Annotated in this window: 195 protein-coding genes, 1 tRNA gene, 1 other RNA gene and 7 pseudogenes; 60 read left to right on the forward strand and 144 right to left on the reverse strand. The window is 64.0% G+C overall.

Annotated features, from left to right (window positions below):
• The first annotated feature begins 41 nt into the window (after positions 1-41).
• Entirely contained in the window at positions 42-1,244 is a 1,203-nt protein-coding gene (locus K323_RS0113070) for an IS4 family transposase (RefSeq protein ID WP_026851627.1), read from the forward strand.
• Positions 1,245-1,513: 269 nt separating this feature from the next.
• Here K323_RS0113070 and K323_RS29825 read toward each other — a convergent pair.
• Positions 1,514-1,975 (reverse strand): annotated as a pseudogene (locus tag K323_RS29825) (UDP binding domain-containing protein).
• A gap of 107 nt (positions 1,976-2,082) precedes the next feature.
• On the opposite strand from K323_RS29825, the gene K323_RS30475 reads away from it, so the two are divergent.
• Positions 2,083-2,583 (forward strand): hypothetical protein, encoded by a 501-nt coding sequence (locus K323_RS30475; protein WP_022885733.1) that lies wholly within the window; start codon positions 2,083-2,085, stop codon positions 2,581-2,583.
• A gap of 84 nt (positions 2,584-2,667) precedes the next feature.
• On the opposite strand, the gene K323_RS0113090 is transcribed toward K323_RS30475, so the two are convergent.
• From K323_RS0113090 to K323_RS25960, 6 genes are all read right to left on the reverse strand, one after another.
• The gene (locus K323_RS0113090) at positions 2,668-4,113 is read right to left on the reverse strand and encodes a xylulokinase (protein ID WP_022885734.1); all 1,446 of its coding nucleotides are present in this window, start codon (positions 4,111-4,113) and stop codon (positions 2,668-2,670) included.
• Positions 4,114-4,116: 3 nt separating this feature from the next.
• Positions 4,117-5,061, reverse strand: coding sequence for a sugar phosphate isomerase/epimerase family protein (locus tag K323_RS0113095; RefSeq protein ID WP_022885735.1), 945 nt, complete (start codon positions 5,059-5,061; stop codon positions 4,117-4,119).
• A gap of 70 nt (positions 5,062-5,131) precedes the next feature.
• Positions 5,132-5,887: a sugar isomerase domain-containing protein gene (locus tag K323_RS0113100; RefSeq protein WP_022885736.1), complete on the reverse strand. Its 756-nt coding sequence runs from the start codon at positions 5,885-5,887 to the stop codon at positions 5,132-5,134.
• Positions 5,884-6,753: a carbohydrate ABC transporter permease gene (locus K323_RS0113105; RefSeq protein ID WP_022885737.1), complete on the reverse strand. Its 870-nt coding sequence runs from the start codon at positions 6,751-6,753 to the stop codon at positions 5,884-5,886. The genes K323_RS0113100 and K323_RS0113105 overlap by 4 nt, the downstream gene beginning before the upstream one ends.
• A complete protein-coding gene (locus tag K323_RS0113110) occupies positions 6,753-7,562 on the reverse strand; it encodes a carbohydrate ABC transporter permease (RefSeq protein ID WP_157509435.1) in 810 nt (269 codons plus the stop codon). Before K323_RS0113110 ends, K323_RS0113105 begins: the two co-directional genes overlap by 1 nt.
• 146 nt (positions 7,563-7,708) lie before the next feature.
• Entirely contained in the window at positions 7,709-9,016 is a 1,308-nt protein-coding gene (locus K323_RS25960) for an ABC transporter substrate-binding protein (RefSeq protein ID WP_033373105.1), read from the reverse strand.
• Between the two features lie 223 nt (positions 9,017-9,239).
• Here K323_RS25960 and K323_RS0113125 point away from each other — a divergent pair, with 223 nt between their 5' ends.
• Entirely contained in the window at positions 9,240-9,971 is a 732-nt protein-coding gene (locus tag K323_RS0113125; protein WP_022885740.1) for a GntR family transcriptional regulator, read from the forward strand.
• 37 nt (positions 9,972-10,008) lie between these two features.
• Here the strand turns inward: K323_RS0113125 and K323_RS0113130 are convergent, their stop codons facing one another.
• Entirely contained in the window at positions 10,009-11,196 is a 1,188-nt protein-coding gene (locus K323_RS0113130) for a threonine synthase (protein WP_084697291.1), read from the reverse strand.
• A gap of 117 nt (positions 11,197-11,313) precedes the next feature.
• Here K323_RS0113130 and K323_RS0113135 point away from each other — a divergent pair, with 117 nt between their 5' ends.
• The 3 genes from K323_RS0113135 to K323_RS0113145 are packed head-to-tail and all read left to right on the forward strand — an operon-like array spanning position 11,314 to position 13,646.
• Positions 11,314-12,507, forward strand: a complete 1,194-nt coding sequence (locus tag K323_RS0113135) for a M20 family metallopeptidase (protein WP_022885742.1) — start codon at positions 11,314-11,316, stop codon at positions 12,505-12,507.
• A gap of 3 nt (positions 12,508-12,510) precedes the next feature.
• Positions 12,511-12,900: a RidA family protein gene (locus tag K323_RS0113140; RefSeq protein WP_022885743.1), complete on the forward strand. Its 390-nt coding sequence runs from the start codon at positions 12,511-12,513 to the stop codon at positions 12,898-12,900.
• A complete protein-coding gene (locus K323_RS0113145) occupies positions 12,897-13,646 on the forward strand; it encodes an MBL fold metallo-hydrolase (RefSeq protein WP_022885744.1) in 750 nt (249 codons plus the stop codon). Before K323_RS0113140 ends, K323_RS0113145 begins: the two co-directional genes overlap by 4 nt.
• Positions 13,647-13,660: 14 nt before the next feature.
• Here K323_RS0113145 and K323_RS0113150 read toward each other — a convergent pair whose 3' ends face one another.
• The 10 genes and pseudogenes from K323_RS0113150 to K323_RS28510 all read right to left on the reverse strand — a co-directional run.
• Entirely contained in the window at positions 13,661-14,698 is a 1,038-nt protein-coding gene (locus K323_RS0113150; protein WP_084697295.1) for a Gfo/Idh/MocA family protein, read from the reverse strand.
• Positions 14,695-15,531 (reverse strand): IclR family transcriptional regulator, encoded by an 837-nt coding sequence (locus K323_RS25965; protein ID WP_022885746.1) that lies wholly within the window; start codon positions 15,529-15,531, stop codon positions 14,695-14,697. Before K323_RS25965 ends, K323_RS0113150 begins: the two co-directional genes overlap by 4 nt.
• Positions 15,532-15,717: 186 nt before the next feature.
• A complete protein-coding gene (locus tag K323_RS0113160) occupies positions 15,718-16,446 on the reverse strand; it encodes a GntR family transcriptional regulator (protein WP_022885747.1) in 729 nt (242 codons plus the stop codon).
• A gap of 127 nt (positions 16,447-16,573) precedes the next feature.
• Positions 16,574-17,287 (reverse strand): deoxyribose-phosphate aldolase, encoded by a 714-nt coding sequence (gene deoC / locus K323_RS0113165; protein ID WP_022885748.1) that lies wholly within the window; start codon positions 17,285-17,287, stop codon positions 16,574-16,576.
• A gap of 84 nt (positions 17,288-17,371) precedes the next feature.
• Positions 17,372-17,827 carry a D-ribose pyranase gene (gene rbsD / locus K323_RS0113170; protein ID WP_022885749.1) on the reverse strand — a complete coding sequence of 152 codons (456 nt, stop codon included), beginning with the start codon at positions 17,825-17,827 and terminating at the stop codon, positions 17,372-17,374.
• Entirely contained in the window at positions 17,824-18,537 is a 714-nt protein-coding gene (locus K323_RS25970) for an ATP-binding cassette domain-containing protein (protein WP_022885750.1), read from the reverse strand. The genes rbsD and K323_RS25970 overlap by 4 nt, the downstream gene beginning before the upstream one ends.
• Before the next feature lie 159 nt (positions 18,538-18,696).
• Positions 18,697-19,839, reverse strand: a pseudogene (locus tag K323_RS25975) (putative PEP-binding protein); the annotation flags it as partial.
• Positions 19,784-20,581 carry a tyrosine-type recombinase/integrase gene (locus tag K323_RS30480; protein ID WP_022885752.1) on the reverse strand — a complete coding sequence of 266 codons (798 nt, stop codon included), beginning with the start codon at positions 20,579-20,581 and terminating at the stop codon, positions 19,784-19,786. The pseudogene K323_RS25975 and the gene K323_RS30480, both read right to left, overlap by 56 nt.
• On the reverse strand, positions 20,581-21,783 hold the full coding sequence (locus tag K323_RS0113190) for a tyrosine-type recombinase/integrase (protein WP_022885753.1): 1,203 nt from the start codon (positions 21,781-21,783) through the stop codon (positions 20,581-20,583). Before K323_RS0113190 ends, K323_RS30480 begins: the two co-directional genes overlap by 1 nt.
• Before the next feature lie 129 nt (positions 21,784-21,912).
• Positions 21,913-22,682: pseudogene (locus K323_RS28510) on the reverse strand (IS256 family transposase); the annotation flags it as partial.
• Between the two features lie 143 nt (positions 22,683-22,825).
• On the opposite strand from K323_RS28510, the gene K323_RS0113200 reads away from it, so the two are divergent.
• Positions 22,826-23,188 carry an Abi family protein gene (locus K323_RS0113200; protein WP_157509436.1) on the forward strand — a complete coding sequence of 121 codons (363 nt, stop codon included), beginning with the start codon at positions 22,826-22,828 and terminating at the stop codon, positions 23,186-23,188.
• Between the two features lie 185 nt (positions 23,189-23,373).
• On the opposite strand, the gene K323_RS0113205 is transcribed toward K323_RS0113200, so the two are convergent.
• Together K323_RS0113205 and K323_RS0113210 are read right to left on the reverse strand one after the other, a co-directional pair.
• Positions 23,374-23,688 carry a hypothetical protein gene (locus K323_RS0113205; protein ID WP_022885755.1) on the reverse strand — a complete coding sequence of 105 codons (315 nt, stop codon included), beginning with the start codon at positions 23,686-23,688 and terminating at the stop codon, positions 23,374-23,376.
• A 46-nt stretch (positions 23,689-23,734) separates the two neighbouring features.
• Positions 23,735-24,001 carry a hypothetical protein gene (locus K323_RS0113210; RefSeq protein ID WP_022885756.1) on the reverse strand — a complete coding sequence of 89 codons (267 nt, stop codon included), beginning with the start codon at positions 23,999-24,001 and terminating at the stop codon, positions 23,735-23,737.
• A 77-nt stretch (positions 24,002-24,078) separates the two neighbouring features.
• Between K323_RS0113210 and K323_RS0113215 the strand changes: the two genes are divergently transcribed.
• Positions 24,079-24,765 carry an SGNH/GDSL hydrolase family protein gene (locus tag K323_RS0113215; RefSeq protein WP_157509437.1) on the forward strand — a complete coding sequence of 229 codons (687 nt, stop codon included), beginning with the start codon at positions 24,079-24,081 and terminating at the stop codon, positions 24,763-24,765.
• Positions 24,766-24,834: 69 nt separating this feature from the next.
• Positions 24,835-26,880: an acyltransferase family protein gene (locus K323_RS25990; protein ID WP_022885758.1), complete on the forward strand. Its 2,046-nt coding sequence runs from the start codon at positions 24,835-24,837 to the stop codon at positions 26,878-26,880.
• A 57-nt stretch (positions 26,881-26,937) separates the two neighbouring features.
• Here K323_RS25990 and K323_RS0113225 read toward each other — a convergent pair whose 3' ends face one another.
• From K323_RS0113225 to K323_RS0113245, 5 genes are all read right to left on the reverse strand, one after another.
• Positions 26,938-28,167 (reverse strand): glycosyl hydrolase family 28-related protein, encoded by a 1,230-nt coding sequence (locus tag K323_RS0113225; protein WP_022885759.1) that lies wholly within the window; start codon positions 28,165-28,167, stop codon positions 26,938-26,940.
• Between the two features lie 184 nt (positions 28,168-28,351).
• Positions 28,352-29,686 (reverse strand): hypothetical protein, encoded by a 1,335-nt coding sequence (locus tag K323_RS0113230; protein WP_022885760.1) that lies wholly within the window; start codon positions 29,684-29,686, stop codon positions 28,352-28,354.
• A 330-nt stretch (positions 29,687-30,016) separates the two neighbouring features.
• On the reverse strand, positions 30,017-30,607 hold the full coding sequence (locus K323_RS0113235) for a hypothetical protein (RefSeq protein ID WP_022885761.1): 591 nt from the start codon (positions 30,605-30,607) through the stop codon (positions 30,017-30,019).
• Positions 30,604-31,146, reverse strand: a complete 543-nt coding sequence (locus K323_RS0113240) for a hypothetical protein (RefSeq protein ID WP_022885762.1) — start codon at positions 31,144-31,146, stop codon at positions 30,604-30,606. The genes K323_RS0113235 and K323_RS0113240 overlap by 4 nt, the downstream gene beginning before the upstream one ends.
• A gap of 129 nt (positions 31,147-31,275) precedes the next feature.
• Positions 31,276-32,589 (reverse strand): UDP-glucose dehydrogenase family protein, encoded by a 1,314-nt coding sequence (locus tag K323_RS0113245; protein WP_022885763.1) that lies wholly within the window; start codon positions 32,587-32,589, stop codon positions 31,276-31,278.
• A 190-nt stretch (positions 32,590-32,779) separates the two neighbouring features.
• Between K323_RS0113245 and K323_RS29830 the strand changes: the two genes are divergently transcribed.
• Complete coding sequence (locus K323_RS29830) at positions 32,780-32,935, forward strand: hypothetical protein (protein WP_022885764.1); 156 nt, start codon at positions 32,780-32,782, stop codon at positions 32,933-32,935.
• Positions 32,936-32,971: 36 nt separating this feature from the next.
• Here K323_RS29830 and K323_RS0113255 read toward each other — a convergent pair whose 3' ends face one another.
• A complete protein-coding gene (locus K323_RS0113255; protein WP_022885765.1) occupies positions 32,972-34,756 on the reverse strand; it encodes a DUF4012 domain-containing protein in 1,785 nt (594 codons plus the stop codon).
• Positions 34,757-34,940: 184 nt separating this feature from the next.
• Between K323_RS0113255 and K323_RS0113260 the strand changes: the two genes are divergently transcribed.
• The 5 genes from K323_RS0113260 to K323_RS0113280 all read left to right on the forward strand — a co-directional run bounded on the left by K323_RS0113260 (position 34,941) and on the right by K323_RS0113280 (position 40,560).
• Positions 34,941-35,567 (forward strand): acyltransferase, encoded by a 627-nt coding sequence (locus K323_RS0113260; protein ID WP_425402280.1) that lies wholly within the window; start codon positions 34,941-34,943, stop codon positions 35,565-35,567.
• Positions 35,564-36,658, forward strand: coding sequence for a DegT/DnrJ/EryC1/StrS family aminotransferase (locus K323_RS0113265; RefSeq protein ID WP_022885767.1), 1,095 nt, complete (start codon positions 35,564-35,566; stop codon positions 36,656-36,658). Before K323_RS0113260 ends, K323_RS0113265 begins: the two co-directional genes overlap by 4 nt.
• Positions 36,655-37,641 carry a Gfo/Idh/MocA family protein gene (locus tag K323_RS0113270; RefSeq protein WP_022885768.1) on the forward strand — a complete coding sequence of 329 codons (987 nt, stop codon included), beginning with the start codon at positions 36,655-36,657 and terminating at the stop codon, positions 37,639-37,641. The genes K323_RS0113265 and K323_RS0113270 overlap by 4 nt, the downstream gene beginning before the upstream one ends.
• A 71-nt stretch (positions 37,642-37,712) precedes the next feature.
• Complete coding sequence (locus K323_RS0113275; RefSeq protein ID WP_022885769.1) at positions 37,713-39,017, forward strand: nucleotide sugar dehydrogenase; 1,305 nt, start codon at positions 37,713-37,715, stop codon at positions 39,015-39,017.
• A gap of 286 nt (positions 39,018-39,303) precedes the next feature.
• Positions 39,304-40,560 (forward strand): O-antigen ligase family protein, encoded by a 1,257-nt coding sequence (locus K323_RS0113280; protein WP_026851631.1) that lies wholly within the window; start codon positions 39,304-39,306, stop codon positions 40,558-40,560.
• Positions 40,561-40,706: 146 nt separating this feature from the next.
• Here K323_RS0113280 and K323_RS0113285 read toward each other — a convergent pair whose 3' ends face one another.
• From K323_RS0113285 to K323_RS0113345, 12 genes are all read right to left on the reverse strand, one after another.
• Entirely contained in the window at positions 40,707-42,062 is a 1,356-nt protein-coding gene (locus K323_RS0113285; RefSeq protein ID WP_022885771.1) for a lipopolysaccharide biosynthesis protein, read from the reverse strand.
• A 134-nt stretch (positions 42,063-42,196) separates the two neighbouring features.
• On the reverse strand, positions 42,197-43,162 hold the full coding sequence (locus K323_RS0113290) for a glycosyltransferase (protein WP_022885772.1): 966 nt from the start codon (positions 43,160-43,162) through the stop codon (positions 42,197-42,199).
• An 831-nt stretch (positions 43,163-43,993) separates the two neighbouring features.
• A complete protein-coding gene (locus tag K323_RS25995; RefSeq protein WP_084697301.1) occupies positions 43,994-45,118 on the reverse strand; it encodes a glycosyltransferase in 1,125 nt (374 codons plus the stop codon).
• On the reverse strand, positions 45,111-46,430 hold the full coding sequence (locus tag K323_RS26000) for a glycosyltransferase family 4 protein (protein ID WP_022885775.1): 1,320 nt from the start codon (positions 46,428-46,430) through the stop codon (positions 45,111-45,113). The genes K323_RS25995 and K323_RS26000 overlap by 8 nt, the downstream gene beginning before the upstream one ends.
• Complete coding sequence (locus K323_RS0113310; RefSeq protein WP_022885776.1) at positions 46,405-48,225, reverse strand: glucosamine 6-phosphate synthetase; 1,821 nt, start codon at positions 48,223-48,225, stop codon at positions 46,405-46,407. Before K323_RS0113310 ends, K323_RS26000 begins: the two co-directional genes overlap by 26 nt.
• Positions 48,226-48,253: 28 nt before the next feature.
• Entirely contained in the window at positions 48,254-48,925 is a 672-nt protein-coding gene (locus tag K323_RS0113315; RefSeq protein ID WP_022885777.1) for a PglD-related sugar-binding protein, read from the reverse strand.
• The gene (locus K323_RS0113320) at positions 48,915-49,544 is read right to left on the reverse strand and encodes a sugar transferase (protein ID WP_022885778.1); all 630 of its coding nucleotides are present in this window, start codon (positions 49,542-49,544) and stop codon (positions 48,915-48,917) included. Before K323_RS0113320 ends, K323_RS0113315 begins: the two co-directional genes overlap by 11 nt.
• The gene (locus K323_RS0113325; protein ID WP_022885779.1) at positions 49,541-50,677 is read right to left on the reverse strand and encodes a DegT/DnrJ/EryC1/StrS family aminotransferase; all 1,137 of its coding nucleotides are present in this window, start codon (positions 50,675-50,677) and stop codon (positions 49,541-49,543) included. Before K323_RS0113325 ends, K323_RS0113320 begins: the two co-directional genes overlap by 4 nt.
• A complete protein-coding gene (locus K323_RS26005) occupies positions 50,674-52,524 on the reverse strand; it encodes a polysaccharide biosynthesis protein (RefSeq protein ID WP_022885780.1) in 1,851 nt (616 codons plus the stop codon). The genes K323_RS0113325 and K323_RS26005 overlap by 4 nt, the downstream gene beginning before the upstream one ends.
• A complete protein-coding gene (locus K323_RS0113335; protein WP_033373114.1) occupies positions 52,515-53,483 on the reverse strand; it encodes a hypothetical protein in 969 nt (322 codons plus the stop codon). Before K323_RS0113335 ends, K323_RS26005 begins: the two co-directional genes overlap by 10 nt.
• A gap of 8 nt (positions 53,484-53,491) precedes the next feature.
• Positions 53,492-54,112: an arsenate reductase/protein-tyrosine-phosphatase family protein gene (locus K323_RS0113340; protein ID WP_022885782.1), complete on the reverse strand. Its 621-nt coding sequence runs from the start codon at positions 54,110-54,112 to the stop codon at positions 53,492-53,494.
• Positions 54,112-55,557, reverse strand: a complete 1,446-nt coding sequence (locus K323_RS0113345; protein WP_022885783.1) for a tyrosine-protein kinase domain-containing protein — start codon at positions 55,555-55,557, stop codon at positions 54,112-54,114. Before K323_RS0113345 ends, K323_RS0113340 begins: the two co-directional genes overlap by 1 nt.
• A 336-nt stretch (positions 55,558-55,893) precedes the next feature.
• Between K323_RS0113345 and K323_RS26010 the strand changes: the two genes are divergently transcribed.
• Positions 55,894-56,208 carry a hypothetical protein gene (locus tag K323_RS26010; RefSeq protein ID WP_022885784.1) on the forward strand — a complete coding sequence of 105 codons (315 nt, stop codon included), beginning with the start codon at positions 55,894-55,896 and terminating at the stop codon, positions 56,206-56,208.
• Between the two features lie 88 nt (positions 56,209-56,296).
• Positions 56,297-56,854, forward strand: a complete 558-nt coding sequence (locus K323_RS26015) for a type IV toxin-antitoxin system AbiEi family antitoxin domain-containing protein (protein ID WP_022885785.1) — start codon at positions 56,297-56,299, stop codon at positions 56,852-56,854.
• Positions 56,855-56,910: 56 nt separating this feature from the next.
• Here K323_RS26015 and K323_RS0113360 read toward each other — a convergent pair whose 3' ends face one another.
• From K323_RS0113360 to pldA, 14 genes are all read right to left on the reverse strand, one after another.
• Entirely contained in the window at positions 56,911-58,029 is a 1,119-nt protein-coding gene (locus K323_RS0113360; protein WP_051147359.1) for a pyridoxal-phosphate-dependent aminotransferase family protein, read from the reverse strand.
• Between the two features lie 101 nt (positions 58,030-58,130).
• Positions 58,131-59,066 (reverse strand): ABC transporter permease, encoded by a 936-nt coding sequence (locus tag K323_RS0113365; RefSeq protein ID WP_022885787.1) that lies wholly within the window; start codon positions 59,064-59,066, stop codon positions 58,131-58,133.
• A 12-nt stretch (positions 59,067-59,078) separates the two neighbouring features.
• Positions 59,079-60,260 carry a putative B6 ABC transporter permease subunit 2 gene (locus K323_RS26020; RefSeq protein WP_022885788.1) on the reverse strand — a complete coding sequence of 394 codons (1,182 nt, stop codon included), beginning with the start codon at positions 60,258-60,260 and terminating at the stop codon, positions 59,079-59,081.
• A complete protein-coding gene (locus K323_RS0113375; RefSeq protein WP_211219858.1) occupies positions 60,247-61,845 on the reverse strand; it encodes a putative B6 ABC transporter ATP-binding protein in 1,599 nt (532 codons plus the stop codon). The genes K323_RS26020 and K323_RS0113375 overlap by 14 nt, the downstream gene beginning before the upstream one ends.
• A 135-nt stretch (positions 61,846-61,980) precedes the next feature.
• The gene (locus K323_RS26025; RefSeq protein WP_084697303.1) at positions 61,981-63,075 is read right to left on the reverse strand and encodes a putative B6 ABC transporter substrate-binding protein; all 1,095 of its coding nucleotides are present in this window, start codon (positions 63,073-63,075) and stop codon (positions 61,981-61,983) included.
• Positions 63,076-63,318: 243 nt separating this feature from the next.
• A complete protein-coding gene (locus K323_RS0113390) occupies positions 63,319-64,095 on the reverse strand; it encodes an IclR family transcriptional regulator domain-containing protein (RefSeq protein ID WP_084697305.1) in 777 nt (258 codons plus the stop codon).
• A 50-nt stretch (positions 64,096-64,145) separates the two neighbouring features.
• Positions 64,146-64,601, reverse strand: coding sequence for a YbhB/YbcL family Raf kinase inhibitor-like protein (locus K323_RS0113395; RefSeq protein ID WP_022885793.1), 456 nt, complete (start codon positions 64,599-64,601; stop codon positions 64,146-64,148).
• Entirely contained in the window at positions 64,598-65,437 is an 840-nt protein-coding gene (locus K323_RS26030; protein WP_022885794.1) for an alpha/beta fold hydrolase, read from the reverse strand. Before K323_RS26030 ends, K323_RS0113395 begins: the two co-directional genes overlap by 4 nt.
• A gap of 16 nt (positions 65,438-65,453) precedes the next feature.
• Entirely contained in the window at positions 65,454-66,398 is a 945-nt protein-coding gene (locus K323_RS0113405; protein WP_022885795.1) for a 3-hydroxyacyl-CoA dehydrogenase NAD-binding domain-containing protein, read from the reverse strand.
• Between the two features lie 44 nt (positions 66,399-66,442).
• Entirely contained in the window at positions 66,443-67,186 is a 744-nt protein-coding gene (locus tag K323_RS0113410) for a class II aldolase/adducin family protein (RefSeq protein ID WP_022885796.1), read from the reverse strand.
• Positions 67,187-67,234: 48 nt separating this feature from the next.
• Positions 67,235-67,822 (reverse strand): amino acid synthesis family protein, encoded by a 588-nt coding sequence (locus K323_RS0113415; protein WP_022885797.1) that lies wholly within the window; start codon positions 67,820-67,822, stop codon positions 67,235-67,237.
• Positions 67,819-68,928, reverse strand: a complete 1,110-nt coding sequence (locus tag K323_RS0113420) for an FAD-dependent oxidoreductase (RefSeq protein ID WP_022885798.1) — start codon at positions 68,926-68,928, stop codon at positions 67,819-67,821. The genes K323_RS0113415 and K323_RS0113420 overlap by 4 nt, the downstream gene beginning before the upstream one ends.
• A 134-nt stretch (positions 68,929-69,062) precedes the next feature.
• The gene (gene pldH / locus K323_RS0113425) at positions 69,063-69,797 is read right to left on the reverse strand and encodes a pyridoxal 4-dehydrogenase, SDR-type (RefSeq protein ID WP_022885799.1); all 735 of its coding nucleotides are present in this window, start codon (positions 69,795-69,797) and stop codon (positions 69,063-69,065) included.
• Positions 69,798-69,844: 47 nt separating this feature from the next.
• Positions 69,845-70,603 carry a 4-pyridoxolactonase gene (pldA, locus tag K323_RS0113430; RefSeq protein ID WP_026851637.1) on the reverse strand — a complete coding sequence of 253 codons (759 nt, stop codon included), beginning with the start codon at positions 70,601-70,603 and terminating at the stop codon, positions 69,845-69,847.
• A 223-nt stretch (positions 70,604-70,826) separates the two neighbouring features.
• Here pldA and K323_RS0113435 point away from each other — a divergent pair, with 223 nt between their 5' ends.
• The 3 genes from K323_RS0113435 to K323_RS0113445 are packed head-to-tail and all read left to right on the forward strand — an operon-like array spanning position 70,827 to position 72,856.
• Positions 70,827-71,225 (forward strand): VOC family protein, encoded by a 399-nt coding sequence (locus K323_RS0113435; protein WP_022885801.1) that lies wholly within the window; start codon positions 70,827-70,829, stop codon positions 71,223-71,225.
• The gene (locus tag K323_RS0113440) at positions 71,222-72,256 is read left to right on the forward strand and encodes an alcohol dehydrogenase catalytic domain-containing protein (protein WP_022885802.1); all 1,035 of its coding nucleotides are present in this window, start codon (positions 71,222-71,224) and stop codon (positions 72,254-72,256) included. Before K323_RS0113435 ends, K323_RS0113440 begins: the two co-directional genes overlap by 4 nt.
• Positions 72,257-72,301: 45 nt before the next feature.
• Positions 72,302-72,856: an amino acid synthesis family protein gene (locus K323_RS0113445; protein ID WP_022885803.1), complete on the forward strand. Its 555-nt coding sequence runs from the start codon at positions 72,302-72,304 to the stop codon at positions 72,854-72,856.
• A gap of 49 nt (positions 72,857-72,905) precedes the next feature.
• On the opposite strand, the gene K323_RS0113450 is transcribed toward K323_RS0113445, so the two are convergent.
• Positions 72,906-73,295 carry a hypothetical protein gene (locus K323_RS0113450; RefSeq protein ID WP_157509439.1) on the reverse strand — a complete coding sequence of 130 codons (390 nt, stop codon included), beginning with the start codon at positions 73,293-73,295 and terminating at the stop codon, positions 72,906-72,908.
• Positions 73,296-73,689: 394 nt separating this feature from the next.
• Here K323_RS0113450 and K323_RS30485 point away from each other — a divergent pair.
• From K323_RS30485 to K323_RS26040, 4 genes and pseudogenes are all read left to right on the forward strand, one after another.
• A pseudogene (locus K323_RS30485) lies at positions 73,690-73,917 on the forward strand (cyclic nucleotide-binding domain-containing protein); the annotation flags it as partial.
• A gap of 439 nt (positions 73,918-74,356) precedes the next feature.
• The gene (locus K323_RS30490; protein WP_245570984.1) at positions 74,357-75,289 is read left to right on the forward strand and encodes an NAD(P)/FAD-dependent oxidoreductase; all 933 of its coding nucleotides are present in this window, start codon (positions 74,357-74,359) and stop codon (positions 75,287-75,289) included.
• 67 nt (positions 75,290-75,356) lie between these two features.
• Positions 75,357-75,878 (forward strand): hypothetical protein, encoded by a 522-nt coding sequence (locus tag K323_RS0113460; protein WP_022885805.1) that lies wholly within the window; start codon positions 75,357-75,359, stop codon positions 75,876-75,878.
• Positions 75,878-76,483, forward strand: a complete 606-nt coding sequence (locus tag K323_RS26040) for an RES family NAD+ phosphorylase (protein WP_022885806.1) — start codon at positions 75,878-75,880, stop codon at positions 76,481-76,483. The genes K323_RS0113460 and K323_RS26040 overlap by 1 nt, the downstream gene beginning before the upstream one ends.
• A gap of 117 nt (positions 76,484-76,600) precedes the next feature.
• On the opposite strand, the gene K323_RS30040 is transcribed toward K323_RS26040, so the two are convergent.
• The 6 genes from K323_RS30040 to K323_RS0113500 form a co-directional block, all read right to left on the reverse strand.
• Entirely contained in the window at positions 76,601-76,996 is a 396-nt protein-coding gene (locus tag K323_RS30040) for a pyridoxamine 5'-phosphate oxidase family protein (protein WP_169515660.1), read from the reverse strand.
• Between the two features lie 373 nt (positions 76,997-77,369).
• Complete coding sequence (locus tag K323_RS26050; RefSeq protein ID WP_051147361.1) at positions 77,370-77,648, reverse strand: ribbon-helix-helix protein, CopG family; 279 nt, start codon at positions 77,646-77,648, stop codon at positions 77,370-77,372.
• A gap of 351 nt (positions 77,649-77,999) precedes the next feature.
• A complete protein-coding gene (locus tag K323_RS0113485) occupies positions 78,000-78,359 on the reverse strand; it encodes a UBP-type zinc finger domain-containing protein (protein WP_022885810.1) in 360 nt (119 codons plus the stop codon).
• A gap of 334 nt (positions 78,360-78,693) precedes the next feature.
• Positions 78,694-79,071 carry a helix-turn-helix domain-containing protein gene (locus K323_RS26055; RefSeq protein WP_022885811.1) on the reverse strand — a complete coding sequence of 126 codons (378 nt, stop codon included), beginning with the start codon at positions 79,069-79,071 and terminating at the stop codon, positions 78,694-78,696.
• A gap of 582 nt (positions 79,072-79,653) precedes the next feature.
• Positions 79,654-80,547, reverse strand: a complete 894-nt coding sequence (locus tag K323_RS0113495) for a PfkB family carbohydrate kinase (RefSeq protein ID WP_022885812.1) — start codon at positions 80,545-80,547, stop codon at positions 79,654-79,656.
• Positions 80,540-81,595 carry a LacI family DNA-binding transcriptional regulator gene (locus K323_RS0113500; protein ID WP_022885813.1) on the reverse strand — a complete coding sequence of 352 codons (1,056 nt, stop codon included), beginning with the start codon at positions 81,593-81,595 and terminating at the stop codon, positions 80,540-80,542. Before K323_RS0113500 ends, K323_RS0113495 begins: the two co-directional genes overlap by 8 nt.
• A 113-nt stretch (positions 81,596-81,708) precedes the next feature.
• On the opposite strand from K323_RS0113500, the gene K323_RS0113505 reads away from it, so the two are divergent.
• The 3 genes from K323_RS0113505 to K323_RS0113515 all read left to right on the forward strand — a co-directional run bounded on the left by K323_RS0113505 (position 81,709) and on the right by K323_RS0113515 (position 84,802).
• Entirely contained in the window at positions 81,709-82,821 is a 1,113-nt protein-coding gene (locus tag K323_RS0113505; RefSeq protein ID WP_022885814.1) for a substrate-binding domain-containing protein, read from the forward strand.
• A gap of 137 nt (positions 82,822-82,958) precedes the next feature.
• A complete protein-coding gene (locus K323_RS0113510) occupies positions 82,959-84,005 on the forward strand; it encodes an ABC transporter permease (RefSeq protein WP_022885815.1) in 1,047 nt (348 codons plus the stop codon).
• Entirely contained in the window at positions 84,002-84,802 is an 801-nt protein-coding gene (locus K323_RS0113515; protein WP_022885816.1) for an ATP-binding cassette domain-containing protein, read from the forward strand. Before K323_RS0113510 ends, K323_RS0113515 begins: the two co-directional genes overlap by 4 nt.
• Positions 84,803-84,939: 137 nt before the next feature.
• Here K323_RS0113515 and K323_RS0113520 read toward each other — a convergent pair whose 3' ends face one another.
• The 11 genes from K323_RS0113520 to K323_RS0113570 form a co-directional block, all read right to left on the reverse strand.
• Positions 84,940-85,971, reverse strand: coding sequence for an alcohol dehydrogenase catalytic domain-containing protein (locus tag K323_RS0113520; protein ID WP_022885817.1), 1,032 nt, complete (start codon positions 85,969-85,971; stop codon positions 84,940-84,942).
• Positions 85,968-86,594, reverse strand: coding sequence for a GntR family transcriptional regulator (locus K323_RS30700; RefSeq protein WP_022885818.1), 627 nt, complete (start codon positions 86,592-86,594; stop codon positions 85,968-85,970). The genes K323_RS0113520 and K323_RS30700 overlap by 4 nt, the downstream gene beginning before the upstream one ends.
• A gap of 45 nt (positions 86,595-86,639) precedes the next feature.
• Positions 86,640-87,545: a 2-deoxy-5-keto-D-gluconate 6-phosphate aldolase domain-containing protein gene (locus tag K323_RS26065; protein ID WP_022885819.1), complete on the reverse strand. Its 906-nt coding sequence runs from the start codon at positions 87,543-87,545 to the stop codon at positions 86,640-86,642.
• Positions 87,542-88,579 carry an alcohol dehydrogenase catalytic domain-containing protein gene (locus tag K323_RS26070; protein WP_022885820.1) on the reverse strand — a complete coding sequence of 346 codons (1,038 nt, stop codon included), beginning with the start codon at positions 88,577-88,579 and terminating at the stop codon, positions 87,542-87,544. The genes K323_RS26065 and K323_RS26070 overlap by 4 nt, the downstream gene beginning before the upstream one ends.
• On the reverse strand, positions 88,576-89,400 hold the full coding sequence (locus K323_RS0113540) for a carbohydrate ABC transporter permease (RefSeq protein ID WP_022885821.1): 825 nt from the start codon (positions 89,398-89,400) through the stop codon (positions 88,576-88,578). Before K323_RS0113540 ends, K323_RS26070 begins: the two co-directional genes overlap by 4 nt.
• Positions 89,401-89,407: 7 nt before the next feature.
• On the reverse strand, positions 89,408-90,358 hold the full coding sequence (locus K323_RS26075; RefSeq protein ID WP_157509440.1) for a carbohydrate ABC transporter permease: 951 nt from the start codon (positions 90,356-90,358) through the stop codon (positions 89,408-89,410).
• A 4-nt stretch (positions 90,359-90,362) separates the two neighbouring features.
• On the reverse strand, positions 90,363-91,670 hold the full coding sequence (locus K323_RS0113550; RefSeq protein WP_157509441.1) for an ABC transporter substrate-binding protein: 1,308 nt from the start codon (positions 91,668-91,670) through the stop codon (positions 90,363-90,365).
• A 29-nt stretch (positions 91,671-91,699) separates the two neighbouring features.
• Entirely contained in the window at positions 91,700-92,842 is a 1,143-nt protein-coding gene (locus K323_RS0113555) for a 6-phosphofructokinase (RefSeq protein WP_022885824.1), read from the reverse strand.
• 2 nt (positions 92,843-92,844) lie between these two features.
• Positions 92,845-94,338 carry an aldehyde dehydrogenase family protein gene (locus K323_RS0113560; protein WP_022885825.1) on the reverse strand — a complete coding sequence of 498 codons (1,494 nt, stop codon included), beginning with the start codon at positions 94,336-94,338 and terminating at the stop codon, positions 92,845-92,847.
• Positions 94,335-95,504: a mandelate racemase/muconate lactonizing enzyme family protein gene (locus tag K323_RS26080; protein WP_022885826.1), complete on the reverse strand. Its 1,170-nt coding sequence runs from the start codon at positions 95,502-95,504 to the stop codon at positions 94,335-94,337. The genes K323_RS0113560 and K323_RS26080 overlap by 4 nt, the downstream gene beginning before the upstream one ends.
• 134 nt (positions 95,505-95,638) lie before the next feature.
• Positions 95,639-96,436 carry a DeoR family transcriptional regulator gene (locus tag K323_RS0113570; RefSeq protein ID WP_022885827.1) on the reverse strand — a complete coding sequence of 266 codons (798 nt, stop codon included), beginning with the start codon at positions 96,434-96,436 and terminating at the stop codon, positions 95,639-95,641.
• Between the two features lie 146 nt (positions 96,437-96,582).
• Between K323_RS0113570 and K323_RS0113575 the strand changes: the two genes are divergently transcribed.
• Entirely contained in the window at positions 96,583-97,401 is an 819-nt protein-coding gene (locus K323_RS0113575) for an aldolase (protein ID WP_245570985.1), read from the forward strand.
• 9 nt (positions 97,402-97,410) lie between these two features.
• Positions 97,411-98,133 carry a sulfite exporter TauE/SafE family protein gene (locus K323_RS0113580; RefSeq protein ID WP_022885829.1) on the forward strand — a complete coding sequence of 241 codons (723 nt, stop codon included), beginning with the start codon at positions 97,411-97,413 and terminating at the stop codon, positions 98,131-98,133.
• 195 nt (positions 98,134-98,328) lie between these two features.
• On the opposite strand, the gene K323_RS26085 is transcribed toward K323_RS0113580, so the two are convergent.
• Together K323_RS26085 and K323_RS0113590 are read right to left on the reverse strand one after the other, a co-directional pair.
• Entirely contained in the window at positions 98,329-99,930 is a 1,602-nt protein-coding gene (locus K323_RS26085; protein WP_022885830.1) for an MDR family MFS transporter, read from the reverse strand.
• A gap of 383 nt (positions 99,931-100,313) precedes the next feature.
• Positions 100,314-101,462 (reverse strand): epoxide hydrolase family protein, encoded by a 1,149-nt coding sequence (locus tag K323_RS0113590; protein WP_022885831.1) that lies wholly within the window; start codon positions 101,460-101,462, stop codon positions 100,314-100,316.
• 213 nt (positions 101,463-101,675) lie between these two features.
• Here K323_RS0113590 and K323_RS28935 point away from each other — a divergent pair, with 213 nt between their 5' ends.
• Both K323_RS28935 and K323_RS30505 read left to right on the forward strand, forming a co-directional pair.
• Positions 101,676-103,469: an HNH endonuclease signature motif containing protein gene (locus tag K323_RS28935; RefSeq protein WP_084697313.1), complete on the forward strand. Its 1,794-nt coding sequence runs from the start codon at positions 101,676-101,678 to the stop codon at positions 103,467-103,469.
• Between the two features lie 251 nt (positions 103,470-103,720).
• Positions 103,721-103,939, forward strand: a pseudogene (locus K323_RS30505) (IS1380 family transposase); the annotation flags it as partial.
• Here the strand turns inward: K323_RS30505 and K323_RS26095 are convergent.
• Together K323_RS26095 and K323_RS26100 are read right to left on the reverse strand one after the other, a co-directional pair.
• Positions 103,897-104,412: pseudogene (locus K323_RS26095) on the reverse strand (tRNA (N6-isopentenyl adenosine(37)-C2)-methylthiotransferase MiaB); the annotation flags it as partial. The pseudogenes K323_RS30505 and K323_RS26095 sit on opposite strands and share 43 nt — an antisense overlap.
• A gap of 3 nt (positions 104,413-104,415) precedes the next feature.
• On the reverse strand, positions 104,416-105,363 hold the full coding sequence (locus K323_RS26100) for a hypothetical protein (protein ID WP_033373119.1): 948 nt from the start codon (positions 105,361-105,363) through the stop codon (positions 104,416-104,418).
• Positions 105,364-105,568: 205 nt separating this feature from the next.
• On the opposite strand from K323_RS26100, the gene K323_RS0113610 reads away from it, so the two are divergent.
• Positions 105,569-107,245 (forward strand): serine hydrolase, encoded by a 1,677-nt coding sequence (locus K323_RS0113610; RefSeq protein WP_022885834.1) that lies wholly within the window; start codon positions 105,569-105,571, stop codon positions 107,243-107,245.
• A gap of 159 nt (positions 107,246-107,404) precedes the next feature.
• Here the strand turns inward: K323_RS0113610 and K323_RS0113615 are convergent, their stop codons facing one another.
• Positions 107,405-107,932, reverse strand: coding sequence for a CinA family protein (locus tag K323_RS0113615; protein ID WP_022885835.1), 528 nt, complete (start codon positions 107,930-107,932; stop codon positions 107,405-107,407).
• The gene (locus K323_RS26105) at positions 107,929-108,930 is read right to left on the reverse strand and encodes a DMT family transporter (protein ID WP_084697315.1); all 1,002 of its coding nucleotides are present in this window, start codon (positions 108,928-108,930) and stop codon (positions 107,929-107,931) included. The genes K323_RS0113615 and K323_RS26105 overlap by 4 nt, the downstream gene beginning before the upstream one ends.
• Here K323_RS26105 and K323_RS0113625 point away from each other — a divergent pair.
• Positions 108,929-110,338, forward strand: a complete 1,410-nt coding sequence (locus K323_RS0113625; protein WP_022885837.1) for an aminotransferase-like domain-containing protein — start codon at positions 108,929-108,931, stop codon at positions 110,336-110,338. The two genes, K323_RS26105 and K323_RS0113625, sit on opposite strands and share 2 nt — an antisense overlap.
• A 126-nt stretch (positions 110,339-110,464) precedes the next feature.
• Here the strand turns inward: K323_RS0113625 and K323_RS0113630 are convergent, their stop codons facing one another.
• Genes K323_RS0113630 through K323_RS26110 form a run of 3 tightly spaced genes read right to left on the reverse strand, consistent with a single transcriptional unit; the run spans position 110,465 to position 113,345 of the window.
• Positions 110,465-112,036, reverse strand: coding sequence for a hypothetical protein (locus tag K323_RS0113630; RefSeq protein ID WP_026851645.1), 1,572 nt, complete (start codon positions 112,034-112,036; stop codon positions 110,465-110,467).
• Positions 112,018-112,851: an ABC transporter ATP-binding protein gene (locus K323_RS0113635; protein ID WP_022885839.1), complete on the reverse strand. Its 834-nt coding sequence runs from the start codon at positions 112,849-112,851 to the stop codon at positions 112,018-112,020. The genes K323_RS0113630 and K323_RS0113635 overlap by 19 nt, the downstream gene beginning before the upstream one ends.
• 56 nt (positions 112,852-112,907) lie before the next feature.
• Positions 112,908-113,345 carry an Lrp/AsnC family transcriptional regulator gene (locus K323_RS26110; protein ID WP_033373152.1) on the reverse strand — a complete coding sequence of 146 codons (438 nt, stop codon included), beginning with the start codon at positions 113,343-113,345 and terminating at the stop codon, positions 112,908-112,910.
• Between the two features lie 84 nt (positions 113,346-113,429).
• Between K323_RS26110 and K323_RS26115 the strand changes: the two genes are divergently transcribed.
• The 3 genes from K323_RS26115 to K323_RS0113655 are packed head-to-tail and all read left to right on the forward strand — an operon-like array spanning position 113,430 to position 114,738.
• The gene (locus K323_RS26115) at positions 113,430-114,167 is read left to right on the forward strand and encodes an EamA family transporter (protein ID WP_211219859.1); all 738 of its coding nucleotides are present in this window, start codon (positions 113,430-113,432) and stop codon (positions 114,165-114,167) included.
• Positions 114,168-114,194: 27 nt separating this feature from the next.
• The gene (locus tag K323_RS0113650) at positions 114,195-114,434 is read left to right on the forward strand and encodes a hypothetical protein (RefSeq protein ID WP_211219860.1); all 240 of its coding nucleotides are present in this window, start codon (positions 114,195-114,197) and stop codon (positions 114,432-114,434) included.
• A complete protein-coding gene (locus K323_RS0113655) occupies positions 114,424-114,738 on the forward strand; it encodes a type II toxin-antitoxin system PemK/MazF family toxin (protein ID WP_022885842.1) in 315 nt (104 codons plus the stop codon). The genes K323_RS0113650 and K323_RS0113655 overlap by 11 nt, the downstream gene beginning before the upstream one ends.
• A 36-nt stretch (positions 114,739-114,774) precedes the next feature.
• Here the strand turns inward: K323_RS0113655 and K323_RS26120 are convergent, their stop codons facing one another.
• The 6 genes from K323_RS26120 to K323_RS0113685 all read right to left on the reverse strand — a co-directional run bounded on the left by K323_RS26120 (position 114,775) and on the right by K323_RS0113685 (position 117,749).
• Positions 114,775-115,161, reverse strand: coding sequence for a type II toxin-antitoxin system VapC family toxin (locus tag K323_RS26120; RefSeq protein ID WP_033373155.1), 387 nt, complete (start codon positions 115,159-115,161; stop codon positions 114,775-114,777).
• On the reverse strand, positions 115,158-115,421 hold the full coding sequence (locus K323_RS0113665) for a hypothetical protein (protein ID WP_022885844.1): 264 nt from the start codon (positions 115,419-115,421) through the stop codon (positions 115,158-115,160). The genes K323_RS26120 and K323_RS0113665 overlap by 4 nt, the downstream gene beginning before the upstream one ends.
• Positions 115,422-115,483: 62 nt before the next feature.
• Positions 115,484-115,759 carry a 2TM domain-containing protein gene (locus K323_RS0113670; RefSeq protein WP_022885845.1) on the reverse strand — a complete coding sequence of 92 codons (276 nt, stop codon included), beginning with the start codon at positions 115,757-115,759 and terminating at the stop codon, positions 115,484-115,486.
• Between the two features lie 60 nt (positions 115,760-115,819).
• Positions 115,820-116,638, reverse strand: a complete 819-nt coding sequence (locus K323_RS26125; RefSeq protein WP_022885846.1) for a TIGR00645 family protein — start codon at positions 116,636-116,638, stop codon at positions 115,820-115,822.
• Positions 116,639-116,729: 91 nt separating this feature from the next.
• The gene (locus tag K323_RS0113680; protein ID WP_022885847.1) at positions 116,730-116,996 is read right to left on the reverse strand and encodes a hypothetical protein; all 267 of its coding nucleotides are present in this window, start codon (positions 116,994-116,996) and stop codon (positions 116,730-116,732) included.
• 111 nt (positions 116,997-117,107) lie between these two features.
• A complete protein-coding gene (locus K323_RS0113685; RefSeq protein ID WP_026851646.1) occupies positions 117,108-117,749 on the reverse strand; it encodes a TetR/AcrR family transcriptional regulator in 642 nt (213 codons plus the stop codon).
• Positions 117,750-117,903: 154 nt separating this feature from the next.
• Here K323_RS0113685 and K323_RS28940 point away from each other — a divergent pair, with 154 nt between their 5' ends.
• Positions 117,904-118,440 carry a COG4315 family predicted lipoprotein gene (locus tag K323_RS28940; RefSeq protein WP_022885849.1) on the forward strand — a complete coding sequence of 179 codons (537 nt, stop codon included), beginning with the start codon at positions 117,904-117,906 and terminating at the stop codon, positions 118,438-118,440.
• Positions 118,440-119,765, forward strand: a complete 1,326-nt coding sequence (locus tag K323_RS26135) for a Dyp-type peroxidase (protein ID WP_022885850.1) — start codon at positions 118,440-118,442, stop codon at positions 119,763-119,765. The genes K323_RS28940 and K323_RS26135 overlap by 1 nt, the downstream gene beginning before the upstream one ends.
• A 32-nt stretch (positions 119,766-119,797) precedes the next feature.
• On the opposite strand, the gene K323_RS0113700 is transcribed toward K323_RS26135, so the two are convergent.
• The 13 genes and pseudogenes from K323_RS0113700 to K323_RS0113760 form a co-directional block, all read right to left on the reverse strand.
• Positions 119,798-120,886, reverse strand: a complete 1,089-nt coding sequence (locus tag K323_RS0113700) for a hypothetical protein (protein WP_022885851.1) — start codon at positions 120,884-120,886, stop codon at positions 119,798-119,800.
• The gene (locus tag K323_RS28945) at positions 120,874-122,091 is read right to left on the reverse strand and encodes a sensor histidine kinase (RefSeq protein WP_022885852.1); all 1,218 of its coding nucleotides are present in this window, start codon (positions 122,089-122,091) and stop codon (positions 120,874-120,876) included. The genes K323_RS0113700 and K323_RS28945 overlap by 13 nt, the downstream gene beginning before the upstream one ends.
• 31 nt (positions 122,092-122,122) lie before the next feature.
• On the reverse strand, positions 122,123-122,797 hold the full coding sequence (locus K323_RS0113710) for a response regulator transcription factor (protein ID WP_022885853.1): 675 nt from the start codon (positions 122,795-122,797) through the stop codon (positions 122,123-122,125).
• A complete protein-coding gene (locus K323_RS0113715) occupies positions 122,794-123,414 on the reverse strand; it encodes a thymidine kinase (RefSeq protein ID WP_022885854.1) in 621 nt (206 codons plus the stop codon). The genes K323_RS0113710 and K323_RS0113715 overlap by 4 nt, the downstream gene beginning before the upstream one ends.
• Before the next feature lie 25 nt (positions 123,415-123,439).
• Positions 123,440-123,673, reverse strand: a complete 234-nt coding sequence (locus tag K323_RS0113720) for a hypothetical protein (RefSeq protein WP_022885855.1) — start codon at positions 123,671-123,673, stop codon at positions 123,440-123,442.
• 115 nt (positions 123,674-123,788) lie between these two features.
• Positions 123,789-124,910, reverse strand: coding sequence for an Rv2578c family radical SAM protein (locus K323_RS0113725; protein WP_022885856.1), 1,122 nt, complete (start codon positions 124,908-124,910; stop codon positions 123,789-123,791).
• A 141-nt stretch (positions 124,911-125,051) separates the two neighbouring features.
• A pseudogene (locus K323_RS26145) lies at positions 125,052-126,266 on the reverse strand (ISAzo13 family transposase); the annotation flags it as partial.
• 169 nt (positions 126,267-126,435) lie between these two features.
• Entirely contained in the window at positions 126,436-128,130 is a 1,695-nt protein-coding gene (locus tag K323_RS26150) for an ABC-F family ATP-binding cassette domain-containing protein (protein ID WP_051147365.1), read from the reverse strand.
• Between the two features lie 391 nt (positions 128,131-128,521).
• Positions 128,522-130,009 carry a malate:quinone oxidoreductase gene (locus K323_RS0113740; RefSeq protein ID WP_026851647.1) on the reverse strand — a complete coding sequence of 496 codons (1,488 nt, stop codon included), beginning with the start codon at positions 130,007-130,009 and terminating at the stop codon, positions 128,522-128,524.
• A 160-nt stretch (positions 130,010-130,169) separates the two neighbouring features.
• Complete coding sequence (locus K323_RS0113745; protein WP_022885860.1) at positions 130,170-131,783, reverse strand: chitinase; 1,614 nt, start codon at positions 131,781-131,783, stop codon at positions 130,170-130,172.
• Entirely contained in the window at positions 131,780-134,110 is a 2,331-nt protein-coding gene (locus tag K323_RS26155) for a glycosyltransferase family 2 protein (RefSeq protein WP_022885861.1), read from the reverse strand. Before K323_RS26155 ends, K323_RS0113745 begins: the two co-directional genes overlap by 4 nt.
• Positions 134,111-134,278: 168 nt before the next feature.
• Positions 134,279-134,731 (reverse strand): DUF1801 domain-containing protein, encoded by a 453-nt coding sequence (locus tag K323_RS0113755; RefSeq protein ID WP_022885862.1) that lies wholly within the window; start codon positions 134,729-134,731, stop codon positions 134,279-134,281.
• Positions 134,732-134,759: 28 nt separating this feature from the next.
• Positions 134,760-135,179: a hypothetical protein gene (locus K323_RS0113760; protein ID WP_022885863.1), complete on the reverse strand. Its 420-nt coding sequence runs from the start codon at positions 135,177-135,179 to the stop codon at positions 134,760-134,762.
• Between the two features lie 188 nt (positions 135,180-135,367).
• On the opposite strand from K323_RS0113760, the gene K323_RS26160 reads away from it, so the two are divergent.
• Together K323_RS26160 and K323_RS0113770 are read left to right on the forward strand one after the other, a co-directional pair.
• Entirely contained in the window at positions 135,368-136,042 is a 675-nt protein-coding gene (locus K323_RS26160; RefSeq protein ID WP_022885864.1) for a MerR family transcriptional regulator, read from the forward strand.
• A 56-nt stretch (positions 136,043-136,098) separates the two neighbouring features.
• Positions 136,099-136,971 (forward strand): response regulator transcription factor, encoded by an 873-nt coding sequence (locus K323_RS0113770; RefSeq protein WP_022885865.1) that lies wholly within the window; start codon positions 136,099-136,101, stop codon positions 136,969-136,971.
• A gap of 25 nt (positions 136,972-136,996) precedes the next feature.
• Here K323_RS0113770 and K323_RS0113775 read toward each other — a convergent pair whose 3' ends face one another.
• The 4 genes from K323_RS0113775 to K323_RS28950 form a co-directional block, all read right to left on the reverse strand.
• On the reverse strand, positions 136,997-137,347 hold the full coding sequence (locus K323_RS0113775; RefSeq protein ID WP_022885866.1) for a hypothetical protein: 351 nt from the start codon (positions 137,345-137,347) through the stop codon (positions 136,997-136,999).
• Between the two features lie 299 nt (positions 137,348-137,646).
• On the reverse strand, positions 137,647-138,807 hold the full coding sequence (locus K323_RS0113780; RefSeq protein WP_022885867.1) for a GGDEF domain-containing protein: 1,161 nt from the start codon (positions 138,805-138,807) through the stop codon (positions 137,647-137,649).
• The gene (locus tag K323_RS26165) at positions 138,804-140,444 is read right to left on the reverse strand and encodes a sensor histidine kinase (RefSeq protein ID WP_084697319.1); all 1,641 of its coding nucleotides are present in this window, start codon (positions 140,442-140,444) and stop codon (positions 138,804-138,806) included. The genes K323_RS0113780 and K323_RS26165 overlap by 4 nt, the downstream gene beginning before the upstream one ends.
• Before the next feature lie 30 nt (positions 140,445-140,474).
• Positions 140,475-142,949: a putative bifunctional diguanylate cyclase/phosphodiesterase gene (locus K323_RS28950; RefSeq protein ID WP_022885869.1), complete on the reverse strand. Its 2,475-nt coding sequence runs from the start codon at positions 142,947-142,949 to the stop codon at positions 140,475-140,477.
• A gap of 322 nt (positions 142,950-143,271) precedes the next feature.
• On the opposite strand from K323_RS28950, the gene K323_RS26175 reads away from it, so the two are divergent.
• Genes K323_RS26175 through K323_RS0113825 form a run of 6 tightly spaced genes read left to right on the forward strand, consistent with a single transcriptional unit; the run spans position 143,272 to position 151,073 of the window.
• Complete coding sequence (locus tag K323_RS26175; protein ID WP_033373121.1) at positions 143,272-143,358, forward strand: potassium-transporting ATPase subunit F; 87 nt, start codon at positions 143,272-143,274, stop codon at positions 143,356-143,358.
• 1 nt (position 143,359) lies between these two features.
• Positions 143,360-145,033, forward strand: coding sequence for a potassium-transporting ATPase subunit KdpA (gene kdpA, locus K323_RS0113805; protein ID WP_022885870.1), 1,674 nt, complete (start codon positions 143,360-143,362; stop codon positions 145,031-145,033).
• A gap of 3 nt (positions 145,034-145,036) precedes the next feature.
• Entirely contained in the window at positions 145,037-147,211 is a 2,175-nt protein-coding gene (kdpB, locus tag K323_RS0113810) for a potassium-transporting ATPase subunit KdpB (RefSeq protein WP_022885871.1), read from the forward strand.
• Positions 147,212-147,246: 35 nt separating this feature from the next.
• Positions 147,247-147,855, forward strand: coding sequence for a potassium-transporting ATPase subunit KdpC (kdpC, locus tag K323_RS0113815; protein ID WP_022885872.1), 609 nt, complete (start codon positions 147,247-147,249; stop codon positions 147,853-147,855).
• 3 nt (positions 147,856-147,858) lie between these two features.
• Positions 147,859-150,378 (forward strand): sensor histidine kinase, encoded by a 2,520-nt coding sequence (locus K323_RS0113820; RefSeq protein WP_022885873.1) that lies wholly within the window; start codon positions 147,859-147,861, stop codon positions 150,376-150,378.
• Positions 150,375-151,073 (forward strand): response regulator, encoded by a 699-nt coding sequence (locus K323_RS0113825; RefSeq protein ID WP_022885874.1) that lies wholly within the window; start codon positions 150,375-150,377, stop codon positions 151,071-151,073. Before K323_RS0113820 ends, K323_RS0113825 begins: the two co-directional genes overlap by 4 nt.
• A 48-nt stretch (positions 151,074-151,121) precedes the next feature.
• On the opposite strand, the gene K323_RS0113830 is transcribed toward K323_RS0113825, so the two are convergent.
• From K323_RS0113830 to K323_RS0113845, 4 genes are all read right to left on the reverse strand, one after another.
• Positions 151,122-152,165 (reverse strand): aspartate-semialdehyde dehydrogenase, encoded by a 1,044-nt coding sequence (locus K323_RS0113830; protein ID WP_026851649.1) that lies wholly within the window; start codon positions 152,163-152,165, stop codon positions 151,122-151,124.
• Between the two features lie 248 nt (positions 152,166-152,413).
• Entirely contained in the window at positions 152,414-153,715 is a 1,302-nt protein-coding gene (locus K323_RS0113835; RefSeq protein WP_022885876.1) for an aspartate kinase, read from the reverse strand.
• 168 nt (positions 153,716-153,883) lie between these two features.
• The gene (recR, locus tag K323_RS0113840) at positions 153,884-154,483 is read right to left on the reverse strand and encodes a recombination mediator RecR (RefSeq protein WP_022885877.1); all 600 of its coding nucleotides are present in this window, start codon (positions 154,481-154,483) and stop codon (positions 153,884-153,886) included.
• Positions 154,484-154,488: 5 nt separating this feature from the next.
• Positions 154,489-157,083, reverse strand: a complete 2,595-nt coding sequence (locus tag K323_RS0113845; protein WP_022885878.1) for a DNA polymerase III subunit gamma and tau — start codon at positions 157,081-157,083, stop codon at positions 154,489-154,491.
• Between the two features lie 280 nt (positions 157,084-157,363).
• Here K323_RS0113845 and K323_RS30045 point away from each other — a divergent pair, with 280 nt between their 5' ends.
• Positions 157,364-161,233 (forward strand): glycoside hydrolase, encoded by a 3,870-nt coding sequence (locus K323_RS30045; protein ID WP_022885879.1) that lies wholly within the window; start codon positions 157,364-157,366, stop codon positions 161,231-161,233.
• A gap of 112 nt (positions 161,234-161,345) precedes the next feature.
• Here K323_RS30045 and K323_RS0113855 read toward each other — a convergent pair whose 3' ends face one another.
• From K323_RS0113855 to K323_RS0113875, 5 genes are all read right to left on the reverse strand, one after another.
• Positions 161,346-163,100 (reverse strand): glycoside hydrolase family 35 protein, encoded by a 1,755-nt coding sequence (locus K323_RS0113855; RefSeq protein WP_022885880.1) that lies wholly within the window; start codon positions 163,098-163,100, stop codon positions 161,346-161,348.
• Positions 163,093-164,409 (reverse strand): alpha-N-arabinofuranosidase, encoded by a 1,317-nt coding sequence (locus K323_RS0113860; protein WP_022885881.1) that lies wholly within the window; start codon positions 164,407-164,409, stop codon positions 163,093-163,095. The genes K323_RS0113855 and K323_RS0113860 overlap by 8 nt, the downstream gene beginning before the upstream one ends.
• 92 nt (positions 164,410-164,501) lie before the next feature.
• On the reverse strand, positions 164,502-165,854 hold the full coding sequence (locus tag K323_RS0113865; protein WP_022885882.1) for an ABC transporter substrate-binding protein: 1,353 nt from the start codon (positions 165,852-165,854) through the stop codon (positions 164,502-164,504).
• A gap of 96 nt (positions 165,855-165,950) precedes the next feature.
• A complete protein-coding gene (locus K323_RS0113870; protein ID WP_051147367.1) occupies positions 165,951-166,832 on the reverse strand; it encodes a carbohydrate ABC transporter permease in 882 nt (293 codons plus the stop codon).
• Positions 166,833-166,866: 34 nt separating this feature from the next.
• Positions 166,867-167,784, reverse strand: coding sequence for a carbohydrate ABC transporter permease (locus K323_RS0113875; RefSeq protein ID WP_022885884.1), 918 nt, complete (start codon positions 167,782-167,784; stop codon positions 166,867-166,869).
• Positions 167,785-167,990: 206 nt separating this feature from the next.
• On the opposite strand from K323_RS0113875, the gene K323_RS0113880 reads away from it, so the two are divergent.
• Entirely contained in the window at positions 167,991-169,049 is a 1,059-nt protein-coding gene (locus K323_RS0113880) for a LacI family DNA-binding transcriptional regulator (protein WP_022885885.1), read from the forward strand.
• 160 nt (positions 169,050-169,209) lie between these two features.
• Here the strand turns inward: K323_RS0113880 and K323_RS0113885 are convergent, their stop codons facing one another.
• From K323_RS0113885 to K323_RS0113910, 6 genes are all read right to left on the reverse strand, one after another.
• Complete coding sequence (locus tag K323_RS0113885; RefSeq protein ID WP_022885886.1) at positions 169,210-170,646, reverse strand: phytoene desaturase family protein; 1,437 nt, start codon at positions 170,644-170,646, stop codon at positions 169,210-169,212.
• Between the two features lie 148 nt (positions 170,647-170,794).
• Positions 170,795-172,045, reverse strand: a complete 1,251-nt coding sequence (locus K323_RS0113890; RefSeq protein WP_022885887.1) for an acetate/propionate family kinase — start codon at positions 172,043-172,045, stop codon at positions 170,795-170,797.
• The gene (pta, locus tag K323_RS0113895; protein WP_022885888.1) at positions 172,042-174,231 is read right to left on the reverse strand and encodes a phosphate acetyltransferase; all 2,190 of its coding nucleotides are present in this window, start codon (positions 174,229-174,231) and stop codon (positions 172,042-172,044) included. The genes K323_RS0113890 and pta overlap by 4 nt, the downstream gene beginning before the upstream one ends.
• A gap of 175 nt (positions 174,232-174,406) precedes the next feature.
• Positions 174,407-177,130 carry a phosphoketolase family protein gene (locus K323_RS26185; protein WP_022885889.1) on the reverse strand — a complete coding sequence of 908 codons (2,724 nt, stop codon included), beginning with the start codon at positions 177,128-177,130 and terminating at the stop codon, positions 174,407-174,409.
• 210 nt (positions 177,131-177,340) lie between these two features.
• Entirely contained in the window at positions 177,341-178,777 is a 1,437-nt protein-coding gene (locus K323_RS0113905) for an MFS transporter (protein ID WP_022885890.1), read from the reverse strand.
• Positions 178,774-179,409 (reverse strand): winged helix-turn-helix domain-containing protein, encoded by a 636-nt coding sequence (locus tag K323_RS0113910; protein ID WP_022885891.1) that lies wholly within the window; start codon positions 179,407-179,409, stop codon positions 178,774-178,776. The genes K323_RS0113905 and K323_RS0113910 overlap by 4 nt, the downstream gene beginning before the upstream one ends.
• 119 nt (positions 179,410-179,528) lie before the next feature.
• Between K323_RS0113910 and ffs the strand changes: the two genes are divergently transcribed.
• The 3 genes from ffs to K323_RS0113920 all read left to right on the forward strand — a co-directional run bounded on the left by ffs (position 179,529) and on the right by K323_RS0113920 (position 180,528).
• Positions 179,529-179,625, forward strand: an RNA gene (gene ffs, locus K323_RS29475) — signal recognition particle sRNA small type.
• A gap of 88 nt (positions 179,626-179,713) precedes the next feature.
• The gene (locus K323_RS0113915; protein WP_022885892.1) at positions 179,714-180,367 is read left to right on the forward strand and encodes an SDR family oxidoreductase; all 654 of its coding nucleotides are present in this window, start codon (positions 179,714-179,716) and stop codon (positions 180,365-180,367) included.
• Between the two features lie 73 nt (positions 180,368-180,440).
• Positions 180,441-180,528: transfer RNA gene (locus K323_RS0113920), tRNA-Ser, on the forward strand.
• Positions 180,529-180,724: 196 nt separating this feature from the next.
• Here the strand turns inward: K323_RS0113920 and K323_RS0113925 are convergent.
• Complete coding sequence (locus tag K323_RS0113925) at positions 180,725-181,864, reverse strand: DNA alkylation repair protein (protein ID WP_022885893.1); 1,140 nt, start codon at positions 181,862-181,864, stop codon at positions 180,725-180,727.
• 108 nt (positions 181,865-181,972) lie between these two features.
• The gene (locus K323_RS0113930) at positions 181,973-182,218 is read right to left on the reverse strand and encodes a putative acetyltransferase (protein WP_022885894.1); all 246 of its coding nucleotides are present in this window, start codon (positions 182,216-182,218) and stop codon (positions 181,973-181,975) included.
• Positions 182,219-182,311: 93 nt separating this feature from the next.
• On the opposite strand from K323_RS0113930, the gene K323_RS0113935 reads away from it, so the two are divergent.
• Positions 182,312-182,923 (forward strand): histidine phosphatase family protein, encoded by a 612-nt coding sequence (locus tag K323_RS0113935; protein ID WP_022885895.1) that lies wholly within the window; start codon positions 182,312-182,314, stop codon positions 182,921-182,923.
• A gap of 399 nt (positions 182,924-183,322) precedes the next feature.
• Positions 183,323-183,913, forward strand: a complete 591-nt coding sequence (locus K323_RS0113940) for a hypothetical protein (protein WP_157509442.1) — start codon at positions 183,323-183,325, stop codon at positions 183,911-183,913.
• A gap of 93 nt (positions 183,914-184,006) precedes the next feature.
• Here the strand turns inward: K323_RS0113940 and K323_RS0113945 are convergent, their stop codons facing one another.
• Genes K323_RS0113945 through K323_RS0113960 form a run of 4 tightly spaced genes read right to left on the reverse strand, consistent with a single transcriptional unit; the run spans position 184,007 to position 188,177 of the window.
• On the reverse strand, positions 184,007-185,830 hold the full coding sequence (locus K323_RS0113945) for a helicase HerA-like domain-containing protein (RefSeq protein ID WP_022885897.1): 1,824 nt from the start codon (positions 185,828-185,830) through the stop codon (positions 184,007-184,009).
• Positions 185,831-185,839: 9 nt separating this feature from the next.
• Entirely contained in the window at positions 185,840-186,622 is a 783-nt protein-coding gene (locus K323_RS26190) for a hypothetical protein (protein ID WP_022885898.1), read from the reverse strand.
• The gene (locus tag K323_RS0113955; RefSeq protein WP_022885899.1) at positions 186,619-187,182 is read right to left on the reverse strand and encodes a sugar O-acetyltransferase; all 564 of its coding nucleotides are present in this window, start codon (positions 187,180-187,182) and stop codon (positions 186,619-186,621) included. The genes K323_RS26190 and K323_RS0113955 overlap by 4 nt, the downstream gene beginning before the upstream one ends.
• A 47-nt stretch (positions 187,183-187,229) precedes the next feature.
• Positions 187,230-188,177, reverse strand: a complete 948-nt coding sequence (locus tag K323_RS0113960; protein WP_022885900.1) for an MBL fold metallo-hydrolase — start codon at positions 188,175-188,177, stop codon at positions 187,230-187,232.
• A gap of 166 nt (positions 188,178-188,343) precedes the next feature.
• On the opposite strand from K323_RS0113960, the gene K323_RS26195 reads away from it, so the two are divergent.
• Complete coding sequence (locus tag K323_RS26195; protein WP_022885901.1) at positions 188,344-189,249, forward strand: helix-turn-helix domain-containing protein; 906 nt, start codon at positions 188,344-188,346, stop codon at positions 189,247-189,249.
• Positions 189,250-189,268: 19 nt separating this feature from the next.
• Here K323_RS26195 and K323_RS0113970 read toward each other — a convergent pair whose 3' ends face one another.
• The 9 genes from K323_RS0113970 to K323_RS0114010 all read right to left on the reverse strand — a co-directional run bounded on the left by K323_RS0113970 (position 189,269) and on the right by K323_RS0114010 (position 199,787).
• A complete protein-coding gene (locus tag K323_RS0113970; RefSeq protein WP_022885902.1) occupies positions 189,269-190,657 on the reverse strand; it encodes an NAD(P)/FAD-dependent oxidoreductase in 1,389 nt (462 codons plus the stop codon).
• A complete protein-coding gene (locus tag K323_RS0113975) occupies positions 190,654-191,391 on the reverse strand; it encodes a phosphatase PAP2 family protein (RefSeq protein WP_022885903.1) in 738 nt (245 codons plus the stop codon). Before K323_RS0113975 ends, K323_RS0113970 begins: the two co-directional genes overlap by 4 nt.
• A 28-nt stretch (positions 191,392-191,419) precedes the next feature.
• Complete coding sequence (locus K323_RS0113980) at positions 191,420-192,679, reverse strand: multidrug effflux MFS transporter (RefSeq protein WP_051147368.1); 1,260 nt, start codon at positions 192,677-192,679, stop codon at positions 191,420-191,422.
• Between the two features lie 204 nt (positions 192,680-192,883).
• Positions 192,884-193,327, reverse strand: a complete 444-nt coding sequence (locus tag K323_RS0113985; RefSeq protein ID WP_022885905.1) for a type II toxin-antitoxin system VapC family toxin — start codon at positions 193,325-193,327, stop codon at positions 192,884-192,886.
• On the reverse strand, positions 193,324-193,695 hold the full coding sequence (locus K323_RS0113990) for a toxin-antitoxin system HicB family antitoxin (protein ID WP_022885906.1): 372 nt from the start codon (positions 193,693-193,695) through the stop codon (positions 193,324-193,326). The genes K323_RS0113985 and K323_RS0113990 overlap by 4 nt, the downstream gene beginning before the upstream one ends.
• Positions 193,696-194,063: 368 nt before the next feature.
• Positions 194,064-196,511 carry a beta-xylosidase/alpha-l-arabinosidase gene (locus tag K323_RS0113995; protein WP_211219864.1) on the reverse strand — a complete coding sequence of 816 codons (2,448 nt, stop codon included), beginning with the start codon at positions 196,509-196,511 and terminating at the stop codon, positions 194,064-194,066.
• A 64-nt stretch (positions 196,512-196,575) separates the two neighbouring features.
• Positions 196,576-197,463: a carbohydrate ABC transporter permease gene (locus K323_RS0114000; protein ID WP_022885908.1), complete on the reverse strand. Its 888-nt coding sequence runs from the start codon at positions 197,461-197,463 to the stop codon at positions 196,576-196,578.
• Complete coding sequence (locus K323_RS0114005) at positions 197,463-198,488, reverse strand: carbohydrate ABC transporter permease (protein WP_022885909.1); 1,026 nt, start codon at positions 198,486-198,488, stop codon at positions 197,463-197,465. The genes K323_RS0114000 and K323_RS0114005 overlap by 1 nt, the downstream gene beginning before the upstream one ends.
• Before the next feature lie 9 nt (positions 198,489-198,497).
• The gene (locus tag K323_RS0114010; protein WP_022885910.1) at positions 198,498-199,787 is read right to left on the reverse strand and encodes an extracellular solute-binding protein; all 1,290 of its coding nucleotides are present in this window, start codon (positions 199,785-199,787) and stop codon (positions 198,498-198,500) included.
• Between the two features lie 196 nt (positions 199,788-199,983).
• Between K323_RS0114010 and K323_RS0114015 the strand changes: the two genes are divergently transcribed.
• Positions 199,984-201,018 carry a LacI family DNA-binding transcriptional regulator gene (locus K323_RS0114015; protein ID WP_245570987.1) on the forward strand — a complete coding sequence of 345 codons (1,035 nt, stop codon included), beginning with the start codon at positions 199,984-199,986 and terminating at the stop codon, positions 201,016-201,018.
• Positions 201,019-201,029: 11 nt separating this feature from the next.
• Here the strand turns inward: K323_RS0114015 and K323_RS0114020 are convergent, their stop codons facing one another.
• A complete protein-coding gene (locus K323_RS0114020) occupies positions 201,030-201,866 on the reverse strand; it encodes a helix-turn-helix transcriptional regulator (RefSeq protein WP_022885912.1) in 837 nt (278 codons plus the stop codon).
• A 102-nt stretch (positions 201,867-201,968) separates the two neighbouring features.
• On the opposite strand from K323_RS0114020, the gene K323_RS0114025 reads away from it, so the two are divergent.
• Positions 201,969-202,727: an SDR family oxidoreductase gene (locus K323_RS0114025; RefSeq protein WP_022885913.1), complete on the forward strand. Its 759-nt coding sequence runs from the start codon at positions 201,969-201,971 to the stop codon at positions 202,725-202,727.
• 106 nt (positions 202,728-202,833) lie between these two features.
• Here K323_RS0114025 and K323_RS0114030 read toward each other — a convergent pair whose 3' ends face one another.
• The 7 genes from K323_RS0114030 to K323_RS0114060 form a co-directional block, all read right to left on the reverse strand.
• Positions 202,834-204,015 (reverse strand): ROK family transcriptional regulator, encoded by a 1,182-nt coding sequence (locus K323_RS0114030; RefSeq protein ID WP_026851660.1) that lies wholly within the window; start codon positions 204,013-204,015, stop codon positions 202,834-202,836.
• A gap of 278 nt (positions 204,016-204,293) precedes the next feature.
• Positions 204,294-205,760: a GH1 family beta-glucosidase gene (locus K323_RS0114035; protein WP_022885915.1), complete on the reverse strand. Its 1,467-nt coding sequence runs from the start codon at positions 205,758-205,760 to the stop codon at positions 204,294-204,296.
• Complete coding sequence (gene yicI, locus K323_RS26200; RefSeq protein WP_022885916.1) at positions 205,757-208,126, reverse strand: alpha-xylosidase; 2,370 nt, start codon at positions 208,124-208,126, stop codon at positions 205,757-205,759. The genes K323_RS0114035 and yicI overlap by 4 nt, the downstream gene beginning before the upstream one ends.
• A 2-nt stretch (positions 208,127-208,128) precedes the next feature.
• On the reverse strand, positions 208,129-208,956 hold the full coding sequence (locus K323_RS0114045; RefSeq protein WP_026851662.1) for a carbohydrate ABC transporter permease: 828 nt from the start codon (positions 208,954-208,956) through the stop codon (positions 208,129-208,131).
• 98 nt (positions 208,957-209,054) lie between these two features.
• Positions 209,055-209,969: a carbohydrate ABC transporter permease gene (locus tag K323_RS0114050; RefSeq protein WP_022885918.1), complete on the reverse strand. Its 915-nt coding sequence runs from the start codon at positions 209,967-209,969 to the stop codon at positions 209,055-209,057.
• 203 nt (positions 209,970-210,172) lie between these two features.
• Positions 210,173-211,480: an ABC transporter substrate-binding protein gene (locus K323_RS0114055; RefSeq protein ID WP_022885919.1), complete on the reverse strand. Its 1,308-nt coding sequence runs from the start codon at positions 211,478-211,480 to the stop codon at positions 210,173-210,175.
• Between the two features lie 102 nt (positions 211,481-211,582).
• Positions 211,583-212,596 carry a LacI family DNA-binding transcriptional regulator gene (locus K323_RS0114060; protein WP_022885920.1) on the reverse strand — a complete coding sequence of 338 codons (1,014 nt, stop codon included), beginning with the start codon at positions 212,594-212,596 and terminating at the stop codon, positions 211,583-211,585.
• Between the two features lie 257 nt (positions 212,597-212,853).
• Here K323_RS0114060 and xylA point away from each other — a divergent pair, with 257 nt between their 5' ends.
• Together xylA and K323_RS0114070 are read left to right on the forward strand one after the other, a co-directional pair.
• Positions 212,854-214,047: a xylose isomerase gene (gene xylA / locus K323_RS0114065; protein ID WP_022885921.1), complete on the forward strand. Its 1,194-nt coding sequence runs from the start codon at positions 212,854-212,856 to the stop codon at positions 214,045-214,047.
• A 235-nt stretch (positions 214,048-214,282) separates the two neighbouring features.
• A complete protein-coding gene (locus K323_RS0114070) occupies positions 214,283-215,776 on the forward strand; it encodes a xylulokinase (protein WP_022885922.1) in 1,494 nt (497 codons plus the stop codon).
• Between the two features lie 431 nt (positions 215,777-216,207).
• Here the strand turns inward: K323_RS0114070 and arfA are convergent, their stop codons facing one another.
• Genes arfA through K323_RS0114090 form a run of 4 tightly spaced genes read right to left on the reverse strand, consistent with a single transcriptional unit; the run spans position 216,208 to position 223,666 of the window.
• Entirely contained in the window at positions 216,208-217,734 is a 1,527-nt protein-coding gene (gene arfA, locus K323_RS0114075; protein ID WP_022885923.1) for an arabinosylfuranosidase ArfA, read from the reverse strand.
• Between the two features lie 38 nt (positions 217,735-217,772).
• Entirely contained in the window at positions 217,773-220,217 is a 2,445-nt protein-coding gene (locus K323_RS30765; RefSeq protein ID WP_022885924.1) for a glycerate kinase, read from the reverse strand.
• A gap of 47 nt (positions 220,218-220,264) precedes the next feature.
• Entirely contained in the window at positions 220,265-222,253 is a 1,989-nt protein-coding gene (locus K323_RS0114085) for a beta-galactosidase (protein ID WP_022885925.1), read from the reverse strand.
• 57 nt (positions 222,254-222,310) lie between these two features.
• The gene (locus K323_RS0114090) at positions 222,311-223,666 is read right to left on the reverse strand and encodes a Gfo/Idh/MocA family protein (RefSeq protein WP_022885926.1); all 1,356 of its coding nucleotides are present in this window, start codon (positions 223,664-223,666) and stop codon (positions 222,311-222,313) included.
• 233 nt (positions 223,667-223,899) lie between these two features.
• On the opposite strand from K323_RS0114090, the gene K323_RS0114095 reads away from it, so the two are divergent.
• Positions 223,900-224,193 (forward strand): transposase, encoded by a 294-nt coding sequence (locus K323_RS0114095; RefSeq protein WP_022885267.1) that lies wholly within the window; start codon positions 223,900-223,902, stop codon positions 224,191-224,193.
• 17 nt (positions 224,194-224,210) lie between these two features.
• Positions 224,211-225,098, forward strand: a complete 888-nt coding sequence (locus K323_RS0114100; RefSeq protein WP_022885266.1) for an IS3 family transposase — start codon at positions 224,211-224,213, stop codon at positions 225,096-225,098.
• The last annotated feature ends 476 nt before the right edge of the window (positions 225,099-225,574 follow it).

Genomic DNA, 225,574 nt, shown 5'->3' on the forward strand with positions numbered 1-225,574 from the left:
CAATACCGTTCAATTAGGGGTTTTTGGTGTAGTTTGCGGGTATGCCTCGTACTGGTTGGAGAAAGCCCGAGTCGGATCGTCGGTTGTCGGATCTGGTGTCCGTTGGTGTGTTGACGAAGGTGTTCCCTCCGGATGTTGTCGATGCGGTGATCGCGGAGTGCGGCCGGACTGAGCAGCGGCGTCGTTCGTTGCCGGCGAGGTCGGTGGCGTATTTTGCGATGGGGATGGCGCTGCACTCGGATGGGTCTTATGAGGACGTGTTGGCGCTGATCTCGGATGGGTTGGCGTGGGCGGAGCGGTCCGAGGAGTCACCGAAGTTGGCGAACAAGGCCGCGATCTCCCATGCCCGTGACCGGCTTGGCGCGGAGCCGATGGAGAAGCTGTTCGCCCGGGTCGCGGTGCCGTTGGCGGCCGAAGGTGCGCCCGGTTGCTGGTTGGCCGGGCGGCGTTTGGTAGCTGTAGATGGAACCTGCTTGGACTTGGCCGACACGCCCACCAATGATGCGTTCTTCGGCCGTCCCGGCGTGGCCAAGGGCGAGAAGTCGGCGTTCCCGCAGGCCCGGGTGGTGGCGTTAGCCGAGTGTGGAACCCACGCAATATTCGATGCGGTGATCGGCCCGTATACGACGTCGGAGAACAAGCTCACGACCGGACTCCTCGACAGTCTTGAGGAGGGGATGCTGTGTTTGGCAGATCGCGGGTTCTACAGTTTCGACGCGTGGCAAAAGGCAGTCAGGACGGGGGCGGACTTGTGTTGGCGGGTTACGGACACCCTCAGGTTGGAGTCCATCGAGGACCTTCCCGACGGATCGTATCTGGCAGAGGTGTTCCATTCGGTCAAGGACCGTAAGCGCCGTCATCCGGTGACAGTCAGAGTAATCGAATACACCATCAAGGACGGACGCGAACCGGCAGGCCCGTTCCGGTTGGTCACGACGATCCTGGACCACACTGAAGTGCCCGCGATCGAGTTGGCTGCTGCTTATGCGCAGCGGTGGGAGATCGAGTCGGCGTTCGATGAGTTGAAGACCCACCAGCGCGGTCCACGCGCCGTGCTGCGCTCCAAATCCCCTGACCTTGTCCTCCAGGAGATCTGGGGGCACCTCTGCTGCCACTACGCCATCCGCAGTCTCATGCTCGACGCCGCCCTTCAAGCAGGCCGTGACCCCGACCGGATATCGTTCGTCGCAGCCCTCCGCATCTCCCGCCGGTCCATCGCCCAGCAGGGAGCTTTTCCCCCCTGACGTAACTGACCCCGTCGAACTGCTCTGGTGCCACGCCATCCGTGAACTCGTACGCCGCCTGCTACCCCGACGCCGACCCAGGTCAAACCCCCGCGTCGTCAAACGCAAGTACACCAAATGGCACGTCAAACGATTACGTCACCGCGAATGGCCCCAACCGGATCGGACTCCCGAACAAGCTGTAATGATCTAATTGAACGGTATTGCCTTTAGGTCGGTCGTTGATGATCACCTTATCGTTGAGACGCCAAAGTCCCAGCCCGTTGTAGTTACGGCCGCCCAAGCCCCACATACGTCCACCCGGCAGCCCGCCAGGCAACGGGGTCAAGCGTGTTCCGCGCATCAATGATCGTCGGGGTCTTCACCAGTGTTCGCGCCCACACCGGGTCGATCTCCTTGAACTCCGGCCACTCAGTGACCAGCACCACGACGGACACATCCCGCAACGCGTCCTCGATCGACGCCGTGTACTCCAGCTGCGGGTGACGCAACCGCGCGTTCGAGATCCCCTACGGGTCCGTCGCCACAACCGACGCACCCAACCCATACAACTGCACCGCCACGTCGAGCGCCGGCGAATCGCGCACGTCATCGGAGTGCGGCTTGAAACTCAAACCCAGAACCGCGACCCGTGAGCTGTAAAGCTGGCCGTCGAGTGCAGTCACCACGAGGTCGACAACGCGCTGGCGTCGGCGCAGGTTGATCGCGTCAACCGCCGTGAGGAAGGCCACTGACTCCCCACGGCCCAACTCCTAGACCCGAGCAGTGAACGCACGGATGCCCTTGGGCAGACACCCACCCCGAACCCAACGCCAGCATTAAGGACGAGACGCGCCAGGTGCTGCCGACCGCGTCGGGTGAGATCAGCGCTCGACTCGCCGCCGACACCACCACTGTTCTGATCGACCTGGCCGCACCGACCATCGCGTTCGAGGGCGTCATCGACGGCGACAGCCTCGATGAAGGTGCCGAGGCGATCGTCTCGTGGTCGACGGCAGATACCGGCTCGGGAGCGGCTAGCACCATCGCCACGCTGAACGACGAGTCGATCCACGGCGAATCGTCCGCTGGTCGTTACGCCCTGTCGGTGTCGGTGACGGATGCCGCGGGTCGCGACAGCTCTGCATTACTGGCGTTCACCGTGGTCGGTGCAGACACGCCCGGAACCCCGGATGACGGTGACGACAATTCGAACGACAGGACGAACGGCGACGATCTGGCTGTGACCGGCGTATCAACAGGGTCGAGCATTCTCATCACCCTTCTCGCGCTGGCTGCCGGTGCAGTGCTCGTGCTCGTGCGACGCCGGGTACGCACCCGACAATCGCCGCAATCCTGAACCCGGTGCGCATGCACGCGCTCCGGGTTCAGCTCTCTGCGCGAGCAGATGGCACGAAGCTGTCCGGCCGACTGATTCACCAAATCAGAGTAACTTGTCGCACCACAACCTGTACCGCTCGAGCGCTTCACGGTAGTCCGCAACCACCGTGCCTGCGGGGCGCGGCACACGAACCGTTCGCAGGTGTTCCCTGGCGTCGGCGGGGTCGACGTAAACACCGGTACCGAGGCCGGCGAGTATGACGGCGCCGAGAGCCGATCCTCCCTCGGGCACATGCAGCAGATCTGCATCGATCACGCTGGCCAGCACCTCTCGCCACCGAGACGAGTTGGCGACTCCGCCGACGACTCGCACTTCTTGGGGCGCTCCAGAAGCCTCCGCGACCGCAGCGATCGCATCGGCGCACGCAAAGGCGACACCTTCGAGCACTGCTGAAGCGAACTCCGGTCTGCCGTGACGCTCGGTCTGCCCCAGGTAGGCCGCACGAACGCTGTCGTTCTTGCGGGGCACAGCCGTCCCGAACATGAACGGCAGATAGGTCAGCCCCTGCGAACCCGGTGCGGACTGACCGGCGAGAACGTTGATGTCTCCTCCGCCGAGCACCGCTCGTTCGGCCCAGCGAACGCTGGCGCCGGCCGCATAGACCGATGCCATCGACACAAACCCACCCCCGAGGGCCGAACCGAAGACAAAGCCTGCGCCAGGAACCGGCTGCTCCATCATTCCCATGACCTGTGCTGCCGTGCCGACGTTCAGGCAGATCTGACCTGATTTCACCACGCCGGCGCCGACGACCGCGGCCGAGACGTCTCCCGCCCCAGCCATCACCGGCGTGCCACTCGGTAAACCGGTTTCCACCATGGCCGCAACACTGACCGTCCCCCGCAACTGCGTCGAGCGCAAAACGCGCGGCGCAAGGTCGATGGATGCCCCTGCGGCTGCGAACAGCTCAGGACTCCACGCCGAGGTGGTGACATCGTAGAGAAGCGTTCCGATCGCATCCGTCTCGTCGGTTGCATACTCACCCGTAAGTCGGTAGCCGATATAGTCCTTGGCGAGGACAAGCCTTGTAGCGCGACCCAATGCCTCCGGACTCGTGCGCGAGAGCCAAGCGAGTTTGGGAGCCGTGAAGGCGTCGACGACATCATTCGCGCCGAGCGCGAGGAAGGAACCATTTCCCGCGAGACGACGGGTGTCTTCGTTGATTCGCCGGTCAGCCCACGTCATAGCAGGACGAACCGGATCGCCGTTCTCATCGAGAAGCAGAAGCGAATGCATGTGGCCGGAAAGCCCGACCCCCGTGATGGTGCGCCCGGGAAGGCTGCCTATGACCTCTCTCAGGCAGCTGACAACCGCGCGCCACCAATCTCCTGGGTCCTGCTCATGGCCTCCCACAGAAGTAGATGAAGACGGATACTCTCGTCCGGCAGAAGCGACGATAATCGCCGACTGGGGCTCGAAGCCGATGACTTTGACCCCCGTAGTGCCCACGTCGATGCCGATCAACACCGCCTGCGGGTCAGCTGTCATGCGTCATGCACGCTCTCGTGCGGTCGTGAAACCGTACTCGCGGAGGAACTCGAGTGATTCTTCCGCAACCCGGTCGAAGTTGGCGAGTCCGACGCCGGCAGGCTCGCCGACGCCAATGTTGCCGCCGACCTGCCAACCCTCCCACTCAACACTCACGTATCCGTCAAAGCCGATCTCGGTCAGGGAATCGAAGGTCTCCCGGAAGTCCACCAGCCCGCCACCGAACCAGATGTGGTTGGTCTGCACGATCGTTGGCAGGCCGACCTCGTCTTTGATCTGGACGATGTCAATGTGGTTCGCCAAACGCTTGATTGCGGTGGGAACGCTCATGAACGGCTTGACCGCGACATAGAAGGCGCCGGTATCCATCGTCATCCGCAGGTTGGCGGCGCCGATCTCATCGAACATGCGTTCAACGCTCTCGACCTTGTTCAGGATGGTGCCCTGCAGCAGCTCGATACTGACGTTCAGGTCGAGTTTCGAGGCGTAGTCGCATACCTCTGTGATGGCTTCCTTGGCCTGGCGCCAGGCTTCCTTCCGCGTCATCAACACGTTGAGGGGCGGGTCGTAGTACCCATCGCCCAGGAGTGTACACGCGGCATCCGCGCCGAGCGCCTTCGCCGCGTCGAGAGCTTTCTTGAAGCTCTCGATTCCTCGTTCGCGGTCATACTCGCGAGGGCTGACGAACGTCGTGTGATTTGCGACGTAACCGATGCCGATGCCTGCGGACTCTGCCGCAGCCTTGGTGTCAACGAGGCGCTGGTCGTATTCACCCGAGGGCCCGTTCATCAGGTGCCCGAGCAGGAAGTCGACGCCGTCGTAGCCATAATCGGCAACCCTGGCGACGGTCGCCGCCGACGTCTCGTCGCCCCAGGAATTCCACGCGGGACCTGCCGCTTCGAGGCGTCCCCAGGGCATGTTCGGCCAAACTTCAAAACTCAGCTTCATTACTACATCCTCTCTCGTTGAATCATGGTGGCAAGCTTGCGCACCCGTGAGGGTGTGCAGGTACGGACCGTTACAGGTGCGGAATCCTCTGACTGAATCGATCGGCGGTTTCCGTGTTGTGCTGAGCCGCGTCGGGCATACCCGCGCTCAGGTAAATATCGGGCGTGTGCCCGCGTGAGACCTGCCGGGCGAGCGCCTCAACAATGATCGCGTTGAGCAGGGCCAGGCCGACAACACTCGATCCCGGACCCACCTTGGGCAGATCGTCGCGCAAGCGCACCAGAGCATCACCGGGCGGGCATTGGTTGTCGAGCACGATGTCGGCGACCTGGTGCAGCCGCGCCCCGGAACTCAGCGAGGCGGTCGCATACGCCACGGATGTTATTGCAATGACCGGGATGCCTCGCTCTCGAGCCGTCGAAGCAACTTCCACAGGCAACGCGTTCGCCCCGGAATTGGAAACCACTAGTAAAACGTCCGCCTTGGGTGAGATCGGGTACCGGTCAAGCAGGTCGGCAGCAAGGCCCGATTCCCGTTCCAGCTCGGTACTGCGTCGGGCATTCAGGTGCAGCATGTACTCGGGTTGGAGGATCGGACTGATGCGTGCCGCACCGCCGGCGCGATAAAACGCCTCCTCGGCGAACACATGCGAATGACCGCTGCCGAAAACGAACAGAATCCCGTCGCGATCGAAGCGATCGGCGATGAGCGTTCCAGCCTCGGCAATCACAGATTCAGAACCTATAACCGCCGCAGCGAGAAGGCCCTCGACCTGGTCGAGATAACTCCGTGAGGCCGACGTGAGTTCCGACGCTCCTTGGGTCATTTTGTAGCTCCTGCGATGAGGCCACCGACGAAATAGCGCCCGACGAAAATGAAGAGCACGACGGTCGGAAGCAGAGTGAAGAGGGTTCCGGCCATCACCAGTCCCCAGTTGACGGTGTACTGGCCGATGATCGCGCTCAAACCGATCGGTAGGGTCTGCAGCGAGTCGCTCACGATGAATTGCGAAGCGAAGACGAATTCTGTCCATGAGAATACGAACGCATAGACCGAGACGGTTGCGATACCAGGCACCAGCAGCGGTAGCACGATCTGCAGCATTGTGCGTGTCGGCCCAGCTCCGTCGATCGCCGCCGCCTCGTCGATGTCACGTGGAACCGCAAGGATGAACCCCCGGAGCAGCCAGGTACAGAATGGCGCGGTGAACGCAACATTGACGAGCACCAGTCCCGCATAGCTGTCGATGAGCCCGAGACCGGACAAGGTCCTGTACAGCGGAACTATCAGCAGCGTGCCGGGGATCATGTATGACAGCAACACGATGCCGGCAATCTTTCCGCTTCCCGGCACTTTGAGGCGGTACAGCCCATACGCGGCTGCCAGGGAGATCACGACGGTCACAATGGTGGTCGCGACCCCGACGATGAGACTGTTCGTGAGGAAGACGGGGTATTCGGTCGACGTGAAGAGCTGCTCGAAGTTCGAGAGGGTGAACGTCTCGGGCCAGAAGGTCGGCACAGAACGAATGATTTCTTCGCGACCCTTGAATGCTGAGATCGTGACCCAGTACAGCGGCCCAAGCACCAGAACCGTCAACACCACCATGGATACGATCCGGGGCACTGCTGCGAGGCCGCGTCCTTTCGCGCCTCGTTTTCTGGTTTGCCGCGCTGTTGCAACGGTGGTCATTAGTCCTCCTTCGGCCGTGCGAAGCGCACAAAGAGAAGCGCTGCGGCTGCGAGCACGATGACGGTCAGCACACTCGCCGCGGCAGCTTGGCTGGAGCGGAACGCGCTGAAGGCGGTGTCATACACGTACACCGGCATGGTGGTCGTCGAGTCGACGGGTCCACCGCCGGTGATCAGATAGATGGTGTCCAGCACGTTGAATGACCATAGGGAACCGACCAGACCGAGCGCGAACAACACCGGGGCAAGGATCGGGAAGGTGACTGCCCAGAAAGTACGCCAGGCTCCCGCGCCGTCCACTTTCGCAGCCTCGAGCACTTCACCGGGCACGGTGGACAATGCTCCATAGATCACGACCGCACTCAGCGGAAACCAGTGCCAGCTGTTCACCAGGATGACGGCGAAGAACGCGACGGCCGAATCACCAAAAGGCGATCCGATGTCAATGCCGATCCCGCCGAGCAACTGGTGAACGATTCCATAGTTGCTGTTCAAGAGCCACTGCCAGATGACGGCGACTGCCACCGTCGGAATCACCCACGGCAGAACGATCCAGGTACGGGCGGTGCGCGACCACCAACCGCGGCGCTGCAGGAGCAACGCCGTCGCGAAGGCGAGGACCGTCTGCACCGCCATGTTCGCGACGAGCCAGATGCCGGAACGACCAAGCGCTTCCCAGAAGGCATTGTCACCGAGGATCTTCGCGTAGGTGTCGAATCCGACGAAGTCCGATGGACTGCCGATGACGCGTTGGTCCTGGAAGCTGGTGACTACCGCGTTGACGACGGGGAAGACAATTACGACCGCCATCACAATCACGATGGGGGCGATCAACCCGTAACCGAGTAGACGCTCGGAGAGCGGCTGCCGTCGGGCGGAAGGGGCGGCCGCACCCGGGCGGCGCTGGCGAGAGTTCGCCAGCGCCGCCGGGCGGCTCGTTACCGAGTTGGACACTATTAGCTGATCGCCATCTGCATCTGTTCCTGCGCCCAGGCAGCAGCTTCTTCAGCACTCATTCCGTTGACGTACATCTGCTGGATCGCCTGCGCCAGGAAGTTCTGACCGGAGATCTCACCGATGCTGTCGATGTATTGGCCGTCGACGAAGCCGAACAGTTCACCGGACGCAGACTGCTCGAGCATGGCATCGACACAGGTGGCGTAGGTGCTGACGGTCTCGTTCGAACGCCATTGCTCGAGATTCGCTCCGTCAGTGGTGACCGGAAGGAACAAGCCGGGCTCGGCGTTCAGGAAGTCACCGTAGTTCTCGGGCTCGATCAGCCAGCTGAGGAACTCGCCTGCAGCCGCTTCCTTCGCTTCGTCGTCGCTGAGCACCATGGCCCCGTTCGAGTAATAGATACTGCCCGGCTCACCACCCTGGTCTGCGACGGGGATCGGCGCGCAACCCAACTGCGATGGGTCTTGTCCGGACTCCTCAGCAAACGGTGCCAGGTACTGACCCTTTTCAATCGACATCGCTGCGGCCCCGCTGTTGAAGGCGGCCTGTGGCTCGCCCCACGCGTAGCTGGCCGAGTCGGTCGGCGAGAACTTCAGGAGCTCCTTGTAGAGGTCGAAGGCCGCTACAGTTTCAGGTGTGTCCAGGTTGACCTCGCCGTCCTCGGTGAAGAAGTCGGCCGCACCGCCGGTGATCATCAGGCTGTAGAGCACCTGGTCGGTCGCGAGGTTCTTGCCGGCGGGAAGGGCGATCCCGCTGGTGCCATCCGTGGTGAGCGCCTCGGCCGCGGCACGCAGTTCACTCCACGTCTGCGGGGGCTCGATGCCTGCCGCGGCGAGCATGTCCGCGCGATACCAGAGCATCTGCACCATGCCATAGAGCGGCACCGCCCAGTAGTCGTCTTCATCCAGGTATGGAGCCTTGGCGGCATCGATGAGACCGTATTCCTCGTCAAGCGCATCCACAACATCCGTCACAGGCTGACCGAGGCCGATCCCTCTCACGTAGGTGGCAAAGTCGGGAATCGCGAACAGGATGTCCGGCTGCTTGCCCGACTGAGCGGCAGCAGCGATCTTGCTGTAGACCTGATCCCAGTCCTGCACCTGCACGGTGACCGTGTACTCCGGGTCGGTTTCGTTGTACTTGTCCGCCATGGCTTCGAAGGCCGCCACCCGGTTCGGCGTGCCCTCCATGTGCCAGAGCACGATTTCCTTATCGTCGCCTGAGTCTGCCGCGGGGCTGGAACACGCACCCAGGGCGAGCGCTGCTGCAACCGTTAACGCTGCAGCCATAATTGCTTTAGATCGCATTTGTACACCTCTCTGTGATTGACAACGCCGCTCTCGTGTGTGTATGCACGGGTCTCAAGCCAAAGAGCCGAGCAGATGGGAGATAACGTTGGAGCGAGAATAGCACAACCAATCTAGATCAATATGTGTTTTGATCTATAACGATGGTGTTTCGAAGCCGCAACGAACTGTTTCTGAAGCGAACGAGTGAAGGCAGCATGCTGATGAAGAACGAGGAGCGCACATGAGCGAACCCAAGTACGTTGAGATTCTCAACGAACTGCGGACCCGGAGCGCCAACCTGCCCATTGGCGCACGCCTATCTCCCGAGCGTGTTTTGGCCGAGGAATTCGACGTGAGCGTGATGACCGTTCGGCATTCGCTCGCCGGCTTGGCCGACGAGGGTTGGGTCAAGAAAGCACCCGGCAGTGGCACCTATGTCAGCCGCCCGACGGTCTCCATGGGACCAACGCTGACATCATTCACCGAGGACATGCACCGACGCGGCTTCACGCCGTCGTCGAAGGTCATGCGGAATGAGAATGTGACGCCCGATCTCGAGACCATCACAATCCTCGGCCTTCGACCGAACGAGCAGGCGGTCCTGGTTGAGCGGCTCCGTTATGCCGACAGCGAGCCGATGTGCTACGAGGTGAGCCTCTTTCCGTCGCACCTTTCTCCCGCGCTCCTCGGGACCGACCTCTCGGGTTCCGTTCACGAGGCCCTGGCCAGCCACGGAACTGTTCCGAACTCGACCCAGCGCATCGTCCGCGCCGTCGTGGCGCCGGACCGTGAATGCACTTTGCTCGAATTACCCCAGGGTTCGCCGGCCCTCGAGATCGTCGACACTTTCTTTGACAACCTCGGGCGTCCCATGCAGCATGTGCGCTCGCGCTACCGATTCGATCGATATGAAGTGCATACCAACATCAGTCGAGTACATCATGCAGGCGAAGCGCGCTCATCCACCAATTAGCCGGAATCTCAGCATCGACCGGGCGCGCCGCGCGCGACTAGGAGGCTGGTAGAGGCTGCGCCTTGGCGCCGTGACCCGTGAGCATGACCACGATGGGGCCACCACTCACACCCTCGTTATCGACCACTTGTGGCAGCGCGGCCACCCCGGTCGCCGCAGATGGTTCCACCCACATGCCTACCGCTGCCAGGCGGCGAGTGCTGTCAACGATCGACTCCTCACCAACCGCGACGATGCGGCCCAGGCTACGTTCGACGGCCGAGATCGTGACGTCTCCATGCGACTCGTACCCAGTCAGCCGGTCGGCGATCGCAGTCGCGATGGTCGGGTCGGTCGTTCTGGGCGTCGGTGCCATGTCACCACCGTGCCGTCGCAACCACTCGTGGTAAATCGGGGCGACCCTGGCCGCTTGCACACCGACCAGCTTCGGAATCGCGCGCGTGATCCCCACGTCCACCGCGTCCTGGAAGCCACGCTCGATCCCTCGCAGGAGTGGTCCAGCGCCAATCGGCACGATGACTGCCACCGGGCTATCGCCGAGTTCATCGATCAATTCGAACGCGATCGACCGGTATGCCTCTGCGAGCAGGGGATTGCGGTATGTGGTGGACACATTCATCCAGCCGTCGTTCTCTCGGGATCGGGCGATTCCGTAGGCTGCACTATAGTCACCTGGCACCTCCTCGACTATCGCGCCAAAACTGCGACACGCGTCGAGCTTCTTTGTCGCGTTCGACTCTGTCCCGACAATGACGCTGCACTCCAGACCGGCAGCGGCCGCATAAGCGGAGGCGGCCACGGCCGCGTTTCCCGTTGACGCGACGACGAGGCCACGGAGTCCAAGGTCGCTCGCCATCGATGCTCCGAGCGCCATCGCCCGGTCTTTGAATGAGAGAGTCGGATTAAGGGACTCGAGCTTCGCATATACCTCCCTCCGGCCATGGGTCAGCGATGAATCGAGGACGACCAACGGGGTATCCCCTTCGCCGAGGGACACTTCAGAGTGGGTAAGGGGCAAGATACCGCGATAACGCCATATGCCGCGATGCGACGGCTCGACCCGAACGTCGTGCAGCCGTTCAGGTTGCAGCACCAGCGGCCCGCCGCACAGCCGGCACTCGTAGCGGAACTCCGCCGTCGTTGCCTGGCATTGCGCGCAAGCGAACAGATACGGGCGCCGACCACCCTTCGCGCGGGCGTCTTCGCCTGACTCAGATGACGTCACTAGTGCCCACCTCTCGAGGGTTCAATTGTGGAATGCCCTTCTGAAAGCTACACTCGATTCTCACAGGAGCCAAGATTTACCCCGTGATTGCGGCTCTCCCAGCAGCAAGGAGCCCGCGTGGATGTGCTTACCCTCACCAGGGAACTGGTCGCCGTCGACTCCCAGAACCCCGGTCCATTCGAACCCCGGATCGTGCAGTATGTCGATGCCTGGGCTCGCGAACGCGGTTTCGAGTCGCAGATCCTCGAGCCGATCAGTGGTCGGCCAAACCTGATCGTCACTGTTGATCGCGGCAGCAATGGTCACCTCGGTCTCTCCGGGCATCTCGACACCAAGCCGATCGGCGACGCACTGTCGGAGTGGCACACGCCGCCGCTTGAGCTCACGGTGGTCGGAGACGACGCATTCGGGCTTGGCGCGACCGATATGAAGGGCGGCGTCGCCGCGATGATGCTGGCGCTCGAGCGGTTCGCTGCCCGCGACGACTCCCAGGGCTCAGGGGTGGTGTCGCTGGTGCTCACCGCCGATGAAGAGCAGGGGTCGGATGCCGGTGCGAAGGCGCTCTGCGCTTCGGGTCTGTTGCCCCCGATCGACGCGATCGTCATCGGCGAGCCAAGCGGGATCACCGACCCGTGGCAGGCCATCTATCTGGTCTCTCGAGGAATCTGCTGCTTCGATATCGAGGTCATGACCACTCAAGGGCACAGTGGTTTGTCGACGTCCCTCGGTCGTAACGCGACGCTATTGGTGGCAGATCTCCTACACGCTTTCGAGAACTTCACACCCACAGTGGATGCGCCGGGCGAGGTCCTCTGCTCACCCACGGTTAATCCCGGCATCTTCGTCAGCGGCGGGGTGAGCTTTGGCACGTGGCCTGGTCATTGCCGCGTGAGCATGGAGGTGAGGCTCGTCCCCGGCATGTCACAGGCTACGTTGCACGGGGAAGTCGACGACCTCGTGCGTTCCACACTAGGCCCGGGAATCAATTACCGTATCCGATACCTGGAAAGCGGACAGGGCTGGATGCCGGCGGTGGAGCTTTCACCAACGAGCCCCGTTGCTCGTGCTGCCCAGTCCGCCGCAAAGTCGGTATTGGGCAGAGAGATACCATTCGGAGCTTTCCCCGGAGGAACTGACGCGACGTACTTTATGGGCGAAGGCAATATCCCCACCGTGACCAGCCTCGGGCCCGGGTGGATAAGCGTGGCGCACGGAGCGAACGAGAAGGTCGGGGTCAGACAGCTCTCCGAAGCGACCGATCTCTACGAAGCACTCTTCGGTTCGTATTTCGATCAAGCGGAAAGCAGGTAAGCAATGACGAGAGTCGCGCATGTCAGTTCCACCCTTCCCGCACCTGCCGGACCCTACAGTCACGTGATGGATTGTGGTGCGTTCGTCGTCACTGCCGGCTTCGGGCCGCAGGACCCTGCCACCGGCATGGTTCCGGAAGGCATTGAAGCCCAAACCGAACAGGTGATTTCGAATGTCGAGACCGCTCTCGGCCTCGTCGGTCTTTCGCTCACTGACGTGGTGAAATCGACTGTGCATGTCGAGCGCCCCGACCGCGACTTCCCTGGGTTCAATGAGGTATATGGCCGCAGGTTCTCGGCGCCATATCCGGTACGGACAACCGTCGGAAGCAGGCTGGCGAATATTCTGGTGGAGATCGACGTTATGGCTGTTCGCAGCAGCGATCAGCCATGACTGCCGTGTCGCTCAGCGACGCCGTGTGGCTCGTGGGGACCGCAGATAGATCCAGTCCTGCCTTCACGAGCGCCTTCGACTGCTGCCAGTATCTCGTCTGGGATGGCAACGACGGATTCCTTGTCGACGCGGGCACCGGTCTCGGTGCCGGCGCGTGGCTCGCGAACATCGATGACGTTGCGCGCCCCGAGCAACTGACGGGTCTGCTCGTGACGCACTACCACGGAGACCATGCAGGCGGCGTGGCTGCGGCAACGGCGCACGGTCTTAGAGCATATGCAGGAGACCTCACCGCGTCCGCCCTCCGAGCCGGTGATGAGACGGTGACCCAGCTCGCCCGCGCCCGCGCCGCCGGCATTTATCCGGCGGACTATGCGCTCGAACCCGTTGCGACGATCCATTCGATCGACGACTTCCAATCCCTTCGAGTCGGCAGTCTGCGCGTGACGGCAATCAGTGCGCCCGGCCACTGTGACGGGCATTTCGTCTTCTACACGGAAATCGGGTCCCGTCGGGCGTTGTTCAGCGGTGATGTCATCTTCTCCGAAGGAAGAGTAAGCATTCAAGCGCTCCCCGATTGCCGGCTCGACGAATACGCGGACACCGTCATCGGTCTGGCAGAGCTCGAAGTCGATCAACTCTTCGCCGGTCATGGCCCGCCGGTGTTGGAGAAGGCGTCTGGAGGCATCGCGTCCGCTGCGGCATCCTTCGCCCGACTGGTGCCGCCTCCGAATCTGCTTCCATGAGGAACTGCAATTCGTCAGGACTGCCCGACCTTCTCCGGTAAACCCGTTTCAAGAGAACGGATGATGGCCTCCGCCATTTGAACTCCCCAGAGAGCTTCACGATGCGGCATGATTTCGTTGCCTCGCGTTCCGGAGAAGACATTGATCGCATGGTCGACCTCCGCGCGCAGCGCTCCGCCGATCCGGCCCATTTGCTCTGGCCAGAGCGACAGATCGGGCACGATCACGCCGTTGTCTCCCCACTCGGTGATGGCATCGCTCAGCAGGCGTTGCTTCACCGTGCCTCCCTCCCCGATGACCTCGCACTCTCCGGCGATCGTGCCGCTGAGATCGAGCGCACCGGCCAGTGATTGCGGGCCGCGGTCTGGCACGCTCCAGGCAGATTCGATGGTTGCGGTCTTGCCTCCGGAGAGCTCAACAAGCACACTGACCGCGCTCGGAACAACATCCGTTCCCTGGCGTGTCTGAACCGCGAAGACACGCTGAGGCTGCTCACCGGTGAGGTACAACGCGAGGTCGATGTCGTGGATACACGACTCCCACACCGGATGAACGCGGCTTCCGAAATCGTTGAGCCACGAACGCGTGAAGTCGCGACGGAGGCGAACCGTCCACAGCTCGCCGAGGCGCCCAGAGCTGATTGCCTGTTTGAGATAAACGTACGGTTGTGCGAACCGCGAGATCTGGCCGGCGATCACGTGCAGCCCCTGCGATTCCGCAGCATCAATGGTTTCCTTGGCGTCTCGTCCAGACAGCGCCAAGGGCTTTTCTACGAATACATGGCAACCGGCAGCGATCGCAGTTCTCGCGACAACGGTGTGCGTGGATTCGTCGCTGGCCACGACGACCGCGTCTGGCTTTGCTTCGGCGAGCACGCGGGCGAGGTCGTCACCGGACACCGCGATATCGAACCGGCTCGCGACCGCAGCAGCCCGTGAGGCATCCGCATCGACAACAGCGACGACGTCGGCCCCTGCTTCGCGCCAGGTGCGCACGTGGAGGCTCCCGAATCGTCCGGCACCGGCCACCACGACTCGGACTCTGGCCGTCATTTCTTTCCCGCCGCTCCTGCAACGTTCGCTGCTTCGTTCGCACTCAGCTCAGGCGCGTAGCCGAGGGCCATCGATATACGATCCGCGGAGATGCGCACAAGGCGGCCAAGTTCCTCCGAGCGTGAACCGTCGAATCGCTCGGTGGGTACAGACAGGCTGATAGCGGCAATCACGTGAGCCGATTCGTCGAAAACTGGAGCACCCAGACTGGTCACCGATGGTTCACTTTCGCCGAGATCTCGGCTGTACCCGAGATGGCGCACGCTCTCCAGCTCTCGGAGCAGCGCGGCCTCGTCCACAGTAAATCCGAGTTGAGTCCGGGTTGATTCGATCACGGCCTCCACCGTCGATGATTGCGAGTAGGCCAGTATTGCTCGCCCGATCGAGGTCGTGACTGCCGGCGCGGTCGCCCCGATGCGTGTGACCACACCAACCGTTCGCGTGCTGTCGAGTTTGTCGACGTAGACGATGTGCGGGTTCGCGAGGGTGCCCAGGTGGCACGCCTCATCCGTCGCCTCCCTCAACTCAACGAGCACGGGAAGCGCCTCGACCCGGAAATCAAGACCGCCGAGGAATCCGCGCGCCAGAATGAGGGTGCCAGGGCCGAGGGCCTGGCGGCCGTTGGTGGTTTCGCGAGTAAGGCGCTGAGCGCGAAGTGTGCCAACCATGCGATGCACCGTCGTCAGCGTCATTCCGGTCTCTCGAGCGAGATCGGCCAGGCTCAATCCCGACGGGTGCACCGCGAGGGCGAATAGGAGCGCCATGGCCCGGTCGGCGGCTCGGAGGCCGTCGGGACCCCGCCTTTTAGCCTCCGAGTTGGAATCTTCGGACATCCACCAGTCCCTCCGCGAGTACCATGCCCGGCGAATGCAGCAGGGCAGGTTATGGAATGCCCTTCCAAACTACCAGCTTCCCCGATGTATTCGACAACGTCGGTGACAGGTCGACTCCTGTTCAACGGAACAGATCGAGGATGGCGTGAGTTGCTCGCCGACGACGAAGTCGGCAGGTCGCCTGGATCAGCGCCGCGCCAGCATCGACGTCACCCGCAGCATCTTGCTGTTGATCCAGACGTCGGAGTACTCGATCGGACGACCATCGTCGAGATACGTCACCTGCTCCAGGTACTGCACAGGGGAGCCGACAGCAACACCAAGCTCAGCCGCGACCTCAGAAGACGCCTCCTCAGCGGTGAAGGTACGCCGCCCTGAAGCGATCTTCAGCTGATACCGGTCTTCCAGCGTGCCGAACAGGCTGTTGAGCCCGAAATCGATCTTCTCAATCCCGGGCGTCAGATCGGTGCGCACATAGTTGAACAGCAGGGCCACCGCGCCATTCGACGTGCTCCGCAGCCGCGCCAAGCGCAACACCTTCTGCCCCGGCACCACATCGAGCAGACTCGCGATCGGCCGCGGCGCCTCAATCAGCTCCGCCGACAGCACCCGCGTCTCAACCGCCACCCCCTGGCTCGCGAAATCCTCAGACAACGTGCTCAGCTTCTGCGCGATCGCCGGCTCAATCAGCGTCGACGTCACAAACGTGCCCCGCCCCTGCACCTGCTTCAGCAGGCCTTCCCGAATAAGCGTCGTCAACGCCCGGCGCAACGTGCCGCGGCTCACGCCCAACTCCAGCGCAAGCTCTGGTTCGGTGCGCAGGCGATAGTTGCTCGGCCACTCTCCCGACGCGATTCGCGCTCGAATCCAGTCCGAAATCTGCGAATGGAGGGCGACGGCCGCGTTCCGGTTCAAGGCCCGTCCGGCGTTCTCTGTTGATGCGAAGGTAGGCAGGGTTCTCTCCTTTGCGACTCCTGCTCAGGCTAGTGCGTCCTGAGTAGTGCGTCCTGCGGCCGGTAGCTCCCGGCCACAGGACTGACCACTAGTAGCTGGCCGTGTTCTCGTCGCTTGAATTGCTGATGATCGACAGACCGGCACTCGTGCCGAGCAGCACAGCACCCGCCTCGAGCAGCCCCAGCGCCTGCTCATAGTGCTTGATCGAACCTGACGCCTTCACCAGCACACCTTCCGGTGCGCGGTCGACCAGGTAACGGATGCTGGTGGGGTTCGCTGTTTCGATCTGCCCACTGCTCGCATTCTTGAGGTACGCGACCCCAGCCTCGAGCGAGAGCTGAACGGCGAGCTCTTTCTCAGCATCCGTCAGCAATGGAAGCTCAAGCATGACCTTGACCGGCACACCGGCCGCACGCACGACCCCGGCGATGTCTTCGCGGAACTCATCGTGCATGCCGCTCTTCAGCCAGCCCACCTGCACTCCGATGTCGAGCTGGGTTGGGCCAGCCTTCACCAGCTGCTCAGCCTCGAATGCCTTACCGGCACTCGTCGTGACACCCACAGTCGGAAAGTCGAGGGCCGACGCGATCTCGATGCCGGTTCCGGCCAGCTCCGCCGCGACCAGCGAGACCCACGAACCGGGAACCATCGCCGCGTTGAAACCGTGCTCAACGGTCTCCTTGGCGTGCGCGATCATGTCATCGCGGGTGAGTCCGGTCTCGATACGGGTGTGCTGGATGTATGGGGCAAGCTGCGCGGGCGCGAGCTCACGGAAGTTGACGGCGGTTTTCAGGTCAGACACAGTGGTTGACTTCTTTCTCTTCGGTTGGATACTGCAAAGCTTGGATACTGCGCAGTGTTGGAAACTGCACAGAATTGAGTGGAACTAGAGCTTGTCGGCGTAGTACGGCGGCGCGATCACGCCGGCTCCGCCGAACCATTTCGGCACGTCGACCCCGCAGAGGAGACCCACGTTTCCCCACGGCTCGAATGCGCCGGTTCGCACGATGACCTTCGCCTGGCGTGCCAGCTCCCCGAGTACGTCTGCATGGCTGCGCGTGGTGAACTCGGCGCCGTCGAACCGGCCCCGCAGGTACTCGTCGAGTCGCGGGTTGTTGGTGACCACGTCATCCGCACGCACGACACCCTCGACCACAAGCTCGGCGGCGATCAGATCGAGCACGGTACGCAGGTCTGGCAGGTTCTCGGCGATGGCCAGGTCGACCCGGTTTGCGGTGGCCGGAATCGGAAATCCGGCGTCGACGACCATGATGAGGTCGGTGTGCCCGAGCGTGGCGAGCGCCCCGCTGAGCTGGGCATTCAAGATTCCATGACGCTTCATACGGCAGTCCCCTTTGTTAGCAATGGTTCGTCAAGTGACGGTTCGGCAATGTCGACAACGGATACCTCGGCGACCGTGGCCCCGGTGGCCAGCGCCATGATCGATTCCTCGGTGGCGTCTTTCGTCTCGATGATCGACACCAGGTGTCCCTCGCTCATGACGGCGATGCGGTCGGTGACGGCGAGCAGCTCCGGCAGGTCTGACGACGAGCACAGGATGCCGACGCCCGCGTCGGCGAGGCCGGTGAGCTGTTCGTAGATCTCGGCCTTGGCTCCCACATCGACGCCGCGCGTCGGCTCATCGAGCACGAGCACAGACGGGTCGATCGACATCCACCTGGCCAGGATTGCCTTCTGCTGGTTGCCACCGGAGAGCTTGACGATGTCTTGCGCAGACGATGCGGACTTCACCCGCATGCCCGCCGAACGCTCTTCGGCATCCCTCCGCATTGCGGACTTGTTGATGAAACCGAACCGCGAGAACTTGTCGAGCGAGAGCACACCGATGTTCTCCCCAACGTTCATGGAGCTGAGCAGACCCTGCGCGCGCCGCTCCCCCGGCACGTAGGCCAGCCCGCGCTTGATCGACTGGGCCGGTGAACGCTTCTCATAGTTCACTCCCCCGAGTGAAACGGCCCCAGACACTGCGGCATCCGCCCCGAAAATGTTGCGCAGCAGTTCCACTCGGCCAGAGTCGGGCAGGCCGGCCACTCCGAGAATCGAGGATCAGCACCCGGCAGTTGCAAACTCGCTTGACAGTTGAGGAACGACCGAGCTTGCGAGGCCGTGATCGGCCGACTCGTCAGTGTGTCGCGGGAACGGTCGATCGTGCGTTGGAAACGTACCGGGTGCCGAAGTACCAGCGGGTAGTCACTCGGTTCGTTCTCTGACGCTTGCCTTGTTGATCACTGACTTCGCTGGGGTCTGACGCGCATGCGTTGCAGCGCTTGTCGCCGCAGCGCGAGCGGATGCTGCCCCGTCTGCGGCGAGGGCGGCTGCGGCCATGTCTCGCGTTTGGGGAAGGGTATAGAGAGCGATGTTCGCGCGCACATCGGCCAGGGCGGAGGCAGACATCGACAGGCTGGTCGCGCCGAGCCCGATGAGGACGGCGGCGAGCAGCGGGTCGGACGCTGCTTCGCCGCAAATGCCCACGGGTTTGCCGAATGCTGCGCCGGCTGAGCCGACCTCTCCGACGAGTTTCAATACCGCGGGGTGCCACGGGTCCTGAAAGCCGGCGACGGTGCCCAGCATTCGGTCGGCGGCGAGTGTGTACTGAGTAAGGTCGTTGGTGCCGATGGAGACGAAGTCCGTGTGTGGGAGGACGCGGTCGGCCAGTAGCGCCAGGGACGGGACTTCGACCATGACGCCAGCCGTCTTCAACCCGAGCTCGTGAGCGAGTCGGACGAAGTATTCGGTCTCCTCAACAGTTGACACCATTGGTGCCATCACCCAGACGTCAGCGTCTGATGCGGCAGCCGCGTTGGCAAGGGCGGTGAGCTGGTCGCGAAGGATATCTTCGGCGGCGCGGAGGGAGCGCAGACCGAGCAGACCGAGCGCCGGGTTCTCTTCTTCTGCATCGTTGAGGAAGGCGAGCGGCTTATCTGCACCGGCATCCAACACGCGCACCACGACCTTCTTACACGAGAACTGATTGAGCATGCGGGTGTACTGATCCTGCTGTTGCGCGATTGTGGGAGCCGTCGTAGAGCCAAGGAACAGAAACTCGGTGCGGAACAGCCCGACACCCTCAGCACCAAGTTCGACCGCCCTGGCGGCACCATCCGCGTTTCCGAGGTTGACCAGGAGCGGGATGGCGGTTCCGTCAAGGAGGATGCCAGGGCCGATCGGAGCTTGTGCGGCGAAGGCGCATGTTGCTATGCGGGTGGTGGCATCGCCCATCTGCGCCTCGCTCGGTGTGGTGATGACGATGCTGTTCGCGGCATCGACGATGACCTCTTCACCGTCGGTTAGGCGTGCAGCATCCGTTGCGCCGACGATCGCGACGATGGATTTCGTGGATCCGTGGTCGGCATTTGCCTGACCGTGCCGATAGTCGCGCCTCGGCCACCATCCGTTGGAAGGTGTGGTGGACGTTGCAATACAACAGCCGGGTGCCGGCCAGCGAGAGAAACAAGGCCGGGCACTCACTTGTCGGCTGCCACTGAGCACGGTCGGAGCGATACTTTTCCAGCGCAGCGATGGTCGTGGGATGCAGCAGCACCTCACGGGTCTTGCCGAATTTGCTGTCGCGGATCCGCAGCAACTGCCGATCCGGGTCAATGTCGGACACGTCCAGTCGGATGGCCTCGCCGACCCGCATGCCCGTGGTCGCCAACAGCCCAACCACAGTTGCCATTGTTCCCTGCCGTTGCGGGCAGGACAGGATCGAGGCGGCGTCCATCAACGCCGTAATTTCGGCGGCCGAATACAGATACGGCGTGGCCCGCGGTGGGCTGTAGGGCAGCAGGCCGATCACCGGGACTTCAACCGTGGTGTCCGAAATGTTCAGATAGCGGGCGAAGCTGCGAACGACGGAAAGACGGTAGTTGCGCCAACTTCCGTCCGATTTCTCGGGCAGGGTTGCCCAGGACAACGCCGATGCCATACTCATTCCGGCCGCGTCCGATGCGACGAGATAGTCGACGAACTGGTTCAGCAGCTTCTCAGTGCGCGCCAGCGTGTATCCGACCGCGCGACGGGTCTGCAGATACTCCGCCAGCGCTAGCCGCAGACCATCACCTGTCTTTGTGTCCATCACAATGCACCCGGCCAAGCGCGAGTGATGCCCCGGAGTGCTTCACGGTCGACTTTGGCGTAAATCGCCGTCGTCAGCTGGCGTTGATGGCGAAGAACCAACCCGACCTCCGCCAACGACGACCCACCGCGCAACATCTGTGTCGCCGCCGTGTGGCGCAACCGGTGGGCGTGGATCATGCCCAGTCCCGCCCGCCGAGCCGTGCGGGCGACAGCGGAGCTGAGTCCCGATGAACTCATCGGGTTATGGGGTGCTTTGTGCCCCAGAAACACTGCCGTGTGGTGGTTCCCGATAGGACGGGCGTAGCGCAAATACTCCACCAGCGCCTCGCCCACCTCGGTGGGAAGCGGCAGGCGTGCCAGATGGTTCCCCTTGCCGCGCACCACGAATTCTCCGGCGCTCCAGTGCAGATCACTCAGCTCGAGTCCGGCGACTTCGCCAGCGCGCATGCCAATCCGGCACAACAACAACATGACCGCGTAATCGCGGCGCCCGCCCGCGGTATCCCGATCGCAGCCGGCCAGCAGAGCCGCCAGGGCGGCGGCGGTCAGATCTTTGGGCAGAGCAGCCTGCGACCAGCCTGCCGCCGACGGAACTGCCGCCGCCGACACAGATAGAGCAGTGCCATCCAGGTGCAGGAAACCCAGAAACGAGCGCACCGCCGAGACGCACAACTGCGCCGACGATGCCGCCTCACCGGCGCACCTCTCCGCAAGGAAACGGTGAACATCGATGGACGTCAAGCCATCAAAACCGACCGCGGCCGTATCCAGCCGCGCGACAACCAACGGGCGTATTCGGCCGATGTAACCGGTGACCGTCCCCGCAGCCAAGCCCCGCACCCGTGTCAGATATTCGCCGAAGCGGTCCAGGAGAAGTTGCGAGGCAGTGGGCACCGTCCTCAAGGTGACGACGACCCCGCGCGTGGCCAATACCCGACACAAAGGCCTCGCGGCTTTCATCGTCCGATAGTTCACATACCCCGCCGCCCGGCGAGTGTTGAAGTACTTCTCCAGCACAACGTCCGTCAGATCCTCGACGGCGTGATGCTCACCCTCCATCCACCGGCTTAGATGAGCGACGAACGCCATGTGCTGACCAGCCGAAGAGGATGTGTAACCGACTCGCGCTAATTCTTCCGCAACCGCCGGAGCGTAATCCTCCAACGGTCCCACGATCAACGATCTGAGAACCTTGAGCATCTTGCTTTCCTCTCATTTGAATGAGAATCAAGCGTCCCCCTGTGGGTCAGATTATGCCGACATCAATTCCACGAAACCCGCATGGAATAAGGGCACCACCGGCGACATCGGCATAATCCGGACATCGGCATAATGCACCCGGCAGCGCTGCCAGGACGCCCCTGGAAGACGGTGCTGATGGCCTTCTTCAGCCCGGTGTGGGCATCGGTGATGACCAGCTTCACCCCGCCGAGCCCGCGGGTCTTCAGCGACCGGAGGAATCCGGTCCAGAAGGCTTCGTTCTCGCTGTCTCCGACGTCGAAGCCGAGGACTTCGCGGCGCCCGTCGGCGGCCACCCCGACGGCGACGACGACCGCCTGAGAGACCACTCGGTGGTTCACCCGCGCCTTGCAGTAGGTGGCGTCGAGGAACACGTAGGGGAAGTCCATCGCGGCCAAGTCCCGGTCGCGGAAGGCACCGACCTCGGTGTCCAGATCGGCGCAGATCCTCGACACCTCGGACTTGGATATCCCCGACTCGGCACCGAGCGCCTTGACCAGGTCATCGACCTTCCGGGTCGACACCCCGTGCAGGTAGGCCTCCATCACGACGGCGAACAGGGCTTGGTCGACCCGGCGGCGGCGCTCCAACAGCGCCGGGAAGAACGACCCCTGGCGCAGTTTCGGGATCTTCAAATTGAGATCCCCGGCCGTTGTCGTCAAAGTCCTCGGGCGGGTCCCGTTGCGGTGCGTCGTCCGATCGCCGGACCTCTCGAAGGGTCCGGCGCCGATGAACGCGGTCGCTTCCGCGTCGATCAGCTCCTGATAGAGCGACTCGGTCGCGACCCGAATCCGGTCGCTGACATCGGTGAGTTTGAGTTGGCCGAGCAGATCAAGCAGGGCAGACTGGTCAAGAGCCATCGTGTGTATGTGTCTTTCTGTGAGTACTTTGAACGGTTCTCACTGACCATCGCACGATGGCTCACCACGTCGACGATCCGACGCTCCGACTACCGAGATTTACACCACTCCACGGGACGTGACCATTCGGTGCCATGCTCCGAATGATGGTTGATTTCAGGAATACCTGCGCCCACGGTTCGCGTCTCTTCAACCGGGCCTTCAAGCGAGCACTATCGATCAAGAAGCACGAGACAAACGGCGACCTGCTCGGTCATCTCTTGGAGCCCGGCTTCACAGCAGCGCCCAAGCCGAATCAGCGGCTGTACATCTACGCGGCCGCGCTGGCATTTATGCTCCGCTCGCACTCCGCAGGCTCTACCTGGCATCTGACTTTCAAGACCCAGATCAGGAAATTCGATCTTACACTTCTTGCTTCAGACGGAACCCAACTCATTGCGCCCAACGTCAGCATGGGATTCCCCTCGGGTTGGGAAGAACTGGCTCTCTGGAAATCAACGCCGTAGAGTGTTTGTGCCTCTGCGGCAACACACGCTGCCCGCTCCCTCAATTCCGCAACTTTTCGCTGCTTGCGAGGCCGTGTCTCGAAGCCGGCTTTAAGAGCAACCCCGGTTCCGCAACACCGCGGTCACTGAGGCGGTTGACTGTTGCTCGGGTTCAATCTGGGTTCAGTCAGGTCTGACAGGTGCGGTCAGGCTTCCCCGAGACTCCGGAGAATCCGCTCCACCGCGTCGAGGCGTGCACTGAACTCGGCCGTGGCGATCTTGTCCGCATCCAGGTGCGCACGGCGTGCCGGCGAGGGCCAACCGTTCGCGTGACCGTACTTCTGCATGGTGGTCGCTGACAGGCCGGTGGACTCGTGCACTTCCCGAACTGAACCGCCAGCTTCGAGTGCCTGCGTGACGGCGAGCTCGAACACTGCCTGCGCTTCCTTCACCAACGCTTGGGCACGCAACAACCGGTCGAGGTCACCTGGTGGGATGATCCCTCTCGGCTGCGGCGTCATGCCCTCACGTTAGCGAAAGGATGTGTGACAGCGGATGGTACGGAACCTAGGCCGGCACCCACTCGCCGCGCACGAAGCCGTGGTGCCCGCAAGTCCTGCACAGGAGCGACGGGGAGAGCGCCAGCGGTTCTCGTGATTCGACCGTCCATGAGTAGTCGGCGGCGTGCGTTGGCACCCAGCCCTCACATGGCTTTCCTGTGTCGGATCGCGGGTGCGTGTAGGCGAGCCCGCGCAATTCGCCGTCCCACTCCCGCAACTCGCCGGTGACCCCGTGACCGAAGTCGACGGCCGTCGCGGTGAATTCGCCTTGCATGATTTCCTCTCGGGAAGCGTGACAGTTGATGGCACAACCTGAGTTGCTTTGTGGCGTTCCCCGCATAGGGTGGCCGGGTGAAGAAAAAACGGGCTGTCTGGGGTGCTGTGAGCGTTCTCGCCATTGCAGTCGCCGCGGGTGGACTCGTGGCCGTCCAGACTGCCCGAGTGGATGCGGGAAGGGCTCAAGCATGCGCCCGTGTCACTGCGGACCGCTCCGAGATGGGTGAAGTGGTCACCGCTTCCGAGGGAACTCCAACGGTCGCCATCGTTGGCGACTCCTATGCAGCGGGGGATCTTCTTGCGGATCGTTCCGACGCGTGGTCATACCGGCTTGGAAAATCGCAAGGGTGGCGCACCGACCTTGTCGCGATGGGCGGCACCGGTTTCGTGAACGGCGGCTACTGCGGTGATGACCAGATCGCAGAGCGCGTCGGGCCAGCGATGGCCGGTGGAGCGTCAACCCTGATCATCCAGGCTGGCATCAACGACGCGGGCAAGCCTGCCGCCGACATTCGCGAGGCGCTCCGCGAAGTCCTGTCCGACACACAATCCGTTGAGCGGGTCGTCCTGATCGGTCCCGCAGGCTCCATCCAGCGGCCAGGGTCGGACGCCGTTGACGAGATCATGCGTGCCGCTGCCGCGGCTGCCGACCGTGAGTATATTTCGACTATCGATTGGCAGCTCGAGTTCGGCCCCGACCAGTTGCATATGACCCCGGCAGGCCACGCGGACTATGCGACGCGCGTCGCCGAGCAGTTGTAGGCCCCGCCGCACCGTTGATTAGTGGCGTGCCGCAGGCGTCTGTTAGCTTTCAGAGGACAACGGGGGATCATGACTACGGCCACGCGAAAAACACAAGCAGCTACGCGCGCGCGCCCGCTCACTCGGAAGCTCAGCTTTCGATCCGACCTCCAGGGCCTGCGCGCGATCGCCGTCGGTCTGGTTCTGCTCTACCACTCCGGCGTCAGCGTGCTATCAGGCGGATACGTTGGAGTCGACGCGTTCTTCGTGATCTCCGGCTTCCTCATCACCACCCACCTGCTCGAGTCCCTCGCGCGTGATTCCCGGATCAACTTCGGTGAGTTCTATGCGAAGCGCGCCCGGCGCATCCTGCCTGCGTCCTTGTTCGTTGCTGCGGCGACCATCGTTGCAGCTCTGATCTGGGTGCCGCCGCTGCAGATGCGGGCGGTGGTGCGCGATGCAATCGCAACCGCATTCTACGTGCCGAATATGCTGTTCGCGTCGAACGGAACTGACTACCTCGCCGAGACAACACCGTCGGTCTTCCAGCACTACTGGTCCCTCGGCGTCGAGGAGCAGTTCTACATCTTCTGGCCACTGCTGATCTGGCTCGGCTACCTCCTGGTGCGCCGCTCCGAACGTCGACTCCAGTGGGTCGTTGCCACGATGGTCGTGGCGTCGTTCGTCCTCTGCCTCATCCTCACGCAGGTATTGCAACCGTGGGCGTTCTTCTCACTGCCCACGCGGGCGTGGGAACTCGGAGTCGGCGGACTGGTCGCGTTCCTCCTCCGCGCAGCACCGGCGTGGCTCAAAGCCCCGTGGACGCCCGCACTCGCATGGGCGGGCGTCGCTGGCCTGCTCGGAAGCGCCGTGCTGTTCTCGTCCGGCACCCTCTTCCCCGGATTCAACGCATTATTCCCAGTTCTCGCGACGGCGGTGATCATCATCGGCGGACACCAACGGCCAAACGCTGCCCTAACGCGCATCCTCAGCGTTCGCCCCATGCAATCGCTCGGGGCGATCTCGTACTCGCTGTACCTCGTCCACTGGCCCCTCCTGATCATTCCTCAGGCCGCCGCCGGAGAATCCCGCCCTTTGCCCCTGTGGCTGACGCTTGCGCTCGGCGCGGTCAGCATTCCTGTCGCCTACCTTCTGCACCGGTTCGTGGAGAAACCATTCCTCCGGATGCCGGTCCTCACGCGGGCTCGCCCTCGCAGGTCCCTGGTCGCTGCACTGATTGGCTCCGCCGTTGTGATTGCCCTGGCGGCAGGTGCGCTGGTGATCAGCAACCGTCTCCCTCTGAACTCTGGGCAATCTGTCCCGCCAGTAGCGCTGGCCACCATGCCACCAGGGACCGGTCACGTACCCTCAAACGTTGAACCATCCCTGCGAGCAGCATCGGGCAGCGTCTCGGTCCTGTACGACAACGGGTGCCACCGCGACAGCGCATCAGTCGACGCCTCAGGTTGCCAGTTCGGCGAAAACCCTAACGCGCCCCTTGTGTTCCTCTTCGGCGACTCTCATGCCGAGCAATGGTTCGCCGCCCTCCAGCCGCTCGCAGACGCTGGACAGATCCGCCTCGACACGAACACGAAAAGTTCCTGCCCGTCAGTTTCCCTGACACGCGAGATCCACGGTGTGAACTACGCCGCTTGCTCGCAATGGCGGCAGGCCGTAATCGACCGGATCGCAATCAGCGAACCATCGACAGTGATACTCGCCAACTACGGCAAGCCAGACGTCGACGCCGCAGCGTTCCAACGCGAATGGGGAACCGGCCTCATCGACACTATCGAAGCCATGCCCTCTGGCACCCGAGCCGTGATCCTCGCGGACACCCCTGACATGGGTGAAAGCATCCCGGTCTGCTTGTCGTCGAGACTTGATCAGGCGGACCTGTGCAGCGCCGACCCGTCAACCGTGCTTCACCCCGCTTCACGGGATGCAGAACGCGCAGCGTCTACGGCTACCGGCGCCACCCATGTCGACCTCACCCGGTACCTCTGCAACGACGCTTCCTGCCCCGCAGTGATCGGCAATCTCCTCGTATACCGCGACTCGCACCACTTGACGGTTGAGTTCAGCAGAGCGCTGTCGGCGGCGATTGCGCAGGCGCTCGACCTCGGTAGCAAATAGAGAAGCAGCCCCTCACCAACGACAAGCGTTGGTGAGGGGCGATCTTCTTGTGGCGAGCTAAACGGTCGTGCCAGCTGCGTCCTTCCACACACCGCCGTTCGACCAGATCGGCTTCTGCAGGGTCTCGTCGTACCACTGGGCACCTTTGAGTACGGCAGTCGCGAGAGGCCGAACCGCGGTCAGGCCGGCACCGGATCGGATGGTGTGCGCGTTGTCTACGACGATGTCCCGGCCGAAGAACTCCTTGGCAGAGAACGAGGCGTCGTACCCTCGCGGGTGCCGGATGTTCACGTGCGGAATCCCACCCGCGGTGATCAGCCCCACATTGTCGCTGTAGTCCCCTTTCAAGACCTCCGACCAATCGTCACCAGCCAACGTCACGTCGCGGGACGTGGCCGTGGTCCCCAGAACGTAGGCGATCGGTGTCGTCGTGGACGACGTCGGGCAAATGAAGCGGTTTCCCTGTGCCACCAGAGTGACGTTCGTGGACCCTGCGACGTCCAGAAATCGGTTCGTATTGGTCAGGTAGATGAAGCAGCCTTGGATGGTGATCGAGACTTTGTCCCTGGCGTTCGCCACGAGCCCCCAGGCGCCAGCCGCAGCATGCGACGACTCGAAGTAGATCCCAAACATGTTGACGGCCTGCATCGCCTGAAGCGAAACCGCACCGCCCGTGCCATAGTTCTCGATCGAACCACCGAATATGTTTAGGGCGCGGGCGCCACCCGAGAACCGGGTGCCGAACGCAGACAGTCCAGCGTTCGTACAGTTGAGGCGGGGAGCCAGGACGGTCACGTTGTAGCAGTTCACGACGTGAACGGCGAAGGCATTGTACGACCATTCGCAGTTCTCGAATACGGTGTAGAACGCCCCGGTGATGTGCACGCCGAACACCCAGTGGTAGAAACCGCAGTTGAAGCGGGGTGAGCCGGTCGCAGTCTTCACGCCGGTGGTTGACCCAACGTCGTAACCGGGCCCGGAGATCAGGAGGTTGTTGAAGGTGCTGTTGTCGCCAGGTGAGATGCCAACCTGCGCCCCTGTGAGGCCAGCGAACTTCAGCCGCGTTGACGGCGAACCGCCCGTGCCGATGAACTGGGTGACGCCCTCAAGGGTCTGGTGAGCAAGGGTGGTGATCGGCCCAAGCTTGTAGTCACCCTTCGAGAAGACAACCCGACCGCCAGCGCCAGCCGCGTTGATCGCGGCCTGCACGGCTGCGGTATCGTCCGTGGTCCCGTCGCCTGCCGCGCCGAAGTTCTTGACGTAAGTAGGCAGGACTGCCTTGTCCATCTTGGTCGCGACCTGCGTTGCAACCGTGGCAGGTTGTTGCTACGAACTCGCCAATGCGCTGAAACATGACGTCGGGGCGCCCACAGTTCGACCCTGCGGTCACAGGGAGCGGCGCGGTAGTGGATGCGGATCGATCGCGGCGACCTGCAGCACCGGCACGAACTCGTCCGAGTACGCGATGGCGCTAACCCAAATTTTGGAGAATCCCCGCCCACATCTGCAGGTGACCGTACATATCGTCAGCGCGCTTCGTCACGTTCAATGGCGCCACGAGGCGCGAAACAGCCTCCTGGAAGTCGGCGAAATCGCGCCCAAGCCGATCTACGACATCCGATGTTGGCAGGGTCGCCCATTCCGCGATCTCACGGCTCCGCGCCCGCACCGAGTGCCGCATCAGCGCGTGATAGTCGAGGGACGCGGGGGCGTTCGTACGACATTCTTCGCACTCGCAGGCCATCAGCTGCGGAAACTGCAACCACAAAATCTGGGCGATGTCGACCGGTACGTACTTGTGTAGACGCGGAACGTAGTAACGGGCCGGCGGGGCGCCCGAAGTCGGTAGTTCGACGTAGTCACGATGTTCCCCAAATCCAATGCCATGAGACGAGCCGACGAGCCCGTAGCGAGCTAGGAGCACAGAGAAGAAACCGCCATATAACGCGAAAACACGTTGACCGCGATCGGTGGCACGTTGAATCGCCTGCCCGTACGCATATAACTCAACCGCGGACTCGGGGCGGAATTCCTCAAGGTCGCTGATCCAGGCGATCAATTCGTGATGCTTCACTGTCGCGGCAATGTCGTCCCACATCCCTGCCGAGGTGGCAGCAATGACCCTGCGCAACGGAATCGATACGGCATTCGAGGTGGCATAGGCCATCGACGCCTCCCACAGGCGGTCCGAGACGCTTGCCCAGCCGTCGCCCCGGTCGCCAACCATTGTGTAGGGCGGGAGAATTGCCAACGGCCCCTGACGATTCTCGGGCAGGACCGGTTCGTTCAGGCGCGCAGCGTACTTGTCGAAAGTCTTCAATTTGACGTCGTCGAAGCCGACGTTAAATTCGATCCAGCGCTGGGCGACTGTATCGATGAGAGAGTCCGTGAAGTCGCTCGGCGTGGGAAGTTGGTTCGAGTGGACAAGTTCCGGCACACCGAGCACATCGGCCAGCATTAAGTGCGCCTTCTTCGGAGATCGCAGCTGGTTCTGGAACAAGGGGAACCGCGAGTCGATCATGTAGGGGTCTGAGGATCTGGCGGAAAGGCTGAGGACGAAACCCCTGGTGCCTTCCGCCTGGAACGCGGCGATCGTGCCGGGGACCACGAGCCCATCAAAGTCCGCGGCCAAGTCGCGCATCGTTTGCTGGTCGGTGGACCCGTAACTCAGATAGTGCTCAAATAGATTCGTCAACCGAGCCTCACAATCCTTCGAATTTGGCCAGAACGCGCAGGCGAGCATGTCGATCGAAGATCGGTGGCCCAGGGCGCGCGAGCACTCTGGGATGGCCTGCTGAGATAACAATCACGCCGACTCCATACGTAGCAGCCTCAGCAGCGTTGGTCGCGCGTGGCTCACCAGAAACGACAACCCATGAACGGTCGAAGGTCATACGGTTATAGACAGCTTGTTCTAGGACTCTACTGAACCCTCCGATCTTCAGTTCAAAGGCGGACGCAACCCGACTTCTGGTCAACACCGCGAGATCCACACGTCGACCGTTGACCGGAAGCTCGCGGGCAAGCCGCGAGTCGGATCGCACCCAATGGCGTTTCCTAAGAAAGTCGACAAGCGTCGGCATCATCCGTGATTCGCCTTCCGTTTGAAACGCGAGGTCCTGTTCGAGGTAGGCAATCACGTCGCGCCCATCTCAAGGGTCGACCCGGAATGTTCGTATGACTGTTGGAGCCGGCCTTCGATGCCGGAGTAGAGGATCACGACAACCACGCCCAGGCCGAATATTGAGGCGGCGATCCAACTGGCGGTCTGCCAGAGGAGGGTGTTCGCGTACTGGAAGAAGTACAGGGCCGTGGAGATGAAAACGGCACCCGCGAACACGAAAGAGAGCCATTTGGCTATGCTGCAGATCACCAAGAACGTTTTGAACTGGCGACGGATTCGCATCCGCTCCTTCAAGACCTTGACCGCGTACTTCGCAAGCTTGCCTACCGGCGCCGGATCCGCAACCACCGTCTTCGGGTCGAAAGGGGCACCCGCGGGCGGCACTACCGCGTCAATTGCGTTCCGCAACTCCTCGAAAATATCGGTCGCCCGTTCCTGCAGTCCAGCGAAGGCTACGTCCACTTTCCGGGCCCAGTTGTCGTGAGCGTTCTCGCGGAGGTGCACGCTTCCCCACACGGCACCGGATGCGATCAGGAACACGGTCGCCCCCAATCCGAGGCCCCATACCGGATCGGGATGGGCTGGCAGGGCCGCCACTATCACCGGCGAATTCCGAGGATGTCGTCCCTGATGACCGAGTTCTTCGTGAACTCGTCGTAGCGCTGATAGACGTACCGCACCAACTGCCGGAGAGGGAGCGACACAAAGCGCTCTTTGAAGGTTTCCAGTTCGTCGAGTGCCCCTGGTGGGAGCTCAGCCTTTACGGCACTGAAGTACCGCCAACCTCGCTCAGTCAACTCGAAATCGCGGGTTGTGTACGGGTCGGGGACGAGGTCGTCGATCCTGTTCCGTTCCTCCCATGTGTCCGATTCGTCAGCCGCTGGTGAGCCGGAATCCGTGACCAGTCCTGCGACACTGAGCTTGTCGACCGCCTGGTAAACCTTCTGGGAAAACGGTCCGAAGTTGTAGGCCTCAAAGTCGGCGCCCTCGTCCAGCCAACTGTTGCTGGACGTTTCCTTTTCGAGGAGGAAGATCAACTTCTCCAACCGAGTCACGCCCTTGATCTCGCCAGGTGGCACACCTTCGGCTTTCGCTCCCAGAAGGAGGACGATCGCATCATCGATCTCTATTGGAATACTCATGGTCACCTCCGTTGCCCTGAACACGTGTCCTGATATGCACGATAGTGCTTACCACTGCTATTCCTTGCGCTGACCCGCCCCACGAGCGGCCCTGGTGGCGGACGCTGAGAACGCGCCTCCGCGGATCGCCTACGGTCGCCCCAGCCCCACGTACGTCCACCCGGCAGCGCGCCAGGCAACGGGGTCGAGGGTGTTACGAGCATCGATGATCGTCGGCGTCTTCACCAGAGTTCGCGCCCACACCGGGTCGATCTCCGTGAACTCCGGCCACTCGGTCACCAGCACCACAACGGACGCATCACGCAACGCGTCCTCGACCGACGCTGTGTACTCCAACTGCGGGTGCCGCCCGCGCGCATTCTCGATCCCCTGCGGGTCCGTCGCCACGACGGACGCACCCAACCCGTACAGCTGCACCGCCACGTCGAGCGCCGGTGAATCTCGCACATCATCGGAGTGTGGCTTGAAGCTCAAACCCAGAACCGCGACCCGTGAGTTGTAGAGCTGTCCGTCCAGAGCCGAGACAACCAAATCGACAACGCGCTGACGCCGGCGCAGGTTGATCGCGTCAACCTCCTTAAGGAACGCCACCGACTCCCCCCGGCCCAATTCCTCAGCCCGAGCAGTGAACGCACGGATGTCCTTTGGCAGACACCCGCCCCCGAACCCAACGCCGGCATTCAGGAAACGTCGCCCGATCCGATCGTCGAATCCGATGGCATCGGCCAGCTGGGTCACGTCGGCACCGGTGACCTCGGCGATCTCAGCCATCGCGTTGATGAAGCTGATTTTCGTGGCGAGAAACGCGTTCGCCGACACCTTCACCAGCTCCGCCGTGGCGTAGTCGGTGACCACCACCGGCGTTCCCGCCTCGATGGCCGTCGCGTAAATTTCGTTGAGCTGGGCGGTTGCCCGCTCGCCCGCCTCACCAGCCGGCACACCGTAGACCAGGCGGTCTGGATGGATGGTGTCGTTCACCGCAAAGCCCTCGCGCAAGAACTCCGGGTTCCATGCCAGCGACGCACCGCTGCCGGATGTCGCGATCAGCTCAGCGAGACGGGCGGCGGTTCCCACCGGAACCGTGCTCTTGCCAACAACGAGGTCGCCGGCAGACAGGTACGGCAATAGAGACGTGACCGCCGCGTCAACGTAGGTGAGGTCGGCGGCGTAGCTGCCGATGGTCTGCGGAGTTCCGACTGCGATGAAGTGCACCTCGGCGCCAGCAGCGTCCGCGATGTCACTGCTGAAGCGCAGCCGGCCACCTGCCAGGGCTGACGACAGCACCTCGGTGAGCCCGGGCTCGAAAAAGGTGGCCTTGCCTTCAGACAGAAGGGCGATCTTCGAAGAATCGACGTCGATTCCGACGACTTCGTGCCCAAGCTCAGCCATCGACGAAGCGTGCACCGCGCCTAGATAGCCACAGCCGATTACGGAAATCTTCATGCGCTCTTCTCCACCCGTCGAGCCTACCGGTGACCGCCTGAACGCTCCTCGTGCATGCCTCGTTCGCGCCCAGATGCACCCAGTTTGGGGCGGATCCTCTCCCAACTCAGGCGTATTGACGGGGAATTTCACCCTCACACCACACCGGTAGAACGTTGGTCGACCCTCTTACGCGGGATAGAATAACCAAATGCCGTCACCAAGCCAGATCCGTGCCCAGCAGTCCGGGCACAAGAAGCTCCTCAATCGAGGTCGTAGCTCCAAGTGGCTTCAGTACTCACTTCTCGGCGGAGCCGCGATTGCCGCAGTGATCGGAATCATCGGCATCTCCACTATGGGTCTCTAGCAGGCATTCGCCTTCACTCGCGTTCAATCCGGGCGCTTAGCCCGCAGCAACCGTCGAGCAGTCCAGCGGGGCTTCAGCGACTGCCGTCGGGTTCACCATCGGAGTCACCTGCGCTTCAAGCGCCTTCTCCCCCGACTCGCCCGACACCAGGTCAACGGTCATTGTCGAGGTGACGCCTGGCTCGATCGACACGGTGAATTTGGCTACCGGATAGTCGGTGTCGTGCAGCTGCTCGAGTTCAACGGCAGCACCGTCAACCGTCGCACCGGTGATCTGCGATCCCGGCGGCGCGTAGACCATGACGACCATCCGCTGCACACCCGGCTCAAGCTTTTCGCGCGCATAAGCGCCGAGGATCGACGGACTAATGGAATCGGCAGCATCGAGCGGAAGCCCATTCGTGAGTCCGATGTTGATGCGCGACGATTGATGGCCATCACCACGACAGACGCCGTGCTCGAGAGTGACTGACTGCTGGAGATAGAAGTTCATCTTTGAGCCGACGTTGTCTTGGAAGTAGACACCAACGCGATCGGTCTTCTTGTCGCTTTCCGGAAGCGCGCCATCGACGTTCAATGACGCGAATACTGATTCCTCGCTCTCCTGCGTGCTCCAGAGCATGATGCGGCGTTCTTCCGTGGCTCGGGTGAGCGCCGCGAAGAACTTCTTGATGTCGAATTGACCGCTCGAGAAGCGAGCGAAAGTTTGCGATACGACTTCTGCGTAGACCTGGTCTTGAAGCTCGTTGTCCGAGGGCTCATTGCGCGAACGATCCTCGTTCCAGTAGCGCTGGTATACCTCGTTAAGCAGCAATGGAACGAGGTTGTCGCCTGTCACCACGTCTCCAGTTGACAAGGTGATCGGTTCGGTCGCGCCTAGAACGTAACCAAGGGCTACGGGATCCACAGAAATGACGCCGTCGATCTCGGTACCGAACTGTCGCTTCCACATTTCTTGCGTCAGTTCCGCTGCGCTGACGAAGCTAGGGCGAGTCGTCACATTAGCGATGAACGTACCGTACGCACCAAGCGGATATACGGCCTCTGCCCCATCCGGAATAGGCAGTACCGATTCTGCGTAGTCGATGAAGTTGCCCATTCCAGCTGGCAAAGCATCACCAAGTTGGATCCGGCCGTTATCCATCGTCAAGAGCGCGAACGACAATGCTGTGCCCCCGAGAGCACGAGACTCGGCATTGTTCTGAAACATCAGCACGTACTCACGCGGTTCGGTGGCGCCCAGAGCATCCGGCACTAGAGCGAGCACGTCACTCGCCGACCGCAGAACCGGAGCATTCTCCGAGAGGAGCGTCGTCAACTGATCCACAGCTCCAGCAACCGGACCTATTAGTAAGGACTTGTCGATTGCCTGCGCCCGGTCGACGGCCGATTCGACAGCCAAACTCGCTGAAGAGACTTCGCTTTGTGCCTCGACCAGAGGAGCGAGGTTTAGTGCGCCATCGACAGGTTGGAGAGAAGCCGGATCAAACGTCGCAGCAACGGATGCCAGTGGTCGCGCCACCTGATCGACAATGTCGTCAGCGATGTTGGCAGACTCACGCACGGCAACCAGGTTCGGGCCAAGAAACGGTACGATCTCAGCGACTCGCCAAACAACCTGATTGGTGTCGTCACGGGCCTGTTCGGTGTGCGCCGCCATGTCGTCTACGGCATCAACAGCCCCAGCGGCATCGCCAGAGACTACCAAGGCTTTGATCTTCGATGCGTACGGCATTACCGCCTCAAGCTCCGATTTCGCAGAGAGCCCCAAAGCTCCGACCCACGCCGCGACGGCGAGCGTAATCACAATGATTCCAACCACAGCCCAGAACCACCAGCGAAGAAAGAGCCGTCGCTTCCGCTTGGGATGTCGCGCTGCGTCCAGGTGGGGAGATGGGGAATGAGTCACCGTGCAATTGAATCAGACATAGAGGGTCACCAAATCGGAGTCCCCTGTGAGATGTACTGCCCATCGGAATCCGGTCCTGGATAGCCTCGATAGACTAATCGTGGAAATCGACCATGAAGCAGGGACAAAACCGAGCGTGCACATCGCAGAAAACGCATCAGTGGCAAGTTCGGCGTCGATTGGTGAAGGTTCGAAGGTCTGGGATCTTGCCCAAGTGCGCGAAGGTGCAACCTTGGGAACGAACTGCATCATTGGGCGTGGCGCGTATGTCGATCGAGGCGTATCCATTGGCGACAACTCCAAAGTCCAGAATGACGCACTCTTATACGAACCAGCCGTGCTCGGCCGAGGCGTGTTCATCGGACCGGCTGTTGTACTCACCAACGATACGTACCCGCGTGCGGTCAATCCTGACGGCACGCAAAAGTCCGCAGACGACTGGGAAGCTACCGGCGTGACTGTCGAAGAAGGGGCGGCGATCGGCGCCCGAGCTGTATGCGTCGCTCCTGCTCGAATCGGACGATGGGCAACAGTCGCGGCAGGTGCCGTGGTCACAAAGGATGTGCCCGATTTCGCCTTGGTCGCCGGCGTGCCGGCTAGACAGATCGGCTGGGTGGGTAAGTCAGGACGACCGTTGGTCTTGAACGGAACGTTGTGGGTTTGCCCAATCACTGGCGAGACATATCGAGAGAGCGAGCGTGGTTTGACGGAGAACGAGCGATGAGCGCGGAGTTCATTCCCGCCGCACGACCAATCATCGGCGATGAAGAGCGCCGAGCGGTCGATGCGGTCCTGGCATCCGGGCAACTCGCCCAGGGCAAGGAGGTTGAAGCCTTCGAATTGGAGTTCTCAGAACAGCTCGTCGATGGACGTGCGGCTGTCGCAGTCAATTCTGGTACCGCTGGACTCCATCTTGGTCTTCTCGCCGCCGGGGTCGGACCGGGTGACGAAGTCATCGTTCCGTCATTTACGTTCGCTGCAACAGCGAACTCGGTAGCTCTGACGGGGGCCACCCCGGTCTTCGCCGACGTTGAACCAGACTTCTTCTGCCTTGACCCCGCATCAGTGGAAAGCGTCATTACCGACCGAACTGTTGGCATCATGCCGGTCCATTTATACGGACACCCCGCGAACATGCCAGCCCTTCAGCAGTTGGCTGACGCTCGGGGCCTGAAGCTGTTCGAAGATGCGGCCCAGGCACACGGCGCCAGCCTGAACGGGCAACGCGTGGGTTCGTTCGGGGAATTCGCGATGTTCAGTCTGTACCCAACGAAGAATATGACATCGGGCGAAGGCGGCATGGTCACGACGGGCTCAGCCGAGGTAGAGCGAAAACTCAGGCTGCTCCGCAATCAAGGGATGGAACGCCAGTATGAGAACGAAATGCCTGGCTTCAATGCCAGGATGACAAACATTCACGCGGCTATTGGTCGGGTGCAATTGACGAAAATCTGGCGCTGGACCGAGCAGCGGCGCGCCAATGCGGCATTCCTCACGGAGAACCTCCAAAACGTGATCACGCCGAAAGTCGCGGTGGGGGCCGAACACGTCTACCACCAATACACAGTGCGCATCCCAAATGACCGAGACGGCGTTTCCGCCGCTCTGCGTGACGAGTACAGCATCGGATCCGGCGTGTACTATCCAATACCAAATCATCGGCTGCCGTCTTTCCAAGGGACAGAAGAATTGCCTGAGACTGAACGGGCTTCCCGAGAGGTCCTGTCGCTTCCAGTTCACCCATCGCTGAGTGAAGGTGACCTCGAACGGATAGTCTCGGCGGTCAACAAGGTCACGTCGGCGGGCACATCATGACCGCGCTGCGCGCGGGCGTCATCGGCCTCGGGATGATGGGACGCCACCACGTTCGCGTTTTGCGCGACCTTCCAGGAGTCGATCTCGTTGGTGTCGCCGACGAATTGGGCGATCCACACAAGGTAGCTGGCCCAACGACCTTGTGCAGATCGCTGGAAGAGCTTTTAGAACAGCGTCTAGATATGGCCATCGTGGCCGTGCCGACTGTGTTTCACAGTGTTCTGGGACTCGAACTCGCGGATGCCGGTGTCCATACACTTGTTGAGAAGCCGATTACCAACACTGTTGCTGAAGGGCAAGCCCTAGTTGATGCCTTTGAGAGTCGTGGGCTCGTGGGTGCAGTGGGCCACATTGAGCGCTTCAACCCGTCGCTGCAAAGCATGCGAGATCGCATCGAAGCCGGCGAGCTTGGCGATGTGTATCAAATTGCGACGCGCCGCCAAGGTCCCTTCCCTGCTCGAATCGCCGACGTCGGAGTCATTAAAGACTTGGGAACCCACGACATCGACTCGACGTCTTGGTTGGCGCAGAGTCCTTACGAGTCCATCTACGCGCAGACCGCACTCAAGAGCGGTCGACCGCACGAAGATCTCGTAGTAGCAACAGGGCGCCTGACTAACAACATAGTTACGAATCACTTGGTCAACTGGCTTTCGCCCCTCAAAGAACGAGTCACGATTGCGACTGGAGAAAAGGGCTCGTTCGTTGCAGACACAATCTCGGCGGACCTTACTTTCTATGAGAACGGTACGGTGGCGACCTCATGGGATTCCGTAGCTGCATTCCGTGGTGTTTCTGAGGGTTCGATGATCCGCTATGCCCTTACGAAGCGCGAACCGCTCTTGCGTGAGCATGAAGCGTTCCGTGACGCGATTCTCGGAATCCGCACGGACGTAGTCACCATGCGTGAAGGACTAGAGACTCTTCGGGTCGCCGAAGGCGCGATTGAATCATCCCGGTCCGGCGCCGTCGTGCAGCTCTAACTTCCGCATTCGCTACTCACTACTCACTACTCACTACTCACTACTCACTACTCAGTAAAGGTCCCGCCTCCGTGAAAATTGCAGTTGTCGCACTTGGAAAGATTGGGCTTCCGCTCGCTGTTCAGTTCGCTTCGAAGGGCCACGAAGTGGTTGGTGTAGATGTCAACGGCGCAACTGTCGACTTAGTCAACCAGGGAATTGAACCATTCCCCGGAGAAGCCCAACTCCAGGAAAAGTTGAGTGATGCAGTTGCTGCTGGCCGACTGCGCGCGACGACGGACTACGCGGAGGCCGTGCCGGGCGCTGACGCGATTGTGCTTGTCGTCCCGCTCTTCGTTGACAATGATGCCAAGCCGGATTTCGGCTGGATGGATGACGCGACGGACTCACTTGCCAAGCACCTGACACCTGGCACGCTCGTCTCGTATGAAACCACGCTGCCAGTCGGAACGACCCGCGAGCGATGGAAACCGCGGCTTGAGAGCGGAAGTGGCCTTGTCGAAGGCGCCGATTTCGACCTCATTTTTTCGCCGGAGCGTGTGCTCACGGGGCGAGTGTTTGAGGATCTACGTAAATATCCGAAACTAATCGGTGGCCTCTCTGCTGAGGGCGCTTCCAAAGGCAAAGCGTTCTATGAGGCCGTGCTCGATTTTGATCCACGAGAAGACTTGCCAAGGACCAATGGAGTGTGGGACCTGGGATCCGCCGAGGCTGCGGAAATGGCAAAGTTAGCCGAAACGACATATCGGGACGTCAACATCGGTCTCGCGAACGAATTTGCCCGATACGCCGACAAGGTTGGTATTGATGTCTACCAAGTGATCGAGGCCTGTAACTCACAACCGTATAGTCACATTCACAAGCCAGGAATCGCAGTTGGGGGACACTGCATCCCGGTATATCCACGGTTGTACCTATGGAACGACCCTAATGCAACGATCGTTCAGGCAGCTAGAGTAACAAATGCGAGTATGCCGAGCTACGCAGTGAGTTTGCTCGAGCGAGTCCACGGCACACTTCGCGACGCTCGCGTCACTGTATTGGGAGTGAGCTACCGAGGCGGAGTAAAGGAGACTGCCTTTTCAGGCGTATTCGACACAGTTGCAGCTCTAAAGTCTCGTGGCGCACATGTGAAGGTGCATGACCCGATGTACTCAGCTGAGGAGATAGCGGCACTCGGATTCGACCCATTCGTTGTTGGAAGCGCGTCGGACGCGGCCGTTCTCCAAGCGGACCATGTGGAATATCACTCCTGGTCAATCGCCGAACTTCCAGCGATAAAAACGATATTGGACGGTCGGCGAACAATGCAGAGAAATCAATGGCCGGAATCGATGTATGTTGCGATCGGCGACGGGGCGATCTCACCCGCATGAATCCAAGTCTGCGCGACGACACCTTGAGCCTCACGGTCACTGCCCACATTTCAGCCCAGATGGGTTCGAACAAACCCATAACGTGGCTCTCCGCCGCGAGCAGCAAACAGCGTAGGAGCACCGGCAAGCCTTGGGCGCTTCATCTCGTAGACTTTGGACAGGTCTTCAACGAGTCGGGACGGTCGAAACAATCGTGGCACGCACGTCCCAACTCGATCCCTCACCGATGACGGTGCGGACTGGAGAGCGACCTCGCAAATCTGAGCTGTTCCATTCAGCCCTAGTGATGGTCATACCAAGCCTCGCAGTTCTTGGCAGCCTTGCTCCTGGGATCGGGCCTTTTTTTGCCTTCCGTATCTCGGTGCCTCTGTTCGCGCTCTCCGTGTTGATGGTGCGTCAATCATGGCCAATTCACTCCAGGGTCAGAAGCGTTGCCATTCTGCTCTGCTGGGTGTGGCTCGTGGCTCTATTGGCATTATCGATCGCCACGCAATCGAGTAGCTCGAGGTGGGCAGAAGTGCTCTCGGTAGGAATCGGCCTATTGCTGCTGGCTTCTTGGGCGGCGGGAACCGTGTCCGCCGATACGATACGTGTATTCGGTTACGGTTGGCTAGTCGCGTACCTAGTCACCGCCATTATCGCTGTCTGGGAACTTATTTCGGGTTCCCATCTGAGCAACTATTTCATCTACAACGATCTTTCGCTTCCTGACTGGACTGAAACCAACGCGGTCGCATCGACGCTAGGCAATCCCAATAACTATGGATTCTTCCTCTTCGCGTCGCTGATAGTTCTTGCTGTTGGGCGCGCGTCCACACGTTCGCGTTTCATCCGTTTGATTTTTTCCTTTGCTCTATTATCTATTCCGGTTTTGTTGTATTTCACGGAGTCACGCACGTCACTGGCGCTGTGGATTGCGGTCGTATTTGTCTACTTCCTTGTTCAACGGCCATTGATCACGGTGGTCTTGACGTGCTTAGGAGCGGCTGTAACTCTGGTCTGGGGAGGTTACGTCGACATAGCGCATGGAATCATGCAGTGGTTCGGTAACTTCGCTGGCGGCTCTGCAGATATTCGTGTGAATCTCACCCTGAACGGTATTGACTTCCTTCAAGAAACCTATTTTTTAGGACTCGGCCCGGGCGGGTTTGAGTCACGGATGGCGCAGGGGGGACGATTCCCGACAGGAGGAATCCTAAGCGCGCATAATGGTGCCACTGAGGTTCTTGTGCAATACGGTGTAATCGTTTTCGCCGCGCTTGTAGTTCTCTTAGTGCTACTGATGGCCACCGGGTGGAGAGCATCTCGCGCATTTCCACGCGGCTCACAGCAACGCTTTCTTGGAGTGGCGCTTGTCGTTGCGGTCCTCACCTTGCCACCAATTGTGGTAACCAACAGTACTACCCTTACACAGTCATTTCCTTGGGTGTACTTGGTCTTCCTCGTAACAGTCGGTATTCACTTGAATCAGCTAACGTCTCGTCACGGAGACGGCCGAGTCGTCCTCGGATCGCGGTACGAGGGCGAAGGAATTTCCGAGTGACGGCGCCCACCGAATTCCCCACTGTGGGTCGCTTTCCTCGACGCATGTGCTCGACCTCGCACCAGCGCAAGGAAGCCCTTACCCTTGTGTGACGTCCTTTCCGTAAGTGCTCAACATGTCAGAGTCACTCCGCACGCCCTGAGCCGCTACTCTCCGTCATGACGTCGACCAATGACGCCCCTTACCGCCTCGAACAGTTCGCGGACACTAGTTCGTCGCACGAGGCACCAAAGCGCGAGAAGGCTGATCGCTATCAGAGCGGAGTAGACGCCCGAGACCTCATGCAGTTGAAGTACGGTTGAGACACAAAGCGTTACGGTGACAGCCGAGACCACTGTTAGCGTTTCACCCGTCCAGCGCATACCGTAGCGTTTCCACGCGATCAGATACGGGATGAGAGCAATGACTATCGTTCCAACGGAGAAACCAAGAGGAACACCGATTTCTGGATAGACAGGAATAACAAGTAACCACGTAAGGACGCCAACCAGAGCGCCAACCGCGCTAGATATGACCGATACCATCATGCCGCGGTTCGAGGACGAAGTGATCGAGTTGACGGCGGGGACCGCGATGGCGGACGCAACTATGCCCGGAAGCAAGACTAAAATTATTACCCGGGAAAGGGAGAACGCGTCGCCCCAGAGGACAGCCACAAGCGCACCCGACGCCACCGCAACCAATATGAACGCGCCGACGACCGCAGTTGTTAGGGCCGAGGTCGCGCGCCGAAGGACCGCTCTCACTCTCTCTGTCGACCCTGAACTATGTGCTGCCGCAAGAGCAGGGAAGAGGATCGATCCCATTGCGGTTGTGACCAAGAAGAGCGGCGTCACCAGGGTAAAGGCTGCAGCGTACTTACCCGCATAGTCGAGACCGTTCACGGTGGTAGCTACTAGGACTGCGGACTGCGAGAAACCGTTGCTTGCAAGGGTCCCGAACGTCGCGAGGAGCATGAAGATTCGAATTTCGCGTTTCAGAGGCGAATCCTTCATCCGTCCCGCTCTGCGCGGCCACGACATAGTTACGAATACTAGACTCCCCAAGGCAAGGGGGCCGAGCACCCACGCCGAGCGGACTCCGCTGAGAACAACTGCCAGCGTACCCACGGTGCCGAGAGCCGCGACGATGAGACTCCACTGAGCAAGTCTTGTGGTTTCACCGCCACCGAAGTGAAGACCCTCAATGAACCCTCTTCCAGTCACCGCCAGAACCATCAGGCCAGTGACGATTGCGGTCGATAAGGGGACGTGACTGCTGAGGAGAACGACCAACGCAGTCGAGATTGCCAAAACCGTGGCGATAACGACGGTTCGTCGAGCCAGATAGGTCGCCGTAGCCCTGGCGGCCGAGTCGCCTCCTCGCGAGCGCTCTGAGGCGAGGTATCTGCTCGCCACGCTGCCGGCGGGGTTCAGGAGAGCGGCGATTGATGCGCTCGCCAGGATGCTCTGAGTGAGTCCCAGAACGGCGCTGCCGGCGATTCTACCAATCGCGATATTCATGATGAGCGAGGCTAAGCCAGGAGCGACACGAGCGGCGAGCGAGAACGTGCTTCTGCGTCCGAGTCCCTCTGCCGCTGGTTTGATGTACTGGGGCCGTGTGATGAGCAGGGACCAGCGAAAGATGTCTATTTTGGTTACCTGGTCCCTGAGCCGGCTGTCATGAACTGAGCGATGGTGTCGGCCGCAGCTCTCCCGTCGTGCCAGCGTCGCACGTGAGACATCCCTGCTGCTGCGGTCGCAATCATCTTGTTTACGTCCGTGAGCAGGTCGTCCATCACGGCGCGGAACGTGGAAGGTGACGCTTCGACAACGGGAATGTTGTCTCCCATTACTTTCCGTATGTGATCCGGTACGTGCGCGATGACCAAGCGGCCTGCCGCCATCGCTTCCAGCGCAGTCACCCCGTATGCGCCAACCTGAATCGAGTCAACGACGATGTCGGCTGTCTGATAGAGCTCACGCATTCGATGATGAGGGACCGCACGTTTTCGAACGATCTCAATTCGACCTTGCCTTTCGAGATCCTCCAAGACTGGCGTGATGTATCGCGTACCTTTTGTGAGGGGCGACGAGGGGTTATGAAGGACACGCGGCAATCCTCCGCCAAAAGGTCGGTGCTCCATCTGCCAGTGGTGCGGGTCGATCGAAATCGGGAGCAAATGCGCGTCAGGAACATGGTCGAGCATGTCCGGCGTTGTTACGAAAACTGGCAGACCCGCCTGCCGCACTGACTCTCGGTTGTGCGCGGCCTGCGCGCCAATAAGATCCACCCATCCGCGCTCGGCGTCGCGAAAGTACGAATGTGCGTCAAGTTCCAAGCTTAGTTCGGGGTCTCGAGCGTCACTCCCGTGGAACACGATTGCCGACGAAATGCCTAGCTCCGCATAGAAGCCGATCTCGTCTACAAAGCGGGTCGTCTTCGGATCGCTGAAAATCGGTACGTTGCTCTCAGCTATTAGGTGCGTTATTCCAGTGAGCTTGCCACGCAACCATTGTTTTCGCCAGGCGGTTGGTGTGAGCTTGTAGTGGGGGATGAGGTAGTCGGCCCTCTCGGAGAGCGAAGTCGCGCCGCGTAACCGATTTGTGATGGCTCCGTTCATCCCCAGCGAAAAGGCGTTGACGTCCAGATGCTTTCGGGCAGCCCGCGCCCAAGCAACGCCTTGGCTTGAAGTATTTAACGGCCCAATTGCGAGCCCTACCTCAAATCGCCGTAGGTGATCTGCGTCACTTTCCCTTGCGGAAGCTGAAGCTGGTGGCTGATCGGCTGATCGTTGGTTCGGCCGTAGAAGGGGTCTCACAATTTCTTGATCTCCACGTCGGCAACGTCATAAGCGATCAATGCGGCGCTGCAGGCGGGCATAGCCAGCCTACGCATTGCAGAGAGCGCTCCCCGGAGATAGACCGAGTGCGTCTCCAGGTGTCGCCTATTGGCGTTGAGGAGCTGACGGCATTCGACCGCTTGAACGGCAACTTGCATTAATATCACGCTCCATTACTTAAGCAAACAAACTACCGGACCCCGACCAATCGATTAGGCCGTTTCGTGCCAGCGCTACTGGCGAGCGATGTGGGGCTGTCGACAACTCGGTCGCTCCTGCGGCGTTCAGCTTGGATAACGCTCGCTCCAACTCAACGCCCGCAAGCGCTCTTGATATCTCAGTCATGGCAATTTGTTCATTATAGAACATCAGTGGATCGACCATTGGGTGAAGGCGGAAGATGCTCGTAGCCTCTGACCATGCGCTAGTCGACGCTATCTTCGCGGTGAGGGCAAACGCGTAGGCGGCTGCTCGGGTGGCAGCCAAGCCGCATGAATGATGCGCGGGGCCGCCAGCCGCCATCGGCCGCGAGATTGTGTCATCGGCGTGAACTGGGCGTAGTGTGTCGATCGTGAGGCATTGACGACGCTTAATGCCGAAAACCTCAGGCGTTCAGACCACTTCTCTATATGCGACTACTAGCGGCTCTACCTGTGTCTCCCAACTAGGGATGCCCCGCCAGTCCTCTTGAAAACACCTCACATCTTCCTTCCCTAGGCGCTGTAGCGCATCGCCCAACTCATGCTCGGGCGTGTTGATCACCCAAGTGCCTGCCTTGTTGCCGAGAAGCCGTCGTGCCTCGACGAGGTCGGACGAGAGCACGGGTATCCCGGCAGCCAGAGGCTCCATAAGCTTGTTTGGGGTCGAGAATTTGTCGGACAGACTGACATGCTCGATTAGACACAAGCCCACGTCAGCTCCTCGCACGTACGACACCACAGAATTAGGCGCAACGGGTGGAAGCCAGTGGATATTCGAATACCGCTCCGCGGTTGAGAGAATGCTCGACCGCAACGGTCCGTCGCCCAAGAACACGACGTGGACATTTGGGTTCTCGGCAAAGCGGGTTAGGATCAGCGGGATATTCCGACCGGCGACCAGATTCCCAGTATGAATGTAAAGCATGTCGTGCTGGGAGAGCCCCAACTCACCGCGGATATCCGAGTCGCGACCGTCGTCTATCGGCGTGTTCGTCACCACAATTGGGCGCTGAATACGATACGCCAGTTCGTACCAATCCGCGATGGACTCATTCACGACCGACACAATGTCGATGTGTTTTATGTAGCGACGCTCGATGAACTTTGCTACCCGCCGCCGTACGCCCTTGAGATTAATAGTCTCCGTTTCGAGTTCGTGAGCGTTATACGCGAAAATTGCACCGGTCTTTCTACTCAATTTGTATACAAGCGGCAGCACCCATACGTTGTGGGCCGCGAGCACAGCGACATTCTGCCGTTTATATGCTTCGTACACGCGCGGCTGCCAGAGAAGCAACTTGAGGATTCGACCCAATATCCCTTTGCGCAACGTTCCCCGAATGCGCACAATCTTGACGCGGGGCGAGAGCTTCTCTACCGCTGCCAGATTACCGCTACAGATACCTACGGCATGCGTTTCGGCGAAGAGTCCCGTGTCCTGAATGCTCCGGGCAAGACGCCCAATCCTGCTCGCATTTATGAGTGTAGACGGGTAGATATGGACGTTCAGTCCCATAGTTCGAGTTACTTCAAACATCTGGCTGTTCCTTTTCAGTACGGGAGGTGGCGCGTGACCTTCGCTGTTTCTGGTCACTGACTGTAATTAGCAGATGGTGTAGCTTCCACCCGAGCACTCGATAGTCGTAATGCTCAGCTACATGGGCCCGAGCGTTACTACCCCAGCGGGCACGATCGGACGACTGCTCGGGCGACGCCATCCTGACCATGGCTTCACTCAGTGCCCCAACATCCCCTGCGGACACTGCGATTCCTGCTTCCGCTTCAGTGACGAAGTTATTGCGCGCGTTGCTGGCGATGAGAATCGGGCGGGCAGCTGCCGCATAATCAAAAATCTTGTTCATGCTGACGCCGTAGCGATAAACATCCAGATCGAGAATATTGATGACGAGTGTGTCCGCGTTGCGGACGACCTGTGGCACTTCGGACTTAACTACGGGTTCGCGAAATGTGACCGCTGCACCCTGCGCGGATTTGGCCACCTTGAGCTGAAGCGCCGCGCGCTCAGATCCACTACCGACAATCTCTAGACGCAGCCGAGGGTTTCGAGCAGTCGCGGCAAGAAAAGCGTCCAAGATCATATCCACGCCGTTTGCGCGACCGACGGAGCCCAGGTACATGATCTTAAAGTCTTCATCCCCAGCGTCAGAGCCCCGCACTGATGGGCAGAACGCGTCGAGGTCGGTTCCGTTCGAGATCCAGGTAACCTTGTCGACAGGAATACCATGGCCTTCGAAGTACTCATGAGCAAACGGCAAAAGAGTGATTATCGCTGAGGCACGCCTGCAGAGAGTGCGTTCAACGCCACGCATCAGTCTTGCGGCGAAGCTATGCTGACCCAGCCTGCCGAGGTCGATTAGTGTTTGAGGCCAGAGGTCGCGAACTTCGAAAATGAATGGTACCCCCGCCCGTCGTGCGAGCACCGAGGCGGCCCAAGCGGCCAGGGGATGAACCGTGCTCCCGATTACGACCTGCGGGCGGTGGAGACCCTTAGTCGCGGCAGGGAGCAGGAGCCGGAACGTAAACGAAAGCATGTTGATGACTCGACCGAAACCGCTGCTGTAACTTGGCGTACGAAGAAAACGAAACCGCACCCCATCACGTTGTCGATCCATTGAGGAACGTTTCGCGTGTTGCCTCTGTTCCCCGGAGGGGTGCTCAGTGCTGGCTGCAAAGATGGTGGGTGACCATCCGAGTTCGACGAGTCGTCGAGCGAGCGAGAAATGCCGAGAGCCGGAGGAGGACTGCGCCGGATCAATCGCATAGTGGTTCACGATCCACACTGATTGCGGCCCTGCGTTTGTGTCAGGTTTCGTAGAGCCGCGGCGCATTGTTTACCTCACGAATCGCATCCTTGAAATCAATCCCAAGCACGTCCAAGTACCATTTGATATTGGCGTAGCGGGGGGCGTTCTCATCGGCAACTAACCGTAACGCCTCTTCTCGCGTGATATCTCCCTCACGGATCTGGTTGCTTCTGAAAGTGTCATGTTCAGTGAAACCGGCAATGGTGAAGTATGCGTAGTTATAGAATCCGGCGGTGCCGTCACCAATGCGCCAGGTCGTGGAAGTATCCGGCGCGAGCTCCCAGTCGTACTCGCCCAACAGGGTGTTGTTGATTTCATGTTCGTCCCAACGCCAGTAATCGAAGACGTGAAAGTAATCCGACTTCTCCGTAAAACTGCGATAGTACTCGCCCGAAAGCGTGTCCCACAGCGACCGGTTAAAATAGCCCGGGCTCTGCAGCATCGCACGGGACCTGAGGCGCTGGTACCTCAACTGCTTCATGGCTCCGTGGCTGTAAACTCGCTCTTCTGCGAAGTCGGGCGGTACACCGAGAAAGCCCGCCTTGAAATGTGTCACCTCAAGAGGGTTGATGCCCCAGAGATTCAGTTGCAGACCAGTCTCCTTCTTCACCGTCTCGATGTGCCGAAAGAAGTGCTTGTCACCAGCCGTGAGGACGCTTAGCATTCCCAGGTGCGGAGACTTCAACCAAGCGGTGAGGTTGCGCCGGATATTGTCACGCTTCTTCGTGATGTCCGCGGCAACGATGATGTTCTCGACTCCGAGCCGGGCAGACATGCGGCTGATGTTGCGTCGGCCGAGATCCGTCACCATGCCCCAGTCATATGTGTACGTGATCGGTTTTAGGCCAAGCTCTTTCACGATCAGGTGCAGGGCGAAGCTACTGTCTCGACCGCCCGAGAACGGGACGAGCACCTCATCGCCCCCTGCGCGACGGTATGGCTCCACCAGATCGAACAACTCTTTCTTGGGGCGGGGGTGGTTGCGAATGCGGTAGTTCGCGCAGTAGTTACAGACTCCATCTTCATCGAACTGTATGAAAGGCATGGTCTCTGGCAGGATGCATTTGGTACAGCGCCTGAACTCGGGCTTGGGGAACTCAAGCAGAGACTCTTCTGCCGACGTGAGGCTGAGACCCGGAACCAGATCGATGGTGCGGGATGACCACTCCTTGAGTGGGATCTGCGCAGCACCAACTGGGACTTTATACGTCACTGCATCACGGATCTGGCGGATGTCAGTAGCCTCGAGTTGCTCCAGCGGGTACCGCTCCGAAGAAAACACGATCCCGCCGGCTCGATCGCCTGCGTAGAGACTGCCGTTGTTCGAGAAGAGGATTAGCTCGCCACGTTCCGGGATGAGTGCAGCACATGCGACCACGCCTTCGGCAACTTCGAGCACCTTGTTCGCTGCCTGATCGGGCGTCTTCCCCGCGGCAAGCTCCAACGCGATAATCGCCGGGATGATTTCCGTATCAATGCTGAGTTCACGAGACGCGGGAGTGTTGTTCCATAGCTTTTCGTGGTTCACGACGATTCCGTTGTGAACTACAACTACGCTATCGCGGAGGACCGGTTGATTGTCCGAGGTGCCATTTGTGATGAGTCGGCTGTGGCCGAAAAGCAAGTCGGCATGGCCTATGGGCACGCGGCGCAGCAACTTGTCGATCTCGAAGTCCGCGCAGTAGGCGTGATACTCGCTATCGCGACGCATCACGATTCCACTCGAGTCACGTCCGCGCTGTTTCGCCTGCTTCACGAGCACGCGAATCGCACGTTCGTCGATGCCGTCCGAATTTACGGCACCAAAAATACCACACATAAAACTACTTCCTTCTCAGTTGAGGCACTCATGGAGTGGATTCCTCGGGGAGTACGATTGGTCGTGCAGGGATCCCGATGACGGTGCGTCCCGCCGCGACATCTCGTGTCACGCATGCCGCCGCTCCAACGATCGAATTGGCGCCCACGGTCAGCCCCTGCAACACGACGGCACCAGCGCCTATCAGCACACCGATGCCGAGCACAACTTCACCCGACACGATGGCGCCCGGGTTCACCGATGTGAAGTCGCCAACGCGCGCGTCATGCCCGACGATCGCGCCAGGGTTAAGATGGACGTGCCGTCCCAATATCGTGTTCGTCGACAACTGCACGCCGCCACAGACTACCGCACCGTCTGCCACGACTCCTACCGAACCGACGCTTGCGCTCGGGTGAACTACGCTCACCGCGTGCCATCCCGCCGCGTCGAAGACCTCAGCCAGCTGGCGCCTTACATTCGGGTTTCCGACACCGAGAATGTAACCCACCGGCGTATGCGTCGCAATTACGTTGGCGGAGGCGCCGAGGTATCGATAGCCGCGCGCGGCAATCCGATCGAGCTTTGCGACACTCGGGTCGTCGTCCACAATCCCGATTACATTTAGCCGCTCGTCGACGGCGGCGTTGTGCGCTTCGACGACGTCAAGCAGTTCGCGTCCGAAGCCGCCCATTCCCACGACCACAACGTCACGAGGCATCCTGACCCCCGAACTTCTGCATCGTGGCGTGGCCTTCATGCGTGATCCCCTCGCGCGCGAAAACCCTACTGACCGTCCTTAACAGAATTCCAACGTCTACTCCGAGTCCTCGACGATCCACGTAAAGCACATCGAAACGGAACTTCTGCTCCCAGGTCAGTGCGTTGCGCCCGCTCACCTGCGCCAAACCGGTAATGCCAGGGCGCACCTCGTGGCGCCGTGCCTGTTCGGGTGTATACCGGTCAAGATACTCGACTAACAGCGGACGAGGGCCCACGAAACTCATGTCTCCGCGCAGCGCGTTCCACAACGAAGGCAACTCATCCAGGCTCGATGACCGCAGCACTTCCCCAAAGCGGGTGAGCCGCTGCTCATCGGTGACGAGTCCCCGTTCAAGGTCGATGTCTTTCATCGTGCGGAACTTGATGAGCATAAAGATCTTGCCGTCTCGCCCCGGACGCTGCTGTTTGAAGAGAACGGGGCGTCCGAGCTTGCGTGCGACTGCGATGGCAACGACTCCCTGTACCGGAAGCGAAATAATGAAAGCCACCGAGGCGCCGACCAGGTCAAGCCCACGCTTCACGTAGTCGTATGGGATCACTCGGCGTTCGGCGCTCACGCGTTACTCTCCAAGAACAGCGCTTGCTTCGACGTGACACGCTCAATCTCTGCCTCGCATAACGCCGAGCCGCTCGGGAGAGTGAGCCCCGTACCGAACAACTGCTCCGAACTCTCGTTCGCAAGCCGGCGAGCGCCCGCAAAGATCGGCTGCATGTGCATGGGTTTCCAGAGCGGCCGGCTCTCGATGTTGTCTTCCAAGAGAGCCGCACTCAACTGGGCAGGTGACCAGCCCGTCACCGCGGAATCCACGACGATCGAAGTCAGCCAGAAGTTGTCTTCTGAATCGTTCTGTCCGCCGAAGATTTCAACGCCCGCGACGTTCGCAAAAAGGTCGCGATAGCGATTGCGCATGGCCTTGCGCTTGGCAATCATCTCGTCGAGCCTGGTCAGCTGCGCACGCCCCAGCGCGGCAAGCAGGTTGCTCAGGCGATAGTTGTAACCGATGTCTGTGTGCTCGTAGTGAGCCACGGGTTGCCTCGCCTGGGTTGCCAGGTATCTGGTGCGCGTCGCCAGGTCGCCGTCATTCGTCAACAGCATGCCGCCGCCCGACGTCGTCATGATCTTGTTGCCGTTGAACGAAACGATCGATGCCTGCCCGAACGAGCCGGCCGCACGACCGTTGTGAGTCGCGCCGAGTGACTCGGCCGCATCAGCGAGCACAGGAACACCGTACTCGTCGGCGATCGCACAGATCTCGGTGTAGTTCACTGCCTTGCCAAGCAAGTCGACCGGAATGATCGCGGCAACCTTCTCGCCGTCGCGGGTGAGCTGTTCCAGCGCCTGACGGAGCAGGGCCGGATCCATGTTGCCGGTCTCGAGCTCACAGTCGATGAAATAGGGCTCTGCACCCGTGTAGACAATGGCATTCGCCGTCGCGGCAAAGGTCATCGTGGACGTCAACACGATGTCACCTGGTTCAACACCGATGCCCAAGAGTCCGAGGTGCAGTGCCGCCGTTCCCGAGCTCAACGCAACACCGTGTTCGACGCCGACTCTCTCGGCCAATTCGGCTTCGAAGGCGTTGACGTCGGGGCCGAGTGGCGCGATCCATCCGGAACGCATCGCCGCGAGAACGTACCGCTCCTCGAGCTCACCGACGTCGGGGGATGACATGTAGATGCGATCGCTCATGCTGTGTGACCGCCTGTCGTCGCAGCAACTGGTGCGCCCTGAATGCTGCCGTCGTCTCGCTTGCAGCGGGCCGTCCAGCCGGCCTGGTCCAGGCGTTCCGGCGAGATCGGATTCACGATGGCGTGCGAGATCTTCGGGTGGATCGGGCGCTCGTCGGTCTCGTGCTCACCGATCAGCACTTCGTGCAGTTTCTCGCCGTGACGAAGGCCGGTGTAGACGATGGCGATGTCTTTGCCAGACATCTCGATCATCCGGTTGGCGACGTCCATGATCTTGACCGGTTCGCCCATGTCGAGGATGAGCACCTCACCCGGTCGGCCGATGCCGCCGGCCTGCACCACCAGCTGGCAGGCCTCCGGGATCGTCATAAAGAACCGAGTGACGTCGGGGTGCGTGATGGTCAGCGGGCCACCCGCCTCGATGAGCGAGGTGAAGGTCGGCAGCATCGAACCACGGCTGCCGATGACATTGCCGAACCTCACCGAGAGATAGGTCATGCCCGTCTGCTCCGCAGTCCAAGCGGTGAGCTTCTCTGCCACGCGCTTGGAGTGGCCGAGCACACTCGTGGGGTTCGCTGCCTTGTCGGTGGAGACATTCACAAACGTTGAGACGCCGACGGCGCGTGCCGCCTCGAGCACGTTGAGGGAGCCGAGCACGTTCGTCTTCCAGGCTTCGTCTGGATACTGTTCCAGCATCGGCAGGTGCTTCAGAGCTGCGGCGTGGAACACCACCTCAGGTCGACGCTCGTCGAAGATCGCCTTGAGCGCTTCAGGGTCACGGATATCCGCGAGTACGACGTCTTTGCTGTCCAATAGGCCGTGACCGAGGATCGAGATCTGCGCCGTCTGCAAGCCGGTCTCGTCGTGATCGAGCATCATGAGCTCGCTCGGTTCGAACTTGGAGATCTGCCGGCACAGCTCAGAACCGATCGAGCCGCCGGCTCCGGTAACGAGCACCCGCTTGCCTGCGATGTACCCGGCAATTGACGCGACGTTGGTGTCGACCGGGTGCCGGCCGATGAGGTCTTCGATGGAGATGTCACGCAGGTCTTTCAGGCGCGACTTGCCCTCGAGAACGTCTTCGAGGGGAGGCAAGACCTTCACGGTGAGATCTGCCTCGGTGGCAGCATCCGTTATTTCGCGAAGAAGTGACGAGTCGGCCTTGGCGATCGCGACGACGACGGTAGTTGCACCGGATGACTTCGCGGCCTCAACGAGGTTCTTGCCAGTTCCGAGTACGCGCACTCCGTCGAGCCAGACGTTTCGTTTGAGTGGATCGTCGTCGAGGATGCCGACCGGGCGGTAGGGCGAATTGCGGTCGGTCTTCATTCGGCGAACGATGACACTTCCGAGATATCCGGCACCGTACACCAGCGCATTGTTGGCGGTCGCCCCCGGGGCCTGAGAGCGCTCTACCAATAGCCGCTTCACATACCGAACGGCACCCATAAGCACGAAGGCGATGGGGAGGCCGATGATGACCGTGCTGCGGGGAATACCGAGGGCCGTTCCCGCCAGCACGATCGGAACACCGAGCACCACTGTTACGGTGAGCACTGCCCACAGCAAGGCGCGTACTTCGGCGAAGCTGCCGTATGAGTGCCTGCCCTGGTAGAGGAAGAAGAGCCAGCCGGCAAAGAACTGCACGATGCACGCGGCAGCGAACAGCCCCAGCAGCGGGAGCCACGAAATCTGCATCATGTTGAACTCGTAGCGGAAGATTTCGGCGAGGAGGAGCGCAACAATCCATGCCAGGGCGTCGAACGCATACTGCGTGCCGAATCGAACCAAGGGCATTGAGCGGTGCAGTTGCTGCAGCCTGTTCGTTGCGAAATCACCTACTGCCATGTCGCGCCTCCATCAGTTGACTTGCTCACGGTTTCTCCGGCCCACAACCAGACGGTGTCGCCGGCGCTTGCGATCACCGCTTCTCCTGGATTGAAGGCCGCTTCGCGGCAACCGACCGGGGTGATCGCACCGTCTGGCGCCTCAGTCGTCGACGACACCTGCGCGCCGGCGCAGTTCGGTTGGTTGGCTGCCAGAAGAATGTATCCCTCACCGGTGACGCTGAGGTGAACGGCACCAGGAGCGGCAATCGGCGGGCCCCAGGTCGCTCCCCCATCGCCCGTTCTGACAACGGCGCCCTCTGCGCACAGCACGCCGGCAACGGTGTCACTGCGCGGGGCGACGGCGATCACGCTGGCGCACGGCGCGGGGAATGACCCTGCGGGACTGTTGACGGTTGCGCGGTCTGCCGGGTTGACGTACCAGTTGGCGCCAAGCCGGTCGGGGTAGGCCGCCCACTGGGCACCGGCCACGAACGTGCCCACCAGCTGCGGTGCACAGTCGGGCGCGGCGAGGGTGACCATCGATGCCTCGTCTGCATCAATGGCGTTGATGGACAGAATTGCCGAAGCCCCGGTGTCTGTGGACGCGTTCGATGGAACCCAGGTGGCCCCGGCATCCGTCGTCAATTCGGCGGTCGCTTGCGTTGCGGGGCACGCGCCGGCCGACGCCCGCCACGCGGTGGTGCCGTCAAGCGCCGCGAGCACCCGAGTCGGCGCCACAGCCGGCTGCGCTTCGGGTGGTGCCGTGGGCTCAGCAGTGGGAGCCGTCGTCTCGGTCGCCTCCACCGTTGGCTTGGCGGCCGGCGTCTCACCCGCGGTGCCGGCCGGTCGATTGGCGGTGAGGGCGAGCACGATCAGAACAGCGTCGATCAGCAGAAAGACGGCGAGCCCGATGATGAGCCAACGCCTGCGCATGACAGAGCTGCGCTCCGTGCGACCGCGTGCGGTGGGAGTCTTCACGAGTGGCCTTACCGTGCCCTGACCGTCGCCGTCCGCTGAAAGAGCGACACGATCGTGTCGACAGCGGGCACCAGTTGCCGAGCGGACTCGTCGTAGACGTCGTCACTCTGGCGGTACGGGTCGACGACATCATCGTCAACGGGAGATTCAGGGGGCGCCACTGCACCGCGCTGGGAGGCGGCGAGTTCGACCAGCGCGTGAAAACGCGCGGTGGTCTCGTCTGTGTGCATATCAACTGGGTGCAGCTCGACGAGTTCATCGAGATCGACGTCGGTGACGTCGCTCACCAGACGGGCGAACTCACGAATCGTGAAGGTGTAACGGATGGCGCGGGGCACCAGTTCGACGATCGCCCGACGATGTTCGCGCGACATGGCGAACACCAGGTCGGCGTCAGCGATGTGCTGTGCACTGAGTTCGCGGGCGATGTGCTCTGACGGGTCGCCGCCGTATCGGCGGGAGAGAGCGGCGGCCTGCTCTGGCATCGGCTGACCGGTGAGACCCACGGTGCCGGCGCTCGACACCGTGACCTCTGGCCACGGCTTCAGCCCGTTGCGCAGGAGCTGCTCGGCGAACGGCGATCTGCAGACGTTGCCGGAGCAAACCGTGAGGATGGAGAACGACGCCATCAGCTGGCAGACCTTCGCCGCGCACCGCGCACCGCGCGGCGGTCTGTGGTCTCTTCGGTCTCTGCCTCGAACTGGTCGCCGTGGATGGTGCCATAGCTGTACTGGCCGTAGCTGTAGCTGTCTGGGCCCTTGGTGGGCAACATGGTGACGATGACGCCCATCAGCTTGCTGCCCACGTGTTCCAGGGCGCGAACGGCGGCCGTGAGCTCATTGCGCTTAACGCGACCGGATGCCACGGCGAGGAGGACTCCGCCGGTGAGCTTGCTGAGCACGGCGGCATCCGTCACCAGCAGAAGTGGTGGAGCGTCGATCAGAACGATGTCGAACTGTTCGGTGAGGGTGGCCAGCAGGCGGGCCATCGAAGCAGAGCCGAGCAGTTCGCTCGGGTTCGGCGGCACGCGGCCGCTGGGGAGAACGAACAGTTTGCCGCGGCCCCACTTCTGCAGCACGTCGGTGAGTTCTGCCCGGCCGATGAGCACGTCGGTGAGGCCGACGCCACCCTCGATGCCCATGTATTCGGCGACGCGCGGGAGGCGGAGGTCGCCATCGATGAGTGCGACGCGGGCGCCGGTCTCGGCCAGGGCGATCGCCAGGTTCGCGGTGGTGGTGCTCTTGCCCTCACCTGGGATGGAACTGGTGACGACGAAGCTGCGAGGGCCGTCTTCGACGTTGATGAACTGCAGGTTGGTGCGCAGGCTGCGGAACGACTCTGCGCGCGGGTTCTTCGGGTCGACGTGCACGATGAGCGGGCGCTTGACCGCTTCTGGGTCGAACGTGATGCCACCGAGCATGGGCACGTCAGTGACGGTTTCGATGTCGTGGAGGCTGTGGACGCGGGTGTCGAGCACGCTGCGCAGCACAGCGACACCGATGCCGATGGCGAGGCCGACCAGGAGGCCGAGGGCGATGTTGAGCGGAACGTTCGGGCTCGACGGCTTTGATGGCACCAGAGCGGGCTGGATCGTCTCGATCTTCACCGGGCTGGCGGCTTCGCCCTCTGGCTTCTCGAGTTCGTCGACGACGATGCGGCTGAAGTTCTGGCCGACGGAGTTCGCGATCTTCGCGGCGAGCTCTGGGTCGCTGTTGGTGACGGTGACGTCGATGAGGACGGTATTAAGGGGAGAGGATGACGAGACCATCTGCGCGAGCTGCGGCGAGGTGAGGTCGAGGTTCAGTTCGGCGATGACGTCGTCGAGAACGATCGCGCTGTTGACGACGTCGACGTAGGAGGTCACGGCCTGGCGTGCGAAGCTGCTGCCCTGAACGAGTTCGCCGCTGCCGGTGTCTGCTGCGGCTTTCACCGAGACGTAGAGCTGGGTGCTGGCCACGTATTTCGGGGTCGATGCGATGGAGAATGCTGCCGCACCTGCGATACCCAAAAGGGTGCAGGCCACGATCAGGATCCAACTCTTGTGGAAGATCCTGACGTAGTCTCTCAGCTCCACGCGTATTGCCTTTCGTCTGTGGGCACACCTGTACAACCCGAATCGGCAGGCCCCACCTGTCTATTTTGACATACGACTCATGCTCAACCTTGCATGCGGGCATTTGGGTGTAACACGAAGTTCGAGTGCCCCCAGTAAATACATGGGGTTTTCATAGGGTTTGGCACCGCTTGTGGGGGCGGGGCGACGCGCCGGCGAGCCCCACTCCGCTGATTGAGGAGCGACCGAGCTTGCGAGGCCGCGTCTCGACGACCCCCACCTGCAGAAGCGCGCACGACAACCGTGCGTAGTGTGGACGTAGACCGCCCGCTGCCAGCGCACAACGAAAGGTATGCCATGTCTGACGCCAGTAAATTCGACGATGTCGCCAGGGACCTCTTCAATGACCCCGACCGCGACGTCACGCTTGACGGATTCTCGCTGCTGGTACACGGGCAGAAATTCGCCTACCTGGAAGGAGGATCGCTCGTTGTTCGGCTTCCCGTCGAACGAGCATCCGACCTTGCATCGCGCGGCGTTGCCGAGCTGGGCCCGGCCGACCCGAACAACGTCGACCACTGGGTGAGGGTGACGGCCAGCGAGGACTGGTCAGAACTCGCCGCAGAGGCCCACTCGCTTGCCCACGGCCCGCTCCCCGGCGGAGAATCGTAGGTCGCGCACCCGTGAACCAGCGAATTCCGCTGGTTGGGTATGGCAAAACTATACCATTTTTGGTATAGTTTTGACCTTGGAGAAGTTAATGACGATTCAAAATGTGTTGTGGGAAACCGCCGTCGAGCAAGACGGTTACGTCACCACGCTTGACGCGCGCGACGCCGGCGTTCCTGTTGTGGAACTTGCGAAGCTTGCCCACCGAGGGAAATTGCGTCGAGCGGCACACGGCGTATATCGATTCGATAGCCTGCCTGTCGGTCGCGGCGACCACTACCGGTTAGCAGTCCTTTGGACAGGCAATCGCAACACGGTACTTTCTCATGACACAGCGCTCGATCTTCTCGGCCTCTGCGACATCAATCCGGATGATGTGCACATCACCGTACCTAAGCAAGCACGGATCCGGCGAGCCGGACGCCCGGAGGTTGTCGTCCACCACGAAAACCTCGACGTAAAGGACCTTGCATGGTGGGAGGGCATTCGTTGCGTCAACGAGTTCACTGCGATCCGACAAGGAATCGACACCGGGGTTCCGGTGCATCTTCTGCGGGAGGCGATTGGCACAGCGCGTTCTCGAGGACGAATCACACCCGCTGATGAGCGTGCGCTCGCCACAAGGCTGGATGAGCGTTTTGTCAGCTGATCCGTTCGCTGACGGCGCTCACTGAAATTCCCCCCGTTCTGCTCATTGGAATACGCCTACTCGGCTGCCGCGAGGACCTCCATCGCGGCATCGATACCGGCGCCGACCGACACTTCCATTCCGAGGTCCTTAAGGCCTCGGCCCAGCGCCGCGAGCCCCACAATAGGGTACATTCCGCTCGAGGTCGGACCCATGTGGGCGAGACGCATGAGGTTACCTGCACCCTGCCCGCTCGACAACATGACTCCGTACTTCTCCCGCACGTGGGCGCGTACCTCAACGTGATCGAGGTTGTCCGGCAGGCGTACTGACGTGACGCAGTTTGCGGCAATCTCCGAGTTCGCGGCCCACAGCTCAAGCCCCATCGCCTTCACGCCGGCACGAGTCGCCTCGGCGGCAAGCGTGTGCCGATCAATCGCATTGTCGAGGCCCTCTTCGAGCACCTGATCCAGCACCGACTCGAGACCGTGCACGTCGGAGACTGACGGCGTATAGGGGAACACGCCACCCTTCAGCCACTTCTCCCGCCAGTCGAGTAGGGAGACGTACGATGCGCGGGGCGAAGCCGGGTTGCTCTCCATGCGCTCCCACGCCGCAGGGCTCACCGACACCATGCCGATTCCAGGCGGGCCTCCAAGGCACTTCTGCGCGCCGGTTACGACTACGTCGAGCTGCCATTCGTCCGTCTCGAACTCGAGCCCACCAATCGATGAAACTGCGTCAATCAGCGTGAGCGCACCATACTTCTTCGCAATGGGGCCGATGGCCTTGCAATCGGTGATCGTGCCAGATGGCGTCTCAGAGTGCACGAGTGCGACAAGTTCGATGCCGGGGTTCTTTGAGAGTATGTCCTCTACTGCGGCCGGGTCGACTGCCTCGTTGTATGCGACCTCGAGTTCAAACACCTCCGCGCCGAAGCTCGTCAGCCAGTACCCCATGCCCTTGCCGAACACGCCCTGCACGAGGTTCAGAACCTTCATGCCCGGCGTCGTCATCGAGCGGGCCGCGCCCTCGAGCGCAACGATTGCTTCACCCTGCATCAGAACAATGTCATTCTTTGTCTTGAAAACCCGCGCAGCTTTTTCTTGCGTGCGACGGAAGGTTTCGAGAAACAGTGGATCGTAGTGGTACAGAATCGGCTGGCCGAGCGCTGCAAGCGTGCGATGTGTGGCCATTGTTGGCCCTGCGGATAGGGTGAACACTTCAGGATTCTTCAACGGTGGTTCCTTTCAGCTGATTACACGGGAAGCGCGTGCGCTGCGGCCGTACGGGATAGCTAGCGTGCGCCGCGAACGTACGGGATAGCGAGCGCCGCAGGCAGCGCAGATCTCCTGGCGAAGAACGTGAGCACGATCATCACCGCGATGAACGGCATTATGGTGACGACGTCGTTCGGAATATTGAGCGAGGTGAGCTGAAGCACTGTGCCCATGGCAACGAAGAGGCCATAAATCAGCGAAATCAGCAGCACCCACAGCAGCCGCCCGCGAGCCAGCATAGCGATGACGATCGCGAGGAAGCCCATGCCATGGGTCATCCCCGGCGTGAAGGTACCAGCTGAGATCAGCGCGAGGTACGCGCCACCAAGACCCGACATTGCGCCGCCGAAGAGCACGGCGAGCGAACGCGTGACGGCAACGTTACCGCCGGCCGCGTCGAGCGACGATGGCTTCTGCCCGGCTGAGCGCAACCGCAGGCCGCTCGTGGTGCGGTAGAGCCAGATCGACGTCACCAGAGCAAGCAGCATCGAAACGTAGAACATGCCTGGCTGCGCGAAGAGGCTCGGCCCGATCACGGGGATATCCGAGAGGAACGGAATCGTCCATGGTGCGTCGAGACCAAGGCGCGGCTTCGAGCTGCCGTAGCTAAAGTCGTAGAGCACACTGCTCACTCCGGTTCCAGCAAGTGTGATGCCGATACCCACCACGATCTGATTGAGTCCGAGCAGTACCGAGAGCGCCATCAAGATCGACGACAGGATGATACTGGCGAGCGCACCAATGAGGAAGCCCAGCCAGAAGCTGCCGGTGACGATGGTCGCGACGAAGCCGAAGTAGCCACCAATCAGCAACAGACCTTCGATGCCAAGGTTGAGGACCCCCGACTGCTCGCCCACAGTTTCACCGATGGCCGCAAGCATGACGGGGATCGCGCTGGCAAGGGCTGCAACGACAAACGCAGTGAGAAAGGCGTCAGAGAAGAATGGAATCATGAGCCGTCGTCCTTACTTCTTCGCTCTCGTGAACAGACCGGCTGGTAGATAGCTCTTGCCAAGGTCCTTACGGTTTCCCATGAACTCGATGATCGTCATGAAGAACAAGATCAACGCGACGATGATCAAAAGGAAGTCCACTGAGAGGCCGACCTGCTGGGCAGCGATGGTGCCACCGGTGGCAAGCACTGCGTAGAAGCCGACGAGGGGAATAGAGCCGATGGGATTGAGCCGAGCCAAGAACACGAACGGCAGGATCTTGTCGCCGTACATCGGGTTCCAGTTGGTTCGCATGTAGCCCCAGAGTCCGAGCATGTCGATCGCGCCCGCGAGCGCAATCATGCCCGATGAGAGCAAGAAGACGATGATGATCATCTTCTTTGCGTCGATGCCGGCGTGGGTGGCGGCCTTGGGGCTGGCACCGAGAATATCGATCTTCAGACCAAACGACGACTTCGTCAGGATGTAATGGAATAGGACGACGACGACGACGGCGATGATGAAGCCGATGTGAATGCGTGTGCCGGGGATATAAGGCAGCATCAGGTCGAGGTCGAGCACCCGTGTCTGGGGAACCGTAACGGCGTGATCCTGGAACGGGCCCTTCACCAAGATATTCGCGGCGCTGATCGCAATGAACGAGATCATCAGGCTGGTGATGATTTCGTTGGTACCGTACTTTGCCTTGAGCAGCCCGGGCAGGTAGCCAAGCCCTGCCCCAATAGCGAAGGCCAGCACGAAGAGAACGAGGATGCCGACGCCAAAAGGGAGGGACTGCATGACATCGGGGGCCGTTCCTGCGACAACCGCGGCAGCGAGGAGGTAGGTGCCGTTGTAGCCCAGGTTCCAGAGCTGGGCACGGAACGAAATGATGAGGCCGAGAGAGATGATCAAGAGCGGCGCCATCATCGTCAGCGTCTTCTGCCACCCGGTGCCTCCGAGCCCCAGGGCAATGACGTCACCGTAGAACTTCAGTGGGTCGATTCCCATGGTCCAGATGATGATTCCCGCGACCACGATGGCAAGCGCCACCGGGGTAATCGTTCGGATGAGTACCTGAAGCGCAAGGCTCAGCCGGCTCTTCTCGGGTTTCCGTGTCGTTTCGATGAGGAGGGTTTCGGGGCCTGGCTCGCCGGGCAGCTGCGGGTGCTTGGTCCCAGAACTCTCAGTAAGCGACTCATTACTCGTGCTCATGTGCAACTCCGGTTCTTGCCAGATCCGTCTTCGAACCAACCATGAGCTCGCCGACGCGCTCGGTCACCCGATTGCCGTCGTTAGGAATCTCGCCGATCAGTCGCCCGTTCGAGATCACAACGATCCGATCGGAGAGCTCGGCAAGCTCGTCTAGGTCGGTAGAGATCAACAGCGCTGCTCCACCACTCCGAGCAAAGTCACGTACAGTCTCGCGAACTCGGTACACGGTCTTTAGGTCAAGGCCGTAAGTGGGCTTGTGGAAGATCACTGCCCGTGGGTCGTGCGAGAGTTCGCGCGCCAGCAAGATCTTTTGAATGTTGCCGCCAGAGAGGGTGCCGGCCCGCGTCTGTTCCGAGGGAGTTCGAATCTCGTAGTCGGCAATCTGCTGGTGGGCTTCGCCAAGCACGGCCGCCTTATCCATGCGACCAAATTTCCAGAAGGGGCTTTCTCCGACCTTCTTGAGCACCAGGTTGAGTGCCACGCTGAAGGTGCCGACGATACCCTCGTGTAGGCGGTCATCGGTGACGTACCGCACACCGAGGTGCTGCCTGGCTTTCACCTTGAGCTTTGTAATGTTCTTCGAGTCGAGGGTGACGGCGCCCGAGGTGGGTGACAGCTGCCCGGCAATTGCTTCGGCAAGATGCTGCTGGCCGTGACCATCGATTCCCGCAATTCCGACGATCTCGCCGGCGTGAATCTTGAGGTTCACGTCGGTTATCGGGATTTCCCCCGAGCGCGATGTCGTGTTGAGGTCGCTCAATTGAACGACTACCGGGGCGTCCGCAGGTATTTGGCGCCGCTGTTCCTCGACGACGAGCCCCGCCGCTTCTGCCTCGTCTGAAGAGATGGCCTCGGGGTTTGTCCCGAACATCGCTTCCAAGATCCGGGCTTTCGACTCTTCCTCGCTCATAGCGTGCATCTCGGCAGGATCAATCCGCCCGGAAACCTTGCCGCCGCGGAGCACCGTCACAGTATCGCCGATGGCATATGCTTCGTGCAGTTTGTGGGAAATGAAGATGACGGCGAGCCCCTCGGCTTTTAAGCGGTTCACACTAGCGACGAGGTTGTCGATGGCCTGGGGGGTCAGCATCGAGGTGGGCTCGTCAAGAATGAGTACCTCTGATCCCTTCCACATGGCCTTAGCAATTTCAACCTGCTGCTGCTGACCAAGTCCAAGGTCACCCGCCTGCATGTCGGGGTCAATCTCGGCGCCGAGCAGTTCGCCGAGCTCGTGCAAGCGGGCGGTTGCGCCAGCCTTGTCGAGCCAGAAGTTGTCGGAGTCGCTGAGCATGAGGTTTTCGAGCACCGTCAGCGACGGTATGAGCGCGGAGTGTTGGTAGACAACACCGATTCCCTGGGACATCGAGACGTTTGGCGAGCCAATGACGGTCGGGCGCCCGTTCACTTCGATCGTGCCAGAGTCCGGCTGTTGCAGTCCGGCAAGAACGCTAATCAGCGTGGACTTGCCTGCCCCGTTCTCCCCGAGCAAACAGTGCACTTCGCCACGTTTGATGTCAAGAGAAATTGAGTCGTTCGCAACTATGCCCGGGAACGATTTGGTGATGTCCGTGAGTCGGATAATCACCGGAGACTCGGCGATGTCCGATTCCGGGACTGCTGACTGGGGGTTCACGGGAAAGCTGTCCCTTCGTGTGTCGAGCGGATCATGCGTTCGGAGGGGGCGCCCAGGCCAGGCGGCCTGGGCACCCCAACAGCGCGGTTACTTGCCCTTGGCGTCGATCATCGCCTGCACACCGGCGGTGTCGGTGGCGCGCTCTACTTTCACGCTGCCATCGATGATCCCGGCCTTGGCATCTTCAACAGCACTCGCAATGTCACCCGAGAGCGACGGCGTGTCCTGCAGGCTGAGACCACCGTTCTCAACGGTCAGCTCATACGTCTTGGTGCCGAATTTGCCTGCTTCGATGTCCTTGATCGCTTCGACATAGGCATTCTTGAAGTTCCAGAGCACCGAGGTCAGCACAATGTCGGGGTTGTCGACGATCGACGTCACATCACCGATGGTGGCAATGTAGTGGATCGGGTGCCCGGCATCAGCCGTTTCAATGGCCTGGAGGTAGCCGATGGTCGCGCCATCGCCCATGCCGAAGATGACGTCAGCGCCCGCAGCGATGACCTGGGTGGTCACCGTGCTGCCGCCAGCCGAGTCGCCATATCCAGCGGGGCCAACGTAGGCCACCACAACGTTGATCGACGGATCAACGCTGTAGACACCCTGTGCGAAGCCACCAGCCATGAGGAACCAGTTGAGGTCCTCGGCCGATGCGACAATGCCGACGGTCTGTGTTTCGGTCTTCATCGCGGCGGCAACGCCTGCAAGGTAAGCGCCCTCCTGAGCCTGCGTGATCACAGTGCCGACCTTGCCAGGCTCGTTCTTGTCGAAGTCGACGACAAGAGTGGGAACCCCGGTCTGCATGCCGACGCGGTGGCCGGCGGTATTGAACCCGCTAGCGTGGGCAATGATGAAGTCGTTGCCAGCCTCGGCAACCTGGGTCAGGATCGTCTCGGTGTTGTCGTATCCGACGTTCGAGTTGTCATCGAGCGTGATACCCAGCTCGTCTGCGGCTGCCTCGGCGGCCCAGATCCCCTGTTGATTCCAGCCGTAATCCGACTCCTTCTCAGGGGTCACGATTGCGAACTGGGTAACTTTCTTCCCCGCGGAGGCATCCCCGCTACCGGCGTCATCGGTGTCGCCACCTCGCCCAGAGCAGCCTGCGGTAAACAACAGCCCCGCGGTAACTGCCAGCGCTATGCCCACGCGGAGCTGCTTTTTTGTTGAACGTCCAGAGAACATGCTGTTCCTCCAATTTCACTCACCATTGAGTTGCAGAGCATTTCCAAGTGGGCAAGCTCGCCTGAATTATCACTTTGTAATGCTGAATTATGAAGTTATAAGAATTTCGAAGGACTGTCAAGCAGTGACCAACGACGAGATGAGAGTGTTACCTTCCCGGATTTTCGCGAAAATCCTGGCCACGGCGGCCGAGGCCACCCGCTGATAAATCAACCGGGTCGTCCAGTCCCGTCAGGGGTGAAGCTATTCGGAGTGTTCTTCCTCGAGCACCAATGCCGCGATCTCTGAGGCACCCCGTTTCACTTGTTCGAGCAGTTTGTCCTTCGCTGCGTCGTCGAGGCGGAATTCGAGCCCAGCGATGGAGAGTGCTGCGATGGTGCGGCCTTCCACCACGATCGGCGCGGCGACCGCATAGATCCCCTCGTCGACCTCGGATGCCGAGATTGCGTGGTTGAGCTTGGACACAAGTGCGAGCTCGCTCCGAAGCTCATCCACCTCTTCTTTCGGCATCACCTGCTCGAGCTTTCGGAAATGCTTCTCCCGCTTCTCGGGCAGCGCCGCTGCGAGCAGCACTTTTGGTCCCGCCCCCTTGTGCAGCGGCATCAGGTGTCCCGGCTTAAACGAGATCGTTGCTGGCTTGTCCGGAATGACCGATGCTACGCAGAGCACCGAATCCTTCACTCGGCGCAGAATGAGGGTCGTCTCGTGGGTCTCCTCAACGATCCTCTCGAGTACGGGCTTGCCGATCGCTCCGATGTCGAGAAAAGACTCAGCAACACCGGCCAGCCGAAACAGCTGCGCGGTCAGCGTGTACACCCCCCGCCGCCGCTCTTCGATGAGGTAGAGCTCGCGAAGCAGCGCAATATAGCGGTATGCGCTTGGTATCGAGATCTCGTAGCGGGCTGCAATTTGTTCCACTGTGACCTCTGGTGAGGCCTCAGTGAAACTGAGCAGAATCTGCAGTACTCGCCTGGCGCTATCTACGCCTTTTGCTCGGCTCGCTTGCATAGGGTTCTCCATCCTTCGAGCGGCCCGCGTCTCCACGACTCCACCTCACTGTGAGGTTTGCACTAGCGCTGGTACGTTCCGACGAAGCGATTTTGCTCGACAATAGCATCAGCATACGAGGCCAGGAACTCTTCGCGCGATGGTTCGCCGGTCACCTTGCGGCTCAGGGCATAGACCCAGAAATAGTAGTGGTGCTTACCGTGCCCTTGAGGCGGCTGGGGGCCACCGTACGCTGCCTGACCCATCCCGTTCGGGCCGACTCTGCCAGCCTCGGCGTCGCCGCCCAGCTCTGTTGTGCCCGGATCGATGCCATAGACGGTCCAGTGGGTGAATCCCTGCGGCAGCGGCGCATCGGGATCGTGGAGGATCACTGCGAGCTCGACGGCGTCAGCGGGTACGCCGGTGATCGCAAGCCGAGGGGCCTCGTTACCGGTGTCAGCAGCGAAGCGAGGGTCGATGGCCTTGCAGCACTCGATGTCGGGACTTGAGATTGCAAGATCTTGGATGTTGGGGCTCATGGGGTTCTCCTTCTATTCGGTGGTGAGGAAGTGTGATGCAGAAAATCGAGGACTATGCGGGTGATGGCTTCCGGCTGTTCCTCTGGCACGTAGTGATCAGCGTTGGCCACGACCTCATATTGGAGGTCGGGCCGACACTCTCGCGATGTTTCGAACGCAGCCTCGGTCACTAGAATGCTCTCGGCCCCACGCACGATGACTGCGGGCGTCGCGATGTCGCGGTAATACCCGGTGAGATCGCTTCGCAGCCCGTGCACGATCTGCAGCATCGCCGAGGGTGAGGCTAGCGGCACAAACCCGTCGTCTGTAAGTCGGTAGCCGTAGTCTGCCCGACGCTCGACTGCGTCGCGCGGCATGTTCACGTATCGTGCCTGGAGGTAGGCCTCGATCGCGTCGACCGATTCGAAGGCCTGCGCGCCGGCGCCCACCCTCGACTCGAGACTGTCGAATACCTCGACCTCAATGAATGGTGTGAAGTCAATCCCGACGATCCCGTCAACGAGCCCTGGGAACATGGCAGCTGCAGCGATCGAGTTGCGAGAGCCGAGGGAGTGACCAACCAGAATATTCTTGCCGGCACCCCCTAACGTCTCGACTAACCCGCGAATATCGCCAGCAAAGTCTTCGGCCGTATAACCCGTCTCTGGCTTGCTGCTGTGGCCATGACCGCGCTGGTCGACGGCAATCACACGCACGTGCGCGGCCAGGGCCGATGCGATGGGCGCCCAGACTCGATGGTTTGCGGTGACGCCGTGGAGCAAGAAGACGGTGGTGTCCCCTTGCCCCTGCTCGGCGTACGCAATCTCAATCCCACCTACGGGACAGTGCTCGATCAACTCACGTGTCCGTTCGCTACACCTGGTCGCTGCTCAGCGGCTGAGGCATCGCCTTGCGCACCTGCACCAGCTGCTGCACGATCTGGGCACGCTTGGCCGCGACCTCGCCCTCCCCATACTCAAAGAGGCCCTTACCGCTCTTAAAGCCGAAGGTCTGTGCCTCAACGTTGCTCGAGATAACGGCGGGCACGCCGTCGGTCTTCGAGAGGTCAGGATTCAGGTAGCTCGCTACGTTGTTGTAGGTGTCGAGGCCAGCCATGTCGAGCAGGCGCATCGGCCCGACGACCGCGAGCTTGAAGCCAATGCCCCAGCGCACACAAATGTCCATGTCTTCTTTCGAGATGATGCCCTCGTCGACCAAGGCCAGGCTCTCGCGCATGATGGCGTACAGGATGCGGTTCTCGACAAACCCGGGAACCTCGCCCTCGCGCACCGCCTCGTAGCCGAACGAGTTGGCTACCGCGGTGACTCGATCGCTCGTGGCCTCGCTCGTCTGCTTACCGGGTACAACCTCGATGAGCGGGATCACGTGGGGCGGGTTGGACCAGTGCATGCCCACGAGACGCTCGGGGTGCTGCAGGTCCGCTCCGAGTTTGGTGATCGGAATGCCCGAGGTGTTCGACGCGATGATGACATCGGGACCGACGAGGCTTTCGACCTGAGCCAGCACCTGACGCTTGAGATCTTCGCGCTCGGGCACAGCCTCGAGCACAAACTCGGCACCGGCTAGCGCCTCGGCGATATCGGTAGTGAAACTAATTTCACCCTGACGGTCGCCACGGGGCGACTCTAGGTTGTCGAGCACGGTTGCGGCAAGTTTCACGCCGTCCGCTGCGCGCACGAGGGCGTCCTCAACCACGTCGTAAACCGCAACGTCGACGCCAGAGCGCGCAAAGACCGCGGCGATGCCTGGGCCCATAATGCCCGAGCCAAGTACGGTGACCTTCTTCAGATGTGCCATGTGTCCTTCTCCTTTGAATGGAATCTCTTGAAACTGATCCGAAACTAGATCGGCTGGGGCTCGCGGCCCTCAGTGCGGTCCAGCAGCCGGTTGAAGTACTTCCAGTAGTTTTCCTTCGCGTGGTGCGGGTAGATGCGTGCCGCTTTCTCGATCGACTCGTCGTGGTCGGGAATCGGGAACGTGGCACCCGACGACTCGAGGTCGATCTGAAACTTCGACGACCACTCGAGAAAGATGCCGCAGAGCAGCAGCTCGCGCACGTCGCCACCGGTGAAGGCGATGCCATGGTTTGCGAGCAGGATCGCCTCCGCCTTGCCGAGCTTCTGGGCGACGGCCTTGCCAAGATCAACGGTCGTAACGATGTGGCTCGTTTCATCGAAACGGGGCACACCCTCGACCGCAAACCAGGCGCCGTGGTTACTCACCGGCGCAAGGACGTTGGTTCCCGCGCCAAACACTGTGGCGTAGTGAGGGTGGGAGTGCCCGACGAAGTTGACGTCGGGGCGCGCGAGGAATATCTCGGCGTGAAGAGGCCACTCCAGGTGCCGAAATCCCTCGCCCTGCAGCACTTCGCCGTCGAGGGTGACGAGCAGGTAGTCGTCAGCCGTGACTTCTGAGAGGGCGAGGTGTCCTCGCTTCAGCCACATTCCGCGGCCTTCAGGATCGCGGTACGACATGTGCCCCATTGACATATCGCCGTGGCCCTCGATTTCGAGGATGCGGTGGACCCGGGCGAGATCGTCAAGCACGCTGCGAATCTCCGGTGAGGGGTTGAATGGCTCACGCACGTTGTGTTCCTTCCTTCTTATGGTCTGTCGTTCGTTGCGCGGCGGGCACTAAAGCTTCGCCAAGGCTTCGGCCTTCGTCAGACCACCAACACGGGCAAGCGGGCGACCGCCGTTCGACACTGCAACGCAAATCAACAATTCATCGGGCTTGGGCGAGTCGTCAACGTGCAGCGTGATGCCGTCATAGTAGTCGCGCACATACACCTCATCTTTGAACGCGAGGGGAATATCGATTGCAACTCCAGCGGCTGAGACCTTCGTCATCGACGAGATCCAGGCTTTGCCGCCACCGATCGCGTCGCGGAAGCCGTCGCCGAAGATCGTCGTTACGCAGGCCACGACGTGCTCTTGCTCGCCGTTGATGCCGGCGACGCCGCCCTTGCCATAGCCCTCGACCTCGCTGCCGCCAAGCAGCGCCTTCGCGCGGCGGCCGAGTTCGAATGCGAGCTCGCGGCTGGGCTTCGTCAGCACGCTGAGATCCTGTGCAAACGGTTGTCCCGCGAAGGGGTTGCGAATCACAACCCCAACCGCAGCCTTGACGAGGGGCTGGTCCAGCGACTGCCCGGCGAGTTCGGTGACCTCAACTACCGCCGAGTGCCACGCGCGGACCTCGTAGCCATCAATTTGTGTATTCATGCGTGCACCACCGTTGTCGGATCGTACTTGGCCGCCTCGAGCACCTCGGGCGTGAACTGGTTTCCGTTTGCCATGCTGCGCGTCTCGGCGAACCAAGCCGACTTGTTCTGGCAGCGATCCGTGACCTCACGTTCGCGTGCCTGCCAGTCGACGAGCACCTTCGCCATGTCGTCGCCGCCCTCGCTTGCGGCGACCGCCATCGAGTAGGCGTTCGCCATCGCGGTGCCGGCCCCCTGAGCCAACGCGGGGCACATGGCGTGCGCAGAGTCGCCGACCAGGGCGACACTGCCGTTCGACCACTCCTTCAGCACGTTGGTCTGGTAGCCGTCGTAGCGACCCGAGATCTTCGCGGCCTCGCGCAGAACGGGGGCGAGGTAGGGGTGGCTCTCGACCCAGACGTCGTAGTTGATCGGCACAGCCGATCCTTCCTTGTCTTCGATCGGAGCCATCAGAGCGATATACAGCTCGTCCTCATTGCAGGGCACGTAGAGCACGCGCAGCACACGGGGTTCGAGGTTCCAGAAGTCGATGACGTTATCCCACGCTTCTCCGCCTCCGAGCTCTTCTTTGCAGCGCGGCACGATCAGGCGGGTCACGCCATCCTTTGAGCGCGTGCGCTCCTGCTCAAATCCGATCGAGTCGCGCACCTTCGAGTTCACACCGTCCGCACCCACGATCAGGTCGGCGTGGCGCACCTCGCCACTCGTGAGCGTCAGGCTGCCGGCGGGATCCGCCGCGTCCACTTCGGAGCTAACGCGAATCTCGACGCCGGCCTCGCGGGCGGTATCGACGAGCGCATCGTGCAGCGCTTTCCGGGTCATAGTGCGCCAGTGCAGACCGTCGAAATCCTCGAGCGACTGGGTTACGTTGTGCATGCGTGTCTCGTAGAACGGCGGCACCATGGTGTGTGGCAGCAGGCGGTCATACGCGCCAATTGCCTTGAGCACCTGGAGACTGTTGTGCCAGAGCACGATTCCGGCGCCCAACGGGCGAAGCTCGGTGTCCTTCTCGTGCAGAGTGACGTCCCACCCCTTCTGCGCGAGGGTCGTCGCTGCGACGAGGCCGGCGAACCCCGCGCCCGCAACCTCAGCTTTTCGCTTGCTCATGCGGTCGATCCTTTCGCGGCCATCACGCGTCGTGATAGCCAAATCTCATTTGATAATAAAAGTCTTCTGACATTGGCGAGCACAAGGCGGGCCTCCCTCAGTGGGAAGCCTGCGCTCAGGCACGCGGCCCCGGGCTAGTTGCGGGTGTGGCCACCGTCGACCACGAGCAGCTGGCCGGTGACCCAGCCCGCCTCCTCGGTCGTCAAGAATGCGACGGCCGGAGCGATGTCCTCTGGCTGACCCTTGCGGTTGAATGCCTGCATGGGCACCACGTAGGCAAAACCCTCGTTGTGTGGGCCCGCCTTCACGCCTTCACTCTCGGTGAGGCCAGGGGCGACGGAGTTGACCGTAATCCCATCTTTGCCGAGTTCAGACGCGAGCGAGCGAGTGAAGCCGATGCTCGCGCCCTTGCCCGATACGTAGTGGTTCGCGTTCGGCGTCCCAGCAACGAACGTGTTGGAGGAGATATTGACGATGCGACCATAGCCAGCATCGGCCATGTGCCTCGAGACCGCCTTGGTCACCAAGAAGAGCCCATCAACGTTGACAGCCATGACGCGGCGCCACTCCTCGAAGGTGAGGTCCTCCCAGGCAACGAAGGGGACGATCGCCGCGTCGTTGACGAGAATGTCGATGCGGCCGTACGTTGCCATGACGTCGTCAACGAGACCCTGCACCGCTGCAGCGTCACTCACGTCGGTGCGGTGGAAGTGGCCCGAGAGCTCGGCAGCGACCGCTTCGCCCTTCTCAGCGTTCACATCGGCAATCACCACGGTGACATCGTTTTTCGCGATGCGACGTGCGATGGCCGCGCCAATGCCTTGTGCCGCTCCCGTGACGATCGCCACACGCCTTTCATGCTTCGACATAGTTCCTCTATTCCTTCTTCAATACACACAAATAGTTTGAAAAGGCGCTAGCCGCCGTAATACTCCGGAGCCTTTTTCCACTTCAGCCACGGCTCCATCTCGTGCGATGGGTAAATTTCTGCTCCGCGCGTGCGCCCGACGTAGCTGAGCTTGCGCAGCGAGTCCACACAGGCAGCGGGGTCGAGGTGGAATCCACCGATCACTTCGGCATCCAGAGCCTTGTACGTGTAGGCCGCGTCGCCAGCGAACAGCATGGCTGGCGAGTCACCCATCTCGACGAGCATGGAGTAGTGGGCGACCGTGTGGCCGGGCGTCTCGATGAGAGTGACACCGGGCACGACTTGGTACTCCCCAGAGATGAACTTGTATTTGGACTTGTCAAAGTGAAACGAGAGGTCCGAGTAACCGAGGCGCTCAAAGGGCTCGGGCACGAGGGCGTGCCGCAGTTCGTCCTTGTGCACCAAAATCTGGGCGTTGGTGAGGTACTTATTGCCGCCAACGTGGTCGAAGTGAAAATGCGAGTTGATGACGATGTCAATGTCTTCGGGCGTCAGCCCACATCGTGCGAGCTGCGCCGGGATGGTCTGCTCGGGCGTCTGCTCGGGCTTTTCGAACGGCAGCACCTCGTTGACGTGATCGAGGTCAAAGCCCGTGTCGAACAGGATGTTTGGGCCGCCATCGATCTGCACCAGCACGCTATAGACCGGGAAACGCACCTCGTTGCCGAGATCGTGGTGCCAGTGCACCTGCGAGCCATCGATTACCAAACTGCCGCCATCGAGCAGCGTGACCTTAGGGTCGGGCATCAGCATCCTCCTCATTGAGATACGACCACGAGCAGCGCTAAGTTCTCTCAAGCAGCGCAACATTTCTATCATGCTATGAGAACAGTTCAACGCCTGTCAACCGCAGCAAGCCCACGGCGCGGGCGGCCCGGTCGACGATCCGAGCAAACTCGGCCTTGAAACTTTTCTCACATAACGAGATAGTTGTATCAACATGCAATGCGCGAGTCAAAGGAGATTCATTGTGCCAGCTCAGACCACGAGGGCCGGGGTCATCCTCGCCGCCGCCGATGTATTTGGCCTCGCCACGTTCTACACCCAGGTGCTCGGCTTTGAGGTTTCGTCCAAATACGAGGATCCGCCATACATCATCCTAGAGAAGCAGGGCATGAGGCTCTCGCTCACCGAAGATGGCCATCGGGGCGACGACCTGCCCGAGTTCACCTTCCGAAGGGTCGCGTCGACAACCGAGCGACCCGTCTGCCTAGTGCTCGAGGTGGAGGACTGTGATGCAGTGCGTGCCGAGCTCACCGAGCACGACGTCAACTTCCGGTCCGAAACGTTCCGCCCTTCCTGGGGTGGCGCACGCTTCTTTCTGGCCGATCCCGAGAACAATCTCATCGAAATCGAGGAGCTGGCATGAAAACAATCGTTCTAGAAGCAAAAGAGAGCATCGGCATCCAGGACCGTCCGAACCCCAAACTCGAGTCGGCCTCCGACGCGATCGTTCGCGTCAGCCTTTCCGCCATCTGCGGAGCCGATCTCTTGCCCTACCACGGCCACACGCCGGGCTTCGAGTTCGGCATGATCCCGGGGCACGAGTTCGTTGGCGTTGTGACTGAAGTCGGCACCGATGTGATCGGCGTGAAGGTCGGCGACCGGGTCGTGAACACGAGTATGACCAGCTGCGGCGAGTGCGCGATGTGCGCAAAGGGTCGCTGGACTCAATGCGAATCGCGCGCCCTGTTCGGCTACTCGGGGGTGTACCCCAAGCTTGACGGCGGCCAGGCGGAGTATGTACGCGTGCCCAACGCCGCCCGCAGCCTCATGCCGCTCGCCGACTCGGTTGCGAGCGAGGACGCGCTATTTCTCGCTGACATTCTGCCGACCGGATACGCCGGGGTTGACGCGGCTGGCGTGACCGCTGGCGAGCTTGTGGTGGTGCAGGGTGTGGGCCCCGTCGGACTGATGGCAATCATGGTTGCTCTGCAGCGCGGCGCGCGGGTCGTCGCCATCGACGGTGTGCCGAATCGCCGTGAGCTCGCAGCAAAGCTGGGCGCCATCACCGCAGAGCCGGCCGAGGCGCGAGAGGTTGTTGCTCGCGAGAGCGCCGGCGACGGGGCCGACTGTGTGATTGAGGCTTCTGGCAGCATCCCCGCGCTCACGGAGGCCCTTCACCTGGCACGACCCCAGGGCAAGATTTCAGTGATCGGTGCTCACTTTGAGAACGACTTTCCGCTCGACAATGGTGTGATGTTTGAGAAGGAACTCACGTTGAAGTTCTGCATCGGTAATCCGTTCGAGACCCGCGAATTGCTCCTCGGCATGATCCAGTCGGGCGAGCTCGCGCCGCGTGAGGTCTTGACGCACGTCCTACCCTTCACCGAGGCTGAAGACGCCTACCGCAAGTTTGACAATCGCGAGTACGTGAAGGTCGCCCTCACTTTCGAGTAGCCCTCGCGCTTTGCAGATCAACCAACCGCAAAATAGGGAATCACAATGAAGTTTCGCAAGCTGACGACGACTATCGAAGAGATCGCGTTTGAGGGCGGCCGTCAGGTAGATCCGATCGCACGGGTCGCCATTGTGGCAGCGGTCATTGAGAACCCATGGGCGGGCCAGTCTTTTGTGGAAGACCTCGGCCCGGGGATCGCGAGCTGCGCCTCCGACCTCGGAGCGCTACTCGCGCCGCGGGTAATGGAAGCGCTTGGTGCCCCACTCGAGGCCTACGGGAAGGCCGCTATTGTGGGGCTGAACGGCGAGATCGAACACGGATCAGCATTGATTCACACCTTGTCGTTCGGCAATCATTTCCGCAACGCCGCAAACGCTACAACGTTGCTCCCCGCGGGCGAGAAGCGCGGCCCGGCCGGCATCATCTTCGACATTCCGCTCAAGCACTTCACCGACGCGACGGTGCGCTCGCACCATCAGACGATCGAGGTACGCATCTCAGACGCACCGCACGCCGACGAGATCGTCGTCGCGCTTGCGGGCGCGGCTCAGGGCCGGCCGCAGCAGCGTCTCGCGACGTTCGACTCGGCTGAAAAGTAGCGCGTCGAGCGCAAGTAGACCCCGGGGCAGTTAGTTGCCCGGGGCTTTACTATGCCGCCCGAAAGCCGGGCTGATCCTCGTAGACGGGCATGTCACTGTAGAACGCCCAGAGGTAGCAATAATCGCTGACAGGGTCGCTCGTCACGCTGCCAAGGCAGATCATGTCTCGGTATCGTTCGGTGTCGTTCTGCTCGTAATGCAGTCGGCATAGTACGCGAAACGTGTCGTCATCGATCATGCTCTCCGACGGCTTCCAGCACTCGACCTGTGTGACGGGCTCCGCGAGCTGCGAGTCCTTGGGGGCAATCTCGGCGAGCTGGGCGATGATTCTGCCATCCTCGCCACCAACGGTCGGAATCCCGCTCGCGCAACCGGCGAAGCTGAACACCGCGGCGGCGGTCACCAGCGCTAATACGCGCAACATAATCTTCTTCTTCATTCGGGCCTCACCCATCGCGGTCCTACCTCCGTTTCACAGTAGCGGCTTGGGCGTGAGCTCCAACGCCACCGCAACCGCATACCGATCGAGTGTGCAGTTTGACGTGGTCCGCCAGGGACCGCGACAGTACGGCTCCAGTCCGTCGTTCCATAAGACCGTGACCGGGCATTGGTCACGGCCGGGGCTCGCCAAAACGCTGGACGCCGGCGCCCGACCGTGCCACGCTTTTCTTCTGGCGGTTTTTCACCCGAGAACGCAGAGAAGCGATACGACCATGACCACACGACCCTGACGACACGACCATGACCACACGACGATGACGTCGGCAGACCTTTCACCCGCGACCGGCGTGGTTCCCGGCAGCCCGCAACTGAGCGATGCACAGCTCGAACGGATGCGCGGCTACGGCGTGGCAGAAGACGTCGCCACGGGAGACGTCAACTTTCGCTCCGGCGACCGAAGCTACGACTTGGTACTCGTCGATTCCGGCGAGATCGAGGTGGTGCGCGAGGCAACGCAAGACGCTCCGGAGGAACGGGTCGGGCGTCACGGCGCCGGGCGATTCATCGGCGAACTCAGCCTCCTCACCGGGCAAACGATCTACCTCACGGCACGCGCCAGCGAACCCGGCCGCATCCATCGCATCTCCCCCGACCGTTTTCGGCAGTTGATGGCCGAAGACACCGAACTCTCCGATCTGCTGCTTCGCACGTTTCGAACGCGACGCGACCTCATCCGTAACGGGCCGGCCGCACGCAGCATCGAGGTCTTTGGCACGCCCTGGTCTGCGGCCGGGTTTGCTCTGAAGTCCTACCTTCTGCGACTTGAGCTGCCGTACCAATGGATTCACGACGAGTCCGTCGCCGGTCTCGCGCTCGCCCGCACACTCGACATCAGCACCACCGACTCCCCTGCCGTGGTGATCGGCGACCAGGTGATTCGGAATGCCACGCCCGGCCAGGTTGCCGCCCGGCTGGGTCTCTCGCTGCCCGTCGGCGAAAGCGAAGACGTCGACCTCGTCGTGGTCGGCGGCGGGCCGGCCGGTCTTGCCGCGGCGGTGTATGGAGCGTCGGAGGGGCCTCAGCACCGTGGTGCTCGACGAAATCGGGCCGGGCGGGCAGGCAGCCGCGAGCTCGCGCATCGAGAACTACCTGGGTTTTCCGAACGGCATCAGCGGCGCGGAGCTGACCGCGCTGGCCACCGTGCAGGCCCAGAAATTCGGCACCCGCATGTACAGCCCGTGCGCAGTGATCGCCCTCACGATTGACGGTGAACGGATGTCGGTCACCCTCGAAGACGGTGCCGAACTGAACGCCCGCGCCGTGGTCGTGTCGACCGGCGCGCACTATCGTTCGCTGCCTCTGGAGCGGTGGGACGACTACGTCGGCATCGGAATCTACTACGCGGCGACCGAACTCGAGGCCCGGCTCATCTCCGCGTCGCCGGTGACGGTTGTCGGCGGAGCGAACTCAGCCGGCCAGGCGGCGCTGTTCTTCGCCTCGCGCGGGAGCGAGGTGTCGCTGGTGGTACGCGGGCCAGACATTCGGGCACGGATGTCGAGCTACCTCGTCGACCGGTTGGTCGTCGATCCGCGGGTGACGATCCATCAGTCGGCCGAGGTGTCTGGGCTGGAGGGAGAGGCGCGGCTGGAGCGGATCTCGATCACCGACCACTCGTCGGGCGAGACGCAGCCTCTGGAGTGTCGCGGGCTGTTCTGCTTCATCGGGGTCGAACCGGCGTCGTCGTGGCTGGACGGCATCGTGACCGATGACGAGGGCTTCATCAAGACGGATGTGCAGCTGGCCGCCGCAGATCTCGGCGAGGTGTGGTCGGCACTGGGGCGGGCGCCGCTGCCGTTCGAGACGAGCATTCCCCGCGTTTTCGCCGCAGGAGATGTGCGTCGAGGATCAATGAAGCGCGTCGCGGCCGCCGTGGGCGAGGGCGCGAGCGCCGTCGCATCCGTTCACGTGTCTCTGGGCGTGCGCACGGCCTGACGGTTCGCTGGGTCTGGGTCAGGTTGACAGGGTTGCAGGTTGACAGGGTTGCGCGTACTCTTGAGAGATGAGCATCCAGCAACCGGCCACGCATCCGATCGACAGTCAAACGCGCAAGCGTCTCCTCGAAGCGGTCTCCGTGAGGCTTGACGCTTTGGATGCCGGCCAAGTGACGGCCGGACGCGTCGACGAGCTCGCGGAGCGGATGGTCGCGGTGATCCCGCAGCCCAGCCCTTGGAACGACGTCCTCGGCCCGTTCTATTCCACGCAGGCCGTTCAACGCTTTCTCGGTGTGACCCGCCAGGCTGTGCAGAAGCGAGTCCGCTCCGGGTCTCTGGTGCGCGTGGTCACTCAGGACGGAACTTCGCTCTTCCCCGCGTTCCAGTTCCGCGACGCTCGCCCCGTGCAGGGGCTGCTCGAGGTGGTCGCCGAGCTGCGCCGGGGCACTACTGACGAGTACGCGATCGCACAGTGGCTGGCAATCCGCGACCCGGCCTCAGGGACATCGCCGCTTGACCGCATGGTTGCCGGCCAGATCGCCGCTGTGCTGAGCGAGGCGGCTCACACCGCGGCGGCTTGGGCCGCCTGATGGCACCTGCCCAGCAGCTGCCGGCACCGAATCGCCCACTGACCGGGTTCCCGGAGGCCATCATTCCAGACGGGACTCCTGTCTATCGTGCATTCAACGTCAGTCGCAGTCCCGGCTTCTACACCTCAGGGCGGGGAGGGCGCTTCAACCTCGTCACACCCCGCGGGACACTCTATTTCGCCTCCGACATCGACACTGCGGTCAGGGAGAAAGTCCGCGAAGCAGTCGTGACCTCTCGCATCATCTCGCGCGGCATGGCCGACAGTTTCCACGTCGCCGTGTTCAACGCCGACGGTGTGCGCGGCGCCGACCTCGCACACGTTGCAGCCGCCCGGTTCGGCGTTACCCGCGAGCTGGGGACGATGGATGACTACACCGTCACTCGCGCTTGGGCGGCCGCATTCGATGCGGAGGGCTTCGATGGAGTCCATTACGGTTCCCGTTTCACGACCCGCCAGGCTGCGGCATGGGCTGTCTTCGGGGCAGAGGGCGAAACCGACCTGTGCGCGACATCCGTCATCTCAGGAGATGAGGCCTGCCAGATCGCGCACATCACCGTCGCTGGGCCCATCGTCTCTGCGGAGTCCGCTGACATCCTCGAATAGCGTCGTGTGCACATTTTGGGCCCAGACCGCGGCCGATGGCGGGACCGCGGGGTTTGCCAGAGCGAATCGCTCAGGGACCGGATTCGCTCTCTGACGGGTCGCGCGTCGCCCTCGCCGTTATCGGCTCGTGCGAAACCGAATACCCGTGACCGTTCGAGGTGTGACCTCGAAGTAGTTCCACTTGTCGGAACCGGTCATGGTGGGGAGGTCGCTCACTCCCGAATCGAGGATCTGCGCCTCGTCGTTCAGTCGGTGCGCGTCACCACGGATGACCACGCTGAACCTTTTTCCGCCGTCTGTACCGTCGATCTCCACCGCCACTCCGGGCCGCTTGGTGAGACTGACGACCTTCGTACCTGGAGCGCTGCGGAAGAACAGCGACTCAGACTCCACGAGGTAGTTGATCGGAAAGATGTCGGCGCCGAGGTCATCGCACACGGCAAGGCGGGCAACGCGGTTGGCTGAAAGCAGCCGCCAGCATTCGGCCACATCGAGTGTTTCAGTGTCACCCACAGCAGCTGGTTCTTGGGGCGTGTGAAGGTACGGATTGACTGTCATGACTGAGCCCTCAGTTTCTGTCGGCGCGCGTCTGGGTGTGAGCGGCCCTCGATCGGGAACCGAGGTCTTGGGTGCCACAAATTCTAGCTGTTCTCCCTTTGGCGCGGACGGGGATCCGCTCGAAATCACGGCCGCGAGACGGGTTGCACGCACGACGAATGTCGAGACTGATTCGTTCGCCAGCGCCGCCGCTTGAACAATGCGACTCTCGCTGTCGGAGTCAATGCGGGCTTCGATCCTGCGTGTCTTCGCTGCCATGGTCACCTCTGAACAATTTGTGCGGGATTTGCACGGCGCTTTGCAGGGTGGAACGCTACGGGTGCAGCAGTTAGCCGGCGTGCAGGTAATCCCCGATGGCACGACGGATCGCTTCCGAGACGCTGATTTGTTCCTCAGCGGCGCGCAACAGTAGATCGCGTTTGAGTTCCGGATCGAGGCGAACGGATTCGACTGAGGACGCTGCTGAGCCCATCGCGGGTCGACCGCCGCGCCGTCGATGCAGAATTTCCTCGACGTCGTAGCCTTGTTCGGCTTCATCCGCCAGCGTTTCTATCATCGCGTCGGTAACGGGCGTGCCATCGGCCGTCCGTCCGTGTGTTGTCGACATGGTCACCATCCCTTCGGTAGCAGAACCCGGTACTTTACTCTCATCGGCATCGCATGGATCACCGCCGGGCCTTGCGGGCGATCCAACACAACCAACTCCATGAGCCTTCCGGCGTCATCAGTGCCGAGAACCAAGAATCGAGCTGGGTCTTCACCAATTTCGTCCACGACCAGCGCGTGACGCAGGACGTGTTGAATGCTCTCTCGCTCGACATCGTGCCGAAATGCCGACCGAAGAACTTCCACCTCAGTATCGTACTACGAAACTAATCCGATCACCGAGGTTTCTCTTGGAGCCGGTTTCGAGACGGCCCTGGCGGGCCTCCTCAACGAAGGGTTTCGAAACCGCGTACTAGGGGTGCAGCCGGGCTTCCCAGTCGTCCGGAACGCGTCCGGCTGGGCCGGGCGCCGGCTGGTCGACCGGACGGTGGTCGGGAGGTGACAGCACTGGGCCGGTGGCGAACTCGGCAGTCTGGTAGTTCCAGAACCAGTTCTCACCTGGTTCGAAGCTGCGAACGATCGGATGTCCCGTTTCGGCCGAGTGAGCAGTTGCGTGCTGCATCGGCGACGAGTCGCAGCATCCGATGTGCCCACACGCCGTACAGCGTCGCAGGTGGAACCACCACCCGGCGCTCTCGAGGCATTCAACGCACCCGGTGCCCGACGGGGCAGCGTTCTGGTCAGCGGTCTGGTCAGCGAAGCTGTCGCTCATGCAGCCGATTCTACGACGCCCGTCCTTCGCTGCTTGATCCTGCGCCGTCCTGAGTAGGGCCCACGCCGCCGGTTCCGGGCCTTCTGGAGGATCGACCGGCCGTGCCGGTGGGGAGCGAAGGGTCGAAACCTGCCCAGCCCGTTCACAACCCTGGCTGGAAATAGCAGCTGTTGTGCACGAAGGACGACGGTCGCGGGTCAGCGCCGTGGCTCGCGACCTCAAGCGGATCGCGAGCGGCTGGGAGAGCCGACTGGCGCGGATCACGGCGCTGGCGGTGGCAGGCGCCTCACGGGATGCGCGCCCCAAGGGATGCGCGACAAAGGACGTCCCGGTTCTAGTCGATGTCGGAATCCGAGAAATGCCACGGGTTGATCGAGGATGTCCGATTGGAAACGACAACACGACGATCGGATTGACCGTTTGAGGCCGACGTTATGTCGGCTTCGACAGTGTGATCGACGAGCGCTTCAACCGCATGCGCATAGCGTCGGATCGTCGAGAGCTTAGGATCGCTGTCGTATCGTTCGAAATACGCAACAGTGGCTTGGGTCACACCCATTCGATCAGCAAGATCTTGCTGCGTCAGACCCTTCGTCTTGCGCACCGCGATAAGGCTCGCGAGCAGGTCGCCATCGTTACCAGCGAGGATGCGAGCACGACGCTCCGTCGGAGTTTCCGACTCCAGACCGAGAAAATCGTCCTTCGGGTTCATAGAGTAAAGTCTATATCACGCGCCAGCGACTGCCAAGAGCCTGTCTGTTAGGTATGGCCCCAACGGGCCGGCCGACCCGTCCAATATCGGGTTTCTGCGAAATCAATCTCAGAATTCTGCAGTCGATTCGTCTCGCGCGAGTCGCGCCCGAGTTCTTTGCGGTGAATATGAACCGAGACGACGCACGCCGGTATCTCAACGGGCTCGACATGGTACATGCGAACCAGAAAACTGAGTAGCCATCAAACAGACTCTCGAACCGCGCCATGAGCGTCGGCTCTTCCGGAATCTGGTACCAGTGAAAGCGAATAGGCGCGTTCCCAGGATCACAACAGATCGACGAGCTCATCTCAACACGATCAATCGGGTTCATGTCGGGGATCCTATTCGTCGCCACCGACGTGAAGGGACCAGACGCACGGAACGAGCGCATTGCGTCACCAGAAATCCCCGCCGTGTTGGCAATTCGAATAGCGCAGGCGCCGCCGTGAGGGGACGCAAAGTGCTCGTGAATGGGCGGCTGTTTGAGCGCACTTTGCGTCCCCTCACAGAACAATGCAGGCGATCAATGCGACGCTCGCCTCAGACCGGCTCCGGCAGCCGAAGCAATGCGCCCTCGTGCCGGCACGTCGTGGCAGCGATGAGCATGGCCTCATCGAGAATCCGACCCCACTGGATCGGCGGGACCTCCGACCCGCTCGCCAGCGCGGCCACAAACGCAGCCAGGCAGGCATCCCCCGCCCCCATCGTGTCGACGATCGGGCCGGGCAGCACCGCAATGTCAGCCCGCGCCTGCACGCCGGTCGCCGTGGAGACATCCGCCCCGTTCGCCCCACGCGTCGCCAGCACCACCGCGGCCCCGACGTGCAGCAGGTGATCGCGCACCGGCGACAGCGCCTGGCCGTAGAGCAGGGCCGCGTCTTCTTCGCCGAGCTTGGTCAGCAAGCTCAGCCCGGCGAGCTGCTCGAAGCCACGCACGAAAGCGCTTCGATCGTGCAACATGCCAGACCGCGGGTTCGGGTCGATAATGACGCGACCACGCGAGTGACGGATGCTGTCGGCCAGCCGGCACGCCTGCTCTTCATCATCGAAGGGAAAACAGGTCACGACGATGAAGTCCGCGGCCGCGATGGCCTCCCGCTGAGCACCGTCGAATTCGATGCGCCGATGGCGGGCGGCGTCATTGAAGACGTAAACCGGCTCGCCGTTCGTGCGATCGGAAACGGCGACCGACGTGCCGCGATCGCCGATGGTGGCCAGGAACCCGACGTCGAACGACCGCAGGTGCTCTCGCACCAGCTCGCCGTCGACATCCGCTCCGACCATGCCGATCAGTGTGCTGCGAATGCCGAGCACACCGAGCCCGACGGCAACGTTGAGGGCGGCACCCCCGGCGAAGCGTTCGACATCCGTGCCGTTTCGGAACTCATCGATCAACGCGTCGCCGATCACCACGACGGAACGCGCGTCACTCATTCGGTCGGATCTCGCCAGACCCGCGCACGATGAGTGTCGTCGGCACGACATAGGTCTGGTCTGCCGTGGTGTCGCCGTCGAGCTTCGCGAGCACACGCTCGGCGGCCAGCGCACCGATGCGCTGCGGATTCTGCGCCACGACGGTGATGGCCGGGTCGAGCAGGTCGGCGAGCGCAATGTCGTCGAAGCCGACCAGTGCGATGCGGTGGCCGGCGTCGTTGTCGCGCAGGCTTCTGATGGCGCCGGTCGTGATCAGGTTCTGGCTGCTGAAGATGGCCGTCGGCGGATTGCCGCTGGCGAGCAGGTCGTCAACAGCCTGGCGCGCGGCCTGCTCGTCGACGATCCCCCCTATGACCTGCGCGTCGTTCGAGGAAATGCCTGCACGACCGAGCTCGTCGCGATAGCCGCGGCGACGTTCGCGCATGGTCCAGATGTCTTCACGGTCGCCCAGGAACGCGATTCGGGTGTGCCCGTGCTCGATGAGATGGCGCGTCGCAACGGCCGCACCGTTCGCGTTGTCGCTGACGACGGCATCCGCTTCGACTCCGACGGGTTCACGGTCGACGAAGACGATCGGCGTGCCGTGCTCGAGCTCTGGCAGCAGGTAACCCTGGCTCTTGCTCGCGGTGGTGAGAATCAAGCCGTCGACTCGGCGGCGCAGGAATGTCGAGACGATGCCGCGCTCTCGCGTCGGGTCGTCGTCGAGGCTGGAGGCGAAGACGGCGATGCCCTTCTCCGCAGCTGCGTCTTCCACGGCTCGGTGGATCGCACCGGAGAACGGGTTCGCCACACTGCCGACGAGCAGGCCGAGGGTCTGGCTTCTGCGGTCGGCCCTGCGCAGGTTTCCGGCGTGGATGTCTGGCTCGAAATTCAGTTGCCTGGCCGCATCGCGCACCTTGGCGATGGTGGCCGCTGACACGTTCGGCTCGCCGTTGACAACCCGAGAAACAGTTTTCACGCCGACCCCGGCGAGGGCGGCGACATGCCGCATCGTCGCCCGCGGTTTCGCGGTGACCGGGTCGTGATGAGGCGTTGATAACGATGTCACGGATTGTGCTCCATTTCAGAACGTGACTTGACTATATAGGCATTCATGATCTAGACCTAGCTAATGACATCGTTGTCAGGGATCGACAGATCCCCCGACCAAGAGGAAGTTCAATGTTGATTCCCAGCACGCCAAACACGTTCAGGCGGCGCCTCGCAACCGCGGGTGCCATCGTCGCAGTGGCCGCTTTCGGTATGACCGCCTGCGCCAGCGCCGACACCGCAAGCACCACGCCGGGAGGCGAGGGCGGCGACGACGAGATCGGCGTCACGCTGATCGTCAAGACCACGACCAACCCGTTCTTCGTCGCGATGGAAGACGGCGCAAAAGCTGCGGCCGAGAAGGCAGGCGTCAAGCTCACCCTTGCCGCAGGCAAGGAAGACGGCGACGAAGACACCCAGATCCAGGCCATCGAGAACGCAATCTCGAAAGGCGACAAGGGCATCCTGATCACGCCGAACGGCCCGTCGGTGGTCGACGCCATCCAGAAGGCCAGGGATGCCGGCCTCTACGTGATCGCCCTCGACACCGCGCCAGACCCAGCCGACGCCGTCGATATCACCTTCGCCACCGACAACCGGGCAGCCGGCAACGCCATCGGCGAGTGGACCGCCGCCCAGCTCGACGGGGAGACGGCCACCATCGCAATGCTCGACCTCTTCGACGACAAAGTCGTCTCGGTCGACTACAACCGCGACCAGGGCTTCCTCGAAGGCATGGGCATCGACGTCGCCGACGAGAACACCAACGGCGATGAGGCCAAGACCGGCTCATACAGCGGCGGCGACTACGTGATCGTCGGCAACGAAGCGACCACCGGAGCAGAAGACGGCGGGCGCACCGCGATGGAGACGCTGCTCTCACAGAACCCCGACATCAACGTGGTCTACACGATCAACGAGCCGGCTGCCTATGGCGCCTACCAGGCCCTGCAGGCCGCCGGCATGGAGAAGGATGTTCTCCTGGTCTCGATCGACGGCGGCTGCGCCGGAGTCAAGAACGTCAAGGAGGGCATCATCGGTGCCACCAGTCAGCAGTACCCGGTGAAGATGGCCGAGCTGGGCGTCGAGGCGATTGCGAAGCTCGCCACCGACGGAACCAAGCCGTCGACGACGGCCGGCCTCGACTTCTTCGACACCGGAGTCGCCCTGGTCACCGACACCCCCGTCGACGGGCTCGAAAGCATCGACAGCTCAGCCGCAACCGAAATCTGCTGGGGCCAGTAGTCGCATCCGTTTGAACCGGGGTGAACTGGTCACGTGAGCATCCGTTTGCGTGACCGGTTCACCCGCCACCCTCGCGTCGCCGCGTGGCGCCGCACACCTCGACCGCACGCATCCGCCCGACACCACCAGGAGTCCTCGTGAGTCAGCAGACCACTCAGTCGCATCCGCAAACCGGCCCTCACGACCTCGCGTCGGAGTTTCTCGATCGGCAGACGCCGCTCGACCGTGTTCGCAACCTGCTCCACCGTTACCCAGCCATCAGCCCGGCCATTGTGCTGGTGCTGGCCGTCATCGTCTTCGGCTTCCTCAACGAGCGTTTCCTCAACCCAGCCAACCTGTCGCTCATCACACAGCAGGTTGCGGTCGTCGGCACCCTTGCGGTGGCGCAGACCCTCATCATCCTGACCGCGGGCATTGACCTCTCGGTCGGCGCCATCATGGTGCTCACCTCGATGGTGGTCGCCCAGACGGCAACGAACAACGGCATGCCAGCCGTGATCGCCTTGCTGCTGGGGCTCATCGTCGGCCTGGCGGCGGGTGGCCTCAACGGCATTCTCGTGACCCGCCTCAAGCTGCCGCCGTTCATCGTCACCCTCGGCACGCTGAATATCTTCGTCGCCCTGACGCTGCTGTACTCGAACGGCGCGACGGTGCGCGGAACCGACATGCCGGCGCTTCTCACATGGACCGGCACGACCTTCGACGTCTTCGGCGTGCGCATCAGCGTTGGTGTGGTGTTGATGCTGATCCTCTACGTGGTCATTGCCTTCGTGCTCGCGAAGACCGCCTGGGGTCGCCACGTCTACGCCGTCGGCGACGACAAGGAGTCGGCGCGACTGGCCGGTATCAGCGTGAACCGCGTGCTGATGAGCGTGTACCTCGCTGCCGGCGTCATCCTGGCGATCGGCGCGTGGATTCAGATCGGGCGCACCAACGCGGCGAGCCCGAACGCCGGCGCAGACCTGAACCTCGACTCGATCACGGCGGTCGTGATCGGCGGCACCAGCCTCTTCGGCGGTCGTGGCACCATCTGGGGAACCCTGCTGGGCGCCCTGATCGTCGGGGTGTTCCGCAACGGGCTCTCGCTCGCAGGGCTCGACGTTCTTTACCAGACCCTCGCCGTTGGCGTGCTGATCGTCGTGGCCGTCTCCGTCGACCAGTGGATTCGAAAGGTACGCAAATGACTCTCACCGAAGAGACGACGCCGGCCGCAGGTGGCCCTGCGCGCACGCCCATTCTCGAGGCGCGCTCGCTCGTGAAGACGTTCGGCCGGGTGGTCGGGCTCGATGGCGTGAGCCTCGAGCTCTACCCGGGTGAAGTGTTGGCCGTCATCGGCGACAACGGCGCTGGCAAGTCCACGCTCATCAAATGCCTGACCGGTGCCGAGATTCCCGACGAAGGGTCGATCTTTCTTGACGGGAAGCCGGTCAGCTTCAAGCGTCCGCAAGACGCTCGTGCTGCCGGCATCGAGACCGTCTACCAGAATCTGGCTGTCTCGCCTGCCCTCGACGTCGCATCCAATCTCTATCTCGGTCGGGAGGTGAGAAAGGCCGGAATTCTCGGTGCGCTCTTTCGCGTCATGGACACGAAGGGCATGCGTCAGTCGGCCCGTGCCGAATTGAACGAGCTGGGGATTTCGACGCTGCAAGACGTGACCGTGCCGGTCGAGAACCTGTCTGGCGGCCAGCGCCAGGCGGTCGCGGTGGCGCGTGCGGCGGCCTTCGGGTCGAAGGTTGTGGTTCTCGATGAGCCGACAGCGGCGCTCGGCGTGCGCGAGTCGAACCAGGTGTTGCAGCTGGTTCGCAACCTGCGTGACAAGGGCATTCCGGTGATTCTCATCAGCCACAACATGCCGCACGTGTTCGATGTCGCCGACCGCATCCACATCCAGCGCCTCGGAAAGCGCGCTGCGACGATCACGCCGCAGTCGCACTCGATGACGGATGCCGTGGCGATCATGACGGGCGCGGCGACCGCCTGAGTGGCGGCGCTTGCTCGCCGAGCGTCGCCGTTTGCGCCGAGAATCGCCGGTGCTGCAGCGATTCTCGGCAGCAGCGGCGATTCTCGGCGAGGCGTCGGGCCCAGCAGGCGGGCGGAATTGCGCAACTAGACAGCGCGTCAGGGACTCATCGGGGTGATGAAGACCTTGTCGGCAACGCCGGCAGCCTGGGCCTCGAGCGCCTCCGAGAACCGGTCGAGAGAAAAGAATGCCGCATTCAGCCGATCAAGCCGTAACTCCCCCAGCATCGCCACAGCCCGCTGGTGGGTGTACGGGTTGATGACCGATCCGACGATGCTCAGTTCCTTCTGGAAGATGTCACGCGGTGAGATCTGAGCGAAGTCCCCCGGCTTGCTCACCCCGAACACCATGATGCGCGCACCGCGGCCCGCGGCCGCGACGGACTGCTCCACGATCCGGCCAGACCCGACCGCGTCAACAACCCGCCGGTATCCACGATGCTCGACAATCGACTCGAGTCGCTGCATGTCGGCCTCGTCGCCCGGGTCCAGCGCCACGTGCGCACCCATGCGCAACGCGAGCTCGCGCCTTCGCGCCGACGGCTCAACCACCACGATCGGCGTCAAGCCGCTCAGCCGCGCAAGGGAAACCAGGATGGCTCCCGCCGGTCCGCATCCGTATATCAGAATCGATTCACCCGAGATCGCGTCCAGCTGATCCATCGCATGAATGCAACATGCGACCGGTTCGGCGAGCGCACCGATCCACGGCGGGGTGTCATCCGGCAACCGGTAGAGGATGCGCGTTGGCACCACCATCCGCGTCGCCATTCCACCGTCGAGCTTGACGCCATACCCGCGCTTGCTGTCGCAGAGATGCTCCCTGCCCGCCCGGCAATAGGAGCAGCGCGTGCAATAGTCATGCGGCTCAACGGTGACAAGATCGCCGACCGCGATGCCGTCGCTGTCCCCCATGATTTCGACCACCCGCGCACAGACCTCGTGCCCGAGCACCACCCCGGGCGCTGCTTCGAAGTGCCCGGCCACGATGTGAGCGTCAGTGCCGCAGACACCGACAGCCAGCGGCTCGATCACACTCTCGCCATCGCGAGGCAGACTCCTGGGCTCCTCGGCAAGGGTCACATCATTGATCCCGTTGAAACGCAACGCGGTCATCTGGTCCGTCGTCATTCCGCACCCTCCTTCAGTAGACCCGTCAACCGGTGAATGTGCCGACGGGCAGCCTGCTCGCTGCCCTCCGGCTCTCCGGTGACGAGCACATCAAAAATAGCTCGGTGTTCCTCGACCGCCTGCTTCATGCCGCCGCTGACACTCGTCGACCGCATCGCAACGGCGACCTGCGCCTGAATCTCATCCAGCATCCGCAAGATGGTCGGGCTCCCTGCTGTGCGCCGAATCTCGAGGTGAAACGCCGCATCAACTTCGATATGCCGCAAAAAGTCACCGCGCCTCGCAACCTCGTCGTGCTCGCGAAGTATCCCCAGCATCCGTTGCCGCTCGTCTGTCCCGAAGCGCGGCGCGGCCAGTCGCGCGGCCATGCCCTCCAACGCTTCGCGTGCCTCGTAGAGACTGACCAACGCCGCCGGCGTGAACCTGGTCACGACGGCGCCGCGGTTGTGGGTCTCCTGGGCCAGGCCCTCGCCGACGAGACCCATCACTGCCTCGCGAACAGGGCTGCGGCTCACGTCGAGTTCGCGCGCAATGGCGGGAACCGAGAGGCGAGAGCCCGGTTTCAGTTTTCCGCTGACGATCCGAAGGTGGAGAACCTCGTATACCGCGGAGCTGGCCTTCATGAGCGCACACGCCCCCCACTCGCTGATTGAGCCGACTGCAGCGGCTTAGCCGGCCACACTGCTTGCCCGCTCGGGCTGGGGCGCCAGGAATGCCTGCACGAACTCACGGTACTGCGAGGCGATCATGGCCTGGGCTTCATCCCGACGCTCGGGCTCGGCGATATTGAGCTGCACGGCGTCCCACCAGATGCTTCGGCCGATGGCGAATCCGATGAAACCGCCTGCAGCAGCCCGGCCGAGCCAGCCCTTGACCGTGTCAGAAGGAGCACCTGCACCAAGCAGAATGCACTCGCTGTCTTGCTCCCTGGCGATTCGCACCGCGGCATCCGTTGACTCGACGGAATCCTGATGCTCCAACTTCCAGAGATCGACACCCACGCGAGCGCCGATCTCCTCCATCGCCTGGCGCGTCAGAAGGGGTCGCAGCTCGCTTTCGAAGCGAAGCACGTCACCGTCGACGGCGTGCAGCTGGCTCTGGGTCGGCGGAACCAGGAGCTCGAACAGGAACGTTGCACCGGCGTCGCGACTGATGCGGGAGGCTTCAGCCAGCCGCTGCAGTTGCACGTCGTTCTGGTCGGCGTCGTCTTCGGTGTTGTACCGAACGAGCACCTTCGAGAATTCCGGCTCAAAGCGGGCGAGAAACCCGGCCAGATCGTCTGGCTCGGTTTCGTAGAGTGCTCGCCCCGCCCGCTCAATAGGCATGGCCAGACGGATGCCGCCTGCCGTCGCCCGCTCGGCTACCCCGGCACCCAGCTGTTCGTCGACAAGTATCGCGGCCGAACTGTCGCCGGCCGTTCGTGCCTGCAGCAGACCGTCAAGAACGAGGTGCTTCGCCTCGGTGGTGATAGCTCGCTCAGCCGGGGTGACGCCGCCGGTGTGGCCGAAGAGGGCTTTGGTCAGCCACGGTCGCTGGTCGACGGCGAGTATGAACAGTGGGGTGGGTGCGGTCACGAAACTGGCTCCTGGTTCTCATGCGGTCTGGTGGTTGTGGCACGGTTCTCGTGCGTGACGTATGGCTTGATGTACTCACCAGAGGTGAAGCGCTCGAACGTCTGGGGCAGCTCGTCGAGCGTTGTGGCCGACATGATTGCGTTCTGCAGCCGGGCGCCGTGGCGCCGCAACAGCTCCCAGTTCGCGTCGAGTTCGGCGTGCGGAAAGTAGAACGACCGCACAGTGAAACAGTCGGTTCTTCGCCACCGGGGGTTCGCCGGCATCGAATACGGTTCATTGGACTCGCCAAGGGCCAGGATGGCGCCGCCTGGTTCGGTCACGCGCTGCGCCAGTTCCCGGCCGGATGCCGAGCCACTCACTTCGACGGCCATCTGAAACTGGTTGACGGTGTCGAGGTCGGTCGCCGGGGCGGCCCCGAGTTCCAGCGCCATCTGCAGGCGTTCCCGGTTCGGGTCGAACGCGTAGACCTTCTCTATGCCGAGTTCCTGAGCGACGGCGATCACGCCGAGACCCAACGGTCCGCACCCGATCACGAGCGCGGAGCTCACGTTTCCTTCCTGGGTACGGATACCCATCCGCAGGCCATGGGCCGCGGTACCGATCGTGTCGAGGCCGAGCACAGCGACCTCGAACGAGATGTCGTCTGGTATCGGGAAGGCACACTGCGCCGGGATGTCGACCAGGTCGGCGAAGCCACCGTCGACCTGCCAGCCGATCAGTTGTTCAAGCTGGAAGCAGCGGTTGGTCTGACCCTGCAGGCACGCCTTGCACTCACCACAGAAGACGGGAATGTAGACGAGCACACGCGCGCCGGTTTGCGGGTCGCCGACGGCGGCAGAGTCCACAACAGTGCCAGCCAGTTCATGGCCTGGAACGACCGGCGATCCGCTCTGAAGGAGGCGCTTGTCCGATCCGCACAGCGCGCACACCGCCACCCGCACCCGCAGCCACCCCTCCTTCAGCGGAGGCATCACCACATCTTCGAACTCGATAACACCGTCGCCACGGAACCTGGCCACTCGATTGGTTGTCATTTCACTGCGCCTCCGGTCAGTCCGCGGATCAGCCAGCGCTGGGCAACGATCGCCAGGATCAGCGCGGGCAGTGAGATGAGGGTGCTGGCAGCCATCAATCCGCCGTAGTCACCCGCGCCCTGCCCGATGAAGTTGAAGGCGATCACCGGCAATGGCATCGTGTCGGCGTTGGCGAGCGCCAGCGCGAACAAGAAGTAATTCCACGAGAAGATGAAACTCAGCGTGATCGCGACCGAGAGCCCGGGCGCCACCAGCGGCAGCACAACCTGCACGAATCTCTGCCACACGGAGCATCCGTCGATCATCGCGGCCTCCTCGAGGCTGCGGGGGATCTCTTCGAAGAACGGCACCAGCAGCCAAATGCACAACGGCAACGTGATGATCAGATGCGCCGCGATGAGAAGCAAGAAGTTCAGCGCATCGTTCGACGGCGCCCCGACCGCGATCGAGAGCACAAACAGTGGCACAACGAACATCACGCCTGGCGCCATCCGGGCGAGCAGGGTGAAGAACCCCAGTCCGGCCAGCTTCCTGCGCACCACCACATAGGCCGCAGGCACCCCGAGAATCAGGCCGAGCAGCGTCGACCCGCCCGCGATGATGAAGCTGTTGCGAATGTAGTAGACGAAGTCGAAGCGCTCGAAGAGGTTCACGAAGTTCGACAGCGTGAGCGGCGTCGTGAAATCGAAAATGCTGCCGGTGATGTCGATATTGCGACGGAAGGCCGACCACAGCATGAACAGCACTGGCACAAAGAAGATCAGTGCCGCAACCACGTAGCCCACGTAGACCAGGGCGATCTTCCGGCGTTTCTGTTTCACAGCACTTCTACTCGGCATTGGACTGCTTCCCTCTCAGCCAGGTGAATGCGCCGGCAACGATGATCACCAGAAAGAACAGGCTCAGCTGCAGCGCCGCCGCATAGCTCGGGTCCTGGTCGATGAACGCGGCTGTGTAGCCGTACACGTTGAGGGTGTTCGTCGCGTTCACCGGCCCTCCCTGGGTCATGATGTACACGGTGTCGAAGAAACGCACCAGGTCGACGGTGCGCAGCAGCATCGCCACAGTCAGCACCGGGTAGAGCAACGGCAACCCCACGAACAGCGCCTTCTTGATGCTTCCTGCCCCGTCGATCACCGCCGCTTCGAACGGCTCAGAAGGCAGAGAACGGATGCCCGCAGCAATGATCAGCGCCATGAACGGCGTCCACTGCCAGATGTCGACGATCGCAATAGACCACGGCGCCATCTCGCGGCTTCCCAGCCACACCACCGGGTCTATCCCGATGGCCTCAAGTAGCTGGTTCGCCGCCCCGAGGGTCGGATCGTAGATCAGCAGCCAAACCAGCGCCACCGCCACCGAAGCAGTGATCGCAGGAATCAACATCAGTCCCTGAAAGATGGCACGACCGGGAACATCGATGCTCAAAAGGTAACCAAGAGCCAGTCCGCCGACCGTCTCCACCACCAGGCACAACACGAAAAGAAAGAGCGTCACCCGAATCGAGTTCCAGAACTCCGGTTCGGCGAACATCGTCTGAAAGTTCGCCAAGCCGACGAAGCCGCTGTTCGACCCGTCGATCTTCCGGTCTGAGAGCGACAGCCAAATCGTGTAGAGAACCGGAAGCACCACAAGCAGGATGGTGACGATCAGCGCCGGCCAGATCAGGGGCATCACGCCCCTCGCCACCGGCTCTGGGGCAAAGCGCCCCCGTCTCCGCTGCAGCGACGGTCGTGCCGCTGCAGCGGATTCGGTTTTGGTGGTGGAGAACACAGTCACCGGCTCACTTGGTGTCGAGGAGCGGCGTGAGCCCCTCCTGAATTTCGGCCGCGGCCTGTTCTGCGGTGATCTCACCGAGAATGGCCTTGCCAATTGCGTCGCCGATCACCTTGCGCATCGCGGGAGCCTCGGCACCGACCGGCCCGACCTCGACAAACCCGTTGGCCTGGATGTCGGCGACGGCCTCGCCCCATTCCTTCTTGGCATCCGTGTCGAAGGTGTCGGTGTATTCGGGGTCAGCGGCAACGGAGTCACGAGGAGGGGCGATCTCGCCCTCGGTCAGCGCCAGCTGAATCTCTGGTGACGTCGCCCACTGCATGAACTCCCACGCGGCATCCTTCGACTCGGAGAACGGCGACATGCCGATACCCCAGGAAAGCGCCGTCGGCGCCGCCTCGACGGAACCGGCCGGAATCGGCGCTACGCCCACCTGGTCTACGACTGTCGAACTTTCACCGATGACGCTGTTCAGCTCGTTGCTGGATTCGAGTTCCATGGCGACCTTGCCCTGGGCAAAGAGGTTGGAAGACTCGGTGAAGGAGTAGTTGATCACTCCGGGAGGGCCGCAGTCACGGGCGAGCGTGGCGTACTCGTCGATCGCCGTTGCGGCAGCCGGGTCATCGAAGTTCGCCTTTCCGTCGGTCGTCCACGACAGACCTTCACCGTGGAAGAACGGGCCGAAGGTGAACGGGATGGCAGCAGAAGCGCCTCGAAGGGTGATCGGGATCATGCCGTCGCCCTGTTCTTTGATGGTCTTGGACACCTCGATCAGTTCTTCCATGGTTCCCGGAACCTTCAGTCCAAGCTCGTCGAAGACGTCTTTGCGGTAGTAGAGGACGGGGCCCTCGACGTTGATCGGAAGGGCGATGGTGGCGCCGTCTGCCTGCATTCCGTCCATGGCACCCGGCGAGAAGTCGGTCGCCTTGTAGTCCTCTGGTGCGCTCTCCAGGTAATCGTCAAGTTCTTCGTAGTAACCGGAAGAGGAGAACTGAGGGCCTTCCCTGGATGGCAGTGTCATGTAGACGTCCATGGCGTTGCTCTTGGACTGCAGGTTCAAGAGAATTTTGTCCCTGGCCTGCTGCTCGGCGAACGTCTGCACCTTGACCTCGATGCCGGATTCCTTCTCGAACTCGGGGATGAGCGGTTCGAGTGCTCGCTGCCACGGGTGGTTGGAGAGCACAACGGTGATGGTTCCCCCGCCTTCTGCATCACCTCCGCCCGCGTTGTCGCTCGGGCTGCCGCAGGCGGCGATCGACAGGACCATCCCGAGCCCGGTCAGTATGGCCAGGGACTTTCTGGTTGTTTTCTTCATGATTTCTCCTTTGAAGGTGAAGATGCTTGTCACGGGTGTGAAAGCGGTGTTCGGATGAGCGGGTCAAGCCAGTCATAGAAAGTGGAGAGTTGTTGTGGGTCGCTTTCGCGCCACATTTCCGGCACCGCGCGCACGTGGCCGGCAACAGTCCCGAGCGAAATCGGCGTGAATGAGGCCACGTATGTCTCAGGGGCGGCGGTTGCAGAGTCGGCGACCTCGATTCCCACCATGACGTCGGTGTGTTCGCCGCTGGTCAGCCAGGTGGCGGCGATCGCTCCGACTGTCTTCGCCTCTTCGGCGTCAACCGCACTGATTGCCGTGGACGCGGATCGTTGGAGCGTGCCGATGACCTCCCCGCGCGCCGCGAAGCCGAGGTTCTCGCGAACCTCGCCGGCCAGCACCCGGGAGATGCCGCCTTGGATCAGGCGGGTGTGGTTCGTGTCATGCACCGGCTGGAGCGTCAGTTCGGGTGCCACACCTTCGCTCACGACCACGAGTGCACGACCGCGTTGTTCGACGATGTCCTCCACCCTGGCGAGGAAATGCGGAAGCTCGAATGTCGTCTCCGGTATCAGAACCAGATCTGCCGCGAACTCCGGGTCGTGCCGGGCGTAGCTCGCGGCCAGAGCGAGCCAGCCGGTCGACCTGCCCATGGTCTCCACGATCCGCACCGGCTCGACGTTTCCCATCGCGGACTGGTCGCGCGCGAGATCTGTGACGGTGCGCGCGAGATAGCGCGCCGCGGATGCAAACCCCGGCGTATGGTCGACGCCGACGATGTCGTTGTCGATGGTCTTCGGAATGCCGACGCAGCGCAGCGCCATGCCCCGAGCACTGGCGGTCTTAGAGATCGCCTCGAGGAGTGCCATCGTGCCGTTGCCGCCGATGATCGCGAGGCCGTCCACCCGGTGGCGCACGAGGGTGTCGACCATGGCGCTGAGGTCGTTCTCCCCCACCGAGAAACGCCCGCCGCCGAGCCAGGAACCGACCCTCTGCAATTCTGAACTTGAGACATCCGCTCGGGTGATCGCTCTGACCCTGTCGTTCAGCAACCCGGTGGCACCCCCGAGAATCGCCACCACATCGTTGCCGACGGATGCCGACAAAAAGCCGTCGAGGCTGCGATTGACCACCGCAGTCGGGGCGCCGGTTTGGGCGATCGCGAGGCGCATGATTAGACCCGCACTTCCGCGACGGTGTGAAAGGACTGGAACGCTTCCAGACCCTTAAGCCCGCCTTCGTATCCCATGCCGGAGAGCCCGAGGCCGCCGAATGGTGCACCCGGGTAATTCGGAGTGGCGTTGTTGATTCCGATGATTCCAGCGCGCATCCGCTCTGCAACCCCCCGAGCGCGATCGAGGTCGGTGCCGCACACGTAGCCGGCCAGGCCGTAGCCCGTTGCGTAGTGCAGGGCGAGCGCCTCCTCGACGTCGTCAAAGACGTGGATGCCGGCGGCCGGCCCGAAGACCTCTCCGGCGAAGAGTGCCGAATCGAGCGGAACGTTCTTCACGAATTGCGGTGAGACATAGTTGCCGGCGGAAGGAACCGACCTGCTCGCGACCAGGGCTTCTCCACCCTCGCGGATCGCGTCATCGACCAGGCGGGTGATACGTGTCGGGTCCTGTGCCGGTGCGAGCGGGCCAAGGTCGATGTCGGCCTCCCGCGGGTCGCCGATCGTGAGGGCTGCGGTCTTCTCGGTCAGGAGCGAGAGGAACTCTTCGCTGATCGAGCGAGCCAGGAACACCTGGTTGGCCGCGATGCATGACTGCCCGTTGTTGCGGAACTTGGCGATCATCAGGGTGTCGACGGCGTGCGCGACGTTCGCGTCGCCCAGAACAACGAAGGGTGCGCATCCGCCGAGTTCCATCACTGCCGGGAGGAACCGATCGGAGACCGCTGCCGCGACGAGGCGACCGACGCGGGTGGAGCCGGTGAAGGTGACGGCGCGCACCCGCTCGTCGGCGAGCCACAGGTCGGCCACCTCGTCAGGGTCTCCAAGAACGGTGTTGACGACACCGGTTGGGAGATGTTCGTCAAGCAGCCGGGCGAGCACCATGGAGGAGAGCGGGGCGAGCTCAGACGGCTTGAAGACGGCGGTGCAGCCGGCCGCCAGCAGCGGCGCGATCTTGCGTGCCGGGATGGACACCGGGAAGTTCCAGGGCGTCAGTACCGCAACCACGCCGAGCGGGCGGGGTGAGACGCGGTGTGTGAAACCGGGGACCGCGCGAAATTCTTCTTCTGCCTGGTTCTCGAGGAGCTGCGCGAAGGTGGTGAAATACACGGCAGAGAGTTTCAGCTCTGCGGCGGCTTCCGGGGTGCGCTTACCAGTCTCGGTGGTGATCAGCCCGGCCCACTGCTCGTGGTTTGCGGCGTCGGATAGTCCGGCTGCGATCCGGCGCAACGCCGTGGCCCGTTCTGCGGCTGGGGTCGCGCTCCACGTCGGAAGGGCACCTTCTGCGGCGCGCACGGCGGCGGCCGCATGGTCAGCGTTGCCGTATCCGACCTGGGCGATGGCCGTGTTGTCGGTCGGATTGAGGAGCGTTCGGTGCTCGAGGCCTTCAGAGACAACCGCACCATTGATCCGGACTCCGGACGCCTGGCTCAGCACGCCGGCAACCCAGTCTTCGCCGAAAGTGGTTGCGGTCGATGGGGATGATTCGATGGTCACAGGGTCTCCTCAAAGTCGGACAGTGATTCAAAGTCGATGTGCACGCCCAGGCCCGGGCCTTGCGGAACGAGTACGGTGCCGTGATCGGTCAGCACGTGGCCGATGGGCTCCCTGAGGCGATTGGAACGGATGTCCCACTCGACCCACGGGGTGGTGGGATTGGCGGCTGCGACCTGCAGCGTCGCCGCGGTGGCGAGGGCGCCGTTGTACAAGTGGGGCGCGACAAGAGTGCCTCGCGGGGCCGCGTACTGCACCACTCGCCAGTAGTCGGTCACGCCGCCGACCTTGCTCACGTCGGGCTGCACAATACGGATACTGGGCTGGTCGATGTAGTCGTGGAATGCGGCGGCGCCGTACAGGTTCTCTCCGGTCGCCACCGCGAGGCCCGCGGCCTCACCGAACCGGGAGAGTTCGCCTGCATCGTCGCCGGCGATCGGCTCTTCGATCCACTCAACGCCGAATTCCGTGAGCACCGGCGCCATGGCGAGGGCCTCGGAGGGCGTCCAGGCCTGGTTGGCGTCGGCGAAGAGGCGCGCTTCGTCTCCGAGCACACGCCGCGTGGCGGCGAGGTTGGCCTCATCCGTTTCTCGCCCGAAGCCCACTTTGACCTTCACCGCGTGGATGTTGAGCTCGAGGCAGGTGTGCGCGGTCGCCTCGACGCCGGTCGGCCCCAGACTCGAGGCATAGACCGGAAGTTCTCCCCGCGTTTCAGAAGCCAGCAAGCGGCCGAGGGGCACACCGCGTTCTTCTGCCGCTCGTGTCCAGAGGGCGACGTCAACTGCGCTGATCGCCTGGCGGATCGGCCCAGGTGCTCCCCATTGGCGCCCAAGCGCACCGAGCCGTGTTGTCATCAGGTCGTGAGCCTCGGACGTGCTGGTGAATGCCTCGCCGACAAGCAGCGGGGCTACGCCGTGTTCGACGGTTGCCCGGCGCTCCTGCCAGGCCCACGACGGGTAGTTCGCCCAGGTCTCGCCCGCTGACGAGGTTCCGTCCTCAAACTCCAGCTCGATGACCACCATCACGCGGTGGGTGAGCGGAGCGAACGACATTGCGACGTTGTCGGTCGACGGCGCCCGGAAGACACGACAGTGCACCCTCCTGATGGGCACTCCCGACAGCGGCGCGGAGACGGCCGGTGTGGTGATTGAATGTGCGGTTTCGAACATTGCATGCAGTCTGCCGGGATCTGAAGCCGATGTCAACACCACGCTACGAACCTGCGAGGGTGCTGGCAACATCCGTCGCCTGCGGCAACAAACCGTCTACTGCAACATCGAACCGTCGCGAGACGACCGCGACGCTAGAGTGCGATGAGAATCTGCGCGCCGGCCTGCCGAATGGCAGCAGAGAGCTCGGGCGCGAGTGCCTGGTCAACCACAACGGCGTCGAACACATCGAGTGAGCACACCCGAACCGCCCCACTGGTCTCCTGCTTCGAGGCGTCGCACACCAGGATCACTTCGTCGGCAGCCTCGATGAGCGCCTGCTTGACGGCGAGCTCCAGGCTCGTATGCACGTAGACGCCGCGACTGTCGATGGAGCTGGCGCCCACGACAAATGTCTGTATCCGAAGATTGCGAATCGAGGAGACGGCCTCCGAACCGACCATTGCCTGGTTTTGGTGCAAGAGATCACCGCCGAGCCCGATGACCGGGATGTCCGGCCGGCCGAGCAGCGTTGCCAGCACGGGCACGGAGTGCGAGACGATGGTTCCCCTGAAGTCCTCTGGGAGCTGAATCGCCGCCTCAAGTGCCGTCGTGCCCGCGTCGATTCCGACGGTTCCGTCTAGGGGCAGCAGGCCGACGACCGCGGCACCGATCCGCCGTTTGGCCGACGCCTGCTCGACCGCCCGAACCGAGAACGCAGCCGGTGTGTGTCGATCCTGAGGCAACCGCGCGCCGCCGTGCACAAGACTCGCCGCGCCTTCACTGGTGAGTTGGCGCAGGTCTCTCCGAATGGTCATCTCGGAGACTTTGAAATCTGCGCTGAGCGCCGAGACGGAGACATGGCCCGTTCGATATAGGCGCTGCAGGATCTCGGATCGCCGGATCGAACCGGGACCGACATGCAGGGAAGTCTTCGTCGCGGCCACAGCCACATGCTACGACATGACTTGATCTCTGACTGTCGTTGATGTTAGATTCCGAACATTGTTTTCGATTTGGCCGTGAGTGCCATACGTCAGGAGCGTGTTCTTCCATGTCAGATGCCCGTGTGCTTGCTCGTCCATCCGGAGGATTCGCGATGCTGGCCGTTGACCAGAGAGAGGCGCTCAGGGCCATGATGGCCGTCGGGCGCCCCGGCGAGGTCAGCGACGCCGACCTGACCCGTTTCAAGGTGAGCGCGGCGAAGGCGCTGAGTCCACACGCGTCCGCAATCCTCATCGACAAGCAGTTCGGATGGGACGCCGTCGTTGGCGCGTCGGTTGTCGATCCGTCCTGCGCGATGATTGCGGCTGTGGACGCGTTCACACCGAGCAAGCACGAGTTCGTGGCGGAGTCCGTCATCGACGAGGAGCTGGACTTCGCCGAGCTGAAGCGCCAGGGCGCGAAGGCACTGAAGCTGCTGGTACTCTGGCGCCCCGACACGGACCCGGAGGAGCGCGTCGCGATGGTTGACGACTTTGTGGCACGGTGCCGCACGCACGACCTCGTCAGCGTGGTCGAACCGGTCTCGCGAGGGCGCCGTGACAAGGCGGCATCCGACCTGGAAGCAGGCATCCTTTCGGCGGCTCGCGAACTCGGCGACCGCGGCGCCGACATCTACAAGTCCGAAGTGCCGACCCATGGCACAGGGACCGACGCCGAGATCGACGCGAAATGCCGCGAGCTGACCGATGCGATCAACGGGCAGTGGGTGGTGCTTTCGTCGGGTGTCGACGCAGAGCGCTTCCCCGAGGTGGTCGACGTCGCCTGCCGCGCAGGCGCCTCCGGCTTCCTTGCGGGTCGCGCGGTGTGGGCATCTGTCGTCACGCATGACGACTGGGACTCGGAGCTCGAGCGCGTTTCGATTCCGCGCCTCGAGCGCCTGGCTGCGATCGTCGACGATGCGGTAACGCGCTAGCCTCGCCGCATGCTGCTTGCGCTGGCACTGGTGGCCGTTCTGGCCGGCGCAGGCCTGCAACGGATGACGGGGCTGGGTTTCGCGCTCGTCTCCGGCCCTGTGCTGGTGTTGTTGCTTGACCCAATCAACGGCATCTCGCTCGCCAATCTCCTCTCCGCCATCACCGCAGTGACCGTGCTTGCGACCACGTGGCGTCACATCGACTGGCGTTTGGCGTGGCAACTGTCGCTCGGCATCGCGATCGCCGTGGTTCCCGGTGCGCTCGTGGTGCACTCCCTGCCGCGGCCGTGGCTCCTGATCCTTGTCGGAGCGTTGACCGCGGTGGCTGTTGCCGTGGTCATGGCCCGACGGCCACTGCGGCTGCTGCGAAAACCGGGCGGGGCGGTTGTGGCGGGTCTCGTGTCGGGTTTCAGCAACGTGACCGCGGGCGTCGGCGGCCCGGCGCTGGCGGTCTATGGAGCAAGCACCGACTGGCACTCGAAGACGTTTGTGCCGACGGTGCAGGTTTCCCTGTTGCTGGCGAACGTGTTGTCGCTGGTGTCGAAGCAGCAGTTGACCCTTCCACCGGCGATCGTGCTGGCGGCCGTCGGGGCGGTGGTGGCCGGCATCCTCGTCGGGTCGTACATCCAGCGCTGGGTCGATCACTCGCTGGCCAGGCGACTCGTTCTCGTCATAGCGCTGATCGGCGCGCTCGCGTCGGCCGGCAAGGGTCTCTTCGAGCTCTTGTCGTAGCGGCCGGCGCTGCTGGCGCTGCCGCCTCACACGCATGTGGCGGTCCTGGCCCCAGCACAATCTGCGGACGTTCGAGTCCCCGACCCCACCGAAAGTCGCCGCTCGCGCCGGGAATCGCCGGTGCTGCAGCGATTCTCGGCAGCAGCGGCGATTATCGGCGAGGCGTCGGGCCCAGCAGCGCCAGCCCGCCAGGCGCTAGTGCGCGGCGAAGGCCGGGGCGTCGGAGAGGTCGTCGACGGGCTTCCGCACGAAGAACGCGGCCACCACCGCCAGGATCGAAATGATCGCACCAGTGAGGAACGCTGCGCGCACACCGCCGGCGACGGCGACGGCATCCGTCGCCCCGCCTACCGCAAGCACGGCAGACTGCGCGCTCATCACCGTCACGAACAGCGCGGTACCGGCAGCACCGGCCACCTGCTGCACCGTTCCGACGATCGCGCTGCCGTGTGAGTACAGGTGCGGCTTGACCGCTCCCAGCGCCGAGGTGAACAGCGGCGTGAACAGCAGCGACAACCCGATGCTCAGCACCAGGTGCGCCCCGAGCAGGAACATCCACGAGGTGTTCTCGCTCACCGTCGTCAGCGCCCACAGCACAACACTCACCAGAATCGACCCTGGAACCACCAGTCGCGACGGCCCAATGCGGTCGTACAGTCGCCCGACGAACGGCGCCAACAGACCCATCAGCAACCCGCCGGGCAGCAGCAGCAGACCGATCTGCACCGGCTCGAACCCGAGCACCTGCTGCATGTAAATCGGCAGGAGAATGATGGTTCCGAACAGCGCCACCATGCTGACCGCCATCATGACGATCGACACCGTGAAGATCGGCGACTTAAAGGTGCGCAGGTCGAGCAGCGCGCGGTCACGACGCTGCAGCAACAGCTGACGGATGATGAACGCCGCGAGCGAGGCCACGCCGACACCCAGGGCCAGCCACATCATCATCGGACTGACCGCAGACGACGCGGCACCACCGGCATCCGCACCGCCCTCACTGCCACCGCCGATGTTGCTGAGCCCATAGATCAGACCACCGAAACCGAACGCAGACAGAATCACCGAGGTGACGTCGAGCGGCACGCGCCTCGGCTCGGTCACGTTCTGAACGCGACGGATGCCGATGATCAGCATGACGACGGCGATCGGGAGAACGAGCCAGAACATCCAACGCCACGACAGGGTGTTGAGGATGATGCCCGAGATCGTCGGGCCGATCGCGGGGGCGACCGAGATGACGATCGACACGTTACCCATGGTCTTGCCTCGCTGTGCAGGCGGAACCAGCGTCATCAGCGTGGTCATCAGCAGAGGCATCATGATCGCGGTACCTGACGCCTGCACGACGCGGGCGGCGAGCAGCACCTCGAAGCCCGGCGCCATTGCGGCGACCAGGGTTCCGATCGAGAACAGCGACATCGCGGTGATGAAGATCGGCCGGGTGTTGAAGCGCTGCAGCAGGAATCCGGTGATCGGAATCACCACGGCCATGGTCAGCATGAATGCGGTGCTCAGCCACTGCGCGGCGCGCGCGTCAATGTTGAGGTCGATCATGAGTTCGCGAATGGCGACGCTCATGATCGTCTCGTTCAAGATGACGACGAAGGATGCCGCCAGCAGCAGCCAGATCACCCGGCGGTTGCGAACGGAGTGGTCGGGGGTCGCCGCGGCCGGTGTATGGCCGTCGAGTGGGGCGTTTTGCGCGGCCGCGGTCGGCGCGGCCGCCGTTGTCGGCGCCGTCGTTGTCGGCGCCGTCGTTGTCGGCACAGATGCGGTGGATGTGGATTCAGTCACGAAAGAGTTTCCAATCGAGGGCGACCGAGTGATGACTCCGCTGAGATGGGACTCTGGCGAGCTATGACTCTGCCGCTGATAAAGCGGACCCTACCGCCGGGAAGCGGAAAAAGGCAGAAACCGGGTAAAGAGATTAACGATAAGAGGGAGCCGATATTCCCGCCGGGCAATGCCTCGGACGCGGGCGAATATTTCTTCAGATGATCATAGCGTCGACGACACTATCGGGCCGCGGCATCCGTCGTCAAGTGATTCATGTTCCTTTCTATCGATCGTTCATGAGCGGTTCACTTCGGCGAGAAGCAATGTGGACGATGTTTACTTTAGAACGAGCGGATGCCTGAGGTCAAGATGTCGAGTTGCGTCGCCGGCCAAGATGGTTGCTACCGAACGCCGCGGAAGAACGTGCGCACATCGCCGACCAGAAGGTCCGGGACCTCCAGCGCCGGGAAGTGGCCACCCCGCTCGAACTCCGACCAGTGCACCACGTTGTTATCGCGCTCGGCGATCGGCCGAATTCCGAAGTCGCCAGGGAAGACCGCGAACCCCGACTGCACCTCTGACCGCTCCGCCGGCTGGCCCCAGCTGGCCTGGCCCTCCCTGTAGAGCCGCGCCGCCGACGTGGCCGTGTTGGTGAGCCAGTACACGCTGACATTGGTGAGCATCAGGTCTCGATCGACGGCGTCCTCGGGCAGCTCGAAGGCAGGATCCGTCCACTCCTTGAATTTCTCGACGATCCAGGCCAACTGCCCGACCGGTGAGTCGGCGAGTCCGAAGCCCAGTGTCCGCGGCCGCGTCGACTGGATGATCGCGTACCCCGTGCCATCCGTCATCTGACTCTGCAGGGCACCAAGCCTTGCCAACTCGGCTTCACTCATGGCGGCCATCTCGGCCGGATCGCCGGTGGGGAATCCGAGACTGCCGTTGACGTGCACGCCGACGACGCGCTGCGGATCGATGCCGCCCAGCATCGGCGAGATCACCGAACCCGCGTCGCCGCCCTGTGCGCCGTACCGCTCATACCCGAGCCGACGCATCAACTCGGCCCAGGCGTGCGCTATCCGCGCCATGTCCCAGCCCGTCTCGCGCGTCGGCCCGGAGAACCCGAACCCGGGCATGGATGGGATGACGACATGGAAGGCATCCGCCGGGTCACCGCCGTAGGCACAAGGGTCGGTGAGCGGCCCGATGACGTTCATGAACTCCACGATCGATCCCGGCCACCCGTGCGTGAGGATCAGCGGCAGCGCGTTCGGTTCGGGCGAACGCACGTGCAGGAAGTGGATGTTCTGTCCGTCGATCTCCGTGGTGAACTGTGGAAAGTCATTGAGCTTCGCCTCGAACGTGCGCCAGTCGTAGGAGTTGCGCCAGTACTCGGCGAGCCCTTTCAAATAGCTGACTGGAACACCGTAGGTCCACCCGACGCCCGGCAGTTCGTCTGGCCACCGGGTGTTGTCGAGCCGGTCGTTCAGTGCGTCCAGGTCGGCCTGCGGGATCTGGATGCGGAAGGGCGAAATCAGTGCGTCGGTCATGTGGAATGCCTCTCTCGTTGTCGGACACCACCGACGATATGCGCCCTATAGGACAGATCTTGTCCGCTATGCGGTGATGTGGATGACTCGAATCTCTCTTCGATTTTTGTCAAATACATTACTCTGAACACTAGTAATCCTGTTTGGTTATTGGTACGGTGGTGATACCCAAGAAACCCCGCTCGACTGGTATCAGGAAGGTGACCTGGCTCAATGACAATGACGGCCCCGACTCCCGCAGGTTCCGGCGCAGACACCGGTGCTGTTGCGGCACCGCTTCCATTGCCGGATGCGCTTCGGGTGGCGGAGGAGATCATTCGAGAGTCGCTGGCGGCGACGTCGTTCACGGCGATGGACGATGACGGAAACGTCGAGTCGATGGATGGCTTCGAGAGAGTCGGCCGGCTGATCGATGCCGGCCGTGTCGGTACCGCCCACCAGGTCGAGGAACGCTCCGCCCGGCACCTGGGCCGGGAGTCGCTGGCGTGGAAGCGTGGGTGCAAGTCTGGTCGTGACCTGATCACCCGCGTCACCGGTGTCTCGGGGAAGGAAGCGGCCCGCCGCATCAACTTGGGCAACCGGGTCGAGCCTCGCCCGCAGGGCGGAACAGTGCTCCCACCGTTGTTCCCCGCCGTGAATGCGGCGCTGACCGCGGGACTGATCACACTTGACCAGGCCGATGTGATCGTCAACGGCCTGAGCAGTCTCACCAACCACTGCACCCCCGGCGATCTCGCCGCCGCCGAAGGCGCCCTCATCGCCTCCGCCATCGGAGCCGCCGATGCGGAGACCCCCGACGGGTCCGATGCGGGTTCGGAAGATGCCCGGCGCGATGAACCGGGCGACGCCGGTGCGGGGCGCACTACCGGGTTCGCGTTCAGCGCCGACCTGCTCCGCATCCAAGTAGGCGTGTGGAAAGCACGCCTCGACCCCGACGGCACCGCGCCCAACGAAGAACCCTCCGAAGCACGCAGCAACTTCGGATTCGGACGCATACGCAACGGCCTCTACCCGCTACGCGGCGGCGTGACCCCAGAAATGCGCGGCGTCCTAAACGGACTCTTCGACACCTACCTCAGCGCCCACGCCGCAACCCCGTCGTTCCCCAGCAAGAAGGAACAAGCCACCTTCGATCAGATCGTCGCCCAACGCGACCAAGACATTGAGAACCGTGAAGGCATCGAAGCCGGGGAGATCATCCCCGGCGCTGAACTCGACACCGAGTTCACCGGACCCGCCCGGCCCATCGGCGAGAAAAGGGCAGACATCCTCCGCGCCGCTTTGGAATGCATTACCCGCGATGCCGACACTCCCACCCTGGGCGGTGCCGCACCGACCGTGATGGTCCACGTCAACGCCGCCGACCTGGCCTCGGGCACCGGTGTGGGCTGGGTTGATGGTGTTGAAGACCCCATCAACCTGAAGACCGTGCGGCAAATGATGTGCGCCGGCGGCTACCAGACCATCGTCTTCGGCGACGATGGTGACATCCTCCACCTCGGCGGCAAACAACGCTGCTTCACCACCAACCAACGCAAAGCCATCATCGCAAGAGACGGCGGCTGCATAATCCCCGGCTGCAACGCCCCCACCTCCTGGGTCGAACTCCACCACGTCACCGAATGGGCCAAAGGCGGACCCACCGACATCACAAACGGCGTCGCCCTCTGCTGGTACCACCACCACAGCATCGAAACCTCCGGCTGGAAAATCCGCATCGTAGGCGGTGTCCCTCAGATCAAAGCCCCCTACTGGATGGACCCCACCCAAATCTGGCGCCACACCAACACCCACCGCGCCAACCGAGCCACCGACCCGGCCAACAGTCGACCCGGCAGCGGCGGAAACCCCACCCGCCACGCCGACCCCGGCACCCTGGCCAGCGCCAGCCCCGGTCCCGGCCCCAGCGATGCACCTCCCGGCCGTGACGACCCCGGCCGCACCGGTCAAGGCACAACTGCGCCTACCGGCCGCGACCCCAGCGACGGCCCACCCTCCCGCGAATAGGCGCCGATTACCTCTCCTCGCCCGCCTAAATGATTGGGCTGGCGCGCACAGTTCCGTCGGTCGTCAGTGTCGGCCGCTCCTGTGACTCGGCGACGGCGCCGCGCCACTCGACCCTCATTCCGCCACCTTTAGCGTCGATCCACCGATAGTTGTGTTGGATGCGCGGCGGGTTAAGCAGAGAATGCCCTTCTCATCAGGGAAAATAGTACTTGTCTAAGGAACTATTCCCCTGAGTGGAAGACATCTCGTAGATGCAACTTTCTCATGGTCGCCGCAACGTGTCAGCCATTTTCGATGAACCGAATCTCGTGTCGGCCGCGGGGCTGGTCCCGGTGCTGAGGCTGGCCCAGGATGCGAGGCTGCGCCAGCTGGCGGATCGGTGGCTGAGCGTCCTGACCGACAAGGGCGCCAACGCCGGGTTGAAGGTCGCCTCGCTGGTGGGTGGGATCGCGCACGATTCCGCCAGTGACCGGTCCCATGCGTCGCCGGCACGGGTGCGGCGGATTCGCAGCCGTGCGCCGGTGGAAGCGTCCGCGAGCAGATGGAACGGCGGGGCATGGGTGATCGTGACTGTGACGACGTCGCCTGGTCGCGGCCGCTCCGAGCCCTCCGGCAGCTCGAAGTGCACCAGGCGGTTGTCTTCGGCGCGACCCGTGAGCCGGTGGGTCGCAGCATCCTTCTTGCCTTCGCCCATCGAGACGAGTAGCTCGACCTCGCGGCCCACCTGTGCCTGGTTCTCTTCCAGCGAGATGCGCTCCTGCAGTGCGATGAGCCGGTTGTAGCGCTCCGGCACGACGGCCTTCGGCACCTGGTCGGCCATGGTCGCCGCGGGCGTGCCCTCGCGGATCGAGTACTGGAAGGTGAAGGCGCTCGCGAAGCGAGCCTGCTCGACGACGCGCATGGTTTCTTCGAAGTCCTCGTCGGTCTCGCCGGGGAAGCCCACCGCTCAGCGTGCGGTGGGCTTCCCATCCGCGGCCCACGCCACACCTAAGGCGAACAATGTCGACACGCCGTACTGCTCCATCGCCGCCGCAATGCGACGCCGACCCGTTCGCGGGTTGATCCCGAGCCTGCGCGATGCCGCGTCGAGAGTGACGCCCTGCTTCATCAGCACAAGAAGCGGCGCCCACGGCTGCTCAACGCCACCGATCGGCTCGCCGCGACGCCAGAGCTCGCGGTACAGGCTTCGGCCCAGCTCGGCGAGGGACGCGCTACGGACACCGATCACGCTGGACGGCCATCCCTCGCCCCATTCGATCGGCAATGCGAGCACATCGCCGTCGATCCAGAACCAACTCGGAAGATCGTCGAGAAGGCGGAACTCCACCCCGACGGCCGCGTAGCGTTTGGCGATCGCCACGAGCCGGGCGTTCTCTGCCATCGAACGAGGGAGAAGGGCTCGCACCGATCGCTTGCCGGCGAACATCTCCGCGAAACGGCTGGCGCGCGCCGGATCGGTCTGCAAGTAGCGTCCGAGATCGGGAAGCACTGACCAGGCGGTGTCGCTCCCCTCCCGCGCGATGTCGTACCAGAGGTCTTCTGCCGCCTGCGGCCCGTGTCGCACGAAAACGGGAACGATATCACCGGATGCCTCGCCCACAGCCCAGTGACGCAGCAGAGCCGGTAGGTCTGCAACGAGCGCCTCGATTCGCGAGGCGGCCTCGTCCGCCGTCTGCCGCATCGCACGCGCTTCGCGTTCGACGACGTCGGCCGTCCACATTGCCGGCGTCGCGTACGCGATCGTGCCATCGCGCACCGAGATCGCACCTCCCCGCGCGAGACGCGCAACGGCGTCGGCGGCCTCGCCCTCATCCGCGTGCGCGGTGCCGGCGAGCTCCGCCACCGTCTCAGGGCGGCTGCGGTAGATCAGTTCGAGCAGTGCCCTATCTTCCATGTCCACCCTCCGGAGCGTGTGTGAACATCATTATGGCGCATGTGACCGTTTCCGGACGCCCTCTTAAGGACGTGGCCGGAAGCGGAGGTTGTTTTGTCCGCTTCTGTCCATGCACACTGTCTCTGTGGGACCGAAGTCCAGGACTTCGTATGTGCGCGTAGGAAGCCATGGGTCCGCTAACAGATAGTCAACCGGAGGCAGCGACATGAACGGCATGAGCAGCACGAACAAGGGCATCGCACGCGTTGTCGCCGTCGGGGCGGTGGCAGTACTCACGCTGGGGATCACGGCCTGCACCGCGGGTACGGCCGAGGAAGCGTCGTCCTCGAGCGGGCTTGCCGTCGCACTCGGCGAAGATCCCGGCCAGGACGTCGTCGACCTATACACGGATCGCGACACGGCAGTGGCCGCGGCCGTCGATGCGCTTCCCCAGTTCATCAAGAAGGCGCTCGAGCAAACCGGAGTGCCCGGCGCGGGAGTCGCGATCGTCTCGAACGGTGAGGTCGTGTTCGAAGAGGGATACGGTGTGCGGGACGTGACGACGGAGGAGCCCGTAGACGTCGACACCGTGTTTCAGCTCGCGTCTTTGTCCAAGCCCCTCTCGTCGAGCGTTGTGGCCAAAGCGATCACCGAAGACGCCGATCTGTCCTGGGAGGATCCGGTCGTCGAATACCTCCCCGACTTCGCGCTGAACGATCCGTACGTGACCGAGCATGGAAAGATCGCCGACTACTTCTCGCACCGCACCGGCATTCCGACCGGTGCCGGCGATGAACTCGAGGACATCGGCTTCGATGTCGACTACATCATGGCCCACATGAACCAGATTCCTCTGGCGTCATTCCGCGACACGTACCAGTACTCCAACTTCGGCCTGACGGTGGGCGGCGAGGCCGTCGCGGCGTCGCGCGGGCAAACGTGGGCGGAGACCGCGCAAGAATTGCTGTTCGAGCCGCTCGGCATGACTTCGACGAACACCGTCCACGACGAATTCCTCGCCGTAGATGATCGCGCGGAGATGCACGCGCGTACCGGAGAAGGTCAGTACGAGCAGCTGTTCGACCGTAACGCTGATGCCGAGGCTCCTGCCGGCGGTGTCGCCTCCACTGCCGGCGACGTTGCGAAGTGGATGAATATGGTGCTAGCCAACGGCGAGGTCGACGGCGCAGAATTCATCGACCCGCTCGTGCTCGCAAAGACCTATTCCGCCCATTCAATCATGGGTGGCGATGCCAAAAACCTGACAACGCGCACATCGCACTACGGCTTCGGCACGAACGTCGGTGCCACCGTGGCCGGCCGCGTCAGCATCAACCACTCCGGCGCATACGGTTGGGGTACAGCCACCAACGCCACGATGATCCCCGATCTGAACCTCGGGATCGTCGTGCTCACGAACGGAGCGCCGTCGGGAGTTCCGGAGATGATCGTTTCGGAATTCGTCGACCTCGTTCAGTTCGGTGAGGAGACGCGACCCTGGATGGACCTATGGCCCACCGTCTTCGAGCACTTCGCCGACCCGGCGGGCGACCTCGTCGGCGAGGAGGTCCCCGCAGGTGCCGCGGCAGCGGGTCCGGCCGGTGACTACGTCGGCACGTACACGAGCCCCTACTTCGGCAACTTCGTCGTGACAGAGGAGAACGGCACCCTCACCGGCGCGCTCGGCCCAGAGGGCGGCTACACGTTCGAGATCGATCCATGGGACGGCGACACCCTGTCCTTCGTGCCGACAGGTGAGAATGCGCTCCCCGGTTCACTCTCCTCAGCGGTCTTCGTCCGCGAGGGCGAGCAGATCACCGGGGTCACCCTGACCTACTTCAACAAGTTCCCGGCGAAGGGGCAGGAGCCGAACGGGCTCGGCGTCTTCACCCGGGCCGGCTGAACCTCGATCCACCGATAGTTGTGTTGGATGCGCGGCGGGTTAAGCAGAGAATGCCGTTCTCATCAGGGAAAATAGTACTTGTCTAAGGAACTATTCCCCTCCGCGCCACCGCCAACCCGAATCCCAACCACAAGCGACATCCGATCGGTGGATCGAGGTTTAGTCAGCCGGTATGCGGTGCATCGCAAGTTCGTCGGCCAGTTCCCTGAGTGCCGCCTCGGTCGTGCGTTCGACAACAGATGACGGGTCACCGTCGAAATGGAACAGCCGAGAACGCGAGCCATGATGGCCGGCAACCCCGACATAGACCGTGCCCGCGGGATGCCCTTCCTCCGAGCCAGGGCCACCTACCCCGGTCACCGACACCGCGACATCCGCGCCCAACAGGGCTGCAACACCGCGCGCCATCTGCTCCGCGCACTCTGCGGTGACCACCGGACCCGGTTCAACACCCAGCACCTCGAACTTCACACTGGACTCGTAGGCGACCACCGCGCCCGCAAACCACTCTGACGAATCACGCGCCGCACTCAGGTGCGTCGAAATCGCTCCGCCCGTCAACGACTCCGCCACCGCCACCCTGACGCCAGAGTGCGCGGCCGCCGCGCTGATGCGACGCGCCACCGACTCCAGCACCTCGCCCGCATTCAGGTTCCCACCACTGCCGTCATTCGCGCGCTCGCTCATTCCCGGATAATAGTGCGCCGGCTCCCCCAATTTCTACCCCTCCCAGGCGAGGCCGCCTCCGACTGGTCCATCGCACGGGCGGGACGACTGAGTCGAGTACGCACGGCCACGCCCGCGCACAGCACAACGGCGAGGCCGCCGAGAACAGTCGCCCAGCCAAGCTCCTCACGAAGGAGAAGTGCTGCCCAGAGGATACTGAGCACGGGTTGAACAAGTTGCACCTGGCTGACCCGCGCCATCGGCCCGATCGCGAGTCCGCGATACCAGGCGAAGAAACCCAGGAACATGCTGACGACAGCCAGGTACGCGAAGGCAGCCCACTCGGTCAGGCTGCCTACCGGCGGTTGCTGCACCGCAGAAACGATGGTCAGGACGATCATCAGAGGCGAAGAGACCACCAGCGCCCAGGACACGGTCTGCCAGGAGCCGAGCTCTCGTGCGAGCAGTCCACCCTCCGCGTAGCCGACCGCCGCCGCGATGACTGCACCGAACAGCAGAAGATCTTGCCACGTCAGTTGTGCAAAACCGCCGCCTTGCAGCGATGCAAAGGCGACGGTCACCACCGCGCCGGCCGCGGCCATCGCCCAGAACGATCGCGGTGGGCGTTCCTTCCCACGCAGAACCGCCATCACCGCCGTCACGGCCGGCAACAGGGCGATGACAACAGCGCCGTGACTGGCCGGAACGCTCGTCAGCGCGAACGAGGTCAACAAGGGGAATCCAACCACAACGCCGGCGGCGACCACCGCGAGGCGAGCCCACTGAGTCCCGCGCGGGAGTCGCTGCCTCGTCAAAGTGAGAACGGCGACTCCCAGGACCGCGGCGATCACTGCTCTCCCGGAACCGATGAACAGCGGCGACAGTCCGCCGACGGCGACCCGGGTGAACGGCACCGTAAAGGAGAAGGCCACGACCCCGACGAGACCCCACCAGAGACCAGCGCGTGACGGCGATATCACGTGATTCTTAGAGACAGTAGCGCTACTATGTATCGTCATGGACAACGATAGCAGCTCCCGAATTGTGTCCGACTTGCTGGACTGGATCGCCGAGGCGCCGGCCGGGGCAAAGTTGCCATCGACGCGGGCGCTGGTCACGCGCTACAACGCGAGCCCGGTAACCGTGCAGAAAGCCATTCGCACTCTCACCTCACGGGGGCTCATCGAGAGCAGGCCAGGAGTCGGCACATTCGTGCGAGCGGTTCGCATGGCGCGGCCGCTTGATTACGGCTGGCAGACCGCCGCGCTCCGCGCGCCGCAGAGCCGGCTCCCCTCGTCCACAACGACGATGCGCAGCACCCCTCACGGCGGGGTCGCCCTCCATGCCGGCTACCCCGACCGAGAGTTGCTTCCCGAGCGACTCATCCGTTCCGCACTCGCGCGTGCCGCTCGAAGCGACGCAGCCCTGACTCGATCGCCTGTCCCAGGGCTCCCCGAACTGCAATCCTGGTTCGCCGGCGAACTTGCCGGCGCAACCCCGGTCGGCATCACCCCGCCGACAGCGAGTGACGTCATCGTGTTACCCGGCAGCCAGAGTGGGCTCAGCTCCACGTTCCGGGCACTCGTGACCACCGGTCAGCCCCTCCTCATGGAGTCCCCCACCTACTGGGGTGCGATCCTCGCCGCCGCACAGGCCGGCGTGCACGTGTTTCCCGTTCCGACCGGACCGACCGGACCTGACCCCGACGAGGTGGCACGCGCGTTCGAAGAGTCGGGCGCCCGGGCGTTCTACGCCCAGCCGAATTATGCCAACCCGACCGGTGCGCAGTGGTCTGCCGACACCACTCGCCGGATCCTCGACATCGTTCAGGCCCATGGCGCATTCCTCATCGAGGACGACTGGGCCAACGACTTCGGGATCACCTCCACATCCGTGCCCGTAGCCACACAGGATGACGCTGGACACGTCGTCTACATCCGCTCGCTCACCAAGAGCGTCTCCCCCGCCATCCGTATCGCCGCCGTCGTCGCCCGTGGCCCCGCACGCGAGCGCATCCTCGCCGACCGTGGCGCGGCGGCCATGTACGTGAGCGGCGTCCTCCAGGCTGCAGCACTCGACATCGTGACCCAGCCCGGCTGGCAGACGCACCTCCGCGGTCTGCGCCAACAGCTCCGCGCCCGCCGCGACCTGCTTATCGACAGCGTGACCGAGCACGCGCCACTCGCCGACCTCACCGCGGTGCCGCCCGGAGGACTCAACCTCTGGCTCCGCCTCCCAGATACCGCTGACCTCGACCAGCTCGTTCGCGAGTGCGAACGGGAGAACGTGCTCATCGCCCCTGGGACGGAATGGTTCCCGGCAGAACCCTCCGGCCCGTTCATCCGGCTCAACTACTCTGGCGCCAACCCCGGTGCCTTCCCTGACGCCGCGCGAGTCATCGGCCGCGCGCTCGAACGTGCCACCTGAACCGAGCTCGCGGGTGCGGTCGCGGTCGCGAGCCCGCGCCGCGAATCGCCGCTTCGCCCCGGAATCGCCGCTGCTACGGCGTCAGGCGGCGCAAACGGCGACTCTCGGCGAAAAACCGGCCCGGCGCTACGCTTGCCGCGTCAACCGCGCGAGCAGCTCTGCCGCCGAGCGATCGAGACGCGCACCACCGACACGAATGCCGGCCACCAGCAACCCCGCTCCCAGCACCACACCCACCACGAGCGCGATCCACCCGAACAGCACCTGCCCGGTGGTGAAACCGATAATCGCCAGCGCCAGCTCTGGAATGACCAGCACCAGCAGAATCCCCCAGGCCGCGAACATCATCAGCCCCGTCGTGAAGCCGCCGCCCGGCGGCGACTTGAACGGGCTGTCCCCCGGCGCCGGAACCGGCACCACGATGAGCGACGAACTCACACTCGCCAGACCGAGACCACTGAACAACACCCCGAGTGTCAGGCCCAGAAGCCCGGGCAGAATGCTCCAGGCATCCGAGATCCACACCGTCGCCACCGCCAGCACCAGCACAGCCGGCAACGCGATCGAGCCGAGCGCAATCACCCGACCAGCACGATCTGCGACACCGCTCACCCCCTTCGACACATGCAGGGCGAACGCCGTGTTGTCATACGCGACATCCGTGAAGATCGACAGCGACATCAGCAACGCCACCAACGGCGCCGTCGCATTCAAAAACCCCAGCGACTGCATATTGTTCGCGTAGAACAGCATCAAAACCGGAATCAGCGGCACAATGATGAACTGCCGCGCGTACCGCGGATCGCGCAGCCAATACGTCAACGCCCGAGCCGCCACCGCCCCGGTCGGCGTCGCCGGCAGCCGACCGAAGAACCCCAGCTTGCCTTGCACCTGCTTGCGCGACGCCGACTGCATCGGCGACACCTGCGACCGCGACAGACTCGCCCGCCAGATCCACGCACACAGCGCCAGCGTCGCCAGAGCAATCACGAACTTCAGCGCGGCCGCCCCGCCGTTACCGAGAACCACGTCAGCCGGAACCGACCAGATCGCCCCCAGCGGCGTCCACGACAGCGCCTCCGCAAGCCCCGGCAACGCGTCACTGGAATCGCGGAGCCCCGAACTCACGAACACGATGATCGGCCCGAGTAACACCAGCGGCACAAACGCGATGATCCCGCTGATCTCCCGAAACCTGCGCCCAGACGCCAGCCCGGTCGAGATCGACGCCACCATGCGCGACGCGACAACACAGGTCAGCATGCCAACGAACGCGCACACCACCGCAATCAAGGCGGCAAACGGATGCTGCCACCAGGTTCCAGCCGTCGCCAGCGCTCCGAGCAGCGTCAGCACACCCGGGATCCCCAGCACCCCGCTCACCAGCAGCCCCACGAACAGGCTGTTCAGCGGAATCGGAAAGGTCACGAGTTTGGCCGGGTCGAGCGTCTGGTCCATGCCCGCGGCGAACAGAGGAATGATCACCCAGCCGAGCACCACGGCAGAACCGGCCAGCACCACAATCGTGCGCGCGAGATCTGGCGACGCCGCACTCAGAGCGACGAGTCCTGCTGCCGCGAGCGCCAGCATCCCGAGCCCGTAGAGTGCACCGAGGATGACGGCCACCATCTGCCAGGGGCTACGCCGCAGGGAGTTCCACAGAACCAGCAGCCGGAGCCTTACGAGATGCGCAACCACTCTGGGCCCTCCGCGTGGCTGCGTCCGCCGACGAGTTCAACGAATCGATCTTCGAGCGTCTGGCCGTCTCTCACCTCATCGACGGTGCCGGCCGCCAACACCCGGCCGGCCGCGATCACCGCCACGTGGTCGCACATGCGCTGCACCAGGTCCATGGAGTGACTGGAGACGATGACCGTGCCGCCCGAGGTCACGTACCCCTTCAGAATGTCGCGGATGTTGGCGGCCGACACCGGGTCGACCGATTCGAACGGCTCGTCGAGCACCAGCAGTCGCGGCGCGTGCACCAACGCGCAGGCGAGTGCAATCTTCTTCGTCATGCCGGCGGAGTAGTCGACGACGAGAACACCGGCCGCGTCCTCGAGGTCGAGCAGCCGGAGGAGGTCGGCGACCCGTTCACCAACCGTCTCGCGCGACATGCCGCTGAGGTAGCCGGCGTAGGTGACGAGCTGCTCGCCGGAGAGCCGGTCGAAGAGCTTCACACCGTCGGAGAGAACTCCGACGAGCCGCTTGGCCTCCAGCAGGTTCTGCCAGACGTCGATGCCGTGCACCTGGATCTGCCCGGCATCCGGCCGCAGCAACCCGGTCGCCATCGAGAGGGTCGTGGTCTTGCCCGCGCCATTGGGGCCGACAAGCCCATAGAACGAACCGGCCGGCACATCGAGGTCAATGTGATCGACGGCCACGTTCTCACCGAACGCCTTGACCAGGCCACGGATGCTGAGGGCCGGGCCGGCAGCGGATTGGCTGAGCGCGGCGGGTGGTTGGTCTGGCGGCTGGGGCTGGTGTGTCGGCTGGGGCTGAGACTCAGTCATTCAAGCCACCCTAACGGAATACCCCGAAGTGGTCAGGCACGTGGTCACACGCCCCGTCAGGTCAGACCGGGCGTCCTCGGCGCAACGGTCGTGGACTGCACGATCGACGTCGTCGTCTGCCCATAGAGCAGAAACTTGTCGAGCACCACTTCGAACGTGCTCAGGTCTGTCGCGTGCACCTTGAGGAGGAAGCAGTCCTCACCGGTGATGCGATGGCACTCACTTACTTGCGGGATGCTGCGCGCCAGCTCGGCGATCTTCGCCAGCTGTCCTGGCCCCGGCCGCACACGCACGTAGGCCGCGACCGGCAGGCCGAGGGCGGCCGGATTCACCTCGAGCCGGTAGCCGAGAATCACGCCGCTCTCCTGCAGCCTGCGCACGCGTTCCCGCGCCGTCGGCACGGACACCTGCACCCGGCGCGCCAGCTCCGCCGTCGACAGTCGCGGATCGGCATCGAGTTCGGCCAACACCCGGCGGCCAGCGCGGTCTTCCACTACCTCGGCCCGGCGTTCGCCGTACTCCTGTTCGCGAGCGTCGATGCCCTCGGCGTCGTCTGGCTGCGCATCGCTTCCGCCGCCGTGATCTTCGCGATCTGGCGTCGCCCCTGGCGCACCTGGCAGGTCTCGACCTGGCGTCAGCGCCGGCTGCTCATCGCTCTCGGAGTGGTACTCGGCGCCATGAACAGCGTGTTCTACCTCGCCATCGAGCGGCTCCCGCTGGCGACAGTAGGCGCAATCGAATTTCTCGGGCCGATCGTGCTCGCGGCCATCGGCATCCGTTCACGTCGCAACCTGGGCGCCGCCCTTCTCGCCTGCGCCGGCGTCTGGCTGCTCACTACCGTGCATCTGGGCGGCGCCGGGCAACTGAGCGGCACTGTGCACCTCAGCGGGGCGGCGCTCGGCCTGATCTTCGCGTTCGCGAACTGCGCACTGTTCGCGGCATACATCGTGCTCGGCCACCGGCTCGCGGCCGACGGTGGCGCGTCTGGCATCGACCGGCTCGGTGCCGCGATGCTCATCGCAATGGTCGTCGTCGCGCCGATCGGCATCGCGGATGCCGCGGCCACGCTCGCCGCGCCGCTCCTGCTGGCCGCCGCGATCGGCGTTGGCGTCTGTTCCTCCGTGATTCCGTACGTCTGCGACCAGCTCGCCATGGCACGGATGCCGCGCGCCACCTTCGCCCTGATGCTGTCGTTGCTGCCCGCAACGGCCACCGTCATCGGGGTGCTCGTGCTTGCGCAGGTGCCGAGCTGGATCGAGGCGCTCGGCGTACTTCTCGTGATCGGCGGCGTCGCCCTGCACCGGCAGCGGGCGTAGTGGATTTGTCTTACACAACGTCGTATCATGGCTGCTATGCCCGTCGTGAACTTCAGAACCGATGAACCCTCGGAGCGCGCCCTGGCCGAGCTGACTGCAGACGGCGCGAGCGTGTCGGAGGCCGTGCGCCGGGCCCTGATCGATGCGGTGCGACTGCGCAGACGCGAGCAGATGCGCCGGGAATCGCTGCAGGCGGCGAATGATCGAGACGATGTTGCCGAGAGCCGACGAGTGGCAGAAGAGATGGACGACCTGCGTGCGTGGTGACATCCGTCGCCTGAATGCCCCGCGAAACGCCAGGGGTCACGAGCAGACGGGTCCACGATATGCCGTTGTGGTGCAGTCAGACGACCTGCTGCTCTCCACAATTCTTGTAGCACCGACGTCGCGTTCTGCATCACCTCGCATCTTTCGGCCGACCATCGTTATCGGAAACGACGAGACCCAGGTGCTCGTGGAGCAGACGACTGCAGTCGCGCCTGAACGCCTCGGCGATTTCGTCGGCAGGGTCAGCCGAAGCGAACTTGACGAGATCGATCAGGCCCTGCGGCTTGCCCTGGAGCTGGACTGATTGAACTTGGACTGAGTGAGGCCGGCCTGAGTGAGGTCAGCTACCCAACACAGTCAATCCGCGGGTCGAAGCGGCTCGCGCAAGCCGATCGTCGAATGTGGCCACACTCGCGCCGGATTCCTCAGCCGCGAGCAGCACGCAGCAGTCCGGCATCTTCAAGCCCGTGTCAGCTCGCAATCGGACCAGCCGTTCTGCGACTTCGGCAGGAAATGACAACTCCCTCATCTCCAGATCGCGCAATACCGCCTGCACCAGGTCCAACCGACCCATGCGAATGGGTGCGACAAGCACTTCTGCCAGGGTGAGCGAGCTGATGGCGAGGTCGTCATCGATCGCTTCGGCGAGGATCGTTTCCGCAGCAGCATGGTGGGTAGCATCGCCGTCGAGATAGGCAATGAGAACGCTGGCGTCGAGAACGATCACGCCGGCCACTCGTCGCGAGCGTGCTCGAGGTAGCCAGGCCCATATGTTCCGGTGAGGGCACCACTGTGCTTGCGAACGGCGTCAAGCCTGCGACGGCGCTGTTCTTCGTGCACCTGCTGCGTTGCGTGGTGGCCCTCGAGCGCGAGTCGTGCGAGCAACTGGGGGCGACTCAGGCCCGGCCACAGGACGGCAGCATCATCCAGCGCTGCAGCGAGCGCATCGGTTTCGGTCACAAGATGCCGGGGTCGAGTGGTGGGCATAGTCCAAGTGTGACACTGGTGGCACGGGTGATACACCGCCGAGTGCGGGCCGAATGGGTCGGTCAGGAGTCCTTGGTCATACGGCGAACCTCAGCGTCGACCTTGTCATCCGTTATCACGCCGCGGCCGGGGCCGTATGCATCGATGCCACTGAACACGGCGGCAACGCCCATGCCACCGATGACCCAGATCGGCCAGAAGAAGCCGCCGGGGCTGGTGATGAACCAGACACCCACGACGAGAATCGTGACGGCCGCCCAGATGAGCAGGTAGTGCTTGAAATCGGACTGCGCCTTCAGCCGCTTGTGCGCAATCTTCCTGAGCTCCTCGTTGTCCATGGGATGAGGCTACCGCTCGAAGAGGCCGGTTGACCAGACCGCACCGCACCCCGTTCAGGGTCAGACCCGTTCTGGGGACGCCTCGGGCGCGACGCTCGGCTGCGCCTCTGCCGCACGGGCGTGCGACGGAAACGGTGCTGCGGCATCCGTTGGCGGCGGACCCGGCTGATGCGCGGCGGCGACCGGATGCTGCATGTGGCTGCCAGAGGCGCTCATCTTGTCGATCCAGGCGAGCGCGACTGCGGAAACGATGAACACCATGTGAATCACGACCTGCCAGAGCACGCCGTCCCAGGTATACGTCTCGCCGGTCAGGCTCTCCTGCTCACCCTCCTGCCCCCGCGGCGGGAGGTCGCTGACGCCGATGAACGTCTTCAACAGGTGGATGGACGAGATGCCGATGATCGCCATGGCTAACTTGACCTTGAGCACATTCGCGTTGACATGTGAGAGCCACTCAGGCTGGTCGGGGTGCCCATCGATCTTGATCTTCGACACGAAGGTCTCGTAGCCGCCGATGATCACCATGATCAGCAGGTTCGCGATCATCACGACGTCGATCAGGCCGAGCACCATGAGCATGATCTTGGCCTCGTTGATGTGCGAGATGTCGGTGAAGACCTCTTCTCCGAGGTGGAAGAGCTCCACCATGAAGACCACAACGTAGACGAGCTGGGCGAGGATCAGGCCGAGGTAGAGCGGCGCCTGCAGCCACCGGCTGAAGAAGATCAGCCCGCCGACGCCGGAAACCCAGGGTGACGGTTCACGGAACTGGCGGGCCGTCGGCGGATTCGGCAGGTTTGGCGCGTTCGGTGCATTCTGCGGTGCGGTAATTGGTGCGGTGGACGAGGGCGCTGGCGTTTCATTCACGTCGGTCACTCGCAGAATTCTAGGGGGAGAAACCTGAGGAAAACCCGGGGATTACGCGCTCGGTTCGCGACATGTGCGCCCAACCGTGAGCTGAGCACCTTCATTCGCGCGGGAAGGTGCTTACGTCACGGCTCGGCGAGGTGGAGGCGGGCCGGGTGGCGACGGGCTGAGCAGGCGCGACATGTGCGGCGACCGGCTGAGCAGGCGCGACGGCAGGACTCTCGGCCGGCTCGAACTTGAAGAGCGTCACGTAGATCGGGCCGGCTACGAACCAGATCAGCAGGATGGCGCTCAGGCGGGCGATCATGCTCCACATCACGTCGTGTTCGAACAGCGCGTCCCAGGAATCGGCGCCGGTGAAGGTCATGAGTCAAGCCTGCGAGGCGAACGGATGCCGCGCATCCGTCATCTGTGGCATCTTACGACCGGCGGATACCCACTTCGATGTACGCCGTTTCGAAGTACGTCACTCGCCGACTCACGCCGCAAGCACCTGTACCTCGTGTTCGAACAGTGCGTCGGCGTCAATGTGCATGGCACTGTAAGCGCCACCGGCCTCGAGGCTGACCAGGCCGTGCAGGCGCGACCACACCCGGACGGCCTGTTGGAAGTCGTCGGTGCCGCCGCTTCGAGCGGTCAGCACCTCGTCGTTGGTGAGGTGCGCCGGGCGCTCCTGTGAACCCTGGCGGCCGGCAAGGATGCTGAGCACAATACCCATCAGTGATCGCGCGGCGTTGGACAAGGGCTCGGCGTGCGCGTTGTAACCGGGAAGGGGCGCCTTGAAGAGCAATTCGTAGCGATGAGGCTGCGCGAGTGCCCACTGCCGGTACGCACGCGCCAACCCCCGGATGCGATCCTCGGGCGTCGCCGCGCCCTCACTCACGGCAGCATCGCGCGCCAGGGCGTCGCGCAGGTCGGAATAGGCGTCGATGACGAGGGCGGTGAGCAATTCGTCGCGATTGGCGAAGTACCGGTACAGGGCCGATCCGGAGACGGAAAGCTCCTTGGCGATGGCGTTGAGCGAGATCGCCTGGGCTCCTCCTTCAACCAACTGCGCCAGAGCCACCTGCTTCACGTCGTCGCGCACCTGCTCGCGAAACCGCTCTCGCGTCGAACTCATGCGTCCCTCACTGGGCTCGCTTGACTCATTTGGCAGTCGAATCACCTCCACGGTCGTAGATCCCAACAGTCTCACACAAGAGAATAGTATCCCCAAACGAGAGAGGTTGCCGCAAAACTAGACAAGCTTCTCGATTTGTGTGAGGCTCTATCGCATGGACACCATTACTCACCCCAAGCCCACATCCACCCAGCCTTCGACCTCAGGTCGGAAGCGCCGAAACTCCCTCATCTGGGGCGGGGCCGCCGTAGCGGCGCTTGCCGTCGGCATCACGGCAGCGCTCGTCTTCACGAACCGTGACACCCCCGTCGTCGACGCCGGCCCGGCGCGAGTAGACGTCGCAACGATCGACGGACTCGGTGAGGTCCTGGTCGACGGCCAGGGTCGCACGTTGTACCTCTTCGAACCGGATGAAGCAGCCGACGTCACCTGCACGGGCGGGTGTGCCGACAAATGGCCGCCGCTTGTGGCGATGGACGACGCAGAGCCCGAAGTCGGCGGAGACGTCGATCCCGCATTGGTCGCCACTGTCGCGGATCAAGTCGGCGCAGAGGTGCTGACCTTCGAAGGCTGGCCGCTGTACCGCTACGTCTCTGATGAGGTTGGCGAGGCCACCGGAACAGGGAAAGACCAAAACGGTGGCGTGTGGTGGGCACTCACCCCGGCCGGAGAGCGAGTGGAAGCCCCCTGATGTCCAGCACAGATCACAACGAGGGCCCGGCCCGCGACAGCCCAGCGGATGCCCAGGCCGAACCCGAGAAGGCCTCTGGCGGCATCAGTCGGCGCGGCATGTTCGGACTGTTCACGGCGACTGCCGCGCTCGGCGTGGCCGGATTCGCGGTCGCGTCACAAGTGACCGGTGCGACGTCTGATCCGTCGAGCGCGGGTTCCCGCGCCGGCTCTGGCGACCTTGGGGCAGGCAACACGGCGGAGACCGATATCGCCGGGTCCGGCATCGTCGAGTTCGACGGACTCCATCAGGCCGGCATCGCCACCCCTGCCCAGTCGAACATCGTGCTCACCAGCTACGACGCCAACCAGAACGCGAGCCGTTCCGACCTTGCCGCAACCATGAAGGCCTGGACCGTCGCGGCCCGCGCCATGACATCGGGCGGTTCGGCTAAAGGCGACCCCGGCATCAGCACCGGGAGCCGCCCCGCGAATCTCACCGTCACCATTGGTGTCGGAGCAAGCCTCGTGCAGCGTCTCGGGGCCGGGCGTCCGGCCGCCCTGGCCGACATGCCGGCATTCGCTGGAGACCAGATCGATCCGGCACGCAGTGATGGTGACATCGTCGTGCAATTGTGCGCGGATGACCCGCTCATCCTCGCGCACGCCGAACGCGTGCTCACCCGCCTTGCCAGTGACACGCTCACGCTCCGCTGGCAGGAACAGGGTTTCGGCAGCACCGGTGCCCGCCGTGATGGGCGCACCGGCCGAAACCTCATGGGGCAACTCGACGGCACCAACAACGTCACGACCAGTCAACTCGCAACATCCGGCCCCATCTGGGTCGACGAGGCCGAACCGGCATGGATGACCGGAGGGTCCTACCTCGTGGTGCGACGCATCCGGATGCTGCTGAACACCTGGGAGCACGAGAGCACAACTCGTCAGGAACACGTGATCGGCAGAACCAAAGCCACGGGTGCACCGCTGGGAGGAAAGTTGGAGTCTGATTTCGTCGATCTCGAGGCGCGCAATCCAGACGGCAGTCCCACCATCCCGGTAGACAGCCACGTGCGACTGTCGAAGCCACAATCCACGGGCGAAAGCATGATGCGGCGCGGCTACTCGCACCGAGGGGCGGTCCTCCCCGACGGCACCGTCGACCAGGGCCTGCTCTTCCTCGCGTACCAAAAGGACCCGACCACCAGCTTCATCCCCGTGCAGCAACGCCTGTCGGCGCACGACGCCCTGAGTGCCTTCACCGTGACCACGGGCAGCGCCGTGTTCGCGATACTTCCTGGCACCTCGTCTCACTCTGACTGGCTCGGATCGACGCTCCTCGCCTGACTGGCCATACCCACTTCCTGGCGCCCGGCCCGTCAGACCGGTCGCACGGTGCCGTCTGCTGCGACCACCAGCATCCGCTGGTCTGCCGGTCCGATGACGATCGTGGCGCGCTCCGCGCGATCGCGCGGGAGCAACCGGGCCGTGAACCGGCCGTACTCGACCGACTGCAACTGCTCGGCAATCGCACGAGCGATCGCCGGCGGCTCCGCGCGGGACGCGTCGGTCACCGGGTCCAACGGCAGATCACCGCTGTCGTCGAGCAACATCACCTCGACCCCGCGGGCACGGGCGGCCCGCGCCGCACCGATCACCGGGTCGATGAAGAGACCGCGACCACGGATCGCGTCTCTCAGGGTTGCCTCGACCAGCAGGCACTCCGCCCGCTCCTCGGCATCGAGGGCATGCTCCTGCGCGAGCCGCACCAGCGTCGGACGCGCCAGCGCATTCACCCTGGCCAGCTCCGCTTCGCGTTCCGCGAGCGCCGCGAGTTCGGTCGCCTCGATCGCGGCCTGCCGTGTGCGCGTTCGATTGACGTCTGCCAGCGCGCGCGTCGTGCGTCGCAACCCGATCAGGAACAGGGTGCCGGCCAGCAGTGTTCCGGCATGCCTGATGACGAGCGCCACACCATCGAGCGCTGTAAGCCCGACGGCCAGCGCCCAGCCGACCGTCGCGAGAAACAGCCCAGCGTAGGCGAACCACGCCCACCACGGCCGACCGCGTGCCACGAGCATGACCAGCACCAGGGTGATGGCACCGAGATGCCAGTGCCCATACGGCGGCGTGTCGATCGGTGAGATCTGCATCACCAGCATGCCGGTCGTCACCGCACACAAGGCCAGGATGCCTGCCGTGCGCAGGCGGGGCAGGGGATCGGCACCCTCCTTCGTCACCCAGATCGCGGCGGCGGCCACGGAGACGACACCGATGCCCTCCATGGGGAAGGAGGCCGGCCCCTCCTTGTCTGCGAAGGCCACGAACACGTGCACACCGATGAAGAAGAGAAGAATGATCCTCGCGACCGGAGTAGAGATGCCGAGTAGTCCGGAGAGCGGAAGTGCGAGTTGCTGCGCACCGCGGCGGGACTGGGTGCGGCGGGACTGGGTACGGCTCAGCGATGCCATGTCAGCACCACTTCCGTGCCGGCGCCGGGGCTCGACCGCACGAGCACCCCACCACCGGGAACACGACGCATGCGCCCCAGGATGCTGTGCGCGATTCCGAGTCGTTCAGTCGGAACATTCGTCGGGTCGAACCCCACACCGTCATCGGCGATGACGATTCGCACCAGCTCGTGGTCGGCCTCGAAGGTGACCCGGCGCTCGACCCGACGCTCGGCGGGCCCGGCGGGCCCGCCTCCCGCATCGGCGATCGAGTTGCGGAGCGCCTCGCCCGCTGCCCCGAGGAGCGCCGCAGCGGCCGCCCCTGGGAGGGGGCTCTCTGACTCGACCTCGGCACGGAAGACCACAGCCGGGGCGAGCTCGTTCGCCAGTTGCTGCAGTCGACGGGCGACGTCTGAACCGCGCAGCTGGGGTTCGGGCTTCTGCATCCGAAGTGCATCGAGGCTGTCAAGGGTAGCTGCGGCGCTCTCCGAAACTGCTGCGGGGGCGATCTGTGCCCGCCCTGCCATCAGCAGGGTCGACAGCACGCTGTCATGCACCATGGCGTCGACCGAGAGCCGCGCCTCATTGCGCGCCAGTCTCTCGGCACCGAGCGTGGCCTCGGTGCGAGCCGCGTGGATCGCCGCGTCGACCTCACCGGCGTTTCGCCTGATTGCGATGGTGAGTCCGACAAAAACCGCCACCAGCAACAAGGTAATCAGCGCGTCTTCGACGCCGATCAAGCCGGCTGTCTCGCCAGACGACGAGACTGCACGAACCACGCCGCCCAACCCGCAGACCGCGATCGAGTATGTCCAGGCCACCCACCCAGGGAATCCGATCGCCAGCGCTACGCACGGAACCGCCGTGAACGTGGTCACCCACGGGATGTCGGCGCCGGCCGGCAGCGGGTGAGGGAGGAGCAACAGCCACGACAGCAGCACAGCGACGAATACAACTGCTTCGACGACAGTGATGAAGCGGAGAGTGCGGAGCGGAGCCACCGGGGCGAGTGCAGCGAGTGACGCCGGTAGTCCGAAGACGGTGAGGAAGCCCAGCAAAGCCAGCCCGAAGTATCCGTTGTCTGCCTGCTGCAGGAAGTTGTCGAAGCACAACGCACCGAAGACGATGGCCGAGACTCCGACGGCGACGTAGATGACACGGCCAAGCTGATCGGCCGAGCCGCGGGAGGCGGTAGGCGAGAAATCAGACGCGGACAGCCTGCTCATCGGTATTCGTAACGACCGTCGGCAACAGCCGTCAGGAACGACCGGGGATGGGGAGGATGCCGTCTTCCAACGCACGTTTGTAGAGGTCGACCTTGGTGCTCGCGGGGCGACCGACCCGTTCATACTTGGTGCGCACGCGACGGATGTAGTCGATCACCGTCAGCTCGGAAAGTCCGGTTCGCTCTGCGACCAGCGGCGCCTTCGCACCCGCGGCGTATAAGGAGAGCACTTCACGTTCGCGCGGGCTGAGGCCGGCGTCCGCGAGGTCTGGGTCACCGTCGAGGGCAGCGGCCCACTCCGTGGATGCGACCGCCTCCCCCGCGGCAGCCCTGGTGATCGCTTCGAGTAGCACGGCCGTCGGCTCCGATTTGCGCACCACCCCGAGCACCCCGGCGCGCGCGGCCTCGCGCATCAGCTGCGCGTCGTCGCCGCCGGTGAACGCCAGCACGCCGGCGCCGGTATCGCGCAGCCGGCCCACGTTGCTGGTGACCGTTGAGCCGTCTGACAGGCGCAAGTCGAGAATGACGAGGTCGAGTCCTGCGGCCGCTGTCTGCGAGTCGACAAGCTCGTCGACAGATGCCACGGTCGCCACAACCTCGATCTCGGGGATCGAACTGAACAGGTCGGCAAACCCGCGCGCAACGATCTCGTGGTCGTCGATGAGGGCAACGCGGCAGACAGTGATGTCGTTCGTCTTCTCGTTCATGATCGCCGCCTGTTGTTCAAGACGCCGGAACTCTCTTCGAGATAGCAGGCGCCGCACAGCGACTCGTACGACACTTCGACACCGTCGATCGCGACCTGGGCACCGTCGAACACGAACACGCCGCCGATCTTGCGGGCGTTGAACACGGCTTTGCGTCCGCAGCGGCAGATGGTCTTCAACTCTTCGAGACTGTGCGCCACCTCGAGTAGGCGGCGACTCCCGGGGAAGGCGACGGTCTGGAAGTCGGTACGGATGCCGTATGCCAGAACCGGCACATTCTCCAGGATCGCGATGCGCAGCAGGTCGTCGACCTGCACCTCGGTGAGAAACTGCGCTTCATCGAGGAGCAGTGCGCTGACATCGAGCCCGGAGTGAGCCAGGGTTTCCTTGCGGTGTTCCTGGAACGCGGCGTAGGCATCCGTTTCAGGAGTCAACAGAAAATCGACCTCGCGGGTCACGCCCAGGCGGGAGAGAATGCCCATGTCGCCCTTGGTGTCTACCGACGGCTTTGTCAGCAACACGCGGTGTCCGCGCTCTTCATAGTTATATGCGGCCTGGAGCATCGACGTGCTCTTGCCGCTGTTCATCGCGCCGTATCGAAAGTACAGTTTCGCCATCTTCGCGTGTCCGTCCGGGGCCGGTTTAGATGCTCGGCGGGGCGCCTGGAGTGTTCGGCGGCGTGCCTGGCGTGTTCGGCGGCGTGCTCTCGTCGCTACCAGGAGCAGCCGCTGCGGAATCGACGGCAGATCGGCGGCGTCGTCCGGCGAAGAACGCTGCGGCGGCCCCACCGAGAACCAGCACTGCGGCGATAGCGATGACCAGCTCCACCGGGAAGTTGACGCCGGTTGCGGCGAGTGCAGCGTGCAGGTTCGTCATGGATGTGCCCCTCTTTCAGCGCTCGCAATCGGAGCGCTCCCTTCGAATACTACCGAACACGGCGAAGGCGGCGTCAGAAGAGGGGCGCCAGATGAGCTGCGTCAGAAGAGCTGCGTCAGAAGAGCGTGGGCGCCAACTCGGGCGGGAGCTCCTCTTCGATGAGTGAACGCGGCCGCTCTCCGTCGTCGGTGCGCAGCAGGCCGAGGTGCTTCTGCGCAGACTGGTTTTGGGCAGGCTGGCTTTGGGCGAGGGCGGCGGAGCGCACTCCGCCGGTCGCCGGGTCTTCGGGTGCGCGCTCGAGTCCGTGCTTTCGAATCAGGGGTTTGATGCGGGCGGCGAGCCATTTGCGATAGTCCTTGGGCGCGTAGGTGGTGGTGTACATGGCCCGATAGCGCGGCATCAATTCCGGGTGGTCGCGGGCCAGCCACTGGTAGTACCAGTCCTTCACGCCGGGTTTCAGGTGCAGGGCCGTGTAGAGAACGGATGTCGCCCCGGCCGCCTTCGCCTGCCGCAGTGCCTCATCGAGGTGGGCGGTCGTGTCGGTCAGAAATGGCAGGATCGGCATCATGAATATTGAGCAATCGAGCCCTTTGTCGCGCACAGCGCTTACCGTGGCCAGTCGGGCCTTCGTCGACGGGGTGCCGGGTTCGACGGCTTGCTGGAGGTCGTCGTCGTAGATGGCGATCGACATCGCGAGGTCGACGGGCACGCGTTCGGCGGCTTCGGCGATGAGATCGAGGTCGCGGCGCAGCAGCGTGCCCTTGGTGAGGATGCTGAATGGGGTGTCTGCGTTCGCCAGCGCAGCGATGATGCCTGGCATCACTCGGTAGCGCCCTTCTGCGCGCTGGTACGGATCGGTGTTGGTGCCGAGGGCGACCGGATGCCGCCCCCAGCCGGGCTTGGCGAGTTCTTTCTGCAGGATCTCGGACACGTTGACCTTCACGATGATCTCATTGTCGAAGTCTTTGCCCGAGTCGAGGTCGAGGTACTTGTGGGTGGGCCGAGCAAAGCAGTATGAGCACGCATGACTGCATCCTCTGTAGGGGTTGATGGTCCAGCCGAAGGGCATCTGGCTCTGGCCGGGCACGTGGTTCAGCGCCGACTTCGCGAGCACCTCGTGAAACGTGATCCCGGCGAACTCCGGAGTGGTGACGCTTCGCACCAGGTTGTTCAGGCGCGCCAGTCCGGGCAGCGTTCCCGCCTGCTCCGTCTGCAATTCCTGCCCGCTCCACCGCATACTCGTTATTCGAACACAACTTCTATTCTGACGCAAGTGCTTTGCACTCACTCTCGTACGTCGAGCCGTGACTTGAGCACCTTCCCGGGCGTCGGGAAGGTGCTTAGGGCTCTCTGATTATCAACACGCTCATTCTTGGGGTGGGTTGAGGGTGTAGTTCCATTCGGGGTGCCAGTCGTGGCGGGCCAGAATCCGGCCGGTCTCGAGAGCTCTCATCTGCTGGTCAGGGATCTTGACGCCGAGGGGGTATTCGTTCTCGTCAAGTTCAGCATGGACGCTCAGGCCGGTTCTGGTTGTCGTCCCGGCGATGGTGTTCACGATGACGTCGTGACTGGTCAGCGGCCGGCCTCGCCAGTTCATCGAGATGTGGGAGAACAGGCGGTGTTCGATCTTGTTCCACTTCGACGTGCCTGGCGGGAGGTGGCAGACGGTGATGGCCAGCCCGGTCTCCTCGGCCAGGGCGGCCAGTTCGGTCTTCCATAGCCGGGTGCGGTACCCGTTGGAGCCGCCGCCATCGGCGGTGATCAGCAGCCGGGTCGCGCCCGGGTAGGCGTGGCGGCCGGTGCTGTTCCACCAGGAGCGGATCGTGTTGACCGCGAACGTGGCCGTGTCGTGATCGGTGCCCACGCTGACCCACCCGGTGTTGCCGGCGATGTCGTACACCCCGTACGGGTTCGCCTTGCCCAGTTCGGGGTCGATGAAGTCATGCACCTTCACCGGTTCCGGATCCCCCAAGGGTCGCCACTGCGTCCCGTTGTTTCGGTAGTTGCCGACCAGTTCCTTCTTCTTCGCGTCTACGCTGATCACCGGATCGGCGGTGCCGAGGTGATCAGCGGCCTGCTCGTTGAGGTAGGAGAACTGTCCGTCCCGGTCCGGGTGCTGGTTGCCCTCCACCATCTTCGCGTTCGCTTGCAGGCTGAACCCCTGCTCTTTCAGCAGCCGGGCCACGGTATCCGCACTGACCGGGTGACCGGTCGCGGTCAGCTCGGCGGCGAGCTTCTCCGTCGACAGTGTCGTCCATGACAGAGCCGACTCCGGATCCCCACGACGTGTCGGTTCCACCAGGGCCAGCAGCGCGGGAACCAGACCCGAGTCGGTTTCGGTGAGCTTCTTGCGGCCCCCGCCGGGCCGGCGCACCCGGTCCAACGGTGCTTCCCCCGACTCCAGCTGCCCAACGCCCTCCTGCACCCGGGACCGGGATGCCCCCGACGCCCGCGCCACCGCGATGATTCCACCATGACCCAGCGACCGCGCCCTCGCCGCGAGCACCAATCGCGCCGAACGCTCATCCAGATGCGGAAGCAACGCCTCGAACTCCGCAGCCATCTCCCTGACGACATCCCCTGAAACAGCCATACACCATTATCAACCACACACCACGATCAGACGGCATTATTTTGCGGTGCGTCCTTAGCTCACGGCTCGGCGAGGGTTCCCGCGGTGGTCGCGGTGGCCGAGGTGGTCAGGGTGGTCAGGGTGGTCAGGGTGGTCAGGGTGGTCAGGGTGGTCAGGGTGCTCAGGGTGCTCAGGTGGCGGGGCGCACGGGGACAGGCGGGCGGCCACGACCGAGCTCGAGGCGATCGCCCGTCCAGTTACGGCACAACCAGCGGTCGTGGCTGGCGACGATCACCGCACCCGGGTAGGTACCGAGGGCGTCTTCGAGCTCGGTCGCCAGCGAGAGCGACAGATGGTTCGTCGGCTCATCGAGCAGGAACACGTGGGGAGGCTTCGCGATGATCAATGCCAGCGCAAGCCGACGCTGCTGCCCCACAGACAATGCCCCCGCCGGGCGATCGAGATCGCGCGGCGCGATCAGCCCGAGGCTGACCAACGGCGTGCGCTCTGCCCGCTTCTCCCCCAGCGCCTCGAGGTATATGCGCCGCGGAGAATGCGACGGGTCGGCGAAGCGCACGTCCTGCTCGAGCAGACCGATCCGCAGCGCACTACGACGGTTCAGGATGCCGCTGTCGAGCGCCAGCTGACCGGCCAGAACGCTGAGCAGAGTCGACTTCCCCGCTCCATTGTGCCCCGTGACCAGCAGTCGCGACCGGGGTTCGATGCTCAGTTTGTGGAGATCGAGGCGACCGCGCACCCGCGCGTCGCTCAGCTGAAGCAGCAGGCCCTGGCCGCCGGCATCCGTCGCCGATGTGGGTGCGAAACCGGACGGGATGCCGGCGAACGTCAGCGGCGCCGGGGGCTTTCGCACCTGATTCTGCTGCAGCTCCTCGTAGCGCCCGCGAGCGTTGCGTACCCGGCGGGAGATTTGGTCTTGCACGCGATCACCGCGGCGTCCGTACGACATCTTGTTGTTGTCGGTCATGGCGCGAGCGTGGTTGATGTTCGGGGCGGTACCGACCACGGCGTACGCCAGTCGCTTCAGCTCGTCTTGCTCATCGGCGAACTGCGCTTCCCAGCGGGCACGCTCGGCCGACTTGTGGCCGAGGTAATCGCTGTAGTTGCCACCGAAGGTCGTGAGCTGCGCCCCCGCGCCGGTCATCACTGCGCCGGCCATCCCCGCACCGGCCAACAAGGCTCTGGCCGGATCGAGGTCGACCAGCCCGGTCGCCACGGCGTCGAGGAACGCCCGGTCGTGGCTCGCGAAGACAACCGGCCCACGCCAGGCGAGCAGTTGCCTCTCGAGGAATGCGGCGGCCGCATCGTCGAGATGGTTGGTCGGCTCGTCGAGCAGCAGCGCTTCTGGGCGCTGCAGGAGCAACGCCGCAAGCGCGAAGCGGCTGCGCTGCCCGCCCGACACCTCGCCGAGGCGCCGGCCGAGCGGTATGTCGTCAACGCCGAGCCCGGCGAGAACCTCATCTCGGCGCGCGCCGACGCTCCACACATCAGCGCGTTCGGCAGCGGCGAGCGCTGCGTCGTACCGGGTCGCTGGGTCTTGCGTCGGGCTAGCGGAGCCGGCCGGGCCAACGGAGCCAACCGGGCCAACGGCATCCGTCGCCAGCCCCTGCGCGGCCTCGTCGAGCTCTGACTCGATCGCGCGTACCTCAGAGAGCGCGTCTTCGACGAGCTGCTCGAGGGTGTCTTCCGGTTCGAAGCGCACCTCCTGCCAGAGCATGCCGATGCGCGCCGGACGCACGATGGTGCCGGCATCCGGCTGCTCTTCCCCGGCGAGGATGCGCAGCAGCGTCGACTTTCCGACGCCGTTCTCGCCGATCAGCCCGATGCGCTGCCCCGCCGAGACCGTGAGGTTGACGTCGGTCAGCACGCGCCGGTCGCCGTACGTCTGCGAGACGCCGTCAACCCGGAGGTGGTCTGCGGTGCCGGCGGCGCGGGGCGCGAAATTGGTAACTGGTTGCGTGTTTGGTTGCGTCAAAACAGCCACCCTTCGAGGTGATGCTCTCCGCTGCACGAGCGTGCGCCTGTCGGGAGAGCGGCAATTCCCGCCGGGCTGGGCCTCGGACGCGGGACGGAAGGGTGATTACAACTTCATAGCGTCGTAGACACTACCGGCTGCGACATCCGTTCGTCAAACACGCCGCCGGCCGGCTCGCCGAACCGTGACTTGAGCACGTTCCCGACGCTCGGGAAGGTGCTTAACTCGCGGCTCGGCGAGACTCCCGAGGGTGCGACGCGGGTGACGGATGCCGCGGCGCGGCTCAGGCCGGCAGGTGCAGAGCAGAGGCGGTCGCGGCCAGTGACGCGGCGGCGGTGTCCCGGTCATCGGAGAGCTTCGTGCCGAGCGAGGGGATCATCTCGCGGAGCTTCGGCTCCCAGGCGGCATACTCGTCTGGGAAGCAGGTTTTCAGCAGGTTGACCATGATCGGAACGGCGGTCGACGCGCCAGGGGACGCACCGAGCAGCCCGGCAATCGTGCCATCGGCCGCGGTGATGACCTCGGTGCCGAACTGGAGCACGCCGCCCTTGTCAGCATCCTTCTTCATCACCTGCACGCGCTGGCCGGCGGTGATGATCTCCCAATCGTCGAGCTTCGCGGTCGGCATGAACTGCTGCAGCGCCTTGAGCTTGGCGCCGCGAGTGGCGACGAGTTCGCCGACGAGGTACTTCATCAGGTCGAAATTGTGCCAGGCGACGGCGAGCATCGGGCCGAGGTTGTGCGCCCGCACCGAGAACGGCAGGTCGAACCAGGTGCTCGACTTCAAGAACTTCGGCGAGAATCCGGCGTACGGCCCGAACAGGAGCGAGGCCTCGCCGTCGACAACGCGGGTGTCGAGGTGCGGAACCGACATCGGCGGGGCGCCGACGGATGCCTTGCCGTACACCTTCGCCTGGTGCTGCGCGACGATCTTGGGGTTGCTGGTCTTCAGGAACTGACCGCTGATCGGGAACCCGCCGAACCCCTCGATCTCGGGAATCCCGCTGTTCTGCAGCAGGGCAAGTGCGCCGCCGCCCGCACCGACGAAGACGAATCGGGCGTGAACTTCACGGCGGGTCTGCCCGACCGTGCGCAGCAGTTTGACGCGCCACGTGCCATCCGTCTGCTGCTTCAGGTTTGTCACGTGCTGGTTGAGGTGCAGTTCGGCACCCTGCTCGACCAGGTTGTCGAACAGGAAGCGGGTGAGCGCACCGAAGTCGACATCGGTGCCTGAAACGATGCGGGTGGCGGCGATCTTCTGGCGCGGGCTTCGCTTCTTGGTGAGCAGCGGGGTCCACTCGCCGATCTTCGCCGGATCATCGCTGAACTCCATGCCCTGGAACAGCGGCTGGTCTTTGAGCGCCTCGTAGCGCTTGCGCAGGTATTCGACGTTGGCCTTGCCGCGCACAAACGTCATGTGCGGCGTGGAGTTGATGAACTTCTCGGGCTCTGGCAGTGCGCCGGTGGCGACGAGGTGCGACCACAGCTGGCGGCTGATCTGGAACTGCTCGTTGATCGCGACGGCCTTGTCGGCGGTGACGGTTCCGTCTGGCGCCTCCGGCATGTAGTTCAGTTCGCAGAGGGCGGCGTGGCCGGTGCCCGCGTTGTTCCAGGGGTTCGAGCTCTCCTGCGCAACCTCGCCGAGGCGTTCGAAGATCTGGATGTTCCAGTCGGGCTGCAGGTGCTTGATCAGGGTGCCGAGGGTGGCACTCATGATGCCGCCCCCAATGAGTACGACGTCGATGGGGGCCTCTGAATTCACGCTTTTCAGTCTATCGCGGCAAACGGATGCCTCCTGCCGGGCGCGGTTTTACGGCCCGCCTGTGCTCGCTGGCCGCCTCGCGGCCCGGCCCACGCGCCCGGAATCGCTGTATCCACCCAGAATCGCAGCTAGAGCGGCGACTCCCGGCGCGAACGGCGATTCCCGGCCATCAGCCGGCTGCCGGCAGGGACGCCCGAACCGTTTTGACCTCAGCCTCGGTGAGTGGCACCCACGGCGAGGCGTCTGGGCCAGACGAGGCCGCGTCGGGGCTCTCACCCTGGTTCCACCACTTCGACTCGTACGGCACCCCCTCGAAGAGCACGCGGTCACCCTTGTTGAATTGCGTGGTCCCGCTCCAGTCGGGGTAGGTGCCGACCGGCAGCGTCGGCTGCTCGAACGGCTTCTCCCCCGGCAACACCGGCCCGATCAGCGTCCAGGGCGTCTCCCACTCGTTGAGAACCGGGTTGTCGGGCAGATCTCCGCGGGTCCACCACTTCGCCTGGTACACGTTCTGGTGCCAGACCACCTTCGTCCCCTCGAGGAACGACGCTTCCTCTGACCAGATCATGTACGGGCTGGTCTCGGGGTCGTCGACGGGTGTCTCGATGCGGTCGGCCTCGTCGGTCGTCACCGCCGTAGCAGAGATCTCCGGTCGGCCGGTGAAGCCCGTCGCCAGGGTCACCGCGAATGTCGCGTCACCCTGCTCGATGCCGCTGCAGGCATCCGATACCCGCTTCACGTCCGCGTAATTGGATCCACAGGTCACGTCGCGGTTCAACGACCACATCGACATGCGGCCGATCCGCTTCTCCTGCGCGAACGCGTTGAGCTTCTCGGCGTCCGCCAGGCTGAACACCTCGGCCGGAACGTCGTTCTGGCCGATCATCGGCGTCGCCCCGAGCTTCGACCACAGGGTCGCCTCCGACAGGTCGGTGCCGGCCCGTGAATACAGTGTGCCGAGTTGCCGCTTCGTCGACGTCAACGCCTGGATCGACGCCTCCGCCATGCTCATCGTGGCTTTCTTGCTGCTCCCGTAGTCCATTGTCATCACGTTGACACCGGCCAGGTCCACCCCGGCGACGAGCATCTGGCTGACGGCGGTTGTGCCGTCTTCGGTCAGCCCAGACGGTGCAACGGGCAAGGTCAGCCACACGGCGAGGTCGTCGCCAGCCGCACGGCGCTCCGACTGCAACCGGCTGATGGCATCCGCCCGCCGTTTTCCCGCCGCGACATCCGTGAGGTTGCCCGCCTCGATATCGAGATCAATGGTCGTCACATCGTACCGATCGAGCACCGCCGCATATGCGTCGACGAGCTTCGACTCATCCTCACAGCCGGTCGCCAGTTCGTCGTTCAGCAGACCGCCGAACGACACGATCGCCTGGCCGCCCAGCTGCTGCAGCCGTGCCAGCCGCCGGTCGAGGTCGAGAACCTCGGATGCCTCATCCAGCGAATACGCGGCGCCCCACGTCGGCGTGCACGCGTCATCCTTGTCGGCGACGATGAATGACAGCACGACGTCGCGGGTCGCGTCGCCTTTCGGCGTCTCGAAATTGAAGGCTGGGGTTGCTGTGACGTCGGCGTACCCGGCGAACCAGGGGTCGAACGACTCCGTCGCCTGCGCTGAGTTCCACCACTGCCAGCCGACGTACCCGCCGCTGGCGAGCACGACGACCAGCATCGCCGACAACACAATGCGAAGCTTCGACAACCGGCGGCGTGCCACGGGCTGCGCCGGGGGCGACGGCGAGGGCGAGACAGGGATCGGATCCACGGAGCTCATGCTGCCTTCCCCTGCGCCTGGTGAGCGAATGCGTCTTCCTCGAGTCGCGCCGCGGTGAGCAGTTCCAGTCCGTCAGGCAGCCCGTCGTCGCCATAGCCGTGGTAGATCACGGCCCGCCAGTCCATCGACGGTTCCGGCGCGACAACCGCCGCCGTGGCCGTTGCCGTTGCCGTACGCGGCAGCTTCTCAACGTAGAGCCACTTGGTCAGTCCGAGCCAGACGTCGACCAGTGAGTTCCAGACGCCGATGTTCGCGAGGATCGCCGTGGTTGCCAGAAGCGCGTTGAACCCGGCGAACGCGGCGTTGCCCCAGTTCTGCGCCAGGATGTCGCGCCACAACGTGAGCGCGGAGAACGCGACGATGAGGTACGGAGCCACGACATAGAGCAACGGAGCCGCAGTGCGATTCTTCACCTTCGGGGTGCGCACGAAAGGGATCTTCTTACTGGTGATCGCCTGCTCGAGCGACTTCAGAACACCCGCCAGATTCACCGGAAGCAAGACCAGGTTGAACCCGTAGATACGGAAGATGTCGCTGAACCGGTAGCCACAGTAGCGCAGGTCGCTGCCCATGGCCAGGAAGTATGGGAGAGCAGCCAGCAGCACGACCGGACTCAGCAGCCGGCTGTCATACGGGTAGACCAGGAGGAAGATCAGTCCGAAGCTGGCCCACGCGATCGAGGTCATGTAGTTCACTCGAAGACACAGTTCGATGAGGCTGACCGGATGCCCGGCGCGCCCCCGTGCGCGAACCTGCCGCCACAGCTTCGGAAGGATCAGCAGGCCGCCATTGGCCCATCTGCGGCGCTGCACGATCAGCGAGCCGAAATCGGGCGGAGTGGCGCTGTAGCTCAGCCGTTCGGGGTAATTGACCAGCGTCCAGTCATGGGTACCGAGGTCGATGCTCGACTCGGTGTCTTCGATGACCGTACGGTCCTGAACGTAGCGACGCACCTCGAAACCGCCGACGGTCTCCACTTCGACGATGTCTTCGAGGGCACGCTTGCGAATGACCGCGTTCGCGCCCACCCAGAACGTCGCCCCGTAGTAGGACATGCCCTGGTGCAGGATGTGCTGAATGTCGGTGGTCGCACCGGCCAGCCGCTCGATGCGGGTCGGCGCCCCACGAAACGACGAGTACGGCGTCTGGGTGACAGCGACACGAGCGTTGGCGGGCTGTTCCAGGAAGTAGACCAGCCGCAGGCAGTAGTCGCGCAGCAGCAGCGAGTCCGCGTCGAGGGTGAGCAGGTATTCGGAGTCCGGCACGACGAAATCGGCGTACTCGGCTTCGGCGACCGGGCGCAGGATCGTTCCGTCCGGTCCTTCCTCACGGCGGAAACGGCGACCCATGAGGCCGATGTAGGCGTTGAGGTTCATCGCCTTGTTGGCGTCATGCGACAGTGAGGCGAACTGCTTGCGTTCGAAGGTATCGAGCTCTGCCGAGAAGGTCCAGACGAGGCGGCGGTGCAGCTCCAGCATCCGCTGCGGTGACGGTGAAGCATTGTCGTTGGCCGCAGCATCCAGGGCGACAGCCGTGACGGTCAGTTCCGCGGCGAGACCGCCGAGAACCTGCTCGCAGAAGAACGTGTCGACGTGGTCGGTCACGTTCTCGGCGGCAGCCATCGTGAGCAGCCAGCGCGCTGCCCAGCGATAGTTCGCCGCGAGTTCGAGCACGGCCTCCTGGCTCACGTCAGGCTTCTCTGCCAGTTCGAGCTCGCAGAGCGTCAATTCGTCCCTGAACCGGGTGCGGGGCTCCGCGAGTGCGTCGGCGATTCCCTGGGCGATGCCGCGGGACTGGGCGAGACGCGCGGCGACGGCCGGGTCGGTGGGATGCGGCGGGTCGTCCAGGAGCAGCACCACCCGAAGGTCGGGATATTCCTGCAACGCCGCCGACCACAACGTGGCCCGCACGACAGCAGGCTCCTCGCTGTACGACGGCACCAGCACCGTCATCGAACCCGTGTGTTTCGCGAAGTGACTGTCGAGTTCGGCACGTGGCACCCGCACATGGTCGCGGAAGCGCTGCAGCGCTCCTTGCCTGGCCACCAGGTACATGAGCGCGGAGAAGGTGAGGAAGGTCACAACGATCACGTACGAGATGGCCTCAGTGGTGAACCGGAAGCTCTCGGTTCCGTTGTTCAGGAACTGTCGCATGATCGTGTAGATCAGGTAGCCGAGCCACGAGGCGATGGTGGCGACGATAGCGAGCCGCCCCCAGGTGATCTTGGAGTCGCTGGGCCGCTCGTGGACGGTGGGGAGCGGCTGAGTGGTTCGTTCAGCACCCCATTGGCGCTTCCTGGCAGGCGAAGTTACGGGCTTCGAAGGCATCGGGCATCCTCAGATCGGTACGCATGATCGGGACTCGTCGTCCCATACACAGGTTCGCGTGCTCTCCGCAACGTTCGACCTTAGTAGGCACAGGCGCACCCAAGGATTTGCTCAAGATTGCCGCCGCGGTCGATCGCCTGTATGCGATGACGCGTGGCGAAAGCGGCGCTAGGAGCGGGGCCGGACGCGCTCGTAGATCTCGAGGAAGCGCTCCACCGGAACTGACGCAACCGTGCGGCGCACGATGTCGAGGTCGACGTCGTCGAGTTTCTTGAACCGCAGGCAGCTCTTGCCCATATTGAGCGTGCGCCCGGTGGCCGCCCACTCTGCACGGAAGGCGGCATCCGCTTCTGGATCGCTGTAGAGCCCGGTCAGGTACAGCGAGTTGTAGTTCTTCTGCGCGGCAAGGCCGACGTAGGCCAGCGGCTGCTTGTTGTAGGTGTTCGGGTACGTCTCGAGCGGAATCACCCAGCCGGGCATTCCCCAGCCCATGACGAGTTCGTATCCCTCCGGCACGGATTCGCAGAGCGCGTCGAAGACCGGACGGACGACGGCGCGCTTCTCCGGTGTGAGGCCGCCGAAGTAGCTCTCAACGTCGGCGGGTATCGGCTGCGTGGTCATGGGTCCATGGTAATCAACGGGCCGCGCATCAGGCAGCAGCGATGCCCGCCATGACCAGCCCGACACCAGCCGTGACCAGCCCCGCGGTCAGCGAGACGACGCCGATCCAGAGCAGCCAGATCGCCCGGCCGGGCTTCTGCGGGTCGCGGCCGAGCACCGAGAGGAAGAACCCGGCCGGCATCAGTATTGCGGCGATCGGAACACCGGTGCGCGCGAGCCACTCCCAGCCGCCGGCCAGCGGCGCCTGGTCGATCAGCGCCAGGATCACGAGGCTCAGCACCAGAAGAACCGCGGCATGTGCGTGGCCGGCGCGGTAGAAGTTCTTCTGAAGCGTGTTGGCGGTCACCTTGCCCCCCACCACTTTGGTGAGAAAGTACCCGCCAGACTCGACGGTGACGAGTGCCAGCAGGAGGATTCCAGCAAGGGTGAGGGTCGCGGCAGAGAGCATGGCGGTTCCTTTCAGGGTGACGGATGCCGCGGCATCCGTTCTTCTTCGATTCGCACGGTACTAGATAGTTGCAGGATTAGATAGTTGCAGTATCTAATACTAGATACCTGTACTATCTAATGCAAGACACAACCGAGATTTAAGACACAACCGAGATTTAAGACACAACCGAGATTGAGGTGAAGAGAATGCAGATTTCGCACTTGGCAACCGAATCTGGCGTCGGCATTGCCACCATCAAGTTCTATCTGCGCGAGGGACTCCTCCAGCAGGGCGATGCGGTCAGCGCTACGCGTGCCGACTACGGCCAGGCGCATCTCGACCGTCTTCGGTTGATCAAGGCGCTCACCGGTGCGGCCGGACTGCCGGTGCAAAGGGCCGGGGAGGTTCTCGCGATCATCGATCACCCCGATGGGTCGCTCTTTGAGATGCTCGGCCGCGCCGTGGCAGCGTTGCCGCCGTATGCCGATGCCGAGATCGCCGCTGACGGTGCTGCGGCAGATGATGCTGGCGCGCCGCGCGACTACCCCCGTGCCAGGGCCGCACTCGCCGAGCTCGGCCAGCTCTACGACCCGCGCTACGCCGCGGTTGCGCAACTCGACCAGGCCCTCGCTGCTGCCGAGTCGGTGGGGATGCCGGCCTCTTCGGAGCGTCTCGCAGCCTACGGAGTGCATCTGAAGGCGATGGCCGAGATCGACCTCGCGTCGGTCACCGAGGCCGAGCCGGCGGCATCCGTCGAATATGCGGTGCTCGGCACCGCACTCTACGACCCGGTGATCCTCGCACTGCGGAGGCTGGCGCACCAGGACCTCGCCGCCCGCCGGCTCGGCGTCGACCAGGCCGCGATCGACTCACGGCAATAGTTCGCGATCGGCCAGTTCGCGATCGGCCGCCCAGGCCCGCGTAGGATACTGATCAGATGGAAACTCAGGGGGACGACCGCCGCATCGCGGTGATCATCGAAGATGACGCCGACATCCGTCATCTGCTGGAAACCGTGCTGACGCAGGCCGGATTCGAGGCGATCGCGACGGCCAACGGCGCCGACGGCGTCGAGGCGGTGCGCACCCGCTCGCCCCTGGTCGTGACCCTCGACGTCAGCATGCCGGGTATGGACGGATTCGAGACGGCCAAGCGCATTCGCGCGTTCAGCTCGGCCTACATCGTGATGCTCACCGCCCGCAACGAGGAGATCGACACCCTGCAGGGGCTCGAGGCCGGCGCCGACGATTACATCACCAAGCCGTTCCGCCCGCGTGAACTGCGGGCGCGCATCGAGGCGATGCTGCGTCGTCCGCGTCAGACGGCGACGGATGCCGGTTCGCCGGCCTCCGGGTCTGCCTCCGCCGCTACGACGGCCGGCACAGCGACAACAGACCAGGCCATCACCGCTAACGACGCCGCTGCCAGCGGCGCGATTGCCGGCACCGGCGCCCGCCCAGATGGTGACTGGCTGGAGCACAACGGCCTGCGTGTGAACCCCGACATGCGACTGGCGCTGCTCGGCAGAGACGGAGCCGAACACGAGCTTGAGCTCACCCGCACCGAGTTCGACCTGCTCGCAGCCCTTGTGGCGTCGAGACGCCGCGTGCGCAGCAAGAGCGACCTGGCCCTGCTGTTGCGCGGTGAGAGCTATGTCACCGACCACTATGTGAGCGACGCAGACAAGCGCGCCGTCGAGGTGCACATGGGAAACCTGCGTCGCAAGCTCGGTGACAGCATCACGTCGCCGCGCTGGCTGGAGACCGTGCGCGGTGTCGGCTACCGGCTGGCCGCGCCAAGCGAGCGCTGAGCTCCCACCGCTGACCGCGCCGCCGTTAAGACTCCAGGAAGCTGTTCAGCCAGGCGCAGGTGCGCTCACCGACGATGATCAGCTGCGGAAGCCGCTCGCGGCATCCGTTCACGTCGCCATCGGCGAGCAGGGCGAGCATCACCGTCGCTGCCGCCTCCAGCCGAACCGCGCCCAGAATGCCGCAGCTCGATCGGATACTGAGCAGCGCGATGTGGGCTCCGCCTGCATCCGGCGCGGCGAGCACCTGTGCCAGCCTCCGGGATCGGGTATCCCAGAGGTCGACAAAGTCCGCGACGAATCGACGTTGTGCGCCCCGGTCTCCGCCGAGCTGCGTCAGCAGCAGACGAAGGGCGCCGGGTTGGACGACGTCGTTCACACCGCGCGGCCTGGGCGTGTGTGAGCTGGGCGGGTGTGAGTGCGGTGTGCCTGAGTGCGGTGTATGCGACAGCCGGCAGAGGCGCCCCCGATTCGGGTAGCGGGAGCGCACTCTGCTTCGACCATCTTCAGTGCCAGGTCGGTCTCGCCGCGTCGAGGGGACGCGGGGTGACTTCGTACCGGGGACATGACGTTCACTGTGCTCCCCCAAGCTCAGGTTTCCAGCCGCCACGGCGCAGGAGATCCTCAAGTGTCGCTCAGGAATTGCGCAGCTACCCGGTCCCGCGCTGAATCGGCACGTCAGGCGGGCAATTCCCGGGTGGCGATGTCGTTGCCACCGCTGACCTTGACGGCCTCGATGGCCGAGCCGACGGCATCCGTCAACAGCACCAGGTCATGCCCGTTATCGTCAGTGTCGGCGGTGCCGAAGCTCGCGGTCAGGCGAATCTGCTGGCCGGCCGGCAACGGTTCGTCGACCAGGGCGGTCTGGATGCGCTCGGCGATCGCACGGCCGTCGGCAACGGATGCCGCTGGCGCCAGAATCAGGAAGCGCCCAGAACCTGGGTGTCCGATCACGGCCATCGGGGGCACGGCTCGTCGCAGCGTGGCGGCGAATCCCGCGATCGCAGCGTCACCGGACTCGCGCCCGAAGGCGGTGTTCAGTTCGGGAAGCCGGTCGATGTCAGCACCGACCAGCGCGAGCCGGAGTCCGGAGCGCGCTGCGCGATCGACGTGGTCGGCGGCAGCCTGGCGGAACGCGGCGGCTGAGAGCACGCCGGCCGCCGAGTTGATTCCGACGGCAAGGTCGCCGACGGCATTGCCGCCGGTGCGCTCAGCCCGCAGAACGGAGACCGACACGGTCGCGATGACGACGAACGCCATGTTCACAACCGACGTGGTGCCGGTGCCGAAGTACGTCTCGAACACGTGTGTCTCCGGCCCCCCGGCCAGGAAGACGACGGCTCGCACGGCCATATAGAGTGCGACTCCCCAGAGTACCAGGGCGAGCATGCGGCCGCTGAGGTTGCGGCGCAGGCGGGCGCGGAGGGCTTCGAGACCGCCGAGCGTGCCGACGATAGTGATTCCGACCCACACGGAGACGGCGCCGGCCCACTCGCCGATCGGAACCTGCACCAGCGAGACGACGAGCACGACGCCGGCAATGATCAGCACCAGCTCGAACCCCGAACGGCGCCCGTTGTAGAGCCGGGCACCCGACCAGAGCGACCCCACGACCAGGATCATGGCCACATTGCCGACGGTGATGCCCCACCACGCGTCTGTGACGCCCGCATTGGTTCCGTAGCCGACCGCGGCGATGATGCCGGCGATGAACGCGAGGCTCCAGACGCGACCTGGCGGGTCGTTTCGATTGAACGACGTGTTCAGAATGAACAGCAGCCCGCACAGCACGGCCACCAGGCTGGTGACGAACATGAGGGTCAGTGTGTCCAGCGTCATTCGTTGCCTCTCGGTAGTGTGGCGATTGCCGTGGTCCCCACGCCGCTGGCCGATTCGAGCCGCAGGTCGCCGCCGTGCTGGCGCATGATGTCCCTGCTAATGCTGAGGCCGAGGCCGGTGCCGTGCACGCTCGACCCACGCACGGAATCAGCGCGATAGAAGCGGTCGAACAGGTTCCTCTGCTCGTCGTCGCTCATTCCCTGACCGGTGTCGGTGACGCGCAGCTGCACTTCGTCTGCGCTCGCCCGCACCGCCACCCTGATGCGGCCGGAACGCACGTTGTACTTGATCGCATTCGACAACAGGTTGTCGACGACCTGGCGCAGGCGGAACGCGTCGGCCTCCGTCTCCACTGCCACGAGCTCATCGACCTCGATGACGATGTCGCGCTCCGCCGCGAGCGGCCTGGCCGATTCGACGGACTCGGCGACGACGTCAGCCAGACTGCATGGGGCGAAGGCCAGCAGGAGCGCGTGCTGCGAGTCGCCGGCGGCCGTGAGCAGATCGGCCACCAATGCCAGCAACCTGTCGGCGTTTTTGGAGGCGACCGTCAGCATCCGTCTCGTGCCGTCTTCGACGCGTTCGTCGTCGAGGGCCAGTTCCAGGTAGCCGAGCACCGAGGTGAGTGGGGTGCGCAACTCGTGCGAAACGGATGCGACGAGGTCGTCCCTGGCCTGGATGGCGCGCAGTTCTGCCGTCACGTCCCTGGAGACGAGCACTGCCCCATCGAAACGGCCGGCGTCGTCCTGCAGCGGCCGGGCGGAGACCAGCAGGGCGGCCTGGGTCGAACCGGGTTCCCCAACCCAGACGGTGACGCGGTCGACGGTCTCACCCGCGAGCGCCCTGGTGAAGGGTCGCTCCGAGTCCGCGTACGGCGTTTCGCGGTCTTCGCGGTGCACGACGGCAGGCAGGAGGGTCCCCTCCTGAACGCCGAAACGGTGCATCATCTCTTTCTGAGCGCGGTTCTGCAGCACGACCGCGCCGCTGCCTTCGGTGCTGACAACGCCGAAGTCGATGGCGTCGAAGATCTCGACCTGCAGTCTCTCCTGCCGCCGGGAACGTTGGAGGGCCACCTCGAACAGGCCGGCCTGCTGGGTCAGGAGAACGCTCTGAGCCCTGGCCCGCCGAGTGGTGATGTACGTCGCGGTGGCCACAAAAGCGAGCACGATCGGCATGATGGCGAGCCGCGGAATCTCCTCAGTCGGCACGATCGAATTGCGCAGGGCGGCACCGCCCCAGAGCAACACGGCCGTGATCAGCACGCTGCCCACCGCTCCCCTGAAGCCAAAATGAGTGGCCATCCAGATAACAGGGAAGACCAGCAGGAACGTGGCACCGAGAAGCGGCTGGGCCTCGCGGATCAAAACGATGGCGACGATGTCGAGCACCGGCAGGAGTGCGATCCAGCCCTTGGGAACGAGGCGCCACGGCACGGCAGCGGCCAGACCGGTGACGCCGAACACGATGACCACTCCGTAGAAGTACAGCGGGGCGCTGATCGCTGCCGGGTCGACCACCACCGAAACGCCGACGAGGAGCAGAAGGGCGCCGGCCACCAGCAGCTGGGTCAGAAAGACGGAGCGCTCCACCCGTGCGCCTGCGCCGCGGCTTCGCAGCGTCATTCCCGTATCCCCCATGGGTTGAGCGTAGCAATCGGCGGGCGGCGTTCACGCCCGTTTCGACTGCACCCGAATGATGGCGTCGCTGCCGTTCTCCTCAAGCCGTGCGAGGGTGTTCTCGAAGGTCTCCGGCACCCCGTAGAAGAAGCCCTGGGCGCTGCGGATGCCGAGTGCACGCAGGTGACCGGCCATTCCGGCGTTCTCGACCCCTTCGACGATCATCGAATACTCGAGATTGTCGCCGAACCCCTGCAGCGCGGTCAGCACTTCACGCTGACGGATGTCCTCCAGGTCGTCGACCAGGCTGCGATCGATCTTGAGGATGTCCATCGGCAAGCGCACCAGCGCATCGACCGACGAGTCGAGCGATCCATAGTCGTCGAGCGCGATCATCAGGCCTGCGTCTCGAAGCACGTCCGCCTGCGCACGCACAGCCGCCGAGACCCGCGCAACTGACCTCTCGTTCAGCTCGAGGCAGAGAGTGATGCTCGGGTAACTTCTGGAGAGGTCGGCGACGAAGTCGCCCATCCGTTCTGGGAGAAGCTGGCCTGCTTCGAGGTTGACGGTCATGCAGGCGATGCTCGGTTCGAGCAGGCGGAACTCTGCTGCGGCCGTCATCGCCTTGGTGGCGACCAATCTGCTGAGCGCGTCAAGGCGACCCAGTCGCTTCGCCTTCTCGACGAAGGATGACGGCGCGATCACGCCGAACTCGGGGTCGGTGTAGCGCAAAAGCGCTTCGAACGCCCAGATGCGGCCGGAGACCAGGCTCACGATCGGCTGGAAGGCCAGTTCGATGCGGTCGTCGTCGATGGCACGCGCCACGGAGTCGTTCAGCCGGGTCGACCGGTGTTCGGAGACGTTGATGGAGCTCTCGCGAGCCGGACTGCCCCTGCGATTGTTCTTCTTGATGGCGAGCATGCTGCGGTCGGCTTCCCTCACCAGTGCGGTGACGTCGGCTTCGCGATGCGCGGAGTAGGACAGACCGATGCTCAGCACCGGAACCAGCGTGACGCCGTCCAGCACGATCGGCATGCTGCAGGAGGACATGAGCGACTCCGCCACGAGCTTTGCTTCGGCCAGGCCGCCGAGTCCGGTGAGCACAACGACGAATTCGTCGCCACCGACGCGGGCGACCAGGTCATCCGGGCGAACGGAGCTTTGCAGCCGACGGCCGAGCTCCCGCAGGATCTCGTCGCCGATGTGATGACCGTGTCGGTCGTTGATCCGTTTGAATTCATCGAGGTCGAGAAACAGTACGGCGATGGATTCCCCGTAGCTGCGGTTGTTGTTGACATTGGCCAGCGCTTCGTTGAATGCGCCGTAGTTCGGCAGGGCCGTCAGCGGGTCGGTGTTGGCACGGAGGGCCAGCCCGCCGAGGTCGGCCCTGACGCCGGCGACGACGTCGGCAGCGTGGGCCAGTGCGGCGATGGACTGGTGGTCTTCGCCGGTGAAGGCCAGGTCCATCGCGTCGCGGTGTGCAACGAGATAACCGGGCCGGGCGAAGCAGGGCGAAGCAGGGCCCACGTCGGCGCTGACGATAGGGCTGGCGACGTCGCTGACGACAGCGACCGGAGCGCCGGCCTGGCCGGCCGTGGGTGGCAGGTCCTGCAGGGTGACCGACAGGGCGCCGACTGATGTCTGTACCGCCTGGCGAAGTGCGTCAGCCAGAGTGCCAGCGGGTGCAGGGGCGGTGGTGCCGGCCGGCTGTGTCTGGCCGGCCAGCTGCATTTGGGCCGGGATCGCCCGCAAGTCGCTCTCGCTGAGAGCGGCCGTTCCGCCGATCAGTCCGACCAGGCGGCGGCGCCTGCCGGCATTCGCCATCGTCAGCCCCACGCCACCGGCGCACAGGGCGAGCACCAGAAGCACAGCGACAACGCTGAGAGAGTGGTCGCTCCCGGCAAGCAGTGGAAGACCGCGTTCGACCCAGCCTGCCAGGACGAAGCCGGCTGCCGCCCCCACCGCTGCGGCGCCGAGCAGCCTGAGCGGAGACAGGTCGCGCACCAGACCGAGTCCGGGCGCCGGCGTGACCCAGCGCATCCGTGCCAGTTCAACGGCAACGACCACAACCAGGTAGACGACGATGGCGATCGCCACGGCGCCGGTACGGGTGAGGCCGACGGCAACGAGTGGCACCTCTGCCAGGGCTGCGATGGCCGTGGCGGATGCCGCGAGTGCCGACGAGTAGGCGGCGACGCGTGGGCGCCGCGTGGCGCCGAAGTCGACGATCAGCACGCCGAGCGCGATGGCGCCGATCACGACATCCGAGGCTAGCGCCGGGGTGGCGACCGCAAAAACCAGCACCGGCAGGCTGACCAGCGGGGAGCGGTGCGCGAAGCGCCCAATGGGAAAGAGGCAGGTCGCCAGCACCGCGGCACAGACCGTCGCGACCAGGGCCACCGACCAGGAGGACGGTGGGCCGGAAACGAGGGTGAAGACAGCGCGCGCGACGAATGTGACCACGACGACGACACAGATGGCGAACACCACGAGTCGCGCGCGCGACGTTCCCCACAATGCGCCCACAGCGTCACACTAGTACAGCCCTGCCGCGGCGGTCTGTGCCGCGTGCGGGTGACGTGGCGGCAGTCAGGCAGCGACAGCGATGTATGGGTGTTGTGAGGTTTCGGCGATTCGCCGTATGGATTCCGTTAGGGCCGTGATTCTGCCGAGAACACGGGTATCTAATCAGATGTTGCGCCCGAGACCGGGTGGCCGTGTGCCCCTCCGGGCATCGCGTGAGACGTTTCCCGAAGGAGCCCGTTTTGCTTGACATTGTTTACGTGCTCGGCATCATTGCCGTGTTCGTGGTGGTCGGCCTCGTTGCCAGGGGGGTCGAGAGGCTGTGATGTTCTTCTCCCTCCTTGCCGCTGGCCTGGGTATCGCCGCCATCGTGTACCTCGTGTACGCCCTCGTGAAACCGGAGCGTTTCTGAGATGGACGTTCTCTTCGCACTCCTCCAGGTCGCCACCCTTGCGCTGATTCTTGCTCTGCTGTATCGCCCGCTCGGCGAGTACATGGCCCGCATCTACACCTCGAAGAACGACCTCAAGATCGAGCGGGTTTTCTATCGCCTCGTTGGCGTGGATTCCTCCAGCGAGCAGACCTGGCAGGCGTATCTGCGCGGGGTGCTCTGGTTCTCTGGCGTTGGACTGATCTTCGTCTACCTCCTCCAGCGCTTCCAAACGGTGCTGCCCTACTCGCTCGGCCTGCCCGCCGTGCCAGAGGGGCTCTCCTTCAACACGGCAGCCTCGTTCGTAACCAACACCAACTGGCAGTCCTACTCTCCGGAAGTCACTGTGGGCTACACCGTGCAGATCGCGGGCCTCGCGGTGCAGAACTTTGTCTCTGCTGCCGTCGGCATCGCCGTGGCGATCGCGCTGGTTCGCGGTTTCTCGCGGCGTCGTTCCGGCACGATCGGCAACTTCTGGGTCGACCTGACTCGCGGCACGCTGCGGCTGTTGCTGCCGATCTCGGTGATCGGTGCGATCATCCTCATCGCCGGGGGTGTGATCCAGAACTTCAACGGCTTCACCGAGATCTCCACTCTCACCGGCGGCACCCAGTCCCTTCCGGGCGGGCCGACCGCATCGCAGGAGGTGATCAAGCACCTCGGAACTAACGGTGGAGGCTTCTTCAACGCGAACTCGTCGCACCCGTTCGAGGATCCGACTGCGTGGACGAGTCTGATGTTTAGCGTCCTGATGCTGATGATTCCGTTCTCACTCCCGCGCACCTTCGGACGCATGGTCGGGGACAAGCGCCAGGGATACGCGATCCTCTCAGTGATGGCGACTTTCTACATCGCGTCGGTCGCCATCCTCTCCGCTCTGGAACGTGTCGGTGCCGGCACGGCTCCTGCGCTCGCGGGAGGTGCGATGGAGGGCAAGGAACAGCGTTTCGGCATCTTCGCCTCAACTTTGTTCGGGACGACCAGCACGCTGACCTCCACCGGTGCGGTGAACTCGATGCACGACTCCTACACGGCGCTCGGCGGCATGATGCCGATGCTGAACATGATGCTCGGCGAGGTCGCGCCGGGCGGTGTCGGCTCTGGGCTCTATGGGATGTTGATTCTTGCCGTCATCGCCGTGTTCGTCGCGGGGCTCTTGGTCGGCCGCACTCCGGAGTATTTGGGTAAGAAGATCAGGCCGAGAGAGATCAAGCTTGCGAGTCTCTACATTCTGATCATGCCGACGCTTGTGCTCGTCGGTACGGCGCTGAGTTTCGCGATCCCCGGTATCCGGGAGGATGTGGTGTCCACGTCGATCTGGAACCCCGGCAATCACGGCCTCTCCGAGGTGCTCTATGCGTTCACTTCGGCTGCGAACAACAACGGCTCCGCGTTTGCCGGACTGACCGCGAACACGCCGTGGTTGAACACCGCGCTCGGTTTGGCGATGTTGTTCGGACGCTTCATCCCGATCGTGTTCGTGCTCGCCCTCGCTGGCTCTCTCGCCGCTCAAGACAAGGTACCTGCCACAGCAGGAACGTTGCCTACCCACCGACCGTTGTTCGTCGGCCTCCTCATCGGTGTGACGGTTATTGTGACCGCCCTCACCTTCTTCCCAGTGCTCACACTGGGTCCCCTCGCAGAAGGGCTGCTGTAAACCATGTCTACCACCACCGCACCATCATCGCCTCGGAAAACTCCCGGGCAGAAGACGCCAGAGCAAAAGACACCAGTCAAGCCGCGCGCGGCCTTCAGCCTCGCCACACTTGCCGAAGCATTGCCTGGCGCATTCCGGAAGCTTGATCCGAGATTGATGTGGCGTAACCCCGTCATGTTCATCGTCGAGGTCGGAGCTGTCCTGACCTCAGCCATCGCTATCGCCGAACCTTTCCTCGGCGGCCCCGAGTCATCCGGCGGTTCGACTATCCCGGGAAGCTTCACGTGGGGTATCGCGGTCTGGCTCTGGCTGACCGTGATCTTCGCGAACCTCGCTGAGTCAGTCGCCGAAGGCCGCGGCAAGGCACAGGCCGATAGCCTGCGCAAGACCCGCACGAGCACCAACGCACACGTGGTTGCTGCCTACGATGAGACCGGCGACCCGGCCGCGACAACAGCGGAACTCGGAGAGTTGTCGTCGGCCGATCTCGGCCTCGGAGACGTCGTGGTCGTCACCGCTGGTGAACTCGTCCCCGGTGACGGTGACATCGTCTGGGGAATCGCCTCGATCGACGAGTCCGCGATCACCGGCGAGTCGGCACCCGTCATCCGGGAGTCCGGCGGTGACCGTAGTGCGGTCACCGGCGGCACCCGAGTGCTCTCGGATCGAATCGTGGTGAAGATCACGTCGAAGCCCGGCGAAACCTTCGTCGATCGCATGATCGGACTGGTCGAGGGCGCCTCCAGGCAGAAGACACCGAACGAGATCGCACTGAATGTGCTGCTGTCGAGCTTGTCGATCATCTTCGTCGTGGTCACCCTCACCATCAACCCGATTGCCTCCTTTGTGTCGGCGGCGGCCAGCGTGCCCGTGCTCATCGCACTGCTCGTGTGCCTGATCCCCACCACAATCGGTGCGCTCCTTTCAGCGATCGGTATCGCGGGGATGGACAGGCTGGTTCAGCACAACGTCCTCGCGATGTCGGGCCGCGCCGTTGAAGCCGCCGGAGACGTGACCACACTGCTGCTGGACAAGACCGGGACGATCACCTACGGCAACCGCCAGGCATCCGAATTCGTTCGGCTGGCAGGGGTGCGGGAGCAAGAACTCGTGCGCGCCGCGGCCATCTCCTCGCTGTCAGACCCGACACCGGAGGGCAAATCGATCGTCGACCTGGCCCGCGCCCAAGGCGTGGATGTGGGAGAAACGGCCGCTGGCGACATCATTCCTTTCACGGCGCAGACCCGCATGTCCGGGCTGGATCAGCCGGACGGCACTCAGATCAGGAAAGGTGCAGGATCGTCGGTAATCGCGTGGATCGAAAAGGACGGGCGCGCGGCTAGCTCAGTGCTGGCCGATCTCAATGATCAGGTCGAACGGATCTCTCAGAGCGGCGGCACCCCTCTCGTCGTGGCGGTGAAGTCGCCAGGAGAGGAAGGGCGAATCCTCGGCGTCGTGCACTTGAAGGATGTCGTCAAGGACGGGCTGCGCGAGCGCTTCGCAGAACTGCGGGCGATGGGCATCCGCACGGTCATGATCACGGGCGACAACCCGCTGACCGCGAAGGCGATCGCCACCGAAGCCGGGGTCGACGACTTCCTCGCCGAGGCGACGCCCGAGGACAAGATGGCGCTCATCAAAAAGGAGCAGGAGGGCGGCAACCTCGTCGCAATGACCGGTGACGGCACCAACGACGCACCCGCGCTCGCACAGGCGGACGTCGGCGTGGCGATGAACACGGGAACCTCCGCAGCCAAGGAGGCCGGCAACATGGTCGACCTCGACTCCGACCCGACCAAGCTCATCGACATCGTCCGGATCGGAAAGCAGCTGCTCATCACACGCGGCGCGTTGACGACCTTCTCGATTGCCAACGACATCGCGAAGTACTTCGCGATCATCCCCGCGATGTTCGCCGGGGTGTTCCCGGGGCTGATGGTGCTCAACATCATGCAACTGCACTCCCCGGCATCGGCGGTGCTCTCGGCGATCATCTTCAACGCGATCGTAATCATCGTGCTGATCCCTCTGGCCCTGCGAGGAGTCAAGTATCGGCCGCTGAACGCATCCCGCATCCTCGGCAGGAACCTACTGATCTATGGGCTCGGCGGCGTGATCGCCCCGTTCATCGGCATCAAACTGATCGACCTCGTTGTCAGCCTGATTCCCGGATTCTGATCCCGCCCGTCGAATAGAAAAGGAAGAAGAACATCATGAGTTCACCACGCACGGGGCTACGTACGGCGGGAGTCGCACTTCGCGCCATGCTCGTCCTCACCGTCGTCCTCGGCATCATCTACCCACTGGCGATCACCGGGATCGGCCAACTCGCCCTGCCCTGGCAGGCGAACGGTTCCCCCGTCAAGGTCGGTGACAAAACTGTCGGATCCGCGCTCATCGGCCAGTCGTTCGCCGACGCTGACGGCAACCCGCTTCCCGAATGGTTCCAGCCGCGACCCTCCGCCGCCGGCGATGGATACGATGCAGGAGCGTCCAGCGGCTCGAACTGGGGGCCAGAGAACCCGGACCTGATCGCTGCCATCAAGGAACGCAAAGCGCAGATCGCCGAGTTCAACGGGGTCGACCCGGAAGACATTCCGGCGGACGCCCTCACGGCATCGTCCTCTGGGCTCGACCCGCACATCAGCCCCGCGTACGCATTACTGCAAGTAGCACGGGTTGCCGCCGAACGACACCTTGCTGCGGAAGACGTTCGAGCGCTGGTCGAAGCTAATATTCAGGTCAGGGACCTCGGATACCTGGGCGAGCCGACCGTGAACGTTCTGCGGTTGAATATCGCCGTTGATGAGTTGAAAGGCTAGACCATGCAACGAGGGCGGCTTCGAGTGCTGCTCGGTGCCGCCCCCGGCGTCGGGAAGACGTACACCATGCTCGAGGAAGGCAAACGCCTCCTCAGCGAAGGCAAAGACGTGGTCGTCGCGGTCGTGGAAACCCACGGCCGCGCCGCCACGACCACCATGGCCGAAGGCATCGAGGTCATTCCTCGCATGGTCGTCTCGCATCGCGGGGTGACGCTGACCGAGATGGATCTCGGTGCCGTCCTCGCCCGGAAACCAGACATCGCGCTCGTCGATGAACTCGCCCACACCAATGCCCCCGGCTCGGAACATGAGAAGCGTTGGCAGGATGTCGAGGTTCTGCTCGACGCGGGCATCACTGTGATGTCGACCGTCAACATCCAGCACATCGAGTCCCTCAACGATGTTGTGGAGCAGATCACCGGCGTACCCCAGCGGGAGACGATCCCCGATGAAGTGCTCAGGGCTGCTGACCAGATCGAGGTCGTCGACCTGGCCCCGCAGGCACTCCGCGATCGCTTGGCAGACGGGCGCGTGTACCCCGCCGAGCGCATCGATGCCGCCCTGTCGAACTACTTTCGGCTCGGCAATCTCACCGCGTTGCGCGAACTCGCGTTGCTGTGGCTCGCCGACGAGGTCGACAGCGCGCTGAAGAACTACCGTGCCGCACACGGAATCGACAGCAAATGGGAAGCCCGCGAGCGGGTCATCGTCGCCCTGACCGGCGGACCAGAAGGCGAGACGCTCATCCGCCGCGGTGCGCGGATCGCGGCCCGTTCCGCGGGCGGCGAGCTCCTGGCCGTGCACGTCACCGGTCAGGACGGGCTGCGTGCCGCCCATCCGGAGGCCCTGGCGACACAACGAGCGCTAGTGGACAAGCTCGGCGGAACGTACCACCAGGTGATCGGCGACGATATCCCGCATTCCCTGGTTGAATTCGCGAAGGGGGCCAATGCCACCCAGCTCGTTGTGGGAGTCAGCAGGCGAAGCCGTCTCCTCGCCGCGTTGACCGGACCCGGGATCGGTGCCACGATCATCCGCGAGTCGGGGGACATCGATGTCCACATTGTCACCCACTCCGCGGCTGGTGGTCGTTTTACGCTGCCTCGGCTGGCTGGCGCACTCACCCTGAGACGCCAGATCGCCGGCTTTGGCCTGGCACTCGTTGGCGGACCGCTCCTGACCTGGCTGCTCGCGGTACTCCGCAGCGATGATTCCATCACGAGCGACGTCCTCAGTTACCAGCTTCTTGTTGTGGTGGTGGCTCTCGTCGGCGGAATCTGGCCGGCGCTTTTCGCCGCGCTCCTGTCTGGCCTCACCCTCGACTACTTCTTCGTCGAGCCGTTGTACACCGTTACTGTCGACGAACCATTTCACCTGCTTGCACTTGTGCTGTACGTACTCAACGCCGTGTTGGTGAGCTATGTGGTCGACCAGGCGGCCCGCCGCTCCCGCGCCGCACAACGCGCCGCCGCCGAATCCGAACTACTCGCGACGATCTCCGGGAGCGTACTTCGCGGCCAAAGTGCACTCCAGGCACTCGTCAGCCGCACCAGGGAAGCCTTCAGCCTCACCGGCGTGCGCCTCGTCGCTGGAGACACCGTCCTCGCCAGGGAGGGCGAACCCACTCCAGACGAGCACTACACGAGCATCCCGGTCGGGACACGCGCCGTACTCGAGCTCCACGGCGGAGATCTCCGGGCCTCCGAACGCCGACTTCTCGCGGTGATCGCCGCACAGATCGACACTGTTCTGGAGCATTCTGATCTCGCAGAGACGGCAAGCGAGATGGGCCCTCTCGCCGAGGCCGACCGTGTCAGAACCGCACTTCTCTCCGCCGTCAGCCACGACCTCCGCCGCCCTCTCGCCGCCGCCACAGCGGCCGTCAGCGGACTCCGCTCCACCGAGGTGTCCTGGTCCGCCACCGATCGCGAAGAGCTCCTGGCGACGGCCGAAGAAAGCCTCGGGACGCTCGCCTCCCTCGTCACCGACCTGCTCGACGTCAGCCGGGTGCAGGCCGGCGTGCTGGGTGTTTCACTTCAGCCGATCGACGCTGAAGACGTGATCCTGCCCGCCCTCGACGAGCTGAATCTCGGCCCAGGAGAGGTCGAACTCGATCTCGCCGCCGGTCTTCCGCCGTTGTCTGCCGACCCCGGTCTGCTCCAGCGGGTGATCGTCAATATCCTCGCCAACGCGACCCGTTTCGCGCCACTCGGCACGCGAGTACGAATCACCACCAGTACTTTCGGCGGCAGCATCGAGATCCGGATAATCGACCACGGTCCCGGCATTGCTCCCGAACGTCGGGGCGACATCTTCCTCCCCTTCCAACGCCTTGGCGACACCGACAACCTCACCGGCCTTGGCCTTGGGCTCGCCCTCTCCAAAGGATTCACCGAAGGCATGGGCGGCTCCCTCGAACCGGAAAGCACCCCGGGTGGCGGGCTCACCATGGTCATCGCCCTCACCGCTGCACACCAGAACCAGAAATCCCCGAAGAACGAGAAGAGCCAGGACGCACAGTGAAGATCCTCATCGCCGACGACGACCCACAGATGCTCCGCGCCTTGCGCGTCACCCTCGGTGCGCGCGGATACGAGATCATCACCGCAGCCAACGGAACAACAGCGATCAACGCCGCTATCGAACACCGTCCCGATATCTTCATGCTCGACCTCGGCATGCCAGAACTCGACGGCATCCAGGTCATCCAGGCCCTGCGAGGATGGACGCAGGCGCCCATTCTCGTCGTCTCCGGCCGCGCAGGAGCCGCCGACAAGGTCGAAGCACTCGACGCCGGCGCCGATGACTACGTCACCAAACCGTTCTCCATCGACGAGCTTCTCGCCCGCCTCCGAGCTCTCACCCGTCGTGTTCCGAATCAGGAAACCTTTCCGGTTACCATGATCGCCGACGTCACCATAGACCTCGGCGCCAAGTTCATCACCAGAACCACCGCGAACGGCGCCGAATCCATCCGCCTCACCCCCACCGAGTGGAAGGTGCTCACCATCCTGGTGCGTAACGCCGGCAAGCTCGTCACCCGGCAGAGCCTCCTCACTGAGATCTGGGGCTCCGAACACGTCACCGACACCGGTTACCTCCGCCTGTACATAGCTCAACTGCGCAAGAAGATCGAACCCGATCCCAACCGGCCCCGCTACCTGCTCACCGAAGCAGGAATGGGCTATCGATTCCGGCCTGAAGCCGATCCACGCTGACCCACAGGTCGCCGCCGCAATCGCGCCAGGAGAGGACTGAGTCGGCGGCTACGCCGCCAGCACGCGCGCGGCGACCAGCTCGGCAATCTGCACGGCGTTCAGCGCCGCACCCTTCCGCAGGTTGTCGTTGCTGATGAAGAGGGCGAGACCGCGGCCGTTCGGCACGCCTTCATCCTGCCGGATGCGTCCGACGAAGCTCGGGTCCTGACCGGCGGCGTCGAGCGGGGTCGGAATGTCGGTCAGCGCAACACCGGGGGCGTCGGCGAGGAGTTCGGTGGCGCGCGCAACCGACAGCGGGTTAGCGAACTCGGCGTTGATCGAGAGCGAGTGCCCGGTGAAGACCGGCACCCTCACGCAGGTGCCACTGACCAGAAGGTCTGGCAGCTCGAGGATCTTGCGTGACTCGTTTCGCAGCTTCTTCTCCTCGTCCGTCTCGAAGTCGCCATCGTCGACGATCGACCCGGCAAGCGGGATCACGTCGAACGCGATGGGCTTGGCATAGATCGCGGGCTCCGGCATGGTGACGGCCGAGCCGTCGTGCACCAGCTGCAGCAGGTTCTCGTCTTCGGCGGCGACGCGCACCTGGGTGGCCAGCTCCCTGGCACCGGCGAGGCCGCTGCCAGACACCGCCTGGTAGGTACTGACGATCAGTCGCTCGAGGCCCGCTTCGTCGTGAAGCACCTTGAGCACGGGCATAGCGGCCATGGTGGTGCAGTTCGGGTTGGCGATAATGCCCTTGGTCGCCCGATCGATCGCTTCGGGGTTGACCTCGCTGACGACGAGCGGCACGTCGGGGTCCATCCGCCAGCCGGAGGAGTTGTCGATCACAGTGACGCCGGCCGCGGCGAAGCGCTCTGCCTGCGCCTTCGAGAGGGTGGCGCCGGCCGAGAAGATGGCCATGTCGAGACCGGTCGGGTCTGCGCCCGCGGCGTCTTCTACGACGATCTGTTCGTCACGCCACGGCAGGGTCGTTCCGGCCGAACGGGCTGAAGCGAAGTAACGGATGCCGGCTACCGGGAAGTCGCGCTCCTCCAGCAGTCGACGCACGACGGCGCCGACCTGGCCGGTGGCTCCGACGACGCCGATGTGCACGCCCGCGGTGCTGCGTGCGGTATCGCGGCTGGCGTCACCGCTGTTCGCGAAGCTCGCGTCGTTCGTGCCTGCGGTCGTGGTGCTCGCGGTGTTGCTCACTGTGGCATCCTTCGTTTCTGGCCGGTCTCTGTGGCTAACTCAGGAGATCCTCTCAAATATGCCCGAAATCGGCCTGATTCCCGGCATTTGGCAGGAATCTCCTGAATTAGCCCCCGGAAATCGTGGTTGGTGGATGGACGGGAAGGCGGCTAGCGGCCGGTGCCGGCGTGCACGATGGCTTCGTCTTCGGCGTCGAGGCCGAAAGCGGTGTGCACAACCCGCAGTGCGTCGGTGACGCTGTCGGCACGGGTGACGACCGAAATGCGAATCTCGCTGGTCGAGATCATCTCGATGTTGATGCCGGCATCCGACAGTGATCCAAAGAGCTTCGCTGAGACGCCGGAATTCGTGCGCATGCCGGCACCGACCAGGGCGAGCTTGCCGATCTGGTCGTCGTACTGCAGCGACTGGAACCCGGCGTCGTCTTTCTCCGCCTCAAGCGCCTGCATCACCCGGTGCCCATCGTTCATCGGCACGGTGAAGGAGATATCGGTGCGGCCCGTCGCGGCCGACGACACGTTCTGCACGATCATGTCGACGTTCGCATTCGTCTTCGCGACGATCTTGAAGATCTGCGCCGCCTTGCCCGGAATGTCTGGCACACCGACGACGGTGATCTTGGCCTCGCTGAGGTCGGCGGCCACGCCGGCAATCATGGGATCTTCCACGGCGTTCTCTTCTCTCTCGGCTGCAGAACCGCCGAGGCGAATCGGCGCATCCGGGTTGTAGACGATGGTGCCCTCGTTGTTGTTGAACGAGGAGCGAACGTGCAACGTGACGTTATGCCTGCGGGCATATTCCACTGCGCGAATATACAAGACCTTGGCCCCGTTTGCGGCGAGCTCAAGCATTTCCTCGCTGGTGATGCGATCAATTTTACGCGCCAATGGCACCACCCGGGGGTCAGACGTGAAAACGCCGTCGACATCCGTATAGATCTCGCAGATGTCGGCATCGAGGGCAGCGGCGAGGGCGACGGCGGTGGTGTCTGAGCCGCCCCGTCCGAGCGTTGTGATGTCTTTGGTGTCGCGGTTGAAGCCCTGGAAGCCGGCGACGATGACGATCGCACCTTCGTCGAGGGCCTCGCGAAGCCGCACCGGGGTCACGTCGACGATGCGTGCAGACCCGTGCTGGGCATCCGTGATCATGCCGGCCTGGCTGCCGGTGAACGATCGCGCGTCATGGCCCATGCTCTTGATGGCCATGGCCAGCAGTGCCATCGAGATGCGCTCTCCTGCGGTGAGAAGCATGTCGAGTTCGCGCGGCGCCGGAATAGGGGTGACCTCATGGGCGAGGTCGAGGAGTTCGTCTGTGGTGTCGCCCATGGCGCTCACCGCGACAACCACATCATTGCCCGCTTTGCGCGTTTCGACGATGCGTTTGGCGACTCGCCTGATGCCTTCGGCGTCCGAAACGGACGATCCGCCGAACTTCTGCACAATCAGGCTCACGTGGCACTCCAGGGTTGGGAAACCGGGCACGGGCCCGAGGCTCCATTCTAATTGCTCCCATATTCCCCGGCTGCCATGTGACGAGAGCCGTCACGAACGGATGCCGTGGGTGCGTTCCTGGGCGGCGATCACCTGGCTTGCGCGGGTGCAGAGCCGGCGCCGGGCGGGTTAGCCCGTGACGGTGCGGCGGCCTTCGAAGGCGCGGCCGAGGGTGACCTCGTCGGCGTACTCCAGGTCTCCGCCAACCGGGAGCCCGGAGGCGAGTCTGGTGACTTTGATCTCCAGGGTGGTGAGCAGCCGAGAGAGGTACGTGGCGGTCGCCTCGCCCTCGAGGTTCGGATCGGTGGCGATGATGACCTCCTGCACTGTGCTGTCGGCAAGTCGCTGCATGAGTTGACGGATGCTGAGGTCGTCAGGTCCGACGCCGTCGATGGGGCTGATGGCACCGCCGAGCACGTGATACAGCCCGCGGAACTCGCGGGTGCGCTCGATCGCGACGACGTCTTTCGCCTCTTCAACGACGCAGATCGTTGCCGGGCTGCGTCGCGGATCGCGACAGATGCCGCAGGTCTGCTGCTCGGAGACATTGCCGCAGATCTCGCAGAAACGCACCTTTTCGCGCACTTCAAGCAGCACGTTGGCGAGGCGCGAGACGTCGAACGTCTGCGTCTGCAGGATGTGGAACGCAATGCGCTGGGCAGACTTCGGGCCGATGCCCGGAAGCCGGCCGAGTTCATCGATAAGTTCCTGGACGATTCCTTCGTACATACGCCTCAGGCACCTCTCGGACGGGTGGCCGGATCGTGCGGCTGCTCTTCGAGGAACGTCGCCCCGAGAATTTCGCGCACGACGGACTCACCGTAGCGCTGCTTCTCCCCGAACGCTGGCGCCTTGCCCTGAGGCCGCAACCGTGGGCTGGACTGTGGGCTGGCCGGGGGTTGCTGCGCTGTCGTTTGCTGCGCCGTGGTTTGTGGCGCCGTGGTTTGCTGCACTGGCGCCTGTGTGGGTGGCGCTTGCGGGGCAACGGATGCCGCCGGCGTCGCACGCGCTGGCGTGTCATCTTCCCGGGGTGGCGCGGTCGTCGCCCAACCGTCGGCGGTGGTGGTGGCGTCCGTGGTGGTGGGGGCTGCGGCGATGCCCGGGGTGGGGCTTGGCACAGCGGATGCTTCCGGACCGAAGTCGTGGGGCACCTCGTCTTCGAACGGCGGCGGCTCCTCGTCGAACGGAGGTTCGTCCGCGAAGGCGGCCGGGGGTGGGGTCTGGTTCCCCCGCGCGGCCGATGACGCCGACGTTGCTGCGGGCCGCGCCTCCGCTTCGGTGCCGGCCGGTGCAGCCGCGCCCGAAACAGCCGCGCCCGAATCCGCGGTGCCGGAGCCGGGGATCGCAACGGTAGTCCAGCCGCTTGACGCCGGTTTGGTGGCCGCCGGATTTGTGGCCGCCTGTGTGGTGGCCGCCTGTGTGGTGGCCGCCGGATTTGTGGCCGCCTGTGTTGCGGCCGGTTTTGTGGCGGCAGGCGCCTGCGCGACGCTCGCGGACACATCCGCATCCGGCGCAGACGACGGATCGGCGGGCACTGACCCGCCGGTGCCCCGTGCTTCGGTGCCCCGTGCTTCGGTGCCCCGTGCTTCGGTGCTCGCGTCCACGCGCGCGATGAGCTTCGGAGTGAAGCCAAGCAGCGCGTTCACCGCCTGCTTCAGGTAGTCGCCGACGCCCTGTCCAGGAGCAGCAGTCTGCTTGAGACTGTCGACATCCTTCTGGCTGGGGAACGATAGAACCAGCATCTCGCCGTCACGAAGCTCTCGCACCTGCGCCGTGTACAGCACCAGCCAGGCGTTCATCTTCGCGGACTTCACGGCCTCGAGCACCTCGGGCCAGGTGTCACGCACCTGCTGCAGCGTGACCGGGCCGATGGGCGCTGGACGCGCCGGTGTGCCAGGCGCGGTGCCGGACGCGGTGCCGGACTCCCCCCTGTTCATGTCACCGGAAACATCACGAATCGCACCGGTGTCACCCGAAACATCACGAATCGAGCCGGTTGGGATCGGTTCTGCTGTTCTGGCGACCGGTGTCGCGGCGACCGGCGCCGCAGCATCCGTCGCCGACTTCACAGGAGCTGCGGCCGACCTGGCGGCCGCCGTGTCTACCGCGACGGTGTGCGCCGAGGTCTCTACCTCGGCGGCAACCGGCGTCGCGGCCACGCCGTCGACCCCGACCCGGCGCTCAAGCCGCTCGACGCGGGCGAGCGCGCCCCGGGTGGAGTCGTCGCTCGCGGGGATGAGGGCGCGCGCGATCATCAGTTCGAGGTGCAGCCGCGGCGACGTGGCGCCGGTCATCTCGGTGAGCGCAGCGTTCAGGATGTCGGCGGTGCGCGACAGTTCGGCCGGCCCGAACTTCGATGACTGCGTGTTCATGTGGTCGATCTCGTCTCGCGGAACCCCACGCAGCACAGCCGCAGCACCCTCTGCGCCGGCGGCGGCAACGATGATCAGGTCGCGCATGCGCTCGAGGAGGTCTTCGACGAAACGGCGAGGATCTTGACCGGTCTGGATCACGCGGTCGACGGCATCGAACGCGGCGGACGAATCACGCGCGGCGATCGCGTCGATCGCATCGTCGAGCAGTGCGCCGTGGGTATAACCGAGGAGGGCGACCGCGCGGTCGTACGACACGGAGTGCCCGTCGGAGCCGGCGATCAACTGGTCGAGCAGGGAGAGCGTGTCTCGTGGAGACCCGCCACCGGCCCGCACCACAAGCGGCAGAACGCCCGGCGCGACCTGAATGCCCTCGCTCTCGCACAGCGACTGCGCGTATTCGAGCATCTGCGCCGGCGGCACCAGGCGGAACGGATAGTGGTGGGTGCGCGACCGGATCGTGCCGATGACCTTCTCAGGCTCGGTGGTCGCGAAGATGAACTTGACGTGCTCTGGCGGCTCTTCGACGATCTTCAGCAGCGCGTTGAAACCCTGAGGCGTGACCATGTGCGCCTCGTCGAGGATGAAGATCTTGTACCGGTCGCGGGCGGGAGCGAAGATCGCGCGCTCACGGATGTCGCGAGCATCGTCGACGCCGTTGTGGCTGGCCGCGTCGATCTCCACGACGTCAAGCGAACCGCTGCCGTCGCGGGAGAGCTCGATGCAACTCGGGCAGACGCCGCACGGGGTGTCGGTCGGGCCCTCAGCGCAGTTCAGGCAGCGGGCCAGAATGCGGGCGGATGTCGTCTTGCCGCAGCCGCGCGGGCCGCTGAACAAATAGGCATGGTTGACCCGGTTGGTGCGGAGCGCCGTCATCAGCGGTTCCGTCACCTGGGACTGGCCGATCATCTCGGCGAATGTCTCTGGCCGATAACGGCGATATAAGGCGGTGACCACGCCTCAATCGTAGTCGGCGCCACTGACAACGGCCCTGCCTCTGCGATGTGGGCGACAACCTCGCAGCGAGGTGCTCGACCATGTGGCAGCGACGCCGGCATGCTGCGCCGGAACCTTTGGTTTGCGACCAATGTGACATTTCGGTTGACAGTCGAACCCTCGCTCGACAGACTCAATGATGTTTGCGTAAACATCCGCTTCTTTTGTAGATGTTTACGTGAACACGATCGTGTTCGGCAGCCATCGGCTGCGGGATGTCCAACGGAGGAAAGGTCCATCCATGACAGCGTCGTCACCCGCGCGCACACGCGTGCTTGCAGCAACAACAGTGCTGGCGTTCAGCGCCATCAGCATCGGATTGAGCGGTGTGACGTCGCCACCCGCCAGTGCCGCAGAGGCGAATCCCGTCACCATCACGCCCAACCCGGCCTATCAGAACGAGGCATTCGAAGGCTGGGGCACAAGCCTTGTCTGGTTCGCCAATGCGACGGGTGACTACCCAGAAGCTGTGCGGCAAGACCTCTTCGACAAGGTCTTCGGCGAAGACGGCCTGAACCTCAACATCGCCCGCTATAACATCGGTGGCGGCAACGCGAGCGACGTGCCCTCATACCTCCGCCCCGGCGGCGCCGTTGATGGATGGTGGAACCCCGACCTTGACGCGAGCGACGCCGATGGTGCGATCACCTCGAACTACGCAGACCGCGACCGGTATGCCGCGGCCTGGGGCGGGGAGGATCCCAACTCGTACAACTTCGACGCCGACAAGACGCAGCGCTGGTGGGTTGATGCCCTCAAGGACAAAATCACCAAGTGGGAAGCCTTCAGCAACTCTCCGCCCTACTTCATGACGGAGAGCGGCTATGCCTCCGGCGGGTTCGACTCGAGTGCGGAGCAGTTGAAGCCGTCATCCGTCGCGGACTTCGCGACCTACCTCAAGACCGTCGCCCAATCCGTCGAGGAGCAGGAGGGCATCCGTTTCGACACCATCGACCCCTTCAACGAGCCCAACACCAACTACTGGGGCACGAGCATCGACAGCTCCACCGGGTGGCCGAACGGGGGTCGGCAGGAAGGCGCGCACGTCGGCCCGGCAATGCAGGACACCGTCATCAAGGCCCTCGCCGCCGAACTCGCGAAAGACAACACGACGACGGATGCCGTCATCTCTGCCATGGACGAGACGAATCCTGGCACATTTGCCACCAACTGGAACGGCTGGAGCCAGGAAGCCAAGGACTCGGTCGGCCAGCTCAATGTCCACACCTACGGCACGTCAGGGCGCTTGGGCGTTCGCGATATTGCCAAGAGCACCAGCAAGCCCCTGTGGATGAGCGAGGTTGGCGGCGACTGGGACGGCACCGGAGTCAACAATCAGACGAACATGAACAACGGCATCGGTATGGCGTCGCGGATCATGGACGACCTGCGCGAGCTCGAGCCATCAGCGTGGGTGCTGTGGCAGCCGGTTGAGGACTACTACAACATGGAGAAGGTCGAGAAGCTGAACTGGGGCAGTGTGCTGATCGACTTCGACTGCAATGTCGACGGCAATTCGGTGCGCCGGCTCGCTGACGGCGATGCAGATCCTTCGTGCAAAGTGCTCACCAACGCGAAGTACAACACGCTGCGGAACTTCACGCACTACATCCTGCCCGGCGACCACATCATCCCGTCGACCAACAAACAGACGACCTCGGCCGTCACCGCGGACGGAACCGGCGTCACCCTCGTGCACGCCAACAGTGACACCACCGCCCGCACCATCACGGTCGACCTCTCGAAGTTCGGCACGATCAACCAGGGCGCGACACTCACTCCGATCGTCACGACAGAGTCGACGGCCGAAGACACGACCAAGAATGCTCTCGTGGAAGGAGAGGCCATCGCGGTCGACGCCGCCTCGAAGACCGCCGTCGTGACGGTTCCCGCCAAGTCGGTCAGCACCTTTGTGATCACGGGTGTCAGTGGGGTCGCAGAGGGTGCATCGCCACTTGAGGATGGCCACCAGTACCGGATCGTCGGTGCCCAGAGCGGGAAGGCCATCACAGCCAACAACTCCGTCGATATCGGCACAACCCCCGGAGCCACGATCACGACCCTCGCCGCCACGAACGCCACCGTCGGACCGCAATTGTGGACGGCGGAAAAGGTGACGGACGGCCAGTCGAACGCGGAGCGTTTTGTGTTGCGCAGTGCGTCTGGCACGGCTCTTGCAGCGACGAGTTCCGGCACGGTGCTCGTCGAATCATCGCGAGAGGATGCCGCCGCCGATCCGTCACAACAATGGATCTTGACCAGCTCCGACGGTTCGAACTGGAGCCTCGTCAACTGCGAGATTCCATCTGCGCTCGAGATCCCAGGAGGCTCGACCGTCGAGGGCGCGCCCGTGAACGTCTATACATCAAACGGCGGCGGCAACCAGTCGTGGTCGTTCCAAAGTACTCAGCTCCTCGGCTTCTCGCCGGTGGTCGTGAACACCGTCGCAGGCGTTCCCGCGTCGCTGCCAGCCGCTGTCACGCCGCTGTATGCGACCGGACCCGGTACGCCCGTCGGGGTCACCTGGCGCACCGAAGGCATTGATTGGAATGACGGTCCCATCACAGTGACCGGGTCGGGAACGGATGTCTTCGGCACCGCTTTCGATTCCGTGACGGCAACCGTCGAGGTCGGTGGATTCGCCTCCACCGACCCGGTCTCGCTCACAACGTACGCGGGAATTTCGCGTGACACGGTGATCGCCGCCGCACCGACAACGGTGCCGGCACAGATCGGGGCGAGCACGAACCGCTTCGATGCCGCCGTGACGTGGAATTGGGACGACCTGACGACCGAGCAGCTGGCTGCCGTCGGCGTCGTCACAGTCTCGGGAAGCGCGCTCTCGAACGACGCCTCCGCTGACCCACTCGACGCCACGCTGTCGATCATCATCACCGAAGCCGGCGAGGTGAACGTCGCGGTGGCAGGCACCACGACCGCCACCGCCACGTCGACGGAGTCCGGCTATTCGGTCGACAACACGCGCAACGGCGTGACCAGCGACAAGGGTTGGTCGAACTGGCGCAGCAGCAACAAGCCGACCTCGGACACGCTGACTTACAACCTGGGCACTGCCACGCCACTCACCAGCTCGACGATGCACTTCTACCGCGACGGTGGCGCGACGAGTTGGCCGGCATCGATCACCGTGGAGTACCTGGATGAAGGTGACACATGGGTCCCGGTACCCGGCTCCCCCACCGCCCTGCCGAGTCCCGAAGACGGCACCGCTCCGATCGTCGATGTTCCCCTCACCGACATTGCGACGTCGCAGCTGCGGGTCGTCATGGAGGCCTACCCGAACACGCACATGGTGGTCTCTGAGGTGGAGATCTTCGCGAAAGCTCCTGGCGTGGCATCCGTTGCCGATCTTGCGAAGCTCACCGTGAACGGCACGCCAGTCGAGGGCTTCACCGCCGCGAACACCGACTACACAGTGCCGCTTTCGGGCTCGGCGTTGCCGACGGTGTCGGCGGCGGCGACAGACACCAACGCGACGGTCGAGATCGATCAGGCCACGTCTTCGACGGGTGCGGATGCGACGGCAACCGTGACGGTCACGGCGCAAGACGGCACGACGGTCGAGATCTACAGGATCGCCTTCACCCGCACTGCTTCGGTCAGTGCGCCGACGATCTCGGGAACGCCGAAGGTCGGGGCAGTGCTGACGGCGACCGCATTTGCCGATCCGGTTGACGCGACGCTGGGCTATAGCTGGACGAAGAACGGCGAGCCGATCGACGGAGCAGATTCAGCGACCTACACACCAGTCGCTGCAGATACTGGTGCCTCTGTCGGCGTGACTGTCGCCGCGACGGCCGAGGGTTACCGAGTCGGGCAGGCCGCCTCTGACACCGTCGTGATCACCGCCGCGGAAGACGAGGAACCGGGTGGCGAAAACCCGGGTGGCGGGGACCATAGTGGCGGGGACCATAGTGGTGCCAACCCCGGTGGCGAGAGCCCCGGCAATGGGACTGCTCGAGGATCCGCCACAGGCCAGCTCTCGAACACGGGTTCCGATGTGCCGTGGGCGCTCATGCTCTCGATCGGCGGCCTACTTCTGCTCGGTGGCGCAGTGCTGACGCTGGGACGCCCACGGCGCCGACACTAGCCAAGCACAGAAACGAGGCCCCCGTCGCTGTTCGCGGCGGGGGCCTCGTCGTCCTGGATTGGCGGGGCCTGCATTGGCGGGGCAATGGCGCTCGCCCTTCGGGCGTGAGCGGTCAGTAGTCGGTGTGCCCCAGGTCGGGCGCCGCCACGAAGCGGGCCACACGCTCGAGTGCGCCGTTCAGCTCGAACACCACGATCTCGTTCGAACCGGCTGTGAGGAGCGGGCCAGGAACATACATCGTCGCCTGCGGGCCGCGACTCCAGTACCGGCCCAGGTTGAAGCCGTTGATCCACACCTGGCCTTTGCCCCAGCCGGCCGTGCTCAGAAAGTGATCGACTCCGGCGGCGGCCTGAAAATAGCCACGCGCAAAAACGGGGCCCTGCAGACTGGTGCCGGCGGCATCCGTATAAAGCGAATCGAGCACCCCGATCGTCTCAAGGTCGATCGGGAGTGTCTGCCACCGGCTAGCCTCGCTTCCACTCAGGCGCGCCGGCCCGATCAGCCCCTTGTGCTCGCCGATTCGGGGTCCGTAGTTCACCCGGCCCTGGTCTTCGACCAGAATGTCGAGCCGGCCCCGCCGATTCGGAAGACTGACCGCGGTGTCGTGATGGTCGCGGTGCAGCACGGCAACCGGTGCTTCATCGAGAAAGACCTGGGCGCGATCTCGCACCTCTTCGAACGACAGCACTCCGTCATCCGTTGCCTCGACCCAGGTGCGATAGAGCGCAAAGCCGCGGAAGTGACCCACGTCGTCCATCGTTGGCAGCTGGTCGGAATCGATCCACTCCCCGAGGCTGTCGACCGCGTCCCACAGCGAGATCCGGCCATCAAGCGAGACTTCGAACTCCGGCGCGGGCTGCGAAGGCGATGGAATTTCTTCAGGAACGGGCGCATACCGGGCGATCACGTCGCGGAAAGCCCAGAACTTGGAGCCTGGTTCCCCTGACTCGGTGAGCGGGGCGTCGTAGTCATATGAGGTCACCGTCGGCTGGAAGACACCCTTGTCGTTCGCGCCGTTTGTGAAGCCGAAGTTCGTGCCGCCGTGGAACATATAGATGTTGACGGATGCTCCGGCAGCGAGCAGCTCGTCGAGCTCCCGAGCCGCATCCTCAGTTGTCGTCGTGTGGTGGCGCGCTCCCCAGTGGTCGAACCAGCCGTCCCAGAACTCAGCGCACATCAGGGGTCCAGTCGTCTGGTGCGCTCGCAGGGTCGCCAGGCGCTCGGTGGCCCTCGAACCGAACGAGCCGGTCTTGTGCAGCTCCGGCAGACTTCCGTCCTGGAGCATCTGGTCTGTCGGCTGGTCGATCGTCGTGAGTGGGACCGTGATGCCGCCCAGGCGGTTGAGTTCGATCAGGGCACTTAAGTAGTTCTTGTCGCTGCCATAGGCGCCGTACTCATTCTCGACCTGCAGCAGTATCACCGGTCCACCACGGTCGATCTGTCGTTCGGCCACGATCGGCAGGAGTGCGTCCAGGTACTCCGAGACAGCTTCGAGATAGCGTGGCTCATTGCGGCGCACCCCGACAGCAGGATCGTTGAGCAGCCATCCCGGCAGGCCACCGTTGTCCCACTCCGCGCAAATGAACGGGCCAGGCCGCACGATCGCATACAGACCTTCTGCCGCGACGAGGTCGAGGAAGCGCGCCAGATCGAGGCCGCCGTCAGTATCGAAGCGTCCACGCTTTGGCGAGTGCTCGTTCCAGGCGACGTAGGTCTCAATCGTGTTGAGGCCCATGAGCCTCGCCTTGTGGATGCGGTCGGCCCACAGGTCGGGATGAACCCGGAAGTAGTGAAGCGCACCGGAGATAATCCGGAACGGAGCGCCGTCCAGCAAGAAATCCCGCTCCCCAATGACAAATTCAGGCACGCAGATCTCCTTGGACCGTTGATGGTGAAACGGATGTGGCCAGCCGCACGATCGACCACGAAAGCGGCGGCAGCGTGGCGGTCAGACCCTCACCGTCAATGTGGACTTGGTGAAGCGCCTGCGGTGAAACGGCATCCGGCTGACTGGCAGTGTTGCTCAGAAACCGCGTGGACCCGTCAGGGATGCAGAGGGTCCGGCTGTCGAGCACGTGGCGAGCAGTGACTCCAGCGAGGTCGACGTGAAGCTGCAGGTCGTCATTAACGGAACGGTTGACGAGGAAGAGCACGAGCTCGTCGTCGGTGGCCGTGGCGACGGCGTCGAGTAGATCCACAGTGCCGTACAACGCAGTGTCGTGCTGGTCGGACTCAATCGCGACCCTGAGCACCTCGCCGCGCGCGGCGGCATTGAACCTGGTCTGGTACCACACGTTCCACTCGTCGACGCTAATGCCGATGATCTTGTCGAGGCGTTTCGCCGCGAGCACGGAATCGATGATCTCCGCGACCTTGCGAATGTAACGATCGAGACCGACGGATGACGCGAGGAAGCTGTCGACATCGCCGTCCCGCTCCTCGTAATATGCGTGCAGCGAGATGTGGTCAATGATTTCTGCGGAATGTTCGAGAACCGTCGCCTCCCACGAGCCGAACGTTGGCATGTCGGCGTTGGAGCTTCCCGCTGCGACGAGCTCGATCCCTGGGTCGATCCATTTCATCAAGCGCCCGGTCTCCGCGGCGAGGCGGCCGTATTCATCCGCTGTCTTGTGACCGATCTGCCACGGTCCGTCCATCTCGTTCCCGAGACACCAGAGGGTGATGCCGAACGGTTCGTCTCGCCCGTTTGTGCGGCGCTGCTCGGAGAGCGCCGTGTGCCTCCGGTGATTGCTGTACTCGAGGAGCGCCGCGGCGTCCTCGATGCCCCGCATGCCGAGGTTGACGGCCTGCATGATCTCAGCGCCGGCACGCTCTGCCCACTCGGCGAATTCGTGCAGGCCCACCTCATTCGTTTCGGTGCTGTGCCAGGCAGCGTCCAGGCGTACCGGGCGGGCCGAGACCGGCCCGACTCCGTCCTCCCAGCGGTACCCCGACACGAAGTTGCCGCCGGGGTAACGGATGACGGTTGCACCGAGTTCGCGAACGAGTTCCAGTACGTCGCTACGGAAGCCGCATTCGTCAGCGCTGGGGTGCGCCGGTTCATAGATACCGGTGTATACAGCCCTGCCCATGTGTTCGACGAAGGAGCCGAAGAGTCTGGGTGAGACCGAGGCGACGACATCGCAGCGGTCGATCGAGAGGCGGGCGTGTACCACGCATTCTTTCCTTTGGGTCGAACGGCAGCCGGGCAGGAACGGCCGCGCGGACGCGAGCCCGACCGTTCCTCCCGATAAGTGAGTGCTGTGCGTTACTCGCTGGTAACGGTGAATCCCTGTCCGTTTCCGTACTCAGCGATTGCGTCCTGCCACGCGATGAGACCCTCGTTGAGATCGGTCTTGTTCGCGTAAGACTGGCCGACGGTGTCGCCGAAGATGCTGTTCGAGTAGACCTGGAACGGCAGGTAGCTCCAGCCGGGGACGACGTCCTTGGCCGACTGCACGAGGACCTGGTTGATCTGCTGGCCGCCGAAGTACTCGCTCTCCGCATTCAGGAAGTCGTCGGACTCGAGGTCTGCCGTCGTGGAGGGGAATCCGCCCGCGTCCATCGAGATCTGGGTTCCCTCGCCCGCGTTCATGAACTCGAGGAATCCGGCCGCAGCGAGCTTGTTCTTGCTCTGCTTGAGGATGGCGTCCCCGCCGCCGCCGTTCTCCGAGCTTGCTGCCACACCAGGTTCCCAGGTGGGCATGGGTGCTACACGCCAATCACCAGATGCCTCCGGAACGCCCGATTCGAGGTTGCCTGGCATCCAGGCTCCGATGGTCAGGCTCGCGATGGTTCCATCGCCGAGCCCCTTGTACCATTCGTCGCTCCAGGAGGAGATCGGCGCGACGAGGTCGCCCTCGATGAGCTGGTTCCAGGTGTCAGCGAACTTCTTCGAGCCTTCGTCCTGCAGGTTGACGGTGACGTCGGTCGAGTTCTCCGTCACGAAGGGCTGGCCGCCGGCCTGCCAGATCATGCTGGTGGTGAACCCGGCATCCCCGGTGTCGTTCGTGATGTACTTCGTGGGGTCCGCGGCATGCAGCTGCTGCGCAGCCGTGACGTACTCGTCCCAGGTGGTCGGCACCGCGATGCCGAACTGGTCGAAGACGGCCTGGTTGTAGAACAGCGCCATGGGTCCAGAGTCCTGCGGCAGCGCGTAGACACCGCCGTCGAGGTTCACGGAACCCCAGGTGCTCGCCGTGTACTTCTCTTCCAGGTCACCGAACCCGAAGTCGTTCAGGTCGACGAGGGAATCGGACAGAGCGAACTGCGGGAGGGCGTAGTACTCGATCTGTGCAACATCCGGAGCACCGGAGCCGGCCTTGATGGCGTTTTGCAGCTTGATGTACTGATCGTTGCCCGTGCCGGCGTTGACGACGTCGACGGTCACTTTGGGGTACTTCTCTTCGAATGCTGCCGCGATGTCCTCGACGGCAGGCGCCCATGCCCACACCGTGATGGTCGATTCTTCCTGCAGCGCCGCTTCGATGTCCGAGGCCGTTCCGGTCTCGGCACCGGTGTCGCCGGTCGCGGAGCAGGCCGCGAGCGTCAGGCTCAGGGCCATCCCGGTGGCGACGACGGCGCCGATGCGACGGAGACGGCGAGTGTGTTCTGTGGTCATGCTGTTGCCTTCACTTCCCTGTAAATGGTGCACTGTGTTCGGAGAGGGTTGATGGTTGCGTCAGGCGAGCCCTCTCCGCGCTCGCTTTTCGCCCTGTCACGCTTTGACGCTCCCCGCGGCCAGCCCGGACTGCCAGTACCGCTGCAGGAAGAGAAAAGCGATCACGATGGGAACGACCGTCAGGAGCGAGCCGGTCACCACGAGGTTGTAGATGGGGTCGCCTCCAACGGTCTGCGCCTGCGAGTTCCACTGATTGAGCCCGACCGTCAACGGGTACCAGGTCGGCTCACTGAGCATGATCAACGGCAGGAAGTAGTTGTTCCACGTGGCCACGATCGTGAAGAGGAGCACGGTGACGAGGCCCGGTCCGAGCAGTCGCAGAGAGATGGTGAAGAAGGTGCGCATTTCACCTGCCCCGTCCATGCGTGCTGCTTCCAGCACTTCCGTCGGTACGGCGTCCATCGCGTATGTCCAGATCAGGTACAAGCCGAACGGGCTGATCAGCGACGGCAGGATAATGGCCCACGGCGTGTTCGTCAGGCCGAGCTGGCTGAACATGAGGAACGTCGGTACCGCGAGAGCTGTGCCCGGGATGGCGACAGCTCCCAGCACGACGGCGAAGACGGCACGCTTGCCGGGGAAGTTGAACTTCGCCAGTCCGTATCCGCCGAGTGCAGCGAGCAGGGTTGCTCCGCCGGCTCCCACCACGACGTACAGGACGGTGTTGCCGAACCAGCGCACGAACTCTCCGTCGCCATAACTCAGTGTCTGTGCGATGTTGTCGAACAGTGAGAACTCTCCGCTGAACCAGAGCCCGAAGGAGCTCAACAGTTCCGGCTGCGTCTTCGTCGAGCTGACCAGGAGCCAGAACAGCGGCAGGAGACTGTAGACCAGCAGCAGCGTCATGACGATCGTGAGCACCAGAGACTTGCGCTTCTGCAATGCCCCACCCGAGCGCGATCGCGTGTAGCGCGACATCCGCGAGGCTTTGACGGCTTGTTCGAGTGCCATCTCACACCTCCTTTCTGGATCCGGAGATCTGCACGGCATAGGCGATGGCGGCGGTCAACAGTCCGACGATGATGGCGATGGTCGCCGAGTAGTTGTATTGCTGGCCGGCGAACGACAGGTTGTACGCGTACATGTTGGGTGTGAAGTAGGTACTGATCGAGTTCGGCGCGAGGGATTGCAGGATGTTCGGTTCATTGAAGAGCTGGAAGCTGCCGATGATGGAGAAGATCGTTCCGATCACGATCGCGGGACGCAACGCGGGGAGTTTGATGCTCCGAATGACGCGGAAGGTGCCGGCGCCGTCGAGGTCGGCTGCTTCATACAGGTCGGCCGGGATGACGCGCAGCGCCGCATAGAAGAGGAGCATGTTGTAGCCCACAAACTCCCAGGTGACGATGTTGCCGATGGAGGCGAGGATCCAGCTGTTCGAGAGCGGCGATGGGATGTCGATGCCGAAGAAGTCGTTGACATTGCCGACCAGGCCGAAACGGGTTCCGTACATGAAGCCCCACATCAGCGCCGCGACCACGGCCGGCACCGCGTACGGCAGAAAGATCGCGATGCGGTAGAACGACGACAGGTGCAGCCTGGCGCTGTCGATGGCGAGCGCGGCGAAGAGGGCGAGCGCCAGCATGATCGGCACCTGCACGACGAGGAAGAGCGATACCCGGCCGATGGATTCCCAGAACTTGGGATCGGACAGCGCCTGCCCGTAGTTCGCCAGACCGACGAAGCTGTTGCCTCCGATGAGCTGGTCCTTGAAGAGGCTGAGGTAGATCGAATAGATCACGGGCGCGATCAACACCAGCGCGAAGACCACCATGAACGGTCCGACGAACTTCCAGCCCGACCAGTCGCGCTTGCGCTGGCGCCTGGGTGCAGGAGCGCCAGTCTTGGCAGAGAGGGACAGCGTCGTCATCACTACTTTCCGGATCGGCGTGGCACACGGGATGTTTGCGTAAACATCGTCTGCGGTAATGCTAGCGTGTTTACGTAAACATGATTGCGCGATAAACCCTGCCACCTCGACTGGACCACGTCAAGCTGACAAAGTGAGTCGAATGCCGAGCAGCGGTTCTTCGCCCGGCCTGGACAGCCGACCGATCAGTACCAGAGGAGTTGCCGATGACGATCTCGTCGACCGGGCAGAACATTGACGCGCCGACGCGACGCGCCTCCCGTGGACCTTCGATGGCCGATGTCGCGCGCGAGGCCGGCGTCTCGTCCCAGACGGTCTCCCGGGTCTCGAACGGACAGAACAACGTCGATGCCGCAACGCGCGACCGGGTGATAGCGGCGATGCAGTTGCTCGGCTACCGGCCGAACAGCGCTGCCCGCGCACTGAAGACCGGCCGCTTCAGGTCGATCGGCGTGATCATGTTCACGCTGTCGACCTTCGGAAATATGCGCACGCTCGATGCCATCGCCACAGCATCCGCCCAGGCCGGCTATTCGATCACGCTCATTCCCGTCGCTCTGCCGACGCAGGGAGAAGTGGCCGGCGCATTCTCGCGGTTGAGCGAGCAGGCTGTCGATGGCATCGTCATCATCATCGAGGCGCACATTCTCGACAGGGCCGACATCACGCTCCCCGATGGAATGCCCGTCGTCATCGTCGATTCCGATGCGGGTTCCCGGTACACCGTCGTCGACGCCGACCAGGCGCAGGGCGCCCGCCTCGCGACGGAACACCTGTTGAAACTCGGACACCGGTCGGTCTGGCACATCGCGGGGCCCCGATCGTCGTTCTCGGCGATCAGGCGCACTGAATCCTGGCGAACAACCCTGAACGACGCGGGCGCGCCGACGCCCGAGATCCTCTACGGTGACTGGTCCGCCGAGTCCGGTTACCAGCACGGGTTGACACTTGGCGCGCAGCCCGACGTCACGGCGATCTTCGCCGCCAATGACCAGATGGCTCTCGGAGTGATGCGGGCTTTACACGAACTGGGTCGGCCCGTACCTCGATCGGTGAGCGTCGTCGGCTTCGACGATACCGAGGAGTCGAGCTCATTCTGGCCGCCGCTGACAACCGTGCATCAGGACTTCAGTGAAGTCGGCCGGCTCTGCATCACTGCGCTGTTGCACGAGATCGAGACCACCGCTCACGAAACCGGTACGACAATTGTGCCGACGAGACTGGTCGTGCGGGAAAGCACCGCGCCTCCGGCATCCGTGCGGTGACCACGCGTCGATAGTTGACCACGCGTAGATGGTCGGCACCGCTGACTGTGGGCCCCTCATCTGCCCGGCCCTCCGCTCCTCCACAGGCGCTGACTCCGAGCGGAGTCCACCGATTGTGCGCACAACGGAATGGGTGCGGCTCCTCGCGAAAGGGCAGCGCCTACGGCGCGAGCGACGGCAGCGGCAACCCGAACACCTCGCGCAGCGCCAGACGGGCGGCCTGGTAGCCGCCGAGCCCGTGCACACCGGGGCCCGGCACCGCAGACGCCGAGCAGAGGTAGAGGCCAGGCGCCGAGCGCCACGGCTTCGACGACAGTACCGGCCGCACGATCAGCTGCAGGAAGTCAGCTGCTCCCCCGGCGATGTCGCCCCCGACGAAATTAGGATTGCCGCGTTCGATCGCCGTTGCCGGCAGTGCGCTGCTCGCCACGATCACGTCACGGAACCCCGGCGCAAACCGCTCGATCTGGGCCGTGACCGGCTCCGTCATGTCGCGGTCCGACCCTGCCGGCACATGCGTGTAGGTCCACAGTGTGTGGCCACCGGCAGGCGCCCGCGACGGGTCGAACACCGTCGGCTGCGACGCCAGAACGTACGGCAGTTCCGGGTACCGGCCGCCGGCCACAGCGGCTTCACCCGCTGCCACCTCGGCTCGCGTTCCCCCGACGTGAATCGTGCCGGCCGCGCGCAGGTCTTCATTCGCCCACGGCACCGGACCCGACAACGCGAAGTCGACCTTCGACGCCGCATTCCCGTACCGGAAACGCCCGAGCGCACGGCGGTAGCCCGGCGCCAGCCGGCCGCCCGCAATGTCCAGCAACTGGCCCGCCGAGGTGTCGAAGAAGACCGCGCGCGCCTGGGGCAACTCATCGACCGAGAAGATGCGATGACCCGTCTCGACCGTGCCGCCGTGTGCCTGCAGGTCTGACACCATCGCATCCGTCATCGCCTGCGACCCGCCCACCGGAATCGGCCAGCCACCGTCGTGAGCGAGAGTGGCCAGCAAGAGCCCCGCAGATGCCGTGCCGAGCGACGGAATGCGACCGATCGAGTGTGCGAAGGCGCCGGCCAGCAACGCCGGCGCGAGGTCTCCCGAGAAGCGCGCGTTCGCCAGGAAGGAACCCTGTTCGAGCGCGCGCAGGCCATAACGAAGTGCGGTGAACGGATGCCGCGGCAGCGGCAACATCGGCGACATCGTGAATTCGGTCACCCGCCTCGCGTCTTCGACCAGCGGTTTCAGGAGGCGGAGCCAGGCGGCGCCGTCGCGACCGAGGCCCTCCGCCGTGCGCTCGATGTCGCGCCACGCGATGCCCGCGCGGCCACCGTCGAGGGGCTGGCCATAGGAGATCTCAGGGACAATGAACTCGACACGTTCGGTGATGCCGAAGTGCTGGAAGAACGGTGACGCGAAAGCCATCGCCTGCACGGCGGAACCCCAGTCGTGCCGGTAGCCCGGTTCTGTCAGCTCAAGGGTGCGGGCGCCGCCGCCGATGGTGTCTGCGGCCTCGAAAACCTGCACGCTGAGCCCGGCGCGGGCCATGACAACCGCCGCGGCAAGTCCGTTCGGACCGCTCCCGACGATCGCGACATCTACCACGTTGTCCAGCCTACGGCGCTAGGAGCGTGAGCGGATGGATACGGTGTCGACATCCGCCTCCGAATCTGCCGCTCCGAATCAGCCGCACCGAGTCAGCGAAATGGCGCTCGCTCCGGGGCCAACGAAAAATACCAGCGCAACGAACTTACTACTTGACGAGCGAGAGCGTCTGCCGAGCGATCTCGAGTTCTTCGTCTGTGGGCACCACGAGTACGGTCACCCGCGAGTCATCCGCAGAAATCACGCGCGTCGAGCGCGACGACGCCTCGTTGCGTGCCGGGTCAATCCGAATGCCGAGCTCCTCGAGCCCAGCCAGCGACCGCTCCCGTACCAGCGCGTTGTTCTCACCGACTCCCGCGGTGAACGAAATCACATCGAGTCGCCCGAGCTGCGCATAATAATTGCCGACATACCCCTTCAGCCGGTGCAGATACACGTCGAGGGCCAGCTGGGACGGCCCATCCCCCGCCTGCGCCGCCTCGATCACATCCCGCATATCACCGCGCCCGGCAAGCCCCAGCATCCCGCTGCCCTTATTGAGCAACTCGTCCAACTCCTCGACACCCAGGCCGGCCTTGCGATGCAGGTGGAACAACACCCCCGCGTCGATATCGCCAGAACGCGTGCCCATCACCAGCCCCTCGAGCGGCGTCATCCCCATGCTCGTTTCAACCGACTCACCACCGCGCACCGCGGTCACCGACGCACCATTGCCGAGGTGCACCACGATCTGATTCAGCTCCCCAACCGGTCGCCCTAGGAACTCGGCGCCGGCATTGGCCACATACCGGTGCGACGTGCCGTGGAATCCATATCTGCGCACCCGAAATCGCTCGGCCAGGTCGGCGTTGATCGCATAAGTGAACGCCTCCGGCGGCAGCGTCTGGTGGAACGCCGTGTCGAAGATCGCCACGTGCGGCACATCGGGAAAGGCCTCTTCGGCCGCCTTGATGCCCTGCAACGCCCCCGGATTATGCAGCGGAGCGAGCTCCGACAACTCGTCAATATCCTTCTCAACCTGCTTCGTCACGAGGGTCGGCTCGTAGAACCGGGCTCCCCCGTGCACAACACGATGCCCGACGGCGACAGGCGGATGCTCGTCAAGTGACGGTCCGTGCTCGGCGAACGCCTCGAGCATGATCGCGAATCCCGCCGTGTGGTCTGGGATCGGCAACTCGCGCGTGAACTCAGCTTCTGACGTCTCGCCGGCCGAATCGGCATCAGCTTCGGCCTCGGCCTCGGCCTCGACAGCGGGCGAATAGACAGTGTGCGACGATGCGCCCGTGCTCTCACCGATTCGCTCGATCAGGCCACTGGCCAGTATCTGTTCGGTGTCCATCTCGATCAACTGGTACTTGAATGACGACGAACCGGAGTTCACCACCAGAACAGCGGTCACGAGGCGGCGCCCCCGACCGATGCAGCCACGGCGTCCCCGACAACGGCCGGCCCGGCCACGGCGCCAACACCCACCGATTCCGGCTCCGCCGCTGCCTGGATCGCCGTGATCGCCACCGTGTTCACGATGTCCTGCACCAATGCGCCCCGCGACAGGTCGTTGATCGGCTTCTTCAGGCCCTGCAGCACCGGGCCGATCGCCACCGCACCGGCGGATCGCTGCACAGCTTTATAGGTGTTGTTGCCTGTATTCAAATCCGGGAATATGAAGACGGTGGCACGGCCGGCCACCTCTGAGGTGGGCAGTTTCGAGGCCGCGACCGCGGCATCCGCCGCCGCGTCGTACTGAATCGGTCCGTCGACGGGCAGGTCTGGCCGACGTGAACGCACCAGCGCGGTTGCCTCGCGCACCTTGTCGACATCCGCCCCCGTGCCTGACTCGCCGGTGGAATACGACAGCATCGCCACCCGCGGCTCGATGTCGAACTGCTCGGCCGTCGCCGTCGAAGAGATCGCGATGTCGGCCAGCTGCGACGCATCAGGGTCTGGAATGATCGCACAGTCGCCGTAGACCAGCACCCGGTCTTCGAGCGCCATCAGGAAGACCGATGAGACGACAGAGACATCCGGCTTCGTCTTGATGATCTCGAACCCGGGCCGAATCGTGTGCGCCGTGGTGTGCATGGCGCCGGACACCATGCCGTCGGCCAGGCCGAGGTGCACCATCATGGTTCCGAAGTACGACACGTCGGTCACGATCTCGCGAGCCTGCTCCAGCGTCACACCCTTGTGGGCACGCAACCGCGCATACTCCTCGGCGAATCGCATCACCAGCACGGGGTCGTGCGGGGAGAGCACGTCGGCCTTCGAGATATCGAGCCCGAGCTCGATGGCCCGCGAGCGCACCTCGAACGTCTCACCGAGAATCGTGAGCTGGGCGACTTCACGCGCCAGCAGGGTGTGCGCAGCGCGCAGGATGCGGTCGTCGTCACCCTCCGGCAACACCACATGCCGCCGATTCGAGCGCGCCCGCTCCAGCAGCATGTACTCGAACATCAGCGGCGTCATCACGGTCGTCGTTGCGACGTTCAGGCGTTCGAGAAGAGTGGATGCGTCGACGTGCTGTTCGAAGAGCGCCAGCGCAGCGTCGTACTTACGTTGGGAGTCGGCCGCGAGACGCCCGCGGGTGCGCGTGATCGCCACGATGGTGTCGTAGGTTCCGAACTTCGTGCGAATGATCGGAAGCGCCTGCGGAAGCCCGTCGAGCAGCTGCTCGATCGGCTCTGGCAGGTCGAACCCGCCGTTCAGCACAATGCCGGCGATCGACGGGAAGGTTCCGGAACTCTGCGCCATCATGGCGGCAAGCAGAACCTCCGTGCGGTCGCCGGCGACAACGAGCACAGCGCCCTCGATCAGCCGCGGCAGCACGTTGACCATGCTCATGCCGGCGACAACGACGCCGAGTGCCTCGCGGGCGAGCTGCGCTGGCTCCCCCTTGATCAGTTCGCCGCCGGTGGCATCCATGATCGACTGCATGCTGGGCGCCACGAGGTAGGGGTCTTCTGGAATGGCCCAGACCGGGACTCCAGGCTCGACCGCCTCGATCGCCGCCGTGATCTCGTCAAGTTTGTCGGCATCCGTTCGGTTGGCGATCACCGCCAGTATTGTGGCGTGGGCGTGCGTCAGCTCGGCAATGGAGAGATCGGCGATGTCACGCATCTGGTGTGGGGTGCGGGCGTCGGCCTGCCCCAAACGTTCACCCGACCCCTGGCCGGAGCGGCCGCCGAGCACGAGCAGCACCGGTGCGCCGAGGTTGGCAGCGATGCGGGCGTTGAAGCTGAGCTCGGTCGGGCTTCCGACGTCGGTGAAATCAGACCCAAGGATGACAACGGCGTCGCATTGCTCTTCGACCGCCTTGTAGCGCTGCACGATGAGGGAGAGCGCGGCGTCGGCATCCTCGCGCACATCGTCGTACGTGACGCCGATGCAGTCGTCATAGCCCAGTTCGACGGTGTCGTGCTGCAGCAGCAATTCGACCACATAGTCGCGTTCGACGGTTGACCGGGCGATCGGCCGGAAAACGCCGACCCGCTGCACCGAGTGCGAGAGCGTGTCGAGCACCCCGAGGGCAATCGTCGATTTGCCGGTGTTTCCCTCTGCGGATGTGATGTAGATGCTCTTCGACACAGGTTCCATTCAATCGCATTGCGGCTGGGAATCCGGCCCGAAAGCGGAGTTGCCGCTCCGCCTCCAGCTGGCAAGCCGACTCCTGGGCACCCGATCATGCTGCCGGCACCCGAAATTGTGGGTGCCAGCGGCATTTTCGGGTGCCCAGGAGTGAGGTGTGGGCGGGCTGGGCCGGTCAGGCGTTGTCGGCGCCGGTGTCGTCACCCGCGCTCGCGCCGCCGGCAACCCCGACTGCCTCCTGGGCGTCTTCCTGCGAGACACCGCCGCCACCACCGCTGCCATCCCACGACCACTCCGCCACCTCGGGGATATCAACCCCGTGCTCCCTGGTGTACTGTCGCGCGTGCAGGCGGGCGTCCTGCATCCGTTGCCTCAGGCCTGCTGCGCCGGCGGCGAGGCCTGGCACCCGGTCGATCACGTCGATGACCAGGCTGTACCGGTCGAGATCGTTCAGCATCACCATGTCGAACGGGGTCGTCGTTGTGCCGTTCTCCTTATACCCGCGCACGTGCAGGTTGTCGTGGCCGTTGCGCCGATACGTCAGCCGGTGAATCAGCCATGGATAGCCGTGATAGGCGAAGATCACCGGCTTGTCTGTGGTGAAGATGGTGTCGAACTCCGGGTCGCCCAGGCCGTGCGGATGCTCGCGCGAGTCCTGCATGCGCATCAGGTCGACCACGTTCACAACCCGCACAGACAGATCAGGAAGTTCAGAGCGCAGAATGGATGCCGCGGCGAGCGTCTCGAGAGTCGGTACGTCTCCCGCGCAGCCGAGTACAACATCCGGCTCGGTGCCCGGCGTCTCTGTTCCCGCCCACTCCCAGATGCCGATGCCGCGCGTGCAGTGAGCAACGGCCTCGTCCATGGTGAGCCAGTTCGCCGCCGGCTGTTTGCCCGCGACCACCACGTTCACGTAGTCGACGGAACGCAGGCAGTGGTCGTAGGTGGAGAGGAGGGTGTTGGCGTCCGGTGGCAGGTAGACCCGAACGACAGAGGCCTTCTTGTTCATGACATGGTCGATGAAACCGGGGTCCTGGTGGCTGAAACCGTTGTGATCCTGCCGCCAGACGTGGCTGGAGAGCAGGTAGTTGAGGCTGGCGACCGGGCGCCGCCACGGAATGCGCTGCGACGCCTCCAGCCACTTGGCGTGTTGGTTGAACATCGAATCGATGATGTGAATGAACGCCTCGTAGCAGTTGAACAGGCCGTGCCGACCGGTGAGCAGGTAGCCCTCGAGCCAGCCCTCGCACTGATGCTCAGAGAGCATCTCCATCACCCGCCCGGCCCGCACCAGATGCTCGTCGACCGGCAGGATCTCGGCGCCCCACTGCTTACCGGTGTACTCGTACACCGCCGGCGCGAGACGGTTCGAAGCCGTCTCATCCGGCCCGAAGATGCGGAAATTGTCTGGGTTGTCACGGATGACGTCGGCCAGCCACTCGCCGAGCACCTTCGTCGCCTCGGCGGTCGATGCGCCAGGCGACGGAACGTCAACGGCATAGTCGCGAAAGTCGGGCAGTCGCAGGTCGCGGCGCAACAACCCGCCGTTCGCATGCGGGGTGGCGCTCATGCGCAGGTCGCCGTCGGGAGCGAGGCTCGCGATCTGGTCGACCGGGGCGCCGGCCTCGTCGAAGAGCACCTCCGGCCGGTAGGACTTCATCCAGTCCTCGAGGATGCGGGTGTGCTCCTCGGTGTCGCGTGCGTTGGCGAGCGGAACCTGGTGGGCCCGCCAGGTGTTCTCCACCGGCAGGCCGTCGATCTCGGCCGGGCAGGTCCAGCCTTTCGGGGTGCGCAGGATGATCATCGGCCAGCGGGGGCGCTCGGCGTCCTGCTCCAGTGGGTCTTCGGCGGCCGGGTCTGTGGTGGCCGGGTCTGCCTCGTTGGCCGCGCCCGCAGCATCCGTCGCCTGCTTCTGCGCTTGCTTGTGTGCTTGCTTCTTGATGGCGGCGATCTCGTCGAGTACCTCGTCGAGGGTCTCGGCCATGCGCTGGTGAACGAGGATCGGGTCTTCGCCGTCGAATCCGCCGGAGACGAGGTGCGGCTTGTAGCCATAGCCCCACATGAGGTCGAGGAGGTCTTCCTCCGGGATGCGGGCGAGCACCGTTGGGTTGGCGATCTTGTAGCCGTTCAGGTGCAGGATCGGGAGCACGACGCCGTCGTGCAACGGGTCGATGAACTTGTTGGAGTGCCAGCTGGTGGCGAGCGGGCCGGTCTCGGCCTCGCCGTCTCCGACCACCGCTGCGACCAGCAGGTCTGGGTTGTCGAAGGCTGCTCCGTAGGCATGGCTGAGTGCGTAACCGAGCTCGCCGCCCTCGTGAATCGAACCGGGTGTCTCCGGAGCGGCATGGCTCGGGATGCCGCCCGGAAACGAGAACTGCCGAAACAGTTTCTGCATGCCGTCGACGGTCTGGTCGATGTCGGAATAGATCTCACTGTATGTGCCGTCGAGCCAGGCGTTGGCGACCATTCCCGGTCCGCCGTGGCCGGGACCGGCGATGTACAGAGTGCTGATCTGGCGCTCGCGGATGGCACGGTTGAGGTGCGCGTAGACGAAGTTGAGGCCGGGGGTTGTGCCCCAGTGGCCGAGGAGGCGCGGCTTGATGTGCTCGCGGGTAAGCGGCTCGCGCAACAGCGGATTATCGAGCAGGTAGATCTGCCCGATGGAGAGGTAGTTCGCTGCCCGCCACCAGGCGTCGATCTGGGCGATGGCATTGTCGCTGAGCGGGGGTGCGTCGCGCTTCGGCCAGGCCGTGCTGTTCGTTTCGGACGTACCGGCCGTTGTCGTTCCTGTCGCAGTCGCATCGGTCACTGTCGTGTCGCTCACTTTCGTGCCGGCCGTTGTCGTTCCGGTCGCAGTCGCATCGGTCGCAGTCGCATCGGTCGCTGTCGTGTCGCTCATTCGTGCCTCCCTCGGGATAACCACGTGCGATTCCCACACTAGGCCGGGTGTCGCCGTCCTGGCCAGAGCCAGGTGCGACGCCGGGGCACCCAAAAATGCTCTGGGCACCCGCAATTGTGGGTGCCCAGAGCAATTTCGGGTGCCGGAGCACGTTCGGGTGCCGGAGCACGTTCGGGTGCCCGAGCATTTTCGGGTGCCGACACCGAGCCGTCAGGCCGCAACGGGCTCGGGGACGGCGGCGGAACCGCGCGGGGCGTCGAGTTCGCGCCAGGATCCGCCGGTGAGCGGCGCCAGCGACACGATGGCATACGTCGTTCCGACCACGAGCAGCGTGGGCACCAGTCCGGCCTGGGCGACGGCGAGCCCGCCGAAGAAGCTGCCGATCGGCATCCCGGCCGAGACACCGGTGGTGAGGGCTCCGAGCACGCGCGCCCGCATGCCGCGCGGTATCTGCTCGTAGAGCACAACCGACAGCAGAGGATTGATCGACCCGGCGGAGAGCCCGGCCACCGCGAAGACCGTCAGCAACAGCGGAACCGGCAGGTCGAACGCCATCGCGAAATAGGGTGGCGGGCCCGCCAGGAAGAAGCAGACGACCAGCGTCGCGCGGCGCGGCAGGCGGTGACCGAACCAGCCGTACAGCGCAGCGCCGGTGAGGGCTCCGAATGCGAAGAACGCCACCATCACACCGAACAGGGCGCCGTCGGGACTGATCGTGCGGGCATAGACGGGCTTCAGCACGGTCATCGCCGCGGCGTCGAACGAGTTCGTGATGACGATCATCAACACGGCATTGCGAATCAGCGGCTTCGAGACCATGAAACGGATGCCGTCGGCCAATTCCCGCCAGAACCCCGCCGGCACGGTGTCGACAGGAACGGTGTCGACCGGTATGGTTCCGTCCGGAGTCTCAACGGCAGTGACCGGCGAATCCGACGAGGCCGCGGCATCCGTCGCCTGCGGCACTGATGACCGCGGTACGAATGCCCACAGCAGCGCGGCAGACACGGCAAAGGTCGCGGCGTCGAGCAGCATCGCATTGAGGGGTCCAAGCCAGACAACGGCGACGGCGGCAACCGACGCACCGACCATCATGGCGCTGCGGGAGATTGCCGACTGGGCGCCGGTCGCGCGCGACATTCGCACTCCGGAGGTTTCGACGAGGTCGGGCAGCAGTGACGTCTTCGCCGTATCGCCGGGGGTGTCGAGGAGCCCGCTGAGGAAGACGAGCGCGAGTAGCCCCCAGAACGGCAGGCCGGTTGTCGCGGCGAGGATGGGGATGGCGAGCACCGTCGCGCCGCTGGCCAGGTCGGCGATGATGCCCGCACGGCGGAAGCCGACCCGGTCGACCAGCACACCGCCGAGCGCCCCTCCGACGATGACCGGCACGGTTGCAAACACGCCGGCGACGCCGGTCAGAAGCACCGAGCCGGTGTCGTACAGCACATAGAGCGGTACGACGATCATGGTGATCGCGTTGCCGGCGAGCGAGAGACCCTGCGCAGAGAGCAAACCGATCAGCGGGAGAAGACGACGGATGCCGCGGCGCGCGTCCGCCTGCGAAGGCGCGCGTGTCGGCTCACCTCGTTTGCCACCCAGCGTGCCGCCCGGTCTGCTTTCTGTTGGTGCGTCTGTTCGCGCGCTCATGGCATGCGCACCGCGTGAGTGATCAGTTGCACGGCCTCGGCGCCGTCGCGATTCTTGTCGCTGCGGTCATACCACTTCTGGAGCACGGCCTGCAGTTCTTCCCCCGCCTCGGCGAATTCCTCCCGGGTGAGGAAGGCCGCGATATCAGATGAACCAGACGGTTGTGCCCATTCCTTCGGGAGCGTCGACTCGGCCTCGACAGCGCGGTGCAGTGTGGACGCGTAGCCGTCGATCACCTGGTGCCGCACCACGGAGAGGGCTTGTCGCTCGGCCGGCGGTGCGTTCGGGTCTGGCGCGATGTTCGTGAACTGGTGGGCGGCACGCCACCAGCGTTCGCGGCGGTCGGCGGCGAGCTCCGGCACTTCCTCCACGAACCCGAACTCGGCGAGTTTGCCGAGGTGGTAGCTGAGGGTTCCCGGTGCCTCGTCGAAGACCTCGGAGAGACCACCGACGGTGCGCGGGCCGTTGATGCGCAGTTCGCCCAGCACACTCATGCGCAATGGGTGGGCAAGCGCGCGCATCTGCTTGGCACTGGTGAGGGCGATGGCGGATGCCGAGACCGGTGCCGGTGCATTCGTCTGCCTCGCCCCGTCTGCCTCGCGGTGCCCGTCCGATGAATTCTGCTCGTTCATACCCGCCAGCGTAGTTCCACAAGAACTGTTGCGCAATGGCTCTTGTGCAATGCTTCTCGTGCAATTGCCCGTTCCGCCGCCCCTGAACTGCGCCTCCCGCCGACTTCGATTAGAATGGCTGAGGCTCCTCGCGTGGCGCCATCCAGGCCAACTCCCCCAGGACGGAAACGTAGCAAGGGTAACCGGGCTCTGGCGGGTGCGCGAGGAGTCTTTTTTATGCCTGAACCTCCCGCTTTCGCTTGTATCGCCGACCGGGAACGCGTTGACTGGAAGACCAGCCAGCAACAATAGCCCGGAGGTCCACATGAGAGTCGCCATCGCCGGAGGCCACGGCAAGATCGCCCTGCACCTCGAGAAACTGCTCGCCGACGCGGGCCACGAGGCCATCGCGCTGATTCGCAACCCAGAGCACGGTGCCGACGTGCTCGTCGCCGGCGGCATTCCTGCCGTCGTCGACCTCGAAACCACGGATGCCGACGCGCTCGCCACCGACCTCGCCGGGGTGGATGCCGTGGTCTTCGCCGCTGGCGCCGGCCCCGGCAGCACCGCTGAGCGCAAGAACACGGTCGACCGCGACGGGGCGATTCTGCTCGCTGATGCCGCCGTTCGTGCCGGCATCCGTCGCTATGTGCTCATTTCGGCGATTGCAACCGACGACTTCGACCCGGATTCCGACGACGTCTTCCAGGTCTACCTGCGAGCCAAGAGCGAGGCGGATGCCGACGTGCGCGGTCGCGACCTCGACTGGACGATCGTGCGCCCTGGCGGGTTGACGGATGACGCCCCAACCGGACGCGTGCGGCTCGCGGAGTCGACGGGGCGGGGTTCGATTCCGCGCGCGGATGTCGCGGCGATCATCGCGTCTGCGCTGGTCGACGGGTACGGAATCCGGGCGCAGTTCGAGGCCGTCAGCGGCGAGGAATCGGTCAAGGACGCTCTCGCAGCCCTTCGGTACTGACGAAGATAAGCCACCAAATTCGTGGGGTAAGCTTCTCTGTGGCCGGTTTCGCTTCGTGCGTTCCGGTTCGCCAGGAGAATTCGCCTAGTGGCCTATGGCGCACGCTTGGAAAGCGTGTTGGGTGCAAGCCCTCGGGGGTTCGAATCCCCCATTCTCCGCCAACGAGTAAGCGCCCGGCCGAAGGTCGGGCGCTTACTCGTTAACTGGAACACGGCGATTCGAGGAGGAGTGAGGGCGGAGCCCGAACGACGGGGTCCCCCATTCTCCATCCAGATATTCTCGCACCGCCGCACCGCCGCGGAAGGCCGGAGTGCGCGCAGGTGCAGCTCGAGCACGCGGCCGCTCACCCGAACGGCCTCAGCCTGGCGACTGACCGTCCGCCGGCAGCAGAATGAACTCGGCACGCCCGAGCACCACCCCATTGACCTGCAATTCGATGGCATGCGCCCCCGGGTAGTACCGACGGGTGGTGATCGCACGGAACGAGTGGCTGCGATCGATGTCGTGACGACCACCCGGCTCGAGCGTGGTGGTCGTCAGCTTGAAGGTCTTGCCACTTTGAACGCCGTTCGCCTTGGTGTGGTGCACGATGTAGTCGATGGCGAGCGCCGCCGGCTCCGAACCGGTGTTCGTCACGGCCGAAACGAAGCGCACCGCGCCGCCGAAGGGAACCTCCGTCGGCGTGAGCGTCGGACCGACGACACGGATGCCGGTGACCGGCACAAATCCCATCAGGGCCAGTGCCGCCGGGTGGCCCCTCTTGATCAGGGTGCGGAGGCCGTGTTTGACAACCCACGCGGTGTTCTCGTCGGGCTCCGCCAGCCACGCTGCGGCCGTTTCCAGCACGATGTCGGCGTTGTCCCGGCTGAGGTCGTTCAGGTGGTTGGCTACGGAGCGGCGCACATATTCACTGTCGTCGCGGTACAGCGCGTTCACGATCGGCAGGGTCGCATTCGGTCGAGTGAGAAGCGCCGGCACACGCCTCGACCACGGAAGGTAGGCGCGTGTTCCCTCCGACGCGAGGCGGCGGACGTGCTCGTCATCAGAGGTCGTCCAGCCGCGAATCTTCGCCAGCGATCGGCCTGGATCATGGCTGAGAAGCGTGCGAATGGCAAACTCCGAGGTCAGTCGCGACGTGAGTTCGGAGAGGAGGAGGAGCGCATCGTCGAAGGCGGCATCCGTTTCTTGGGAGGTGCCCGTTTCCGCGACTGCCTTCTGCGAAATCGCGCTCGTCACCGGCCAGATCAGCCAGCCGCTGAACGAGACCGCGCCGTCGCGGGCTGCGCGCATCGTTCGCGCAAAGGAGGCATAGTCGCCGGGAAGATCCGCAAGAAGCGCATCGCGCAGCAGGTCACTGCGCTCGCGCAACGACAGTGGAGTGAGCAGATCGGGCGCGGCCCGGAGCGCATCAAGCGGCGCACCCGGAGCGGCCGAATTGATGGCGGTGGTCAGCGCCTGGACGGTGCGGAGTCCGATGAGGTCATCGGCAAACGGCATGGGAGACCTTCTGTTCTCGGGGCGTTGGTGGCTGAAGAGACGTTGCCATCATCCATCATCGTGCAACCGAACGAGCGCTGGCACAGGCAGGCAGAAGTGCACCTAGATTCAGCCCAGCGGATGCCGAGGGGCACGGCGTGCCGGGGGCGGCGGCACCTCTTTGGCCGCAACCACATCGTCGAGGGCGAGCGTGACCAGGCCGTGCCTCGTCTCGACGACACACGCGGTGTCGTCGCGGGATCGCAGGTAGCCCAGCGCATCCGTGTACCCGTCATCGATCGTGGTGCGCACCACCACGCGGGTGCCGACGGCGGTCTCTGAGATGAAGCGGGCGGCATCCGTTCGAGGGGTCACACTTCAGGGTACGCCGCTGCCAGCTGCAGCCTGCAGTAGCCTTCCACGTAAGGTCGACGTGAAGTGATTCACCGTGAAGATTGCGAGACATCCATGACTTTCGCCACACCAGCGGACAACTCCTCTGGCTCGAACCTGCACGCCCTGCCCCGACTCTGGCTTCTGCGCCACGGCGAAACCGAGTGGTCGAAGAGCGGGCAGTACACCGGTCTCACCGACTTGCCACTCACCGCAAAGGGTGAGCAGCAGGCCATCGACGCCGCACCCAAGCTCGCCGACCTCGACTTCGGCCTGGTTCTGACATCGCCACTTGTGCGTGCCAGGCGCACCGCCGAACTGGCCGGCTACCCAGACGCGGAGGTGACCGAAGACGCCCACGAATGGGACTACGGCGACTATGAGGGCCGGCGGAGCGCCGACATCCGCACGGAAGACCCTGGGTATCTGATCTGGAGCCAGGGCGTGCCGAACGGGGAAACAATCGACGACGTCGCCGCCCGCGCAGATCGAATCGTCTCCCGGGTGAAGAACGGCGGCATCGCTAATGTGCTGCTGGTCGCGCACGGCCATTTTCTGCGCATTCTTGCCGCCCGCTGGCTGGAGCTGCCCCCCACGGAGGGTAAGCACTTCCTACTCGGCACCGCGGCGGTCTGCAGCCTCGGCTGGGACAAGCGCACTCCGGCGATCGAGCACTGGAGCCTGTAGCGAACCACCTCTCCGGACCGCCTCATCGCGGCCTGGCTCCCCCAGAATGGGGCAGGGCGCTAGGCATACAGGCGCTGGGAATGCAAGACTCACTAGTGGGGGAACCATGACCACGGGAGCGCTGGAACACATTCGGCGTTGCTGTGCGCCCTTCAACGGCCCCGCGCTCTTCAACGGCCCCGCGCCCGCCCCCGTGACCTCCAGCCGGCGGGCACACCAGCCGGCACATCGATGGCCGCCGACATCGAGTGTGCTCGCCGCCTGATGAGTGTCTGTGAAGCGGCGGACGAAGCCGCCACGCACCCCGGCGCGGCGTCAGAAGCACACAGCGTGGGTGTCATTTCCGGCCGGACGCGAGCCGGCGGCTCCCCGATAACCGAAGTCTACGAGGGGGGTGAGATGGTCTCCGACAACAATGCCAGCGACAGTGGCAGTGGCAGTGGCAGTGGCAGCGAGACGAAGCTGCGGCCGCACGGCCATCTGTTCCGCCAGTCCACCTTCGCGCTCCTGGCCTTCTTCGTGCCCCTGTTCGCCGTGCTCTACTGGCTCAGCATTCCGATCGGAAGCTGGCCGGCCGTGCTGGTTGCCCAGATTGTGGTCACCCTGCTGTTCCTGATCGCCCTGGTGGCGTTCTTACGCACGGCCATCTGGGTCTCCCACTCCCAGATCGTCGAGCGCGGCTATTTCGGGCGCGTGGCCAGAACCCCGGTCAGCGAAATCGACCGCATCGTCGTTCTCGAGCTCTACCGAAGCGACGCCCTCGACACCACCCCGCAATTGTTCATCCTGCGCAAAGATGGCAGCCTGCTGTTGCGCATGCGCGGCCAGTTCTGGTCACGCGCCGCCATGGACACGGTCGCCAGGGAACTCGGCGCTCCTGTCGTCCCGCTTCCCGAGCCGATGACCCTCCGTGACCTGAGCATCGAACGCCCCGAACTGCTGTACTGGTTCGAACGCCGCATACGCGATCGCCGGCGTCCCCGCCGCTGACCGCGCCAACGCCAACGCCAACCGCGCCGACGCCAACGCCAACGCCGACGCCAACCGCAACGGTGACGGATGCCGGCGGGAAAGATCGCGGCGCTAGCGCCGGCGGCGCGTGCCGAAGATCCCGGTGACCACCCCGGTCAGGATCGTCCTGGTCACCGAGGAACCCAGCACCTGTTCGAGAACGCTCTTCTGCGGCCGTGACTTCGTGCGTGAAGAAGACGAGCCCTGCGTGCGCTTCATCAACCGGTCGTACTCCGCCTGTGCCTTCTTATCTGCTGCAGCCTGTTGTTTGGCCGAAGCAGCCTCCTGCTTCTCCAGTTCGGCGGCCGCTTCGGCACGCCCCTGCTCAGCCTGCTCGGCCTCAGCGGCGTTGTTCGCCGCCTCGAGCTTGACCGCGAGCATCTCGCGCGCCGAATCACGGTCGATGGCCGTGCCGTACTTCGCAAGCAACGGTGAGGCGGCGACGGCCGCATCGATCTCGGCATCCGGAGTCGGCGCCATCGACCCAAGCGGTGCCCGCAGCCGGGTCCAGGCAACCGGGCTCGGGGCGCCTTTCTCGTTCATGACGGTGACGATCGCCTCACCGGTTCCCAGCACGGTGAGCACTTCTTCGAGGTCGTAACCCGAGTTCGGATACGTCGACACCGTCGCACGCAGCGCCTTGGCGTCATCCGGTGTGAACGCCCGCAACTGGTGCTGTACGCGCGAGCCGAGCTGCGCGAGCACATCGCCGGGCACATCCTTCGGCGTCTGGGTCACGAAGAAGATGCCGACACCCTTCGAACGGATGAGGCGCACCGTCTGCGTGATCGACGCGAGAAAGTCTTTGGAGGCATCCTTGAACAGCAGGTGCGCCTCATCGAAGAAGAACACCAGCTTCGGCTTGTCCAGGTCGCCGACCTCCGGCAGGTCGTTGAACAGGTCGGCGAGGAGCCACATCAGGAAGGTCGAGTAGAGCGCGGGCTTGTCTTGCACGCCTGGCACCTCAAGCAGGCTGATGATGCCCTTTCCGTCTGGCGTGGTCTTCAGGAACTCGGCGGTGTCGATCTCGGGCTCGCCGAAGAAGACGTCTGCGCCCTGGTCTGCAAACGTGATGAGCTCGCGCAGGATGACGCCGACCGTGGCGCTGGAAAGGCCCCCGAGCCCGGTGAGTTCGTCTTTTCCCTCTTCGCTGATCAGGAAGCTGAGCACGGCGCGGAGGTCGGTCAGGTCGAGGAGGGGCAGGCCGGCTTTGTCCGCGTAGTGGAAGACCAGGCCGAGGCTCGACTCCTGGGTGTCGTTCAGGCCGAGCACCTTGGAGAGCAGAATGGGGCCGAAACCGGCGACGGTCGCGCGAATCGGAACCCCCTTGCCTGTACCACCGAGCGAGAAGTACTCGGTGGGGAAGGCTGCGCCCTCCCATTTCTGGCCGATTCCCTCTGTGCGGGCGAGCAGCTTGGGGCTCGACGGTCCGACGGTCGCGACACCGGAGAGGTCACCCTTGATGTCAGCAGCGAAAACGGCGACGCCGTGGCTGGAAAGCTGCTCTGCGAGCACCTGCAGCGTGCGAGTCTTGCCGGTGCCGGTCGCACCGGCCACGAGGCCGTGCCGGTTGGTCATGGCGAGCGGGATGCGGATCGGCACGTCTGGCTGCGCCTCGCCATTGACGAGGGCACCCATCTCGAGCGCGGGGGCGTCGAAGGCGTATCCCGACCTGATGGTGTCGACGTGAGTGGCGTCGAGCGGTGCCTGTGCGGACGCCGCGGCCGGCTTCGTGGCCGACGGTTCTTCCGCTGTCTTCTCAGCCGCCGCGGCGGCATCCTGAGCCCGTTTGACGGCCGCCTCGGCCTCCGCCTGCGCCTTCTGTGCTGCGGCGAGCGCCGCTCGCGCCTCGGCCTGTGCTGCTGCTACCGGATCTGCGGAGTCGCTCGGAGTCATGGCTGAATCCTAGCCGGGAGCGTCGCCAGGGTCGCTGGTAAGCACGTAGTTGTTCTCAGAATCCAGCTCGGCGTGCAGCCCGCGCCGGTATGCACTACTGAAGAGGGTGCGGGAGTCGTGACGGATGCGGGCGGCGGCGGCCGGGTTCTCGGCGCGAAGCTGCTCGAAGTCGACGTCGAGGTGAAACTTCTCCAGCGCGCTCCAGGCGGGCTGGGGCCGGCCGGCGAGCGCCCGGCGCACACGCGGCGAGTCGAGTCGCCAGCGCACCTCGAAGCGGTCGCTCTGGTCGGTGCCGGAGATGGCGTCGTCGAGCCGGCCGTAGAAGTCGGGAAGGAAACGCACGGCCTCCGCGCCGAGTTTGATCAGGTTGAAGTGCGCGTTGCGGCGGATGAGGGGGTCGAATGTCCAGCGGATCTCGGTGACGCCCTGCTCGAGGCAGACCGCGCGCTGGAAGAGCTTCAGGGCGTAGCCCACTCCCCCGCTGCGGCGCCACGGCACGACGGCGGCCATGTGGGAGTGCAGGTGCAGGCCCTCGGTCCAGCCGAGGAAGCCGAGCGTCGCGCCGACCGGCTTGCCGTCTGCGCTGGCGACGAGCACCGTGTTGCCGGCGTAATCGAGCGCGAGCAGCATGGAGCGGTCGGGGCTGCGGCCCGCACCCCAGGTGCGTTCGAACAGGGCGATAGCTGAGGGGATATCGCGCGGGTCTGCCTGCCGCACGCTCACGCCTGCAGCCCGGCCCGCGGCATCCGCTTGCCGGAATGCCTCACCCTGTGCCTCGGCGTCAACGCTCACAGCGAGCGCACCACTCGCGCAGGAGAGCCCACAACAACGGAATTCTCTGGTACATCTTTCGTGACTACAGATGCGGCAGCCACGACGGAATTATCACCGATCGTCACGCCCGGGAGAACGGTCGCGTTCGATCCGATCCACACATTGCGGCCGATGACGATGGGAGCCGGGTGCATATCCGCTCGCCGAATCGGCGAAAGGTCATGGTTGAGCGTGGCCATCACCGTGTTGTGACCGATGAGGCAGTCGTCCCCGATGACCACACCGCCCTGATCCTGAAATTTGCATCCGGAGTTGATGAAGATCCGCTCTCCCAGGGTGATGTTCTTCCCGAAGTCGGAGTAGAAAGGCGGGAACACCGTCACAGACTCGGCAACCGGCTTGCCGGTGAGCTCAGCCAACAGCTCCCGCACCCGCGCCGGTTCCCGGTATCCGCTGTTGAGCTCGCCGGTGATGCGCAGGGCATCCTGGCTTACCCGGTGCATGACCTCATGCAATGGTGAGTTCCCGGTGATGGTCTTGCCGGCATTGAGCACCAGCAAGAGGTCTTCGAGTTCCATGATGCTCATTCAATCAAATGTCAGACGGTGGTGCACCTGGTCGTCTGTCAGATCGCGTCGAGAGGCGCCCACTCGACGATGGCGAATGAGTCACCTGACTTCTTCACCGTGAAGCCGCCGTGTCCGCCGAAGTGCGCAGGGAACATCAACAGGCCTCTCTCGGCTGCCTCGGAGAAGATCCGGTCGCGGGTGGTGTGGGCAGTTGCCGTGTCCTCGTCGAAACAACTCGACGTGTGCACGTCGCGCAACTGAGCGGGGCTGTGCAGAGTGTCGCCGACAAAAAGCACCTCGTGGTCGCCGGAGACGAGACGGAGGATGGAGGCGCCCGGCGTGTGACCAGGAGCTGACTCCAGCGTCAAGGCGTCGTCGATGCGATGGCTGCCGCTCCACGACCTGACTTGACCGGAGGCGAGAACCGGGGCGATGCTGTCAGCCCAGACGGTGTGCGCACCCGCACCCATGATCGTCGCGTTGTCATTTGCTGGATCCCAAAAAGCGAGGTCCTCGGCCGGGAAGAGGTACTGGGCATTCGGGAACGTCGGGACCCAGACCCCGTCGACCAGTCGAGTGTTCCATCCAACGTGGTCTGCATGCAGGTGAGTGTTGACGACGACGTCGACATCATCCGGCACGATGCCGGCCGCGGCGAGGTGATCGAGGTAGTCGGTCTGCAGGTGCGACCAGCTCGGCACGTCAGGGCGATCCTTGTCGTTTCCGATCGCCGCGTCGACAAGGATTGTCTTCCCGTCGCTCCGGAGGATCCAGGTCTGCATCGCGACGCGTGACGTGCTCGCCATCGCGGTGTCGCCGTCGGACTCGAGGAAGTGCGGGCGGAGCGCGTCGGCATCCTCGGTCCACACAGACGCGTCTGTTCCTGGGAAGAATTGGTCTGGCGTCATGCCGATGCTGCCGACGCTCTCGACGACGCGCGTGACGCTCACGCCGCCGAACGTGAGGACTGGTGCGGTTGTGGCCGGGATGGTGGTGGCGTTCATGTTCTCTGGCTCTTTCGGTTGCGAGGAGTGGTGGAACGACTGGTTGTGCGGTCCGTGCCGCTCCCAGAGACCAGCATCGAGCGCCGCGCTGAGGATAGACAGCCCTGTTCGTGCCTACCCTCACGAGGGGGAGGCATCATGAGGGCCCTGGCGCCAGACTGGTCTCATGACTTCGAACGATCCAGGGCCACTCGGCGACTTCCTGCAGGCCAGCCGCGCCCGCATCACGCCAGAGGGCGCAGGCCTCACGCTCTATGGCGATCGGCGTCGCGTGCCAGGGCTTCGTCGGGAGGAGCTCGCGATGCTCGCCGGCGTCAGCTCTTCCTACTACACGCGACTTGAGCAGGGGCAGTCTCGCAACGCGTCACCCCAGGTGCTCGACGCCATTGCCTCGGCGCTTCATCTCAACGACGCCGAGCGAACGCACCTCAGGGATCTGGCGGATTCCGCCGGTCGCCGGTCCAGGCCGAAGAAACCGCCGGCAGAGACGGCCGATCCAGCTCTCCGGGAACTGCTCGCTTCGCTCGGCGACGTTCCCTCCCTCATCCTCAGTCGGCGCAGCGACGTCCTGGCCTGGAATCCACTCGGACACCTGCTCCTTGCTTCGCACCTCGACCCTGCTTCGGCTCATTCGCCCGCGACGCGCCCCAACATGGCGGCGCTGGTATTCCTCGATTCGGAGACCCGCAGCCTCTATGCCGATTGGCGTGCGAAGAGCAGAGCCGTGGTCGGCAACCTGAGGCTCGTTGCGGGCAAACACGTGGATGATCCCCTGCTCGCCTCGCTGATCGGCTCCCTGACGCTGGCCAGCACGGAGTTCGCGTCGCTCTGGGCTGACCACCGCGTGCAGCCGTGCGCGACGGCCGTCTACGAACTGCAGCATCCGCTCGTTGGCACGCTCACCCTGACTCAGCAGACGTTGCGCTCAGTCGATCACCCTGACCAGTGCCTCGTCACGCATACAGCGCCCGCTGGTTCGCCGACGACGCAGGCGCTGACGCTCCTGGCGCAGCTCGTCGGTTCGGCTCCTGAAGAAATCGGTCGTCAGAACGCGGTCGTGACGGCCCGCTGAAACGAAGTGGTGCGAATTCTCAGTGACTGCGCCCCGATACAACGTCGGCGACCCGGGCCAGCGGGGATGTTGTGCTGCGCCGGGTGGCCTCGGCGTGATCGGCCCGCGTGTAGGCCTGATACAGCGCCGTGACGGCCAGCCAGCGCAGCGGCTCCGGTTCCCAGCCCCGCACTCGATGGTTCACCCACGGCAGATCGGTCAGGGCACTCTCCACCCCGAGAATCAGGTCGGTGAGGGTGCGACCGGCCAGGTTCGTCGTCGCCACGCCGGTTCCGACATACCCGCCGGCCCACGCCAGCCCGGTCACCGGGTCAAGCCCGACCGTCGCAGCCCAGTCTCGCGGAACCCCCAGCACACCTGACCAGACGTGCTCGATCGAGGCACCAATCGTGGCCGGAAAGAATCGGTGCAGGATGTCGCCGAGGAGTTCTGCCGTACGTTCCGGGGTGCGGCCGTCGGCATCCGTTCTCGAACCGAACCGGTATGGAACACCGCGGCCGCCGATCGCGATGCGGTCGTCGGCCGTGCGTTGCGCGTACATGTAGGCGTGGGCCATGTCGCCGAGGGTCTCACGTTTGTTCCAGCCGATGTTCTCCCAGACCTCGGCACCGAGCGGTTCGGTCGCAATCAGCGACGAGTTCATCGGCAGCCAGGTGCGTTCGAGGCCGGTCAGGCCAGCGGTGAACCCCTCGGTGGCGCGCACGATGTACTCGGCTTCAACTGTGCCGTTCGGCGTCACAGCGCGGTTCGGCAGGATCTCGCTGACCCGGGTGTTCTCGAAGATTTCGACACCCAGGGCTTCAACGACCCGGGCCAGCCCAGACGCGAGTTTGGCCGGCTGGATGCGGGCGCAGTGCGGATGCCACATGGCCCCGAGGGTGCCGGCCACGTTGATGCGGGACGTTGCCTGTGCTGCCGACAGGAGTTCAACATCCGTTTCGTCCCACTGCTGTTCGGCTCGTGCTGCCGCCTGGAGGCGCGACAACTGGGCGGCGTTTCGGGCGACGGTGAATTCGCCACCCTTGATGATGTCGGCGTCGATGCCCTCACGCGCGGCGACCCGGATGACCTCGTCAACGGTGTCGTTCATGGCGGCCTGGAAGCGGGCGGCTACGCCGCGTTTATCAGTCTGGGCGCCGTTGGCACCCACGTACTGCTCGCGACCGCCCGTGATGGAGTTGGTGAGCCAACCGCCGTTGCGTCCGGAAGCGCCGAAGCCGGCGAAGCGCTGCTCGAGCACAACGATGCGCAGCTGTGGGGCGGCTCGCTTGAGGTAGTAGGCGGTCCACAGGCCGGTGTAGCCGGCGCCGACGATGCAGACGTCGGCGTGCGTCGAACCAGGCAACGCTGAGCGGACGGATGGGCGACCGAGCTGATTCCACCAGAAGGAGACGTCGCCGTTGATCACGGGTTGCCGCTCGGTTTCTCCGACCTGGCTGGGCCGGCACGCCTGGCCGCTCTCGCGTCTATCGCCCGTTGTCGTTCACCACTGAGTTTTGCAGCCAACGGTGCCCAGATCACCGTGGCCACGCCCGCCCCGATGAGCAGGCCGCCGATCGTGTCGGTCAGCCAGTGCGCGCCGAGGTAGGTGCGGCTGAGCATCATCACGACGGTGTACGCGGCGCCGGCAAGCCACACCCACAGGCGCGGGAAGATGATCGCCAGCGTGGCGGCCATCACTGCAGCGTTGGCCACATGCCCGGAGGGGAACGATCCGAAATCAGACGTGACCAGGATGTCTTCCGGCCTCGCACGCCCGAAGAGCGACTTCAGTAGTTGCACGACGCCCGTCGTGGCGAGGGTTCCGGCGGCATAGAAGAGGGCCGCCCACGGTCGCTTCAGCACCAGGAGAACAATCAGGATAATGATGGGAACGACCACAATCGCGAGGATGCCGCCGCCGAGGTAATTCATGGCGAGCGCGGGGACGTCCAGCCAGATCGACCGCTCCTCGAGGAGGTCATGCATCCATTCCTCGTCGATCTCCAGCACACCATGGCGAAGTGCCACCAGCGCGCCGAGGCCGACGGCGAGCACGAGGGCAGCAATGCCGCTGAACAGCGGCCAGCGCCGCGAGACGCGTCTCGCGGACGTCGTTGCTGCGGCATCCGTCGCCCCGTTCGATGACCCGTTCGAGCTCATCTGCCCATGCTAGAGGGCGCGGGCGGCGTTAGTGCGCGAGTGCCGGCACGCGGCGCGGACGCACCACGAACCACAGCGCCGCGATCGAGATGACCGAGGTGCACGCCATCACGGCCCCCATCGGCGCGGCCGTGCTGACACCGAGCACGCCGACGATGGGCGAGATCAGCCCGGCGACGCCGAAGTTCGCGGCACCGAGCAGTGATGCTGCCGTCCCGGCCTCGTGACCGTGCGCATTCAGCGCGAGCACCTGCACGCACGGGAAGCTGAAGCCGCACGCCGCGATGAAGAACCAGAGCGGGATGAGGGTTCCCCAGAGGCCGGCGCCCGCGACATCCAGCAGCACGATGGCGAGTGCCATGGCGGCCATGGCGATGGTCGTGACGGCGAGGATCCACTGCGGACCCACGTTGTGGCGGTGCATCAGACGCGAGCTCACCTGCACCCCGACCACGATGCCGAGCGAGTTCACCGCGAAGAGCAGCCCGTACTCCTGCGGGTTGAACGAGAAGACCTGCTGAAAGAGGAATGAGGATGCTGAAAGGTAGGAGAACAGCCCGGTGAAGGTCATGGCACCGATCACGGCCACTCCAACGAAAACGCGATCGGTGAGCACCGCGCGGTAGCGCTGGCCGAGAGAGTTGTGCCCGGAGAAGTGCCTCTTGCCCTCTGGGAGAGTTTCCACAACCAAGACCGCGACGGCGACGATGACCAGCGCGCCGTACGCCGCGAGCGCCCAGAAGATGCCGCGCCAGTCGGTCACCAAGAGCATTTGCGAGCCGATCACCGGCGCCAGCACCGGTGCCAGCCCGCTGATCAGGGCCAGGCGGGAGAGCATCTTGACGAGTGGCTTGCCACCGAACAGGTCACGCACCATCGCCATTGCGACGACTCCGCCCGCGGCAGCGCCGAAGCCCTGGAGCACCCGGAACGCACCGAGCCAGAAGATGTCTTCAGAGAGCGCGGCGCCAACGCAGGCAAGCACGTGGAAGCCGGTCGCGAGCATGAGCGGCAGGCGACGGCCCACCTTGTCGCTCCACGGTCCGACGACGAGCTGGCCGACACCGAAACCGATCATGGTTCCGGTGAGCGTCAGTTGGATGGCCGCAGCGGGAACGCCGAATTCTGCCTCAAGTATCGGGAACGCCGGCAGGTAGAGGTCGATCGTGAACGGGCCGAGCGCGGTGAGCGCGCCGAGCACCAGGATGTAGACCAGACGCTGGCGACGCGACAGGGCGTCGCCCGGGTGTGGCCGGCCGCTCGACGGGCCTGCTGGCGAGCCGGGCAGAATGGCGGGGATGGAGCCGGTGTACGTCAACGGGGTCCTTGAGATTGAACGGGCAAAGGGCGAAAGCAGCTCTGAGAACAAGCCGGCCACGTCGCGTCTTATTCCTCATCGAATCGATTCGATTCCGGCCGATTAACACCCTACAGGCAACGGATGCTGCGCGAAAGAGGTGCGCGCCAGAAGTACTTCGCCGTGAATACCGTGCTAAAGAATCTGCCAGCCTCGGCTTCTGGCGACCTCGGCCTGCTCGTCGTCCCGGGTGGCGAAGCCAAGGGCTTCGTTCGGCTCCGCGAGTTCGCGAAAGCAGAGTTCCGCGCACGCAACGTGCCAGGCATCCATCGCCCGCAAGCCGTGTTCCCGGGCGATGTCGATGGCCTGCAGCTCGGCTTCCGCCTGCTCGAGATCAACGAGGATCACCAGTCCCGTCTCGGGGTTGAAGAGCGCATCAATCGCAGCCAGCGCCGTTGCCGGGTCGATACGCAGGTGCCTGGCTGCGCGCACCACGGCGCTCGTGCACTCAAGGCGGGCGATGGTTGAGGAGATGACAAGCGTGTCGCCGTCTGCCAGCACAGATGCGGCCTGGTCGCTGCCCGACTCGGCGGGTATCACCGAGCGCACAATGACCGAGGAATCGGCGTACACGATCACCAGGAGCGGTTTCGACCGAGGGCATCGTCAAGCACTGCATCCGGAACGCCGCCTGCCGCCGTGAATCCGGCACGCGCTTTCGCGAGCAGCGCGTCGCGTTCTGCCGCGTTCTTCGGGGCCGCACTACTCCGCGTCGCGCCCTCCGGCACTTCACGTGCGCCACTGGGCGTTCGGGCAGACGCCAGCCCAACGACGCCTGTCTCCATGAGCCGCAGAATCAGTCGCTGCCGACGGGTGACGTTGGCAGGATCGAGTCCGAGCTCAAACAGCTGGTTGACCCACGAGTTGACCGACACTCCAGCGCGTTTCGCCTGCTCAGTGAGGCGCGCGTGAACCTCTTCAGGCACTCGAACCAGCAATTGCTTCATACCGACAATGATATCATCCGTATCGATTGCTATCAGAAACGTGAGCGGGCATGCACAGCGATCCGTTACCACGGCGGACCGGAGCCGAAGCCCGCACCGTCAGCGCGAACGGGTGCTCGACTGCGTCCGAACCCACAACTTGGCCGGAGTCCCGAACAGACGCCCAGCATCCTTCTATGAAAAGCAAGCAAGACCGAGCGTTCCTCGTGAAGCAGCGGCGTCTGTGGGAGGCTGCAGCGGCGCGAGTCGCGCTGGCCTCACCCTGACTCGGCGAAGCATTCCAGCACGAAACCACGGGTTCGTGCTCGAACGATAACGAGTCGAGTCGAGTCGAAATACGGATGCTGCGCTCCGGCATCCGTGATCCCTCAGACCGCAACCGACGACGCGAGTGCGTTCTGACGAACGGTCACCGTGCGAGCATCCGCTGTCGTGACGTCATGGACGTCGCCAGTGATCGCGAGCGTCGCTCTGACGGTGCTCACACCAGATGGCCGGCCGGCCGGCGCCTCCTTCTCATGCGCCTGCTTGACGCTGACGATCGCCCCGTTCGTGACCTCCCCCGCCCGCGATCCGCTGGATACCCCAACGTGCGACGCCACCCACACCTCGACGTCGCCCGGCTCGATGACCTTGACCATACGACGATCGCTGAACGCGAATCGGCTCGTCGGAACAGAGAACGTCAGGCGGGTGGATTCACCCGGGTCGAGTTCGACGCGTGAGTAGCCGAGCAGTTGTGCAACGGGCCTGCTGACAGTGCCTTGCACATCATGCCCATAGAGCTGCACGGTGTCCGCCCCGCGGACCGCGCCCGTGTTCGTCACCGTCACCGTCGCGGTGAACGTGCCGTCGGCCGGCACGGACTCATCCACGACCAGGTCCGAGTAGTCGAAAGAGGTGTACGACAAGCCGAAGCCGAACGGAAGGAGCGGCGTCGAGTCCGCAGACGTGACATCGGATGGACCGCCCAGAATCGGGTGCAGGTACGAATACGGCTGCGCTCCGGCCGACCGCGGCATCGAAACGGGCAGGCGTCCAGACGGATTCACCCGACCGGTGATGATGTCGGCGATCGCGAGACCGCCCCCCTCACCAGGGAAGAAGGCCTGCAGCACGGCTGCTGGGGCCGTTGCTGCGCCGTCGAGTGCCCATCCGATCGCATAGGGCCTTCCGGTCAGGAGCACCATGACGACCGGCGTGCCGGTAGCAACGACCGCCTCAACGAGTGCGCGCTGCACACCGGGCAGCTCGAGCGATTCGGAGTCGTTTCCTTCCCCGACACTGCCGCGGCCGAAGAGGCCGGCCTGGTCACCGACGACAACGATGGCCACGTCGGCGGATGTCGCGGCCGCCACGGCCGCCGCAAAACCGGAGGTGTCGTCGTCGGAGACGGCGCAGCCTTCGGCATGGATGAATTCCGGTGCAGTGAGACCCGCAGCAGTGAGACCGGCAGACCCGAACGCACCGGGGAGCGCCTCGAACACCGTCGGGATCTCGAAGCCGAGAGGGAGGTCAGGGTAGCTTGCGAGCACGTGGTTCGCGAACGAGTAGCAGCCCTGGAGCGCCTCGGCACGATGGGCGTTTGGACCGATCACAGCGACCTTCGAGAGCCCGGTTTTGTGCCGATCAAGCGGCAGCACGCCGTCGTTCGACAACAGGATGACCGATTCTTCGGCGAGGCGCCTGGCCAGCTCACGGTGGCGCGGAGAGTCGAGGTCGATGTTCGTCGGCGGCTCGCCCTCGAAGGCGTCGTCATCGAGAAGTCCCAGCTCCTCCTTCTGGGCAAGCGCGCGCAGGACCGCGCGGTCGACGTAGGCCTCATCGAAGGCTCCGGAACGGATGCGATCGGCAAGGGGCTGCAAGTAGGCGTCGCCGGTCGGCAGTTCGATGTCGATTCCGGCCTCGAGCGCCAGCGCCGCCGCCTCGCCGCGGTCGGCAGCAACGGCGTGCATCACCTCGAGGAAGGCCACGGCGAAGTAGTCTGCGACCACCACACCGTCGAATCCGAGCTTCTCGCGAAGCAACCCGGTGAAATAGTCGGAGTTGGCCGCCATCGGGATGCCGTCGACATCCGTGTATGAGTTCATCACCGATTTCGCGCCTCCGTCAAGGATCGCCATCTCGAATGGCGGCAGGAAGACATCCGCTATCTCACGCGGGCCGGCCTGCACCGGCGCGTGGTTGCGTCCGGCCCGCGATGCGGAGTAGCCGAGGAAGTGCTTCAACGTGGCGTGCACGCCGGCACTCTGGAGCCCCCGAACATACGCGGTGCCGACGGTACCGACGAGATACGGGTCCTCACCGATGCACTCGTCCACCCGTCCCCAGCGAGGGTCGCGAACAACATCGAGTACGGGAGCGAGCCCCTGGTGGATGCCGAGCTGCTTCATGGACTCGCCGATCACGCCGGCCATCTCCTCGACCAGCTCTGGGTCGAACGAGGCACCCCACGCCAGCGGTGTGGGGAAGGTGGCGGCCTTCCATGCGGCGAGCCCGGTCAGACATTCCTCGTGCACGAGTGCCGGGATGCCCAGCCGGGTCTCCCGCTTGAGTCGCCGCTGCTCGTTCCACAGCCACGCGGCCCGGTCCACCGGATCGACGGGTCGCGTGCCGTAAACACGGGTGTACTGTCCGATGCCATGGCGCGTCACATCGGCAAGGTCGCCTGAGGGCTTCTGACCCGCGGCCATCTCTCCCTGCATCGGCGCCACGACGCCGTTCTGATCGAGCCAGTACCCCACGATCTGGGCAAGCTTCTCCTCGAGGCTCATGCGGGAGTGGAGCGCGCGCACGCGCTCCGAGACCTCCGGCATCGCCGGGACGGCTTCGGTCACGGATTCATCACTTTCTTTCTGGAGGAACAGGGGCAGCGGCAGGTCAGCCCTTGACGGCACCGGTCAGTCCGCCGACGATGCGGCGCTCGAACAGCGTGAAGAAGATCAGCGCCGGGATCATGGAAAGGGAGGTGAACGCGAGCACCTTCGCCGTGTCAACCGAGTACTGCGACGCGAACGCCTGCACGCCGAGCGGCAGGGTATACATCGTCTGGTCACTCAGGATGAACAGTGGCAGCAGATAGCTGTTCCAGCTGGCGACGAACGCGAGGATGCCGGTGGTCACCACTCCGGGAAGCGACAGCGGCACGACCATGCGGAAGAAGAATCCGAGCCGGCTCGCCCCGTCGATCGACGCTGCCTCCTCGATCTCATCTGGGATCGCTTTGAGGAACGGCACCAGGATGATGACGGTGACCGGCAGGCCGAATCCGATCTGCGGCAAGATCACACCGGCCAGGCTGTTCATCAGACCGAGGTCCTTGACCAGGATGTAGAGCGGCGTGATCGCAACGGTCATCGGGAACATGAGCCCGGCCGCGAACAGCGAGTACATCGCGGCACGTCCGTGGAAGTGGTAGCGCGCGAGGACGAAGCTGACCATCACGCCCAGCACCACAACGCCGATCGTGGTGGTGACGCCAACGATCGTCGAGTTGCCGATCTGCTGCCAGAATATTGAACTCGTCAGCACGTCGAGGTAGTTGTCGAAGCGCCACGGGGTCGGGAATCCGGCGGGGGACGACGTGATTTGCGAGTTGTCGCGGAAGCCACCGATCACGATGTACAAGACCGGCCCGAGGCACAGGGCGATGAACAGGAACGCGATGAAGTACGTCGCCGGGCTGCCCCACGGCTCGCGTCCTCGAGTACGCCTCGCCTCGCGGGGTGTCATGTCGAGTGGTGTCGTCTCCGTTGTCATGACTGACATCACTTCCGCCTCTCTGTGAGCGCGCCGGCCGTGTCGCGTCGCAACACGAAGCGCTGGTAGGTCAAGGCGATGACGAGGGAGATCAAGAACATCACGACGGCAACGGCGCTGCCGTAACCGAAGTTGCCTGAGGTACGGCCGTTTGCAACCATGTACGTCGCCATGGTCGATGTTCCCGCCGTTGAGGCAACGTATTGGCCCCAGATGATGAAGACCAGATCGAACAACTGCAGTGAGCCGATGATCGATAAGAACGCCCAGATGCGCAGGGTCGGGCCGAGCAGCGGCAGCGTGATGCTCCGCTGGATCTGCCAGTAGCTCGCGCCGTCGATCGCCGCCGCTTCGAAGAGTTCGTCTGGGATGCTCTGCAGCCCGGCAAGGAACAGGATGACGGCGAAGCCGATGTACTTCCAGGAGATGATGATCATCAACGACCAGATGGCGATATTCGGGTCGGAGAGCCAATCGGCCCTGAGCGCGCCAAGGCCGACGCTCTGAAGCAGGTCGTTGACCGCGCCGGAGGTCTGAAGCATCAGGCCCCACCCGATGCCGACGATCACCTCGGAGATGATGTACGGAACGAAGATCAGAACACGGATGACGGAGCGACCCCTGATCTTCTGGTTGAGCAGAAGCGCGAGGATGATCGCGATCGGCCCCTGGATGACCAGCGACAGCACCAGAATGATGCCGTTGTGCGCCAGCACCTCGTGGAACGCGCTGTCCGTGAAGATGATCAGGTAGTTGCCGAGACCGACGAAGTCGGTTGCCGGCCCGTAGCCCTTCCACCGGAAGAAGCCGTAATATCCGGCCAGAATCACGGGGAAGATCACAAAGCCGACAAAAACGACGATCGCCGGCCCGGACAGGACCGTGATCTCCAGTCGCTTACGCCAATCTGCCTTCCGCCGACCGGGGCGCGGTCCGGCCGGGGACGGCGCACGACGTGCGCCATCCCCAGCCTTCTGCGTGCCCTGCGGCGGCCGCTGATCGGCCAGCGACGTTGCGCCTTGGGGCTCACTCATGATCGGCAGTTATCCCTTGGCCGCAGCGTCGTTCACACCGGAGACGATATCTGCCGCGGTGCCCTTGCCTGCAAGCATGTCGACGACGCTGGTGTTCAGCGCGTTGCCGACGTTCTGTCCGAACAGGGTGTCGAGCCAGACCGTTACGTACGGCGCCTCGTTATAGGCCTCGAGGATGGACTTCAGGGCAGGCTCAGTCACGACCGACTGGGCATCCTGGTTGGCCGGGAGCGTATGGAACGCGTTGGCGTACCCCTCCTGCTGCTCCTTCTGCATGAAGAAGTTCAGGAAGTCGGTGCACTCCTTCTCTGGCGCCTGGGCCGAGCACGTGAAACCGTCAACGCCACCCATCATCGCGCCGGGGGTTCCGCCGCCATCGATCTCGGGGAACGGGAACCAGCCGAGGTCGGCCAGCGGCTTCTCATCGGGGGTGAGGGAAGCGATCACGCCCGGGTCCCAGGCACCCATGAGCTCCATTGCCGCCTGGTGGTTCGCCAGGAGGCCGGCGGAACTGCCTGCTCCCTGCTGCGCAGACGTGGTGAGGAAGCCCTCGTTGAACGGCTCCGTCTTCACGAAGGCCTCCATGTCCTCGCCCGCCTTCAGCCAGCACGGGTCATCGAACGTCTTGGACTTGGCCGCCTCATTCATGGCGTCCTGCGAGCACTCGCGGGATGCGAAGAAGTAGTACCAGTGCGCGGCGGGCCAGGCGTCCTTGGCACCGACGGCGATCGGCGCAACACCGGAGGCCTTGAGCTTGTCGACGGCAGCGTTCAGCTCGTCCATCGTCGTCGGCACTGCATCGATGCCCGCAGCCGTGAAGAGATCCTGGCTGTAGAAGATTCCGCCTGGCAGCACCGCGGTCGGCATGCCGTAGATCTTGCCGTCGACCTCGAATGCGCTGAGCACACCCTCTGGCACTGCCGCCTTGGTGGCGTCATCGATGGAGTCCGTGATGTCCATGGCCTGACCGGCTGCGACGACATCTGCAAGCTTGCCGCCGCCGCGTGCCATGAAGATGTCCGGAGCGTCACCCGAATTCAGCGCGGTCTGGAGCTTGCCGTCCATGTCCTCGTTCTGGATGGACTGCATCTTGATTTTGACACCAGGGTTGGCCTCCTCGAATTCAGAGACCGTCTTCTCCCAGTAAGCCTTGCCTTCACCGGTGGTCGAGTTCTGCCAGAAGGTCATGGTGACCCCATCGCCAGAGCCGCTGTCGCTGCCTCCGGCGCATCCCGAGACGAGCAGCGCTGTGCTCGCGGCGAGCGCGAGAATACCCGCTACTCGGTTTTTCCTCTTCATTGTGGAAACTCCTTGGTTGTCATTCATTGACTGTCAGGGTTGACGCACGGCAGCGCTCTGCCGCACCCAGAGCCTCGCAGGATGCCGGTGGCTTGTCAATCGATATCGATAACGTTTTCGATAACGATTTCGACAACGTTCTCCACTCCGGCGTTTCGGTACTGCTTCAGCCGCGCTGCGCGGTACTGTGAACACTGTGGGCACCGACGGCACTCCTTCTCTCTCCCTCGGGCGAGTGACGATCGCCGACGTCGCACGCGAAGCCGGCGTCTCTGTGCCGACGGTGTCGAAGGTCGTCAACGGGCGCTACGGCGTCGCTCCCACCACCTTCAAGCGGGTGATGGAAGTCGTCGCCGCACTCGGTTATGAGACCTCATTGGTGGCCGCCAGCCTGCGTCGGCAGCAAACCAATGTCATCGGCATCCTCGTCGCCGAATTCGAGTCGTTCTCTGTCGAGCTGCTCAAGGGCATCTCCTCCGCCGCCACGGGAACCGGCTACGAGTTGCTCGCTTACTCCGCTCTCGCGCCCGGTGGAGTCAGCCCCGGCTGGGAACGTCGGTCCCTGTCGCGCCTGGCCGGCACGCTCATCGACGGCGCCATCATCGTCACGCCGACCGTGCTCATTCCGACCACCTCGATTCCCGTCGTCGCGATAGACCCGCACACCGGACAGGCGGGCCCATCGGCAATCGACTCTGACAACGTCGACGCCGCCCGGGTCGCCACCCGGTATCTCATTGAACTCGGCCACCGCCGAATTGCGCATATCCGCGGACGCAGCGACCTCACCTCCGCCCAGCTGCGAGAGACCGGCTACCGAGAGTCACTCGAGGAGGCCGGAATCGCGTTCGACCCCGCACTCGTCCGCGACGGCGGGTACCAGGCCGCGCTGACCGCGGAGGCCGCGCGGGAACTGCTCACCCGGCAGGACCGGCCCACCGCCGTGTTCGCCGCGAATGACATGTCGGCGCTCGGCGTGTTGGCGGTGGCGCACGAACTCGGGTTACGCGTGCCGCAAGACCTGTCCGTCATCGGATTCGACGACGTCCCAGAGGCCGCGCGTTCCACTCCGCAGTTGACGACCATGGCCCAGCCACTGCACGAACTCGGAGCACAGGCCCTGCGCATGCTGGTGGACCTCCTGGGCGGCAATGAGGTTCCGCAACAGGTGCTGCTTCCCGCCGAGCTTGTGGTGCGGGAGAGCACGGGTCCGGTGCCTCTCGGGTCCTGACCCGATAGCCCTCACACCAGCGTTTGGGTTCCGAGCACCCCGAGCAGGGCGAGCTTCTGGGCGCCTTCGGAACGCGGTGGTGCGGTCAGGACAAGGAGACTCTGCGACTGGTCCTCAGTGAACAGCACCTGGCAGTCGAGTTCGATGGCACCGAGCTCTGGGTGGATCAACGTCTTGTGGTCCTCGAATCGTTTTGCCACCTCATGTCGCTCCCAGATCGCGGCGAACTCCGCGCTCCTCTTCTGCAGCGCGCCAACGAGCTCACCTGCGCGTGAGCTCGAACCCGTGATTCCGTACGCGACTCGAAGCGATGCCACGAGCGCACGACTCTGACGGTTGCGGTCATCCTCCGGATACATCGCCCGCTCCGATTCCGGGTAGGCGAACCAGCGGTAGATCTCGCTGCGGTCGAGGCCTGTGTATCCAGAACGATCGCCGAGCAGGGCGACGGCGAACCTGTTCTGAACGAGTGTCTCTCCCAGGGCGGACAGAACGAGCGCAGGAGTGTCGTCGAGCCGGTCAAGTACCCGCTGCAACGACGGCGAGATATGAGTGGATGCCACGCGATCTGGCGTGTTCTGTCCGGCCACCCGGTACAGGTAATCGCGCTCATCGCTGGTCAGTCGCAACGCTCGGGCCAGCGAGGCGAGGATCTGCTCGCTCGGCTGTGGGCCGCGCTGCTGCTCCATGCGTGTGTAGTAGTCCGCCGACATCGCTGCCAGCTGTGCAACCTCTTCACGTCGAAGCCCAGGAGCCCTGCGACGTGCGCCGGAAGGGAGCCCGACATCGGACGGCAGCATTCCCTCTCTCCTGCGGCGGAGGAAGTCGGCAAGTGCCACGCGGTCCATGCTCACTATCATCCACCGTCTGGCCGATCGCTTCCAGGGATCAGCGGTCCCCCGATAACCACTCCTCTCCCGCCCGGCCGGGCCACGCGGAATGCTCGGATCATGAACATCACCGGAAACACCATCTTCATCCCAGGAGCGACCAGCGGCATCGGCCTAGCACTCGCCATCCAGTTGCAGTCCAGGGGCAACACCGTCATTGTGGGTGGTCGCCGAACCGACCTGCTGCACCAGATCGCGACCGATCACCCTGGCATCGACACGGTGCAGATCGATACGACGGATGCTGACAGCATCCGCTCTGCCACAATGCAGGTAATCGCCGCCCACCCGCACCTCAACGTGCTTATTGCTATGGCGGGCATCATGCGCATCGAGGACTGGCATTCCGCCCGCGGTTTCCTCGAACAGGCCGAGTCGACCGTCACCACAAATCTGCTCGGGCCCATCCGCCTGATCGGTGAACTCATCGAGCACCTGCAACGGCAGCCAGACGCAACGATCGTCACCGTTTCGTCAGGGCTCGCATTCGCCCCCCTCGCGGTGACACCCACTTACAACGCGACGAAGGCCGCCATCCACATGCTCAGTGAGAGCATCCGCCTGCAACTGGCCGACACCACAGTGAAGGTCGTCGAGCTCGTGCCTCCGGCCGTTCGCACGGCGTTGCTCCCAGGCCAGCAGGAGAGCCCGGTTGCGATGCCGTTGGACGAGTTCGTGGACGAAGTCATGTATTTGATCGAAAACAACCCTGGTGCGAACGAGATCCAGGTGGAGCGCGTCGGATTCCTGCGTTTCGGCGAAGCACGCGGAGACTACGACCAGGTGGTCGCAGTGTTGAACGGGTCAGACCCGCACTGAACACGACGGCGGCCGACCGGCTGCACCGGGCGCGTGAGGGGTCGCGAAATGCCCTCAAAACGCTTCAGAACGAGCACTTTGTGACCCCTCACGCAGGTCGACCCACTTACGAACGGACCGTGTCGAATCCGGCCGGGTCGGCGAGCAACTGCTCGAAGGCCAGCTCGGCCGCTCCGATCATCAGCAGGTTCGAGCCGAGTTCCGCCGCTGCCACGCGCACGCTGCCGAAGGGTGCCCCAAGGGCGGTCGCCGAGACCGCAGCGCTCAGTCGTTCAGCGTCAACGGCGTGCAGGGCGGCCAGGTAGCCGCCGAGCACAACCAGTTGCGGGTTCAGGATGTTGATGGCGCCACCCAGCGCGACCGCGAGGTGATCGAGTTGGCGTTCGACCTCGGCCCGCACCTCTGCGGAATCGGAGTCCAGCAGCGCCTGCTCAAGTTCGTCTGGGTCCGCGTTGTCCAACCCGAGCACCTCGAGCAGGGCTTTGCGAGAGACCTCGGCCTCGAGCGTGCCGCGGATGCCGGCGGAATCCGTTCGCTCACTGCCGCTGACCCGCGTGTGACCGAACTCGCCCGCATAGCCTGCCACCCCGCCCGCGGCAACGCCGCCGACGATCATGCCGCCACCGATTCCACTCGCGCCGCCGTTGAGGTAGATCAGGTCGGTGATGCCCTTGCCTGCACCGAAATAGCGCTCGGCCATAGCTCCTAGGCTGGCGTCGTTCGCCGCCTGCACCGGGTAGCCGGTCGCCTGCTCAAGCAGCCCGGCGAGCGGTTCGTCGACCCAGCCGAGGTGCGGCGCGTGCCGAACCAGCCCATCGTGCGCACGCACCAGCCCGGGCACCGCAACCCCGATGCCGACAACGCGGTATCCGGATTCAAGATCGCCGCGCATCCCGTCGATCACGTCTGCGGCGATGTCGATCGCCTCTGTCACGCTCGGGGAGCTCTCGGTCTCGTGACGGATGCGCCGGTGCACGTTTCCGTCCAGGCCGACGAGACCAACGGTGACGGCATCGATCTCGGGGTTCACGGCGATCGCGGCGACGCGGGCGCTCACGCTCACGATCGGACTCGGTCGGCCGACCTGATTGGTGGCACCAGGGCCGAGTTCGGTGACCAGGCCGAGGTCGGTGAGCTCTCCGACGAGAGCCGCGATCGTCGAGCGGTTGAGGCCGGTCAGGCGGGTCAGCTGGGAGCGGGAGGACGGACCGATGCGATGCACGTGCCGGAGGACTGTTGACAGATTGCGCCTGCGAACATCGTCGTGGTTGCTGCCTCGCACGCTCACCTCCCGTTTCTCCCGCATAGTTCTCCGCGCGTGCCTTCTCCAGCTGGGCTATCTCCAGCGCGATATCGCCGCGACTGTGACCTTTCCGGTCGAGAGTGCCCGTTCCGCCGGGCACTCTCGACCGGAAAGGTCACTCTCTTTCGAAGGTCAAGCCAAGGTTACCGGCGGATCTCCCGTCGTCCGTGCGCTCCATGTGCCGCCTCCTCACCCCGCGAGGCGGCACTTCGGGCGCACTCACGCTCGGCGAGCGGCGGCGACCCCCGCTGTACTCCGGGATGCTACTTCGGGATGACTCCGCTGCCGACGAGCTTGGCGTACCAGAGGGCGCTGTCCTTCGGCGTGCGCACCAGCGTGTCGTAGTCGACGTGCACGATGCCGAACCGCTTGGAATACCCGTAGCCCCACTCGAAATTGTCCATCAGCGACCACACCTGGTAGCCGCGCAGGTCGACTCCTCGGGCGATTGCCCGGTGCGCGGCCGTGAAGTGCCGGCGCAGGTAATCGACCCGCTCCGCATCGTGCACCGCAGGGCCATCCGGGGTCGCGACGACCTCGTCGGCGAATGCCGCCCCGTTCTCGGTGATCATCAGCGGCTGGTCGGGGAATTCCTCGTGCAGGCTGACCAGCAGTTCTTCAAGGCCTGCCGGCTCGATGTTCCAGCCCATTTCGGTGTACGGGCCGGGCTGCGCGAGAAACTCGACGCGGTCGGCGCCGGGCCAGGGTGAGCCGCCGACGTCTTTGTGGCCGTCGGAGTTCTGACGGGGCGAGACTCCGTCCCAGAGGCGCACGAGTGTCGTCGAGTAGTAGTTCACCCCGAGCACGTCGAGCGGTTGCCTGATGATGTCGAGGTCGCCTGGGCGCACGAACGACCAGTCGGTGATGTCCTTGGTGTCTTCGAAGACATCCGCCGGGTACTCGCCTTTCAGCAACGGCGACAGGAACACCCGGTTCGCCAGGGCATCGATCTGCCGAACGGCCTCTGGGCCGGTCTCGCCCTCTCCGCGCAGAACGTGCAGGTTGAGGGTGATCGAGAAGTCCGGATCGTTCGTGACGACCTCCTTCAGCGCGAGAACGGCAAGCCCGTGCGCCAGGTTCAGGTGGTGAACGGCGGTGAGTGCCGCCTCGCCGTCCGTTCGCCCTGGTGCGTGCGCACCTGATCCGTAACCCAGGTAGGCAGAGCACCACGGCTCGTTCAGGGTCGTCCAGGTGGCGACCCGATCACCGAGCTCCTCCCCCACGATGCGCGCGTAGTCGGCGAAGGCGTACGCAGTCTCGCGGTTCGTCCAGCCGCCCTGATCCTCGAGCGCCTGCGGCAGATCCCAGTGATAGAGCGTTGCGATAGGGCGGATGCCGCGAGCGAGCAGTCCGTCAACGAGGTGTGTGTAGAACGCGAGCCCGGCCTGGTTCGCCTCACCGCGGCCCGTCGGCTGGATGCGCGACCAGGAGATCGAGAACCGGTATGACTGGAGTCCGAGGCTCGTCATCAGGTCGAGATCTTCCTCCAGGCGGTGGTAGTGGTCGGCGGCGACATCACCGGTGTCGCCGTTCCAGACCTTGCCAGGGGTGTGGCTGAAGGTGTCCCAGATCGACGGACCTCGCCCGTCTTCGTTCGCCGCGCCTTCGACCTGGTACGACGCAGTGGCGGAGCCGAAGACGAAGCCGTCGGGGAATCTCAGACCCGCGTCGCGGTAGTCGGGATTGCCCTGGGTTCGTGATTGCTGGGTTGGTGGTTGCTGGTCGGTCATCGGAGTTCGGCCTTCCTGCCGGTTGCGCTGACGATGTCCGCGTTGTTCGAACCCGCGCCGGCGAGCCGGGCGCGGAACGGGGCATCCGTGTCGCTCTGAATGGAAATCTGATCGTCGGTTGCGGTGACCGTCAGAGTAACGGACGTGTCGTTCAGCGGGTTGGTCACTTCGATGTCCCGGGTACCGGTGAATCCCGGATAGACCGTGACCAACGGGTTGTCGGTGTAGTCGTAGTCCGGCCGGTCGTCGTGCGAACCGGTGACGATGACGGCGCCTTCGCGCACCCACAGGGGAACGCTAGCGAAATCGTGGGTCTCCCTGCGCCAGCCGCCGCCCTGCACGCTCTCGCCGGTGAGGTAATTCGTCCAGGTTCCGGCCGGCAGGTAGTACTCGACGTCGCCTGCGGCCGAGAAGACCGGGGCGACGAGCAGGTCTGGGCCGAGCAGGTACTGCCGGTCGAGGTAGTCCACGGCCGGATCCTCGCCGAACTCCAGCTGCATCGGGCGCATGAACGGGATTCCGGTGCGGTGCACCTCGAGGCCGACCTGGTAGAGGTACGGCATCAGCTCGAGCTTGAGTTTCGTGAAGCGGCGGGTGACCTCGACGGCGCTCTGTCCGGCCGCTTCGCTGCCATCGTCGAAGAGCCACGGCACCCGGTAACTGGTCGAGCCGTGCAGGCGCGAGTGGCTGGAGAGCAGGCCGAAGGCGACCCAGCGCTTGAACACCGCGGCATCCGGCAGGCCCTCGAAGCCGCCGATGTCGTGGCTCCAGTAGCCGAATCCGCTCAGCGACAGTGAGAGCCCGCCGCGCAGGGACTCGGCCATCGATTCGAACGACGAGGAGTTATCTCCACCCCAGTGCACCGGCTGCTGCTGGCCGCCGACCGTGGCGGAGCGGGCGAAGAGCACGGCGTCGCCCTCACCACGGTGCTCCTCGAGTACCTCGAAGACCGCCTTGTTGTAGAGCTGGGTGTACCAGTTGTGCATGGCGTCAGGCGATGAACCGTCGTGCCACACGACATCCGTGGGAATTCGCTCACCGAAGTCGGTCTTGATCGCGTCGACGCCCTGCTCGAACAGATGACGCAGTTTTCCCTGGAACCAACTGACCGCATCCGGGTTGGTGAAGTCGACCAGGCCCATGCCTGCCTGCCACATGTCCCACTGCCAGACCTCGCCGTCGGCCTTCTTCACCAGGTAGCCGGCGTTCTTCGCCTCGTCGAAAAGGGCGGAGCGCTGCCCGATGTACGGGTTGATCCAGGCGGAGACGTGCAGGTTCTTGTCGTGCAGTCGGGCGAGCATGCCCTCAGGGTCTGGGAAGACGCGCGGATCCCACTCGAAATCGGTCCAGTTGAATTCCCGCATCCAGAAGCAGTCGAAGTGGAAGACCGAGAGGGGCAGGTCGCGCTCGGCCATGCCGTCGATGAAACTCGTGACGGTGGCCTCGTCGTACTGGGTGGTGAACGAGGTGGAGAGCCAGAGGCCGTATGACCAGGCTGGCACGCGGGCAGGGCGGCCGGTGAGGCGGGTGTAACGCTCGAGGATCTCCTTCTGCGTCGGTCCGTAGATCACCAGGTATTCGAGGTGTTCGCCTGCGACAGAGAACTGCACCTGCTCGACCGCTTCGCTGCCGACCTCGAACGACACGTGCTCCGGGTGGTTGACCAGCACGCCGTAGCCGCGGTTGGTCAGGTAGAAGGGCACGTTCTTGTAGGAGAGCTCGCTCGAGGTGCCGCCGTCTGCATTCCAGATGTCGACGGTCTGGCCATTCTTGACCAATGGGCCGAAGCGTTCGCCGAGGCCGTAGACGAGTTCGCCGACGCCGAGCGAGAGCTGGCTGTGCAGGTAGGCGGATGCCGGGGCCAGGCCGGTCTCCGTCACACCGGACACCCCGGCTGGCTCCGCTGCGACGGGGGCGCGGTCGGCGAGGCGCAGGTAGCCGACGGACTTGTGGCCACTGGTGGTGAGGGCACGGCCGTCGGCCTCGAAGCTGAGGTTCCAGGGGGCGCCTGGTGCGATGTGGGCGGAGAGGGCACCGGAGGTCAGCGTGCCGCCTGTTTCGGCAGTGGACGCGACGCCGGCGCCTTCGGTGGCACCGACCAAATCGAACCCGGCCCCGGCATCCGCCCCCCTGTTCTTCTCAATACGCACCCGGATGACGCCGTCGAGCGGCGAGGACAGGCTCACGGTCAGTAGCGGACGATTGAGGACGTCGCCGCGGCGTTCGATGACTTTGGTCGGGGCAGAGATGCGGAGCACGTCGCCGTCCACGCCCCCGTTTGGGAGCGCTTCAATGTCGTAAGCCTCCTGCGCGTAGAGGGCCTCGACGCCGGGCCTGACGTGCCAGAATCCATCGGTGAACTTCATGTTTACTTGACTGCTCCTGCGGTGATGCCCCTGGTGAGGGTGCGTTGGAAGATGAGGAAGAAGATCAGGGTCGGGAGCAGGCCGAGCAGCGCAGACGCACTGGTCGTTGTGACGTCCATCAGCCGGTCGCCCTGCAGCACCGCAATGGACACAGGCACGGTCTGGGTGGCGTTGCTCACCAGGAACGTCAAGGGAATAAGGAACTCGTTCCACGTCCAGATGAAGAAGAAGATCACCAGCACACTGAGCGTCGGCCGGGAGATCGGGAAGACGACGCGCCACAGGATGGTCCACCGGTTGGCACCGTCGATCGAGGCGGCCTCGAGGATCTCCTTCGGGAAGGTGCCATAGACGGATGCCAGCAGGTACGTGCCGAAGGCGCTCTGGATCACCACGAAGATGATGATGACCGCCCACTGGTTGTCGTACAGGCCGACCTGCTTGAACATGAAGTACAACGGGTACAGCAGCACTTCCTGCGGAAGCATGTTGGCGAGCAGGATCAACACCACGATCCAGGTGCGGCCGCGCACCCGGCCGATGCCGAGTGCAAACGCGTTCAGCATCGAGATGACAACGGCCAGGATGGCGACGACACTGCTGATGAAGAAGCTGTTCCAGAGCTTCTCCGGGAAGTTGACGCGTTCCCAGAAGGCGGTCATCCCGTCGAAGTAGAGCTCTGAGGGCAGTGTGAGCGGACCTGTCGCGTTGTAGTCGGCCGGCGACTTGAACGAGTTGATCAGGATCATGAGGAACGGCACCGCGATCAAGAGTCCGATCAGGACGGCGACGAGGAGGATGCCCCAATCGCCGGCGGTCTTGCGTTTCATGCCGCCGCGGCCCCGTGTGGCACGGAGTGGCCGTTGTTTCTGACTGGCGCCGCCGCGGAGCGTGACGTCGGGGGCGGGGTGTGTGGTTGCCTGTGACATTAGACTTCCTCGTCCTGACGCTCGAGCCGGGTTTGGGCCATGATGAACACGATCGACACGATCGCGATGACGACGGTGAGCGCAGTGGCGATCGTGGCGCCGTAGCCGACCTGCTGAGACTGGAAGAACTCGCTGTACGCGTAGTAAGCCGGAACGATCGTCGACGTTCCCGGTCCGCCGCCGGTGAGTGTGTAAATGGGGCCGAAGACCTTGAGCGCCGCGATCGTGCAGGTCAGGGTGACCACGAAGATCTCCGGGCGGATGATGGTGACCGTGATCGCCCGGAAGCGCTGGAACCAGTTCGCTCCGTCGAGTTCCGCCGCCTCGTAGAGGGCCGGGTCGACCCGTTGCAGTGCGGCCATGAAGATGACGATCGGGTAGCCGAGCTGCACCCAGATCATGATCACCATGATGCTGATCAGTGCGGTATCCGGGCTGCCGAGCCAGTTGTGCGCGAGTCCGCCGAGACCGACGCCCTCGAGCACCTGGTTGAGTGCGCCGTTCTGAGGTCGGAGGATCCAGCCGATGACAATGGCCGCGATCACGGCGGGGAGGATCTGCGGCAGGTAGTAGGTCGCGCGCAGAAAGCTCGCGAGCTTCGCACCGAACTTCTTGCCGATCAGGTCGAACAGCATCGCGGCGAGAACCAGGCCGAGGAGTGTGGGAACAACAACCATGGCCAGGATCATGGCGATGGAGTTGCCGAACGAGGTCCAGAAGGTGGTGTCTCCGGCGAGCTTGATCCAGTTGTCGAGGCCGGTCCACTCCGGCGGCTTGATTCCGCGGTAGTCGGTGAACGTGAGGTAGATGTTCCACACCAGCGGGATGAGGATGATGATCGTCAGCAGCACGAGGCCAGGCACGAGGTAAAGCCAGAATGCGTTGCGGCTGCTCCCGGGAATCAGGCTCTGCATGCCCGGGCCCTGCCGCGACGAACCTCCACCCCTTCCTCCTTGTCTCGCTGGTGAGACGCCGGCGACCGGTGGTGGTACCGAGGTGACGGATGTCGTCGCCATGGGTTTCCCTTTCTGCTGTGCGGTCTGGTTCTGCGGTCTGGTCCTGCGGTGCGGGGGTGCCGGCCGGGGCGAGGCGCGTGCCTCGCCCCGGCCGTGGGTGACTAGCCGACGATGTCGTCGACGCCCGACTGGTACTGCTCGCCCAGCTGGGTCTGCACGTCCTTCGGCGACTTGGTGCCGTTGATCAGTTCCTGTAGTCCGGCATTGAGCTGGTCGTAGAAGGTGGGGGTGGGCCAGTCAGGGTAGAAGGCGATCCCATCCTGCTCGGTCAGCGTGTTGAAGTTGCCGATCAGCTCCTGGCTCTTGGGATCGGTGATGTCCGCCGTGTCGGCTGCGACGGGGATGCCGCCGTTGTTGCCGATGAGCGCCTGGATCTCTGGACGCATCGTGATGTCGATGAACTCGTAAGCCAGTTCCTTGTTCTTGGCGTTCTCCGGCACAACCCACATGTTGCCCGCCGAGCCCGGTGACAGCTGCGCCTCAGGGAAGAGGAAGGTGCCCCAGTCGAATCCGGTCACCTCCGTGGTGAAGCGGTTGTGCCACCAGCTGCCGGAGTAGAAGATCGGGTAGGTACCGTTGATGAACGCCGTTCCGGCATCCTCCGCCTTGAACCCGCTGGCATCCTGGCTGATGTAGCCCTTGTCGGTCCAGTCCTTGATGGTCTCGGTCGCGTAGCTGATCTCCGGCCCAGACCAGTCGACATCGCCGGAGTAGAGCTGGTAGTCATCGACCCAGTCGCGGTCGGCCTTCGTCAACGCCAACTGATACCAGAGCTGTCCGAGCGGATACTCAGAGGCAGACTCTGCGAGCGGGGTAATGCCTTTATCGGCGAAAGCCTGCAGCACAGTCTCGAACTCTTCGAGGGTCGTCGGCACTTCGAGGCCGTTCGCCGCGAACATGTCCTTGTTGTAGTAGACCTCGACGAACTCGCCGTAGTTCGGCACGCCGTACCAGGGGCCAGAGCCCATGACGCCCTTGTCGTCGTATCGCGCAGTGGTCTGCAGCGACGGGGCCAGTTTTTCGTCCCAGCCATACTCCTTGACGGCGTCATCCAGGTCGCTGAGAAGCCCCTGGCTGGCCAGCAGGCCGGCGGTGGCGTTCCCCTTGTTGTACTCGAGGATGTCTGGCGCTTCGTTCGAGTTGAGCACCTGGCTCGCGGTCGAACGGATCTGCTCGAAGCTCTTCTCTTCGAACTCCACCGTTGCGCCGGTCTCCTCCTCGAAGGTCTTGATGGCCTCTTCCCAGGCGATGCCCATTGCACTGGTGTCGCTCTCGAAGTGCCAGAGCTTCAGGGTGTCGCTGTCTCCGCCTGAATCGCCGGAGTCTCCGGACGAGCAGGCGCTCAGGAGCAGAGCGCTGACGCCCAGGACGGCGATGCCGGTCAGGTATTTTCTTGTTCTGGTTTTCACTGTGTACTACTTCCTCGTAGGCCAGGTCCGGATGGATCGGCGCGGATTGTCGAAACGTTTCGATTACGGTGAGGCGGAAAATCCTTTCGGGGGGTGATGCTGTTAGCGACTTCTTTGCGGGGACGTCGAACCGAGCTCGACGTACGCCGGCTCGATGAGCTCGACGTGCGGGTCGACGGTTCCCTCCAACTGGGCCATGGTGAGCTCGATGGCCCTGGTGCATGACCGGTCAGCAGGAAGGGGAATCACGTCGAGGGGCGGATTGAGGTGGTTGGTGTCGAAACTCGAACAGGCGGAGATGACCGACAGGTCATGAGGAACCCGGACGCCGCGCTGGTTCAGGAGCTCCAGAATCATCGACTGGACCGGTTCGTTGCTGTGCAGCACCAGTCCGGTCATGCCGGGCAGTGTTGCCGAGATTCGATCGACGGCGGCGCGCACCCCGGCCGAATCCTCCGCCGCCGGGGTGAACGCGGTGACCAGACCCAGCCGCTCGGCTTCTGCTGCGAAAGCGTCGCGGAAGCGAGGCGGGAAGTTGGATCCGCGCTGGTAGATGGCTGGAGCCTGGCCGATCAGACCGATCTCGCGGTGGCCCAGATCGGCGAGACGACGCACCGCCATCACCGCCGCCTCCTCGAAGTCGAGGTCGACGCAGACGAGCCCATCGGCGTCCCCTGGAATGCCGATGACACTGGCGGGCAGGCCGAGTTCTCGAACCAGCTGGGTTCGCTCGTCTGTGGTCGACACATCGAGCAGCACAATGCCGTCCACAAGCGAACTGCGCGCGACCCGGCGCAGGCCGCTGGTGGCTTCATCCTGGGTGAGCAGAAGCACGTCGTAGTCGAATGAGCGGGCCGCGGTAACGACCGCGAGTACAAAGGTCATGTGAGCCGGGGTGTCCGTGCCCGCGTGCAGCGGCGCACTCAACGCGAGGATGTTCGTGCGTGAGCCCTTGAGCATCCTGGCCCCGGCGTTGGCGCGGTAGTCCAGTTCGCGCACGGCGTCGTCGATCCGGCGGCGAGTGGTTGCCGCGATCGAACGCTTCCCGCTGAGGGCGTATGACACAGTGCTGATGGACACACCGGCGACGCGAGCGACGTCGTGGATGTTGGCCATGGGAACTCCGTTGTCTTGTCCAGGTGGTTTAGATTGTCTAAACGTTTCGACTGGTTCGTCCAGAAGCATAAGTGCGGCGATTCCCAATTGCAAGTCATTTGTGGTTTTTGGCCACAAATTCGTTTGGGTGACGCGTCCGCTCGGGCATGCCGGCACGAATGGCTGGCGCATTCGCCACCCGACCACGTAATATGTTCTTGGGCCCAACAAATCCCCGGCCCCACAAATCACCACTGATGCTGAATCGGAGCTCGACCATGTCCCTCACTCCCACCCGCGCCGACAAGTTCTCCTTCGGCCTGTGGACCGTCGGTTACAACGGCACAGACCCGTTCGGCGGTCCGACCCGTGCACCGCTCGACGTCGTCGAAGCCGTCAATAAGCTGAGCGACCTCGGCGCATACGGCCTCACCTTCCACGACGACGACCTGTTCGCCTTCGGATCAACGGATGCCGAGCGTCAGAACCAGATCGATCGCCTGAAGAAGGCCCTGGCCGACACCGGCCTCGTGGTGCCGATGGTCACCACAAACCTGTTCAGCGCCCCGGTCTTCAAAGACGGCGGCGTCACCTCCAACGACCGTGAGGTGCGCCGGTTCGCACTGCGCAAGGTCATCCGCCAGCTCGAACTGGGCGTCGAGCTCGGCGCCAAGACGTTCGTCATGTGGGGTGGCCGCGAGGGCGCAGAGTACGACGCGGCCAAGGACATCCGCCAGGCACTCGAGCGATACCGCGAGGCCGTCAACCTGCTCGGCGACTATGTCACCGACAAGGGCTACGACATCCGTTTTGCCATCGAGCCGAAGCCCAACGAGCCGCGCGGCGACATCCTGCTGCCGACCGTCGGACACGCGATGGCCTTCATCTCCACGCTCGAGCGCCCCGAACTGGTCGGCGTGAACCCCGAGGTCGGGCACGAGCAGATGGCCGGACTGAACTTCGCCGCCGGCATCGCCCAGGCGCTGTACCAGGACAAACTGTTCCACATCGACCTCAACGGCCAGCGCGGCATCAAGTACGACCAGGACCTGGTCTTCGGCCACGGCGACCTGCAGAACGCGTTCGCCCTCGTCGACCTGCTGGAGAACGGCAGCCCAGACGGCGGCCCGACCTACGACGGCCCGCGCCACTTCGACTACAAGCCGTCGCGCACCGAAGACGCCACCGGCGTCTGGGACTCTGCCGCCGCGAACATGCGCACCTACCTGCTGCTGAAGGAGCGCGCTGCATCCTTCCGCGCAGACCCAGAGGTGCAGGAGGCACTGGCCGCCTCGCGCGTGCCGGAGCTCTCGGTGCCGACGATCGGCGAAGGCGAGTCGTACGACGACCTCATCGCCGACCGCAGCGCATACGAGGACTTCGACGCCGACGCCTACTTCAACGGCAAGGGCTACGGCTTCGTGCGGCTGCAGCAGCTGGCGCTCGAGCACCTGCTCGGCGCCCGCAGCTAGTTCTCTGCATCGGCACCCGGCGCCGGCGCATCCACTGCGCCGACGCCGAGTGACCGCCCTCCTCCCCCATCCCCGGTGGCTAACTCAGGAGATCCGTTGACCGCGGCGGCGCAGGCCGCGGGATTCCGCGGTCGCAATGCGCCGATCTCCGGAATCTCCTGAGTTAGCCACACCGCACCACCGGCTCGAGCCGGTCGGTGCCGCATCCCCGCCTCAATACGGAGAGAAACACCCCATGACACTGGTTGCCGGAGTCGACTCGTCGACACAGAGCTGCAAGATCGTGATCAGGGACGCCGACACCGGCGTCCTGGTGCGCACCGGCCGGGCGGCGCATCCAGAAGGCACCGAAGTGGACCCCGCCGCCTGGTGGAACGCGCTCCAGGCAGCGGTGACGGATGCCGGCGGCCTCGCCGACGTCTCCGCCGTCTCGGTTGCGGCGCAACAGCACGGCATGGTGGTGCTCGACATAGACGGCGGGGTCATCCGCCCCGCGTTGCTCTGGAACGACACCCGTAGCGCCGCGGCAGCCCGCGACCTCATCGCTGAAGTCGGCGCGGAAGAGTACGCCCGCCGCACCGGCGTCGTTCCTGTCGCGTCGTTCACCGCGACCAAACTGCGCTGGCTGCGGGATACAGAGCCAGAGAACGCCGCTCGCGTTGCCGCTGTTGCCCTCCCCCATGACTGGCTGAGCTGGCGGCTTCGCGGCTTCGGCCCCGCAGGCGAGAGCGACCTCGGACCCGTGCTCAGCGAGCTGACGACCGACCGCTCTGACGCATCCGGAACCGCGTACTGGTCGCCCGCCACCGGCGACTACGACCTCGACCTGTTCGAACGCGCGCTCGGGCACGGAGCGGTCCTGCCGCGCGTGCTCGGCCCGGGCGAGGTCGCCGGCACGCTCGCCTCCCGACCATTCGACGGAGATTCTCCGGTAAACGGGCTGGAAAACACCGAATTCGGGGGTTTGCGGGCAGAATCTCCGTCGAACGGTTCCGCGACCGGGGTCGTGGTCGGTGTGGGGGCGGGCGACAACGCCGGTGCCGCGCTGGGGCTCGGCGCTCGCGCGGGCGACGTGGTGGTCTCCATCGGCACGAGCGGCACCGTGTTCGCGGTCACCGACGAGCCGACGACGGATGCCTCAGGTGCGGTCGCCGGGTTCGCCGACGCGAGCGGACTGTTCCTGCCCCTGGTCGCCACGCTGAACGCCGCCCGGGTGCTCGACTCAATCGCCGGGCTTCTCGGTGCCGACCACAACGAGCTGGGGCGATTGGCTCTCGAAGCCGAGCCCGGGTCGGGCGGTCTCGTGCTGCAACCGTATTTCGAGGGCGAACGCACGCCGAACCTGCCGGATGCGACGGCATCCGTTTTCGGACTGACCCTCGGATCGACGACCAGGCCGAACCTGGCTCGGGCCGCGATCGAGGGGCTGCTGTGCGGGCTTGCCGATGGTCTCGACGCCGTGCGCGCCCAGGGCGTCTCGGCCGAACGCATCCTGCTGATCGGCGGTGCGGCACTGAATCCCGCGGTGCAGGCGATCGCTGCGCAGGTCTTTGACGCACCTGTCGTAGTCCCCCAGCCCGGCGAGTACGTTGCCGACGGCGCAGCAGTGCAGGCGGCCTGGGCGCTAACCGGCGCCCGCCCGACGTGGTCGACGTCGATCGCGGCGGAACCGGCGCCCGACTTCCGGCCGGTCATCCGCGAGCAGTACGCCGCTCGCGTCGCCGGCTGACTTCTCCGCACCCCGCTGCGCACAACTCCTGCAGGATTCCGGCAGCCGCACGACCGGTCACCGGAACGACGGGCGACTCCGCCCGCCGCCGCGCACCAAGCAGGAGTCACGCGGTCGGCGGAATCGCGGCCGTCGTCGTGACCAGGGTGCGCCGCTCCCGCCACCCGTTTGCTTCGCACCATGTCGACGGTGTGACTAACTCAGGAGATTTCGCGCAGCATCCACCGTCCGCCGCACTGGTCCGGGATGCCGCGGCCACCCGCACGCGGATCTCCTGAGTTACCCACCAGTGGCTGACGACGCCCGCGCAGTGCGCAACTCCTGCAGAATCCCTGCTTCCACACCGCCAGGCATCGGAACGACAGGCGACTCCGCCCGCCGCCGCGCACCCAGCAGGAGTTATGCAGAGTGAACCGCTGCAGGAGGCGGGCCTACGCGAGCGAAAGCGCGGTCCAGGAGACCGGCGGCAGCGTCACCGAGATCACGCCATCTCCCGTAACAACCGACGAATTCTGCACCAGGCCGACGCGATCGGGGGCCTCCAGCGTGTTCGCGGCGTAGACATCCGTGTCGGACAGGGTCTGCGCATCAACGACCGCCACCCCACCGCCTGTACGACCGCCGAGCGCAGCCACGTTGATCTCCACGGTCACATCCTCGGTCTGCGAGCGGTTCACCAGAAAAACGGATGCCGTGCCGGCGTCTGCGTCATGGGTCGCGACCGCGTCGACGAGGGGCACGGTGCCATATACCTCGGTGTCGTAGGTGTCAGACTCGAGCCGCACCTCGAGCGCCGATCCGGTGGCCAGCTTCGACGTGAGCGCGAACGGGAAGAACGTCGACTGCTTCCACGCCGGACCACCCGGTTCCGTCATGATCGGCGCGATCACGTTCACCAGCTGGGCGAGTGAGGCGCTGGTCACTCGGTCGGCGTGCTTCAGCAGCGAGATCATCAGGCTGCCGAACACCACCGCGTCGGCGACGGAGTACACGTCTTCGAGAAGGCGCGGTGCGGTGGGCCAGTTGTCGATCCCTGTGATCACCTCAAGATTCTGATGGCGCGACAGGTACCAGACGTTCCACTCGTCGAAGGAGATGTTGATCGTCTTGTCACTGCCGTTGACCGCCTTCACATGGTCAGCAGTCGCGACCACGGACTCGATGAAGTGGTCCATGTCGACGGCCGACGCCAGGAACGAACCGAGGTCGCCGTCCTTCTCCTCGTAGTACGCATGGCACGAGATGTAGTCGACGTCGTCGTAGGGGTGCGTGAGCACAACGCGCTCCCACTCGCCGAAGGTGGGCATGTGCGCGCTCGACGACCCGCAGACCACCAGTTCGACCGACGGGTCGAGCTGCCGCATCGCCTTCGCCGTCTGCGACGCGAGCCTTCCGTAGTCGTCTGCGGAGCGGTGGCCGAGCTGCCACGGGCCGTCCATCTCGTTGCCGAGGCACCACATGCTGACGCCGAAGGCATCCGTTCTGCCGTTGGCGATCCGCTGGTTCGACAGCGTCGTGCCAGAACGGATGTTGGAGTACTCCAGCAGGTCGAGCGCCTCAAGCGGCCCACGAGTGCCGAGGTTCACTGCGAGCATCAGCTCGCTGCCGACCTTGCCCAGCCACGACGAGAACTCGTGCAGCCCGACCTGGTTCGTCTCGGTGGAGTGCCAGGCGAGGTCGAGGCGGGTAGGGCGCTCGTCACGCGGGCCGACGCTGTCTTCCCAGCGGAATCCGGAGACGAAGTTGCCGCCAGGATAGCGGATGGCCGAGACGCCCAGCTCCTTCACCAGATCGATCACATCTTGCCGAAATCCTTCTGCGTCAGCGGTCGGGTGCCCCGGTTCGTAGATGCCGTCGTAGACGCACCGGCCGAGGTGCTCGACGAACGAGCCGAAGAGGCGGCGGTTGATCGCTCCGACGGTGAAGTGCGGGTCGATGGTGAGGCGAGCGGTGGGCATGGGTCTCCTGATGGTGTCGGCGAGTTAACGTGGTGCGGTCAGGTGGCTTGCCGGGTGCGCGTCGAGTCGGTCTGGGCAGCGACGGATGCTGCGGGCTCGGTGGATGCGACGGGCTCGGTCGCCGACACCGGCACAGCTGTCGCGAGGCGCGCGCCGGCCTCCTCGAGCCAGGCCAGCGTCTCGCCCATGGCCGCGCGCGAGCTTCCGGCGAGTTCCGTCAGCGAGACCGCCGCCGCGAACCCTGCCGCATCGGCCTCGATGTGGCCGGCGACAAGCATGGCCTGCGCCCCCGCATCCATCGCCAGTGCCCTCAGGTACGACGGCACCTTGCCTGCCGCCGACTGGTCATCGAAGCGGCCTTCGCCGGTGATGACGACGGATGCCCCGGCGACGGCACGCGGCAACTCCAACGCTTCGCCGACCGCGGCCGACCCCGGCGCGATCGTGGCTCCCCACGCCAGCAGGCCGAAGCCGGCACCACCGGCGGCACCGGCTCCCGGGATCGCGGCATCGACCGCAACCAGGCCGGCAAGTCGGGCGAGATTGGTCTCAAGTTCGGCGATCTGCCGAGCGGCGGCACCCTTCTGCGGCCCGAACACGGCCGCGGCACCGGCCGAACCGAGCAGCGGGTTCGTCACGTCGCTGAGGATCACGGCACCGCCAGCCGGGAGCGGACGCAGACTGCCGAGATCGACCTGCGCGAGGTCAGCGAGACCGGCATTGCCCAGCGCAATCGGCGCACCGGCCTCGTCACGAAACATGGCACCGAGGACGGTGAGCGCGCCGGTTCCGCCGTCTGTCGACGAGCTGCCGCCAATGGCGAGCAGAAGACGGTCGACCCCGTGGTCGAGCGCGGCAGCGATGGCCTGGCCGAACCCAAGGGTGTGGGCGGTCTGCGGGCGAAGCGGGTCGAGGAGGGTGATGCCGCTGGTGCCCGCGAGCTCGACGACGCCGGTGCCGTTCGGCAGGAGCAACCAGTAGGCGGGCACCGTGCGGTCGTCCGGCCCCTGCACGGTCACCGGCATCCGTTTCGACCCCGGTACGGCGGTTTCGAAGGCTTCGAGCGTGCCTTCTCCCCCGTCTGCCATCGGCATCAGGCGCAGCTCGTCGTCTGGGTGCACACGTGCCCAGCCGGCGGCGAGCGCCCTGGCGACTTCGGTTGCGCTGGCCGTGCCCTTGAAGGAGTCGGGAGCGATGATGATGGCGCGTGCGGACATACCGTTCAGCATGGCAGGAATGGCGGCCCGGCGAACCACCACCAGGAACACCACAAGCGCCGTGATCTCGCAGACGGCCATCAAGACGACGGTGGAGCCGACGGTCACCGGCCCGAACGCACCGGCAAGTGGCGATACTGCCGCGCCGAGGGCCATGTTCGCTGCACCAAGCAGTGAGGCTGCGGTGCCGGCGCGACTCGGGTGCGGACCGAGCGCAAGCGCCTGGACGGCCGGGCCGATCAGGCCGAACGAGGCCGTGAACAGCCAGAGCGGAATCAGCAGGCCAAGGAAGCCGGCACCGGGGAACAGCAGGATGCTGCCCACCAACACGAGCGCCGACACCACCAGACAGGCCAAGGCCCAGGTCACGATACGGCGGGGCGGATGCCGCCGCGCCAACAACGAGCTCAGCTGGCTGCCGATCACCATGAGTGCACCATGCGAAGCGAACACCAGGGCGTATGAGGAGGGGTTCAGCCCGTAGACCTCCTGGAAGATGAACGACGAGGAGGCCAGGTAGACGAACATGCCTGACCAGACGAGGGCCCCGGCCAGCACGACCGCTACGTAGGCATGGTCTCGGCCGAGCGCGCGGTAGTCGGCTCGCAGGGCGGACGGCGGACGCTCGCGGCGCCTGGCCGTGGGGTTCGATTCGGCGAGCACGAAGGTCACCATGAGAATGAGCAGCACACCGAATCCGGCGAGTGCGCCGAAAATGCCCCGCCAGTCGGTGATGTGCAGGAGTGCAGCACCGGCGGAGGGCGCAAGCACCACAACGACACCGTTGACCATCGCCATCTTCGCCAGAGTGCGCACCATGAGCTGGCCGGAGAAGTGGTCGCGCACGATCGCGAGTCCGATCACCCCGCACGACGCGGACGCCATACCCTGCACAAAGCGAGCACCGATCAGCACCTCGATGGATGGCGCGGCGGCGCAGACGACGGATGCCACGATGTGCACCGCCAGCACCGTCAGAAGTGGGCGTTTGCGTCCGACGGCATCGGAGAGCGGTCCGCTCACCAGCTGGCCGACGGCCATGCCGACGAATGCCCCGGTGAGGGTGACCTGCACAAGCGCCGATGTGGTGTGCAGTTCGTCGCGGATCTGCAGGAAGGCGGGCAGGTAGACGTCCATGGTGAACGTCCAGATCACCTGAAGCAGGCTGAGCCCGGCGATGAAGAGCGCACGGCTGGAAGCGGATGCCGTCGGGTCGCGCCATGTGTACTGCGAGCCTCGCGCTGGCCGAACTCCCCGGTCACGCATGCGTCAGGCCATCTCCCGAAACAGGCGCTCGCTTCTTCACCTACGGCCTACGACTCGCGGATCAGACGGTACTCGAACGGCGCAAGAGTGACGCTCGCAACGGTCTCCCCAGACTGCAGATCGGTTCCGGCGAGCGCGAACTCCGCCGACTCCGCGCCGTGGTTGATCACCGTGACGACGTCACCGCGCCGAATGGCCTCGACGGTCTCGGGCAGCCCCCTTTCTGGCAGACCTCCTACGACGGGAGCAATACCCGCTTCAGCCAGAAGGTGACCGGCAACGGATGCCGTGCCGGCGGCATCCGGAATCGTCGCCAGGTAATACGCCCGGCCGTCACCCACAGCGCGCTGCGTGAACGCCGGTCTGCCGTCCAACCGACCACCTGCGAACGAGCCGAGCACGGTCGCCGTTTCGACGTGAATTTCCTCGGCCAGCAGCGTGCCGGTCACCTCGCCGAATGGCCCGGTGAACGGCGCAATCGCCTGGCCAGGCGCATCGGCGCCCGGCGACACCAGTGCGCCGAAATCCTCGACCCTCACGCCGAGCAGCGGCCCGAGCTGGGTGAGGAAGCCGCCTTCGCGAAAACGATCGTGCTCGTCGACCAGGTCGCTGAACGCGGTGACCAGCAGGTGGCCGCCGGCCAGGGCGAAATCGCGCAGATTAGCGGCACCGTCTTCTGGAAGCAGGTAGAGCTGCGGCGCGATGACCAGCCGGTAGCCGCTGAGGTCTGCTGATGCGCGCACCAGGTCGACCTGCGTGTGCTTTCGGTGCACGGCTGCGTGCCAGCGCTGCACGAGTGCGAGGTAGTCGAGCGCAACAGGGTGGTCTGGGTTCTCGATCGCCCACCAGTTCTCCCAGTCGAAGACGATGGCCACCTGGGCGTCGCGGGAGCCGCGCGGCAGCTCGGGCAGGGCCGCGAGTTCGGCGCCGAGCCCGGTGACCTCACGCCAGGTGCGGGTGTCAGTACCGGCGTGCGGCAGCATCGCCGAGTGGAACTTCTCCGCACCGGCGCGCGACTGCCGCCACTGGAAGAACAGGATGCCGTCGGCTCCGCGGGCAACGGCTTGCATGCTGAGCGCGGCCATCTGCCCTGGCGCCTTTGGCGCATTGGTCGGCCGCCAGTTGAGCGCGTTGCTGGACTGCTCCATCAGCAGCCAGGGCACGTCGGGTTTCAGAGAGCGCATCAGGTCGCGCGCGAACGCCGACGCGCGGAAGCTCTCCGGATCGTTCGGGTCTGGATAGCAGTCGTCGGTGATGACGTCCATCTCGGCCGCCCAGCGCCAATAGTCGGCAGGCTTGAACGCACCCATGAAGTTGGTGGTGACCGGCTGCGTTGCCCTGGCCGCGCGGATGATCTCCTTCTCCATCAGATAGCACTCGAGCAGTGCGTCAGAGGTGAATCGGCGGTAGTCGAGCAGCTGCCCGGGGTTGTGGCTGTACGGAGCCTTCCGCGGTGGAAAGACCTCGGCGAACGAACCGTAGCGCTGTGACCAGAAGAAGGTGCCCCACGCCTCGTTGAGGGCATCGATGCCGCCGTAGCGATTTTCGAGCCAGAGCCGGAAGGCGCCCTGGGCTGCATCCGAGTAGTCCAGGTTCAGATGACAGCCGTACTCGTTGTTGACATGCCACATGACGACCGCCGGATGCTGCGCGTAGCGTTCGGCGAGCCGGGTCACGAGGGCGGCGGCAAGGCTTCGGTACACGGGCGAGGTCGGCGCGAAGGCCTGGCGGCTGCCCGGCCAGTAGGTCGCACCGTTCTCGTCCTGGGGAAGCACCTCGGGGTAGGTCGCGGAGACCCATGGCGGCGGTGAAGCTGTTGCGGTAGCGAGGTCGACGGCGATACCGCCCTCATGCAGCAGCCCGATGATGCGATCGAGCCAGTCGAAATCGAAAACACCCTCTGCGGGCTGGATACGCGACCACGCGAAGATGCCGAGGCTGACCATGGTGACGCCGGCCTCACGCATCCGTTCGATGTCTTCTGGCCAGACGTCTTCTGGCCACTGTTCAGGGTTGTAGTCTCCGCCGTAGTGCATCTGGGCAGGCCTTTCGTGGGTCTGGTAATTGGTCTGGTCGCGGTGCCGTGCTGGCGTCTACACGCCGAGGTCCAGGTCGATGTAACGCACCGGTGCGCCGGTTTCGAGTGAGCGGTTGGCGGCGATGCCGACCGAGACCGCTCGCACGCCGTCGGCAAATCCGGCGACGCGGTGCAGCGGCTCATCGACCTGGGTGCGGTGGAAGAGGTGGTCGAGCAGGTACGCGTCTCCGCCGCCGTGGCTGCCGATTCCGTCAGGGATCTCGATTTCCTGTGCCGCCTCCCAGTGGCGCTGCAGGATAAGCCGTTCGCCGTTGGGGCGCAGGTCTGTGCGGTCCCTCTCATCGCCAGCCGCGGCAACCGGATTCGAATTCGGGTTGCTCGGGTCGACGACCACGCGGCCGTCGTCGCCGATCAGCACTGCGCCGCGTTCGATGACCTCGAGCTCTGCGCGTCCCTCGGTGCCGTTGACGGTGACGCGGTAGCCCTCCCAGGGGCTGTGGGCGTTGAGGGAGTAACTCATGGTGGCGCCGGTGTCGTAGTCAACGAGCACAGCGAGGTTGTCTTCGATGGTGATGCCCTCGTCGAAGACGTCACGGTCGCGGAGGTAGCCGTCGTTCTGTTCGACGTCGAGGTAGAGGCCCTTGTGAACGGCGTCGTGGCTGAGGTCGAGGCTGAACGGATCGTGGTCGGCGTGGCCTGTGCCGCGTTCCGGGCGCTCGCCGAGGCCGCGTGCTCGGGCGTTCTCTGCGCCGTAGAATCGCAAACCGCCGCTGGCGAAGACGCGCACGGGGGCAGCGTCGATCCACCAGTTGACGAGGTCGAAGTGGTGGGACGCCTTGTGGATGAGCAGGCCCCCGGAGTTGGCCTTGTAGCGGTGCCAGCGGCGGAAGTAGTCGGCGCCGTGCACGGTGTCGAGCGCCCACTCGAAGTGCACGGAGGTGACCTGGCCGATCGCGCCGGAGCCGATGAGGCGCTTGAGCGAGCTGTTGCGAGGGCTGTAACGGTAGTTGAAGGTGGTGATGACGTCGTGGCCGCTCTCCTGCATGGCGGCGTGGATGCGGCGCACGCCGTCTGCGTCGGTGGTGAGCGGTTTCTCGACGACGACGTCGGCGCCGGCCAGGAGTGCGCGGGACACGTATTCGGCGTGGGTGAAGTCTGGGCTGGTGACGACGACGCGGTCGAGCTTCTGCTCGGTGACCATGCGCTCGATGTCGGTGACCGGGTAGCGCGTCGGGGCCGGCAGCGCGGCATCCGTGAATTGTCGTTCGTAATAGTCGAGGCGGCCCGGGTTGGTGTCTGCCCAGGCGACGAGGGTGGCGACATCCGCGTGGTCGCCGATGGTGGCGCCGATGTACATTCCAGCGCGGGAACCGGTGCCGATGAGCCCGTATCGTTCTGGGGCGGTGTTCATGGTCTTCGAGTTCCTAACCGGTGCGCGACGCTGTGCGAGGGGAGCGGCACCTGGGGCCGTGGGAAAGCGTTATCCGCTCCTGCTCATTTCTATCAGCCCCGGCCCGAAGCTGCAATGTCGATGCGCACTCCGACGCTTTCGGCTCGCCTCCTCCTCCTCCTCCTCCTCCTCCTCCTCCTCCTCCTCTGGGATTCCCCTCGTATCGTGGAGATATCGCTAAGGAGGAAACGGCGATGGATACACGACGGAAGTTCGATGCGGAGTTCAGGGAAGGCGCGGTGCGGATCGTCCACGAAACGGGCCGGCCGATCGCTGCTGTTGCTCGGGAGTTGGGCGTGAATGAGGGTACCCTGGGCAACTGGGTGGGCCGGGACCGGCGGACCCGTGACGGCGGGGACGGTGCGCTGAGCGAGAGCGAGCGTGCCGAGCTGGTCCGGCTGCGGCGGGACAATGCGGAGCTGGCGATGGAGCGTGATGTGCTCAAACGTTCCACCGCCCTCTGGGTGAAGGAAGCGATGGGGCGGTAGACCTTGCCGCCTCGGTCGTGTCCCAGAGGGCGGAGCACGGGATCCCGTATGCGGTCTCCTGTCGGGCGTTGGGGGTGTCGCAGTCCTGGTTCTACAAGTGGCGTCACGGCGACGGGTCGGTACGCCGGGCGCGGCGTGCGGGGTTGTCGGCGATGATCGGGTCGCTGTTCGCGAAGCATCACGGCACGTACGGGTCGCCACGGATCCTTGCCGACTTGCGTGCGCTGGGTTGGCAGGTCAGTGTGAACACGGTGGCCGCGCTGATGGCGGAGCAGGGCTTGGTGGCCAGGAAGAAACACCGCTGCAGGTCCACGACCAGACCGGACAAGTCGGCGCGCAAGGCGCCCGACGCGGTGCGGCGGGACTTCAGCCCGCGTCCGCTGCCGGATGTCACCTGGGTTGGCGACGTCACCGAGATTCCCACCGATGAAGGTAAGTTCTACCTGGCCGACGTGCTGGATCTGCATTCGCGGCGTTGCGTGGGGTTCGCCATGGATTCCCACCACGATGCAGCGCTGGCGCGGGCGGCGTTGTGCATGGCGATCGCGATCCGTGGCGGGACGGTGACCGGAGTGATATGCCACACCGACCAGGGCGGCGAGTACACCGGGGAACTGTTCGCCGACGCCTGCCGGAACGCACACGCCACTCAGTCGATGGGGCGCACCGGTTCGGCGCTGGACAACGCGGTCGCTGAATCGTTCAATTCGTCCTTGGAGTTCGAGCTGCTCCGCCAGAAGCGCTTCATTACCCGGGAGCAAGCGCGCCGTGCGGTCGCGGCATGGATCGAGGAATACAACACGGTCCGGCGCCATTCGACGAACGGGATGCTGTCCCCGGTGGACTACGAACACGCGCAAGCCCGCGTCCGGGCTGAGGCAGATTCCGGATCGGAAGCGGCATGAACGATTGATGGAGGCGGCTGACGCCGCCGCTGTCTTCCCGCCCGGCCCTTTCGGATCGCCGGGCGGGGCCGTGCAGGTTACGGGGCCACCTCTCCCGCCTCAAGGGTCGCTACGCGATCGCTGCGCGACGGCCTCCGGCCGCCCTTGACCCGCGAGCCTCCGCGGCCCCTGACCGGCGGCAGCACCGGCAGGCCACAGCCTGCCGCACCCGATGCACGACCCCGTCCGGCGATCCGAAAACACAAAACCCACTTAGCAAAGTCTCCACGGTTTCAGGGGATTGACATATGGGTGGCTGGTGCCCCCTTTTTTGTCAGCGGAGTCTGTGGGTTTAAGTCTGAAGGTTTAGAAGGGTGGGATGTCGGGGGGGCCGTTCTTCACGGGTTCGATGTCGGGTGTCGTGATCGCGGTCGCTCCCAGCGGGGATGACCATTTGAGGACGCCGCCGGGTTTCTGGGTCAGTTTCCACGCTGTGA

This window comes from Glaciibacter superstes DSM 21135 (assembly GCF_000421145.1).
In the GTDB taxonomy this organism is placed as follows: domain Bacteria; phylum Actinomycetota; class Actinomycetes; order Actinomycetales; family Microbacteriaceae; genus Cryobacterium; species Cryobacterium superstes.

What these genes read in the sequence shown, in the direction of transcription:
- K323_RS0113070 (WP_026851627.1), top strand. Translation starts at nt 42, where the DNA reads ATGCCTCGTACTGGTTGGAGAAAGCCCGAGTCGGATCGTCGGTTGTCG.
- K323_RS0113090 (WP_022885734.1), bottom strand. Translation starts at nt 4,113, where the DNA reads ATGACAGCTGACCCGCAGGCGGTGTTGATCGGCATCGACGTGGGCACT.
- K323_RS0113095 (WP_022885735.1), bottom strand. Translation starts at nt 5,061, where the DNA reads ATGAAGCTGAGTTTTGAAGTTTGGCCGAACATGCCCTGGGGACGCCTC.
- K323_RS0113100 (WP_022885736.1), bottom strand. Translation starts at nt 5,887, where the DNA reads ATGACCCAAGGAGCGTCGGAACTCACGTCGGCCTCACGGAGTTATCTC.
- K323_RS0113105 (WP_022885737.1), bottom strand. Translation starts at nt 6,753, where the DNA reads ATGACCACCGTTGCAACAGCGCGGCAAACCAGAAAACGAGGCGCGAAA.
- K323_RS0113110 (WP_157509435.1), bottom strand. Translation starts at nt 7,562, where the DNA reads ATGGCGGTCGTAATTGTCTTCCCCGTCGTCAACGCGGTAGTCACCAGC.
- K323_RS25960 (WP_033373105.1), bottom strand. Translation starts at nt 9,016, where the DNA reads ATGCGATCTAAAGCAATTATGGCTGCAGCGTTAACGGTTGCAGCAGCG.
- K323_RS0113125 (WP_022885740.1), top strand. Translation starts at nt 9,240, where the DNA reads ATGAGCGAACCCAAGTACGTTGAGATTCTCAACGAACTGCGGACCCGG.
- K323_RS0113140 (WP_022885743.1), top strand. Translation starts at nt 12,511, where the DNA reads ATGACGAGAGTCGCGCATGTCAGTTCCACCCTTCCCGCACCTGCCGGA.
- K323_RS0113145 (WP_022885744.1), top strand. Translation starts at nt 12,897, where the DNA reads ATGACTGCCGTGTCGCTCAGCGACGCCGTGTGGCTCGTGGGGACCGCA.
- K323_RS0113150 (WP_084697295.1), bottom strand. Translation starts at nt 14,698, where the DNA reads ATGACGGCCAGAGTCCGAGTCGTGGTGGCCGGTGCCGGACGATTCGGG.
- K323_RS25965 (WP_022885746.1), bottom strand. Translation starts at nt 15,531, where the DNA reads ATGTCCGAAGATTCCAACTCGGAGGCTAAAAGGCGGGGTCCCGACGGC.
- rbsD (WP_022885749.1), bottom strand. Translation starts at nt 17,827, where the DNA reads ATGAAGCGTCATGGAATCTTGAATGCCCAGCTCAGCGGGGCGCTCGCC.
- K323_RS30480 (WP_022885752.1), bottom strand. Translation starts at nt 20,581, where the DNA reads ATGGACACAAAGACAGGTGATGGTCTGCGGCTAGCGCTGGCGGAGTAT.
- K323_RS0113190 (WP_022885753.1), bottom strand. Translation starts at nt 21,783, where the DNA reads ATGCTCAAGGTTCTCAGATCGTTGATCGTGGGACCGTTGGAGGATTAC.
- K323_RS0113200 (WP_157509436.1), top strand. Translation starts at nt 22,826, where the DNA reads ATGATGGTTGATTTCAGGAATACCTGCGCCCACGGTTCGCGTCTCTTC.
- K323_RS0113205 (WP_022885755.1), bottom strand. Translation starts at nt 23,688, where the DNA reads ATGACGCCGCAGCCGAGAGGGATCATCCCACCAGGTGACCTCGACCGG.
- K323_RS0113210 (WP_022885756.1), bottom strand. Translation starts at nt 24,001, where the DNA reads ATGCAAGGCGAATTCACCGCGACGGCCGTCGACTTCGGTCACGGGGTC.
- K323_RS25990 (WP_022885758.1), top strand. Translation starts at nt 24,835, where the DNA reads ATGACTACGGCCACGCGAAAAACACAAGCAGCTACGCGCGCGCGCCCG.
- K323_RS0113225 (WP_022885759.1), bottom strand. Translation starts at nt 28,167, where the DNA reads ATGGACAAGGCAGTCCTGCCTACTTACGTCAAGAACTTCGGCGCGGCA.
- K323_RS0113240 (WP_022885762.1), bottom strand. Translation starts at nt 31,146, where the DNA reads ATGAGTATTCCAATAGAGATCGATGATGCGATCGTCCTCCTTCTGGGA.
- K323_RS0113245 (WP_022885763.1), bottom strand. Translation starts at nt 32,589, where the DNA reads ATGAAGATTTCCGTAATCGGCTGTGGCTATCTAGGCGCGGTGCACGCT.
- K323_RS29830 (WP_022885764.1), top strand. Translation starts at nt 32,780, where the DNA reads ATGCCGTCACCAAGCCAGATCCGTGCCCAGCAGTCCGGGCACAAGAAG.
- K323_RS0113265 (WP_022885767.1), top strand. Translation starts at nt 35,564, where the DNA reads ATGAGCGCGGAGTTCATTCCCGCCGCACGACCAATCATCGGCGATGAA.
- K323_RS0113270 (WP_022885768.1), top strand. Translation starts at nt 36,655, where the DNA reads ATGACCGCGCTGCGCGCGGGCGTCATCGGCCTCGGGATGATGGGACGC.
- K323_RS0113280 (WP_026851631.1), top strand. Translation starts at nt 39,304, where the DNA reads ATGGTCATACCAAGCCTCGCAGTTCTTGGCAGCCTTGCTCCTGGGATC.
- K323_RS0113285 (WP_022885771.1), bottom strand. Translation starts at nt 42,062, where the DNA reads ATGAATATCGCGATTGGTAGAATCGCCGGCAGCGCCGTTCTGGGACTC.
- K323_RS0113290 (WP_022885772.1), bottom strand. Translation starts at nt 43,162, where the DNA reads ATGAACGGAGCCATCACAAATCGGTTACGCGGCGCGACTTCGCTCTCC.
- K323_RS25995 (WP_084697301.1), bottom strand. Translation starts at nt 45,118, where the DNA reads ATGTTTGAAGTAACTCGAACTATGGGACTGAACGTCCATATCTACCCG.
- K323_RS26000 (WP_022885775.1), bottom strand. Translation starts at nt 46,430, where the DNA reads ATGCGCCGCGGCTCTACGAAACCTGACACAAACGCAGGGCCGCAATCA.
- K323_RS0113310 (WP_022885776.1), bottom strand. Translation starts at nt 48,225, where the DNA reads ATGTGTGGTATTTTTGGTGCCGTAAATTCGGACGGCATCGACGAACGT.
- K323_RS0113315 (WP_022885777.1), bottom strand. Translation starts at nt 48,925, where the DNA reads ATGCCTCGTGACGTTGTGGTCGTGGGAATGGGCGGCTTCGGACGCGAA.
- K323_RS0113325 (WP_022885779.1), bottom strand. Translation starts at nt 50,677, where the DNA reads ATGAGCGATCGCATCTACATGTCATCCCCCGACGTCGGTGAGCTCGAG.
- K323_RS26005 (WP_022885780.1), bottom strand. Translation starts at nt 52,524, where the DNA reads ATGGCAGTAGGTGATTTCGCAACGAACAGGCTGCAGCAACTGCACCGC.
- K323_RS0113340 (WP_022885782.1), bottom strand. Translation starts at nt 54,112, where the DNA reads ATGGCGTCGTTCTCCATCCTCACGGTTTGCTCCGGCAACGTCTGCAGA.
- K323_RS26010 (WP_022885784.1), top strand. Translation starts at nt 55,894, where the DNA reads ATGTCTGACGCCAGTAAATTCGACGATGTCGCCAGGGACCTCTTCAAT.
- K323_RS26015 (WP_022885785.1), top strand. Translation starts at nt 56,297, where the DNA reads ATGACGATTCAAAATGTGTTGTGGGAAACCGCCGTCGAGCAAGACGGT.
- K323_RS0113360 (WP_051147359.1), bottom strand. Translation starts at nt 58,029, where the DNA reads ATGGCCACACATCGCACGCTTGCAGCGCTCGGCCAGCCGATTCTGTAC.
- K323_RS0113365 (WP_022885787.1), bottom strand. Translation starts at nt 59,066, where the DNA reads ATGATTCCATTCTTCTCTGACGCCTTTCTCACTGCGTTTGTCGTTGCA.
- K323_RS26020 (WP_022885788.1), bottom strand. Translation starts at nt 60,260, where the DNA reads ATGAGCACGAGTAATGAGTCGCTTACTGAGAGTTCTGGGACCAAGCAC.
- K323_RS26025 (WP_084697303.1), bottom strand. Translation starts at nt 63,075, where the DNA reads ATGTTCTCTGGACGTTCAACAAAAAAGCAGCTCCGCGTGGGCATAGCG.
- K323_RS0113390 (WP_084697305.1), bottom strand. Translation starts at nt 64,095, where the DNA reads ATGGAGAACCCTATGCAAGCGAGCCGAGCAAAAGGCGTAGATAGCGCC.
- K323_RS0113395 (WP_022885793.1), bottom strand. Translation starts at nt 64,601, where the DNA reads ATGAGCCCCAACATCCAAGATCTTGCAATCTCAAGTCCCGACATCGAG.
- K323_RS0113405 (WP_022885795.1), bottom strand. Translation starts at nt 66,398, where the DNA reads ATGGCACATCTGAAGAAGGTCACCGTACTTGGCTCGGGCATTATGGGC.
- K323_RS0113415 (WP_022885797.1), bottom strand. Translation starts at nt 67,822, where the DNA reads ATGAATACACAAATTGATGGCTACGAGGTCCGCGCGTGGCACTCGGCG.
- K323_RS0113420 (WP_022885798.1), bottom strand. Translation starts at nt 68,928, where the DNA reads ATGAGCAAGCGAAAAGCTGAGGTTGCGGGCGCGGGGTTCGCCGGCCTC.
- pldH (WP_022885799.1), bottom strand. Translation starts at nt 69,797, where the DNA reads ATGTCGAAGCATGAAAGGCGTGTGGCGATCGTCACGGGAGCGGCACAA.
- pldA (WP_026851637.1), bottom strand. Translation starts at nt 70,603, where the DNA reads ATGCCCGACCCTAAGGTCACGCTGCTCGATGGCGGCAGTTTGGTAATC.
- K323_RS0113440 (WP_022885802.1), top strand. Translation starts at nt 71,222, where the DNA reads ATGAAAACAATCGTTCTAGAAGCAAAAGAGAGCATCGGCATCCAGGAC.
- K323_RS0113445 (WP_022885803.1), top strand. Translation starts at nt 72,302, where the DNA reads ATGAAGTTTCGCAAGCTGACGACGACTATCGAAGAGATCGCGTTTGAG.
- K323_RS0113450 (WP_157509439.1), bottom strand. Translation starts at nt 73,295, where the DNA reads ATGAAGAAGAAGATTATGTTGCGCGTATTAGCGCTGGTGACCGCCGCC.
- K323_RS30490 (WP_245570984.1), top strand. Translation starts at nt 74,357, where the DNA reads ATGGAGCGTCGGAGGGGCCTCAGCACCGTGGTGCTCGACGAAATCGGG.
- K323_RS0113460 (WP_022885805.1), top strand. Translation starts at nt 75,357, where the DNA reads ATGAGCATCCAGCAACCGGCCACGCATCCGATCGACAGTCAAACGCGC.
- K323_RS26040 (WP_022885806.1), top strand. Translation starts at nt 75,878, where the DNA reads ATGGCACCTGCCCAGCAGCTGCCGGCACCGAATCGCCCACTGACCGGG.
- K323_RS26050 (WP_051147361.1), bottom strand. Translation starts at nt 77,648, where the DNA reads ATGTCGACAACACACGGACGGACGGCCGATGGCACGCCCGTTACCGAC.
- K323_RS0113485 (WP_022885810.1), bottom strand. Translation starts at nt 78,359, where the DNA reads ATGAGCGACAGCTTCGCTGACCAGACCGCTGACCAGAACGCTGCCCCG.
- K323_RS26055 (WP_022885811.1), bottom strand. Translation starts at nt 79,071, where the DNA reads ATGAACCCGAAGGACGATTTTCTCGGTCTGGAGTCGGAAACTCCGACG.
- K323_RS0113495 (WP_022885812.1), bottom strand. Translation starts at nt 80,547, where the DNA reads ATGAGTGACGCGCGTTCCGTCGTGGTGATCGGCGACGCGTTGATCGAT.
- K323_RS0113505 (WP_022885814.1), top strand. Translation starts at nt 81,709, where the DNA reads ATGTTGATTCCCAGCACGCCAAACACGTTCAGGCGGCGCCTCGCAACC.
- K323_RS0113515 (WP_022885816.1), top strand. Translation starts at nt 84,002, where the DNA reads ATGACTCTCACCGAAGAGACGACGCCGGCCGCAGGTGGCCCTGCGCGC.
- K323_RS0113520 (WP_022885817.1), bottom strand. Translation starts at nt 85,971, where the DNA reads ATGACGACGGACCAGATGACCGCGTTGCGTTTCAACGGGATCAATGAT.
- K323_RS30700 (WP_022885818.1), bottom strand. Translation starts at nt 86,594, where the DNA reads ATGAAGGCCAGCTCCGCGGTATACGAGGTTCTCCACCTTCGGATCGTC.
- K323_RS26070 (WP_022885820.1), bottom strand. Translation starts at nt 88,579, where the DNA reads ATGACAACCAATCGAGTGGCCAGGTTCCGTGGCGACGGTGTTATCGAG.
- K323_RS0113550 (WP_157509441.1), bottom strand. Translation starts at nt 91,670, where the DNA reads ATGAAGAAAACAACCAGAAAGTCCCTGGCCATACTGACCGGGCTCGGG.
- K323_RS0113555 (WP_022885824.1), bottom strand. Translation starts at nt 92,842, where the DNA reads ATGCGCCTCGCGATCGCCCAAACCGGCGCCCCGACTGCGGTGGTCAAT.
- K323_RS26080 (WP_022885826.1), bottom strand. Translation starts at nt 95,504, where the DNA reads ATGTTCGAAACCGCACATTCAATCACCACACCGGCCGTCTCCGCGCCG.
- K323_RS0113575 (WP_245570985.1), top strand. Translation starts at nt 96,583, where the DNA reads ATGCTGGCCGTTGACCAGAGAGAGGCGCTCAGGGCCATGATGGCCGTC.
- K323_RS0113580 (WP_022885829.1), top strand. Translation starts at nt 97,411, where the DNA reads ATGCTGCTTGCGCTGGCACTGGTGGCCGTTCTGGCCGGCGCAGGCCTG.
- K323_RS0113590 (WP_022885831.1), bottom strand. Translation starts at nt 101,462, where the DNA reads ATGACCGACGCACTGATTTCGCCCTTCCGCATCCAGATCCCGCAGGCC.
- K323_RS28935 (WP_084697313.1), top strand. Translation starts at nt 101,676, where the DNA reads ATGACAATGACGGCCCCGACTCCCGCAGGTTCCGGCGCAGACACCGGT.
- K323_RS26100 (WP_033373119.1), bottom strand. Translation starts at nt 105,363, where the DNA reads ATGGAAGATAGGGCACTGCTCGAACTGATCTACCGCAGCCGCCCTGAG.
- K323_RS0113610 (WP_022885834.1), top strand. Translation starts at nt 105,569, where the DNA reads ATGAACGGCATGAGCAGCACGAACAAGGGCATCGCACGCGTTGTCGCC.
- K323_RS0113615 (WP_022885835.1), bottom strand. Translation starts at nt 107,932, where the DNA reads ATGAGCGAGCGCGCGAATGACGGCAGTGGTGGGAACCTGAATGCGGGC.
- K323_RS0113625 (WP_022885837.1), top strand. Translation starts at nt 108,929, where the DNA reads ATGGACAACGATAGCAGCTCCCGAATTGTGTCCGACTTGCTGGACTGG.
- K323_RS26105 (WP_084697315.1), bottom strand. Translation starts at nt 108,930, where the DNA reads ATGACGATACATAGTAGCGCTACTGTCTCTAAGAATCACGTGATATCG.
- K323_RS0113635 (WP_022885839.1), bottom strand. Translation starts at nt 112,851, where the DNA reads ATGACTGAGTCTCAGCCCCAGCCGACACACCAGCCCCAGCCGCCAGAC.
- K323_RS0113650 (WP_211219860.1), top strand. Translation starts at nt 114,195, where the DNA reads ATGGCTGCTATGCCCGTCGTGAACTTCAGAACCGATGAACCCTCGGAG.
- K323_RS0113665 (WP_022885844.1), bottom strand. Translation starts at nt 115,421, where the DNA reads ATGCCCACCACTCGACCCCGGCATCTTGTGACCGAAACCGATGCGCTC.
- K323_RS0113670 (WP_022885845.1), bottom strand. Translation starts at nt 115,759, where the DNA reads ATGGACAACGAGGAGCTCAGGAAGATTGCGCACAAGCGGCTGAAGGCG.
- K323_RS0113680 (WP_022885847.1), bottom strand. Translation starts at nt 116,996, where the DNA reads ATGACCTTCACCGGCGCCGATTCCTGGGACGCGCTGTTCGAACACGAC.
- K323_RS0113685 (WP_026851646.1), bottom strand. Translation starts at nt 117,749, where the DNA reads ATGAGTTCGACGCGAGAGCGGTTTCGCGAGCAGGTGCGCGACGACGTG.
- K323_RS28940 (WP_022885849.1), top strand. Translation starts at nt 117,904, where the DNA reads ATGGACACCATTACTCACCCCAAGCCCACATCCACCCAGCCTTCGACC.
- K323_RS26135 (WP_022885850.1), top strand. Translation starts at nt 118,440, where the DNA reads ATGTCCAGCACAGATCACAACGAGGGCCCGGCCCGCGACAGCCCAGCG.
- K323_RS0113700 (WP_022885851.1), bottom strand. Translation starts at nt 120,886, where the DNA reads ATGGCATCGCTGAGCCGTACCCAGTCCCGCCGCACCCAGTCCCGCCGC.
- K323_RS28945 (WP_022885852.1), bottom strand. Translation starts at nt 122,091, where the DNA reads ATGAGCAGGCTGTCCGCGTCTGATTTCTCGCCTACCGCCTCCCGCGGC.
- K323_RS0113710 (WP_022885853.1), bottom strand. Translation starts at nt 122,797, where the DNA reads ATGAACGAGAAGACGAACGACATCACTGTCTGCCGCGTTGCCCTCATC.
- K323_RS0113715 (WP_022885854.1), bottom strand. Translation starts at nt 123,414, where the DNA reads ATGGCGAAACTGTACTTTCGATACGGCGCGATGAACAGCGGCAAGAGC.
- K323_RS0113720 (WP_022885855.1), bottom strand. Translation starts at nt 123,673, where the DNA reads ATGACGAACCTGCACGCTGCACTCGCCGCAACCGGCGTCAACTTCCCG.
- K323_RS0113725 (WP_022885856.1), bottom strand. Translation starts at nt 124,910, where the DNA reads ATGCGGTGGAGCGGGCAGGAATTGCAGACGGAGCAGGCGGGAACGCTG.
- K323_RS0113745 (WP_022885860.1), bottom strand. Translation starts at nt 131,783, where the DNA reads ATGAGCTCCGTGGATCCGATCCCTGTCTCGCCCTCGCCGTCGCCCCCG.
- K323_RS26155 (WP_022885861.1), bottom strand. Translation starts at nt 134,110, where the DNA reads ATGCCTTCGAAGCCCGTAACTTCGCCTGCCAGGAAGCGCCAATGGGGT.
- K323_RS0113755 (WP_022885862.1), bottom strand. Translation starts at nt 134,731, where the DNA reads ATGACCACGCAGCCGATACCCGCCGACGTTGAGAGCTACTTCGGCGGC.
- K323_RS0113760 (WP_022885863.1), bottom strand. Translation starts at nt 135,179, where the DNA reads ATGCTCTCTGCCGCGACCCTCACCCTTGCTGGAATCCTCCTGCTGGCA.
- K323_RS26160 (WP_022885864.1), top strand. Translation starts at nt 135,368, where the DNA reads ATGCAGATTTCGCACTTGGCAACCGAATCTGGCGTCGGCATTGCCACC.
- K323_RS0113770 (WP_022885865.1), top strand. Translation starts at nt 136,099, where the DNA reads ATGGAAACTCAGGGGGACGACCGCCGCATCGCGGTGATCATCGAAGAT.
- K323_RS0113780 (WP_022885867.1), bottom strand. Translation starts at nt 138,807, where the DNA reads ATGACGCTGGACACACTGACCCTCATGTTCGTCACCAGCCTGGTGGCC.
- K323_RS26165 (WP_084697319.1), bottom strand. Translation starts at nt 140,444, where the DNA reads ATGGGGGATACGGGAATGACGCTGCGAAGCCGCGGCGCAGGCGCACGG.
- K323_RS26175 (WP_033373121.1), top strand. Translation starts at nt 143,272, where the DNA reads ATGTTCTTCTCCCTCCTTGCCGCTGGCCTGGGTATCGCCGCCATCGTG.
- kdpA (WP_022885870.1), top strand. Translation starts at nt 143,360, where the DNA reads ATGGACGTTCTCTTCGCACTCCTCCAGGTCGCCACCCTTGCGCTGATT.
- kdpB (WP_022885871.1), top strand. Translation starts at nt 145,037, where the DNA reads ATGTCTACCACCACCGCACCATCATCGCCTCGGAAAACTCCCGGGCAG.
- kdpC (WP_022885872.1), top strand. Translation starts at nt 147,247, where the DNA reads ATGAGTTCACCACGCACGGGGCTACGTACGGCGGGAGTCGCACTTCGC.
- K323_RS0113820 (WP_022885873.1), top strand. Translation starts at nt 147,859, where the DNA reads ATGCAACGAGGGCGGCTTCGAGTGCTGCTCGGTGCCGCCCCCGGCGTC.
- recR (WP_022885877.1), bottom strand. Translation starts at nt 154,483, where the DNA reads ATGTACGAAGGAATCGTCCAGGAACTTATCGATGAACTCGGCCGGCTT.
- K323_RS30045 (WP_022885879.1), top strand. Translation starts at nt 157,364, where the DNA reads ATGACAGCGTCGTCACCCGCGCGCACACGCGTGCTTGCAGCAACAACA.
- K323_RS0113865 (WP_022885882.1), bottom strand. Translation starts at nt 165,854, where the DNA reads ATGACCACAGAACACACTCGCCGTCTCCGTCGCATCGGCGCCGTCGTC.
- K323_RS0113870 (WP_051147367.1), bottom strand. Translation starts at nt 166,832, where the DNA reads ATGTCGCGCTACACGCGATCGCGCTCGGGTGGGGCATTGCAGAAGCGC.
- K323_RS0113875 (WP_022885884.1), bottom strand. Translation starts at nt 167,784, where the DNA reads ATGACGACGCTGTCCCTCTCTGCCAAGACTGGCGCTCCTGCACCCAGG.
- K323_RS0113880 (WP_022885885.1), top strand. Translation starts at nt 167,991, where the DNA reads ATGACGATCTCGTCGACCGGGCAGAACATTGACGCGCCGACGCGACGC.
- K323_RS26185 (WP_022885889.1), bottom strand. Translation starts at nt 177,130, where the DNA reads ATGAGCGACACGACAGCGACCGATGCGACTGCGACCGATGCGACTGCG.
- K323_RS0113905 (WP_022885890.1), bottom strand. Translation starts at nt 178,777, where the DNA reads ATGAGCGCGCGAACAGACGCACCAACAGAAAGCAGACCGGGCGGCACG.
- K323_RS0113910 (WP_022885891.1), bottom strand. Translation starts at nt 179,409, where the DNA reads ATGAACGAGCAGAATTCATCGGACGGGCACCGCGAGGCAGACGGGGCG.
- K323_RS0113915 (WP_022885892.1), top strand. Translation starts at nt 179,714, where the DNA reads ATGAGAGTCGCCATCGCCGGAGGCCACGGCAAGATCGCCCTGCACCTC.
- K323_RS0113925 (WP_022885893.1), bottom strand. Translation starts at nt 181,864, where the DNA reads ATGCCGTTTGCCGATGACCTCATCGGACTCCGCACCGTCCAGGCGCTG.
- K323_RS0113935 (WP_022885895.1), top strand. Translation starts at nt 182,312, where the DNA reads ATGACTTTCGCCACACCAGCGGACAACTCCTCTGGCTCGAACCTGCAC.
- K323_RS0113940 (WP_157509442.1), top strand. Translation starts at nt 183,323, where the DNA reads ATGGTCTCCGACAACAATGCCAGCGACAGTGGCAGTGGCAGTGGCAGT.
- K323_RS0113945 (WP_022885897.1), bottom strand. Translation starts at nt 185,830, where the DNA reads ATGACTCCGAGCGACTCCGCAGATCCGGTAGCAGCAGCACAGGCCGAG.
- K323_RS0113955 (WP_022885899.1), bottom strand. Translation starts at nt 187,182, where the DNA reads ATGGAACTCGAAGACCTCTTGCTGGTGCTCAATGCCGGCAAGACCATC.
- K323_RS0113960 (WP_022885900.1), bottom strand. Translation starts at nt 188,177, where the DNA reads ATGAACGCCACCACCATCCCGGCCACAACCGCACCAGTCCTCACGTTC.
- K323_RS26195 (WP_022885901.1), top strand. Translation starts at nt 188,344, where the DNA reads ATGACTTCGAACGATCCAGGGCCACTCGGCGACTTCCTGCAGGCCAGC.
- K323_RS0113975 (WP_022885903.1), bottom strand. Translation starts at nt 191,391, where the DNA reads ATGAGCTCGAACGGGTCATCGAACGGGGCGACGGATGCCGCAGCAACG.
- K323_RS0113990 (WP_022885906.1), bottom strand. Translation starts at nt 193,695, where the DNA reads ATGAAGCAATTGCTGGTTCGAGTGCCTGAAGAGGTTCACGCGCGCCTC.
- K323_RS0113995 (WP_211219864.1), bottom strand. Translation starts at nt 196,511, where the DNA reads ATGCCGGAGGTCTCGGAGCGCGTGCGCGCGCTCCACTCCCGCATGAGC.
- K323_RS0114000 (WP_022885908.1), bottom strand. Translation starts at nt 197,463, where the DNA reads ATGTCAGTCATGACAACGGAGACGACACCACTCGACATGACACCCCGC.
- K323_RS0114005 (WP_022885909.1), bottom strand. Translation starts at nt 198,488, where the DNA reads ATGAGTGAGCCCCAAGGCGCAACGTCGCTGGCCGATCAGCGGCCGCCG.
- K323_RS0114010 (WP_022885910.1), bottom strand. Translation starts at nt 199,787, where the DNA reads ATGAAGAGGAAAAACCGAGTAGCGGGTATTCTCGCGCTCGCCGCGAGC.
- K323_RS0114020 (WP_022885912.1), bottom strand. Translation starts at nt 201,866, where the DNA reads ATGGACCGCGTGGCACTTGCCGACTTCCTCCGCCGCAGGAGAGAGGGA.
- K323_RS0114025 (WP_022885913.1), top strand. Translation starts at nt 201,969, where the DNA reads ATGAACATCACCGGAAACACCATCTTCATCCCAGGAGCGACCAGCGGC.
- K323_RS0114035 (WP_022885915.1), bottom strand. Translation starts at nt 205,760, where the DNA reads ATGACCGACCAGCAACCACCAACCCAGCAATCACGAACCCAGGGCAAT.
- yicI (WP_022885916.1), bottom strand. Translation starts at nt 208,126, where the DNA reads ATGAAGTTCACCGATGGATTCTGGCACGTCAGGCCCGGCGTCGAGGCC.
- K323_RS0114045 (WP_026851662.1), bottom strand. Translation starts at nt 208,956, where the DNA reads ATGAAACGCAAGACCGCCGGCGATTGGGGCATCCTCCTCGTCGCCGTC.
- K323_RS0114050 (WP_022885918.1), bottom strand. Translation starts at nt 209,969, where the DNA reads ATGCAGAGCCTGATTCCCGGGAGCAGCCGCAACGCATTCTGGCTTTAC.
- K323_RS0114060 (WP_022885920.1), bottom strand. Translation starts at nt 212,596, where the DNA reads ATGGCCAACATCCACGACGTCGCTCGCGTCGCCGGTGTGTCCATCAGC.
- xylA (WP_022885921.1), top strand. Translation starts at nt 212,854, where the DNA reads ATGTCCCTCACTCCCACCCGCGCCGACAAGTTCTCCTTCGGCCTGTGG.
- K323_RS0114070 (WP_022885922.1), top strand. Translation starts at nt 214,283, where the DNA reads ATGACACTGGTTGCCGGAGTCGACTCGTCGACACAGAGCTGCAAGATC.
- arfA (WP_022885923.1), bottom strand. Translation starts at nt 217,734, where the DNA reads ATGCCCACCGCTCGCCTCACCATCGACCCGCACTTCACCGTCGGAGCG.
- K323_RS30765 (WP_022885924.1), bottom strand. Translation starts at nt 220,217, where the DNA reads ATGCGTGACCGGGGAGTTCGGCCAGCGCGAGGCTCGCAGTACACATGG.
- K323_RS0114085 (WP_022885925.1), bottom strand. Translation starts at nt 222,253, where the DNA reads ATGCACTACGGCGGAGACTACAACCCTGAACAGTGGCCAGAAGACGTC.
- K323_RS0114090 (WP_022885926.1), bottom strand. Translation starts at nt 223,666, where the DNA reads ATGAACACCGCCCCAGAACGATACGGGCTCATCGGCACCGGTTCCCGC.
- K323_RS0114095 (WP_022885267.1), top strand. Translation starts at nt 223,900, where the DNA reads ATGGATACACGACGGAAGTTCGATGCGGAGTTCAGGGAAGGCGCGGTG.